General features: G+C 48.4%; 163 protein-coding genes, 5 tRNA genes and 1 riboswitch (1 of these 169 cut by a window edge). Of the genes, 23 read left to right on the forward strand and 145 right to left on the reverse strand.

Going from position 1 to position 223,341, the window contains the following annotated elements:
- From AB4Z29_RS13590 to AB4Z29_RS13650, 13 genes are all read right to left on the reverse strand, one after another.
- Positions 1-2,326 carry the 5' portion of an InlB B-repeat-containing protein gene (locus AB4Z29_RS13590; RefSeq protein ID WP_441943587.1) on the reverse strand. The gene continues 2,336 nt to the left of window position 1, outside the view, so the window shows 2,326 of its 4,662 coding nt (coding positions 1-2,326); the start codon lies at positions 2,324-2,326; its stop codon lies off the left edge, out of view.
- A 369-nt stretch (positions 2,327-2,695) separates the two neighbouring features.
- Positions 2,696-3,499: a histidinol-phosphatase HisJ family protein gene (locus AB4Z29_RS13595; RefSeq protein WP_441943588.1), complete on the reverse strand. Its 804-nt coding sequence runs from the start codon at positions 3,497-3,499 to the stop codon at positions 2,696-2,698.
- Positions 3,500-3,517: 18 nt separating this feature from the next.
- On the reverse strand, positions 3,518-4,633 hold the full coding sequence (locus tag AB4Z29_RS13600; protein WP_441943589.1) for an ABC transporter ATP-binding protein: 1,116 nt from the start codon (positions 4,631-4,633) through the stop codon (positions 3,518-3,520).
- Positions 4,630-5,460, reverse strand: a complete 831-nt coding sequence (locus tag AB4Z29_RS13605) for a carbohydrate ABC transporter permease (protein ID WP_441943590.1) — start codon at positions 5,458-5,460, stop codon at positions 4,630-4,632. The genes AB4Z29_RS13600 and AB4Z29_RS13605 overlap by 4 nt, the downstream gene beginning before the upstream one ends.
- Positions 5,461-5,469: 9 nt before the next feature.
- On the reverse strand, positions 5,470-6,408 hold the full coding sequence (locus AB4Z29_RS13610; RefSeq protein WP_441943591.1) for a carbohydrate ABC transporter permease: 939 nt from the start codon (positions 6,406-6,408) through the stop codon (positions 5,470-5,472).
- Between the two features lie 81 nt (positions 6,409-6,489).
- A complete protein-coding gene (locus tag AB4Z29_RS13615) occupies positions 6,490-7,869 on the reverse strand; it encodes an ABC transporter substrate-binding protein (protein ID WP_441943592.1) in 1,380 nt (459 codons plus the stop codon).
- A 148-nt stretch (positions 7,870-8,017) separates the two neighbouring features.
- Complete coding sequence (locus tag AB4Z29_RS13620; RefSeq protein WP_441943593.1) at positions 8,018-9,376, reverse strand: aspartate aminotransferase family protein; 1,359 nt, start codon at positions 9,374-9,376, stop codon at positions 8,018-8,020.
- Positions 9,357-10,178: a phosphonoacetaldehyde hydrolase gene (gene phnX / locus AB4Z29_RS13625; protein ID WP_441943594.1), complete on the reverse strand. Its 822-nt coding sequence runs from the start codon at positions 10,176-10,178 to the stop codon at positions 9,357-9,359. Before phnX ends, AB4Z29_RS13620 begins: the two co-directional genes overlap by 20 nt.
- The gene (phnW, locus tag AB4Z29_RS13630; protein ID WP_441943595.1) at positions 10,168-11,277 is read right to left on the reverse strand and encodes a 2-aminoethylphosphonate--pyruvate transaminase; all 1,110 of its coding nucleotides are present in this window, start codon (positions 11,275-11,277) and stop codon (positions 10,168-10,170) included. The genes phnX and phnW overlap by 11 nt, the downstream gene beginning before the upstream one ends.
- Positions 11,274-12,248 (reverse strand): CehA/McbA family metallohydrolase, encoded by a 975-nt coding sequence (locus tag AB4Z29_RS13635; protein ID WP_441943596.1) that lies wholly within the window; start codon positions 12,246-12,248, stop codon positions 11,274-11,276. Before AB4Z29_RS13635 ends, phnW begins: the two co-directional genes overlap by 4 nt.
- On the reverse strand, positions 12,248-13,228 hold the full coding sequence (locus tag AB4Z29_RS13640; protein WP_441943597.1) for a CehA/McbA family metallohydrolase: 981 nt from the start codon (positions 13,226-13,228) through the stop codon (positions 12,248-12,250). The genes AB4Z29_RS13635 and AB4Z29_RS13640 overlap by 1 nt, the downstream gene beginning before the upstream one ends.
- A 375-nt stretch (positions 13,229-13,603) precedes the next feature.
- The gene (locus AB4Z29_RS13645) at positions 13,604-14,389 is read right to left on the reverse strand and encodes a DeoR/GlpR family DNA-binding transcription regulator (RefSeq protein WP_441943598.1); all 786 of its coding nucleotides are present in this window, start codon (positions 14,387-14,389) and stop codon (positions 13,604-13,606) included.
- 48 nt (positions 14,390-14,437) lie between these two features.
- Positions 14,438-15,823 (reverse strand): MATE family efflux transporter, encoded by a 1,386-nt coding sequence (locus tag AB4Z29_RS13650; protein WP_441943599.1) that lies wholly within the window; start codon positions 15,821-15,823, stop codon positions 14,438-14,440.
- 290 nt (positions 15,824-16,113) lie between these two features.
- Here AB4Z29_RS13650 and AB4Z29_RS13655 point away from each other — a divergent pair, with 290 nt between their 5' ends.
- The gene (locus tag AB4Z29_RS13655) at positions 16,114-16,308 is read left to right on the forward strand and encodes a hypothetical protein (protein ID WP_441943600.1); all 195 of its coding nucleotides are present in this window, start codon (positions 16,114-16,116) and stop codon (positions 16,306-16,308) included.
- Positions 16,309-16,330: 22 nt separating this feature from the next.
- Here AB4Z29_RS13655 and dgoD read toward each other — a convergent pair whose 3' ends face one another.
- Together dgoD and AB4Z29_RS13665 are read right to left on the reverse strand one after the other, a co-directional pair.
- Entirely contained in the window at positions 16,331-17,482 is a 1,152-nt protein-coding gene (gene dgoD, locus AB4Z29_RS13660) for a galactonate dehydratase (protein WP_441943601.1), read from the reverse strand.
- The gene (locus AB4Z29_RS13665) at positions 17,463-18,140 is read right to left on the reverse strand and encodes a bifunctional 4-hydroxy-2-oxoglutarate aldolase/2-dehydro-3-deoxy-phosphogluconate aldolase (protein ID WP_441943602.1); all 678 of its coding nucleotides are present in this window, start codon (positions 18,138-18,140) and stop codon (positions 17,463-17,465) included. The genes dgoD and AB4Z29_RS13665 overlap by 20 nt, the downstream gene beginning before the upstream one ends.
- A gap of 277 nt (positions 18,141-18,417) precedes the next feature.
- Here AB4Z29_RS13665 and AB4Z29_RS13670 point away from each other — a divergent pair, with 277 nt between their 5' ends.
- On the forward strand, positions 18,418-19,089 hold the full coding sequence (locus tag AB4Z29_RS13670; protein WP_441943603.1) for a FadR/GntR family transcriptional regulator: 672 nt from the start codon (positions 18,418-18,420) through the stop codon (positions 19,087-19,089).
- Positions 19,090-19,317: 228 nt separating this feature from the next.
- Positions 19,318-20,295, forward strand: coding sequence for a tRNA dihydrouridine synthase (locus AB4Z29_RS13675; RefSeq protein ID WP_441943604.1), 978 nt, complete (start codon positions 19,318-19,320; stop codon positions 20,293-20,295).
- A 295-nt stretch (positions 20,296-20,590) separates the two neighbouring features.
- Here AB4Z29_RS13675 and AB4Z29_RS13680 read toward each other — a convergent pair whose 3' ends face one another.
- The 20 genes from AB4Z29_RS13680 to isdE form a co-directional block, all read right to left on the reverse strand.
- Positions 20,591-22,786, reverse strand: a complete 2,196-nt coding sequence (locus AB4Z29_RS13680) for a hypothetical protein (protein WP_441943605.1) — start codon at positions 22,784-22,786, stop codon at positions 20,591-20,593.
- Between the two features lie 14 nt (positions 22,787-22,800).
- A complete protein-coding gene (locus AB4Z29_RS13685) occupies positions 22,801-26,229 on the reverse strand; it encodes a carbohydrate-binding protein (RefSeq protein ID WP_441943606.1) in 3,429 nt (1,142 codons plus the stop codon).
- Between the two features lie 119 nt (positions 26,230-26,348).
- Positions 26,349-28,322, reverse strand: a complete 1,974-nt coding sequence (locus AB4Z29_RS13690; protein ID WP_441943607.1) for a hypothetical protein — start codon at positions 28,320-28,322, stop codon at positions 26,349-26,351.
- A 202-nt stretch (positions 28,323-28,524) separates the two neighbouring features.
- Complete coding sequence (locus AB4Z29_RS13695) at positions 28,525-29,427, reverse strand: carbohydrate ABC transporter permease (protein ID WP_441943608.1); 903 nt, start codon at positions 29,425-29,427, stop codon at positions 28,525-28,527.
- Positions 29,428-29,440: 13 nt separating this feature from the next.
- Positions 29,441-30,409: an ABC transporter permease gene (locus AB4Z29_RS13700; protein WP_441943609.1), complete on the reverse strand. Its 969-nt coding sequence runs from the start codon at positions 30,407-30,409 to the stop codon at positions 29,441-29,443.
- 191 nt (positions 30,410-30,600) lie between these two features.
- Entirely contained in the window at positions 30,601-32,325 is a 1,725-nt protein-coding gene (locus tag AB4Z29_RS13705) for a sensor histidine kinase (protein ID WP_441943610.1), read from the reverse strand.
- Between the two features lie 38 nt (positions 32,326-32,363).
- A complete protein-coding gene (locus tag AB4Z29_RS13710; protein ID WP_441943611.1) occupies positions 32,364-34,067 on the reverse strand; it encodes a response regulator in 1,704 nt (567 codons plus the stop codon).
- 334 nt (positions 34,068-34,401) lie between these two features.
- Positions 34,402-39,597 (reverse strand): S-layer homology domain-containing protein, encoded by a 5,196-nt coding sequence (locus AB4Z29_RS13715; RefSeq protein WP_441943612.1) that lies wholly within the window; start codon positions 39,595-39,597, stop codon positions 34,402-34,404.
- A gap of 424 nt (positions 39,598-40,021) precedes the next feature.
- Positions 40,022-41,620 carry an S-layer homology domain-containing protein gene (locus AB4Z29_RS13720; RefSeq protein ID WP_441943613.1) on the reverse strand — a complete coding sequence of 533 codons (1,599 nt, stop codon included), beginning with the start codon at positions 41,618-41,620 and terminating at the stop codon, positions 40,022-40,024.
- Positions 41,617-47,307, reverse strand: coding sequence for a dockerin type I domain-containing protein (locus AB4Z29_RS13725; protein ID WP_441943614.1), 5,691 nt, complete (start codon positions 47,305-47,307; stop codon positions 41,617-41,619). The genes AB4Z29_RS13720 and AB4Z29_RS13725 overlap by 4 nt, the downstream gene beginning before the upstream one ends.
- A gap of 3 nt (positions 47,308-47,310) precedes the next feature.
- Positions 47,311-54,129, reverse strand: a complete 6,819-nt coding sequence (locus tag AB4Z29_RS13730; protein ID WP_441943615.1) for a hypothetical protein — start codon at positions 54,127-54,129, stop codon at positions 47,311-47,313.
- Positions 54,130-54,732: 603 nt separating this feature from the next.
- Positions 54,733-55,473: a clostripain-related cysteine peptidase gene (locus AB4Z29_RS13735; protein ID WP_441943616.1), complete on the reverse strand. Its 741-nt coding sequence runs from the start codon at positions 55,471-55,473 to the stop codon at positions 54,733-54,735.
- Entirely contained in the window at positions 55,434-56,372 is a 939-nt protein-coding gene (locus AB4Z29_RS13740) for an S-layer homology domain-containing protein (RefSeq protein ID WP_441943617.1), read from the reverse strand. The genes AB4Z29_RS13735 and AB4Z29_RS13740 overlap by 40 nt, the downstream gene beginning before the upstream one ends.
- Before the next feature lie 539 nt (positions 56,373-56,911).
- Positions 56,912-57,655 (reverse strand): response regulator transcription factor, encoded by a 744-nt coding sequence (locus AB4Z29_RS13745; RefSeq protein ID WP_441943618.1) that lies wholly within the window; start codon positions 57,653-57,655, stop codon positions 56,912-56,914.
- Between the two features lie 404 nt (positions 57,656-58,059).
- Positions 58,060-59,694 (reverse strand): chaperonin GroEL, encoded by a 1,635-nt coding sequence (gene groL / locus AB4Z29_RS13750; RefSeq protein ID WP_139992719.1) that lies wholly within the window; start codon positions 59,692-59,694, stop codon positions 58,060-58,062.
- Positions 59,695-59,770: 76 nt separating this feature from the next.
- Entirely contained in the window at positions 59,771-60,052 is a 282-nt protein-coding gene (gene groES / locus AB4Z29_RS13755) for a co-chaperone GroES (RefSeq protein ID WP_054026679.1), read from the reverse strand.
- 239 nt (positions 60,053-60,291) lie between these two features.
- On the reverse strand, positions 60,292-61,356 hold the full coding sequence (gene isdC / locus AB4Z29_RS13760) for a heme uptake protein IsdC (RefSeq protein ID WP_441943619.1): 1,065 nt from the start codon (positions 61,354-61,356) through the stop codon (positions 60,292-60,294).
- A gap of 50 nt (positions 61,357-61,406) precedes the next feature.
- Positions 61,407-62,177, reverse strand: coding sequence for an ABC transporter ATP-binding protein (locus AB4Z29_RS13765; protein ID WP_441943620.1), 771 nt, complete (start codon positions 62,175-62,177; stop codon positions 61,407-61,409).
- Complete coding sequence (locus AB4Z29_RS13770) at positions 62,167-63,150, reverse strand: FecCD family ABC transporter permease (protein ID WP_441943621.1); 984 nt, start codon at positions 63,148-63,150, stop codon at positions 62,167-62,169. Before AB4Z29_RS13770 ends, AB4Z29_RS13765 begins: the two co-directional genes overlap by 11 nt.
- A gap of 58 nt (positions 63,151-63,208) precedes the next feature.
- On the reverse strand, positions 63,209-64,114 hold the full coding sequence (gene isdE / locus AB4Z29_RS13775; protein ID WP_441943736.1) for a heme ABC transporter substrate-binding protein IsdE: 906 nt from the start codon (positions 64,112-64,114) through the stop codon (positions 63,209-63,211).
- A 676-nt stretch (positions 64,115-64,790) separates the two neighbouring features.
- Here isdE and AB4Z29_RS13780 point away from each other — a divergent pair.
- From AB4Z29_RS13780 to isdG, 3 genes are read left to right on the forward strand one after another with little or no spacing between them, the layout of a single operon-like run.
- On the forward strand, positions 64,791-65,741 hold the full coding sequence (locus AB4Z29_RS13780) for an ABC transporter substrate-binding protein (RefSeq protein WP_441943622.1): 951 nt from the start codon (positions 64,791-64,793) through the stop codon (positions 65,739-65,741).
- Positions 65,742-65,751: 10 nt separating this feature from the next.
- Positions 65,752-66,750 carry a FecCD family ABC transporter permease gene (locus AB4Z29_RS13785; protein WP_441943623.1) on the forward strand — a complete coding sequence of 333 codons (999 nt, stop codon included), beginning with the start codon at positions 65,752-65,754 and terminating at the stop codon, positions 66,748-66,750.
- Positions 66,747-67,892 carry a heme oxygenase gene (gene isdG / locus AB4Z29_RS13790; RefSeq protein WP_441943624.1) on the forward strand — a complete coding sequence of 382 codons (1,146 nt, stop codon included), beginning with the start codon at positions 66,747-66,749 and terminating at the stop codon, positions 67,890-67,892. The genes AB4Z29_RS13785 and isdG overlap by 4 nt, the downstream gene beginning before the upstream one ends.
- 261 nt (positions 67,893-68,153) lie before the next feature.
- On the opposite strand, the gene AB4Z29_RS13795 is transcribed toward isdG, so the two are convergent.
- The 11 genes from AB4Z29_RS13795 to AB4Z29_RS13845 all read right to left on the reverse strand — a co-directional run bounded on the left by AB4Z29_RS13795 (position 68,154) and on the right by AB4Z29_RS13845 (position 78,650).
- Positions 68,154-69,377 carry a DUF2264 domain-containing protein gene (locus tag AB4Z29_RS13795; RefSeq protein ID WP_441943625.1) on the reverse strand — a complete coding sequence of 408 codons (1,224 nt, stop codon included), beginning with the start codon at positions 69,375-69,377 and terminating at the stop codon, positions 68,154-68,156.
- A gap of 8 nt (positions 69,378-69,385) precedes the next feature.
- Positions 69,386-70,516, reverse strand: coding sequence for a glycoside hydrolase family 88 protein (locus AB4Z29_RS13800; RefSeq protein WP_441943626.1), 1,131 nt, complete (start codon positions 70,514-70,516; stop codon positions 69,386-69,388).
- A gap of 32 nt (positions 70,517-70,548) precedes the next feature.
- Positions 70,549-72,375: a hypothetical protein gene (locus AB4Z29_RS13805; RefSeq protein WP_441943627.1), complete on the reverse strand. Its 1,827-nt coding sequence runs from the start codon at positions 72,373-72,375 to the stop codon at positions 70,549-70,551.
- 352 nt (positions 72,376-72,727) lie between these two features.
- Entirely contained in the window at positions 72,728-73,318 is a 591-nt protein-coding gene (locus AB4Z29_RS13810) for a TetR/AcrR family transcriptional regulator (RefSeq protein ID WP_441943628.1), read from the reverse strand.
- Between the two features lie 74 nt (positions 73,319-73,392).
- Positions 73,393-74,556 carry a YhgE/Pip domain-containing protein gene (locus tag AB4Z29_RS13815; RefSeq protein ID WP_441943629.1) on the reverse strand — a complete coding sequence of 388 codons (1,164 nt, stop codon included), beginning with the start codon at positions 74,554-74,556 and terminating at the stop codon, positions 73,393-73,395.
- Positions 74,557-74,728: 172 nt separating this feature from the next.
- A complete protein-coding gene (gene tatC / locus AB4Z29_RS13820) occupies positions 74,729-75,481 on the reverse strand; it encodes a twin-arginine translocase subunit TatC (protein WP_441943737.1) in 753 nt (250 codons plus the stop codon).
- 131 nt (positions 75,482-75,612) lie between these two features.
- Positions 75,613-75,846: a twin-arginine translocase TatA/TatE family subunit gene (gene tatA / locus AB4Z29_RS13825; RefSeq protein WP_183562381.1), complete on the reverse strand. Its 234-nt coding sequence runs from the start codon at positions 75,844-75,846 to the stop codon at positions 75,613-75,615.
- 52 nt (positions 75,847-75,898) lie between these two features.
- Positions 75,899-76,966, reverse strand: coding sequence for a molybdopterin-binding protein (locus tag AB4Z29_RS13830; RefSeq protein ID WP_441943630.1), 1,068 nt, complete (start codon positions 76,964-76,966; stop codon positions 75,899-75,901).
- The gene (locus tag AB4Z29_RS13835) at positions 76,963-77,457 is read right to left on the reverse strand and encodes a MogA/MoaB family molybdenum cofactor biosynthesis protein (protein ID WP_441943631.1); all 495 of its coding nucleotides are present in this window, start codon (positions 77,455-77,457) and stop codon (positions 76,963-76,965) included. The genes AB4Z29_RS13830 and AB4Z29_RS13835 overlap by 4 nt, the downstream gene beginning before the upstream one ends.
- A gap of 35 nt (positions 77,458-77,492) precedes the next feature.
- Complete coding sequence (gene moaC / locus AB4Z29_RS13840; protein ID WP_183562375.1) at positions 77,493-77,963, reverse strand: cyclic pyranopterin monophosphate synthase MoaC; 471 nt, start codon at positions 77,961-77,963, stop codon at positions 77,493-77,495.
- Positions 77,964-78,044: 81 nt separating this feature from the next.
- Positions 78,045-78,650: a 5-formyltetrahydrofolate cyclo-ligase gene (locus tag AB4Z29_RS13845; protein WP_441943632.1), complete on the reverse strand. Its 606-nt coding sequence runs from the start codon at positions 78,648-78,650 to the stop codon at positions 78,045-78,047.
- Positions 78,651-78,802: 152 nt separating this feature from the next.
- Here AB4Z29_RS13845 and AB4Z29_RS13850 point away from each other — a divergent pair, with 152 nt between their 5' ends.
- Positions 78,803-80,737 carry an ABC-F family ATP-binding cassette domain-containing protein gene (locus AB4Z29_RS13850; protein ID WP_441943633.1) on the forward strand — a complete coding sequence of 645 codons (1,935 nt, stop codon included), beginning with the start codon at positions 78,803-78,805 and terminating at the stop codon, positions 80,735-80,737.
- Positions 80,738-81,603: 866 nt separating this feature from the next.
- On the opposite strand, the gene AB4Z29_RS13855 is transcribed toward AB4Z29_RS13850, so the two are convergent.
- From AB4Z29_RS13855 to yyaC, 21 genes are all read right to left on the reverse strand, one after another.
- Positions 81,604-82,254 (reverse strand): response regulator transcription factor, encoded by a 651-nt coding sequence (locus AB4Z29_RS13855; protein WP_183562367.1) that lies wholly within the window; start codon positions 82,252-82,254, stop codon positions 81,604-81,606.
- Entirely contained in the window at positions 82,232-84,628 is a 2,397-nt protein-coding gene (locus tag AB4Z29_RS13860) for an ATP-binding protein (RefSeq protein WP_441943634.1), read from the reverse strand. The genes AB4Z29_RS13855 and AB4Z29_RS13860 overlap by 23 nt, the downstream gene beginning before the upstream one ends.
- A gap of 33 nt (positions 84,629-84,661) precedes the next feature.
- Entirely contained in the window at positions 84,662-84,832 is a 171-nt protein-coding gene (comX, locus tag AB4Z29_RS13865) for a competence pheromone ComX (RefSeq protein ID WP_441943635.1), read from the reverse strand.
- A gap of 128 nt (positions 84,833-84,960) precedes the next feature.
- On the reverse strand, positions 84,961-85,890 hold the full coding sequence (locus tag AB4Z29_RS13870) for a polyprenyl synthetase family protein (RefSeq protein WP_441943636.1): 930 nt from the start codon (positions 85,888-85,890) through the stop codon (positions 84,961-84,963).
- 48 nt (positions 85,891-85,938) lie between these two features.
- Complete coding sequence (locus tag AB4Z29_RS13875) at positions 85,939-86,166, reverse strand: hypothetical protein (protein WP_441943637.1); 228 nt, start codon at positions 86,164-86,166, stop codon at positions 85,939-85,941.
- A 67-nt stretch (positions 86,167-86,233) separates the two neighbouring features.
- Entirely contained in the window at positions 86,234-86,977 is a 744-nt protein-coding gene (locus tag AB4Z29_RS13880) for an ABC transporter ATP-binding protein (protein ID WP_183562357.1), read from the reverse strand.
- A 528-nt stretch (positions 86,978-87,505) separates the two neighbouring features.
- The gene (locus AB4Z29_RS13885) at positions 87,506-88,318 is read right to left on the reverse strand and encodes a class I SAM-dependent methyltransferase (protein WP_441943638.1); all 813 of its coding nucleotides are present in this window, start codon (positions 88,316-88,318) and stop codon (positions 87,506-87,508) included.
- 47 nt (positions 88,319-88,365) lie between these two features.
- Positions 88,366-89,931, reverse strand: coding sequence for a 2-isopropylmalate synthase (locus AB4Z29_RS13890; RefSeq protein WP_441943639.1), 1,566 nt, complete (start codon positions 89,929-89,931; stop codon positions 88,366-88,368).
- Positions 89,932-90,968: 1,037 nt separating this feature from the next.
- The gene (gene tsaD / locus AB4Z29_RS13895) at positions 90,969-92,036 is read right to left on the reverse strand and encodes a tRNA (adenosine(37)-N6)-threonylcarbamoyltransferase complex transferase subunit TsaD (RefSeq protein ID WP_441943640.1); all 1,068 of its coding nucleotides are present in this window, start codon (positions 92,034-92,036) and stop codon (positions 90,969-90,971) included.
- Complete coding sequence (gene rimI, locus AB4Z29_RS13900) at positions 92,033-92,521, reverse strand: ribosomal protein S18-alanine N-acetyltransferase (protein WP_441943641.1); 489 nt, start codon at positions 92,519-92,521, stop codon at positions 92,033-92,035. The genes tsaD and rimI overlap by 4 nt, the downstream gene beginning before the upstream one ends.
- Complete coding sequence (tsaB, locus tag AB4Z29_RS13905; protein ID WP_441943642.1) at positions 92,518-93,333, reverse strand: tRNA (adenosine(37)-N6)-threonylcarbamoyltransferase complex dimerization subunit type 1 TsaB; 816 nt, start codon at positions 93,331-93,333, stop codon at positions 92,518-92,520. Before tsaB ends, rimI begins: the two co-directional genes overlap by 4 nt.
- On the reverse strand, positions 93,330-93,788 hold the full coding sequence (gene tsaE, locus AB4Z29_RS13910) for a tRNA (adenosine(37)-N6)-threonylcarbamoyltransferase complex ATPase subunit type 1 TsaE (RefSeq protein ID WP_441943738.1): 459 nt from the start codon (positions 93,786-93,788) through the stop codon (positions 93,330-93,332). The genes tsaB and tsaE overlap by 4 nt, the downstream gene beginning before the upstream one ends.
- A gap of 51 nt (positions 93,789-93,839) precedes the next feature.
- Positions 93,840-94,934 (reverse strand): thiamine-phosphate kinase, encoded by a 1,095-nt coding sequence (gene thiL / locus AB4Z29_RS13915; RefSeq protein WP_441943643.1) that lies wholly within the window; start codon positions 94,932-94,934, stop codon positions 93,840-93,842.
- Between the two features lie 79 nt (positions 94,935-95,013).
- Entirely contained in the window at positions 95,014-95,883 is an 870-nt protein-coding gene (locus AB4Z29_RS13920; RefSeq protein ID WP_183562342.1) for a YitT family protein, read from the reverse strand.
- 151 nt (positions 95,884-96,034) lie between these two features.
- Complete coding sequence (locus AB4Z29_RS13925) at positions 96,035-96,388, reverse strand: hypothetical protein (RefSeq protein WP_441943644.1); 354 nt, start codon at positions 96,386-96,388, stop codon at positions 96,035-96,037.
- 101 nt (positions 96,389-96,489) lie between these two features.
- Positions 96,490-97,572, reverse strand: coding sequence for an HD-GYP domain-containing protein (locus AB4Z29_RS13930; protein WP_441943645.1), 1,083 nt, complete (start codon positions 97,570-97,572; stop codon positions 96,490-96,492).
- Positions 97,573-97,695: 123 nt separating this feature from the next.
- Positions 97,696-99,381, reverse strand: a complete 1,686-nt coding sequence (locus AB4Z29_RS13935) for a diguanylate cyclase (protein ID WP_441943646.1) — start codon at positions 99,379-99,381, stop codon at positions 97,696-97,698.
- Positions 99,382-99,494: 113 nt separating this feature from the next.
- On the reverse strand, positions 99,495-100,682 hold the full coding sequence (locus AB4Z29_RS13940; protein WP_441943647.1) for a class I SAM-dependent methyltransferase: 1,188 nt from the start codon (positions 100,680-100,682) through the stop codon (positions 99,495-99,497).
- Positions 100,683-100,739: 57 nt separating this feature from the next.
- The gene (locus tag AB4Z29_RS13945; RefSeq protein WP_441943648.1) at positions 100,740-101,393 is read right to left on the reverse strand and encodes a DUF6483 family protein; all 654 of its coding nucleotides are present in this window, start codon (positions 101,391-101,393) and stop codon (positions 100,740-100,742) included.
- Between the two features lie 23 nt (positions 101,394-101,416).
- Complete coding sequence (locus tag AB4Z29_RS13950) at positions 101,417-102,277, reverse strand: alpha/beta fold hydrolase (protein ID WP_441943649.1); 861 nt, start codon at positions 102,275-102,277, stop codon at positions 101,417-101,419.
- Between the two features lie 15 nt (positions 102,278-102,292).
- Positions 102,293-102,874 (reverse strand): spore protease YyaC, encoded by a 582-nt coding sequence (yyaC, locus tag AB4Z29_RS13955; protein WP_441943650.1) that lies wholly within the window; start codon positions 102,872-102,874, stop codon positions 102,293-102,295.
- Positions 102,875-103,024: 150 nt separating this feature from the next.
- On the opposite strand from yyaC, the gene AB4Z29_RS13960 reads away from it, so the two are divergent.
- A complete protein-coding gene (locus tag AB4Z29_RS13960; RefSeq protein ID WP_183562328.1) occupies positions 103,025-103,252 on the forward strand; it encodes a DUF1128 domain-containing protein in 228 nt (75 codons plus the stop codon).
- Positions 103,253-103,361: 109 nt separating this feature from the next.
- Here AB4Z29_RS13960 and AB4Z29_RS13965 read toward each other — a convergent pair whose 3' ends face one another.
- The 4 genes from AB4Z29_RS13965 to AB4Z29_RS13980 form a co-directional block, all read right to left on the reverse strand.
- Positions 103,362-103,814: a hypothetical protein gene (locus AB4Z29_RS13965; protein WP_441943651.1), complete on the reverse strand. Its 453-nt coding sequence runs from the start codon at positions 103,812-103,814 to the stop codon at positions 103,362-103,364.
- Between the two features lie 212 nt (positions 103,815-104,026).
- Positions 104,027-105,616, reverse strand: a complete 1,590-nt coding sequence (locus AB4Z29_RS13970; protein ID WP_441943652.1) for a UDP-glucose--hexose-1-phosphate uridylyltransferase — start codon at positions 105,614-105,616, stop codon at positions 104,027-104,029.
- Between the two features lie 32 nt (positions 105,617-105,648).
- Positions 105,649-106,638 (reverse strand): UDP-glucose 4-epimerase GalE, encoded by a 990-nt coding sequence (gene galE, locus AB4Z29_RS13975; protein WP_183562322.1) that lies wholly within the window; start codon positions 106,636-106,638, stop codon positions 105,649-105,651.
- 39 nt (positions 106,639-106,677) lie between these two features.
- Complete coding sequence (locus AB4Z29_RS13980; protein ID WP_441943653.1) at positions 106,678-107,850, reverse strand: galactokinase; 1,173 nt, start codon at positions 107,848-107,850, stop codon at positions 106,678-106,680.
- A 203-nt stretch (positions 107,851-108,053) separates the two neighbouring features.
- On the opposite strand from AB4Z29_RS13980, the gene AB4Z29_RS13985 reads away from it, so the two are divergent.
- Positions 108,054-108,923, forward strand: coding sequence for an AraC family transcriptional regulator (locus tag AB4Z29_RS13985; RefSeq protein WP_441943654.1), 870 nt, complete (start codon positions 108,054-108,056; stop codon positions 108,921-108,923).
- 90 nt (positions 108,924-109,013) lie between these two features.
- Complete coding sequence (locus AB4Z29_RS13990) at positions 109,014-110,243, forward strand: NAD(P)/FAD-dependent oxidoreductase (protein WP_441943655.1); 1,230 nt, start codon at positions 109,014-109,016, stop codon at positions 110,241-110,243.
- A gap of 96 nt (positions 110,244-110,339) precedes the next feature.
- Here the strand turns inward: AB4Z29_RS13990 and AB4Z29_RS13995 are convergent, their stop codons facing one another.
- Entirely contained in the window at positions 110,340-110,894 is a 555-nt protein-coding gene (locus tag AB4Z29_RS13995; RefSeq protein WP_441943656.1) for a hypothetical protein, read from the reverse strand.
- Between the two features lie 220 nt (positions 110,895-111,114).
- Here AB4Z29_RS13995 and AB4Z29_RS14000 point away from each other — a divergent pair, with 220 nt between their 5' ends.
- Complete coding sequence (locus tag AB4Z29_RS14000) at positions 111,115-112,287, forward strand: magnesium transporter CorA family protein (protein ID WP_441943657.1); 1,173 nt, start codon at positions 111,115-111,117, stop codon at positions 112,285-112,287.
- Positions 112,288-112,396: 109 nt separating this feature from the next.
- Here the strand turns inward: AB4Z29_RS14000 and AB4Z29_RS14005 are convergent, their stop codons facing one another.
- Positions 112,397-113,365 carry a Gfo/Idh/MocA family protein gene (locus tag AB4Z29_RS14005; protein ID WP_441943658.1) on the reverse strand — a complete coding sequence of 323 codons (969 nt, stop codon included), beginning with the start codon at positions 113,363-113,365 and terminating at the stop codon, positions 112,397-112,399.
- 151 nt (positions 113,366-113,516) lie between these two features.
- On the opposite strand from AB4Z29_RS14005, the gene AB4Z29_RS14010 reads away from it, so the two are divergent.
- Positions 113,517-114,332, forward strand: coding sequence for a lipase family protein (locus tag AB4Z29_RS14010; protein ID WP_441943659.1), 816 nt, complete (start codon positions 113,517-113,519; stop codon positions 114,330-114,332).
- 127 nt (positions 114,333-114,459) lie between these two features.
- Here the strand turns inward: AB4Z29_RS14010 and trhA are convergent, their stop codons facing one another.
- From trhA to AB4Z29_RS14060, 10 genes are all read right to left on the reverse strand, one after another.
- Positions 114,460-115,110 carry a PAQR family membrane homeostasis protein TrhA gene (gene trhA, locus AB4Z29_RS14015; protein WP_441943660.1) on the reverse strand — a complete coding sequence of 217 codons (651 nt, stop codon included), beginning with the start codon at positions 115,108-115,110 and terminating at the stop codon, positions 114,460-114,462.
- A gap of 79 nt (positions 115,111-115,189) precedes the next feature.
- Positions 115,190-115,885, reverse strand: coding sequence for a lipase family protein (locus AB4Z29_RS14020; protein WP_441943661.1), 696 nt, complete (start codon positions 115,883-115,885; stop codon positions 115,190-115,192).
- A gap of 299 nt (positions 115,886-116,184) precedes the next feature.
- Positions 116,185-116,388 (reverse strand): hypothetical protein, encoded by a 204-nt coding sequence (locus AB4Z29_RS14025; protein ID WP_441943662.1) that lies wholly within the window; start codon positions 116,386-116,388, stop codon positions 116,185-116,187.
- A 32-nt stretch (positions 116,389-116,420) separates the two neighbouring features.
- Positions 116,421-117,338 (reverse strand): TRM11 family SAM-dependent methyltransferase, encoded by a 918-nt coding sequence (locus AB4Z29_RS14030; RefSeq protein WP_441943663.1) that lies wholly within the window; start codon positions 117,336-117,338, stop codon positions 116,421-116,423.
- A gap of 24 nt (positions 117,339-117,362) precedes the next feature.
- Positions 117,363-117,692, reverse strand: a complete 330-nt coding sequence (locus AB4Z29_RS14035; RefSeq protein ID WP_441943664.1) for a LapA family protein — start codon at positions 117,690-117,692, stop codon at positions 117,363-117,365.
- A 168-nt stretch (positions 117,693-117,860) separates the two neighbouring features.
- Positions 117,861-119,669 carry an FTR1 family iron permease gene (locus AB4Z29_RS14040; protein WP_441943665.1) on the reverse strand — a complete coding sequence of 603 codons (1,809 nt, stop codon included), beginning with the start codon at positions 119,667-119,669 and terminating at the stop codon, positions 117,861-117,863.
- Positions 119,670-119,736: 67 nt separating this feature from the next.
- Entirely contained in the window at positions 119,737-121,044 is a 1,308-nt protein-coding gene (efeB, locus tag AB4Z29_RS14045) for an iron uptake transporter deferrochelatase/peroxidase subunit (protein ID WP_441943666.1), read from the reverse strand.
- A 4-nt stretch (positions 121,045-121,048) separates the two neighbouring features.
- Positions 121,049-121,912, reverse strand: a complete 864-nt coding sequence (efeO, locus tag AB4Z29_RS14050) for an iron uptake system protein EfeO (protein WP_441943667.1) — start codon at positions 121,910-121,912, stop codon at positions 121,049-121,051.
- 175 nt (positions 121,913-122,087) lie between these two features.
- On the reverse strand, positions 122,088-123,170 hold the full coding sequence (locus tag AB4Z29_RS14055) for a Gfo/Idh/MocA family protein (RefSeq protein ID WP_441943668.1): 1,083 nt from the start codon (positions 123,168-123,170) through the stop codon (positions 122,088-122,090).
- An 80-nt stretch (positions 123,171-123,250) separates the two neighbouring features.
- Positions 123,251-123,820, reverse strand: coding sequence for a hypothetical protein (locus AB4Z29_RS14060; protein WP_441943669.1), 570 nt, complete (start codon positions 123,818-123,820; stop codon positions 123,251-123,253).
- A 375-nt stretch (positions 123,821-124,195) separates the two neighbouring features.
- On the opposite strand from AB4Z29_RS14060, the gene AB4Z29_RS14065 reads away from it, so the two are divergent.
- Positions 124,196-125,134, forward strand: coding sequence for a hypothetical protein (locus tag AB4Z29_RS14065; RefSeq protein ID WP_441943670.1), 939 nt, complete (start codon positions 124,196-124,198; stop codon positions 125,132-125,134).
- A gap of 112 nt (positions 125,135-125,246) precedes the next feature.
- On the forward strand, positions 125,247-125,489 hold the full coding sequence (locus tag AB4Z29_RS14070) for an NHLP leader peptide family RiPP precursor (protein ID WP_441943671.1): 243 nt from the start codon (positions 125,247-125,249) through the stop codon (positions 125,487-125,489).
- Between the two features lie 46 nt (positions 125,490-125,535).
- On the opposite strand, the gene AB4Z29_RS14075 is transcribed toward AB4Z29_RS14070, so the two are convergent.
- Positions 125,536-127,440: an ATP-binding protein gene (locus AB4Z29_RS14075; protein WP_441943672.1), complete on the reverse strand. Its 1,905-nt coding sequence runs from the start codon at positions 127,438-127,440 to the stop codon at positions 125,536-125,538.
- A gap of 329 nt (positions 127,441-127,769) precedes the next feature.
- On the opposite strand from AB4Z29_RS14075, the gene AB4Z29_RS14080 reads away from it, so the two are divergent.
- Positions 127,770-128,021, forward strand: a complete 252-nt coding sequence (locus AB4Z29_RS14080) for an NHLP leader peptide family RiPP precursor (protein WP_441943673.1) — start codon at positions 127,770-127,772, stop codon at positions 128,019-128,021.
- Positions 128,022-128,060: 39 nt separating this feature from the next.
- On the opposite strand, the gene AB4Z29_RS14085 is transcribed toward AB4Z29_RS14080, so the two are convergent.
- The 7 genes from AB4Z29_RS14085 to AB4Z29_RS14115 form a co-directional block, all read right to left on the reverse strand.
- A complete protein-coding gene (locus AB4Z29_RS14085; RefSeq protein WP_441943674.1) occupies positions 128,061-129,968 on the reverse strand; it encodes an ATP-binding protein in 1,908 nt (635 codons plus the stop codon).
- Between the two features lie 171 nt (positions 129,969-130,139).
- Complete coding sequence (locus tag AB4Z29_RS14090; RefSeq protein WP_441943675.1) at positions 130,140-130,886, reverse strand: hypothetical protein; 747 nt, start codon at positions 130,884-130,886, stop codon at positions 130,140-130,142.
- The gene (locus tag AB4Z29_RS14095; RefSeq protein ID WP_441943676.1) at positions 130,855-131,766 is read right to left on the reverse strand and encodes an ATP-binding cassette domain-containing protein; all 912 of its coding nucleotides are present in this window, start codon (positions 131,764-131,766) and stop codon (positions 130,855-130,857) included. The genes AB4Z29_RS14090 and AB4Z29_RS14095 overlap by 32 nt, the downstream gene beginning before the upstream one ends.
- The gene (locus tag AB4Z29_RS14100; protein ID WP_441943677.1) at positions 131,763-132,128 is read right to left on the reverse strand and encodes a GntR family transcriptional regulator; all 366 of its coding nucleotides are present in this window, start codon (positions 132,126-132,128) and stop codon (positions 131,763-131,765) included. The genes AB4Z29_RS14095 and AB4Z29_RS14100 overlap by 4 nt, the downstream gene beginning before the upstream one ends.
- 202 nt (positions 132,129-132,330) lie before the next feature.
- Entirely contained in the window at positions 132,331-133,128 is a 798-nt protein-coding gene (locus AB4Z29_RS14105; RefSeq protein ID WP_441943678.1) for an alpha/beta hydrolase, read from the reverse strand.
- A 13-nt stretch (positions 133,129-133,141) separates the two neighbouring features.
- On the reverse strand, positions 133,142-134,053 hold the full coding sequence (locus AB4Z29_RS14110; protein ID WP_441943679.1) for a Gfo/Idh/MocA family protein: 912 nt from the start codon (positions 134,051-134,053) through the stop codon (positions 133,142-133,144).
- A gap of 171 nt (positions 134,054-134,224) precedes the next feature.
- A complete protein-coding gene (locus tag AB4Z29_RS14115) occupies positions 134,225-137,740 on the reverse strand; it encodes an S-layer homology domain-containing protein (RefSeq protein ID WP_441943680.1) in 3,516 nt (1,171 codons plus the stop codon).
- 162 nt (positions 137,741-137,902) lie between these two features.
- Here AB4Z29_RS14115 and AB4Z29_RS14120 point away from each other — a divergent pair, with 162 nt between their 5' ends.
- The 3 genes from AB4Z29_RS14120 to AB4Z29_RS14130 all read left to right on the forward strand — a co-directional run bounded on the left by AB4Z29_RS14120 (position 137,903) and on the right by AB4Z29_RS14130 (position 142,448).
- On the forward strand, positions 137,903-140,494 hold the full coding sequence (locus AB4Z29_RS14120; RefSeq protein ID WP_441943681.1) for a LuxR C-terminal-related transcriptional regulator: 2,592 nt from the start codon (positions 137,903-137,905) through the stop codon (positions 140,492-140,494).
- A gap of 82 nt (positions 140,495-140,576) precedes the next feature.
- On the forward strand, positions 140,577-141,542 hold the full coding sequence (locus AB4Z29_RS14125) for an ATP-binding protein (protein ID WP_441943682.1): 966 nt from the start codon (positions 140,577-140,579) through the stop codon (positions 141,540-141,542).
- A gap of 27 nt (positions 141,543-141,569) precedes the next feature.
- Positions 141,570-142,448 (forward strand): tetratricopeptide repeat protein, encoded by an 879-nt coding sequence (locus AB4Z29_RS14130; RefSeq protein ID WP_441943683.1) that lies wholly within the window; start codon positions 141,570-141,572, stop codon positions 142,446-142,448.
- Positions 142,449-142,674: 226 nt separating this feature from the next.
- Here AB4Z29_RS14130 and AB4Z29_RS14135 read toward each other — a convergent pair whose 3' ends face one another.
- The 29 genes from AB4Z29_RS14135 to AB4Z29_RS14275 form a co-directional block, all read right to left on the reverse strand.
- Positions 142,675-145,818 carry an alpha-mannosidase gene (locus AB4Z29_RS14135; RefSeq protein ID WP_441943684.1) on the reverse strand — a complete coding sequence of 1,048 codons (3,144 nt, stop codon included), beginning with the start codon at positions 145,816-145,818 and terminating at the stop codon, positions 142,675-142,677.
- Positions 145,811-148,123 (reverse strand): glycoside hydrolase family 3 N-terminal domain-containing protein, encoded by a 2,313-nt coding sequence (locus AB4Z29_RS14140; protein WP_441943685.1) that lies wholly within the window; start codon positions 148,121-148,123, stop codon positions 145,811-145,813. The genes AB4Z29_RS14135 and AB4Z29_RS14140 overlap by 8 nt, the downstream gene beginning before the upstream one ends.
- A gap of 83 nt (positions 148,124-148,206) precedes the next feature.
- Positions 148,207-149,859 carry an ABC transporter substrate-binding protein gene (locus AB4Z29_RS14145; RefSeq protein ID WP_441943686.1) on the reverse strand — a complete coding sequence of 551 codons (1,653 nt, stop codon included), beginning with the start codon at positions 149,857-149,859 and terminating at the stop codon, positions 148,207-148,209.
- A 109-nt stretch (positions 149,860-149,968) separates the two neighbouring features.
- Entirely contained in the window at positions 149,969-150,874 is a 906-nt protein-coding gene (locus AB4Z29_RS14150) for a carbohydrate ABC transporter permease (RefSeq protein WP_441943687.1), read from the reverse strand.
- Positions 150,875-150,880: 6 nt separating this feature from the next.
- On the reverse strand, positions 150,881-151,849 hold the full coding sequence (locus AB4Z29_RS14155) for an ABC transporter permease (protein WP_441943688.1): 969 nt from the start codon (positions 151,847-151,849) through the stop codon (positions 150,881-150,883).
- A 306-nt stretch (positions 151,850-152,155) separates the two neighbouring features.
- Positions 152,156-154,369, reverse strand: coding sequence for a helix-turn-helix domain-containing protein (locus tag AB4Z29_RS14160; RefSeq protein ID WP_441943739.1), 2,214 nt, complete (start codon positions 154,367-154,369; stop codon positions 152,156-152,158).
- Positions 154,370-154,526: 157 nt separating this feature from the next.
- Positions 154,527-155,951: an alpha-L-fucosidase gene (locus tag AB4Z29_RS14165; RefSeq protein WP_441943689.1), complete on the reverse strand. Its 1,425-nt coding sequence runs from the start codon at positions 155,949-155,951 to the stop codon at positions 154,527-154,529.
- A gap of 370 nt (positions 155,952-156,321) precedes the next feature.
- Positions 156,322-157,575: an alpha-L-fucosidase gene (locus tag AB4Z29_RS14170; RefSeq protein ID WP_441943690.1), complete on the reverse strand. Its 1,254-nt coding sequence runs from the start codon at positions 157,573-157,575 to the stop codon at positions 156,322-156,324.
- Positions 157,576-157,605: 30 nt separating this feature from the next.
- Positions 157,606-157,776 carry a hypothetical protein gene (locus tag AB4Z29_RS14175; RefSeq protein WP_441943691.1) on the reverse strand — a complete coding sequence of 57 codons (171 nt, stop codon included), beginning with the start codon at positions 157,774-157,776 and terminating at the stop codon, positions 157,606-157,608.
- Between the two features lie 104 nt (positions 157,777-157,880).
- The gene (locus AB4Z29_RS14180) at positions 157,881-158,906 is read right to left on the reverse strand and encodes an S-layer homology domain-containing protein (RefSeq protein ID WP_441943692.1); all 1,026 of its coding nucleotides are present in this window, start codon (positions 158,904-158,906) and stop codon (positions 157,881-157,883) included.
- Between the two features lie 244 nt (positions 158,907-159,150).
- Entirely contained in the window at positions 159,151-160,593 is a 1,443-nt protein-coding gene (locus AB4Z29_RS14185) for a nicotinate phosphoribosyltransferase (RefSeq protein ID WP_441943693.1), read from the reverse strand.
- 243 nt (positions 160,594-160,836) lie between these two features.
- The gene (locus AB4Z29_RS14190) at positions 160,837-161,436 is read right to left on the reverse strand and encodes a response regulator (RefSeq protein WP_441943694.1); all 600 of its coding nucleotides are present in this window, start codon (positions 161,434-161,436) and stop codon (positions 160,837-160,839) included.
- A 28-nt stretch (positions 161,437-161,464) separates the two neighbouring features.
- Positions 161,465-162,583: a sensor histidine kinase gene (locus tag AB4Z29_RS14195; RefSeq protein ID WP_441943695.1), complete on the reverse strand. Its 1,119-nt coding sequence runs from the start codon at positions 162,581-162,583 to the stop codon at positions 161,465-161,467.
- Between the two features lie 161 nt (positions 162,584-162,744).
- Positions 162,745-163,800: a fatty acid desaturase gene (locus AB4Z29_RS14200; protein ID WP_441943696.1), complete on the reverse strand. Its 1,056-nt coding sequence runs from the start codon at positions 163,798-163,800 to the stop codon at positions 162,745-162,747.
- Positions 163,801-164,045: 245 nt separating this feature from the next.
- Positions 164,046-164,897, reverse strand: coding sequence for a pilus assembly protein TadG-related protein (locus AB4Z29_RS14205; RefSeq protein ID WP_441943697.1), 852 nt, complete (start codon positions 164,895-164,897; stop codon positions 164,046-164,048).
- Entirely contained in the window at positions 164,861-165,658 is a 798-nt protein-coding gene (locus tag AB4Z29_RS14210) for an S-layer homology domain-containing protein (protein WP_441943698.1), read from the reverse strand. The genes AB4Z29_RS14205 and AB4Z29_RS14210 overlap by 37 nt, the downstream gene beginning before the upstream one ends.
- Before the next feature lie 31 nt (positions 165,659-165,689).
- On the reverse strand, positions 165,690-165,983 hold the full coding sequence (locus AB4Z29_RS14215) for a hypothetical protein (RefSeq protein ID WP_441943699.1): 294 nt from the start codon (positions 165,981-165,983) through the stop codon (positions 165,690-165,692).
- Between the two features lie 5 nt (positions 165,984-165,988).
- Positions 165,989-167,749, reverse strand: a complete 1,761-nt coding sequence (locus AB4Z29_RS14220) for a hypothetical protein (RefSeq protein WP_441943700.1) — start codon at positions 167,747-167,749, stop codon at positions 165,989-165,991.
- 17 nt (positions 167,750-167,766) lie between these two features.
- On the reverse strand, positions 167,767-168,261 hold the full coding sequence (locus AB4Z29_RS14225) for a TadE/TadG family type IV pilus assembly protein (protein WP_441943701.1): 495 nt from the start codon (positions 168,259-168,261) through the stop codon (positions 167,767-167,769).
- Positions 168,194-168,415, reverse strand: coding sequence for a Flp family type IVb pilin (locus tag AB4Z29_RS14230; protein ID WP_441943702.1), 222 nt, complete (start codon positions 168,413-168,415; stop codon positions 168,194-168,196). The genes AB4Z29_RS14225 and AB4Z29_RS14230 overlap by 68 nt, the downstream gene beginning before the upstream one ends.
- 22 nt (positions 168,416-168,437) lie before the next feature.
- Positions 168,438-169,370, reverse strand: a complete 933-nt coding sequence (locus tag AB4Z29_RS14235; RefSeq protein WP_441943703.1) for a type II secretion system F family protein — start codon at positions 169,368-169,370, stop codon at positions 168,438-168,440.
- A gap of 4 nt (positions 169,371-169,374) precedes the next feature.
- On the reverse strand, positions 169,375-170,316 hold the full coding sequence (locus AB4Z29_RS14240; protein ID WP_441943704.1) for a type II secretion system F family protein: 942 nt from the start codon (positions 170,314-170,316) through the stop codon (positions 169,375-169,377).
- Positions 170,309-171,652: a CpaF family protein gene (locus tag AB4Z29_RS14245; protein ID WP_441943705.1), complete on the reverse strand. Its 1,344-nt coding sequence runs from the start codon at positions 171,650-171,652 to the stop codon at positions 170,309-170,311. The genes AB4Z29_RS14240 and AB4Z29_RS14245 overlap by 8 nt, the downstream gene beginning before the upstream one ends.
- Positions 171,618-172,829 carry an AAA family ATPase gene (locus AB4Z29_RS14250; RefSeq protein WP_441943706.1) on the reverse strand — a complete coding sequence of 404 codons (1,212 nt, stop codon included), beginning with the start codon at positions 172,827-172,829 and terminating at the stop codon, positions 171,618-171,620. The genes AB4Z29_RS14245 and AB4Z29_RS14250 overlap by 35 nt, the downstream gene beginning before the upstream one ends.
- A 4-nt stretch (positions 172,830-172,833) precedes the next feature.
- Complete coding sequence (locus tag AB4Z29_RS14255; RefSeq protein ID WP_441943707.1) at positions 172,834-173,613, reverse strand: SAF domain-containing protein; 780 nt, start codon at positions 173,611-173,613, stop codon at positions 172,834-172,836.
- A 92-nt stretch (positions 173,614-173,705) separates the two neighbouring features.
- Positions 173,706-174,149, reverse strand: coding sequence for a prepilin peptidase (locus tag AB4Z29_RS14260; RefSeq protein ID WP_441943708.1), 444 nt, complete (start codon positions 174,147-174,149; stop codon positions 173,706-173,708).
- Positions 174,150-174,656: 507 nt separating this feature from the next.
- The gene (locus AB4Z29_RS14265) at positions 174,657-175,886 is read right to left on the reverse strand and encodes an aminopeptidase (RefSeq protein WP_441943709.1); all 1,230 of its coding nucleotides are present in this window, start codon (positions 175,884-175,886) and stop codon (positions 174,657-174,659) included.
- Between the two features lie 254 nt (positions 175,887-176,140).
- Complete coding sequence (locus AB4Z29_RS14270; protein WP_441943710.1) at positions 176,141-182,827, reverse strand: S-layer homology domain-containing protein; 6,687 nt, start codon at positions 182,825-182,827, stop codon at positions 176,141-176,143.
- Positions 182,828-182,862: 35 nt separating this feature from the next.
- Complete coding sequence (locus AB4Z29_RS14275) at positions 182,863-184,467, reverse strand: extracellular solute-binding protein (RefSeq protein WP_441943711.1); 1,605 nt, start codon at positions 184,465-184,467, stop codon at positions 182,863-182,865.
- 300 nt (positions 184,468-184,767) lie between these two features.
- On the opposite strand from AB4Z29_RS14275, the gene AB4Z29_RS14280 reads away from it, so the two are divergent.
- A complete protein-coding gene (locus AB4Z29_RS14280) occupies positions 184,768-187,029 on the forward strand; it encodes a helix-turn-helix domain-containing protein (protein WP_441943712.1) in 2,262 nt (753 codons plus the stop codon).
- Here the strand turns inward: AB4Z29_RS14280 and AB4Z29_RS14285 are convergent.
- Positions 187,026-188,009, reverse strand: coding sequence for a helix-turn-helix transcriptional regulator (locus AB4Z29_RS14285; protein ID WP_441943713.1), 984 nt, complete (start codon positions 188,007-188,009; stop codon positions 187,026-187,028). The genes AB4Z29_RS14280 and AB4Z29_RS14285 overlap by 4 nt on opposite strands.
- 145 nt (positions 188,010-188,154) lie before the next feature.
- Between AB4Z29_RS14285 and AB4Z29_RS14290 the strand changes: the two genes are divergently transcribed.
- Positions 188,155-189,039 (forward strand): SDR family oxidoreductase, encoded by an 885-nt coding sequence (locus tag AB4Z29_RS14290; RefSeq protein WP_441943714.1) that lies wholly within the window; start codon positions 188,155-188,157, stop codon positions 189,037-189,039.
- Positions 189,040-189,045: 6 nt separating this feature from the next.
- Here the strand turns inward: AB4Z29_RS14290 and AB4Z29_RS14295 are convergent, their stop codons facing one another.
- From AB4Z29_RS14295 to AB4Z29_RS14325, 7 genes are all read right to left on the reverse strand, one after another.
- Positions 189,046-189,915 carry an SDR family oxidoreductase gene (locus AB4Z29_RS14295; protein WP_441943715.1) on the reverse strand — a complete coding sequence of 290 codons (870 nt, stop codon included), beginning with the start codon at positions 189,913-189,915 and terminating at the stop codon, positions 189,046-189,048.
- Between the two features lie 6 nt (positions 189,916-189,921).
- Positions 189,922-190,731, reverse strand: a complete 810-nt coding sequence (speD, locus tag AB4Z29_RS14300) for an adenosylmethionine decarboxylase (RefSeq protein ID WP_441943716.1) — start codon at positions 190,729-190,731, stop codon at positions 189,922-189,924.
- Positions 190,732-190,864: 133 nt separating this feature from the next.
- Positions 190,865-193,768 (reverse strand): EAL domain-containing protein, encoded by a 2,904-nt coding sequence (locus AB4Z29_RS14305; RefSeq protein ID WP_441943717.1) that lies wholly within the window; start codon positions 193,766-193,768, stop codon positions 190,865-190,867.
- An 82-nt stretch (positions 193,769-193,850) separates the two neighbouring features.
- Positions 193,851-193,936: riboswitch (cyclic di-GMP riboswitch) on the reverse strand.
- Positions 193,937-194,143: 207 nt separating this feature from the next.
- Entirely contained in the window at positions 194,144-196,729 is a 2,586-nt protein-coding gene (locus tag AB4Z29_RS14310; protein WP_441943718.1) for a metallophosphoesterase, read from the reverse strand.
- Between the two features lie 5 nt (positions 196,730-196,734).
- Positions 196,735-198,000, reverse strand: coding sequence for a class I SAM-dependent methyltransferase (locus AB4Z29_RS14315; RefSeq protein ID WP_441943719.1), 1,266 nt, complete (start codon positions 197,998-198,000; stop codon positions 196,735-196,737).
- 40 nt (positions 198,001-198,040) lie between these two features.
- A complete protein-coding gene (locus AB4Z29_RS14320; protein ID WP_441943720.1) occupies positions 198,041-198,823 on the reverse strand; it encodes a nucleotidyltransferase domain-containing protein in 783 nt (260 codons plus the stop codon).
- Between the two features lie 436 nt (positions 198,824-199,259).
- A complete protein-coding gene (locus tag AB4Z29_RS14325; protein WP_441943721.1) occupies positions 199,260-200,678 on the reverse strand; it encodes an RtcB family protein in 1,419 nt (472 codons plus the stop codon).
- Between the two features lie 414 nt (positions 200,679-201,092).
- Between AB4Z29_RS14325 and AB4Z29_RS14330 the strand changes: the two genes are divergently transcribed.
- Positions 201,093-201,449: a VOC family protein gene (locus tag AB4Z29_RS14330; protein WP_441943740.1), complete on the forward strand. Its 357-nt coding sequence runs from the start codon at positions 201,093-201,095 to the stop codon at positions 201,447-201,449.
- Between the two features lie 129 nt (positions 201,450-201,578).
- On the opposite strand, the gene AB4Z29_RS14335 is transcribed toward AB4Z29_RS14330, so the two are convergent.
- From AB4Z29_RS14335 to AB4Z29_RS14350, 4 genes are all read right to left on the reverse strand, one after another.
- Entirely contained in the window at positions 201,579-203,063 is a 1,485-nt protein-coding gene (locus AB4Z29_RS14335; protein ID WP_441943722.1) for a nicotinate phosphoribosyltransferase, read from the reverse strand.
- A 1-nt stretch (position 203,064) separates the two neighbouring features.
- Positions 203,065-203,874, reverse strand: a complete 810-nt coding sequence (locus tag AB4Z29_RS14340; RefSeq protein ID WP_441943723.1) for a ribose-phosphate pyrophosphokinase — start codon at positions 203,872-203,874, stop codon at positions 203,065-203,067.
- Between the two features lie 23 nt (positions 203,875-203,897).
- The gene (locus AB4Z29_RS14345; protein ID WP_441943724.1) at positions 203,898-204,662 is read right to left on the reverse strand and encodes an NUDIX domain-containing protein; all 765 of its coding nucleotides are present in this window, start codon (positions 204,660-204,662) and stop codon (positions 203,898-203,900) included.
- A 102-nt stretch (positions 204,663-204,764) separates the two neighbouring features.
- On the reverse strand, positions 204,765-205,760 hold the full coding sequence (locus AB4Z29_RS14350) for a Gfo/Idh/MocA family protein (protein WP_441943725.1): 996 nt from the start codon (positions 205,758-205,760) through the stop codon (positions 204,765-204,767).
- A 190-nt stretch (positions 205,761-205,950) separates the two neighbouring features.
- Between AB4Z29_RS14350 and AB4Z29_RS14355 the strand changes: the two genes are divergently transcribed.
- Positions 205,951-206,346, forward strand: a complete 396-nt coding sequence (locus AB4Z29_RS14355; protein ID WP_441943726.1) for a GntR family transcriptional regulator — start codon at positions 205,951-205,953, stop codon at positions 206,344-206,346.
- 10 nt (positions 206,347-206,356) lie between these two features.
- Positions 206,357-207,742 carry a DUF5808 domain-containing protein gene (locus tag AB4Z29_RS14360; protein WP_441943727.1) on the forward strand — a complete coding sequence of 462 codons (1,386 nt, stop codon included), beginning with the start codon at positions 206,357-206,359 and terminating at the stop codon, positions 207,740-207,742.
- A 1-nt stretch (position 207,743) separates the two neighbouring features.
- On the opposite strand, the gene AB4Z29_RS14365 is transcribed toward AB4Z29_RS14360, so the two are convergent.
- The 13 genes from AB4Z29_RS14365 to AB4Z29_RS14425 all read right to left on the reverse strand — a co-directional run bounded on the left by AB4Z29_RS14365 (position 207,744) and on the right by AB4Z29_RS14425 (position 223,107).
- Complete coding sequence (locus AB4Z29_RS14365; RefSeq protein WP_441943741.1) at positions 207,744-208,346, reverse strand: AAA family ATPase; 603 nt, start codon at positions 208,344-208,346, stop codon at positions 207,744-207,746.
- 74 nt (positions 208,347-208,420) lie between these two features.
- Positions 208,421-208,495, reverse strand: a tRNA-Gly gene (locus AB4Z29_RS14370).
- Between the two features lie 147 nt (positions 208,496-208,642).
- Positions 208,643-210,244, reverse strand: coding sequence for a response regulator (locus AB4Z29_RS14375; protein WP_441943728.1), 1,602 nt, complete (start codon positions 210,242-210,244; stop codon positions 208,643-208,645).
- Complete coding sequence (locus AB4Z29_RS14380) at positions 210,237-212,021, reverse strand: sensor histidine kinase (RefSeq protein ID WP_441943729.1); 1,785 nt, start codon at positions 212,019-212,021, stop codon at positions 210,237-210,239. The genes AB4Z29_RS14375 and AB4Z29_RS14380 overlap by 8 nt, the downstream gene beginning before the upstream one ends.
- Positions 212,022-212,133: 112 nt before the next feature.
- Positions 212,134-213,867 carry an extracellular solute-binding protein gene (locus AB4Z29_RS14385; RefSeq protein ID WP_441943730.1) on the reverse strand — a complete coding sequence of 578 codons (1,734 nt, stop codon included), beginning with the start codon at positions 213,865-213,867 and terminating at the stop codon, positions 212,134-212,136.
- Positions 213,868-213,936: 69 nt separating this feature from the next.
- Entirely contained in the window at positions 213,937-214,821 is an 885-nt protein-coding gene (locus AB4Z29_RS14390) for a carbohydrate ABC transporter permease (RefSeq protein WP_441943731.1), read from the reverse strand.
- A gap of 39 nt (positions 214,822-214,860) precedes the next feature.
- On the reverse strand, positions 214,861-215,826 hold the full coding sequence (locus AB4Z29_RS14395; RefSeq protein ID WP_183562181.1) for an ABC transporter permease: 966 nt from the start codon (positions 215,824-215,826) through the stop codon (positions 214,861-214,863).
- 158 nt (positions 215,827-215,984) lie between these two features.
- Positions 215,985-218,021 carry a beta-galactosidase gene (locus tag AB4Z29_RS14400; protein ID WP_441943732.1) on the reverse strand — a complete coding sequence of 679 codons (2,037 nt, stop codon included), beginning with the start codon at positions 218,019-218,021 and terminating at the stop codon, positions 215,985-215,987.
- A gap of 178 nt (positions 218,022-218,199) precedes the next feature.
- A complete protein-coding gene (locus AB4Z29_RS14405) occupies positions 218,200-222,342 on the reverse strand; it encodes a fibronectin type III domain-containing protein (RefSeq protein ID WP_441943733.1) in 4,143 nt (1,380 codons plus the stop codon).
- Between the two features lie 353 nt (positions 222,343-222,695).
- Positions 222,696-222,775: transfer RNA gene (locus AB4Z29_RS14410), tRNA-Leu, on the reverse strand.
- Between the two features lie 32 nt (positions 222,776-222,807).
- A tRNA-Gln gene (locus AB4Z29_RS14415) sits at positions 222,808-222,882 on the reverse strand.
- Positions 222,883-222,912: 30 nt separating this feature from the next.
- A tRNA-Asp gene (locus tag AB4Z29_RS14420) sits at positions 222,913-222,989 on the reverse strand.
- A 41-nt stretch (positions 222,990-223,030) separates the two neighbouring features.
- Positions 223,031-223,107 (reverse strand) — tRNA-Met (locus AB4Z29_RS14425).
- Positions 223,108-223,341: the final 234 nt, after the last annotated feature.

The raw sequence follows: 223,341 nt of genomic DNA on the forward strand, positions 1-223,341 counted from the left end.
TGATCGCAAAGCTTGCGACAACGCTGACGCTCCCCGTAACAACGCTGTCTGTACGCGTAGCTGATAATTCACCGTCACTCCAGCTTACAAAGTGGTAACCCGCATCTGGCGTGGCCGTTACCGCCGTACCGTTTAAACCATGGTTTACCGATTGCGAAGCTGTTCCGGTTAACGTACCGCCATCGCCAGCCGTATAGTTCAGCGTATATGCATTGATAGCGAAGCTTGCTGTCGCAGCAATATTTCCTGTTACATTGACGTCCGTGCGAGCCGCATCCATGATAGCGTCGCTCCAGCCGATAAAGTGATAGCCTGTGTTCGGTACCGCTGTTACCGTTGTTGCATCCGAGCCATGATTCACCGTCTGTCCGGTCGTCCCTGTTAAGCTTCCTCCAGCTCCTGCCGTATACGTCAATGAATAGGCATTTATTGCAAAATTCGCCGTAACGTTTTTGCTGCCCGTTACTTGGAGATCTGTCCGGCTTGCAGCCGTTTCCCCGTCGCTCCAGTTGACAAAATGGTAGCCTGCAGCTGGTTTCGCCGTTACTTCCGTCCCGTTCGAGCCGTGATTCACGGTTTGGGAAGCCGTGCCTTCAAGGCTGCCATTGGCACCCGCGGAGTAGGTCAACAAATATTCGTTTATGGCAAAATTCGCTGTTAAGCTTTTGGCCTCTATAACATTCGTTTCCGTGCGTGCTTCCGCCTCGACACCGTCACTCCAGTTCACAAAATGATAGCCTGTATTCGGTGTTGCCGTAACTAATGCTCCATCTTCACCATAGTCCACATTCTGAGAGGCTAAGCCTGTTATCGTCCCGCCTGCACTCGCCGAATAGGACAAGGCAAACGTATCGATCGCGAAGCCCGCGCTTACTGCTTTATTGTCTGTTACGTTCGAATCTGTACGATTCGCGGTTGCATAACCGTCACTCCAGCCAGTAAAGTGATAATGAGCATCGGGTACAGCCGTAATTTCTGTTCCGTCCGAGCCATGAATCACACTCTGATTGTCGATACCGCTCAAGCTTCCTCCGGCATCCGCTGTATAGGTTAAGCTGTATACCTTAATTTCAAAATTCGCCGTTACGCTTTTATCGGCAAATATGTTATTATCCGTACGGGTTGCTGCTGTTTCGCCGTCACTCCAGCTTACGAATTGGTATCCAACATCCGGTACTGCCGTAACTGCCGAACCGCTCGCACCAGGCGTTACCCCTTGCGCTGCAGCACCTGTCAGGCTCCCGCCTGCCCCAGCCGAGTACTCTAATTGATATTGCCCGATTAAAACCGTCCCATATTCCCCAACGGCCATGAAAGTCTCACCATCATAAACAGCGGCATATAACGGATTTGTCGTTCCTGACTCACGAGCTGTCCATGTCTGTGCATCCGTCGAGCTTAGAATCGTTCCGTTGTTTCCTACGATTAAATAGGTGCCTTTTCCGTAGGTCGCGCCCCAGAATGCGGTAGTCGTATGCGTTGCCGGCGGATTGCCCAGCGTCCATGCTGCTCCGTCAGATGAAGTCAAAATTTTGCCGCCGCTTCCTACTGCGAGAAAAACGCCGTTCCCATATGTAACATTCCGAATGTTTGAAGTAACCGTAGAATTGCTTGCCGTCCATGTCACAGCATCCGGCGAGGTCAAGATCGTGCCAAGGCTTCCGACAGCGACATAGAGTCCATTGCCGTATGCAATCGCATTCAATGTGCCGCTTCCTTGAGAATGCCGAGATGTCCACGTCACGCCATTTGTTGAAGATAGAATAAGCGGCGTTGCATTAAAATCGATATCGTAAGTGGCTCCAACTGCCACATAGCCGTTGCCTCCATAGGTTACGCCGAAGAATGCGTTCCCTGTGCCATTGTTTTGACGATTCCAGTTCAATCCATCTGCGGAGGTGGATATTTGACCGTAATCTTTTTGTTGCCCATAATAGTAATCTCTATAATAACCTACACCTACGAAGCCATTGCTGCCGTAAGTTACGCTTCTCAGCTCATGTGAAGTCCCTGTCGTTCTGGTGCTCCAAGCTTCACCGTCAGTTGAAGTACGATAGAGATCTCCATTCTGCATGGGACCGTTATTTCCCGTAAAGGGCATAGGAGGTGTTCCCACTGCCACAAATGTCCCATTGCCATGCGTTACTCCTCGCAATGCTGTAGCTGCTCCAGATGATTTCGATGTCCATGTCAAGCCCTCAACCGCATCCTGCGCGGCAATGGCATGAACTTTTTCGCTTCCAAACTGCGAAAAAGGCAGCATGCCAAATAGGATGACTAATGTCATCATCGCGGCCAATCTTTTATTCCATTTTTCTCTTTTCATTTCCTGATCTCCCTAACTCATAGTTTGTTTCTGCAAGATGCCTGTTATCAAGAAATTAACATGCTATCAACGTTTTGCCTTTCTCCTTCCCGAACATGTTTCAAGCTGCTAGTTACCGTACATCGTCCGACAATAGCATCTCTCAATCATCCCATTCTACCAAATATGTCGACAATTATCGCTATTTTTCGACATAGAAAAGAAATAATGTTTTATGCGAGTTATGGAAATGGTTAGACAGAATAATAGATAAATAAAAACGGCTGTATCCATTCAAAAATGCCTATCATGGTTGTCTGTATTAATCAAAAAACAAGGCATACCCTGAGTTCAGTTCAAGAACTCAGAATATGCCTCGTATTTATATAACTATAAAGACACCAAATAAGGTACTCTTCCCTTAAATTGTACAACCTCTCGAATGCCTTTGCTGTGCAGCAGCTCAATCGCTTCTTCAAACCCTTGCTCGATATGCCCGACCTGATGTGCATCTGAACCGATCGATACGGCTCTGCCGCCTAAATCCACATACATGTCGAGTATATACGAATGCGGATGAATCCAGCCTTGTCGATACAGTCCGGTTGTATTCAGCTCCAGCACCTTTTGCTTCTCTATGATTAGCTTTAATATATCGTACAAAATAGGCTTGCATGCCGCGATATCTTCTTCGTGCACCGGAAATGTCGTATATCTCACCACATAATCCAAATGGGCAACGATATCGTAATTTCCCATCTGGTCGACAGCCTCTCTTACATGTGTAAAATAATGCCTAAGCCTTTGCTGGATCGGCAAATCATGAAACGCCTTTTCTGAAAAATCCAGCCTCCCGTCATTATGCGCTGACAACAAAATGACGTCAAATACGCGCTGAGCCAAGTAATCGTTGATGACATCCTTATAATCGCTTCGAAAGCCGACCTCAATGCCTTTTCGAATCTCCACAGCATAGCGCCTTGATAGCTCTTCCACTTCTTTATTGTAGCTCTCCCAGTCAATATCCACGTCCTGCTTGAAATATTTGCAATCAAACTCCAAATGGTCTGTCGTCACGATAGCAGGCTTCCCCCGTGCAATTGCATATTGCACAATCTCTGCAAGCGTTGAGCTCGAGTCGGGCGAATAGGATGAATGTACATGCTGATCAATCAAAATTGTAGGTATTGTCATTCTATACTCCTTCTCATTCTATTGAAATTGCAACAGATTACGCCCTTCGTCCGTCATATCGAACAGGTGAAACTTATGCGGCCTGATGCCGACCGAGAGCGTCTCGCGCTCCTTCAGCTGCTTCTCATTATCCGTCAGAAGACGAATCATCATGTCGGATTGCCCAGCGGGATCCGTCAGCTTAATTAATTGCCCATTGCCTAGATGCTCGATAAGATCGATTTGCAGCTTAATCGCAGCTTCAGTTGGCTGCTCCGCAATGAACAAATCATGCGGACGTACGCCAAGCTTAACCTCTTTCCCCATATGCTGCTCCTCCAGCCTGCGCGACTGAGGTATTTCCAGCTCGAATAGCTTCGTCTTTACCCATTGTTGTTCGCCTCTCATTTCAACCACTCCGTCAATCAGGTTCATAGGCGGATTGCCTAGAAAGCTGCCGACAAACAAATTGGAGGGATGATTGAACAGCTCACTTGGAGGCGCATATTGCTGAATTTTCCCGCCGTTCAGAATCGCTACGCGATCAGAGATCGCTAGCGCCTCCTCCTGGTCATGCGTAACAATAATCGTCGTGACTCCTAATTTACGTTGGATTTTGCGGATTTCATCCCTTACATCGAGCTTTAATCGTGAGTCCAGATTGGACATCGGCTCATCCAGCAGCAGAATTTCCGGGTCCTTGGACAACGCGCGCGCCATAGCGACACGCTGCTGCTGACCGCCTGACAGCTGTGATGGCTTGCGATCAAGCAGATGATCGATTTGCAATATTTTACTCGTGTGCAAAGCGCGCTCGTATGCGTCCTTTTTTGCCATTTTTCTCTCGCGAAGCGGGAAAGCAATGTTGTCTCGAACCGTCAAATGGGGATAAAGTGCATAGGATTGGAACACCATCCCGATATTGCGGTCCTTTGGCTCCACATGATTCACAAGCTTATCTTTAAAGTAAATTTCACCAGAAGTTGGCTTCAGCAGCCCCGCCAGCATCATTAGCGTTGTCGTTTTTCCGCAGCCAGAAGGGCCAAGCAGCGCAACAAATTCACCCTTGGCAATTTCGAGATTCAAACCATCAACCGCCCGGCTCCCCATTTGCTTCCCATCATAGTCTTTTACGATATTCACAAGAGAAATCATACCTGCTTTGCCCCTCCCATATTGATCTTCAGAAATATTTTTTGGGTAAAAATATAGAAAACGACTAGCGGAATCGTATAAAACAAACCAATCGCCGTTAGCAATCCGTAGTTCAAAATGACATTTTCCTTCGTCACTAGACGAGACAGATAACCCGCCAGCGTCAGCATATTGTCATCGAATATAAACAGCTTGAACAGAAACCATTCACCGTAGGCGCCTAAGAAGGAGAATACGGAGATAGCGCCAATGCCGGGCAATACATACGGAACGAGGACTTTCATGAGCGCACGAAATCTCGAGCAGCCGTCTACCATAGCCGCCCATTCCAAATCCCACGGCACCTCATCGAAGAAGCCTTTCATAATGTACACTCGGCCCGGCAAGGAACCTGTTATGGCAACGAGAATAACGCCTAGATACGTATTCACAAGGTTCATTTGCACGAGGATAAAAAACGTAGCGATAATGAGCGTAATGCCTGGGAATGAGCGCATAAGGAACAAGAACTTCATGGATGCCAGCTTACCTTTGAAATCAAGCCTCGAGAATGCATATGCAGCTGGTACGGCTATGCCTATTTCAATGAACACAATAAGAACCGAATAGACTAATGTATTTAGAACTATGGGCCAAATCGCAGGCAGAACAATACCCGCATACTCGATCGGCTCTTTAACAAAATTGAAGTTCTCGAGCGTAAATTGCCCGGTCGTGCCATTGAATGTCGCTGCGATAACATACCATATAATCATGCCAATGATAGGCATCGTAAAGAGCAGCATATACGTGTGCACGAGCAGTCTTTTTGCGATACTTGTCGACATAGTTTCCTCCTAATCCTCGATCCGCGATGGCTTTATCATTTCGTTGAAATCAAACAGCCTCAGCAGCCATAATGTCAAAATAAGCGAGATCAGCACAACCAATAGAGACAGAGCAGCGCCGTATCCATAATATTTCAAATTAAAGGCTTGCTGGTACGCATATAGAGATAACGTTGTCGTATCCCGCATTGGCCCGCCATTGGTCAGAAGCAAGATGAAGAAATAGGAAGACACAAAGCCGATCAGATCCGACACCGTAATATACATTAACGGCCACTTTAATGAAGGAAGAATGATCTTGGTGATGACCGACTTCTCGCTTGCTCCATCTACTTTGGCAGCCTTATACAGATCCTCGGGTATGGAGCTGATGGCGGCCGATAAAAGAATCATTCCTCCTGAAGTGGTAGATACTATCGTTGCAATGATCACGATTGCCATCGCGATTTTCGTAAACCATGAAACGGGATCAGCTTCTGGCTGGAATAGGTGCAGAACCTTATTGATTAGCCCATCGCCCGTCGGATCGAACAAATACTTCCAGAACGTCACATATACAACAGCAGGTATAATGCTTGGAATTAACCATAGGACACGATAAATGACTGCCGTCAATTTTCCCTTTAAGAAATACTGGGTCGCGATCGATATAAATAGTCCAAAAAACAGAGAGAACACAAGCGTAACAACGGCAAACAGGACCGTGTTCCATAAAATTTGAGGCATGCTGTAATCAGAAAATATTCGCTTGAAATTATCGAAGCCGACAAAATTAATTTTCATCGACGCATTCAAATCCGTGAAGGACATGATGATGGTCGCAATCGCTGGCAGAATAAAAAAGACAAGCACGAGCAGCGCAAAGGGCATAATGAAAAAATAGGGATACATTTTTTTGGCTAAAGGCTTCTTATAAGCCTTTTTGGCTAAAGTCACTGGGATCTCCATAATGAGATCTGCACCTGCTTCCTTTAAACAAAATATACGGAAAGGTGCTCTTGCAAGCAGAGCACCTTTTCTGTATCATCGTTATTCTACAATGAGACTGTCCGCTGGTACGTTTTGTTTTACATCCTTTTCGAATAACGCAAAGGCTTCTGCCGCCGTTTGGCCTTTGGTCAGAATGGCATCAATGCCAAGCGTGAACGATTTCATGTAGACCGCATAATCCATTTGGGCTGGACGGGTTTTCGTGAAATCGATTAAATAAGCATGATCTTTGTAGAAGCTCATTTCTTGGAAGCGCGGGTCTTCCTGTGCCGCCGCCGTTACAGGAAGCTTGCCGCTTTTAAGCGTATGATTAATCTGCAGGTCAGGATCCAGCACATGCTCAATTAATTTCTGAACATATGGCATCTTCTCATTATCGACCTTAGCTCCTACGTAAACCAACGCAGGGTTGCTGTAGGATACAGGCTTGCCTCCCTGCTCAACCGACGGAACCGGAATCCAAATCGCATTTTCCTTAAACCATGCTTCATAGCCAGCCAAGTCCTCATCCATGCCAAGCTGCGTACGCATCACTTGATAGAATTCCGTACGGGCAAATTCAGCGAACAATTCGCCTTTAATGAACAGCTCGGCAGCCTTGTCCGTATCAATCTCGGCAATGCCCTCCGTAACGACGCCGCGCTGCTTCGCATCCTGCCAAAATTCATAAACCTTCTGCGTGTTTTTCGACAGCACCATCTTGTTCTCTTCCGCACTGTAATTGAAGTTGTCGAATGTATAATTCCAGCCTTCAAACCTCGTATCCTCAACGCCAAAGCCTACCTTAACTAGCTTTTTCTTTACCGACTCATCAGCCAGATCCACAAGCTCGCCGAAGGTAAAGCTGCCAGCATCCACGCGAGCCTTCAGCTCATTGATTTGTGCAGCTGTCCAGCCGAGACCTTCCAGCGCCTTGCGGCTAATAAATACGGGAGAAGCATCCATATCCTGAATAACGCCGTAGTAGTGGTCTTCGTACTTCATCATGTTGTTGTAGGATTCCGGCATGTTTTTGAACACATCTGATGTTCCAACCCAGTCCACGTCGCGGATTAACCCTGCATTCAGCTGCCACCCGATATCCACACTGGAGTTAATGAATACATCTGCTACTTTATTCGCTTGCGCCTGCAGGATCAGCTCATCATCGCCAACGCCAGGCCACCAGTCTATTTTTATCTGTACATTCTCCGACTTTAGCTCTTCGTTCGCGCGTTTTTCAGCTTCGATGAAATTTTCCTTCCGCGCTCCCCATGTGTTCTCGCGAACGGAGATCACGACCTCTTTCATTTTCTCGCCATTACCGGAAGACTCTGCGCCGCTATTTGCAGCAGCTCCAGTATTTGAGCCTGTACTGCAACCTGCTAATAATGTCATACTTGTCATTACACAAACTAATCCAAGTGCAAGCTTCTTCATTCTTGTAAACCCTCCTCGTTTTCCAGTTCTCACTGGCTTAACTAAACTATAAAGGAGAATTGTAAAAACTGTGTCAATTACACATTAATAAATTGTTTTATTATTTTTTTAATTGCAATGTTGTTGTTTTTGAATTAGCAGTTCTGTATTATTTCGTGAATACTAGTTCAAGCGCTTGATCTAAAATCGTGATGGCTTCTTCCATTTGCTGAACAGTTGTTATTAAAGGCGGAACGAGCGTAATGACATTGCCGCTTGATACCTTGAAGCTTAGTCCGCGTGACAAGCATTCATAGAGAACCTTTTCTGCGCCTGCTGCTTCCTTCTCCTTCGTCTCCCGATCCGATACGAGTTCGATTGCTGCCAGCATGCCTTTGACCCGAACATCGCCTATTACGGCATACTTACGCTGAAGCTCCCCAAGATGCTCCAGCAGCCAACTCTCCATGCTTTTCGCATGCTCAAGCAGGTTTTCCTGTTCGATGTATGCAATGGTAGCCAGCGCAGCCGCGCAGCCTACCGCGCTTTTCTCATGCGTATAATGCCCGAGGGAAATATCGCCTGCGATATCCAAATGCTCTCTGGCGATTATCCCTGCCATTGGAAAAATCCCGCCGCCAAAACCTTTGCCAATGACCACAATATCCGGCACGATTCCATAATGCTCGTGAACGAACATGGTCCCCGTACGGCCGAGCGCCGTCGGTATTTCGTCCAGGATGAGCAGCACGCCATATTCATCGCAGATTTGACGAAGCCGCTGCATATATGCAACGCTCGGAATCTGTACGTCCGTGCTCCGAATCGGTTCGAGAATGACCGCGCACACGTCCTCTTCCCTCTCCAGCATATAGGATAAGTAGTCCAGATTTTTGGCGTTGGCAGCTTCTCCTTCTCCAAAGATGGAACGATAGCTGTTATATGGCATCATATGCTCCGTCCCTGACATCAACGGCCCTATCCCGCTTCTGAATACGGACTCGCCGCCAACCGATATCGCATCCAAGCTTGCGCCATGGAAGGAATCCCAAGTCGAAATCATTTTGTGCTTGCCGGTTGCCCTGCGCGCTAGCTTCAGCGCTATTCCGATCGCACTGGTGCCGCCTGGCGCAAAGAGTACCTTGTTCAAATCTCCCGGCGCCAGATCGATTAGCTTCTGCGCCAGCTGAATCGCAACCCGGCTCGTATAGCGCCGCGGCAGAAACGGCAGCTGTTGCATCTGTTCAATGATTGCCTTCATCACATACTCATTTTTGTAGCCAACCTGATGCACGCTGTTTCCATGGAAATCGATCACTTTGCGCCCATCCTGATCCTCCAGGTAGATGCCCTCAGCATTGACGATCGCATTCAAGCATGGGGTAGACATCGACTGATGAAGAAAAAGCTTGCTGTCCTGTTCCAGTACAGCAAGCGTCTCTTCACTCAGATGCTCGTCCTGCCAAGCCTGACGAGCATCCGTTCCATTGATATCTCCTTCTATGCGGCTATTGATGCGAATTTCCATAAGGCAGCTCCTTATTCAGCAATCGTTGATTCATCTGCTCGATCATTGCAGGCAGCTGAGACAGGTCTTCAATCACGGCATGAGCTCCTGCTTCCATATACTGTTTGCTTACAGCAGCGATCATTTGACGTTCTTCCTCAGCCGAAAGCTGCTGCACCTCAGCCTCCGTAAGCCCAAGCATGGAGCTTCCTTTCACGATGCCAATCGCCCATACGCCAGCGCTATTCGCCTCTTCCATGTCTGAGGTCGTGTCTCCGACCTTAATTACTTGTGCGTGATGGCGCATGCCCAGCTGCTTCATATTCTCATAAATCATGTACGGATAAGGCCTGCCTTTGTCCATGACCTGATCGGGCGTTACCCAATGATCAGGCTCATAGCCGTATTCCTTAGCCGCGTTCGCCACGATCGAAAGCATGGTGGAGGTGTAGCCTGTAGTCGCTCCGATTTTCAACCCTTGCTGTCTCAACTGCTCCACCGTTTCTATAACATGTGGATTTGGCTTCCCGAACTGCGAGAGAATTGCGAGTAGCCTAGGCTCAAATCGGTCATGCAGCTCGTCAATGTCGGCCTCCGTATAGCTGCGTCCGAATTTCGCTTGAAAAGCAGCATCTACTCTTGGCATTTGCAGCAGCGATTGAATATGATCCCGCTTCAGCTGTCCCATAGGAGCGCGAACCTCTTCCATGCTTAATGGAATGCCTATTTCCTCAAAAATATGGATAAACACCTGTACCGGCGCAAAGCAGCCATAATCAACCGTAGTACCTGCCCAATCAAATATAATGCCTTCAATCTTCATGTTGGCTCTCTCCTACATAACGTAATATGTGCTCATTCAACCGTTCTATATCCTTGGGATACACATCACCCATATTCCCTATGCGAAATACTTCTATATCCGTTAATTTACCAGGATAAATGACGATGCCCGCCGACTTCAAAAAGGTATAAAAATGTTCAAATGTGAATGAAATGTGCGTGGGATACGAAAAGGTTGTAATCAAGGGGGACTGCAGCTCTCTCGGCAAGTAAGCCTTAAAGCCAGCTTGCGTCATCCCTTCCACGACGATTTGCTGGTTCGTGCGATATCGTTCATGACGAGCTTCTACCCCGCCCTCTTCCGCTAGTTCCTTGAGTGCTTGTTTAAAAGCATGGACAACATGGGTTGGCGAGGTGAACCGCCATTTGCCAGAATCCTGCTCCATCGTCTCCCACTGGTCGTACAAATCGAGCGATAATGAGCGCGCCACCCCTTTGCATTTCATAAGCTCATCCCTTTTGCATAGAATAAAGCTGAAGCCCGGAACGCCTTGGATGCATTTATTCGCGCTGCTGATAATAAAGTCGATCTGCAGCTCTTCTACTGCGATCGGAATTCCGCCAAAGCTGCTCATCGCATCGATGATGGCTACGCGGTGATTTCGCTTAATGACCTCCATGACAGCCTCAAGCGGATTCAGAATGCCGGTTGTCGTCTCGCAATGAACCATTGCCACATGTGTAATCGACGTATCATCAATCAGCATCTTTTCAACGGCATATGGATCAATCCGCACATTCGCTTCAAACGCCATAGATAGATATGGAATACGGAGCACCTTTGCGATTTCCTCCATACGCTTCCCGTAGGCGCCATTTATCAAAATAAGCAGCTTGCCGTCACTCGGAATGACAGATCCAAGCGTCGCTTCCACACCGAAGGTACCGCTGCCTTGCATAAATACAGTCGTATAGCGCTCCTTAGATGCGCAGCCCACCTCTAACAGCTGCTGACGAATCTGCTCGACAATGGCTTTATATTCATGATCCCACGTGCACCAATCCTTTTGCATCGCCTCTTTAACCGTTGCGGTTGTCGATAAGGGACCCGGCGTTAGCAACAAATAAGGGTTGCTCATTTTTCCTCCTTCAGCTGCAGCTCGTATTTGGGATAGATCGGATTGCTCCACGCTGCTTTGCCGGATGCGTCTACGCATTCCACCCGTACATACTGCTCATTATTTTGAATGAAATATTCCGCTTCAGTGATGAGCTCGCCGGTTGGGTCCATTTCAGCCAAGCCATTATCCGGAAACGTAATAAACCGAATGCTTCGCACAGGAGAGCACACGACCTTCAGCCTATCGTTCGCAATGCGAAGATCATACATTTTCGGACCATTGGAGCTATAATATTGGCCTGCTTTTATCGCATCAATAATCGCTTGCTGCTCTAATCGCTCGCTCTCTACGGCAATCCAGCCGCCATAAAATTCCGAAACCGCCATATCCGTTGGACCGCCATGGGCATCGTCCGCCGCGATAGCGTTAATTTGTTTGCCTCGCTTCAGCACATAATCCCAATAAGATACGCCGTAGCCTACCGCCTCTTGAATCTCGGATTGATGATTATAAATTTCAATCGCCGCATAGCCCTCAAGCTTCAACAAATCCTCTTCTCGATTTTTGGACCATTCCGGATGATTCATGATGACGAGATTTCCTTTGCTTCTCATCTCATCAATTAATTGCTGAATCGTATCCAGGCTCTCATAATCCGGCTTCGCGTGCTCCTCATCGTGCTGAAAAGGGTTGTCAGCCTGCAGTGAACGATCCAAAAGGCCATGCATATGATATTGTTGGCCCGTCGTTTCACGTTCCATCTCGCAAGCCATTTCATAGCCGTCCAGCATAATGAACGTTTCCGTGTCATATGCATCGCTATGGAAATAGATTTCATGGTCGCTTAAACACATAAAATCATAGTCCTTTGAGCGATAAGCTTCTATCATTTGCTCTACCGTATATTCGCCATCGCTGCGCACGGAGTGCGAATGGATATTGCCTTTATACTTTTGACGGCCAGCATCTAAAATAATGGCATCTCTCATTATTGCTCCTCCTCCTCTGCCAAATCAGCTACAAAGATCGGATTAGACCACGCTACTCTGCCTTTCTCATCCACGCACTCCACCCGAATATAGCTCATGCCCTTCTGGATCACCATGCTTCCCGAGGTCATTAATTCCCCCTTTTCCCGTTCTACGTGGAACGGCCCACGCAGCGGAAAGGCTTTAAACATGATGTATTGGCAAGGCGAGCACTCCACATGGACGAAGCCATTCTCTACGCGGAAATCAGTAATTTCGGGTCCGGAGCTGGAATAAAACTGACCTTTTTTTAGAGCCGCGATAATGCCTGCCTGCGTAAGCTCCTCTGCCTCGACAGAAACCCAGCCGCCTCCATATTCAGGAATCTTGCAGTTTGGATCATGGTCGTGCGAGTCATCGGCAGCGATACCGAACACGCGCTTGCCATTCTGAAGCGCATGATCCCAGTAAGCCGCCCCATAGGAAGAGCTCGCCGTCCATTCCGTTGCGTGATTATAAATTTCAATCGCAAAAAATCCGTCGTACTGAACCATATCCTCAAAGCGTGTCAAATGCCATTCGGGATGATTGAACACAACGAGATTGCCATGGGCCCTCATATTGTCTATCAGCTTCTGCGGAGATTGTTGCCCCTCCCAAGGAATCGGGACCTCGAACGATTGCAAATGCTGGAATCTTTCCTTCATAGGTTCGATCGTTGGATCGTCCAGCACCCCAAAGTGGTAGCCTGGATCTTCGTCCGGCACAAGATTCAAGCCGCCTCTCTCCATGCCCGGCAGTACAATGAATGATTCCGTATCAAATGCAGCGGTACGAGCGAATACATCATGATCCGTAATGCTGATGAAGTCGTAGCCCTTAGCCTTGAAAGCAGACACAGCATCCGCTGCCTCCTGTGTTCCGTCTGACCATGTCGTATGCATATGGAGGTTCCCTTTGTATTTCCGTTTGCTTTTATCCAAATATACGGCGTCCTTCATCGTCACCACTCCTATGTTTAGTCCTCTGTTCCAATCGGAATTCACTGCTGGAAAATGTATCAACTACTGCAAACAACATATTGCTTTTAATTGCTTTTACTTTTATTTATGTTGTTTTTTATATTCTACTGCGAAAAAATGACCAATACAATGCGATTCGAAAGATTTAACATAGCGATTACAATCTTTACACAACAACAAACAACATCAAGCGCAAACGGCTGCCGCCGTCCTCTTTGGCAAAAGCATTCGTTTCGCCGAGATAGATAAGCATATTTATATGTGAAAACATATAAATGCTTATAAATAAAAAAGCCAGCAGAGAAGACTCGCTTCTCTACTGGCTTTTCTGTTTGAGTTAAACATCGGCATTGACTATTCAGATGGCATCATCCATCTCGTATTCGCCTCTTCCAGCTGCGCTTTCCATGCTGCAGGAGGCTCTAATTCCGAAATCACGATATCCACGTTTTGGAAATCGCAGATTTTGACCATTGACCGCTTGTTCCATTTCGATGAATCCGCCAAAATAATGGACGTTTCCGATTGCTGGATCCACTTTCGAGTCAACGATGCCTTTTCGTAGTCATAGCTCGTGAATCCATGCTCAATGGATAGAGCATCTACGGTTACGAATGCTTTGTTCACAAATATATCCGACATATTCGCTTCCGCAATCGCTCCCGTTACGCGAAGATGCTTCACATTCACTTCCCCGCCAAGCATAATCATTCGGCCATCGAATTGCTCTCGTTTCTTAAGCTCAATCAAGGACATCATGGCGGATATCGAGCTCGTTAATACGGTAACCTGCTGCTTCTGAGATAGAAAGGGGATAATCTGCAGCGGTGTCGTGCCTTCATCGATAAAGATAACGTCATAATCCTCAATGAGCGTAAATGCAAGATAGCCAATTTTCTCCTTCGCCTCTTGATTGATGCAGGCTCTCTCAAACAAGGTAGGCTCGACCTCAACCTTTAGCTTAATTGCGCCGCCGTACACCTTCTTAAGCTTGTTTTCCTTCTCCAGATCATCCAGATCTCTACGAATCGTTTCGGTTGTAACCTCGAACATACGCGCTAGGTCGCTTGCAATGACCTTCCCATGCTCGTTCAGCAAGTTCATAATACTCAGCTTTCTTTCTTCGCCCGCGAGAGACATCGCAAACCCTCCTATTCTTCTACCCTACTATTCTCACGCACCCCTATCTTATAAAGATGCAGCGGGTGATGGAGAGTCAGGAACATTTCCAACCAAATTCCGCATCCATTTCTGAGAGCGATAACGTCTATATCCGATCAAACCCTTGCTTATTTCTTCACATAAAAATAGGCCGTACACCCATTCCAGCGGCAGATGGAGCACATATGCGCCAACGAATACCGCCGGCAATGCAATCGCCCATGTCGTAATTAAAATCATGTTCATCGTAAACAAATTATCTCCGCCTGCTCTAAACATACCGACAATCCACACGTTATTCAAGAAAAAAGCGGTCATCGCCAAAGCCTGCAGCAGCAGCACATGGCTTAAAGAAGCGTGAACCTCATTACTTAGATGGGGAAACATATAAGACACAAACGGTGAAAAGATAATTATGACAACACTTATGATTATACCAGCAATCACAGAAATGCGAGTAAATCTCCGAGCATAATCCAGCGCCTGCTCATGCTTGTCCTGTCCCAGCTTTTGACCGATCATGACCTTTGCAGCATAAGCAAATCCGTGGATTCCCATCATAAAATAGCCCTGAAGCGTATTCGCGAGCTGGAACGTAGTCAATGCCGCAATGCCTAGCGATCCGAAAGCTACGGCATACAGCATGTTGCCGATCGACCACATGCCTTCGTGGAACACGAGCGGCGTTATCGTTTTCACCACCTGCTTGCGCAGTTTCCGAGGGAAACTGAAAAGCTCTCGAATTCCAATATTTAAATAATACGATTTACTATAGATGAAAACAAACAAAAACAACAAGCTTATGCTTGAAGCGACTAACGTTCCCCATGCGGCTCCTGCAACGCCAAGCTTTGGCAAACCCAGCTTTCCATAAATCAGCCCATAGTCCAATACAATATTGACCGCCATCGCACATAAGCCGACATATAGCGTCATTTTAACCTTTCCTATAGATCCAAGCGCCTGAGCGTACGCATCCCTAATCGCACTAATGAGAAAAACAAAGGCCATAATCGAAACGTATTGCATACCGAGCGGCAGTAATTCATTGTCCTTAATAAATAGATATAGAATCGGCTCCTTCCAAGACCACACAGCAACAAAAGCTAGAACACTTGTACCGATTCCCGCCAGCAGCATAAAGCCGAAGGTTGCCCGCATAAGCGAATACTGCTGTTTGCCATAGTACTGGGTCATATAGGTCGTCATCCCATAGATTGCGGTAAGAATCATCGATAGAATGAAGCTTATTCTGCCCGCTGCAGCTGTTACAGCGACTGCCCCGTCCCCCAAGCTCGTCACCATTAGCATGTTTACTAATGAAAATGAGTTGCCAACAAGCATTTGCAGCACAGATGGAATGACTAATCCTTTCATCTCGCGATTAAACTCTGACTTTCTGATCGTACTCATCCCTAAGCCTATCCCTCATTCTTCTTCAAATTATACGATAAATCGCATGTTTTTCACATTGTTTCAACCACATACATAGTTGTTTTTATGTGGTTTATATTGCTTTCCTGTTGCCTAATCTATCATACAAATTGTTTTCCTATTAATCAATGCAAGATAGGGTGAGATGCGGGGGTTTACAAATACTTTAAGATTCAATGCTGATAATAACCGTAGTTAATGTAGAAAATGAAAAGACTTCTGTATAGCTCCCTACCTCTCATAGCGAGTTGGAGGAGTTAGCTACATCATTGAATGGACTAACATATAAAAAAGGCATGATCGCCTCACAAAGTGAGGGACATGCCTTTTACTTGCTTGCTTTTACTTGCTTGCTTTTACTTGCTTGCTTTTACTTGCTTGCTCTTGCTATGCTGCTTCTTCCGCTTGAAGAACGTTTCGATGGTGCTGTCATGCGCCAAAGAGAGCTTCCAAAAATGCAATGAACTTATCGAAGCCTCTTCTCTTCTACCATTCGGCCACCGAACCATCCTTGTGTCTCCATATCGGATTTCTCCATCGATGCGGGGATTCCGACGCCATTTTACGGACGTATTCCTCATTAACTGTGATGCCAAGTCCTGGGCCCTGCGGAATCTTCACATGCCCATCTTCGTAAGCGAATACGCTAGGGTCCGTTACATAATCCAAAAGATCATTTCCTTGATTATAATGAATCCCGAGGCTTTGCTCCTGAATGACTGCATTGTGAGCCGTTGCGTCAACTTGCAGACAAGCAGCAAGCGCAATAGGTCCTAAAGGACAATGAGGAGCTACTGCTACATCGTAAGCCTCCGCCATCGCGAAGATTTTCTTGCACTCTGTAATGCCGCCTGCATGCGATAAATCTGGTTGAATAATATCCACGTAACCATCTTCCAATAATGATTTGAAATCCCAGCGCGAGAACATTCTCTCACCAGTCGCAATCGGTGTGCTAGTATGATTGGCAATATCTCGGAGGGCCTCATTATTTTCTGGAAGCACAGGTTCTTCTATAAACATCAGCCTGAACGGCTCTAATGCTTTTGCAAGCACCTTCGCCATTGGTTTATGTATACGACCGTGAAAATCTACACCAATGCCAAAGTTTGGGCCGGTCGCTGTACGAATCGCTGCTATCCGTTCCACGACTTGGTCCACCTTATGATAACTATCAATATATTGCATCTCTTCCGTAGCGTTCATCTTAACCGCTGTGAAGCCTTGCTGCTGCTTCTCCAATGCTGCTAATCCAACTTCACTAGGTCGATCCCCACCGATCCAGGAATAGACACGCATCGAATCACGACATGCCCCGCCAAGGAGTTGGTAGATTGGGGCATTGAAATATTTTCCTTTAATATCCCACAATGCCTGATCAATTCCGGCGATTGCACTCATCAGTATCGATCCCCCGCGGTAGAACCCGCCACGATACATGACTTGCCAATGATCTTCGATGCGAAGCGGATCTTTCCCAATTAACAAATCCATCAGCTCATCTACAGCCGCTTGTACCGTATGAGCCTTGCCTTCGATTACAGGTTCGCCCCATCCAACGATTCCTTCATCCGTTTCAATTTTCAGGAACAACCACCGGGGTGGTACGATAAAAGTTTCAAACTTTGTAATTTTCAAATTTACCCGCTCCCTGTTCTCTAGCTTTCTTGATTTCCAGTCTGAATTTTCGAGCTAATCCTGTCAGTTCGTCATACCGATCTTCCGCAATCGCCTTCCTATCCGTTAAAGAGCTTCCTATGCCTACTGCCACAGCACCTGCACGGATAAATGAGCCTACATTGTCCAACGTAATCCCACCCGTCGGCATCATCGGAATATGTCCGAGTGGAGCCGATAATTCTTTTATGTAGGTAGCGCCAAGCGATGAGCCCGGAAAAATTTTTAGTATGTCTGCCCCATATTGATATCCTTTCACAATTTCTGTCGGCGTCATGACCCCTGGAATCGAGATCCGCCCATAACGATTGGTTAGACGGATCGTCGCTTCATCCAGAGTCGGAGAGAATATGAAATCTGCTCCGGCTTCAATCGCATCCTTCGCTGTTTTTTCATCTAATACTGTGCCTGCGCCAACTAAGGCTCTGCCTTCGTATCTCTCTTTTAATTGAGCAATCATTTCATATGCCCTATCTGTATCGACCGTAATCTCCAGCGCTCCAACGCCACCTAAAACCAGTGCATCCGTAATCTGAATGACCTTTCTATAGGCTGGCTTTCGAATGACTGCAACGATGCCGGAATCCTTTAACCCTTTTAGCTGCTCTTCTTTAGTCATGATTCTCCCACTATCCTCCTCCCCTGTCATAACGACAGACATTTCTTTAATCGATCCTATCTATACCATATATATCCAATTTAATTGCATATAGATCCTATCTAAAGGTAAACATTCACCTCTTTCGTTTGAATAAATGGTGTATTTTCATTAAAGATCTGATCTTTATGAAGGTATCATAGTATCTTTATTTCTGGGTGTCAATACGTATTTACGATTAGGAGGAGCTTGTACGATTATGTTAATATAGACCTAATATGAAGATACAGTGGGGATTATGATGATAAAAAAAACGACCTTTTCAATAACAATAGATATCCTCAGACAGAAAATTATTAGCAGGGAATGGCCTCCTGGGTCGCGTATTCCGACACTGCAAGAAATTTCTAAGGAGCTGGCTGTAAGTGTATCTACGGTTAGAGAAGCGCTGCGGACACTGGAAAGCCAAGGAAATGTCAGCATTGAGCATGGACGGGGAATGTATGTACGTAACGATCCATTATTGTTGGAAGACCCTACTGCAGACCTCAAGGAACTTGGGGATATTTCGCTCATCAAGTTACTGGAAGCAAGACTGCTCATTGAGCCTAAACTTGCTGCCTTAAGCGCAGAACATGCTACGCGCACGCAGGTCAAGCAGCTTCGAGCGCTGGCTGACTCTATGGTTAACCAGATGAAAGAAGGGGGACCATTTCTAGATACCGACCTTTCCTTCCATCATCTCATTGCGGAATCGGCACAGCATCCTGTCTTATTACGCATGCTGGAGTCTATATACCCCCTTCTCTCCGAAGGCCGCAAACAGACAAACACCTTGCCTCATATGCGTACGAAAGCATCAAATTATCATATTTTAATTGCGATCGCCATTGAGGAACGTCATAGTGAGCAGGCAAAGCAGCTCATGCATAGTCATATTTCCGACATGATTGAAGCATTAAAGAAGTAAGTGATCTCAGCCTTACAAAGTAACTCACGTAATCCATTCGGGGAATCGGAAAATGTAAAAGAGATACTGGAGCTTCGTATTTGGCTTTTTTTCTACGTTCTAATGGCGAAGCACGCTCACGCAATTGATTCTGTGCATCAAACGAAAAAAAATGCTATTATGTATGATGGGTAAAGGACTTTGCTATAGCTTATATCGTTTTTATATGTTGCAACAAGAGGAGATAATATGAGTAACGAACAAAATTTTTGGCTTGATTTGCCAAAGCCATTTTTTATATTAGCACCAATGGAAGATGTCACAGATGTTGTATTCCGTCACGTCGTTAGCACAGCTGCAAAACCTGACGTATTTTTCACAGAGTTCACAAGTACAGATAGTTATTGCAACCCAGCAGGAAGAGCTAGTACTCGTGGTCGGTTAACGTTCACAGAAGATGAACAGCCGATTGTCGCTCATATTTGGGGCAATAAACCTGCTTTTTTTGAACAGATGAGTATCGATATGAAAAAACTTGGTTTTCGTGGTATCGATTTAAATATGGGATGCCCCGTCCAAAACGTCGCATCCAATGGAAAGGGTTCCGGATTAATCCAACATCCTGTAGTTGCAGCCGAAATTATCCAAGCGGCAAAAGCAGGTGGGTTGCCGGTTAGCGTTAAAACAAGATTGGGTTACCATGAGGTTGACGAGTGGCGCGATTGGTTAGGACATATATTGAAACAGGATATTGCCAATCTTTCTATTCACCTTCGTACAAAAAAAGAGATGAGTAAAGTAGAGGCGCACTGGGAGCTCATTCCTGAAATAAAAAAATTGCGAGATGAAATTGCACCACATACGTTGTTAACCATTAATGGAGATATTCCGGACCGCGCAACAGGATTAAAATTAGTGGAACAATACGGCGTTGATGGCGTTATGATTGGCCGCGGCATTTTCACCAATCCATTTGCTTTTGAAAAAGAACCTAAAGAACATAGCGCGAAGGATTTTCTCCATTTACTTCTTTTGCAGTTGGATCTTCACGATCAATATTCAAAAGAAAACGAGCCACGTCCATTTAAGCCGCTTCTTCGCTTTTTCAAAATCTATGTACGTGGATTTAGAGGCGCAAGCGAACTAAGAACCCAATTAATGGATACCACATCAACAGATGAAGTACGTCGTTTAGTAAATCCTTATTTAGATCAAGAATTAGATTGAAGACTACCCGCGAGTGCGTGAAGCCTGGGACTGCATGACGAATCCAAAGCCTTTATCGCCGAAACGATGAAGGCGCCGGATAAAATGCGCAGCTTCTTCCCCATATGCGAACCTCATTTTCCGTGTTAAATATCTATTAGACCAAAAAATGGGCAGCTCACGATAAGAGGAGTCTGGTGATTCCAGCTCGTACAAAACGTCACCGCTTCGATCGAGCCAGCAATAAGAAGCCGGCTATCCATCCGCATGCGGATGGATAGCCGGCTTTTCGTTTTTGATATTACTGGTCTAGCCGCTAGCTACTAAACTTCGGCACCAGCCTATCAATCCTCTCTATCAACGATTCGTCTACCCGCTCTCCATTCGCGTACAGCTCCGCTCCTTCCTCACTGATCGCCGCCGACAAACGCCCACTCAGGATTCGGAGGCCAATCAGACCGCCGCCGCGAATTTCAAACTCGATGCCTGCGTAGCGAAACGATACATTTAACTCTCCGCCCAACTGCGGCATCATTGTCAGTATGGTTCCGTCATCGTCATAAAAGGTTTTGGTGAGCATGTTAGGAGGCAATTGCAGTTCCTTGTATCCTTCCAGCTCATGCAGCAGAGATTCGTAATAAGGCGTGAGCGGCAGCTCGAATGCATAATAGTCGACATTGCCTTTTCGCGCCGCGATGGACAGATCATCATGCCTGATCGTTACCTTGGCATCGCCAGCGCCGTCTGCAATGGATAGCGGGAAACATTTCATCGAAATTCGTTCATTCGTGAACCATAGATCCCAAGCCACGTATTCGTATTCGCCCGGATAATCGGTCTCAAGAGGCGTTTGCGCGATACGCCCATCACCGCTAACGCACCCGTGGACCGCCGTTCCAGTTAGCTCCGCAAACTCGGCGGAAATATCCCTGCCCTCCGTCGTGCAAGCCGCAGGTGGGCCGATAAAGATTAGACGCTTCCCAGACATTTCGCCATAGCGCCTAATTCTCTCCCATGTTGCCTCTGGCAGCATGGCCGGCCAAAGCACGATCAACGCGTCGTAACGCGAGAGATCTTCTTCGAAGGTAGGCACAACATCAATCTCCACGTGTCGCAGCATCAGCTTATGCAGAAGCGCCTTCATGCTCAGACGATGGTAGTGCATAAACGGATCGTTACGATGGGCGACCGATTCCCATGCATACATCATGGCGACTCTTGGACGGCTGACTGCTTTGCCTACAAATCGCTGCATCGCCCTTTGCATGGCGACGCAGCGCCCCGTCATCTCCCAAGTGGGGTGATGCGGATAGCCGGGGCCGAATGGACCAGAATGCCCGTAAGCATGGGCGACCCATCGAACGTTGCGGGCAGCAAGCAAGCGATGATAATAGTTCATCTTTCCGATGGTCGGTTCGCGATCCCAGCACATGTTGTACGCCAGGCCGCTGTCCGAATATTTCGCTAGCGACTCCGCGAGCATCGTCATGGAGAGCATCGTACGCTCCGCGTCGTATTGCGCATCGACGAACCCTCCGCTCAGATTATCCGTTAGCCTAAAGTAGTCGATATTGCCCGCCCACAAATCGCCAGAGTTTCCTTCGCCCCACCACGTGCTGTGGAATCCCATAAAGGATGCTTGGCCATGCTGCTCTTCGTATCGCTCCTTCACCTGCTTTTGGATCCGGTACGTCAACTCCACCGTCATGTTGTAATAATCGTAACGAGTCTTGCCCGAGCGCTCATCCGCCGCCTCGTGCCTCATCAGATAGATTCGATCGAGAAGGTCATAGCCGCAGCTCTGGCGAAAAGCTTCCAAAAAAGCGGCTCCGCCCAGATAGACGTCCTCTTTCTTGCTGCCAGCCCCGAATTCGTCCATGGCGAAGCCGTCAAGCTTCATTCCCCGATAACAAGCAAGGGTTTCGTCAATGGACTCGATCATGTTAGGACTCGCAAAATCGGGGTAATCGGTGGAGTAGGACGCATACAGCAACACTTCGCCGTCCACGCCGTACGCTCCGCTCAGTTCGGAGCGGCTCGTTATGACGAGGGAGATATCCCGCAATTCCTCGGTAATATCTTTTGCCTCCCGAATGATTCCCCTTTCCCGCTTGATGAGAAATGCTTTGGCGATGCCTTCGTATACCGGCCGCATATCAATATGCCCGGCAGACTCGAGATCATTCACCCTGATCTCGAGCTTGCCGTTTCTAATGTAGCCCGCGTGCTCGCTTATCCACTTCTGTCTGGCTTCGGGATAACGCTTCAGGAGCCGCAAGCCCGGCCAGGGTATAATCTGGACAAAGGCGAGCCCGTGCTTTCGGGCCTCCTCCTCCGCCGTGCGCATGGCCCTTTGGCCGATCTCGTCGAATTCGCTATAGCTGCAATTCCGAAATTCGAGCGCGATTGCGTCGAAGCCCTTTCCCGCGATGTCCGCAACGGCAAGCCGTATGCTGTCAGGTTGAGCCGCCATCGTAGTGTCGATCAGCAGCATAATAGGTGCCATTGTCATCGTTTTTTTCTCCTTTACTCGAACCGAAACCAATCAAAGTCGGTCGCGCCCGAGAACAAAATATAAATATCGTGGGTACCGCTCGCTCCCGTAAGTGAAGCCGTTCCTTCCGTCCAATTGCTCCAACCGCCTGTAGCAGGCGTCGTGATGGTCCCGATCTGCGTGCCGGTCAAGCTGTCCAAGCGCACGGTAGCCGTCTTGGTCGTAGTTTCGCCGTTCGTGAATCTGAATTTCATCTGCGAGAAGCCGCTCCCCAGATTGACGCCGCTATACTTCACCCACGAACCCGGATTCAGTCCGCCGATCGTCGACACGTAGTTGGAGACGCTATTGCTGCTGCTATAGCTCTCCGCTTGGATCGTAACCGGCATGGGAGCGCTGACGCTGTCCTCGAATCGGAACCAGTCGAAGTCGGTCATGCCGGAAAACTTAATGTAAATATCATGCGTGCCACTAGCTCCGGTGAGCGAGCTCACCGTTTCAGTCCAATTGCTCCAGCCTCCCGTCGGCGGCGTCGAGATCGTGCCGATCAGCGTCCCCGTCAGACTGTCCAGCCGTATCTCGGCCGTCTTGGCCGACACGTCCCCGTTCGTGAACCGTGTCCGCAGCGTCGCAAACCCGCTTCCCAGGTTCACGTTGCTAAACTTGATCCAATCCCCGTTATGAAGATCGCCGATTGTAGAGCCGAAATTGACGATGCCGTTCATGTCGTCATAGCTCTCCGCTTGCAGCGTCACCGTTCCGCCGCCGCCCGAAGCCGTGTAAGCTGCCGTCGATACCGCCGACTGCAGCATGCCCGCTTTGCTCGCGATCGCTTTGATGGTCTGCGGCGGCGTTACAGTCAACGGCGCTCGGTAGATTGGAGAGTTCGCATTCGGCGTGCTGTCGTCCGTCGTGTAACGGATCGTCGCTCCGATTGTCGACGAAGCAATCGTCACAGTTTGCGGCGCACTGTACGCACCAGCTGCCGGCGTGAAAGTAGGAGCTGCAATGGTCAATTGAGAAGCCGCGGATCCAGCATTGTTGGCATTGTACGTATTGTGCGCACCGGTATTGTTAATGAAGGCGCTGGTTACGTTTGCGGTCTTGTTGCCCGCCAGAACCGTTCCGTAGCTGCTATGAGTCAACGTGACCGCGTATTGTTTGTTGCGGACCGTGTTATCCTCAACGATCGTGTTTGTCGTATCTCCCGATACCGTCACGTCGTTGTTGCCGTCGTAATATCCAATATCCGCCGTGGAGATGTAAATGCCGGTATTGTAAGCCGGCGCTTCGGTAATGCTGTTGCCGACAGGCGTTTCGTTCGTACCTGTCAGGTCGTTGCCCCTGAATTCGTTGCCGAATGCTTGCACGGCGAGATAATGGCCGCCGCCGTTGTCGAACCGCTCCGACGCGACTCCCACGCCCGAGTTTTTGCTAAGCGGGGAAACGCCCGTCAGGACGTTGCCGGTCACCCTGTTGAAGTAATTGGGCGACAAGGTGGATTCGTTCGCGTTTTTAACATTCACGCTCCAAATAAAGACGCCTTCCGAATCCAGAAACGTATTGTTGGCCACTACGCTGTCGTATGCATTGCCGAACAGCCAGATGCCTTTGTCGTTATCGGTAATCGTATTATTGTAGGCGGTTGTATGTTCGTTAGGCGTAATGAGTGTCCATTTGCTCGTGCTGTCCGGCATTTTGTCCCAAGCCCTGTCGACCGTAATCGTGTTGCCTGAGATGCCCGTAACTCTGCGCAATTGTCCGAGTCCAGTCCCGTCGATGATCTGGATGGCGGGATAACTGTACATGACGGTCGGAGCGATCAACGCACGATCCGCGCTGACCGTGACGTTAAGTCCGCTTGCAGAGCTGACCGTGCCGTAGTTGAAATATCCGCCCGGCGCTTCCGACATGATCGCTTCCCCATCGTTATCGTGTCCGTCGACAAGCCCGCTCGCCACTGAGCGCATGCCGATAATTGTATTGTCCGCCACGTAGTTGTTGGCGCGCACCGACAACCCGTGTTTTTCAGCATTGACGGCGGTATGTCCGATGAGGGTGTTACCCGTCGCGATGTAATATTCCGCCGTATTGACATAGACGCCGAAGCTGAATTCCATATAGGAGTTCGTAAACGAAGAATACTGGTTGACATAGTTATGAGCGTAACCTGCGAAACCACGGAAATCACTGTCCGCAACTAGAAAACGTTCCTTGCCAAGCGTCATCATTGGGAAACCGCGCTGCCCGGGCGTGCCGTTCGTGCCAAGATCGTAGTCGATCTTCACGCCTTTTAGGAACATTTGCTCGGCCGTGCGCTGCAATACATTTCCCGCCGGATAGGTCGGATTGCCGCTTCCGTCCAATACCTCCCACGGAGAACCGAGAATCAGGAAAATGTCCGGCCGGCTCGTATGGCCTGGTGCGATCGTCACTGTCAGATTGGCAATGCCGACCTGTCCGAAATTCGTTTTGCTATCGATAGCCGAGACACCGCCCGTCCCGATATACTGCAGAATCGTGCCTGCGCGGCTTTGGCCTCGCAGCACCACTTTACGCGAGAGATGCAAGGATGTGATTCTGTACGTACCGTCGGTCAGATAGACGACGCCCCCGTTCGGATCCGCGCCCGCAGCGTCGATGGCAGCCTGGATGTCGGCGGTTTCGTCGACGCCGCTGTTCGGGGTCGCGCCGTGCGAGCTCGCGTTCACCTGGTTCGTCCAGTTGAAGTTGCCCGCCCAAGCGACGCCAAGCCCTAACGGGTCGCTTCCGACGGAGACGACTTGCAGCTGCTGTCCGCTGCTCGGCTTGCTCCAGTGAACGCCGCTGTCGTTCGAAATTTCAACGTCGTAAGTGCCTAGCGGCGTGCCGGACGAGACAGAGAACTCAGCCATGTACGCATTGCTGGCTGTGATGGTCTGATTCACCGTGTTCGAGCTGTTCTTTAAACGTACGACCGTTCCGTTGCCCGCTCCGAACTCGGACCCCACGAAGTTACGTCCGACGATCGTTATTTTTTGACCGGACCAAGCTTGCTTCTCGGAGATCCAGATCGCGCGAGCCGTATTGATCTTGGCCGGAGCGCTCCATCCCGTTGCGTTTTTGACCCATACATTATAGACGCCGGCGGTTGCGCCGTCAGGCATCGTTACCGTGACGTAATTTCCTTTGCGGTCGCTCTGGATAATGGCCGGGTGCAAGGCATCGCCGGGCGGCGTAGCCGGAGACGTGTTCGTCGAATCCAGCTTGATCGCTACGTCCTGCGAGGCTGCCGTCATGTCCCATCCGGTGATTGTAAATGTCTTGCCTGACTGCACGGCGTCCGACATCCGGTGAATCTCAGGCGCGTCCGCGGCATGGGCCGTTTGGACGTCGAACACGGCTACCAGTGTCAATAACATAGCCACAACCAACAATCGGGACAAGCCGTTTCGTAGGGAACTTCCAATCAAAGCGTACATAATTAGCCTCCTGACAAAATGGTTTCATTAATAATGTAAGCGTTTACCAGTACGTCATATAGAATCCCCCGGCTATCTATCAAGCCGCTTTGGCCGATCGATAAACCAGGGGTAGTTCCCTATTTCAGCGAATCAARCTGATCTTTGTTTGCCTCTTTGAAATAGTCGTCAATCTTTTTCCTAAGGTCCTCGTTGCCGCCGTTCTTCTCCGCGATTTCACTGAACTGCTTCCACAGCTCTTCGAAATGCGCATCGTCGCGTGCTGCAAGCGTCTTGGTCAAGGCTTTCTCGAAGGCGTCGCGGCCTTTCCAGAATTGGTCGGATTCCGGTACTACTCCGGAGTAATTCCAGATCTGCATGTCGTTATTGATCGGTATGCCAAGATCCGAATACGAATTATTAGGCAAATTGCCCGGATCGAAGAAGTTTCTTGCCTCGGAAGGCGATAAGACGCGATCGTAGCTGTAGAACGGCGATACGCCCGAGCCGCCCCACATGTAGGTCGGATAATAAGGCCAGCCGCTGCCGTAAACGTTCGTCGATGCCAATCTCGTGTTCGCCAGGTTGTAATGGAGCGATTTGCCGTTGTCCTTATTGTAAACCATGGCATCCTCGAGCTCCTTGTCCTTGAACACGCGTTTGCCATCTACTTCGTCGAACAGTCCGGCGCTCTTTGGTCCCCAAGTGTACATTTTTTCGCCGATCTCGGATACCATGTAATCCAGGAAACGGACAACCTGCGGCAGATCCTCTTCCTTCACGCTGTCCTTGAAGATCACAATGCCGATATTGTTTTTGACGCCGCCCATCGGAGAAATAAATTTTGCCGTGTTGACGGGAGAATCCAGGAATACTTTGCGGTAGCGATAGGTTTTGCCAGCGGCTTTCATCACGTTCTCGTCCGGCTGGTCGTACAGATAGGCAACCGCGTATTGACCGTTGTTGATTTTCTCCAAATGCATCGCGTTGTTTTCCACCAGCGAGTTCGGATCCATCACCTTGTCGCGTACTAGCTTGTTGAAGTCATGGACGATATTTTTGAAGAAAGGCTGCTGGAACATAAATTCGATCTGCTGCGTCTCTTTGTCGAAGTACGTAAAGTAGTTGCTACCTTTCGGAATACGGCCGTACAGGTTGGCCAGAACAGCCAGCGTCCCCCAGTTGTCTTGACCTCCGAATGCGTAGCTTACCTCGACCGGCTTGCCGTTCTCCGTAATGTTCTCGGTCTTGATTAAATTCTGCATTTCGTACAGCAGCTTCGTGAAGTCTTCCGTCGTCTTAACCGGAACGTCGTAGATATCTTCTCTGCTGAACTTGCCGCCTTTCTCGACAAACAGCGCATCAATCTCGTCCTGCGTCTTGGCCTCCGGATACAGCTTCTTCAAAAGATCATCGCGCACCCAGATGAATTGGTCCGTGCCTTCGAGCGCGTTCGGGGTAACGAACGATGGGTCCATGATTTTGAGCGAACGGTCAGGATCCCCCATCTGAGTCGGGAACGAATAGATGCTTCCGTCTTGGTCGTTGTTGGTCGAGAAACGTTTGACGTAAGGGAACGTCTCGAAGCTCAGGCGCTTCTGCAGGTTCGGGGCATACTTCTCGATCGCCTCCGTCAAATCATAGGCTTTGCCTGCTGCGAACATGTCCTTAAGGCTCCCCATGCCGGAGTCGGTGACGAACGCAAGCTCGGGCCAATCGCTCGCCGCGTTAATCATACCGAGCTTCACGTCGATCGCTTGCCCGCCGTTGTCGAACGAGCCGTCCTTGTCGATCTCGATGCCTGTTACCCGCTTAATCTCCGGACTGACGATATCCTCCGTTGGCACCGGACGTTTGGCGTCTCCCGTACCGTGGGCGTACCAGATCTTCAGTTTGAGCTGTTTGCCCGTCCAGTCCGGCAGTTCGGAGCTGTCGGTCACCGCATCGTACATGTCGTAATAAGCTTTTTCCTCGGAAACGTTTTCATTTGTCGCGTTGGTCGGAGCCGTCGTTCCTTCTCCGCCGTTGCCTCCGTTCGTACAGCCCGCCGCAAGCGACATCAGCAGGGCTGCGGCCGCAGTCAACGTAACCGTATTCCGCATCCGTAATTTCATGCTTACTCCCCCTAAAATGAATTTGCATCTATATCATGCCGGATCCGTGCATGCGGTTTATATTTCATCATACCAAATCCGGCATCATACCGTGGTTGATCTTGAATGACATGAACGTATAATTTCTCCATACTGGGTCTATAACTCTAGGAATGAACCGTGCTGCGCCGCCAAGGATGACGACAGTCGTTTCACCTTGCTCCTATTCCTTAACGGCACCGAGTGTGATGCCTTTGACGAAGTGTTTCTGAAGAAAGGGATACACGATTACGATTGGGATCGTCGTCAATATGATATTCGCGGCACGAATCGCCTGCGGCGTCACCTGAGTCTGCGTATTCATACCGGTCGCGATGCCTGCACGGATCGCCTCCTGGAACATGCTCGCCATCCGCTCGCCTTCCTTCAGAATTTGCATCAGAATATACTGCAGCGTGTTCAACTTCTGATCCGTGACGAAATAAAGCGTCGTCGTCCAGTCGTTCCAGTGATAAACAGCTGTCCATAAAGCCATAACCGCAAGAATCGGCATCGATAACGGCACGAAGATGCGCAGCATGATGACAAACTCGTTCGCTCCGTCGATCCTGGCTGATTCGGCCAGACTGTCAGGGATGGTATACAAGAACGAACGGATAATGACCATGTTGTACAAGCTGAACGAAACCGGGAGAATATAGACCAGGAAATTATTGAGCAGATGCATCTTGGAATACAGTAGGTAAACGGGAATGAGTCCGCCGCCGAAATACATCGGGATCATCAGGAAAATCAATATGGCTCCTTTGCCCTGCAGTCCCTTCAACGTGAATGCGTAGGCGCTCGTATATTGAATGAGCAGGGCGAAGGTAGTGCCTATTACGACCCGTAGCACGGATATGAACGTCGACTGGATGATGGCGGAGTTCGATAGCAGCATCTCGAAGTTGGCGAACGACAGCTCTCTCGGATAAAAGGTTAGGCCGCCGAACTGCGAATTCACAGGATCATTGAGTGCGTAAGCGAGAACGTTAAGATACGGGAACACCATGGCGACTACGATCAGGGTAAGCAACGCGGCATTGCCGACTTTGAAGATGCGATACGTCAGCGATTCATGATTCAATGGAGCATCCTCCTTACCAGATCGAAATTCCGGTTGTTTTTTTGGCGATCGTGTTGGCTCCGACAGTTAAGAGAAGCGCCACAATTCCTTGCAGGAAACCTACCGCTGCCGCCATTGAATAATTGCCCTGCTGAATACCGGACGAATAAACGATCGTCGAGATGACGTCATAGCTGATAAAGGCGTTCTGCATGCCGTATACAAGCTCGAAGTTGCTCGTGAACAACGTGCCGAGAGTGAAGATCAGAAGCAGAATGGTCGTCATCTTTAGTCCAGGCAACGTAATGTAGAGATGCTGCTTCCATCGGTTGGCCCCGTCGATCTTTGCCGCTTCGTACAAGCTGGGATCGATGGAGGTTATGGCTGCCAAGTAGACGACCGTCCCCCAGCCAATTTCCTTCCAGACGCTTAGCAGAAGCAGAAACGGCAGGAACAGCTCCTGTTTGGAGAGGAACATGACTCTCTCCTCTCCACCGCCCGAAAGCTTGAGCAGCAGATCGTTAAGCGGACCGTAGAGATCGAAGAACGAATAAGCAAGTCCTACTACGGCGATCCAGGACAGGAAGTGGGGCAAATAGCTGAGCGTCTGCACGGATCGTTTGAATAAGCCGTCCTTGACCTCGTTGATCATCAAAGCGAGAATGATCGGTGCTGGGAAGCCTACTAGAATCGTCAGCACACTAAGCTCCAGCGTATTGATAATCGCCTGCCTCAGCATCGGCGTCTCGAAGATCTCCCGGACGTGCTCCATCCCGACCCATGGGCTATTCCATAATCCCAAGAAGATATTGTAGTCTTTGAAAGCCGCGATAATGCCCGGCATTGGCACGTAAGCGAAGATGAACGTTAACACGATCGACGGCAGCATGAGCATATAGCCGAACGAGTTTTTGCGCAGCGCCCGCATGAATCTGCTTCCGGCCGGCTTGGCGGTATGGCTGATAGCAATTTCTTCGTACAAGGTTCCAACTCCTTTCATCATAGGTGTTGCTCTTATTCTATTGCATTGCAGGTAACGGTTATAGTAAATAAACGGAGCTCGTATAGCTGAATTCGGACATTATGGTCACCCGTAAGAAACCTGGAAGCTGCTGCATAAAAAGAAGAGCCTGCCGCTACCGCGATAGACTCCTCTTATCCATGTCGACATTCTGTTCGTCTCTAGCAAATAGGCTACGCCGCTGCCGGTATGCGCAGCGTTACCGTCGTCCCTTTGCTCGGCTTGCTGTCGATCTCAATGCCGTACGGCTTGCCATAGTAGACCTCGATTCGTTTCCGCGTGTTGAGCATGCCATAGCCTCCGTACATGCTGTCTGCGTCGGTCTCGCCTCTCATGATCGTACTTAGCTTCTCCGGCTGAATCCCTTCGCCATTGTCGGTGATATGGATCCAGACCTGGTCCGAAGCCGTCTCTCCTGGCATCCCCCGTTCGACCCGAATGGAGATGCTGCCCCCGGTCTCGCGCCCGTTAATGCCATGCAGCACGGCATTCTCCACGACGGGCTGCAGCAAATGCTTCAGCATGGGCGTATCGCCGAGCCCTTTCTCGATATGGATATGGAACGCAAAATCATTGCCGTAGGCGAATTTCTGCAGCTCCAAATATTCGTGCATCATCTCCAGCTCTTGATCAATTGTAATGATGCTGCTGCCCTTGTTAAGCGCAATCCGGTAATAACGGACCATGGAGTCGATGACGCCGCGTATGCGCTCGTCGCCGCTGAGCCACTTCATCGTCGATAGTGTATTGTATAGAAAATGCGGATTGACGCGCTCTTGCAGGAGCTGGGTCTCGAGCACGGTGCGTTCCGTCTCGTAATCATTAATGCGCTTATAATAATCCCTTACGCGAACGATCAGCTCGTGGAGGACGTTGCCCATGCGGCTAAACTCGTCGTCGGTCGTGGAAAATTGCAAATGATCGTTTTGGAGCAAATTTTCGACGGTCGTATTCATGCGGCGAAACAGCACCTCTAGCTTGCGAGTCAGGTAAAACGACACAACCTCCACCATTAGGAACAGAATGATCATGACCCCTAGCAGCATGGCGATCGCTCCGATCCAATAGGAATCCAATTCCCTTATGACAAGAGACTTCGGGATGTACATCGCGACCGACCCGATCCCCGACTTTAAGTCGAGCCGGATGCCGTACTGATCTTCCGAATGGTCGGCGGCCGCCTCTCCTTGACCCGGTCCCGATATCGGAAAACGTCCTCCGCCTATGTTGGATTCGAATACAATCGACGTGTTCAGCGGCAGCTCGACGTCGAAGTGCCTTCGAATGGTAGGGAAGGGAACCCGGATTTCTGTCACGGCGAGCGGCCCTCGGAAGGAAGCAAGCGTTTTGTAGAGGTAAATGTAAGTTCGATCCTCCGGAGCGCCTAGCCCGTCTAAAGCAGACAATCTCCAGAAGACGTTGCCCGGATCGGAAGCCAGAATATCCTGGCGGAGCTGTGAACCTCCATCCGGCTCGTAGCTCCCCAAAGAATCAAATCTGCGCAAATAATCACCGTTTAGCGTGTGCTCGTTTATCGAATAGATAATGACGCTGTCGTTTTTCATATCCGCCTTGACGGCCCCAACCACGCTTTGCAAATAATCGTTAAACGACATAATTCCGACCAGATTCTGATCGGTCTTCGTTTCGAGATAATTATTAATATAGAAGTTGCTGTTAATGAACAGCAGCATATCGACGTTCGAAGTAAGTAAATTGTCGACTCCTGTAACGCTACCTGCGAGCAGGGCCTCATTTTTCTCCAGAATGTCGTCCACTTTCTCATTCCAGACGTTAATGAACAACACCGAGCCGAGTACGAGCATCGGAATTAACGAGAAGATAAAAATAATGGACGCGATTTTGTGTCGATACTTGAGCTTGCCGAATAGAAACATGGTGCAAGACCCCTCCCGGGAGGCATGCCCCGCGCAAGTTAGCGCAGCATGGATTTATTTTTGTATTCCGCCGGAGTCATGCCGACGTTTTTCTTAAAGGCCAGGCAGAAATAGGAGGTGTTGACGTACCCTACCGCTTCCGCGACGACGGCCACTTTGCTGTCTCGCTCCTTCAAGAGCCCCTTGGCTATGCCGATCCGGTAGTCGATCAAATAATCGAAGATCGTCTGGCCCGTCTCCTTCTTGAAAATATGATTGGCATGACGTCCGCTCAGGTAAACGGATTTGGAAATATCCTCGATCGTAAGCGCCTCTCCGTATCGCTGCCCGATAATGTCCCGAATTTGATCGATCACTTTTTGATTTTTGGTCGGATTGCGTTCAGCGAGCGACTCGCGAAGAGTCACGAAGATTCGCCGCAGCCAAACCCGCGCTTCTCTGGCGGGAGCGGGAGCGGGAACGTTAAAGTTGCTCCAATCCGCCGATTCCTCGCCTAGCAGCTCCTTCAGCGATTTGTTAGCCTCCTCCAGCAGCACGTTCACTAGATTGAGCGTCAAATATGAGAATACCTTGATGTAGCTTTCGTGCGGGAAGCCTCCTCCGGGCAAAGACATGTATTTGTCCAAAAACTCGTCGATGACCTCTTCCCCGCCGTAAGACAGCAACACCTTGACGTCTCCATACAACGATTCCAGTCCCGGCATCGCGTCGAACGGACTGCGTTCCGCCCGGTCCTCGATCTCCGAATAGACGATAATCGGGCTGCTTCCTTCGTAGAAGGTCGTCAGCGCCGCCTGCCGAGCCTGCCGATATAGCTCCGCCATGGCGGAGAGCGAAGACGATGCTTCACTGATGCCAATCGTTACGGAACGGTCCAGCCGCTCCGTAATGATCAGGTGCAGATCGACCGCCGTCTGCAGAAATTGCTCCGACTCGCCGAACAACAGAACGGCAAAGGAGTCTCCCGCCATCTGAACCGGATAAGCGGACACGAGACCCGGACGTTCCGAATTAGAATCGGGACGCGGCGATTCATCCGATTCTCCTGATACCGCGTCAAAGGCGGCTCCCCGCTCCAGCGCGTTAACCGCCTTCTTGATCGTATACGATTGGTAGTAAGTATCCACGACGCTGCGGGAGGACTCCCCGCCCGTCGACTCCACTTTCTCCCTGACGTCCAGGGCAAGCACCGCAAAGCTCGAATTATCCGGCACGGACACTTGGAGAAAGCCGATTCGCTCGCGAATGTCTCTTTCGTCGCGGAAGTTGCCGAGCAGCATCTCCTTGAAGAACTGCTCCTGCACGAGCGGCAGCATTCCCTCGAGTTGACGCAGCATGCCGGCCCTCTCTCTCTCCCTCCGCTCCCGTTCGGTCATCTCGCCTAGCACGCTCCGCACCGCGGACTCCAGCTCGCCGGAGATGATCGGCTTGAGCACGTACCCGTAAACCCCTAGGTTTACCGCTGATTTCGCAAATTCGAAGTCGCTGTGGCAGCTCGTAAATATGATTTTTATATCGGGATATTGATCCCTAACGCGCTCCGCGAGCGCGATTCCATTCATCATCGGCATAGCGATATCGGTGACGATCAGATCGGGATGAAGCTCTCCAACGCCCGCAAGCGCTTCCGCTCCGTTAGCGAACGTGCCGACTACCTCGATGTCCAGCGCCCCCCAGTCTACCGCTTGCTTTATGCCCATACGTTCGTATTTGTTGTCATCCACAATGATCAGCTTAAACATAAGCGCCCCCCTTTGTCTTTTCAGTTAAGCGTTTTCAATTCTAATGGTAGGATGACGGTCCCGCCAAATCCAGTCCATATCAGGAGAACAGATACCGGAATTCGGAGCTCTATTATTTTCCTATTATAGCTTGTTTCTTGTCGCTGCATGAGAAATACTCCTATCGTAGTATTTCGAGGATGTGAGACCGCGTTTAAGCGGGAGATTTTATCTCTAATTAGAAAGAATTCCTTTTCGTTTTATCGTTTTAAAGTGCGTTAACTTTCTGATGAGGTAAATAAAAACCTCCTCATTGTGGCCAATGAGGAGGTTTTGGATTGGTTTGACGGCTGATTTATTCTTGTTGGCCGCTCGCCGCGTTCATTAACGAAGCGTAGGCCCAGTGACTCTCTGGAAGATCCGGGAATGTCTGATCTCCCGTCCATTCCGAGGAGCGCTGCAGAATTCGGGCTATAATGGTTGCAGCCTCGGCTTTGGATAGGGTTTGGTTCGGCTTGAAGCTGCCGTCCGGGTAACCAGATATCAGGCCGTTGCCATAAGCCAGCTCCAGCGCCGACTGTGCCCAGTGTCCCTCGATGTCGGTGAATGGCGCTTCGCCTGTGGCAACCGGAAGACTCCGCAGCTTGAGCGCCATCGAGATAAATTCCGCCCGCGTGATCAATCGTTCGGGCTTCCAACTGTTGTCCGGATAACCGTGTACGTATTCAAGCTGCATACAGAAAGCGATCGCTTCCGCATGCTTGTGCAGGGAGCTTACATCCCGGAATTGGCTCAGCACGCCCGTGTCCAGCTTTGATTGCGGCTTCTCGTACAACCTGTAGATCATGTCGGCCACGTCGCCTCTCGTGAGTTTGCGGTCAGGCTCGAGAAGACCTTTGTTATTCGGCGACAGATAAGATCCGGTATAAGATACGTCTTCCCCTTTTTCCGGCCAACGCTCTTCCGGTTGGACAGGCTGCTGCGGCTGATTCGGTTGTGGCGCCTCTCCGCCGTTGCCCGGCTGGCCGGGTTCGCCGGGAGAGGTCGGAATGATCTCCAAGGCTCCCGCGGCAGAACGTAGCGCATATAGGTAGTTTCGGATGTCGATGTTGCGCGGCGTCGATAAGGCTAATATCTCCTCTGCAGCCGCGAGACTATAGGAATATGTCTCCCATGTCCAGCTTGTATAGCTCGAAGCGCTTCTGCCCCGCGCAATCTCCGCATTGTACAACCGTCTCAGATCGCCGGCATCCACCGAAGCTTCGCCTTCCATCTGGACCAGATTTTCAACTTCTCCGGCAACCCGATCTTTGCCCGCATGATACAATTCGGTCGCGACATTATAGAACGAATTTCCTGCGGTAATGACACCGTAATCTCCAAGAGTTAAGCTGATGCCCTTGTTAAAGTCGGTCAGAATATTATTCTGCACGAGCAGATTGGTCGCATCACCGCTATAACCGTCCGTAATCAAGTCCGAGCTTTTGAGTCCCGACCAGAATACGATTCCGGATTCTTGCGGCGCCTCTGACAAATTGTTAGGTACGGCGCTTGGCACGCCGGTAAGGGCATTGTTGCGGATTTCGATATTGTTCGCGCCTACCGAATAATACCGGCCCTCGGATCCGTAGCGCTGCGTATTAAGCAGAATGCCGCCTGTGCGTGTTTTCGGCGAAACGCCATCGAACTCGTTGTCGCGAATCGCGACATGCATGGCGGTGACTAGAGCCGCCGATTGTTTGATCAACGCGGTCCAGACAAACGCGCCTTCCGTATCGACCGCGTCGTTGCCTGCTACCACCGTGTCAACCGCATTGCCGAAAATATAGATGCCCTTGCTCGTATTTTCCGCAAAGTTGTTGTAGATGGTTACATTGTCGTTGGGTGAAATAAGCGTAAACACGCTATTGCCGTCCGGAACGACATCCCAGCTGCCCTTGATTGTAATGACATTGCCGTTGATGCTTTCCACTTCCCGCCACTGCCCCATGCCCCGGCCGTCCGTAATTTGAACGCCCAGCGTATTGTACATAATGGAGTAGTCCCGATGAGGCACAAGTGGAGCAGTCGTCAACGTGTTCTCTGTCGCGTTGATGACATAACCGGTATTGAAGTTGCCTCCAGGGCTGTCTACCGCATAACTCTCGCCGTCGTTATAGTCACTTCCAACGTCGTACACCTGATTGCCTTCCATATGCACGTTGGCGCGAGCGAACAGACCGTGCGAATCCTTGAGCAATCCCGCTTCCCAGCCGCGTCCGTGCACGATGTTGCCGTTCATGAACGAGTAGTTGGCAACGGTCTGCAAGTAACCTTCGTGCGCGTAGTCCAACTTGTTATTGTAATACGTCGTGTATTCGCTCAGATAAGCATGTGTAATGCCGGCGGACCAGCCGCTCAGCTCGGAGTCACGGACGATAAACCGTTCTTTGCCGATAATGACGACGGCAAGTCCCCGCATGCCCGCGTAAGGATCCGGATTCGCCTGTCCGTATCCGGTATCCAGCGTGTAATCCAATTTGATGTTGTCGATAAACATCTCGCTGGCCGTGCGCAAGGCCATATTGCCGGCCGCTTCGCTCCATGGCTGCCCGAAAGCGAAAAACATATCCGGACGCTTGGCGTTATCGGAGAGTCCGACCGTAAATCCGGACACGCCGTACCGGCCTTCCACGGCGCCGTCGCCTTCAGATTCGAACATATTAACGCCCGCTCCCGTATAGACGAGATGCGTCGAATCCCTGTCTTCTCCCTGTAGAACAATGTCCGCGTACATAGGAACCCGGCTCAGCTCGTACGTGCCCGACGGGAAATAGACGACCCCGCCGCCGGATGCCTTCGCTGCCTCGATCGTGCCCGTCACGGCGGCGGTATCGTCCTCGCCGTCTCCAGGGGTGGCTCCGAAGTCAGTTACGTCATAACGATTGTCCCAATCGAACAGGTTAGCCCAAGCGACGCCTAATCCAAGCGGATCAAGACCTGCCTCTACCACGTCCAACGTTTGTCCGCTGGCCAGCGGCGCCCAGCTTAAGCCGTCGTTGTTGCTCACCTCTACGGTGTATCTGCCGATCGGCGCCTTGACTTTAAAGCGTAAAGAATATGGTGAGTACTGTTCGATCTTCTGCTCGACCGAATGGGAGGTGTTAACAAGTCGCAGACGCGTCGCAGAATCCATTCCGAACTGCTCTGCCATCAGGTTGCGTCCGGATAAATCTATCGTCTGCCCTTCCCATGCTTCGTATTCGGAGATGAACAACGGACGCGCGGCATTGAGCAGCATAGGCGCGCTCCATCCGTTTCCGTTGTTAATCCAGACGGTGTATATGCCTGTGGTCAGTTGCTCTGGGAACTCGGCTACGAGGAAGTATCCGTCCCGCCCATCGTATTGCTTGATTGCCGTAGGCGTTCCGTCTGCCGGCGGCGTTGCCGGCAAAGAGACGTTGCCGTTGTAAGCCTTCATCACGACCTGTATGTCGTCCGAATCGACGGCTTTCAAACCGTAGCCGCTAATGGAGATTAGCTCGCCGGGCTTCACCGCATCCGATAGCTTGTAGACGACCGGCGGAAACGCCCAAGCCTCGCCGCCAATTGTCAACGCAACCTCTTGAGTCGATTCCGCCAGCTGATCCTCATCGTCCGCAGCAAACGAAGCTTTGACGGTAAAGCTTCCCATATAATCAGGCGTGAGGCTTAGCGTCGCCACTCCGTCGTCATCGGTTACGACCGAGCCTAACGAGGCGGGAATATAATCACCGACCGTTCTGCCGGACAAGTTGAACTCGACCGTTTTGCCGCTCACGGGGAGGTTCTCGGATGTTAACGTCACGTTGAACTCAACAGGAGAGCCTGATCCTGATACCTCATAAGACGCGGCGTCAAATTGCAAGGTCGTGGCTTGGTATGCCGGCATATCGACGGACACGACGCTATCGCCGGGCAACGAATAACGCCCGCCCTCTTTTACGCGCAATCTGTAGAAGTATGTGCTGCTGGATCCCAGATCGGAATCGACATAGGCGCCGTCCGCGGCGTCCGTCGCACCTACCTGAACGAAAGGACCCTCTTCCTGCGCGGATCGTTCGATGACCGCGACCGAACCCGTGTCCCCGCCGCTCCAGCTCAGCTTAGCGGAACGAGGCGATTGGTACTCGACGGTAAGGCCTTCGAGGTCGTAAATTGCCGGTTCGTCGAAGAAAAAGGCCTGCGGACCGAAAGTCATGTCGCTGTCTGTCTTGGTTACCTTCAGTGTGAAGCTGCCTTTGACAAAATAGGTTAAATAAACGCCGCCGTTAAACATATCCGGCTTAATCGAATGGTCAGGAAGCATGGCCTTGCCGTTGTTATCCAGGAAGGAGAATTCCACCTCATTTTGCGGAACGGCATTGCTGTATACTGTGAATTGATGCCAAGCCTGATCGTTCAGCACGAAGCTGAATTGTCCCGGAGAACCTCCGGCTCCGTAGGTATCATGTTTGGCAAGCGACCCGGCGCCAGCCGGAACGCTTAAGCTGGCTTCGTCGCTCGTCGAGCTTCTGGCCCATAAGCTTCCGTTGACATTGTACGTGAATTGATCCAGATAATCCGCCTTCGACACGTAATCATGGATCGTCGGATCCATGAACAGCCATGTATCCCAAACCGGACTATCGCCCGGAACCGCATCTGGATAGTTGTACCCCAGCAGAATGTGTCCGTCTTGACCGTAATTGCCAATCCAATCTCCCTTGGTCGATTTGTCGACGCTGACCTGCGACGCCTCGGCCCCTGAGACGGGATCGACGGGATCGACGGGATCGAAAAACATCCCGGACGGCCCTTCGCTCCACGAGCCCATCACCTCGAAAACGAAGCTCCCTTTTACTTTGAACGTGATGTATGCGCCTTGATCTCCTAGACCATTTGCCCCATCAGGTAAACCCGGCGCATCGGCCAACGAAGGAGTAAGCGTTTTCATTCCGCGGAATGTATTCACGAGAATATTGCCTTCCAGATCCTTTATCGTGTAATACTTATAATTCATGTCCCCAGCAAAATAAACCGAAAACAAATGCTCCTCATTATCCTCGAGCATGAACGTGAACTGCCGGATGTCCCCGTCGCTTCCCGGCGTCCCTCTTGAAATAAAGGCATTCGTCTTGGCAAGCGCGCTGCCGGACGGCGGATTCAGCACTGCACCGTTGCCGCTGACGTCATCCGATTTGACCCATGCGCGTGCTCCTGCGGTAACGGAATAGATGTTGCCGTCTTGTTCCTGCACGTAAGCCGGCTTGATGGTCACATCGCTGTCGTACAATGCGATTTCCTTGCTCGTCCCCCCTTGATTCTCCATCGGATCGGCATCTCTGCCGTCATAACCGAACAACACGTACCCGTCGCGACCGTATACACCGTTCCAGGCGCCGCGGGTCGCAAGATCATAAGCATTGACGACGGCGTTTGAGCTCGCTGCGGCCTCGGCCGTCTTCGTGGCGGGGAATGGCGCGCAGGTCATTAAAAAGGTCATCGCCGCGATCAAGCCAACGGTCCATCGTTTAAGCCTTGTCTGTTTCATTTTTTTCCTCCTCATTTCATTCATGGATAGATTGATTTACGCCTAAAGTATAGCCCTCTCCAGATTACGGATATAGTGAATATTCGGAGGAGCTATGGAGATATCCGGCTAATCTATAGTTATCAAACGGCATAATAAGCCAAAAAGACTGCCTACCCAACATTTGGGAAGCAGTCTTTTTGTTAATGAACGCTATCCATCCACCGTTCTCGAAAACACATCGAACAAATAACCGGCCCGGTTGCCCCAGCTCCAACTTCACCAGTTCGGCAAGATTCCAATCTTCAATTGGGGCAGCGCCAAGTTATTTGTTAAAAAATAGGCCTCTCACAATACTTTTGTGCGATACGCCAAAAGTGCACAAAAAGAAACCAAACGGACAAAGAAAAGCCCTCTGTCAGTTTGGTTTCTTTTAATTTTAAAATTATTCCAAATCTTTGAACCTTTGAATCATGGTGGCAACTTCTGCTCTGGTTGCAAGACCAGAAGGATTTAGAGTCAAATCAGAGTTGCCATTCATAATGCCCTTTGACACAGCCCAATGAATGGACTCTTTGGCAAAGGCTGAAATTTTATTTGCATCTTTGAAGCTAAGGCTTGAAATTTCGGTATGGAGGTCAAGCCCTTTACCCTTTGCGTATCGATAGAGCATAACAGCAATTTGCTCACGAGTGATTGATTTATTGGGTGCAAATATACCCTTACCATATCCGTTAACAATTTTGCTTTGGTTTGCCCAAATAATAGGATCTGAATACCAACGACCGCTTTGAACGTCAGAGAACACCTCTGCAAATTCAACATTTGGTTGATTTTCCATACGATATAATGCAGTAGCAAGCATGGCACGACTCATTTTCCCTGAGGGTGAAAATTTAGTTTCAGAAGTTCCTGTGAATAGCCCCGCATTATAAGCATACCTTACAGAAAAATAGAACCAATCGTCATGTGCTATATCTGTAAAAGGAGTCTTTCTCACAAATGTAACAACTACAGTTGTGTCACTACTAATCTCTGGAATGGTATAAATGTCACGACCTATAAATTTTTCGCCGTTGATAAAGATATATTCTGTTTCAAACCCTTCGTCAGGAATCATTCTGATCGTTGCAGAGGTTGTTGCACGAATCGTTTGATTTTCAAAGCCTTCGGCAATTTTACCATTTCCACCTTTCACAGAAACTTTAACCGTATAGTTAAGCTTATTTTTAGAATCCTCGTCCGTGACAACCCAACGTTTCGGACCTACAATTTTCGAATTCTCAAAATTAGAAAATGCGATGCTAAGCTTCTCTATTGCTTCTGAAATTTCCGAATCCAGAGCGTGTTCTTTCTCAAAAACAGCCTCAGACTTAGAGATAACACTTCTTAGATTTTGCGCGGATGTTGTTGAATACCAAAAGTCTGGATAATAGATTGCTTTGGGATTATCCGCAATCGTAACGGAAGCAAGATAAGCTTTTGCAGCCTTAATATCTTCAAATAGGGAAGACTTAGAAGCTTCCTTTATTCCAGACCCAACAACAATCTGTACATCTTCAAACGGTTCAATATTCCTCAGAGTCGCATCTTTATTCGTTATAAGAAAGTTACTCAATGAAAAATCCAAAGTTCCGTTATTTCTAGCTTGGAAGACAGCAGTTCCAATATTTTTCAGCATTGTATCATCTTTGCCGTTGGCGGACATATCGAGAAATACATAGTTGATGACACCATCGGCATATTTCATTGAAATATCTTTTTCCATAGTAACACTAGTGTTTTTCAGAACATAAGAATCAAACTGCAGCTTTCCTTGAAAACCATATACCGGTGCTTTACCAGCACCCGTATAGGCAAGACTTAGCTTCACAAATATTTCCTCTCCAACGTCAAATGAAGATTTTGGAGAACCAGAGCGGTCAGTTACTGTGATATCCACACGATAACTAAGGTCAGCAGCATCGTTTGCCCCGTAGACATATGATGGTAAAGCAGCTACTAGAAGCAGCATGCACAATATCATTTTCAATGGTTTCATCATCTTCTCAGTGCCTCCATTAGTATGAGTTGTGCGTCTACAATGTCAACAATACCATCACCGTTTTTATCAGATCTTATCCAGTTTTCCGAAGAGCTAAAGCCATTGTAGACATTATTTAATATAGCTTCTATCGTTTCTAGAACGTCTGCTCGATCTACAGCCCCACTGCCATTGGTATCTCCACGAAGAAGATTAGGAGATTTCACTGTTGGTTCAAAGACAAGATTGGCTGTTAATTGTTCACCAGTGACTAGTTCTCTTGAAGAGCCAATATATGCTTTTTTAAGATTGTCATACAAGAGAGTTTGTTTGTTGCCTCCTATCACAACCGTTGCTTTACCCATATTGATCTCCGTATATATGGTGAACAACGAGAATCCTTGTGATTGCCGAACTTCATAACGATATCCAAGATCTTTCACACTAATGTTGATAACATCTGACAGTTCTTTATAGGCGATTTCCCCATTCTTATCTTCAAAAGCAGAAAGTCTATAGCCGACTTTGATTGTCGTTTCACCTGGAGCCAAAGCTTCAATCGTACCATCCTGTGAAAGCTTGATAATGTTCTGATTATATAGAACATCCCATACGACATCTTCTTCATTTAAGTCAGTTTCGCCTGCTTTACGAAGAGCCTTAACAGAAAGCACTGTTTTCCCGCCAATCCCCAGCTCGATAGCATCAGGCTGATTGTCAGAGTTTTCAAGGTCAGATATGAGTTTAATGCTCTCAAACTCTGACAATTCCCGATTCACAAGATAAATGGGAACAACCGTTTCGTTTCCAGCTTCATCAACTGCTTTAAGCAGTAAGGTTTGGCTTGGCTCTTGGCTTGAGGTCTTACGATTAACATGGAATGTTCCGTCTGGATTTATCACAACACCTTCTGAACTACCATCTAAAGTTAATGATGCAGATACCTCTGTTAGACCGTGGAAGCTATAGCTTGAGTTCGCACTAACAAAAACAACTTGATTGCTGACTGTATTTTCAACGCTATCCTTATCAAGGCTTGGCTCTACTTCTTCACTTATAAGTAGTGTGGGGGCACTTGTATCAACAGTAACACCTATTGCCCCTGATGATCTGCTGCCTTGAATGGTGTCACGATTTGCGCCAACTGCAGTAAAGTCAATCAAATTCGCGCCGTCTTCAAGTGTTTCTTCAAATGACCAGACCGTCTTAAATTCCTCAGGCGTGTTCTTATTCTCCCTGTTAAGCGTTAATGTCATTTTAACCGGCTTATCGAAAGTGTAAGTTGCCTCTAATTTATTAGTCCTTAAATAATAAAGTTCTTTTGATTTGTCGATATTTGTTTCAACACTTACAAGCTTAGGTTTATCCACTGCAGGCATAACAAAGCTTTGCGATGATGCAACCTCGGTAGAGCTGTAATATTCCGTATGATTAAGTGGAGACTCGACAATTCTAACGGCTTTAGCTTTAATAAAATAAGTACTGCCTTCCTTTAATAAAGGGAGATTTGTTTTGTCTTCTAATGGTTTTAACATGATCTCACTGCCTACAGGAAACTGACCAAAGGAATTCTCAATCTCAACCCCGTTCTTATCTTCGATTGCCACAAAATAATGGGTTGCAGATTTGTCACTTCCAGTTATGTCAACTTTCACATAGCCATCACCGCTGTAGTTCGCAGACACTGACTCAGGTCTTTGTGGAAGCAATGGATTTGTAAAAGTGAATGGAGATGAAGTGATTTGCTTACTCATTCCACCTATATGGTTAACAAGCATGACAACAACATGATATTTCCCTTCAGGGAAAGACTCAGGAAGTGTAAAGACATGAGAACCTGATTTAATTTTATCTAGCTCAAGATTACCAATACTAATTAATGATGATGTATCTTTCATGTTATCTGATTCCATGGTTTTCATAATGGATGGGTCTTTTGTGACATAGACATTAACTGCTCCTGAATATGCACTTTGCCCGTCAGTTGTCCAAGAAACGTTAAGCTCACGGCTCGTATTTGTACTATGAGCAGCACTCATACCTGTAAGTTCCGGAATACTTTCAACACTGTTTACTTCAAAATTGTCGATATAAACATCTGGTGTTGTCACTGAAATGGACCAGTTACCAGCAACAATAAGAGCTGGATCCGTGATTGTAATATACAAATAATTTTTACCGTCCATAGATTGAACAAGATAGTTTCCATTTCCCTTATTATCATCTTCAACCATTGTCAATTTTTTCCCATCTGGATTAGTAATTATGATTTCAGATGCAGCAGGTTTGACATGGCCACGAAGCGGGATTTCAAAGAGAAGTGAATCTTTTGATGCTGGACTAACTTCTTTTGTAATTCCATTTCCGGCTCTAGTGTTAGCTATTGCCTTTGTAGTGAGCCTTCTCATATTCGTTCCATATAACGAAGTGGTTGGCACAAGATTTCCGTTTGCGTCTAGCTCTTCCGATTGAACATAGTGTACAGCTTTTCCTCTAGAAGAGAGATCGATGGAACCACCGATGTTAAAATCACCATCCCAATAATAGATAAAGCCAAACTTAACTCCGATGACTTTAATGTTTGCACCAAGAAAGTCAGATGAAACAGCTGCCTCAATTCCTCCAATTTCCTTTCCCCCTATTATTGGGACCGAAGTTGGAATAAAGAATCCTGCGTATACATAACCATAGAAATAATCTTCTGTAATTTTAATCGTTATACCGCCACGAACGATCCCTGCGTGAATGCTAATATTACCATAGGCATTTAGCTGAAATGGCGATATCCACTGAACGTTCATTCCCGCTTCAAGATTAAGCAATCTTCCTTCATCGTCTTTTGCCAGCCGACCAGTACCTTCAAGACTAAGACCCGATAGTTTTGCTTCTAGCTTGAAGTCACCTACAATAACTAGGTTAATTAATAACCTTGTTTGAAGATGAAGGGTAATGGGTGGAAGTTTACCATCTGATGTTCCAGAAATGGTCTCTGCAAGGCCTCCGAAACCTCCACCAATCCCTGTCATAAATACATAAGGTGCAACGATAGGAACTTTCGTAGTATTGCTTGCCAAAAAGAATGTAAGCTCGTCAAGCATGATAGCTGGAATACTATTAATAGGAACCTCTTTAAATGCCAGCGAGCCTTCTACTTCTAACATTGTGAGAGCAATCCCGTAATCTAATTTATAAATGCCATCAATCGTGTCTATGGTTATTTCTGCCATAGCACCAACTTTATTTCCTACTAATGGACCAAGTATATCTTCTGGCAGGGCTACAGCTAGTGTAGTATTGACGCCAATAAAACCAATTTTCTCATCTTTACTACCATAGAGGATATCACTAATTTCTGCAGTTAGTGAGCCCTTATAGTCATAATGCTGTTCATTTTTTTTCTCATCTGCTGCTTTTAAAGGCATTGAGATCTTCCCGCCAAAGCTAATTCCGAAGTCACCCTCATCTTGAGACATGACACCGTACTTTATATTGATTAAAAATCCTGCAATATTTTGCAGCATAGAACCAGCATCTCCAAATTGCAATTCTAATGCTTTAGCCTCATTCTCGGAAACAGCCTCACGATCCAAGCTGTATTTCACTCCATTTTGGGCTTCAAAAAACCATTTATTATGCCAGATATTAATAGAGTTTATTACTTTTATTGTGCCATCGCCTTCTAATTTTGCACCAATATCATTAACTGTCATCTTAAGCGGAGTGCTGCTGTCATACGTCAAGATGTTGTTAACCGTAATATCGCCATCCGCTTTACTAGCAGAGTAATATCTATTTTGGCCAATACCCATTAACCTAACTTTCCCGCGAACTGTCAATAGAATTTCTGTTTCTTCTTCTTTATATTTTATGCCATTCTGAATAATACCATTTCTAGTGACGTCGCCAGAGATGAAATTTTTCATTACATCTTCGTTTTCAAAACTAACATAATCATATAACTGTTTATGATTAGAAGAGTTTGTCATTCGAACTAGCGAAACAATACCGTAGCTTGCACTTTTATCCTGCGGATTATTTGTCACGTCTAGTTCCGTTGTTGAAATAATCTTTTCTTTGAACGCATTGATTAACTGTTGATTCGTAAATCTAAATTCAATGTTATATTTTCCAACAGTCAAATTTTCATTAGTCGAAAACGAAAGCGCTTGGCCATCTTCAACAAAACTTATTTTTCTTTTGTCGATTAACGTAGTTTCACCGCTTGCTTTAGAGACAAGATAAAGATCCCATCCATCAATTCCTGTAATCGCTTGTTTCAATACGTTCATATCTCCAGAAATGGTAATATTTTTGTCTCCTTCATAATAAACTGCGGAAGGGAAAATATGTTTCATTGAGACATCAGGAAGTTCCTCTGCAATTGCTGGAATTAATATGTTTGTATTCGCACTATATTCAACCAGCTTATGTGTGCTTGAATCAATAATTGCTGTTGCGTTTAACGAAACGATCAATCGCTTTGCAGTAATCATGGATTGTTTCTTTGCGATTATTTCTAAACTTGGAATGTCAAATACAGTACCAACGTTTAATCCGCCAGAAATTTTCATCGTATATTCTCTTGTATTCGTTGCGGCAAAAGTAAGTCCCTCATCAAGAGTAAGGGTTACAACTGGTTCTATAAGTTCTTTAGCTCCCGTAACACTATTGTCAAGGGTTACGGTTGCTTTAAACATGCCATCGTTTAGATATCCATTTTTGTCTTTATTCAATTGAACTTTATCTGTCTGAATACCGATTGCTAAATCTTTTTGTTGTGTTTGATCAGAAAAGTTACCAATGCCATATAACAATTCTGAAATTCTCACTTTCCCCGGCTCAATTGGTTTTTCGTTCCAATAATAGGCTGTTGCCGTATCAGGTACTAAATATTTGTTTGAATAGTTAGTAAAGTCAACGTTAGGGTTCGGTGTATAATCGTATCTTGTATTTGCAAGATTAACCCAGTGCCCAACAATAACTTTATCAACATTTACATCATCGTTCCCACTCCAGCCAGACAAAAGGGCATAGCCCATTTTGTCTGAAGCTGAAAGAGAATCCACATATCTAATTTGTTGCGGCAGATTTTCACCACTATATTCTGTTTCCACAATTGTCGGTTGTGTTCGGTTAACGAGGACATGAGGTGCATCAATTTCTGAACCAAGCGCGTTATCTAGAAGGAGACGAATACCTACAGTCCCCGCTTTGGTATTATTATTTACCACGTCATATGAAATACCAACGTTTCCAACCAGCGAGTTGCTAGGGTCAGTAGAAATGGATACCTTTTGTGTTATGGTATAACCCTTGATGTCCCATGCAATCGTCAAAAGTCTATTATGCTCAGAAATAACTGGTTCATGAAGCTTAGTATCTATTCCAAACCATCCATATTCCTGACCGAAAATATAATCTTTTCCGTCAATACGAACGGTAGTAAATGATGTTCCATTGCTTCTTGCCGCATCTTCCCTATAGAGAAGCGGCATATTGTTGTCGAAAGCTTTTTGTGGATGACCATCAACGGTTTCGATAGAAAATCCACCGGTTTTTGAATTGATAGAATATTTCATAAAGTCGTTTGCAATTGAATAATTCGCACTGTTAGCTTCTGCACGCACTGGGAAACTTGCAAAAGTAAATAGCATCGCTATAAAAAGGGTTAAAGCTATGCCGCGTTTTAATCTACTATCGATAACCATTGCCTATTTCCCTCCTTTGTTTGAAACATATACAGAAATGTTGAAATAGTCACGCTTATCCGTTTGAATATATACGGTATACCAACCATTTGAGACATTATCAATTGTATACACTCCGTTTTTCTCCCGCAGCACAGTTCCTTTTGTTTTCATTTGGCCTTGTGTTAAAATGCCTTTTTCATAACGTGCATACGAAATTCCAGCAAAGTTTTTCAGTGAAATTTCAACTTTGTTTCCAATCACCGTTGCAACATTCGAACTGTCAGGCATTACTCCGTTAACAAGCGCTATTGTGTCATAAAGACCTACAAGACGTACTGTTCGACGAATTGTAGTTTGATTTCCTGCATCATCTCTTACTGTATAGTCTATATAGTAAGGGTTAGAGCGATTAAATTCATTCGCCGAGATGTTGTCCGGATTAAATACTCGCCCGCCAACACCATAGCTGATGCTGACTCGGTTAGTTAAATCGACCTTTTTATTTGCAACCATATCCCATGCTTCAAAGTCGAGAAGCTTTGATTTATCATAGGCAATTGAAGCATCTTTTTGAGGTGTCATTCCTTCGATGAAGATTAGCTCTTCACCATTTTTAAGCTTGAGCTCAGGAGGTGTTTTGTCGATGAGACCAATGTTAACACCATACGAAGTATGCTCCCCTGTTCTTCCTTGAAGATTAAAGACATAAAGTCCATTGTTGCTATAGTTCAATGACTTATCTAGTTCCCAAACGTCGTTTCCTCCAACGAACTTCGTATCTTTATCAGTGATTACAGTGACATTGACATCTTGGTTTGTTATTGGATTTTTATCCGTTCCGACAACATAACCTTCTTCTTTTCCGGATGTGTCAACTCCAACCTTAATCTGGCTTTGATAATCTTGTTCTACCCACTCACCAGCTCCGTTTTTCACAAGATATTTATAAGACCAACGAATTTCTTTAATCTTTGGCGCTCCTACTTCAATTCCTTCAATCGTTAGCAGAATTTTTTGTGTTAATCCTGTTTTGTCTCTAACTTGAAAGACGTGCTCCCCATTGGTTTTAACGTTGATGACTGTATCTTTATAAGACACCACATCACCAGCTTCATTTTTAACCTCTGTTGAAAGTGCATATTCATATCCACGATAAGAAACGGCAAGGTCTTTCATATTTCTAAGAATGTCGAGCGGAACGCCATCACTGTCCCGAATTTGGTCAAATGACACATCCACACTGAGCTTATCTTTTGCTAATGTTGCAGCTGCGCTAACTTGCGGTGGTGTAGATACAATATTTGAAATTGTAATAATTTCATGACCTTCGTTACCATAGTCATCAACAAAGAACATTGTAACTGTACCATTTTTTCTAAGGCGAACAGCTTTGGTACCAGGGATATGAACGATATCGTTATAGGTTAAGCTTCCAATCGGCTCAACACCTGTGACCTTAATTGTTTTGATATCTTTGCTAAACTGCGTCAACTCAACATTTACGCTTTGTGTAGTAATTTCAGTTGGTAGTGTGCTGTACGTCCTTGCAGTTGCAATGGGCACTACTTTGTTAATATTTGAAACTGTTATTGGAGTAGTCCACTTGTTTCCTGCATAGTCATACGCTGTCACATAATAAATGCCTGAGCTATCAAGTTCAACGACATATTCATTCTCAAGTGGCTCACCTTTGAATGGATACACGACATCGCCCTTCTTAACCTCTGCAAATGATATTTCACCTGAATCGTCTGTTAATGTGATCGTTGCATGTATATTTTGATTCGTCTTTGAAGTGTTCGATAACACATAAGAGGTTTGACCAATCGCGTTATCAAATTGCTTATAGCTAACCGTACGAGAATTTGTGTTTCCTGATCGATCTCTAAACTCAAAGGTGAATGAATGAATATCTTCAGTTAGCGTTCTTGAAAAGGAAGCGTTGTTGTTAGTCATCGATAGCGTTTTCCCACCACCGATAGGCTTAACGGTTGCCATTACTCTTCTATAAGCCTTTCCTTCTTGAATGGGAACCCAATTTCCTAGATAGTTCTCGTAGGTGTATTCTATCCTGTAGTGTACATCTTCTGTAATTGGTGTTTTATCCATATTCGAAACTGTAATTGGTACGGTTGTTTCCATACCCGCTTGGTTCGTTACTTTGAAATATACCGTTGCATTCTGTTCAAATCTTTCGGTATGAGAGGCAATGGAGTCAATTTGGTTAAAGTTTATTCCGTCATATGAACGTTCAAGCTTTAAAATTCCGCTTTCCGGGTCAGATATCGAAAGCACTGCATTCACCGTTTGGTTTGTTGGCTCAGTATTCGAATACTCCACATTAGCAACAGGTGTAGTTTCGTCAACTACTGAGATTGCAACATACGCATCTTCCATCCGATCCTCTTGAACGCCTTCTGTTGTATAGACCTCGAAGTAAGCTGATTTTGTTGTCTTCCCATCTCTTAGCGCTTCAAATACAAGCTTGGAATAAGCCGTTCTTCCTTCTTCCTCTGTAAATGAAGGATCAAGTACACTTAGCTCCGTATTTAGTTCCAAGCCAGACAATCTGGCGTTTTCGACAAAGAAAAATTGTCCAGAATATTTAGGATTAGGAACAATAACATAGTAAAGCTTATCGCTTTCCTTATAGGATATAAATCCTCCATTTTGGATAGCAGTTCCATTTTTCTCCACATTCCCTGTAATCTCAAATCCTTCAATGAATGCAACATCAGGTGTGAACTTTAGAACACTATCCCTTCCAGCCTCATCCTGAATATATAGACTAATTTCGTTATTGTTTTGTATAACAAGATCATAGTCCATCACATAGYCAACAGATGTTGTTAACAGCCCGGTATAAAGATGGTTCGACCTTGCCATTTCATTCACCTTATCACCCTCAATTGGTGCATTAGGCATGAGCGTTACTGGAACATTAAATGAAACAGTAACCGTTGAGGTCGTTTTTGTTATGGCAGGGTTTGCGCTAACACTTACAATTGATGCTTCCGCGTCCACCAAATTTAGCTTTGAGTCAACGAATACTTTTTCAGTAATATTGCCTGAATTGTCGACGGCTTTCATTCCAATTGCATAGTTTCCACTTAGCCCTTTCAAATCAATGGTATACGTTTTCTGTTTGTTTCCTTCACCATTAACAATTGGCTGACTACTTTGCAACGTTACTGATTTACTCGAATTAAACAGCGCATAGTCTTCTTCTATAAGAATATGATTTGCTGTTGGATCCTTAATAAGTGCTAATGAAACGGTTGTGTCACTCTTATCTGAAACATTGACTGTGATAAGACCATCCTGTCTTGCTCCATTTGTTACGATTTCACTTGATGCAATTGCAGTCGGAGCTGCCTTATCAATATTCGAAACTGAAATTGGAACATAAACACTATTGCCAAGCTCGTCAGATAGTACTAGGTTTGTTGTAACGTTTTCGCTCACAGTTACTGTGAATGCACCGTTTATATAAGAAGAAATTGTGATTTTGTCCGCATATTCTGGTGCAACTGTCAGCTTTGAAATTCCTGTGCCAACATCATTTGCTACTATTCTTGCAGTTACGGATGAGTTTGTTGGCTGAATGGTGCTGTAGTCTGGTAATTCAAAAGTTGGTGCTTGGCTATCATATAAGATTTTGATAGGTCTTGTTTCTGTTAAAAACTCTGGTCTTTCGTCAGCAGGATGATTTAAAAGTCCAAATTGAAGATAAATGGTATTGACACCTTCTTTAAGCGGCACAGGTGTATTTAGTGTAAATACATACTTACCACCTGCATTATTGCTCGCTGTAAAGGTTGGAACTAAAACACCATTATCTGTTGGCATTCCATCAATTGTTGCATAATATACCGGCTTTTGATATTTTGTTGTGCTTTCAGAAGTCCAAGCTGCATGGGGTTCATTCAATTCAGCATAGACATTGTATGTTCCGTCATTTGTTGCACCTATTCCGTTTATAGTCTTTGGTTGGGAATGTGTTAACGTCTCAATTGTCGCAGGTCCTGACCTCATTCCAAAGTAAGGGGAAATCTTTTTACTTTCTCCACCATGAAGATCCGTTGCAACAACAACAATGCTATAAGCACCTGAAGGAAGTCCTGTCATTGTCAAGGTTTGATCAACTTCAAATACACCTTCACTATTTGGTGTCAGTGTTAGCGGATAACTTTGCGTATTTTCAATCTTTGTTTCCGTTCCTGGATTAGCTAAATAGTAATTTGCACTTGCAATACCACTTGTATCTGTCACTTTAACTTTAAACTGATGTGTTGACTTGAAATGATCATGCTGATTTCCAACTATATAACTAATTTCCGGAGATTTGTTGTCATAAGTGAACTCTCGAGAAAAGTCTGATGTATTGCCAGAGCGTTTATCTGTAACTCGATATTCAAGTATATATTTTCCGTCCATCGAAACTAGAGTTCCGTTACTATTAGTTTTATCAGCTGCACCAACATCGTGGCTTGCATCATAGACAGTAAAGTTTTGTGTGAAGCTTATTCCATTACTAGGATGAGAGACCCATCTATACTTCGTTTCGATATTTGGATTACTTACATCGAATTCGATATCAAAACGTGGACTTGGAGAACCCGTATCCTTTGTAATAAGGGTATCCGTTACAGAGCCATTAAATATCTGCACTGTTTTTGTATAATATTTTGACACTTGCTCGTTTCTTGAATCGTTACCTATTGAGTCCATTGTGAAATAATATAGAGTCCCGTCAAAACTATCACCTTTTGGAATAGATAATAAAGCAGTTGTACTTTCACCTTTTGAATCTACAAATGCCCATGTGCCTTGAATGGAAGAAATTTCTTGTGATGCAAGTTTTATTTCATCAATTGGCGTATTAGGCGGCACAGCAGTACCGTTCATAAACGTATAATACGTTCTAGACCAACCGCCATTGCTTTGTTGATAATCATTCATTTCAAATCTATAGTCATTTCTTTTACGAGACTGCGCATCTTGCGGCTGTACAGTTTCGTGAATCGTTACACGCGGAGCCTGGTTATCTAATTTAATATTTTCAATTTCTGAATATCCCGCATCTCCGCCTAGTGAATTGTCAGCTTTATCCCATCCATACAATCGAAGCTTGAATTCGCCCTCTGTAAGATCAATTGGACGTAAGTTTACACTCACTCCTTTTAATACCTGCGTACTAATAGGTGCTGTAACTTTAGCTGCGCTACCTGTACCGTCAAAGTTTGTTATTCTGGTCGTTGTCGGTTCATAGACATTCCCGTTTTTCTTGTACAGCTCGTATTTAAAATAGTTTTGATTATCGATGGTGTGGGCTGCATTTCCCTCTGGGTAGAGTGTTTCGCTAGCCACCATATAAAATTGATGCATCTTTTTAACATTATTTTGAATGGCATTTTGCCCTGTTAGATCAAGTCCATCTTCATCGGCAACTCTTATCGTTGGTGTTCTTGTGTCAACTTTATGAGTAGAAAAATAAAAACTTTGTGCCGAATTTGATTCTGGTGTTGGCCGTTCCAAATAATAGGGCTGATTTCGACCATTTTTCATTAAAAAGGTAGACACATCATTAAGCTGTAGCCTTATTCCCTCACTCTCAACCTCGTTAACATCCATTGGTACTTGCCCCGTAAACTGAAGCGTACCATTTGGTTTACCATCCTCTCCTAATCGTTTTGTCATGGTAAGATTAGCAAGTGGTGTTGCAGTGCTATTTCCAAGATATAACACTGGTGTTGCTTGGAAATTAGTTATAAGCTCTTCTTTCATTTCTTTTGTCATATTTTTTTTATGTATGGAAAGGGCATCAACGGTAATATTAACATCTGTTAATTTTCGATTTAGATATCGATGATCCGTTGCATGCGAGAAAGTAGCTGTTTCCGAAATATTTTCGTTGCCCAAGTCAAATATGCTGCGATAGAAAGTATACGTAACATCTTTATAATAGTAATCCGCTTGACCTATTTTTGTTGTTAAATAGGTTTTAACTTCGGGATTTCCTGAAGTTGTATGGGCAAAAGTCCCTCCAAGGCTTTCAGCGTTGGTAGACTGGGCAAGGAGCGCCACCCTATAGGTTAGTGAGATCTCAGCTTTCTCCTTTGCAACCATTGCATCGTGAAGCTTTTTACGGTCAATATCTAACTTGAAATTTTTTGTTTTTGTTGGCTCTTCGAATGTTAACCAATCTCTACCTACAGCATCGTCCGAAACGGTATAGTTGAGTACTGGAGTATCTTCATATTGCATAATGTCGTATTCACCATATTGATCTCTAACTTTTTTGTCCCACTCTACAAGTTCAGAGCCTGACGAATTAGCATCAAGGTAGAACTCTCCACCACCAATATCAACATTACCCATAGCGGCGAATTTCCTTTTTGTAACATCTGAAATATCACGATAAAGTCTGCCCTGATCTTTTGTCCATGAGTTTATTGTAATGGTCTTCGCCTGTGTTGGATTTATTTTCCCATCAATATAAGGTAGCCACAGAACCACAGACGCACCGTACCAGTCATCACTGCCCACCAGCCAAAAAACCAATTCATTCATTCTCCACGGTGGAATATTTTGCAATTTAAATGGATGTTGCACATCAGACCAAGCCGCAGCGCCGCCAAGCTTTGCTACTTGATCAGAGCTTACTCCAGTTTCATAGGTACTTACGCCCATGTAAATATCATCACCTGTTCCTCCGTCTTCGTTTCCTCCTGTTTTCACACCGAACACATAATTGTACTCTGTTGCTACATTCGCATATACAGGTGCTACTGATGTTAGAAGCGAAAGTACTAGTATCAAACTTAAAATCTTCTTCATAAAATCCCTCCTCGTATAATCGTAATTGTAAGATCTTTTCGTTCTTTTCCATCGCATCCACTTTTGAACGCATAGTGACCTAACACCTTATAATCCGTTTGTTAAATTTGCATTTTCACACTCGCTAATTAGCCAGCTTCCACCCGCTACATCAGCAGTAAATTCATCGGCAGTTATGAACCGTGACAACCAAATTTCGACAATATTTTCATTCCATAATACCATCGTTGATAGAAACACTGCTGCTTTATAAAGAAAACTTTAACTTTCGTAGGTAGACTAGACTACGAAGCCAGCAACCGTTGTTCCACCGGGTCGTCGAAGAAAGAAGCGGAGAAGGAGGACGACACGACGAAACGGTTTTACCTTCCTATGACCCAGACACGCAAAAAAGAGACTTGCAAGAGTTTGGTGAACTCATGCAAAGCCTCTAAGCAGAAACCATCAAGGGCATTGCTGACTACTTCGTGGTTGACATTCTAAGTGTGGCTGGAATTCTGAAGCCCGGTGAAGCGCAACAATGATAAGACCACATTCAGGATATTTATTCGATTCAACATCGTCATGGCCATTCTGGACAACGATCAGCCTTAACAACTAATTTCAGTTAAAAATAGTTTTTATATACTTTGAACTAAGACCGATGGCTTTTAGTTCTTCTTTCATTTCAATTGCATGTTCAATTTTCTTGTTAGGAACGTACAAAGCCACGCCGTTGCGATTTTTATAGCCTGCTGAATTTCTCACTTCGAAGGCAAGTGCTTGAGCTGCAGCAGTAATTTTTGATGATTTGCCCATTATATCTATTAGATCATATTGATCAAATACCCCTTCGTTTTTGCCTAATAGCTCTGAGTTGTTTGCAAGGTCTGTTAGTGAGAAATCAAATTGTGCATTTTCTATTGCATTAACCAATGATTCAGCCTGAGAAAGCTTCATCATTGACATTGTTGTTTGCATATTAGCTTCAATTCCCGAATGAAGGGTAAAGGAATCTAAAATTAAACGCCCTACTCTTTCAGTGCTAATTTGTGGGTTTCGCTCCATCGCACCTATCCATGTGGTATAAAACAATCCTGCTGCGGGGGTTGAATCTTCAGAAGCTATGAGATATTTGCCATGGTTTCTAAGGGCATAGGCCGTTTCAAGTGTGCCCATAAGACATGCATCAAAGACGATTAAGTCGAAATACATATCTGATGCATCGATTGCCTTCGAAAGCTCCGAAACCTTCATCGTTTTTCGTTCGTTTAGCTCGTCTGCACCAAACCCACCCATTGTACCATACCCATGGTCCCATAAAATCAGTATATAACGCTCACTTGGTGCAACGGTTTTACCCAAACAAGAAAATCCCTTAGTGTTTTAGGGTCTGATGCGGCGGTTTGGATGCGGCTTTCGTGCTTTTTAAGTTGTCCATTGTCAACTTCAAAGCGTTCTGATGCTCCATTAGTCATATATTTGTTGTGATATTTGAGCGTTCCACCTGTTTGAATCAGGATTTTCGTATTTTGGGTTGGCTGACCACGAAAAATTTCCTCCAAGTCATCTGTTAGCCTACCTTGCTGTGATTCAAGGTCAGAACCAACTGCATATATTAAAATCGTCGATGAATCAAATTTTTTATCCTGCTCCCAAAGTGACCTTGCCTCGTTTAAACCTTGCGTTGTGAAAACATCTTTTTCGCGAAGAGTTTCACCTCGTGTTGCAATTTGGTTTTTGGGTCTTGTGTTTAAAACATAGCTGCTTATTTTTGCAAGAGTTCCTCGATTGAATTCGACTTCTTTTGTAAGGTCTATTCCTAATACCATTGAAGCGAAAGAAACCGCGGTTTCATAGGTAAAGTCGCCCTTAGTTTCTGAATATCCCAAAACCCTTAAAACCATTGAACAATATTGGTTTAGAGAAGTGGGTCGGTTGCCTCCAAAACTATATTCATTAATTCCGTTAACTACACCTTTTGTATATGCATATGACACGTAGGGACTTTCCCAACCCGTATCATTAAATGGATTTTTGTAGGTATTTTTCTTAATCTCTTCTTCCTTCCCCCACAGACGAAGCATCATCACAAGGGCTTCTGCTCTGGTAGGCACCCTCAAAAGTTCATATCCATTCCCCGTTCCACTGAACAGTCCCAAGCGGTTAAGCCCTTCTGCATAGCTTGAGCTTTGTGCCGCTGCTGTTGGAGTTGTTGCAAGAAGCAAGATTAGAAAAATGATTAAACTTCGGATATTTTTCATCAAATTCCGACCTTTCCATTTGAAAATTCCCTTCTTATATGTAAAAAATAAAAAGGGATATCGATAATATTCTAGCCGATTCCCAAGCGATTGACCTTATAACTTTGAACTCCCTCAAGTGGTTCCCATTCTAAAGTAGCTGTAGTACCCGGTACATAATTCTCATATTTGCTCCTACATTAGCTGCTTTATCCTATCATGGCGGATTAGCCCCTATGTGAAAGTTAAAGAAATCTTTAAGTTCGCACTTGCAACTCACTTCTGGCAACCGCGAAAAGAGCCTGATCTCCAGAAGATCAGACTCTTACAAGCTTGACTGACTGCAATACTTTCGGCGATCTGACTTGGAATACGGATGCCTAATCTATTTCCCCGCTTTTAAAAACATTTGTCCCCCCATCAGGCGGTGTAAGAAAAAAATCTCAGTCTACTTTCTTTACAGAGGTCCAAAATTCGCATCATTGGGATTGTTTCTTTTGATACCAGACGAATTACCTCCGAAGATAAGTTGTAACTCTACGATTCACGTTTTTGGTTTTCTAAGTCAAACCACGATCAACCAGCATATAGCCAGTCCCTCGGGCTGTAATAATTCTCTCAGGATTAACGGGATCTGCCTCGATTTTTTTACGTAAATTACTGATATGTACCGCCACTGTTCTCGTATCCTCTAAACTCTCTATTCCCCAGATGAGCTGGAATAACGCATCAACAGTGACGGCACGATTGACGTTTTGTGCCATGTAGGATAGCAGGCTGAACTCTTTCTTCGATAAGTAGACGGATTTACTCCCCATGCTGATGGTCTGCGCATAGTAATCCAGCGTCAAACTCGGCAACTCTAGCAGTTTTTCCCTTCTGCCCGTCGATACTCGGCGAAGATGAGCCTTTATCTTGGCCATGAGTACTCCCGGACTGAACGGCTTGGTTACATAATCGTCGCCGCCATAGGTTAATGCGCTGATTTTGATCCCGTTCTCCTCATGGCTGCTTAGAAATACGATCGGCGCATTTGTATAGCTGCGCGCGTCCTTGTACCAATCTATGCCGTTATCATTAGCCAGCATCACATCCAGTACAATCAAATCCGGCTCGAACGATGCAAGCAGCTTCATAGCAGCTTCCACGTTATGACTGCATGCGGTTATGAAGCCCTCCCGCTCACAATACACCTGAACAATCTCGCATATATGGGGATCATCATCGACAATCATAATTTTTTGTGTGTCAATCCTAATGTCACCTTCCTTCTTCTCAATCGACAGGATGTTGGCATTTAACACCTATCTTAGCATGGAAGATCGGACTAGTTATGAAATGTAAAGGAATCTTTAAGATTTTGCTTTATGCACATCATTACATTTCGTTTTGGAATACTTTCCAGTGTCAGGGGGACTTATATGAAAAGACGTATGTTAAGTTTGTTACTAGCGTTGCTGATCAGCCTGCTCTCCCTGCTATCTTGCAGCTTTAGCGGATTCTAACTATTCATTTACACGCCTACAGAAACATGACCGTGCACGACAAAAGTATGGTCGGGCGCTAAAGGTCTATAGTGAAATCACAAAAAAAATTATTCAAATTTAACCAAATACTTGATGAACTACACATCGCTTAATAAAAAAGACTACTCACAAAGTTCAAATTGAACTCGTGAGTAGCCTATTTTTTAATCATGTGATCAAAATTACATCATGCCGCCCATACCGCCCATGCCGCCCATATCTGGCATGCCGCCGCCAGCACCCTTAGGCTCTGGTTTGTCAGCAACAACCGCTTCAGTTGTCAGGAACATAGCTGCAACGGAAGCTGCGTTTTGAAGCGCGGAACGTGTTACTTTAGCAGGGTCAACGATACCAGCTTCGAACATGTTTACCCATGTGCCGGTAGCTGCGTTGTAGCCTACGCCGATTTTTTCGTTTTTCAGACGCTCAACGATAACGGAGCCTTCTTGGCCTGCGTTAGCTGCGATTGTGCGAAGCGGCTCTTCAAGTGAACGAAGAACGATGTTTACGCCTGTTTGCTCGTCGCCTTCTGCTTTAACAGCAGCAACAGCATTGTATACGTTAATGAGGGCAGTACCGCCGCCCGATACGATACCTTCTTCAACCGCTGCACGAGTGGAGTTAAGGGCATCTTCGATGCGGAGCTTGCGCTCTTTCAATTCTGTCTCTGTAGCTGCGCCAACTTTGATTACTGCAACGCCGCCAGACAATTTTGCAAGACGCTCTTGAAGCTTCTCACGGTCAAAGTCGGAAGTTGTTTCTTCCAGTTGAGCGCGGATTTGGTTCACGCGAGCAACGATGTCAGCGGAGTTGCCGCTGCCGTCAACGATGATTGTTGTTTCTTTTGTGATACGGATTTGACGAGCGGAACCTAGGGATTCCACGCCAGTTGATTTCAGCTCAAGGCCTAGCTCTTCCGTAATCACTTGACCGCCTGTAAGAGCAGCGATATCTTGAAGCATTGCTTTGCGACGGTCGCCGAAGCCTGGAGCTTTAACAGCCACGCAAGTGAATGTTCCACGAAGTTTGTTCACGACTAGAGTCGCTTGCGCTTCGCCTTCTACGTCTTCAGCAATAATTAGCAATTGCTTGCCGGATTGAACGACTTTCTCAAGAACCGGAAGGATCTCTTGAATGCTCGTAATCTTTTTGTCAGTGATAAGGATGTATGGGTTGTCAAGGATGGCTTCCATTTTGTCCGTGTCAGTAATCATGTATGGTGATACATAACCACGGTCGAATTGCATACCTTCTACAACTTCAAGCTCTGTAACGAAGCCTTTCGACTCTTCTACAGTGATAACGCCGTCGTTGCCGACTTTTTCCATAGCTTCTGCAATCAATTGGCCCACTTCATCATCAGCAGATGAGATCGATGCCACTTGTGCGATCGATTGTTTGCCTTCGATTGGTTTGGAGATCGCTTTAAGCTCTTCAACAGCAGCTTTAACGGCTTTCTCGATACCTTTGCGGATAACCATTGGGTTAGCGCCTGCAGTAACGTTTTTCAAGCCTTCGCGAATCATCGCTTGAGCAAGAACAGTAGCGGTAGTTGTACCGTCACCAGCAACGTCGTTTGTTTTTGTTGCTACTTCTTTAACAAGCTGAGCGCCCATGTTTTCAAAAGCGTCCTCAAGCTCGATTTCTTTCGCAATGGATACACCATCGTTCGTGATAAGCGGGCTTCCGAATTTTTTCTCAAGTACAACGTTACGGCCTTTTGGACCTAGTGTAACTTTAACCGCATTTGCAAGAGCGTCAACTCCGCGCAGCATTGCGCGACGAGCGTCTTCGCTAAATTTAATTTCCTTAGCCATGAACAGAAACCTCCCAAAATAGTTTAAGTAAGATGCTTTTACGTGTCTTGCCTTCTATGTGACCCTTGTCGGGCTGCTATTCAAAAATCGCGTGAATTTCGCTTTCTTTCATAATCAAATACTCTTTGCCTTCGTATTTGATTTCAGTGCCTGCATATTTGGAGAAAAGAACGCGGTCGCCTTCTTTCACTTCCAAAGCAATACGAACGCCATCTTTTAGCGTACCGCTGCCTACTGCGATAACTTTGCCTTCTTGTGGCTTTTCTTTCGCCGAATCCGGCAATACGATACCGCTAGCGGTTGTTTCTTCCTTCGCGATTGCTTCGATCAATACGCGTTCACCCAAAGGTCTGATCATTGAAAATAGCCTCCTTCAAAATTTGTCGCTGCTTTTATTCTCGTTAGCACTCGAAACCTTCAAGTGCTAACAACTATTTTTATCATACTCATTTTCGTTCCCAATTTCAAGTGCTTGGTCTTAATTTTCCGTTTATTTACACTGAAGCTTAAGAAGTCTCTTCCAATCGATCCCGTATTACCGTTTTCAGCATAAAGAGGATGCCGACTAGCAGCACCCTCTTCCTTCGTCCAAACGATTTATTTCTTCAATCTACGATTGCGAATGAGAATAAGCGTTACCCCTGCCAAAATAATCACAACGGAAATGACCGATGAAGTGATCCAGCCTTTTGAGCTGGATTTGCCAGACTCGGTTTCTCCCGCTACTTCTGCACTAGCCAGTTGTGTGTCCCCCTCAACGGATGCGGTTTCCACTTTCGCACCCCCAGTATCCTCCGAAGCAAGCTCGCCTTCCGCTACAGGAGCTTCAGACACCTCTACAGCTTCCGCAGCTAGCTCGGTAGATTCTGGCGAAGGCTCTGGAGACGCAGCTGCGGTTGTGGTTGCAGTTGCAATAGCAACTGCAGCTGCCGGCTCTTCAGATGCAATAACAGCAACCGGCTCCTCTGTGCCGTTGCCCGCCGCCGCAGTTGGCGAAGCACTATCCTTTGCCGGTTGTTCCGCAGCGGCTGCAGTCGCTGCGGGCTCAGTTGTCGCCGGCTTTGGTGTCGGTGTTGCCGTTGCTTTGGGCACCGTAGTCGCCGGCTTTGGTGTCGGCGCTGCCGTTGTTTTGAGCACCGTGGTCGCCTTTGGCGCATCGGTCGGCTTTTTAGTAGCTGCAGGCGTCTCATCCTTAACGACCGCTGGCTTGCTAATCAGCTTCATGCTGCCCGCATCGAAATCGAAGCGAATCGTGTAATCATGGTCATAATCGATATCCGGCACCGTAACGTGAATTTTGGATAGCATAGTCGCAGAGAGATCTTCTACGCTGAACTGCGTCAGCCGCGTATCATCTGCTTTGTTGCTGCTAATCATCTTGGCCTCGGAATATCCACCGCTGCTGTTAGGTGTTTTGAATTCCGTGACCCATTTGCTGTGGTTGATTTGAATCTGAATCGTCAGCTTTCCTTTATCGACAATTACCTTGGCAGGTTTCTCCCAATAGTCATTGGCCATCGAAGCCGATTCATCCTCCGCTTTCTTAATGACATAATCGATGCTGTATGTACCGTCTGCATATTCTGCTGCACTTACGGCAGGTATCGCGAACAATACGACAAAACAAACACAAAAACTGATTAATAATGACAATTTACGCATATTTATTCCGCCTTTCTTCTATAATAAGCATCAAAATGTGCTCATTATGATTAAATGCTCACCGGTATCATATACAGCCCTGTAAGCTTATCCTGTTTCAGTATCACATCAACGCCATACGTGGCTTTCACGATCTCCTCGGTAATCACGCTCTCCGGCGTACCCTCTTTGACGATTTCACCGGCCTTCATCACAATAATCGTATCGCTGTATCGAATAGCTTGGTTGATATCATGCAGCACCATGACGATGGTCAGTCCGTAGGTTTCGTTAAGCGTTCGAACGAGCTGGAGAATCTCGATCTGATAATAAATATCCAAAAAAGTGGTTGGCTCATCCAAAAACAATATTTCTGTTTTTTGCGCTAATGCCATAGCAATCCATACGCGCTGCCGCTCTCCGCCTGACAACTGGTCCAGCTTCAGAGAACGTTTATCCTGCAGATTGGTACAAGCCAGCGCCCATTCCACTGCCTTCTCGTCCTCTTCCTCCGTCTGCCCGAATAAGCTGCGATGCGGAAGTCTGCCAAAGCTCGTCAGCTTCTCAACGGTCAAATCAGAAGGAGCCTCGTTCTGCTGATGGACAACTGCCAGCCGCTTTGCCAAATCCTTCGGTTTCGTTAAGCTGAGCGCTTTGCCATCCAGTACAATCTCGCCTGCTTGCGGCTTATAGTTTTGAGACATCACGCCAAGCAGCGTAGACTTTCCACAACCGTTGGGACCGATAATGGTCGTCACCTTGCCCGGTGCGATATTGCTGCTAATCCGTTTCAATTGGTCGGTTTTCTTATCATAGGAAAACGTAATTTCTTTAATTTCCATGGACGCGATCACTCTTTCTAAGCATGAATATAAGGAATGGACCGCCGATCACCGTCATAATAATCGAAGCCGGAATTTCCGTGGGAGCTAGCAGCGTCCGTCCTAATGTATCAGCCGTCAATATGAGCAGCGCTCCTCCGAGTGCCGAAAACGGAATAAGCACCTTATGGTCGGAGCCTACCAATAGGCGAGCGATATGCGGTACAAGCAGGCCGACGAATGCAATCAACCCGCCTACCGCCGTTGCAACGGAAGCCAGCAGCACAGCGACAACGGATATAAGCAGCCGCGCTCTTGTAACGCGCAGGCCTAGATTTTTAGCCGTCTTATCCTGCAGACTCAGCATGTTGCACCATGAGCTCAGCAGCAGGGAAAGCAGTAACCCGACTATTCCGTATATCGCGATGATGTTTACATCCTGCCACGTCTTCATCGTAAAAATAGACGAGATTGCTTGGTTGACGCTAGTTACCGCATAGCTCCCTCTGTAGTTAAACGATTGGCCAAGCCCGGTGAACGTCGCATTGATAGCAATTCCGACTAAAATCAGTCTTAACGGGCTTAGCCCTGATTTCCAAGAGAGCGCATAAACCAGGTAACAAGCAAACGCTCCCCCGATAAAAGAAAACAACGGCATCCAAAAAAACAATCCCGGAAAAATCGTTACAATCAGCAGCGAAACCAGACCCGCTCCTGAGGAAATGCCGATGACGCCTGCATCCGCCAGCGGGTTACGCATAACGGCCTGCAGCAGCACGCCTGAAACAGCGAGCGCCGCTCCCGTCAACATGGAAACGATAATGCGCGGGAATCTCAAATCTTTGATAACCTCAACCTGCTCATTCGTGCCCGATAGCAGTCCTTGGAACAGCTCCAAAGCGCCTACCTTGATGCTTCCTGTCATTGCCGAAATAATGACTGCCGTTGCAAGCAGCACGGCAATGATGATAAAGCTTGCGATTTTCCTAATCATAGCCAACTTCCTTCATCTCTTGATCCTCGCAGTCGCGGAATAGCTGCCTCGCTGCCGCTTAGGGATACAGCATTTCCATCAAGGCATCAATGGCATCAACTGCGAACAGGTTGCCTGTCGTTCCGAACAAAGCCTCTTCCAAGTCATAGACACGGTCGTTCTGGACGGCTTTGAAATGCTTCCAAATATCGTTTTTTTGGAACTCCTTGTCGAACATCTTCACCACTTCTTCCGGCATACCGTGCGCTGCCCGCAAAATAACGTCCGGATTCGATTGATGCAAGTATTCGGTATTGGAAGCCAAATATTCGACATCCTCGCCTTGTGCGATATTGACTCCGCCTGCGAGGCGAACAAGATCGCCGATATATGATTTCTCGGTTGCAACAAGATAACTTCCAGGAACGCCTAGCAGAATAAGAACGCTCGGCTTCTCCTTATTGGCGGTCGCATCTTGAATCTCCGCCACTTTCTCGTCAAACTTAGTTACAATGGCTTTCGCCTGCTCTTGTTTGCCGTAGGTATCGCCTAGCTCGGTCAACGCTTTATTCATGCTCTCCACGCTAGTCAAGTTCAAGAAACTTGCTTCTATGCCGGCAGCTTCGAAGACGGGTTTGAGGTCATACTCCAGCGTAGTCACCGATAATACCTCCGTAGGCTTTAATGACTTGACTAGCTCCATATCCGGACTCATCGGATTTCCCACACGCGTTACGTCATCGTATCGGGCAGGCAGCACCTTTGCGCTGGTAGGCACTCCTATGAGATCTACCTCGAGCGCATCCAGCATTTGAGTTATCGCAACTGTCGTAGAGATGACGCGCTGCTCTGGTTTAGCAGCAGCCGACGGCTCAGCTGCCTTTGCATTCATCTCATTTTCGGTAGCTGCACTGCCAACATTCGAACAGCCAGCAGCTACGATCACAATGAATAATAGCAGCATTCTGCTCCATGCTTTGTCGATCAAGTTGAAGCGCTCCTCTCTCTTTCTCTCATGAATAGCATGACGAGGACACCGGCTCTCCGGCATCCTCGTCGTTGTTCTGTGTTGAACGTTTTTCGTATGGTTATTTGTCCGCTAGGAGCTTCATCACAAGAGTTAGCGCCTCCGCATGGGTTGCATTCTCTGCTGGATCGCACTTATTGCCGGCTTGGCCTTGGATAAATCCATGCTCGACGACTTCTCCAACTAATACTTCTATGTGTGTTTGGAATAGATATCCGATAGCTCAAAGTTAATGATTATCATTCTCATTATACAAGTAAAAAAAATAACCTGTCTGTTAAAACTTCCTCGACGATTTGTATGTACTAGCCCAGCCCGGCTTACCGCCTAGTCCATGAAGTACATATAAAAAGCCCCCTCCACCACTTCTCTATATTTTCTTATAAACCCGCACCTCTTCCAAAAATATTCAACACTGTAAACTCGTAATAGATAATACGTTAAGATTTCAGTACTCGTCAACCGTTATTAAATTTTCGAATAGTGCGCCATACCAAGCTTTAATTATGCTATTCTGTATGGAAATTATAAACAAATTCTGCGGCGAAAACATATTGACAGCGATAGCAACTTTCACTATTGTATAAGTGATATTGATAATCACTATCATTTATTCCCCAGCTTGGAGGTTCACATGAAGAAAGGTTTGCTTATTTGCTGTGCTGCTTTTGTATTGTCACTAACTGCCTGCAGCGCTCGGGCTGGAGGCTCCGACCAGACTGCTAACCAGCAGCAATCGCTCATTCAAATTAAGGATTTTGCTAATCGCAACATCGCTTTTGATGAGGTCCCTCAGCATATCGTAGCGCTGAGCAACGGTGAAACCGACATTATTTATGCGCTTGGCGGAACCCTCGTCGGAAGGCCTACCTCTACGACTCCCCTTGCTGCGAAAGAAGCAGAGGACGTAGAGCAGATCGGATCCGCACATGAGGTTGATCTAGAGAAAATTACGCTTCTCCGCGCAGACGTCGTACTTGGCAACAATCCGATGAATACGAAAGATGTTCCGATTCTAGAAGGCGTTGGCTCCAAAGTTATTTTGACCAGTGCGAATTCGATTGACGAGATCAAGAAACAAATTGAGCTTTTTGGTCAGCTTCTCCAAAAGGAGCAGCGAGCAAATGAGCTTATTAAGCAAATAGACGAGAAGATCAAGCAGTACGAAGCCAGCTCATATACTCCGAAGCCGCGTGCACTGCTCGTTTATGGAGCTCCAGGTACGTTCATGGCTGCTTTGCCCAATTCATTAAGCGGCAATATATTGGAGCTCGCTGGAGGAACGAATATTGCTTCGGACTATCCAGGCTTACAAAGCTATCCGCAGTATGCGCAGCTCAATTCAGAGAGAATCGTCGAAGCGAACCCTCAGCTTATTCTCATCATGACCCACGGAGACCCCGAAGAGGTGAAGAAAAGCTTCCTGAAGGAAATGCAGACCAATCCTGCATGGAGCAGCCTAGAGGCCGTCAAGCAAAATAAAGTAGAGGTGCTGCCCTCCGATCTGTTCGGCTCAAACCCTGGCACAAGAGTCATGGAGTCGCTCGAGCTATTGCATGGGAAACTAGAGGCACTGCAGCAATGAGAGGATCAAGATGAGTAGACAAATCCGCGCAAGAAGAAGAACAATTGCCTTAATTACAGCCCCTATCCTACTGCTGTTAAGCGTATTTTACGGCTTATCCTTCGGTTCCGTGTCGATTTCACTCAGAGAAATCTGGATAATCTTCACGACTGATTCGCAATCCGCCTATGACACCATCATTATGAACCTGCGGCTCCCCCGCGTGCTTGTCGGCCTGCTCACAGGCGCTTGCCTTGCCGCAGCCGGCGCCATACTGCAAGGAGTTATGCGCAATCCGCTTGCCGACCCCGGCATTATCGGAGTTTCGGCGGGAGGCGGCCTAGCTGCCGTCATCACGATGGTTTTACTGCCTCAGCTGAGCTATTTGCTGCCAGCGGCTGCTTTTATCGGTGCTTTTGCCACGTCCATCGTCATCTACTTTATTTCTTGGGATAAAGGCACCTCCCCCGTCAAAATCGTGCTGGCAGGCGTTGCCGTCAACGCGCTGCTCGGGGCGGTCATGAACGGCATTATGGTCGTCTACAGCGACCGGATTCAAGCGGTTCTGCCTTGGCTGTCCGGGGGCTTGAACGGTCGAAGCTGGCATCATCTTTCCTTTATGGCGCCATATGCGCTGATTGGTCTCGGATTAACCATTGTTGCCATTAAGCCCGCTAACCTGCTGCTGCTAGGAGATGATTCTGCTAAGCTGCTCGGCCAGAAAGTAGAGCTGCAGCGGTTGCTGTTAATTCTCCTCTCCTCTCTGCTTGCAGGCGCCGCAGTCAGCGCAGCAGGCTTAATCGGCTTCGTTGGGCTAGTCGTCCCTCATGCCGTCAGGCTTATCATTGGCGAGGACTACCGCTTCCTGCTCCCCGTTTCCATCCTTGGAGGAGCAGCGCTGGTCGTATTTGCCGATACGATAGCCCGAACCTGGTTTGATCCGATCGAGCTTCCCGTTGGCATTTTGCTTGCCTGTGTCGGCGCACCGTTCTTTCTATATTTATTAAGGAAAAGGAGTAATTGGAGATGACAAACGCCCCTTCAGCGATTGATTTGGAGAAAATAGAGCATGAAATGGGAATGTTTCAGCTCTTCGATGTGACTGCCTCCGTTCCCGAAGGTAAAATGACAGCGATAATCGGGCCTAATGGCTCCGGCAAATCGACTCTTCTAAAAATCGTCGCCAAGCTGCTGAAAGCGGACAAAGGAGACGTCAGCGTACAAGGAAAAGCAGCTGGCATCTATTCCAGAGCAGACTACGCTAGAACCATTTCGATGCTTCCCCAAGCGAAAGAAATGCTGCCGGAGCTTACCGTTCGCGAGCTTATCGCATACGGCAGATCGCCTCATAAAGGCATGTTCAAGCAGAGACTGACCGATGAGGATAACCAAATCATTGATTGGGCGATGAAAACGATGAGCATACGGCGGCATGATGACCGAATGTTCCACACGTTGTCGGGAGGCGAGCAGCAAAAAGCACGGATTGCAATGGCGCTTGCCCAGAAAACCAGCATCATTTTACTCGATGAGCCTACGACCTTCCTCGATATTTCACATCAGCTCGAAGTGATGGGCATGCTGCGAAAAATCAATCAAGAGCAGGGTATCACGATTGTCATGGTTCTTCATGACTTGCAGCAAGCAGCAGCCTTTTGCGATCACCTTATCGCCATGAAGGACGGAGAAATTATTTCAACCGGCAAACCGCAGGAGGTCATTACATCCCGCTTTTTGAGGCAAGTGTACGAAATCGAAGCAAAAGTAAGCTTTGAGCACAATTATCCAATCATTATACCGATACCTAAAAATTACGAGGAGGATGCAACAATGATTATTGTAACGAACATTTCGCAGATTACGAAAGGAAACGGTGACAAGCTGATCGAGCGGTTTGACCGGATTGGCAAGGTAGAGGGCATGGAGGGCTTCCTAGGTCTTGAAGTTCTGCTCACGCAGAACACGAAGGAATATGATGAGGTATCGGTTGTTACCCGTTGGAACTCCAAGGATGATTTCCAGGCTTGGACGAAAAGCGAGGCATTCCGTGAGTCGCATACGCATCGCAAGACGCCTGACTATATTATTTCCAATAAAATCACTTTCCAAGAGGTGAAGGTCAAGCGCAATCCGCTGCCCCCTGTTCAACAGGAGTTAGCCAAGGAAGCATAGATACAGCTGAAGCAGCATCTTTCATTTCTAAAGAACTATCTCTACATTTATTTTAGGGAATTGCGGTTCCCGCTTTTTACGCAATATTGAGCTAAAAAGAACCTTCAGCTCCACTTCTAGTGAACGGTGACCCACAAGAGGCCGCTTTTTTCAAAGTGTCCTTCTTGCGGGTCACAGCTCAGAGTGGTTGTCGAAGGTTTTTTAGCATTTAATAGGATTAGCCGACTCGGGCTTCTCCTTTTCAGATAGCCACTTTATGCGTTATTTCAATGCCGTGTCGATTGGAAACGCTAGTCCAGACCATGCCTTCTTCGAGGTCCATGCCTCCTCTGCTCCGCTCCAGAACACATGCTCCGGCGGCAAACCCAAAGGGAGAAATACCTCTGCGCACAAATAAAGGCTGCCTGTCGAGATATAACGCTCGCCGATGTCCCGTTGATGACCGCAGAAGCCGATCGTCAGCCAGCCGTCCGACGTGAAATTACCCGGCATCTCGAGCGTGCGCTTGATGGCTGCCGACAAGGCGCTTCTCACCTGCGCTGCGCTGACGCTCTTCGGCAAATCTTCAAGCAGCGCGCTTTGGGCTAAGCTTTGAAATGCTCCGAAGCGGTAAGCCAGCGATCGCCCAATCGGCGGATACGCGCCATCAGGCCCGATCAGCCGCTCCAGCACCTCCGCATATCGCCGCGCTCTGTCAGCCACTGCCTTACGCATCGCTCCCCATTCCTCATGCTGCCCGCCTGCTGCTGCAAGCACGTCGAGCAGCATGGGCTGAATGACGAAGCTATTGTAGTAATCCCAATGAAAATCAGGTCCATCGCCGTATGCGCCGTCACCCAAGTACCACTGTTCATGCTGCTTCAGCGCATAATCGATCCGCATCGGGTCCCAGTCGGCCTCGCCCAGCTTGAGCAGGGCTGCCTCGGTCGTTGCCGCAAAGAGCAGCCAGTTTGAGAAAACCGGCTTTCTTGTTCGCGTTTGCTTAAGCGCAGCTGCGAGATTCTCCTTTACCCGAGGCTCCAGCTTTTCCCCCAGCTCTATTGGCGCGCGCAGAACGGCTTGTGCCAGAAAGGCTGCATCGACGATAGGCTGGTAGCCTTCGCTGAAATTCATATAATCCGGTGACGCCTGATCGGTAGCTGCATCGATTGCTTCGCGCGCAAGCGCGGCATACTGTATGCGTGCCTCATCTTCTGCTCCGAGAAGCTTGCCGTTCTCCAGCCATGGAGCCATTCCGGACAGCAGCCTGCCAAGCGCCTCCAAATGCGTATATTTGGCGCGGTCCGCCTTAAGCTCAGCTGCAGCCAGCGTCCGTTCCGCTTCTGTCTCCCCTGAGACGTCCGCGAATTCGATCGGCATCTTCTCTTTTAAACGACGCTCCGCCAGCGCCTCCAGAACCGGATTGCTTATGAGAAGCATCTGCTCCAGCCAATACTGTCGGTCAGAAAGATTACTGTAAACAGGCAAGTCTTTATCCATTTTCATGATGCCTCCTACCAGAATGTTACCGAGTTTCCTCGTAGTCTCGCTAATCCTTCAACAAAGAAATAATCGCCGTAAATAAGCGGTACATCAATATTTCTCCGCTCAGGATAATGGCTCGTTCCATGCAGAATCAAGCCCTCTTCCGCTTCATTGTCCCATGCCCCGTAATTCTCGTACAGAGACCGCAGAATGCGCTCCCCCGCAGCCTGATAAAGCCCAGCCTCTTCGCTCGGCACCGCCCGCGCGATTTCGAGCAGACCGCAAGCCGCGCACGCGCCAGCCGAACTATCCCGGTAACGCTCGACTCCCGTTGGCAATCGGAAATCCCAGTACGGGATAGAATCCTCCGGCAAATTGGCAAGGAAGAAATGCGCAACCCGCTTCGCGGCCTCCAGATACTTGAGCTCGCCGGTGTAGCGGTAGCTTAATGCCATTCCGTAGATCGCCCAAGCTGCACCGCGCGACCAAGCCGAATTCGGAGCAAACCCTTGCCCGCCGTTCACACTCTCGAACTCACCCGTCAGCGGATGGAAGACGACGATATGATTGACGGAGCCATCCGTACGAATGAAATGCTCGAGTACCGTATCCGCATGCTCCATCGCCAAATGCTTGAATCGCGGATCGTTCGTCGTCTCGCTCGCGAAGTAAAGCAGCGGCAAATTCATCATGCAATCGATAATAGCCCAGCCCTCGTTGCGATCCCCTTCGCCCCATGGGTTCCATGCGCGAATATAATTTCCTTTTACGTTAAAACGGCCGCTAAGCACGCTCGCCGCAAGCAGCGCGCGCTTGCGGGACTGCTCGTCGCCCAGCAGCTTATAGCGCGCAACGCTCGTAAGCGACCACATAAAGCCGATATCATGATCGAGCTTGTCGAAACCAAAGAGCACATCATCAAGCTGCTGCTCGCAAGCCTCTGCTATCTCTTTATAGCGCTCATCATTCGATTCCGAGTCACGGTACAACAGCCATAGCAGACCTGGCCAAAATCCGGCTGTCCACCAGTGCGGAGCCTCAAGCACGTAAGTCCCCTCAATACTCGCGTGGGGGAACCTTGCCCCAATTCGCGTACTTGTTCTCGCAACTTTTTCATGCACCTTTCCCCATGCTTCCGTAGTCCAACTGCTCGTTTCCATCTTTGTTCGCGCTCCTCGCCTCTTATCGTTTGTTATGAGTCAAATTGAAAAGTAAAAGCAGCAATAAAGGGAACCTCAGATGTAGCAGATGCTTCAAAATCAATCGTATACCAATACCGCTCGCTGCCATAATGGTCGATGTCGCTTCTGGCCGTAACGAGTGGGCTCCAAAGCTGATGATCATAAATTATACGGAGCCGGCGAATTCCGTTTAATAATAGCTCGCCAGCCTTCGTTAGCTCTGGAGCAAGGTACGAAATAAAACGTTCTGTTATTGGGAAGTTGTGAAGGGCTTTGTCTCCCTCTCCTGATAAGAATGAAAACCGATCAATAAGCGACAAACAAGGCAGCTCTTCTTTTTGCCAATGGAAACGACGCCCTAAACGCTCCAGCTGCGATAATCCATATGCTCCGCTAATCTCAAGCTCTAATAGGTCCTCTCTCACTGCTGAATCCGCTTCCACAACCTTAGCTCGAAATGGCTGGCCAGCCTGCTGATGCGAGCCGTTGACAATCGGAACCGAATGTCCTTGAGAGCCATTGCACCATATGTCATAACGCCCCTTGCCGAAATAGTCTGCCGTATACTTGCCGCTGCCCAAATCCGCCAAATAAGCTTGTCCGTCCGCATGAAGGAGAAAATGGCCCACGTCATTATGGTTATGCGGCTCCGCATTATGACCGCCCTTAGCCGCGAAGCTGTAGCTCCCTCCATTCGTGCTTACATGCCTGGACAATAACCACGCCACATCGGGTAAATAATACGATTCGGATTGCCAAAGCGTCTTATTGCCATTGGAGACGAGCCACTCTTCCTTCGCCCATATCAGGTTTCGGATAGCAGGTGCCCAGCGGCCGCAGTGATCGGATGAATAGGTTGCCCGCAAGCTCGCATCCGGCACAATAACCTCATGATACTCCTTGTGCAAGCAGCAGCTAAGTCCCAAAAATATACCGCTTTCATTAGGAGCATCAGAAAAATTGACGACTGCATTGCCGCTTGTGAAGCTTTTCTGCTGGAAAAGCGCAATCTCCTTGACCTTTCTTGAGTCAAACAAATCTATTCGGTGATCGGTCGCCTCTTTAAGCAGCTGGGCAAAATAAACAAAGTAACCAAACCCGTATTGCCAATAGGAATAGCCTTCCGCGCAAGCGCCGTCCTCGCCGAAGCCGTCCAAATAATAGTCAAGCGAACGAAGCACCCGCTCCAGCAGCTCAGACAGCCTGCTCATATCGTTCATGAGATGGAGCGCAGCTGCCCCGATTGAGCCTGCGCAAACCGCGGACCAATTGTGTTCAGCCGTCTCCCACCCATATGGGCCTTGCTCCAAAAATGGACGGAATATACGGTTCTCAATCTCCGCCTCTATCCGTTCGCGCAGCAAACGCGGCAACCGTTCGCCAAGCAGAAGCAGCACCTCGCTTAAGGCAAACCCCGTTTCCGCCGCAAACAGATCAATATCCGGCTGCTCCGCCCGTTCATTGAAATGTGCAGGAAGGCACCACGTAAATTCGTTGCAAATGGACCAAATCGTGTCCAGCGCCGCAGTCTCGTACTTTTTACTGTTTGGTTCTTGCAGCGCCATGATGACGAAAGCATTCAATCTTTTCCGTCTTTCGAAATATACCTTCTCATAGGCTAAGCGTTCTCCCGTATCTCGGAAAATACGGAATAGAGCGAACGTCAACTCAGGATCCGGCGCCAGCAAGCGATTGTCGGCATCCGCCCGAATCTCTTCAACCAGCCTTTCTTGAGCTGCAGCTTCCCATGGCCAATTTGAATCATTCTCCCCTAGCAGCAGGGCAATTCCCCTCTTCCTGCCTTGCTCCAGCGTCTTGGCAATTTGTTCGCGTTTCATCCGTCCGTCTTCACTCCTGACTATTTACCATAAGTGCTGACAACTCTATTCTTTGTTCCGATTAACCGGCTGCTCCCTTTAAATCCGCTATTCCTGACACTCGTTTTCGCGGGGAGTACTGCTCGCAAACCCGGATTCTGCTCTTTTTATGTACCTCATTAATTTTAACCCTTCCATGCGCGACATGCCAATATCAGCAAATAAAAATTTCGGCATAACCCATTTAAACGTTTACTGCAAATGACCCTTATCCGTTATCACCTCGCAGAAGTTTCTTTTCTTTTGATTTTTTGGGTATAACGCAAAAACACCGCACCGCGATTGCTCGCAGTACGGTATTCGTTGGGCTCTTCTATTCTTCTTTATAATGGATGCCGCCGAAAATAAATGCCGTCAAATCTTCAATAACTTCAGCCATAGGCGGATTTTTTTCCTCTACGAGAAAAGTCCAATATTCCGTATGGCGATGAAAGAGAAGCGTACCGACAATGGACAGCAAAGTCGTATCCAAGGAGCGGAATTGGAACAACTTCTGCTCCTCGCCTTCCTTGAGCCATTGACGGAGCAGCATCCACATCGGCATGACATGTTTGCGGATTTTTTGAATGCGATCCGTATTCATTATGATTTCCTGTTGAATAATATTGATAAGCTGGCGATCGCTATAGCGAAATTTAGTTACCTCGGCGATAAGAAGCTTTATCCCTTCAACGGGGCTTAAAGCAGGATCGATCCCCGCTATATCTTCATTTGGGAAAAAATACTCGAATAAAGCGCCAAACATATTTTCTTTCCCGCCGAAATGATACGAGACAAGCGCGACGTTAGCACCCGCCTCTTCGCATATTTGCCGAACGGTCGTTTTTTCGAAGCCTTGCTCAGCAAACAGCTTTTTGGATGCTAACAAAATTCTGATCTTAATATCCGCGTCTCCAGTAGTCATAACGGTCCTCCATAGAAACAATATCTTTTATTGTGTACGATTTGCTGACGTTCTGCAACAATGAACTCTGATGATTATTTGTGACTGGCGATTGCTGCCTTAGGCTGATGCTGGAGAACAGCTTTTCGCTTGACGGCGACAGCAAGCGTACTGATTGCAATGGCTGCAGCTGCAACCATGCTTAGCGCAAGGGCATCCCCCGTAGCCGCAGGTCCTCCGAACAAAATGTTCATGGTTCCTTCTACTGCATACGTGGCCGGCAGAATGTCGCCTAGCTTGATGTAAAAGTCCGATAACAATTCACGCGGAACGATTGCTCCCGAAGTAACGAGCTGCGCCGACAATAAGATGATATTGAAGAGCATACCGCTTAAGCCAAACAAGTAAATAAACATTTGTGAAACGAATATAAAGGTTAGTACAAACAGCAGCTGGAACATCCAAATGTGCAGGAAGCCTTGGTCCATTTGGGCACCGAATGCTGCGAGCAACGAAGAGCCTACGAGTGAGATAATAACGGCTGCGGCAACATTTATGATGCTTCTCGCAGCATAACGGTTCCACTTGCTTACGCTTCCCCCTAATGCCATTGCAGACTGCTCGAAATTCATGCCCATAATCATCGCTCCGACATAAGAAGCGAGCACCAGCATCATCGGAACCATCTGGTTGTTCATGCCTTTAATAACGTTCGTTGATTGAATATCCGACGTTACACGCTCTGACAGCCCTTGAGCCGCTGCGCCTGCCTGTTCAGCAGGAAGCTGCATGTTTCCTAGCACCGTCTGAATGCCGCCGGCTATCGCCTGCTTATTGACTTCCGTTGTAATTTGCGCTGCTGCGCCGCTCATAATGCTTTTGATAAGAGCCGGGTTAGACTCATTGATGATGTATTGAATCGAAGCCGTACCATCTGCCGCGGTTGCTTTCTGAGAGAAATCCGCTGGGATCCATACGACCATTTGAAGCTCACGCTCATCGAGCATTTGCTTTGCTTCATCTATGCTCGCAATTTCATTCATATTGAAGGGTAATCGTTGTACAAGGCTGCTTGCCACTTGCGTACCCATTTGTTGATCTTCGTTCACGACCGCAATATGAAGCTGGTCAATACGATCCGTAACCCCATTATAGCCTGTCATCCAAATGACAGAAAAAATAACCTGAAACATAATCGCTGTAATCATACCCACCCATGTGGTTGGGCGCTTCATAAAAGCCTGCAACGCGTTTTTCATACTGATTCACTCCTGTTTTCTCTATTTAAACAAACGTTTCAAACAATTGTTTTAAACAACTGTTTAAATCATAATGGCTATCCAAGTTTTTGTCAATAAAAAAGAAGAAGAGGAAATTCCTCTTCTTCTTCTCTTCTTCTTCTCTTCTTCTTCTCACTCTGTCTTCTCCCGCTTACGCATTATTCAACGATTCGCCGTACTCCGCTTCCCACTTCGCGTCTCTAGCCAATTGCTTTTTGTGTACCGTACCTGATAAAAACACGCTGACTTCATACAAAATGATTAACGGAATCGCGACTAAAATATCCGATATGAAATCCGGCGGAGTAATCATGACACCAATTAACACCATTATGAAATAGGCGAGCCGTCTCATCTTGCGAAGCCGCTTTGGATTTACCAACCGAATAGCGGTTAAAAACATAATGACGAGCGGTAGCTCGAATAAAAGAGATATCGGAATAAGCAAATTAAACATGAACGTGAAATATTGCGCGATGCCGTAGGTTTCTTCCAGATTGAGATGCTGCGAGACCGTCCTCGTGAAATTAAAGGCGAGTGGAAACACGACATAATAGGAAAAAGCCAATCCGATGAGAAACATCACCAGTGCGAAGGGAACATATTTCAGCGTAGATCGCTGCTCATGCTTGCGCAGAGCTGGCTTTACGAATGCCCAGAGCTGAAAGGCAATCATAGGCAGCGCAATAATCAGCGCAATGACGAAAGCGAACTTCATATACATGCCGATCCCGTCCCACAGCGAAAACGTATGTAGAGATATCGTATTGGCCGGCTTCTGGCTCATAAGGAAGTTGTAGGCTGGCTGTGCGAGAATGAGCCCGACAACCAAACCAATCGTTAGGATGATAAGGACATAAACGATGCGTTTGCGGAGCTCCCCAAGATGCTCGAGCAGCGGCATCAGCCCCTCCTCTCGAATGAGCGCTTTACGAGAAGCAGGCTCCGATTTGTTTTTTTCTTCCGACCCCACCTTGCATTTCCCTCCTTTGCCTAGCTTTGACCGCCTTTTATTCAATAAAAAAGCGGGCCCGATTAATCCGGCAGCCGCTTATTGTCTTTCTCACTATTGTCCGAGCGACTCACTTCGACACGGCTCGATTCTTTGTCCTTGCGGTCATCGTCATCCATCATTTCTCTTGCACCGGATTTGAATTCGCGCAGCGTACGTCCGAATGCGCGTCCAAGCTCAGGCAGCTTGTTCGGTCCAAACAGAAGCAAAGCAACCAGCACAAGCAGTATAATTCCCGTAGCACCTATTCCTGACATCATATTAACCTCCTTGAAGCTTTACGAATGAAGCATGCTTCGTAAGCCTAATCTAACAATTGTTCAAACCGCCGTAACCCATACTCACTATATCTTCTCGTACAATAACATCGCCTGCAAGAATGCGCGGCAGGAGCACGTCAAAGGACGTATATGGATCATGCATCACACAGCCTGGCAATCCCAATATCGGTACGCTGTTTATGTATCCCATAAGCAGCATGGAGCCTGGAAGCATTGGCGTTCCATAGCTTACGATATGTGCGCCTGCGGCTTTAATCGCGCCAGGCGTTCGATCATCGGGATCGACCGACATTCCGCCCGTCACTAGTATCATATCATACCCTTGCTCGAGCAAATAGTGTATTTCCTTGACAATTGTTTGTCGATCATCGGGAGAAAACCGTTGCTCCGCTACCTCTGATCCCAGCTCTTCAAGCTTGTTTTTGACCGCTGGCCCGAACTTATCGGTAATTCTGCCATTAAATACTTCCCCGCCGGTTGTCAGCAAACCGACTCGGAACTTCCGGAAGGGACGTACCTGAAGCGGGGCCGCTCCGCCATTTGCTTGACGGTATTCAGCAGCAAGCCTCTCCACGGTCTCGACTTTCGTTTTGGGCACAACAAGAGGTATAGCCCTAGTAGCAGCAAGCGGCTTACCGGGCTTGACTACGGTTTTGGATTTGATCGTAGCTAGCGCAATTTCACCTAAATCATTGATTTGGTCAACAAGCTCCTTATCAATCTCAGCTAGCCCCAACAGCTCTGATTTGATGCTTACTTTGCCCTCGTGAGGCTCAGACAATAATAGATGGTCTCCGTACAATGCCTTTGCCATTCTTATAGCGGCGTCATCCTCATGCAGGTCGTCTGCCCCAAGCTCCATAATGTAGATATGCTCTTTCCCGATATCGAGCAGCTTGGGTATATCCGCTTCGGTCACGATATGGCCTCTATTGAACAAACGTCCTTTGAATTCGCCAGGAATAATTCGCGTCAAATCATGAGCCAAGCGCAAGCCGATTGCATCATAAACCGACACCTCTTTTAGAATAGTCGATCCATGCTGCTCGATCTCGATCTCTGCCTTCACATCTGCCTTCACATTTTCTCGGCTCATACGCTATGCTCTCCTATTTGACCCGATAAAATATGGAGTGCATGCGGCAATTGATCCATTATTGCCATTAAGCTCTCGTGTACACCTTTTGGACTTCCTGGCAAGTTAATGATAAGCGAGCTGCCTCTGATTCCGCATACGCCACGGGAGAGCATCGCCCTTCTCGTTTTCTGAAGAGCCCCCATCCTCATCGCCTCGGCTAGTCCAGGAACAGCACGATCGATCACCTTTAGCGTTGCTTCCGGCGTTACGTCACGCATGGCAAGACCTGTCCCGCCTGTCGTCAATACAAGATCCGCATGGAAATATTCCGTCATTTCAATTATGGCAGCCATAATCTCATCCTGCTCATCCGGAACGATCCGATAGTCGATAATTTCCCCGCCCAGCTCCTCCTCGACTAACTCGCGGATAACCTGTGCACTCGTATCCTCGCGTTCCCCCCGTGAGCCCTTATCGCTTGCCGTTAATATTGCTACTTTCCACCGCATTTACATTCCTCCCATTCCTTATTTGCTCATGGGCTTTACGAGATTTGATAATCGCCGCTTTTTCCGCCTGTTTTTGAAACAAGCTGAGTGGGACCAATTACCATATCCTTTTGGAGCGCCTTACACATGTCGTATACGGTCAACGCTGCGGCTGAGACGGCTGTCAGAGCTTCCATTTCAACGCCTGTTTTTCCGGTCGTCTTCACTGTACCTTCTATATAAAGCTCATCCGTTCCATTATCGCTGAATACCACATTGATGCCTGTGAGCGGAAGAGGATGACACATAGGAATCCAATCGGATGTTTTTTTTGCCGCCATGATCGCAGCTACCTGCGCAACCGCCAGTACATCGCCTTTTCCGATTTTGCCAGCCTTGATTTGCGCTAACGTTTCCGGATTCATCGTTACCTTCGTTTGAGCAACTGCCGTACGTGAAGTAACTTCCTTCTCCGTGATGTCTACCATCCGTGCGCGACCCTGCTCGTTAAAATGCGTCAGACCCACTTTTATTGCTCCTTCTAGCGTCAACGAAAGATATGCTTCCTATGAGCAATTGCCTTCGATATCGTCGCTTACTTTATTTAATTAAAGCATATAAACGCTGTTCTCCGTTATAATGCCATTCATTCTCAAATCATGTGGTTCGAGCGGCACTTCGTCTGTTAGCTGCTCCTCAAAGGCCATGCCGAGCCAAAGCGTTTCTTCATGTTCCTGCTTGTCGCTTCGGATGGCTTCAGCGAATCGATCGTAATAGCCTCCGCCATACCCAAGCCGGCCTCCGTTCCTGTCGAACGCTAAGCCAGGCACAAATACAATGGCCGGCATCGCATCTTGAACCTTTGCTGCTTTAAGAGGGTCAGGCTCCATAATCCCGTATGCCCCAGCCTTCAGTTCATCTCTGCCGCGCAATTCATACAAGGTCATCGAACGATCCGAAGCTTCACATTTGGGTACGATAACAGTTCGTCCCGTTCGCCAGCCCCATTCCATCAATGCAGAAAGATCAAGCTCGCTTCGAAAAGCAACATAAATCATAAACGCAGCAGCACCCCTGCTTTCAACCAGCTCCTGCGCTTTCGCACAAGCAGCCTTCGACCATAGGTTCCTTTGCTCCGAGGTTATGCTGTTTCGTTTAAACGTCATTTGATTCCGCATATAAGCCTTATTTCCCGGCAAATTTGTTTCGCTCAAAACACTCACCTATTCTAGTTCCCAGCTTTTTCTTTCATTAAAGTTAGTTTACCACTGTTATGCAACTTTCGCCAATGCCAGAGCTCGTTTATGGTACACTATGGAGTAGTAAAAGCATTCGTTCTTTACAATTTTTTGTTGGAGGTTTCAAAATGCTGCTGCAGGTTTCTAATATCACAAAAAGCTACGGCGTGAATGTCGTATTATCCAATATTTCAATGCAGGTGCAAGAGCGGGAACGCATTGGACTCGTAGGCGTCAATGGCGCTGGAAAATCAACTTTGCTAAAGATCATCGCCGGTGAAATGTCTGCTGATTCAGGAGCTGTTCACAAAGCAAAAGAAACCAAAATCGGTTATCTGGCCCAAAACAGCGGCTTGCAATCCAATCGTACCATTGAAGCAGAGATGCGGGCCGTATTTTCCCATTTGCTTGAAGCTGAGCAGGAGCTGCGCGAGCTTGAAATCAAAATAGCAGATCCTGCGCTTCATGAGGATGAGAAGCGATATGCAAGCACGCTTGACCGATATGCCAAACGCTCGGATGAGTTCCGAGAACAAGGCGGCTTCGAAATCAATACGCGTATAAACAGCGTCCTGCACGGAATGGGGTTCGGAACCTTTCCGGCAGATACGCTCATTTCGACGCTTAGCGGCGGGCAAAAGACAAGGCTTGCCCTTGCGCGAATTTTGCTGCAAGCACCGGATTTGCTCATGCTAGACGAGCCTACCAACTATCTCGACATTGAGACATTAACCTGGCTAGAGTCTTATTTGCGCGGTTATTCGGGCGCTATTCTTGTCGTTTCCCATGACCGTTATTTTCTTGATGCGCTCGCCCAAACGATTATTGAAATCGAGCGTCATATTTCGAAGCGCTATACGGGTAATTATAGTCGGTATATGGAGCTTAAGGCTGCCGAGTATGAGATCAACATGCGGCAATTCGAGAAGCAGCAGGATGAAATCTCCCGCATGGAGCAATTCGTCCAGCGCAACATCGTTCGAGCTTCGACAACAAAGCGCGCGCAGAGCAGACGCAAAGCACTCGACAAAATGGATCGTTTGGACAAACCACAGGGCGATTTGAAGAAAGCGCATTTCATGTTCGAGATTGAGCGGCCTACTGGGAAAGACGTACTCGGGGTAAACGATGTTTCCGTAACTTTCCCCGAGAAAGAAACGCCGATATTTCGAAATGTGTCCTTCCAGCTTACCAGAGGTGAAACGGTTGCCCTAATAGGCCCTAACGGTATCGGGAAATCGACGCTGCTCAAGGTCATTGTCGGACAAAATGCGCCAACAACAGGCACCATCAAGTTCGGCACGCATGTCAAGGTTGGCTATTATGACCAAGAACAGACGAGACTGAATGGGCGAAACACCGTTCTGGAAGAGGTTTGGGGCGAGTATTCCCATATGGAAGAAGCTCGTATTCGCACGGTGCTCGGCAACTTTCTGTTTAGTGGCGAAGATGTCCTGAAACGCATCTCTTCCCTCAGCGGCGGAGAAAAAGCGCGTGTTTCCTTGGCGAAGCTCATGCTGGCTCAAGCAAATCTGTTAATTCTCGATGAACCAACGAACCATTTGGATCTTTTCAGCAAAGAGGTGCTTGAAGCTGCTTTGCTGGATTATGAAGGTACGCTGCTGTTCATATCGCATGACCGCTACTTTCTTAACAAAATGGCAGAACGCATTGTCGAACTTAAACCGTCAGGAACCGATCATTTCCTAGGAAATTATGACGAAATGATAGAGAAAAAAATTGAAATCGAGGAAGCTCGCCTTGAAGCTTTGTCAAAACAGGCTGCGAGCTCGAAATCTGCCACCGTATCCGACAATGTCCCAGCAAACTCGTACGAAGCTGACAAACAAGCAAAACGGGAAGAAAGGGCAAAGCAGCGCAAGCTTGAGCAATTAGAGCAAGATATCGCTGCCTTAGAGCAGCAAATTACTGAATTGGAAGAGCAGCTCGCCGATCCTTCCATTTTTAATGATTATGTACGTATACAAGAGATCCAAGCCGTTATCGAAGCTCGAAAATCCTCATTAGCTTCTGCATACGAGAATTGGGAACAGTATATGTAATCACCATTCATATGCTAGGAAGGACGGTCAAACCTTGGCAATCGTATCCTGGCATTTGATGCTCTCGGAATATTCTGCGGAATATCTGCCGTTTTAATGTCCAAGCTAATGTCCAAGCTTTGTGGCTCCGACGATCTCATCCCATTGAATATGAACGAATGGATCGATAGCTTAGCTGCTGCACTCGATCATATTCACACTACCCATGTGAGCGGTTTTCCTTGGAGCTATTTCACTTACAATGATATTTGCACCTTATTGGCTCCACCTTGGTCCATAACTGCATATGATTGGAAGCACACATTGATATTGTGAAAGGACCCACGACCAGAATCACCGCTCTGCTTCTTTCACAGGAATTATCATTCTATCCAAGGAATTATCATCCTACTATCGTTTTATGGTGTCAGATCAGAAGGTATGCGGCGTTGTCGATTGGGTCGATACTTGTCTTGACGCTGTTGGAATGGATGTTGGCCCTTACAGGTTGGATTTAGCACCGCTTTTGGGCCTACCGATTGGCGATCATTTTTTTGGAAGCCTATATGATACATGCAGGAGCTTCCTTAAAATATGAGCTATCCTTACTGGGATTGCCTATTCTTAATCGATATCCTCTTCGGACCTTCGTTGGTTTATCCGGTATGACCGGCTTTCGGCGACTCAGGTCTTTCTAACGATTTGATTGCATATCGTTTTGATCATTACATGCGTAGCTTATTCAAAAAATTCACAGCGTTAATGAATGATTTAGCCAAAAGAAAGAACTCCAACATGAAAACGGCGAATTAGGTACATACCACTAATCCGCCGTTTATTATTAACCGTTTTAATACTTAGCTTGCTAAAACGTCAGCGTCTCCAAGCTAATACTGTTCCAAGCTAATAAGTCCTAACCGCTGTGCTTCCTTAATCGCCTCGGAACGCGAGCGTACATTAAGCTTGTCAAAAATACGCGACAGCTGATATTCTACATTCCGCTGGCTTACATGAAGCATGGCAGCAAGCTCCTTGTTGCTTATTCCCGTAGCTACCTCATGCAGAATCGTTTGTTCCTTCTCATTGATCGATACATCCTCTATCGTTACTTCCGTGCGTCCAATCGTTACTTCATGCCGCCTAAGCTGCTTAAGCAAGGAAATAGGAATTACCGTATCTCCTCTCATGACGCAGCGAATGGCATTATGCAGCTGCTCCCTTGAGACAGTTTTCGATATAAACCCAGAGACGCCTGATTCAATAAGCAAATTAAAATGCGAACCGATCTCATAGCCGGAATAAATAATGACCTTTCGTTCGGGGTCCTGCTGAATCAGTCTTTTGGTCAATTCTAATCCGCTAATCCCTGGCATATTTAAATCGCATAAGATGAGATCGAAATGCTCATTCTGTACACTTTCGAGCGCTTCGATTGCAGACAGCACTACTGCTACCGACATCTCGCAATCCTGCTCGATCATATTTTTGGTTCCTTCACCAACGGAAGGATGATCATCAACTAATAAGATACGAATCACGCGATATACCCCTCTCCGACCTACCGGTTGTCATGATCTCTGGCAACAAAATAACAACCTCCAGGCCGTTACCGCTTTGTGAATAAAAGGTAATGTCTCCTTCAAGCCCCGTTACACGCTCTTTGATGCCGGATAAGCCCATATGCTCAAAAGAAACGATCATTTGGTTGACATCCATGCCGATACCATCGTCCTGATAACGGAAATATATGGTCCCTTGCCGCAGCTCCAGCTCAAGAATGACCAGCTTCGCTTGGGAATGCTTGTCCGCATTGCGCAGCAGCTCTTGGACAATACGATAAATCGCCGTAATCTGTTCTTCGTTAAGCGGTCGGTTAAACGGCTTTGCGCGGAAGTCGACAGCGAAGTTAACCCGCATTTGCGTATGCTCAATAATCGATTCAACCGCCTCTACTACCCCCATTTCCTTCAAAAGAGGAGGACGAAGCTCGTTGCACGTCTCACGAATTTGATGTATGACATCCAGTAATCCTTCTTTAATATCCTCTAGCTCCCTGCCAAGACTGTCGGAAATCGGATAGTCCATCATGATTGCTTCAAGCTTCCGATACCATAATAGCTGATCCTGCAGCGCGGAATCATGCAAATCCGCAGCAAGCTTCCTTCTCTCATTCTCAGACAAGCAGAACAGCAGCCGCAGCACCCAAGGCGACGTGGAATGCTCTTTACGAACCTCGGACTCTAAATCCTCAATTAATCCTTCTATTAGATATAAGTTTTCAAATACGATGCTGGCATAGTTCGACATCGTCTTCAGCCAACGAAGCTCATCGGAATTGAAACGAGTATGGTTTGTTTTTAGCCCTATCCATAGAATATGGTATCTGGATCGTTGTCTTCCAATGACAAGACCTAGCCCATATGGCAATTCAATCAGCTCTCCGACCTGCAGTGAATTTACGGTACCAAGTAAAAATTCAGCAGTAATGAGTTCCTCTGGATGCTCCCCCATCGGATACACCGTGTTCTCGGACTGCTCAACGAGCAAAAAAGTAATTCGTTTGACAGGCAAAAGCTCAGATATTTCTTGTTTCAGTACAGCTTCCAGATCGCCCTGCTTCATGACTCTAGCTATTTTACGGGAAAACCTGTCCAAGCTATCCTGATAGCTGTACATCGCCTTAAAAAGCTTAGGTCGAAAGCGCTGATCAATTTGCTCCTTAACATATAAAAACAACGTCATTCCGATGTAAATGACAAAAAACACGCCAAACCATGCGGACCAAGACGGATTGTTCTCTCCTAGTATGACAAACGCCACTAGTGCGGCCACGATAATAGATGGAAACAAGGCGAGCGCCGTATAATATTTAAACCTAGTAAGTATAAAATCAATATCAAACAGTTGATTGGAAGTTGATAAATAGAAATAAACGATTGGTAGGACAAACAGGAAAAGCGCCGTAAATGCTGCTGGCAGTACCTGCTCCCTGCCAATAATCTGAGGCAATAAATTCAATAACGCAAACGGAGTAAACGCTACTAGATGAGAGATTAAAGTAATCGTAAATAAAGAGTGAAGCTTTGTGCGCCGATGCTGAATAAATTTGCGGATTAGAACGTAGACGCATACGAAATTACCTAATAGCACGGAACTGCTATAGGCCATTTGAATATATGTATAGATTTTAATGGAAGATAAGTCCGTCCATATGTACACCAAGCTTGCCAGTCCTACTAGTCCCACTACTGCAAACAATACGGTCAATAACCGCTTACTGATTAAACGCGCATCAAAACGGATTAAGTAAATATTCATAAAGCTCATGAATAGCAGCGGAATATTCGGCAACACCAAATAGATCACGGTGATGCCAATCGGATCACTCCGGTTCGACGCAGCTGAGCTGTAATAGCATAATCCGATGGATATAAAAAATAAAATGAGCATAATGGCAGCTTTGTCATTACGGCGTTTGGCGTAAAGAAAACCGGAAAAAGCACAGAAAATAACGAGGGATATACCAGGAATATACAATTGTATTAATAGTTCCCACAACGAATGATCACCTGTCCAACCTTTCTGGAAAGTGATCTCCTGTTTTTCATTATTTTTATGTAGAACGACTACGTTATCCGCGTACTCTATTAAATTGTATTTCTTCACATTCTCGTAATCGCTTACCGGCAAACCATTTACTTGTAATATCTGGTCTCCTACACGTATTCCTTTAACTTCTGCTTGTCCAGCAGGCTCCATCGACTTTACAAAATATCGATTGCTGGCGTCTTCCGTCAAAACAGCGCCGATGGATGGGATCCTCACGATCACCGAAGTAAGATACAACAGTGTAGATAGGAATAATACAAGGAAGAGGATTGCCATAATGCGGTTTAGAATCGTAGGTCTCATGCAGTCCTCTTCCCTTCAACCAATCTCAAGCTTCTAGTTCCACAAGAATGCGTAGCCGCTGTTTTTTTCGTTTTTGTTCTTTAATTCGCCAAGGAGTGCCTTCTGTTCCGCCGCAGAAACACCTGCTAATTGCATTTGCCCACCCATAGTCATAGACATTTTTCCAGTGCTGCTTACCAACTGACGAATCGTTTCTTTTAACATTTTAACTCCTCCGCTTCTCTTCTATTATTTGAACAACCATTTTACTATTCTACTATAACAGGAAAAGAATCGACAGAAAACGCAAAAGTGATTCGTATTTACCGAAGTCACTTTTGCGTGGTGTAAATTTATGCAATTTCTTCGTTAATCATGTGCATAAATGTTGATTTCCATGGGCTTATTGCCTGAAAAGTATCGACTAACTCCTCAAAACGATTATAGTGCATACGGCTCATGACGGAGCCATACAGCAGAGTTCCCGTCCTTTCGCAGGCTTCAACAAAAAGCTCACGCTTCAATGCCACATCCTCGGTTGATAAAAGCCCCTCAAAATAGTCCCTTATCCACTGATCCTCTGCCGCTTCCCCTTCTACTAAATATAACGTAAGCAGGGTACGTTTCCGCTGTAAAAAGTCGCTTTTATCATCCCAGCGTAGCAAATCCCGAAGATCATTTTGCATTTGGGCAGCTAGTCCTATCTCAAGCGCATATTCAGCAACAACCGGATTCCAATCCTGACCTGCAAGCAGTACGCCAGCCATGCAAGCAAACTGAAGCAGTGCGCCCGATTTCAGCTTAACGACTTCTAAATAGGCCTGTTCGTCAATCATTTCATTCATTATATCTAGCATCTGGCCATTGGCCGATTGAAGCAATTGCCCATTCATCATATCCATGAGGGCAGCTTGTGTATGTACGTCCGTAGCGCTCTCTAGCATGACTTGCTGAGACAACGTTAGCAGCGCAGTCGCAACATGCAGCGCTATAGGTAGCGGGTCTTGCATCCAAGGCTTATGCGGCGCGTCCTGATCCTGTAAGTCATCCAGCATGTCCGATGCCAGTATAAAGAGCTCTACCGCTGCAGCCGCCATATAAGGATCCTCGCCCTTACCATCAAACATGCGAAAATGAAGCACGGTCAGTCTTCCGAACCGCAGCGTCTCCTCCAGCTTATCTTTCATATAATGCTCCGCGTAACGAGCAAGCGGCCCAGACGTGAAATACCGCTGGACCTGCTTGCGCATCCTCTCAGCGATAAGTGAATTACAATCTTCCACAAGAGATCCTCCGCCATTTCAAGATACTGCTATTATACTATGTTTTCTCTATGAGAACATACGCTGAAATGTCGTTACGAATCGTCCTAGCCAATTCAAAGTATTTATGCCGTAACAGTCGTGGGTGCGTTTGCGCTTTTTGGCTGGTTGTTCTTCTTTCTTCTGACTCTCCCCCTCATTCATTTGACTCATTAAGCTTGCGATCATCTCCATTCTTTTCTGAATTAGCTCTCTGCGCTCGACTGACGGACTTTCGATGCGATCGCGATGATCCATTGACTGAAAAGCCCTCCTTGATGTATGTCCCTGCAATTTAATACATCTATCGAATCTCTTATTTACCTTATACGCTGACACTCCCATTCATTTCAACTGCGTGATGCATGTATACGGCCTCCATTGTCAAACCGCCTCTAGGCAGCTGGGCAATAAGCGTTGACGGATTGTCGCAAGTAATGAATTCACCTTTGCGCATGACACATACTCGGTTGCAGTTGCGCTGCATGTCTTCCATATCATGCGAAGCAACGATAATGGTTTTCCCTTGCTGCCTAAGAAGCTGAAGCAATGCCCAATAGTCCCTTTTTGCCTGGGGATCTAGTCCCGTTGTCGGTTCATCCAAAAATATGATTTTGGGATCGTTTACGAGCGCGATTGCAAGTGCCGTCCGCTGTCTCCAGCCGCCCGATAAACGCTTTACTAATTTATCCGAGTAAGGACTAAGGCCAAATTGCTCAATAATAAGATCTAAATTATTTTTCCGTTTATAGAAGCCCTGGAACATCTCCATCGCTTCGCGAACATTCATTTTATCGACCAAAGATGTGCTTTGCAGATGGATGCCGATATCTTCCTTCAACCGTTCCGCTTCAAGCACCACATCATGGCCATATATGCGAATACTGCCCTGATCCGGCATACGAATACCCATTAGCATTTCTAACAGAGTCGTTTTCCCGGCACCATGCGTACCAATAATACCAAATAGTTCTCCTTCATTCACTCTAAAGGATACGGAGTCTACCGCCTTATTCGCACCATAATACTTGCTGACCGAGCTTACCTGAATGATCGTTTCCTTATCCATTCTTTGGTTAACCTCCATTCACACTTAAACATTAATAGAGTCGCTTTAAGGTGAGATTTATGTTTTTGGTATGCGTCATAGTTTTACGATAACGCATGCTGCTATTTTTTTCACCGAAAACTTGTCTAGTAATTTCCGCAATATTTTTGCGTGACCGCAACGCAAGCGCAAAACAAAAAGGGCCTATTTCTACGATTCCGCAGTTTAATAGGCCCTTCAACGTTATCCACAGAGATATCAACAATTCTGTATAAATTGTTAGTTAATTCAGTCAGTAGTGCCACGGTATTATAGTAGTATTTCTGCGGATTTCGTCGATTCATAGGTATATTTTCTTATGTCTTATGGAATTATCCACTTTATACACATTATCCACAGCTTGCGCCCTTGAATTTTATCCCCTATTCGTTCACAGTGTTAACCTTTCGTAAATCCAGTGTTTTCGCCTATTGGAGCGTTTTATACACAATTCAGAGGGGTCATGTGGATAACTTTGTGCACAACACTAATTTTGGAAAATATAATGCTTTATTTTCTTCTGCCGATATAGAGCAAATGCGATGATGACCCTAGTAGATGCTCATCAGCCGCATAGTCGAATAGCAGCTGCAAAAAAGCTCGATATTCATGCTCGCCTGCCGTTTCCCAATAACGCAGTTGCTCTCTCGTCAAAGCGCCTGCTGCGCTCGATGAACCGATAAGCTTAATGGACTCGAATCCATTCGCTTCCATTAACGGCTTTATTTCGTTAATAGTGAAAGCATAAGCGCCTGTGAATCGTCCCTCGTCTGAATGATTAAACACGCCTGTATCCATATAGCTACGGATATCATCCATATTGTCAGTCGGCTTCCAGTGTTCGGGATAAGCTAATGCGTTTTGCAAATGCCTCAGCCTCGTCATAAAAGAAACAAAAACATAACCGCCATTTTGTGTCACCCTATACAGCTCACTGACGGCTTTTTCCCGGTCCGTCCTTTCCTGCAAATGATAAAGCGGGCCCATCATGAGTGATGCTGTGAATGCCTCGTCGCCAAATAAGCTAAGGTTTTTAGCATCGGCCACATGAAAACCATTGAAGCGGTTCTCCAGCATGAGCTCCTTTGCCTTGTCACAAGCGAATTTTACCAATCTTGGCGTCAAATCGGTTATGGTAACGCTTCTGCCGCTTCTCGCAAGCTCCATTGCGTATTTCCCGGGGCCGGCGCCATTATCTAGAATATGCCCTTCAGCTGGCAGCAGACTGCTAATAAAATGCCAATTGACTATAAACTCAAGGGGCGCTCGATCGAGACGCCCCCATTCATCGAATTGGTTGTAGTACTGAAGGATGTGGTTCATTACATTCACCCCCATCACTTTACCATTTGGCTCATCTAAGCTTGGAATTAATTAACCACTAGATTCGCTGCTGGTCGTACAACTCTGCTGCCCGTTGTCATCACTGCTTGATTACAAGCGGCCACATACGCCTGTGCGGCAGCAAGTACAATGTCGTTATGGATCGAGGTTCCGCGGAACCTCTGCTGCTCATGCACGATGCTGACGACAGCTTCCCCATGCGCATCCTCTCCGGTCGATAGGGAGTGCAGCTCCAGATCCTTGAACTCTGCGGCTACGGGGATTGCCTGCTGAATCGCATGGATGACCGCCTCGATTGGGCCTGCTCCCATAGCGATGTAGGAATGCTCTTCTCCATGCTCATTCTCACGGATCGTTACTGTTGCTGTACGGGAGCGCTGCGTACCCGCATGTACATGCAGATCAACGAGCACGTATGGATCTGGCTGTGTTTGTGTCAGCTCTCCTGCTATGCGGATAAGCTCATCATCCGTAACGATTTTTTGCGCATCAGCTTTCACCTTGAACTTGTCATACACATCCTGCAGCTGCACATCTGTCATATCGATGCCGAATTCCGATAGACGATGCTTAATCGCATGACGGCCCGAATGCTTGCCTAGAATAATCATGTTGCGTGGAATTCCCATCGCCTCAGGGTCCATGATTTCATACGTATTGCGGTTCTTCAGCAAACCGTCCTGATGGATGCCTGACTCATGCTGGAACGCATTGCGCCCGACAATCGGCTTGTTGAATGCGATTGGAAAGTTCATGGCTCTGCTGACCATTCGTGAAGTTTCAAATATCTCTCCGATTTGAATATTCGTTTGGGCCTGTATCGCATCCTTGCGCGTTTCAATCGCCATCACGAGCTCCTCAAGCGAGCAATTGCCTGCCCGTTCACCGACACCGTTCACCGTCACCTCAATTTGCGTAGCCCCGCCATGGATAGCCGCGATGCTGTTGGCTACTGCAAGACCCAGATCATTATGGCAATGTGCGCTGTATCGTACCGTTTCGCCGCCTCTTGCTTGACTGCGTACCGCGCGGAACAGCTCGCTCATTTCCTCAGGCATCGCATAACCAAGCGTATCGGGTAGATTGATAATCGTTGCGCCTTCGGCAATGACCGCCTCTACAAGTTGGATAACGAAATCTCTTCCCGAACGCGTGGAGTCCATGGCAGAGAACTCGATTTCATCGACAAATTGTTTGCCGTAAGCGACCATATCACGAGCAATCTTGATGACCTCGTCACGCGATTTGCGCAGCTGATGGTTCAGATGGATGTCGGATGAAGAGATAAAGAGGTGAAGCCGTCTGCGTGCCGCATCCTGCGTCGCTTGGACAGCAGCATCGATATCCCCCTTCACCGCTCTTGCGAATCCAGCAATCTCAACATGCTGCAGCTCCCGCGAAATTTGCTGGACAGCAGCGAACTCGCCAGGACTCGAAACAGGAAATCCCGGCTCAATCACATCAATGCCTAATTTGCCAAGCTGACGCGCAATAATAATTTTGCGTTCTGGATCAAGCGAAGCTCCAGGGGATTGTTCGCCATCGCGTAGTGTCGTATCAAAGATTTGAATTTTTTTCATCTCGTTTGTCATTGTTATTTCCTCCTAAGGATGAATTGGCAGAACCATTTCCAGGTACACAAGCGTAAACGGCTGTCGCCATCCTATGTGGCAAAAGCAGTCGTTTCGCGGAGATATATAAGCACTTTTATATGTGAAAACATATAAACTCTTATATATAAAAAAGGCTCGTCGTCTCCTTGTAAGAGACGACGAGCCTGTGCTGCCGTGGTACCACTCTAATTGGCAAGATCGATCTGCACTGCTCAGCGAAGCTTCCTTGTACAAGGAAGCTGCTTGGCTTTTATGCAGGGATTCATGCCCGCTTAAATGCCCGATGACGGCGGCTAGCCGTAACGGTGTAGGGATCTGCCTCATAAGCAGTCTTTCCACCGTTCCGCTCCCAGGCGAGATTCAAACCTCAGCTTCGACTGCGTCGCACCACCCCGCAGCTCTCTGTTCGAATTCAGCTCTCACAATTAGCTTGAGATTGCCGAGCTCTGTTTTGCCAGCTTTATGTTCTACTGCTCCTGTTCATTGCGTTTCCACACTATGTTAGTTACAACTCATTCGATTAATGGTTAGCTGCTTCACATCATAGACAACAAGAAAAGCCTGTCGTCTCTTGAATCAAGAGACGACAGGCTATAAAAGACCCGCGCGGTACCACCCTTGTTGACTCCCATACGCTCGCAAACGAGCAGGGACGCCCAACTTAAGCATATGGCCAACTCCGGATGTTGACTCACATGCACCCTATGACGGCGGTTAACCGTAACAATGTACCTGCATGGCAATCGGCATTTCCTAAACGGCCGCCATCGTTTCCACTGTTCCGCTCCCAGGTGAGCTTCAAGCATCCTTCGACTGCGTTGCACCATCCCGCAGCTCTCTGTACCGCAGCGAATCATGAATGAAGCCATTCAAGCCGCGCTGCCGTTATTCCCGGACAAGCTTTACTGTTCCTGTTCTTTGCGTTTATAGCGTATGAGATTATGTTGTGAAGTATTGTTGCTTATTATATGCGCATAGAAATAGTCTGTCAATTCCGTTTTCAAATCTTTTTTTATTCAGCCTTTGTCCACAGACCAGCTCTCGAGCGAAAAGCCTGGATCACCTTTCATATCAAGATCCGTGAATTGCGACCGTTTCAGCTTAAGATACGCTGCGGCGCCGATCATTGCAGCATTATCGGTGCACAAAACATGCGAAGGAACAAGAAGCGGTATTTTTTCGGCATCGCATTTCGCTGCCAAAGCCTTGCGAAGCCCCCGGTTAGCCGCAACGCCTCCGCAGAGCAGCAGCTGCTTCGCGCCGTAATGGCGGACAGCACGCAGCGCTTTAGTGACAAGCACCTCGGTTACCGACTCCTGAAACCCCCGTGCCAGTGCAGCTTCATCAAGCACCAAACCCTTCATTCTGTGCTGGTTTATAACGGCCAGCACAGCCGACTTCAAACCGCTGAAGCTGAAGTCATAGCTGTCCGCCTCCAGCCATGCTCGAGGCAAAACAATCGTATTCTCCGCTTCGATAGCAAGCTTGTCGATATGCGGTCCTCCTGGATAGGGCAAACGAAGCGCGCGCGCTACTTTGTCATAGGCTTCGCCGACAGCATCGTCCCGAGTACGTCCCACGACTTGGAATTCGCCTTCTTTCTCCATCAGGACAAGCTCCGTATGTCCTCCTGAAACGACAAGCGCCATGCAGGGATACACGATGTCATGCTCAAGCTCGTTCGCATAAATATGACCCGCAATGTGATGCGTGCCGATAAGCGGAATATCGAGCGCCATCGATAGGCTCTTGGCCGCAACAATACCGACTAGCAAAGCACCCACAAGACCGGGACCTTGCGTCACTGCGATAGCCGACATGTCTCTAAGCGTAAGACCTGATTCCTTAACCGCCTGCTCGATAATAAGCGTGATGGACTCTACATGCTTGCGTGAAGCAATCTCGGGAACAACTCCCCCGTAACGCTCGTGGATTTCAATCTGACTGGACACCACATTGGACAAAATATGCTTTCCGCCGCGGATGACCGCTGCCGACGTCTCATCGCAGCTAGTCTCGATTGCTAGAATAATATCGTTCATTGGCTGAATGCCGTCTGCTCTGTTCAACTGACTCACAATCATTGCTCCCCTGCTTTCAACCGCTCTTGGTCGAGCTCCGCCCACATAATTAGCGCATCCTCGTTGTTGTCTGAATAATAGCGCGGACGAATGCCAGCCGGCTCAAACCCGTATTTTCGGTAAAGCTGCTGTGCGATTTCGTTGGATGGGCGGACCTCCAGCGTCATTTTGGCCGCACCGAAAAACACCGCCGTCCGCTGCAGCTCAGAAAGGAGGCAGCTACCGAGACCTTGCCCGCGAAAATCCGATCTAACTGCGATATTCGTAACATGTGCTTCATCCATAATAATCCACATGCCGCCGTAGCCTATAATTTGCTCCTCGTATTCCATAATCATATAACGGGCAAATAAGTTGTTCATTAGCTCATTTGTAAACGCCTCTGCCGTCCATGGGCTCGTAAAGGCTTCGTGCTCAATATCGACGATTGCGGGAATATCCGCCATAGTCATCGTACGATAAATGAGCTCGTTCACATCGACTGTCATTGCTTTGTCCCACCCTCCTGCTTCGCTTTCCAGACGACTTCTGCCTCTGTAAGCTGGGTATAGTTAGGAATAAAGGTGTGCGGATCCTCCGTCAAGCCGGCTTCCAGCTTCATGTGCCCTAACTTAGCAACCCATTGCCCCTCTTGGATGAAAGGCTGCAGCTTGACTGCCACGCCTGCCGCTTCGCCAATCTGCTGCAAACGCGCAGCCTCCTGTTCATGAAGGGACAGGTCGCCGATTAAAGCGATACTCCGAACCGAATCCTTCTGCTCCAGCAATAACTGTTCAAGCTTATCCACTAAATCCTTCATAAGCCTAACACCGTCTTCGAGCCAGCGGCTCCACTGCGATTGTCCATCCATCGAAAATCCGGATGAGTAGACTTGCCCCCGGCGCGCGTCCATAATCGGAATAACCCAATGCTCTTCCTCTGCATTCACAGGAATCTCTGATCGGGGTTCCAAATTTTGATGCCATGCGCCAAAAGCCAGCGCCTCCAGGCTGGATACGCCGACTAAAGGCTTGTTCCAAACCCAAGCAAGCGTCTTCGCTACCGAGACTGCGATTCGCATTCCCGTGTAGGAGCCTGGCCCATTTCCAACCGCTATCGCTTCAATATCTGCTTCGTTAATATCGCATTCACGCAGCATTTCCTTTATATGCGTAACAACATGCACCGAATGGTTGCGTTCGGCTAACGTCTGTATTTCTGCAAGTACCTCTTCGCCCTTCACGACAGCTGCTGCCATAGAAGCCGTTGACGTATCCAAAGCCAATATTATTCCCTTATGGCGCATCTGTTCTGTTGTCATCTGCCTGCTCCCATCTCATTTATGGCACGGCACCAGCTCGCATACCCTTCACCAATTCCAGTTACCTGTATGCGGCGAGCCTCATCGCCAAGGTGCTCGATATAGAGCTCCAGCCGCTCGGCTGGAAGCAGCTCTTTAATCAAGCTAGCCCATTCCACGATCGTAACCCCATCGCCAAAAAAATAGTCATCCAGTCCAAGCTCATCCGCTTCATCCTGTGAAAGCCTATATACATCCATATGATAAAAGGGAAGACATTCCCCTTCGTATTCCTTAATGATGGTAAAGGTCGGACTATTCACGATGCCCTTTACACCGATGGCTTTCGCAAACGCTTGCGAAAACCGCGTTTTACCAGCGCCTAAATCCCCGTCTAAAGCGAGGATCACACCTGGCTTTACCCAAGCTGCCAGCAGCTCGGCTAAAGCAATCGTATCCTGCTCCGTATGTGCCATCCATATGGCCTGACTGATCTGCTGCTCCAAGTTTCATTCACCCGTTCATAACTAGAAATGATTGTAACCGCGTTTCTTAAGCTCTATTCTTCTGCACGAATGAGTTGATGGCCCGCGCTTATCCCCATGCGACGGCTTACCGCTTGCCAGCACAACGCCAGGCTCACCTTCTTCGGTTTCCCCGATAATAAAAAAGGGAAGACCCTCCTCATGAAAGGCTGCTCGCATATTGTCCGCATCCTGACTATCCATCGTACCAAGAAGCACGTAATCCTCGCCGCCATAAAGCATCCATTCAAGCGGATCGATGCCGACTCTAGCCGCATAAGCTGCCAGGCTGCCGCTTCTCGGAAGCAGCGCTTCGTTCAGAACGAGGCGAAGCTTGGACGCCTCTGCGATTTCCCAAGCTTCGCTTGCAAGACCATCGCTGACATCGTTAAGCGACCGGCAGCTACCACGCTCTTGCAGCAGCCTCCCAGCACGCACCGAGGGGTTAGGCCGTTGATGGGCAAGCACCAACAGCTCTTCCCCTGTCTCGCTGAATTCGGCTGGGGACAGTCTCTCACCCGCTCGCTGTTCCCCCTCCTGCGCCAGCAGCGCATGCAGCCCCGCCGCCGACTTCCCGACAGCGCCGGTCACAAACACCGCATCGCCCGGCTGCGCGCCCGAGCGAAGCAGCTCACGCCCCGCCTCCACGGTTCCCGTCACCGTAACGGCGACAACCAACTGCCCCGGCGACGACGTCGTATCGCCGCCTACGATCGCAACCCCGTAGCGCTCGGCGCACTCGTACAGCCCATCGTACAGCTTTCGCATCCGCTCAGGCGTATACGCGGGCGGTACGCTGACCGAGACGAGCGCATGCAAAGGCACGCCTCCCATCGCGGCAATATCGCTGATGTTCGCTGCAAGCGCCTTGTAGCCGACATCCGCGTCCCGCATCGTCGACTGCTTAAAGTGGACGGTCTCCACCATCGTGTCGACCGCCAGCAGCAGCCGCTTCGGCGAGGCTACGCCATCCTCCGCCAACGCTGCATCGACGACGGCGGTATCGTCGCCGATGCCCGTCACAACGCCGCGCCGCCGCTGCCAGTCTTGCCCTTGCCTCTCGGTTGTCCAATGACGTATACTCGCAAACTCATCCACAGCGCCGCACTCCTTCATTCCAATACAATAGGCAGAAGCTGCCTGCTTCATCATCTGCGTGCATCGGCTACTATCATCATTAGTGAATATCGCGTTTCTTAAACCGTCCGCCCTTCACATCGTGAATATTGCCGACGGCGAGAAACGCCACAGGATCAAGCTCATGCACAATGGATTTCATCTTCGCTTCCTCCAGCCGCGTAATCACGCAGAAGATTACGCGTTTGCTGCCGCCGGTAAAGCCGCCCTCCCCATGCAAATAAGTTACGCCGCGTCCAAGCCGGCTCATAATCGCCGCTCCGATTTCCTTTGCTTCCTCGCTGATGATCCATACTGCCTTGGATTCATCAAAGCCTTCGATCGTCACATCAATCAGTCTAAACGCAATATAATACGCGATGAGCGAATACATTGCCCGATCCCATCCGAATACGAAGCCTGCGCTGCCCAGAATAAATAAATTGAAAAACATAACAGTCTCGCCAACCGAGAACGGCAAACGTTTGTTAAACAGAATCGCTACGATCTCAGTCCCGTCAAGCGAGCCTCCGAATCGAATAACCATGCCGACTCCGATGCCTAATATGACGCCGCCAAATATAGCTGCTAAAAACGGTTCTACCGTCAGCGGCGGTACCGGATGAAGCAGAAACGTCCCTAGCGACATGACCGATACGCCGTACAATGTCGAAAGCGCGAAGGTTTTGCCGATTTGCTTATAGCCCAGAAACAAAAAAGGCAGATTCAATAAGAATAGAAAAAGTCCGAGCGGAAGCGATGACAAATGGGACGCCATTATCGATATCCCAACGATACCCCCGTCAATAATATGATTAGGCACTAGAAAAATCTCCAGCCCAACCGATACCAGTGCTGCGCCTAGCGTAATAAACAACACCCTTTTAAACAGTTCGAGCTTCGAAAGCCTATGGTGCTGTAATGAACCCATAAGTGAACTCACATCCCCTGCTAGCTCTTTTTCTCATTATTTTACCTTAAACGCTATCAGATATAAAGCAACTCTACTATTATTGCAAAAAGAAACCTCCCAGCTCGGCAGTTAGTGGCTGCCGGGATGGAAGGCTTCTCTCTCATGTTTCTTAGCCGATAACCGAGAACGCCTCAACGCCCGCAGGTATCGATTTCGTCCGATAAACTCTACCGAAGCTGTCATAAACCTGAATGGTATAATTAACAGTTGTCAATGTCGAAACGGCGCTAAAAAACACGACTCCGAACCGATCGAAAAAGGCCGTCTGAACGAGCGTATTGCCTCTAAATAACGCTGCATTGAAGCCGGTTGTATTAAAGGGAACGCCGCGGTTGTCTACCCATAGCACCGTCAAACGGTTAAAGGTCGGACCGCTTTGCTGGCTGCCCGGCGACGGTTTTTTGAGTAAAACCTTATTGACGTTTTTCGGATTGAACAAGGGGGGTCTTGCACGATTTGCCATACTATCACTCCTTCCCGCATTTATATTAAACTATGCGAGATTGGAAGCTTTGGTATGGTCTTCCCCCTATGTCCTATGCCTAAATCGATAGCTTCATAAACTTATAGTTCCTTGACGATTGTGATATGGAGCTCGTCCTTCAGCTCCAGCTCATAGGGCGAAACCGGCATCGTTCCGTTCGCCTCCATGATGATGCGTACGCGAGGACGGTGAACCGCCAGCTCATTGTTTTCCGTTACGACGCCGACCTGCCCCGTACTTAGCAGCAGCGAGGTCGCAACCGGATAAATCGATATATGCCTGCAGAACAGCTTAATTAGGTCCAAATCAAAAAATGTGCCTCCTGCAGCAAACAAAAACTCGATTGCTTCGCTCGCCGTGTACCTCTTTCGATAGGGCCGAGGCGAGGTTAAGGCGTCAAACGTATCCGCCAAGCCCACGATTTGGCCGAAAATGTGTATATCGTTTTCCTTTAATCCTCTCGGATAACCCGAGCCGTTGTAGCGTTCATGATGCTGAAGCGCGCAATGGGCGGAGACGATCGATATATCATGATACTTCCGCAGAATATCGAAGCCGTCCTTCGCATGCGCCTCCACAACCTTATGTTCTTCCACGGTGAACGCTCTCGTTTGATTCAGCAGCTTGGCCGGGACTTTTGTCATGCCGATATCAAACAAAAGAGCGCCGATCCCAAGCTCTTCAAGCTGATTGCGATTAAATCCCTTCGCTATGCCCATAATGCCCGCGAGCACCGCTACATTAAAGGAATGCTGAAACAAATAACCGTCCATTGCATGGATGCTTGATAAATTCACGAGCATATTAGGCCTTGTTGCCAGGTCCTGCATAATTTGCCCGAATACCGCCCGAAAATTCCGCCCCATATCAGGCGCAATGGTTCTTCCCTTCGATACGGTCTGGTCTTTGAAGGAGTTCATCGTCTTATAAATGGTATCGACTGCCTGCTTCCGCGTTTCTTCGCGGATCGCATCCTCGGGGATAATATCCGCTGTCATTCCATCCTCTATGAACAGAAAGTCAATGCCTAAGTTACGCAATCGATCAATATAACGATCGTTCAGCTCCACCCCTTCTCCCAGAAGAACGTTTCCGTTTTCCTGAAATATGGGCTTTGCCACCTTGTCTCCCGGCTTGACCATTCCAATTTGCACTTTTCTCATTAGATTAGTTCCCGCCTTCGATAGTTTAGCGCTTGTAACCGGATAGCATCTATTTTAGCAGAACTATCTTCGACTGACTATGCCGATCCCATTGAAAAAAGCCTGAACAAATTGTTCAGGCCACTAGGCTAATTTCCGTTTCACGATTCGATTGCGTCCGTTATATTTCGCTTCATATAAGGCTGCATCGGCCTGGGCCAACAGCTCCCGCAGGAAAGCTTTCGGATCGGCTAGGTCAGCCGGCTCGAAATGCTCGATCGAAATGACGCCCATGCTAATCGTAACCGATACCGGCGGCTCGCCGATTCCCGTGCTGATTTTGTTCTGCTCGACGGATTCCATAAGCAGCTCGGCAATGATATCTGCCTGCTCCCGATTCGTATGCGGCAAATAAACGGTAAACTCCTCGCCGCCGTAGCGAGCGAGGATATCCGTGAACCGAAGCGACCCGCGAACAGCATCGACAGTACCGCAAAGCACTTCATCCCCTACCAAATGCCCGTACTTGTCGTTGATTGATTTGAAATGGTCCAGATCAAATAGGAAGATAGAAAAAGGGATGCCGTAGCGGATGTTCGCTACGACCTCTTGCTCCAGCTGATGGAGCAGATAACGACGGTTGAAGCAGCCCGTCAAGCCGTCGGTTATCGCCATTTGCTCCAGCTTCTTATTCGCTTGGAACAGCTCGTCCTGCATAATAAGCAAATCCCGGTTGCGATCATGAAGCTGTTCGTTCTGGCTGTTCGTTTCCTCTACCAGCATGCGAAGCTCAGTCACGTCCTGAAAGGTCAGCACCCTTCCGACCGGCGTTTTTTTGTGATTGAGAATCGGTGCAGACTGAACGATAACATGGCGATACTTATCATAGGTTATGGCAATTTCAATTTCCAGTCTATCCAAAGGACGTTTCCGCTGCTCTTCGAAAAATGCCATGAATTCCCGGGTAACTTCTCCCTTGAATTGCGGCCCTAGAATAGCGGGGTTGAATTTGTCGCCGATTCTCAGCCGGAAGATCGGCTTAATGACCTTGTTCAACTCAATAATGATATCGTATTCATCCAATACGATAATGCCCATCGACATCGTGTTCATGACATCTCTTTGGACCGTTTGGATGATATCAAGCACCTTATGTCTCCGAATGGCATGTACCAAATAAATGGCTGCAAACGCCATTCCTACCGAAATGAGTGGTATATACCGATTAATTTCTTCAATTAGGATGATATTCACGATTAAATCCGCAAAGGCGAAAGCAACCAATACAATCATACCGATTAAGGCTGTCTTGATTACCGTGCGCTGCCGATCGGAGTTTTCTCCGCGAAGCTTGTAGAACATCACGATAAACGAGACCGATACGTAAAGAATGAGCTGCACGATCATAATCCAATATAACGGACCATGCTGAAGCTGCTTGAGCGGACTAAGCTTTTCGTTAATGCTCAGAAACATGCCGTTTGGGTTTGCGACAACCGCGGCCACCGATATAAGTGCAGGAACCGCCAAAACGAACAACCGGCTCTTTCGTATCACATACGATTGGCCGGTGAGAAAGAGAATAAAGGCAAACCATCCGAGCCCAAGCAGAGAGAGCCCTATGTAAGAAGCGGAGAGGTAAAATAGCTTGAAGCTGGCTGAATTGACCGTTTGCGCAGCAAATTGCGAGAAGGTCCAGCTCATAAAGACGACGTGCAGAAAAAGGTATATGCGATGCAGTACCGTGACGGTGCTTGTGGCAAACACGTAGAAAAACAAGCCGAGCAGCACTAGAAACATACTAAAGTCTAGCCAGATCATCCATTCCATTACGGTTCACCCATTCATTAGATAGCCATCTTCTTCCATTGTATCAAATGTTAATTCCATCGACAATTGCTTAATATCAAAAATCTCAATGTTTAACGATCGATTTTCATGCCTTATTCAGATCTAGACTCAGGCCAACGCCCTTCAAGCATATGCTCTAAGGAAGGAGAAATGCTCAGAAATTGGCGGAATTGCTTATATTGCTCCCATTTCTTCAACGAAGGCTTCTGCTCCTCGGATCTCACTGCCCGAATAAGCAGGTTTTTGGGCGTATGCTCCGGGTCTACAAACTCCAGCATTTGAACCTTATACCCAAGTACCTCCAGCAGGGTTCCGCGGGCAGCGTCGGTAGCAAGCGCCGAGAAGCGCTCCTTCAGCAGTCCTTGAGAAAGCAGCGGTGCAAGAACGTCATTGCTTACCTGCTTAAACAGCTCGTGCTGGCAGCATGGAACCGACATAATAACGGAAGCTCCCCAATTGACCGCCTTCGCCAGCGCCGCATCTGTCGCCGTATCACAGGCATGCAGCGTAACCACCATATCCGCTTCGTGGAGCTCCTCATAATCAGCGATATCGCCGACTAGAAATTTCAGCTTGTCATAGCCCAGCTTCTCCGAAAGCTCGGAGCAGAATGCGATAACATCCGCCTTCAGATCAAGACCGATAATGCGAATATTGCGCTGCTGTTCGATGGCAAGCAGATGATAAAGCGCAAACGTCAAATACGATTTCCCACAGCCAAAGTCGACAATCGTCAGCTCTTTGTCCTTCGGCAAATATGCAAGCACATCCGTTACCATTTCAAGAAAGCGATTAATTTGTTTATATTTATCCTGCTTCTTGGCGTGGACCAGGCCTTCCGGCGTCATGATGCCGAGCTCAACAAGAAACGGAGCCGCCTTGCCCTCGGCAAGCACGCGCTGCTTCTGCCTGTTATGCTGCTGTACGCTTTTTTGAGCATCTCCGGTCGGAGGCCTCTTCAGAATCGCAGCTTTGCCTTTTTTGTTAAAGAGCAGCTGAACATCCGCGTCAGATGTTTTGATAAGGGCTTGCCTGTAGTGATCCTGCAGTAAAGCGATCATTCGCTCGCCTGCCTCGGGCGCTGCAATATTATCATGCGTCACTTTATTGGCGAAATGGTATTCGAATTGGTAGAACAGACCATTCTTCATCTCGATAGGACGAATAATTGTTTTTGGCGCTGCGGTACCATCCTTGCGTTTTGGCTGGCTTAGCGATGCTTGCAGCAGCGCCTTGCCGCCGATCCAGCCAGCGATGTCTTGCTGCCATTGTTCTGTCATGATGCTGTCTCACTCCTAGCCCTTAATATAGCTAAACGCCGCTTCGCGCTTAGCCGGTTATACGTCATGATGTCCCGATAATGATTCAAGCCCTAGCATTATTTCCTCCCGCGGCAGCCCGCCTGCCTCAAGCGCACTGTCAGTATGCAGGAGCATTCGCCGATAAATGGCCTCTGCCTCCGCCAGCCCCAGCGCGTTATCCTCAAGCAGCTCATGCATGAGGTTCTCAGCAGAGTCGAATCGGCCTTCCTCCACATTCCACTCCAATAGCAGCCGTTTGGACTTTATGGGCAGCTCATAAGGAAGGAGCTTGTCCTGCAGCTCCTTGATCATCTCGCGAGGCTCGGCAAACGTTGGCTCTGCGCCGGCAAGCGCTAATCTCACAAAGAGGTGAAGGGATTTCAAATAAGCCAAGAAACTCTCGTCCTCGCGTCCCAGCTCCGCATTGACCTCTGCTTCCTGTTTCATTAACAAGGCGATCGCTTGCAGGTGGTCCGTTTCCAATAGCCCGTTCGTTGTCATCATTTTCATTAAATCCTCGTCAGACAAGGATCGAATCAGCTTGCTGCTTAGTCGGAACTTTTTGTCGAGCAGCTCATCGATGAAGAGCAGCGCATCCTCATGCTTGCGCTCGCGCCTAAGATTTAATATTTGGCCAACCGCTTCGGTCATTTGTTCTATCATTCGCATGAAATAGTCGCGTTGAAACATCTGGTTCCCCCTCGCCTTGCCTGCTACTGCTTGGCGCTCACGAAGCTGCGGATCGCCGCAATCAATGCCTTAGGCTGCTCGACCATTCCCATATGGCCGGCACTGTCAAGCTGTACCTTTGTAGTTTGGGCGTTAGCTGCCGCAAACGCGCTCTCTAGCGGAATCACTTTGTCATTTGCGCCAGCTACGAGCAGCACAGGCAGCTCCGACTGCTCTATGACATGCTTGCGGTCTTCCCTGGCCTTCATCCCTTTAGCTGTCGCCACTGAGCCTCGCAGAGATGTGCCATATCCGATTTCTTTGCCGCGCTCAACCTCGCCTTGCAGCGCTTCTAGATTAGCAGGAGCAAAAAGCTTAGGAATTAAGCCATCAATGAAAGCAGGCACGCCGTGCTGCTCCAATGCCGCAACGGCTTTATCCCGGTTATCCTTCGCTGCCTCGCCATCTGGCAGCGCTGTCGAATGTATAAGTCCAAAAGCAGACAGCTTCTTGCTGTATTTCTCGGCGAATGCCAAGGTGATATAGCCGCCCAAAGAGTGGCCTAGCAGTACCGCGTTATGGACGTTTAGCTTGATGAGCAGCTCCGCAACATCGTCCGCATATTTCTCCATCGTATAGACTTCTTCATCAGGCGCTGAGCTTCTGCCATGGCCGCGAGCGTCCGGTGCAAGGATACGTACCGTTTGCTCCAGCTCCTCTACGATTTGCTCCCAATAGGCGGAGCTGCCGCAATAGCCGTGCAGCAATACAACAACCTCTGTAATATCGTCGGCTGCACCTCCGTCATGAGGATGCGAATCATAATATGCAAGCTCTAAGCCGTTATTAAGCAATACCTTGCGCTGTGCGATTGAATCTACTTTCAAAGCATCTTCTTTACCCATATTTCTCAAACTCCTTTATACAAGCGGGATTTTCCATTCATTGTCATGCGCCTTGCCTTGTTCCTTTTCCGTACTCCATGCTGCCTCAATTGCGTCTACCGCATCGCGTGCCATGCGCATGACTTGGTAAAGGGATGTCGTCTGAAGCATCCAATAGGCTTTAGGCCCGTTCGCGTTAACGACGCCAGCGATACTGAACTGGCCTATCGGTGGCAGCCTGCGGCCGATTGCTTTGCCTGGCTGAAGCGGGCCTTCCGCTACTAAAAAGCGGCCAATAGAGGCTGGCTTGCCCAAACAGGCATCGATTGCGATTACCGTCGCTTCCTTTGGAACGGCTTGCACTGCCTGCTCTACAGCATGTGCATCGCATGGCTGTTGCAAGGTTCCAATCACCTGCTTCCAGCCGCGCTCCCTGAGCATGCTTCCGATGAGCGGCCCCAAGGAATCGCCGGATGACCGGTCACTGCCGATACATACGAATACGATGCTGTCGCGATCTCTGTGCCTTGCTGCAATGGATGCAAGAAAGGGTTCTATTTCGAACTTCGTTAGCTGTTCCGTGGCCGTGCACCTGCCCTGTGATCGTATACTTTTCATTTCTGTCTAATTGTATCCAATTTTAAGATCCTGTTCAATTTGTGGTCATTGCCGATTGAAACATGATACAATTGCAGCATTGCAAATACGTACGAGAAAACCATATCCTTCGAGACCTTTTCGGCTCGAATACCAATCGGGAGGCACTCCATGACTAATTTAGACCAGCAAACCCAAGAAAACGTCGAGTTTATGATCGATGTCATCAAAACGAAGCTCAAAATGGCTTCCGCTGCCGCTATGCAAGCTTCCAACTTTGACCTCGGCAAATATGAAGATATAAGAGACCTATATGAGGTAGTCGCTTCCAAGGAAAAGTTCAGCATAAGTGAAGTTGAAGCCTTGGTATCCGAGCTTGGCAAGCTCCGCATTCAATAAGAACATTTTAAAACAATATATTCCAGTATCAGACATTTATTTTCATATTGCGACAAAAGAAGAACCGAGCCTGGCAACTGCGCCTAGCTCGGTTCTTTTCGGCAATCAACTAATTCTGTTCTTCCTCTTCCGCTTCTACGCCTACGATCGAAAGCTTTATAGAAACGTCTTTATGCTCGCCTTTAAGGAAATGGGCAATCCGCTCCAGCTTATCCGCAAGCTCCGGACCGCTCAAGGTCATATTCAAATGATAGTCAAAGCTGTCTGCAGGCAGTTTGCGCTCTGACAGTGCATTAGAACCGCCCCACCCACGATCACCGCCAGCGTTCGCACGTGCAATCAGCTGCTCCTGAACAGGGTAAAACTTATCTGATTTATTCACAACTCTTTCATAGATACGCAGCTTCTTCAACAGCATGTAATATTGCGCAGAGTGCTTGAAATTCCAAGCCTCGCGGATATCCTTAAGCGTATAATCCATCTTCCAGCGTTTAAGCTTCTCTACTTGCTCGTCAGTGCTCAGCTGCAAAAAGTCGTCCAGCGGCAGCATTTTTTCGGACATCTTGACCCCTCCGATAAATAGTTTATAGAGTTATAAAAATAATAATTCATATTGCTTTGTTTATCATATAAAAAATACCATAAATTTTGTCACTTTACAAATTAATATAATTTCACATTTCATAAATATAAATCTTGTTTATAAAATGCAGTTAAAAAAGAAAACCTCCATACCCACGCTTAGCAAGCTGTAGGTATGGAGGTTTAGCTGTCTTAAGCTTTCTGAAGCCCAATCGACGTTAAAAATCGCTCAAATGCCGCTGTGCCGGCTTGTGTTCGTTTATATACGCCAGCATCCTTCAGCACATCAAGGAATTTGGCGCCCGTCTCGGATTCGACGATAGCTTTGGCTTGATCAGCCGAGTTTGCCGTGCCGAATCGCTCGATAAGCGATAGCAGCCAGCCCGCGTGGTGATGAAGCGGATGCTCCGCTGTCTGAAGAGCTATAGGATCAGCAGAGGAAGCTTCTGTCAGATAAGCCGCGATTTGTCCCAGCTCATCCTTCAAACGTCCAGGCAGCACCGCAAGCCCCATAACCTCGATTAATCCGATATTCTCTTTCTTAATATGGTGCAGATGCTTGTGCGGATGGAAGATACCATCCGGATGCTCCTCGCTTGTGCGATTGTTGCGAAGCACCAGATCGATCTCGTATTCTCCATTGTCCCTTAAACGGGCAATCGGCGTGATCGTGTTGTGAGGCGTTCGCTTACCGCCCTCTTCTTCCGTGAATGCCAGCACGTCAGCCGATTCGTCGCTGTATGCACGCCATTCATCGAGCATCCGACAGGCCGCGCTATGCACGTCTGCTTTGGAGGAGCCGTTAATACGTACGACAGACATCGGCCAGTTCACGATGCCAAAGCGCACGCCAGGCAGCTTCGGATCAACGAACAGGGTGTCCGTAGAAGCAGCCTCCATCGGGAACACATGCCTTCCACCTTGGAAGTGATCATGGCTGAGTATGGACCCGCCAACGATTGGCAAATCAGCGTTGGAGCCTATGAAGTAATGCGGGAACAGCTCAACGAAATCCAGCAGCCGCGCAAAGGACGAATGGGAAATAACCATCGGCTCATGCACGCCTTTGAATATGATGCTGTGCTCATTGTAATATACGTATGGAGAATATTGGAAATACCACTGTTCATTCTGAAGTGTCAGCGGCAATACGCGTAGATTTTGGCGAGCAGGATGATCCGGCCTTCCTGCATAGCCGACATTCTCGATACAGAGCAGACACTTCGGATATTTCGCTTGCGGCATCGTTTTGAGCAGCGCAATTTCCTTCGGGTCTTTCTCCGGCTTCGATAGATTAATCGTAATCTCAAGCTTGCCGAACTCCGTGTCATGCAGCCAGTAAAGGTTTTTGCGGATGCGGTCCATTCGAATATAGTTGGAGTCGATGCTGAGGTTGTAGAACGCATCCGTAGCAGCCTTCAGCCCCTCCTCCTTCGCCGTGCGCTGGAACGAAACGTTCGCTTCGGATGGACGCGGCAACAGCATGCCCATGATGCGTGCATCGAGAAGATCACGATAAGTCGCCGTGTTATCTGGAATCAATCCAATTGCAAAGCCATAATCGAGCAGCGGCTCAAGAAGCGGAACCGCGCTGTCCAATTGCTCAGCGATAACTTCTCCTTCGAATGCTTCAGTGAAGCCGAACAAATCGAGCAGTTGATTTCTTGCCGCATGCGCGTCCAATTGGTCCACAAGCAGCTTGCGCTGTTCTGCAAATTGCAGCAATCTTTCTATTAGAACCAGCACTTCTTGTGCGGATTGCGCTTGTTGTTGTTTTGACACTTGTTGTTGCCCCTTTCCGTTATGCCCGTTTCCTACTTGTCGCCATAGCCGTTTGGATTCGCTTCATGCCAGCTCCAAGCGCTCTTAATGATATCCTCCAGCTTGTCGCGTTTCGGATTCCAGCCGAGCTCTTTGCGTGCACGGTCTGACGAAGCAACGAGCGTCGCAGGGTCTCCTGCACGGCGAGCTTCGAATACCGCAGGAATTTCTTTCCCAGTAACGGCACGCGCAATCTCAATCACTTGCTTAACGGAGAAGCCCGTTCCATTGCCAAGGTTATAGACCGCGCTGTCGGCACCGCCGCGCAGGCGGTCTACGGCAAGCACATGCGCATCCGCAAGGTCGCTTACATGAATGTAATCGCGGATGCACGTGCCGTCCGCTGTCTCATAATCCTCTCCGAATACGGAGATGTGCGGACGCTGACCTAGCGCTGCTTGAAGAACGATTGGAATCAAGTGCGTCTCCGGGCTGTGATCCTCCCCGATTTTCCCGCTTTCATGCGCTCCAGCCGCATTGAAATAACGAAGCGACACGAATTTGATGTTATGAGCCACGTCGAACCATTTCATCATTTTTTCCATAGCCAGCTTCGTTTCGCCATAAGCATTGGTCGGTAACGTACGATCATACTCGTCGATCGGCACGTTCTCCGGCTCGCCGTAGGTCGCTGCCGTTGACGAGAAAACGATTTTGCGAACATTGTATTCATTCATTTTCTCCAATAAGCATAGCGTACCGAATACGTTGTTGTGATAATATTTGCCCGGATCCTTCATGCTTTCGCCTACGAGTGAATTCGCAGCGAAGTGAATAACCGCATCGATTTCATTTTCTTGGAATACCGTGTCCATGAATGCCGCATCGCGAAGGTCGCCCTCATAGAGCTTGCCTCCAAGCAATGCTTTGCGATGTCCCTGCTGCATATTATCGACGATTACAATTTCTTCTCCGCGCTCCTGAAGAGCTGCTACCGCATGCGAGCCAATATAGCCCGCTCCGCCAGTTACTAAAACGGCCATGATTCATTTCCCCTCTCAATTCGTTTGTACCTGTATCTTTTAGACGAGACGTTCTACGCCATTGCCGATTGTGCATACATAGAAATCAGCCGTTAAGCCCGTCGCTTCGTTGTATTTACGGCCCACTTCTTCTTGGAACGCATCAATGCTGTCTTCATGCACAAGGGAAACCGTACAGCCACCGAAGCCTGCGCCCGTCATACGGGAACCTAGAACGCCCGGCACCTGGCGCGCTGCCGCAACCATCGCGTCAAGCTCGTCGCCTGTTACTTCATAAAGGTCGCGCAACGAGTCATGCGAGCCATTCATCAGCTTGCCGAACTCTGCAAGATTATTGGCTTTGAGCGCTTTGATCGATTGAAGGACGCGGTCGATTTCTTCTACAACGTGCTGAGCGCGTTTTTGAACCGTTGCATCCTTGATCAAATGTTTGGCGGAATTGAATTGCTCCAGGCTCAATTGGCCAAGCAGTGTAATATCTGGGAATGCTGCTTGCAAATCAACAACCGCTTGCTCGCACTGAGCACGTCGCTCGTTATAGGCCGAGTCAACAAGACCGCGGCGCTTGTTCGTGTTTCCGATTACGAGCTTGTAGTTTCCAGAATCGAAAGGAATCAGGTCATATTCAAGCGTGTCGCACATCAATAGGATCGCGTGATCCTTCTTTCCGTTTGCCACGGCGAACTGGTCCATAATGCCGCATTGCACGCCATTGAACTCGTTCTCCGATTTTTGGGAGAGCAGCGCGATTTTCACCTTATCGGTCTCAAGGCCTTCGAGCGTTTGCAGCGCGAATGCCGTAACGACTTCGATGGAAGCAGACGAGGATAGTCCTGCGCCGTTTGGAATCTCGCCATGATAGAGCAGGTCATAGCCGCTGCTGAATTGCACGCCTGTTTGTTGAAGCTCATAGACGATGCCCTTCGGATAGTTCATCCAGTCATCCGCTTCGTCATACACGATGGAATCGATCGAAAAACTCTTGGACGATGGGAAGTTGGTTGTCGCTAGGCCAAGCTGGTTGTCTGCGCGCTTGCGGACAAGCAGCGTCGTTCCGAAGGTCAGAGCCGCCGGAAATACATAACCGCCGTTATAATCGGTATGCTCGCCAATTAGATTTACACGGCCCGGAGCATGGAACACGGCGATGTCGCCCGCTTCTCCGCCGTATTGCTGTATGAATTGCTGTGTTAGCGCGTCAATGTTTGCCATTTGCTATCACGTTCCTTTTTATCAATGTAGTGTGTGTTGATTGCAACTTCAGTATAAGGTAATGAGGGATAAAACGAAATGGCGCCAAATGCTTTTTATATGGATTTATGTGACTTCTCATGCCTTAACCAGACATGCTATGATAGTGTAAAACCTACATTCGTTCACATTCCTATTTCATTATAAAGCAGGTGTAAAGTAAAATGCATCAGGATATGTATACGGTTGCCTCCAACCCGGTTATCGCCCTCAGCGACGCCTTGCCGCTTAATGTGCTCTTCGCCGGCGAAAGCCAGACAAAGCCACTCCACCGGCTTGGACCGAAAGTTTACGACTTCTATTTGATGCATACCGTTCTAGAAGGGAAGGGTCATTTCATATGCGACGGCATCAAGCATGAGCTGCATGCGAGCCATACCTTTCTGATTGAACCGGAGCAACTGATCAGCTACGAGTCCGACAGCGAATATCCGTGGCGGTATCGCTGGGTCGCTTTTAAAGGTACGCAAGCATCCGACCTAGTTGCCGCTGCTGGCTTCGCGGAAGGACGCCAGGTTGTATTCACGCCTGACAAGCGCCGGACGGGAGCGCTGTTTCGCCAAATCTTTGAAACGTTCCGGCGAGGCGGTGCCGCAGCGGACATGAAGGCTGCTGGCTACCTGCAGCTGCTGATGGCCGAGTACAAGGTAATGCTGCATGCTTCAAGCGGCGACTCACTGAACAGCGGACAGGCAGAGGGAGATCGTTTGCTGCAGCAGGTTGTCCATTATTTATCGACCCAGTACGCGCATCCAGTCTCCATTGCCCAAATGGCCGAGTCACTTGGGTATAATAGAGCTTACCTGTCTCGTCTATTCAAGCAACGGACCGGGCAATCGCCTGTCTCCTTCTTGCTTAAGCTACGCATCGACAAAGCCAGGCATATGCTTCGCGAGCGGCCCGAGCTGACCATTGAACAAATCTCAGCTTCGGTAGGTTTGCAGGATGCGCTTTATTTCTCCAAGCAATTCCGCCGGCTTTACGGACAATCCCCTACAGCCTATCGCAATGCCATGAAGAGCTTATCCGATTAAATGTATCGATTTCCGGCATGCTCTAGTATGGTCTTCCGCCCGCTTCATATTCGTCAATTCGGGTAATACTACCTTAAGGAGTGATGAACCATGAAGGAACTACATACCGGGAAACTATATTGGCCGGTTACATTAAACGATGCGTTGGAATATGAGCCGCTGCAAACAAACAAGAAAACGCAGGTCGCGATCATAGGCGGCGGCATGTCTGGAACGATTTGCGGAGCCGAATTCGTGAAGAACGGACTAAGCACGGTTATGCTTGAGCGCGGCCAGGTTGCAGGCGGAAGCACTTCCGCCAATACCGGCTTGCTTCAGTTCTGCAATGACATCATGCTCACCGATTTGATCGACCAAATCGGTGAGCATGATGCGCAGCTCTTCTATAGAGCATGCAAGGATGCCGTGGATTCGCTTGAAGAAGCAGCGAGAAGCCTCCCGGCTGACGTAGGCTTTATCAGGAGAAGCAGCCTCTATTATGCTTCAACAGAGCAAGACTTACCCAAGCTAAAGAAAGAATTCGAGGCATTAAGCGCTTGCGGCTTGGATGTTGAGTTCTGGACGCCTGAGCAAATCGAGGCTCATTTCCCCTTCCGCAAATCGGGGGCAATCGTGGCTCATGGCGATGCGGAGGTCAATCCATTTCAATTCGTTAACGCAGTTGCAGACGCTGCGGCCCGCGCCGGTCTCGAGATTCACGAGAATACCGACGTAGTCGCACATGAGACCCTCCCGAATGGGCTTCACCTGCTAAGAACAGCGAATGGCTGTGAGATAGAGGCTGAGCATGTCGTCTACGCGGTTGGATATGAGCCTGAAGAGCTGCGCGGCAAACTGATTAAAGCCGAGCTGAATCGCTCATTCGTGATCGTTACCGGTGTCCAGCACGATCTCCAAAGCTGGCATGAGCGATATCTAGTGTGGGAAACCGCACGTCCCTACTTATACATGCGTACAACCATAGATGGGCGAGTCGTCGTTGGCGGATTGGATGAAGAGATCGAGCAGCCGCTACATAGCGATAAAGAGAGAATGAAACGGAGCCATAAGCTGCTTGAAAAGATGCAGGCTCTTTTTCCTCAACTGCAGGCGCCGATCGAATTTGAGTGGAATGGCACTTTTGGTGATTCACGTGACAGCTTGCCTTTTATCGGAGCCGATCCCTCATGGAGCAACGTGTATTACTGCCTTGGCTATGGCGGCAACGGCACCGTATACAGTATGATTGCAGCCAATTTGCTCTGCTGCTTGATTCGCGGCGAGGAACACCCTTTAGCCGAAATCATCAAGCTGGATCGTCAATCGTTAACAAAGGTATAGCGAGCTTCATAAGTCCAATAGAAGAAGCCTCATCTATACGCAAGCATTCTCTTGCGTAATAAATGAGACTTCTTTTTCATTCCTTCTCTTCTATTCTTATGCTCCTGCAACAATCAATGAAGCGCTGCATGTCCGAAAAACAGCTTCCGCCGCGCCTAGCCGCGATAAATCCGGCCCGCCATCCTTATCGAGCATCGATTTAGTCTCATCGGTTTCAACCATAACGATGACCGATCCGCTTTGGAGCGCTTGGTTGCATATTTCCGCTTCTTCATCATCAAGACCGAGCGCATGGAGCGCGCTAATATGCTCGTCTGCTCCGAGCAGCAAGGCTGCGGCAAAAGCATTGCCCCCTACCGTATAAGGAGCTGTGCCGTAACCTGTCATTCCAAGTACCGCATTCGTTCCATTACCCGCGTAGCCGGTTGCGGCAGCCATTCCAAATTTGCTGTTGCCCTCATGCTCGGAAACGTCTTCAAGCTCTCGAAGCTCGTCAACATGGACGTCGCTTTCAGCTTCAATGCGCCTTGAATGCTCGGAATCCTTAGCAAGCACCTTTAGCTCCCCTTTCGTAAAACCCGCTTGCTCCAGCTGACTGATCGCAGTAATGGCTTGTTGTTCCGTAGCAAATACGCCGATTTTTCTTGCCATCGATTATCCCTCCTGATTACAGACCAAAATAAAAGTACACTTTATAGATCAAGCTAACGTTGGTATGCCCTGTTTTTGCGGAATAAGTCGTATTGTGTAGAATGATGGCACAGAAACATAAAGGATCGCTCGAATCCAATGATCAGGTTGTGCATCCATGCAGTTCGCGGTATGATAAAGCAATAGATATTGGAAAATCGGACAAGCAGGAGGCAAAGCGATGATCCATCGGATGCTTCGCTATCCCGCAGGATGGGAATGGCATGTACTGCAGCAAGCAAGGCAGCAACCCGTCAGGGATGAGCCCTTGCCCAGCAGAAAAAATGCACATAAATTAGCAGCCTCTTCGCGAGAAGAGCAAAGAGCCGTTAAAGCCTTTACGAAGCAAGAGCAAGACGCGGCAGAGCAGCACATCGATGAATTAAAGATGCAATTTCCAGAATCCGCCGCTTGGATTGATGAGTGCGCGGGCAGGCGAACAAATAATATATCCGTTGGGGAAACTTCACGCTCAGGCAAGCTGCTTTATGGCACCCTTATGTTTCAAGTAACGGACGACCAAGCAGACGTGCAGCCCTTCCACTTCTGGCTTACCGATAAGAAGCTGCTTACGATGCATGAGGACATGCGCTTGCCGCTAAGACTGCAAGCCGTTCAACATGCTCCGAAGCTTGAGAGCTGCACGACCGCTCCCGAGGCGATGTTCATTATGCTCAGCATTATACTGGACACGTTCCATGCCGGCTTGGATGGATTCGAGAAACGGCTTGGCGAGCTGGAGACCACGATGCGCCAAGAGAATCGGACTGGTCTCATCGATGTCATCTTTGAGCGGCGTTATGATCTGCTGCATTGGAGCCATCTATTCATTCCGGTACGCGAAGTGCATAGCGCAGCAAAGGAAGCGTTCATGGACGACCTGACTGAATCGGACAGCTTCCAAAGAATTACGCATAAGCTAGAGAGGATTGATGCGCTGCTCAAGCACTATGCGCTGGAAATCGATACATTGATTTCCATGGACGATGCGATCTCTAACTTTCGGGGCAACGACATTATGAAGACATTGACGATCTTTACGGTATTGTTTCTGCCTGCTACCATTATAGGGGGCATATGGGGCGTCAACTTCGAGAATCTCCCTTTCAAGGAATACAAATGGAGCTTCACGGCAATGATTGTGGCTATTCTCATCATTACGTCGTGCATGTACGTTTGGCTGTGGAAGAAAGGCTGGACTGGCGATCTGCTTAATGGACGGTCACCGAAGGAGATTGTAGCTGCCGAGGACGCTCCGATTCAAGTGAAACGCTCTGACCGCAGAAGAGCTAGCCGCGTGAAAGCTTCAGCTTCTTCTGCCATCAAGGAGAAAAGTCGAACACATCGGAAATAAAGCTGATCAATCGCAGCCATTGTAGGGTCGACCGTACTTAGCAAACACTACATAAAAAACCGTCCAGTCAAGGCATACCCTTGATGGACGGTTTTTTGAATGTTAAAGCTTATACTTTCACTGGAAGTCCCGTGCGCGCAGAATCGTTAGCTGCAATCGTTACACGGTGCGTCAGCATCGCATCTGCATAAGTGGAGCGAATGCGTGAAGGATCTCCCGTCTTGACTGCGTGCAGGAATGCATCGTTCTCCAGCTCATACGGATTCTGACGATTCGCATATTCTGTTTTGCGGCCTGCTTCGGTATCGATCAACCCGTTATGTCCTAGCTCCAGAACACCTTTATTCGTATAGATATGCAAGCCCGAACGGTCTCCCGCCGGAATCGCACATGTATTGCTAATGGTGGCAACAGCGCCTCCCGCCAGCTTTAAGGTGACGGTGCCCACATCTGGAACGGATACGCCCTCCTCGACGGTGTTCATATAGCGTTCGCCGTAAGCAGCATAAACCTCGCTTACTTCACCTACCGTATAACGGAGCAGATCGACGATATGAGTGGTTTGCTCGACGAATTGCCCGCCAGAGCCCTCCAATTTACGCCACCAGCTTACCCCTGGCATGGAACCCATCCAATAGCCGAGTGCCATTAGAGTCGTACGCTCGCGAAGCAGCTCTTTGGCACGATCTGTCCCTTCCATATAACGGAAATGGTAACCGGCAGAGGTAATGAGTTTCTTTTCCTCAATACCCTTAAGTATTTCAGATGGCAGCTCATCGTCTACACCGAGCGGTTTCTCGACGAGAAACGGGATGCCGCGCTCTATGAGCGCTTTCTCAATCTCGCCATGTGCGAATGGGGGCACGCATATATACACCGCATCAAACTTACGGTCGTCCAACATGTGATGAATGGATGAATAGCCTTTGGACCCATCGAAGCGCATGGCAGCCTCGTCGGCTTTCTGCTGGCTTGTTGCAACAAAACCTGTCACTTTAACGCCGTCTAGCTTGGCCAGCTTCTCTGCATGCATCATGCCGAACCACCCTGTGCCTACTATACCTATTTGAAGTGTCATCTATGAATCCCCTTTCAGAATCGGCTTGCTTCCATGATTATACTTGGAAATGCTCCGGAAAGTCTATGTTTTCCGCTGGTACCCATCTGCCCGCAGCTTCATACAATACAACATCGGAATGGACGTAAGGCGTATGAGCGGAGGGATGGATATGGGAGCAAACTCAAGAACTGTTCAGGCTCCACAGGAGCTCGATCTCAGAACGGCATTGTTTCTAGCTGCCGTTTGCGGTCAAACCTACATGCAGTACAGTAATAATGGCGGCCTGTTTCTTGTACCAAGAGGCTACAGCTTGGTCGGTGAATTCACGGCAAAAGCGTATGATAGCAGCGAAGAACGGTTCGGATTCGTTCTAACCTCCGAGATTGCCTCCGTTCTCGCATTTCGCGGCAGCGGTTCCGCCGTAGATTGGGTATCAGATTTCATCGCTCAACAAACCTCCTATCGGCCGGTAAAAAACAACGGTCTTACGCATAAGGGATTTACAGACATCTATATGTCTGCCCGTGCCCGCATTCTCGATTTATTAAAGCAGCTTCCCACGGATAAGCCGTTGTTCATCACGGGCCATAGCTTAGGCGGGGCGCTCGCAACGCTTGCAGCCATGGACATAGCGAGTAATTCCGCGTTTGCAGCGCCGATCATCTATACGTTTGGCGCGCCGCGGGTCGGAGATCCTAAATTCGCAAGCAGCTATAACGCCGCAATTGCGACCCATTGGCGATTTCAGAACGAATTCGACATCGTCCCCCATCTGCCTACACTCGTATACCAATCACCCAAAACCAAACAAACCTATTATTATATGCATGTAAAAGGAGAAGTTAAACGCTCGTTCCGCATGGGCTCCGTCGCTGGGAACCATATACTTTCGAGCTATTTCTCCGACCTTGTAAATGAGGATCCTGCCTTTGCCGTATCTATTTGCTCCGACCCTCCCGGCTGGTGCCCCGACATTCAGCTCTAGCTTCCAATGTTTGTCCGCAAAAAAATAGTGAAGCAAATTTCAGGCTCCATGAAACCATGTTTATGGTTTATGGAGAGTGAGAGTTGTTTCACTAGAGCTGTTTCAGAGCTGTTTCAGAGCTCTTTCCCTACAGACGAACCGGAAGCACATATAGCAGAATCGCAAAGAAATGAACGATCGACCCTCCAAGCACGAACAGATGCCATACCGCGTGATGGTAAGGAAACCCTCGCCACACATAAAACACGGTACCGAATGTGTATAGCAAGCCTCCGGTAATGAGCAGCTGCAACCCTCCAGGAGCTAAGTGCTCGCTCAAAGGCTTCCATGCGAAGACGATGATCCATCCCATTGCAATGTAGATGAGCGTGGAAGTAAATAAAAATTTAGAGGCAAAAAACGCCTTGAAGACCACGCCTATGAGAGCGGCTCCCCAGACAATGCCAAATAGAATCCAGCCAAGCTTGCCTTGTACGATATGGAACAAAATCGGTGTGTAGGTGCCTGCAATAAAGACGTAGATGAACGAGTGATCAAGCGACTCAAATATGCGCTTGGCCTTTCCTTCTGGAAAGCTGTGTACGAGCGTTGAAGCCGCGTAAAGCAGCAGCATAGCCGTTCCGTATATCGTAAAGCTGACCACATGCAGGGCCGTTCCTTCTGAAGCAGCAAAAACGATTAGCAGCACCAGAGCAGCAACGCTTAGCGCTGCGCCAATGCCGTGCGTAACGGCATTCGCAACTTCTTCCTTTTTGGAATACGTATGTGTATTCGCCATGTGATACCCACCTCCTAAGTCGCACAAGCCTGCGATAAAGCCCTTCTCTCGCCAGCCTGCCTCTACTCAGTGTAAAGAATCACACCCACCCTTTCAACCAGCCTCGCACGCGGTCAACCGTTTTATCGAGATTGCAGACTGCCTCTTGGTCTGCATAATCTTCCGTGTGACGGAAATAATCAGCATGTCCCCCTACCATCGGGATGCCTTCGACATAGCCAGGCGCATACTTCATGCGATTCCATCTCGGCATCGTATAACGATCCCGGCTCCAGCCGCCCCATGTCCCAATTCGGCTAATCGGATCATTAAGCTTGCCTAGACGGTCAATAGAATGGAAATAGCTTACATGGCTCTGCAGCTTGGGATCGATCGGCGTTCTTGGCGAGCCGACCTGTACGATGCGGAAGTCCTCGACTTTCTCCTGCTCATGAAGCATCTTTGCTGCCTGATAGGCTGCTGCTCCACCACCGCTGTGGCCAATCAGCAGCATGCGCTCTCCGCTAAAGGTTTCTTTAATCTTTGCAAGTGCATGCTGGCCCCCAATCCTGCCCGCGGTTATTCGATTGGAGAGGTCGCTTCTCACCTCAAGCACCTGCCTGACTAAGTTCCGGCTTGCATCGCCGTAAGGGAAAATAACATGAATGGCAGGCTCGATGCCATCGGACTGAAACAGCTTTTCAAGCTTTATTTTACATTCGGTAAATATGCTATTGGATGTTGCGACACCGGCTAGCAAATAAATATTCATGCGAGATGGTTTGGTCGCCGTCATAACGAATCCCTCCAAAATCATGTGCGTATATTCATTATGTGGGATAGCAGCAAATATCATTCTTCAATCTATTTGTTATTTCCTTGAAATTCAGTTTTCCACTCAATGCTGTTACGGTCAGCGGATGCGTTCAGATACCAATATTGCGATTGATGTTTCGCTTCTGCTCCCGTCCATCATTTTACGTTGTACGACAGGAATAGGTGCCGAGAAGACGTAGGCATAAAGAAAAACGCCTAGCTGTTTCCAGCTGGCGCTCCTCCTTAGCTATTGGTGCGTTAAGCTTGCCTTGTCGGCTGTTATACGCCCATTTTCTTACGCTGATTGTTTACTTTCTTCGTGTTCTGGCTCTTCAGTGCCTGCGTCCCAGTAGAAAGATGCGTTTGGCCAGGGGCTCCGCCAGCTTTCAATTGCTTCTTCTGAGCAAGCAGCTGTTTCGCTTTCTCCGCTTGAGTCAGCTTCTTCGGCTGCTCTGCGGATTCGTTTTGTTCGATTGTAGACATAGGTTCACCTCGCTTCATGCGCTACGTATTTCTTATTCTACTACACTTATATATCTGGTAAAAGAGGCTTTGCTCAGGGTTGTATGATTTGTTATGCGCAAGCCCGCCAAACCCAGCTGCCGCTCGATCGGTTCCGTCGTTACGATGACCGCGCGTTTAGCCCATCCTTTTATGCTCCCCAACATAGCCAACTGCTCATTCTCCGGCAGCACCGAGCATAAATTGTAAGGCATATCAATAATTGCCGCATCGTACATCCCTTCGAGAAGCCGCATATCGCCAAGCTTTACGAGATCAGGATAGCCAAAATGGGCTAGGTTGACCCTCGCTCCCTTCACAGCCAGCGGATTGAGATCGAGACCCACGATCGCGATCCCCATTGATAATGCTTCAATAAGGACTGTCCCCATGCCGCAGCAAGGATCAATAAGGCGAAGCTGTTCTGGAGATGCACCTGCGGCAATATTGACAATCGCACGCGCAGCTCTTGTCGGTAGCGCAGTGGAATAGTTTTGCGGCTTGTTTTGATGCTTCAGCCATACCGCGCTGCTTTCCTCCAGCAAACCGAAATACCAGCTGCCATGCAGCTTTGTAAGTCCAAATAACCGCTCAGGCTTTCGCATTTCCACTTTGCCTCGGATAACCGCGCCTGCAGCCCGCTCCAGCTGCCTCTGCTCCTCGTAGGAGACTGCCTCGTCACCTTGCGTATAGAGAACCTTGAATGTCAGACCGCCTAACTCAACGAGCGATAGCTGCGCAAGCAGCTGATCCAGACTGTCTGCTTGCTTCAAAACTTCGATTCGACGCTTCATGAAAGGGCTGCGGTCAACGGCGATATTTCGCTTGCTAAGCCATGCGCCTCCAGCGACTGGCTCTCCGAACAGCAGCTGGAGCTCAAGCGCACACAAGTCCGCCTCATCCTCATGACATGCGTACGTATAAATAAACATAGATGCCCCCGCTATCACAATAAGTTAATCGCGCTGCGGCACGAACGCCGTTTCCTCTTGCTCGCCGCGCGTCGCCTTTCCGGCCGCTCCCGGGAGGCTGCCGTCGTGAGACAGCTCAGCCAGCTGCTTCTCCAACGTTTTTATTGTGCGCTGAAGCCGGATTTGCCGTATCATGCCAAGAAGACCTACCGTAAGACCGCCGAGCAGCGTCGATGCCAAGATCACAAGAATAAGCGGAAGCGTCGTTTTCGTAAATAGGAAATTCACCTGCACCGAATCGACGTTTATCACCGCAAAAATCGCGATTAGAAGCGCAAATACGAGCGCGGATATAAGAATGCTTTGTCCCTTCACTCCGATACCTCCCTTTTCCAGAAATCATACCATAAACCCCATCGATTCGCCTATTGTCAAGCCATGCTCGGACATGCCGCCGCTTCCTTATTACTTAACCGTATTTAGGGAAGTATGAAGCAAATAATAAGGCTTGTGTCTCCTGACAGCCCCTTGTGATCTGCAAATTCACTTGCGCACGCTTGCCTTTGATGCGTCTTGGCGAAGCTGTGTCACACCAACCTTAATCACAATAAACAAAAGGACCGCAAGCTGCGGGAGCGTTGTCTCCCAGGTTGGGTAAACGCCAATCGCGCCAATAGTCGGTAGGCTTGAAGCCGTATGCGTCGGCACCCAGCCCGAAACCTGCAAGGAATGGATGCTCTCTCCAAGAAAACGAACGACCAAGTAATAGATAAGTGCTGATGCCACTAAGAAAAAAGGGCGTACCGGAAGCTTCGCACTGAATCTAATGATGGCATAGCCTAATGCCAGCAGCAGTACGAATGTTGCACCGAAGCCGAGCGCGAGCTGAGATGGCGCAATCGATGGTGCCATTCCGACATAAAAAATCGTTGTTTCAGCACCCTCGCGGAAAATAGCTAGCCCGGAAACGGCAAACAAGGACCACAGGCTGCCGCGAGCCAATGCCCGGTTCATTTGCTTATCAATGTATTGGTTCCAGTTGTGGATGTTGGACTTATTGTGCAGCCAATTGCCCACTGTAATCATAAGCGCCACGGATAATAAACCGGCAATGCCTTCTATCGATTCGCGCGCGCTCCCCGCTGCTACCTGTGCAATCGCATACGTTAATATGACAGCCATGATGCCGCTGAGCAACAGCCCCACCCATACGCCTGACCAGACCCATTTTCGCTTGTCCTCATTACCCGTACGCTGCAAGAAAGCAAGCAAAGCTGCGAGTACCAATATCGCTTCAAGCCCTTCGCGGAGCAATATCATTCCAGCATCCCAAGCCGTATAGCGTGTTTCCTGCATCATTGGCTCCAGCTCGGTCAACATTTCTGAAATGACCGATTCTGCTTTATCCGCAGCAGGAGGATTCGATGCCAAATATCCGCCTGCCTCAGCCATCTGCATTTCAATGCGGCTGTACACCGCAGCAGAACGGAGCTGGACATCGCCTTCAATTGCCGGCCAAGAGGCAATGAATGCATCCATTTGACCTGCTGCTTCGGGAAAATGGCCGAGCTGAATGTCGTTTAACGCTTGTGCAAGCATGTCAACGGCATCTGCGACAGTCAAGCCCGCATCCTCTGTGGCGGGCGCAACATTACCAGCTTCATAATCATTAATGAGCTGAATGAGTGCAGCTCCCTCGGTCTGCGCTTGCTCCGTACGGGGCGGATTAGCCTGAATGGCGATGCGCAGCATGCTCATCCTTGTCTCCAAGCCCCCGTATACGACAAGATTATCCGCCCTTACGGCCGGCTCGATCTTAGGCCACCCTGCATTGATTTGTTTGTAAGCGACATTCGCCTGTTCCCATTCCCCTGCTTCAACATGCGCAAGCAGCTCTCCAATTAACGGAAGCATACTTGCTGCAGCAGCTTTTCCGTCAAGCTGCGGAACCTGCTCTTGTACGCTTTTCACATAGTTGTTCAATGCCTTTGCTAGCGTAGAAAGCGACTGCTTGCCTTTACCTTCATCCGCCTTGCTGCCCGCTGCCAGCAGCGCTTTCACCGCACCTGCAAACGCCGAGTCCACAGCGGCCGACTCCTTGGTGGATGCTGGATTCAGCTGCTTCCACTTTGCTGCAGCAGTGTCTACATGGACGCTCGCTTCCTTCCACTTGCCTTGCCCGGCTTCAACCAAAGCGCTGCCCACGAGCGGCAGCAGCTGATTCAGCTCAGCCGTCTGCGCATCTTCTGCATGAACTGGAATATCTCCTGCCACTAATAGGACGAATAGAAAAACAACGGAAACGAAACGTTTTAGATGACGTTTCATTCCGCTGCTAGGTYGTGCGAACATTCTCGTCCGCTCCTTTCATTCCGAAGAGCTTCTATCGTTTCATTGCGAGCTCTCGCATCTAAAATATCTAAAATAACGTTTCACCAATATAGCCGCCTTCGCTGACCCCGGGGAAGCAAGCAAATACGGCACTTCCCGTATGCACGATGTACTCGTTCAACAGGTCGCTCTGACCAAGCTTTTGCTGCATCGGGATAAACTGCTTCCGAGAATCGCGGTTATAGCAAATAAACAGCAAGCCAGCATCGAGTTGACCCGTTTTGTTGTCCATGCCGCTGGAATACGAATAGGAGCGGCGCAGGATTTTCACCGAGCCATCGCCGTGTGCGAGACGTACATGAGCGTTCATGGGAATGACAGGCTTGCCCTTCTCATCCTTTTGGTCCAGATCGAGCTTATCTCTCTCATGAACAGCGCCGAGCGGTGCGCCGCTAGCGCGATGCCTTCCAAAGGTAGCCTCCTGATCGCCAAGCGTCGAGCGGTCCCAGACCTCTACCCGCATCCGAATCCGCCTAACAGCCATATAGCTGCCCCCGTCCATCCAATGCATGCCATCAGAGGTTGAAGCCCATACAACCTTGTTCATCTCCGCTTCGTCCGTTACATCAGGGTTACCCGTTCCGTCACGGAACCCCATTAAATTCCGTGGCGTCGCTCCCGACGGATCGGAGCTGCTCGTGCGCTGAAAGCCCTCCTGCGTCCAGCGCAGCACAGCTTTCCCGCGCGCAATTCGAGCCAAATTACGCAGCGCATGAAAGGCAATCTGCATGTCGTTCGCATTCACTTGAACGCCAATGTCGCCGCCGGACCATTCCTCGCGCAGCTCATCCCCTCCGAACGCAGGCAAGTCAATGAGCGGTGCAGGCCGTTTCCCACCTAAGCCGTATCTCCCATCGAAAAAGGATGGGCCTACGCCAAAGGTAATCGTCGTACGCGAAGGGGATAATCCCTCCGCTTCCCCCGTATCCGATGGCGGCAAGTTTAAGTTATCGTTCGTATCGCCCAGCAGCTCCCCCCTTGCCATCGCCGCAGCCGCATTGGTCCAATCCTGGAACAGCTTGCGCACGTCGCTTAGCGCAGCTGCTGTTAAATCAAACGCTGCAAAGATGATAAAGTCCTGTGCCGGCGTCGTAATTCCGGCTTGATGCTTGCCATAGAAGCTAACGATGTCAGCTGATTTGTCTTCGGGAACCTGCGACGCCGGCTTCGCCGCACTGCGCATCTGTCCCGAGAATAAACTTCCCACTCCCGTTGCTCCCAGCAGCAAGCCGGCCCCGCCAACGCCAGCCAGCCGCAGTAAATCCCGGCGGCTGATTTTTTTATCTGTCGGTTTGCTCTCCGTTTCACCTTTATTTGGCTCTGTAGGTCTGTCCATGCGGTTATGCCTCCAATATGGTCCCCATTTGCGATAGCGGCTCTGCGAGCGCGTCAATGAGCTGGCTCAGCTTTTTCGTATCCTCTTCTTTCAATTCCAAATAGGATACATAGCCGTCTCCTGATTTGTATCCAGCAAGCGCCTGCTCCAGATCAGCAAAGCCTTTGCCAATCTGTTCGTCTAGAGCTGCATCCTTTTTATTCAATTCACCCTTAACAAGCTGATAGATTTTGTCTGCGCCTTCCACATTCGCAGCGAAATCATACAAATCCGTATGCGAGTAACGCTCTTCCTCACCCGTCACTTTAGAGGAGGATACTTCATTCAGCAGTTCTACCGCACCCGTTACGAGCAAGCTAGGTTCCACCTCGACGGTTTCCATCAAAGCGCGAAGCAGCTTGACATCCTCTAGCAGGCGATCGGCATATTCCTCCATGCCCTCTGTCGAGTTTTTCTCCCACAATCCTTGCTCAATCCGGTGGAAACCACGCCAATCTTTATCCTCAACGTCATTTTCCCGCGCATCGATATTGGGATCTAGATCACCAATCGCTTCCGCTATCGGCTCAATTCGCTCGAAATACATACGTGTAGGAGCATAAAGCTGCTTAGCCGTTTCCACGTCGCCGTCTTTCACAGCCGTCACAAATTTCTCTGTTTCTATTATAAAAGTGTCTGCCTGCTCAATCGTAAATTGCCGGTAGCTCTCAAGTATCGGCGCCCATGCGTCGTCCGCTGCAGCCGTTTCATTCGCCGCATTCGTCGAGGCGCTCTCATTAGCCGGTTTATCATTCTCCACAGCATTTGAGCCGCAGCCCGTAAATACGATTGTACACGCCACTAAAAAAGACATGACTTTAAACTTCATTATGATTGCTCCCCTACTCCATTAGATTCGATCTGTTTTATTCTAAAATGAAGTATATTCGCAAGTGATAATCATTGTCAATTAAATGTTTTAGTACTAAATAAAGCGGCCTCTCCCTTGATCTTGCTTGAGAGAGCCGCTCACGGCTAATTTATATTTTCTTCTTTTACCATTTCTATTCAGAGATCCATTCCATTACAGTGGAATGAATCGTTTTACCTGTCAGGATAGCCTGGTCCATCAGAAGCGCAAGATAGTGATCCTGAGAAGCCTCTGCCAAGCTATAGAATGACGGGCCATTCCATGCAGCGTAATCGCCCATTCGGAGCAAACAGGTCGCTATCGCAATTTCATCATCACTAAGTCTTGCGGGAGCGGCCGGATTGCGATACAGCCACTCCCCTTCTGCCATTACACCGCGATGGTAATAGCCCTCCAAGTTGCCATGGTGCCCCGTATCCACGCGGTGAAGCTCCGTATATATAGGTGTAGCAAAATCATGCAAATAACTAATTTCGTTGTCAACAAGCTCCCCTTTACTGCCTCTTACCAGCATTCGGCTTCGGCGAACCCATGAGAAATATTGATCGCCTGTGAAATCATAAACGGCAAGCTTATTGCCAAAGCGGAAGGTTGCGATTCTTTGGATGGACGGAGCCATCTGCTCCTCCAGCGGATCGCCTTGACGGCTTGGCCCTTTCATCAGCATCGATTCGAAATCCTGCCCGCTAATCTCTGCAGGTTCGAAGCCAATGCCCAGAAGCTGCCTAATCAAGCTGATTCCATGATAATCATGGGCAGCCGATACTTGTACCTGCGACACCTCGCCAAGCTTCCCAGAATGAGCAAGCTTGATCCGTGCTGCGTGCATAGGCTGAAACAAATACTGCTCCGCCACTTGGATTCTCGCACCCTTCGGCAGAGACTCGCATAATGCTTGGAGACTTGCAATATCAGCCGCTGGAGGCGTCTCAGCTAAGACGGGTATCCCTCTCTCCGCTAGTTCATGCATGATCTCTGGCGCAACAAGCCGAGGTACAGAAACAACCACAAAGCTGAATTGGCCAGACTCCTCCATCAATTGCCGAAGCGTGCGGACCGTCCGTATGCCCCATTTCGCCTCCAGCTCCAATCCTTTTTGTTCATCTCTTACCATGATGGCATGGATATGGAAACGGTCAGGCATCGCTTTGGCGATCCGAATATAAAATTCCGCGCGCCAGCCGCCGCCTACAATTCCGAAACTGATTATCGACATTTTTTCGTTCAACCTCCGTGTTTGAAAGTCATTCGCTTAGGGTATAAAAAGAAAAAAGACCTCTTCATGAGAGATCTTCTTTATGCCGTTCTAAAGGTGCCCGTTGCTTTAATTTCCTCTGCGACGCCCGTATAGGCATGCAGCTTGCCATGATAGACTAATTCTAGCAATGTTGTATTCTCCAGATCGGCTGGAGTAACGAACAAAGACGGCTTATTGACTAAACTCACTCCGCTCTCCTCAAAGACAGAAGCAACGAACTGTGAGCAAAAATAAGCATAATCCCGTTTCATCTCAATGTTGAGCATAATGCCCAGCATGCCAAGCAGGTTGTACTTGTATTGATCGCGATTCTTTTCCATATACTGAATTTGATTTCTTATGTTTATATAGGCACAATGACTAATCGTGCATCTGTATAGTGCGCAGGTCGAATGCTCAAAAAATACGCCACGTACGTCCTCTTTCACGAATCCGGCAAAAAACGGATTACTTGGGTTTTTTCTCCCAAAGCTGTAGACCTCATTCAAATCGCTGTCAAAAGCAATCGACGCATGGTTCAGCATATTCTTTGTATACCATCTAATTGTCTTCGAAAATAATGTCCCCGTGTTCGTTAAGAGCACATAGATTTCCTTTTCTCTATTCATGCCGTACTACCTCCACATTAAAGAACTTTCATCTAGGTATTAACTTTAATGCAGGAGAACTAAATTCTAAACCTGCTCAGGTAATAGGCCTATCCCCGACCTTAGTCCAGTTCTGTAAGCATAGTGTGACAGAAGATCGTCTACCAAACTCTCCTACTTGCATAGCCTTACTCCATATTACTGGATTTTCTCCTTTTACTCAATAAGAAAGTCGCCCTTTTCTCCCTCATGCTTAAAAAAATGTTAACATTTGCATATATGAGAGATGATATAGTAAAAAAAGATTTGCACCCTGCTTAAACTATTTATATGCGCTTGATCATTTTTTAGTATAGTCGTTTTTAGTTTCATTCAATGATAGCGGAGGGTTTATCTATGGAATGGTTTAACCGTTATAAAGAACAATTGGGACAAGTTTACTCGCAGGCCGAGCAAACCATCTCGAAATTCCCCGAACCTTTGCGGACATTAGGGCTTACATTTGCAGACAAGCACAACCCCGTTAAGGAACACAGCGGGAAGGACTATATTTGCAGCCTTCTACCTTATTGGATTAAGGAGCCAAGCGGCATCAGCGAATTGGAGTGCGGGCGGCTTGCTTTAGCTAATGTATATGGAATGCTTTATTTTTTTATTCAAGATGACGTGATGGACAGCCAGCCTTCTTCCGGCTGGAAAGGCCAGCTTGCCCTTGGCAACCTTCTATTACATGAAATGCTTAATGTCTTACGCGGGCTTTACCCATCAGACTCTCCGTTCTGGGAATATTATAACCGTTATGTTGCCGCTTGGGCTGAGAGCGTAACAAACGAAGACAGCGAGGATTACTTTGTGAGCGATCCTATCCGCACCGCAGGCAAAGCCGGTCCCGTCAAAATCGCAAGTACAGGCGCACTCCTCTTGGCAGGCCGTACGGAGCAGATCGAGAAGCTTGAGCATGCCATCGAAATCGTGCTGATGACGCTTCAGATGGCCGATGACTACGCCGATTGGAAAGAAGATCTAGCAGAAGGCAGCTACAACGGTCTGCTCGCGATGATTGCAGCCGGCAGAAGCCCAGATGAATCGCCTTTAACCGAAAAGGATGCTGAGAATGCGATTTACATTCGGGGATGCATGCAGCAATACGTGCAGTTTGCCACCGACAATCATAAGAAGCTGCATGAATTGGATGCAGGTGCGAGTGAACTAGTAGACTTTCATTCGTATGTATTGGATCATTTGAACCACATTCGTGATACGTTAGAATCAAACAAAAATGCCCTTCTCAAAGGCGGACTCAATTACTTTGTAACTAACTCTACTCTTTTATAGGTTCTATAGTTTCTATTATTTGTCGAATATTTGAAAATTTATATAGAATTTGTCGAAAGGACATGATAGACTGGGTATGGTAAACTTATACATATTCGGAAGGGTGATTATTGTGTCAACAAGACAAGATCTTCAAGAACAAATCATTAATAAAGCTTGGGAAGACGCCGAATTCAAAAAACAGCTTATTGCCAATCCGAAAGCAGCAGTCAAAGAAGCATTTGGCGTAGATCTTCCGGACACAATCGAAGTTGAAGTTGTAGAAGAATCCGCTAATAAATTTTATTTGGTACTTCCGGAAAGCCCTGCAGCGGTTAAGGCAAACGAAAATGTAGAAGTACCTATGTGGCTATAATTTAAAATGCAATAGTAGCGTGTATCCCTATTTTCATACATACACGCTATTTATTAATTCCTAATGGTAATGATATCGTAACCGTAGTGCCAACCCCCTTCGTACTTTTAAAAATAATTTTCCCTTGCATAGCTTCTATTATCCGAAAAGTAACCATTAATCCCAATCCAGTACCTTTAGACTTTTTCGAATAGTATGGCTCGCCCAATTTTTTTAAATCCTCTTCACTTATCCCTTCCCCATTATCTTTAATACTGATAAACACTTGATTAGAATCCTCACTCTGATAAGCTTTAATTTCAATTCTTCCTTCTGAACCAAACGATTCTATACTATTTTTTATGATATTTATTAACGCTTGTTTTAATTTTGATGTATTTCCACGAACTAATAAGCCAGAATCTGCTTTGACATCAATAATTCCCCCTTGCATTGTAGCTAATGGAATAAGGATTCCTTCAATTTGGTGTAATTCTTCTCTTATATCTAATAACGTATTGTTCTCTAGCTGCGGTTTAGCAAAAGTTAAAAAATCCGTAATGATTTCTGAAGCACGATCGAGTTCATCAATTGCGAGTACCATATAACTCTTATCTTTGTCATTCTTTGATTTTGCACCCAACAATTGAAGAAACCCTCTAGTTACCTGTAATGGATTTCGTACTTCATGGGCTACAGACGCTGCAAGTTGGCTAATAATCTCCATTTTTTCAGAGCGTTGCAATTCATTATTAAAGACCTCAAGCTGCTTAGAGTATCTTAGAACCTGTTCATAATTTTGAGAAAAACGTCTTGCCAGAATAACTACCAACGAAGTAATAAAAGCCAAAACTCCTAATTTCCAATAAAACATCAAATGGAGTTTCCCACTCGAAAAATACCATAAGATTTCGCCTGATCCTATTGCAGCAAAAAGAATCAAACCGGCAGACATGATGATAGCATCCTTATTCCCTTTTCTACTAAAAATAATGAGCGAACCAACAAATAATAAATTACCGAAAACTATTGATATCGCGAAGAAAACGGCAGAAGCGTAAGCGTACCAACCATATACCATATCCCATTTAAAGCTTACGAGTAGCCAAATAATACTTATCAATGAAACAACTAGTTGGAAATTTCTAAAATGCTTTATTAAACCGTATGGACCACGACCAAATATTTTTTCAATATAAAAGAAAAGTGATGGAATTAATAAGGTAGAAAAAATATCAAACAAGTAATAGCTTATATAGCCATACTCACTGAAACTATTATGAATAAAGGGCGAATATGTAAGAATCATTATTCCAGTTGAGAAGATGACTAATCCTAATGATCTTAAGCCTTTTATAAAATCTTTATTAAGAAAGAACATAATCGCGACCATGGCTATAGATATAATTATGAGTGATGCTCCTAAAATAACATCAGCCAAATCTAAAATCATATGTTTTTTAGCAATAGATCGATATTCTCCTATCGTTACTACGTCTTGTAGACCTATTCGATCTGTAAATGTGCTGATTTTCATAACAACAAAGGTATTGGATGATTTCTTACTCAATGGCAATAAGATCTGGTACTTATCATATGCATAATCTCTGTTGCTCTCAAACACCTTTTCATTACTTATAAAAATTTCTATATTTTGCGCATATATTTTATTTATAGATAATGCAGGAACTGTCCAAGCTAATTCTGGTAGCTTAAACTTAATCCAGGCTGTATGGATTTCTTTGGGAACTTTTGGATATTGATCGCCATAATTAATTTCGACCCAGTCTGAATCTTTACTTGTTAACACATTATCAACCGAAAGCTGACTATCTTCCTCCCACATCATTTCCCATTTCGTAATAGAAACCGCTGGCTTATCAGATAAAGCATAAGAGGTAGTCACCAAAAATGGCGATATAAAAAACAATAAAAGCATAGCTACAAAAATGTATTTGTTGAACCCCTTCATCGGACACCTCTATACAAATAATATAAGCATTCTACCTTACTATATTTCGACAATCTTCGATTTATTACCTTCCACCTTTTCCTTTTTTACCAAAAATAATAATTTGAAACAATTTTACCCTATACAACTATTACCGCCTAATTCTAGTATACGATAGCTTATTTAAATTAACAGTATGCAAATAAGGACTTTTAGACCACTTTTCATATTTTAACATTATTTTAAAGGTTCTATAGTATCTATTATATGTCGAAAATACGATTTTCATATAGATTGTGTCGAAATTTCCTGATAGAATTAGGAAGGAAGACTTATACATATTTGAGAGGATGATCAATGTGGCCGCAGAGCAAACGTTGCAGGAACAAATTATTCAAAAAGCATGGGAAGATGCTGAATTTAAGAAACAATTACTTGCAGACCCTAAAGCAGCGGTGAAAAAAGCTTTCGGCATTGACATACCAGATTCCATCGAGGTAGAAGTAGTAGAAGAAACAACTAATAAATATTATTTCGTGCTTCCACAAAACCCTTCAGACATAAGCAACGACGGCGATTCCGATGGAGCCGCTTGGCAATAGACAGAGAAATAGCGCTTGACTGCTCTTGAGCAATCAGCGCTATTTTTTTACCATTGGGAACTGAATAGTAGCTTCCGTTCCTACCCCTTTTTCACTTGTAAAGAAAATGCTTCCCTTCATGACCTCGATAATTCGAAAGGTTACCATTAAGCCTAAGCCTGTTCCTTTTGTTTTTTTGGAATAGTATGGCTCTCCCAGCTTCTTCAGTTCAAGCTCGTTCATACCTTCCCCGTTGTCTTTAATGCAAATGACTACATGAAGATCGTCTTTTGAATAAGCTTGTATGACGATTGTTCCGCCCTTGTTAAGCGCTTCTATACTATTTTTAATAATGTTAATAAGAGCTTGCTTGAGCTTTGACGAATTGCCATATACGTATAAATTTGAAGCCGATTCAACCTGGATGATGCTGCCTTGCATATTAGCCAGAGGAACGAGTATCGCTTCGATTTTCAATATTTCTTCTGCTACGTTCAGAGTAGTCATCTGGTCCAGCTCCGGCTTGGCAAACATCAGAAAGTCCGTAATAATTTCCGATGCCCGGTCCAGCTCCTCGATTGCAAGCACCATGAAGCCTTTCTCTTTCTCATTCCGTGGGCTTTCACCCAGCACCTGTAGAAACCCTCTCGTAACTTGCAAAGGATTGCGCACCTCATGGGCTACGGAAGCAGCTAGCTGACTAATAATTTCCATTTTCTCCGAGCGTTGAAGCTCATTGTTGAACACCTCTAGCTGCCGAGAGTATTTCAATACCTGATCATAGCTTTCTATAATTCTTCTAGCCAATATAAATAAGAGCGAGACAAGGAAGGTCATGATGCCCCATTTCCAAAAAAACATATCGTAGTTCATTTCGCTTATGAAATACCAGATGACTTCCATCACGCCAATTGCTGCAAATATGCCAAAGCCCGTAGCCATAATGATCGCATTTTTATTCTTCTGCAAACAAAAACGGATGAGTAAAATAAATAGCAGACCATTTCCTATAATTATCGTTCCACCGAAGGTAATAATGGTAGCTGATGTATACGCGCTGCCAATTTCGCTAGAAGAAAAGGAAAGGAACAACCAAATAATAGTAATGATAGAAACGATAACTTGCAGCTTTCTGAACCTTGTAATGATCTTCCATGGCCCTTTTCCGAAAATCCTCTCAAAGAAGAAAAACAAAGACGGCATCAATAAATTAGAACCGATGTCAAACAGATAATACATCACTCTTCCATTATGACTGTACATCGTGTGCAAGTATGGGGATAGTGATAGAATCATTAAGCTTATGGAGAGAATGAAAAAGCTAAGCGAAACTAAACCTGCGAGGTAGGTTCTGTTCAGAAATATAAAACAAAGCAGCAGTGCCAAGGAGACAAACAGTAAAATGGATCCAAGAATGACTTCATAGACTTCCTTCTTCAAGAAATCCTTGTTGAGCGCTTGTCCCTCTCCAACCTCCGGCTGTGCCTTGAATCCAAGCCAATCCGAATCTGTTTGTACAAATAGATAGACGAACTGACCTGATTCCGATTCGCTTAGCGACAATAAGATTTCATTTTTGTTAAAGGGATAATTCCGGCTTGATTCATAAACCACCTTTTGATCCATAAAGATCTTAACGTCCTTGGCCGTAAGCTTCGTTATTAACACAGCCGGTCTGCTCAAATCGTACTCTGGAAGCTTGAATCTGAGCCAAGCAGCACGAATATGGGCAGGCTTATCCGGCAATGCGTCATCGAATGTAAACGATTGCCACTCTCCCGCCGCAAAGACGCCGTTCACTTCTTCAATGGCAGGCACGGAATCCTCATCCCACATCAATTCCCATTGGGGTATGCTATTGCTATTCAATTTTGTATCGGCTTGAACCTTAGAGGTCGCCACCGAAAAGAAAGAAAAGGTGACCACCGCTATAATCAGGAGTGCAATCCATCTATGTAATGCCTTCATTCCGCACCTCAACCATTAATCATACTATATGCTATAATTCGACAATCTTCGATAAAACTCCTACTTCCATTTTACCGCTTATACAAATAAATAGTAAGCAATTTTAACCCATTTACGAAAAAAAAAGCCCCCCGATCACTAAGATCAAGGAAGGCATCCATATCCATTTGATTAAACCATTCGTTTCTTGATTGCCACGCGTCGAAGCAGCAAATAATTGAGTCCGACAATACACGCCATCACGATTACCGCGAGCACGAAAACTACTGCGATTGGGTTGCGCTCAACCTCAAAAACGGTCTGCATGAGCCTTCCCATCCAATCGGATGAGAGGACCAGCTCCATTGCCATTGCGGGCAATAGGGCAGCGATGGAGATAATCACGCCAAGCTGCCACCGGAAACGAGCAAAACCTGAGCCGATGATCCAGCCGCTTCCGAAATAAGCAAAGAACAAAAAGAAATATTCAAAGAAGATACCTGCTAGTTGATCGGAGGAAGAGAATATATGAGGATTTTTAAGCGCTAGCGTCCAGTTGTTCTGCTCATAAATCATTTGCTCTATCGGATACCCTGCTGTCATTATTAACGCATATATCGCCGACATCAGCGTTACCAGAAAACTACCGCCGATTATAAAATGCTTTCTCGTAACACCGTTGGAAACGAAACTGGCTAACGATAATGGCGTCAATAAAATGCCAATAACCATAAGAAAGATTTTAGGCGAGTTGGATGCGCCTTCCCATACGCTTTGCGTATCAAACCCTTCACTGTTAAACATATTGGTATTCAAGAACACAGCAATGCCTAGAAATATAGCAATGAAAACAATCCAATACACGATGAACGTCCAACGATACGTGTACAGCAGCTCGCTGGCTACATTATGGGCGGGATGCTTTCTCTTTCTGCTCATTGCTTATCCCCTCCTTCTTGGTCAGATGTACGAATAAATCCTGAAGCGAGACTGGACCCAGCTCAAGATCTGAGGCAAGAGCATGTTTGCGATGCTCCTCCGTTAGCTCTCCGAACACCGTCACCGACTTCGTTCTGCCCAGCATCTGCTGCCCTAATATGGTCAGCCCCTCAGTCATTTGGTCCACCGCTTGTTCAGAGCCGGTAATCGAAGCTCCGCGTGATTTGAGCACATCCGTCTCCTCATGCATAATAAGACGGCCTTGATCCAAGATAAGCACCTCCTCGAACAAAGAACCAACCTCCTCGATCAAATGGGTGGATATGATAAACGTGCGAGGCGTTTCCATGTAATCCTTCAGAAGCTCATCGTAAAACGCATAGCGCGACGGCGCATCCATACCGAGATAAGCTTCATCGAATATCGTCACCGGAGCACGGCTAGCAAGGCCAATGGTAACGCCAAGCGCAGATTTCATGCCTCGCGAGAGCGCTGAAACCAGTTTTTTTAACGGCAGCTCGTATAATGCTATTAAATGCGCTGCGTATTCGCTGTCCCAATTCGGCCAGCAGCTTGCGGATAACCTCAGAACGTCAGATACGGAGGAGCTTTCTGAGATAGAGCCGCTTTCCTGAATGAAGCAAACCTGTTCCATTATTTTGGCATTCTCGAAAGGCGCTTCTCCGCCAATGTTCACTTGGCCATTTGTTTGCTCGCGATATGAAGCGAGAATAGAAAGCAAGCTCGTTTTACCGGAGCCGTTCCGTCCGAGCAAGCCGTAAATTTTACCGCCTGCAAGAGAGAAAGTCACATTCTTAATTGCCGTGAACGAACCGTATTTCAATTGCAGATCATTTACCTCAATGCCAAGCGTCATCATTCATCGCTTCCTTTCGCCTGTTCGATTCGTCCTATAATCTCGGAGATCGGTACGCCAATGGTTTCTGCTTCCGCCAGCATGCGATCTACAACCTCTTCGAAAAAACGCTCTCTCCGCTGCCTAAGCAGCGACTGCCTCGCTTCACCGCTAACAAACATGCCAATCCCCCTCTTCTTGTACAAAATGCCTTCCTCCATCAATAAATGAAAGCCCTTCGCTGCCGTGGCCGGATTAATCCGGTAAAATGCCGCATATTGATTCGTAGACATAACCTGCTCATCCTCTTGCAATATGCCGCTTACGATATCGTCTTTGATTTTGTCCGCAATTTGCTGGTATATGGGACTACGATCATCAAACAAGTGATCACCTCTTTGCCTCTGTGGTTCATTACTTATGTAACTAACCATATAACATAATTTATTCCATGTCAACACTTAGTAATGAAAGCTCGTCCAGCACGCTTGAGCAAGTGCACAGCAAAAAGCTGCCTTCAGGAGGCTATTACCTCCCGAAAGCAGCTTTTTTTTATCTATTATTGGCTGAAACCTGCCGTTGACCCGTTTAAGATTCGCCGGCTTGCATCCCTTTCATCCAACCGAGCAGCTCGCTGCTGACGGCCTCCAGCTGCTGCTCCGGTTTAATTCCAGCCGGCTTATCCCCTTTTTGGGAGCCATATGAACCGAATTGACCGTGATTGCCGCCTTCAACCGTAACGTACTGCGTCTGGCTCGGCATATATTGTTTTCCTTTGCCCCAAGCTTCCCAGTTCAGAACCCCATCATTTGATGCGGTTATTTGAAGGATAGGGAACTTGGCATCCGCTAGGCTTCCTTTCTGATCCGCATACGCAGCAAGATAAAACACGCCATCTATCTGGTCCGTATGCCCCGCGGCATATCGTGATGCAAACACGCCTCCAAGCGAATGCCCGCCGATGACATAGCTCTCGTCCGGATGCTCGGCAATGAAGCTATCTGCTTTGTTCGTACCCGTAAATGCTAAATGAAGGGGCATGATTGCGATATATACACGGTGACCGGCTTCTGCCAGTTTGCGAGCAAGCGGTGCATAGCCCTTGGGATCAACCAAACCTCCCGGATACAAAATAACATTTGGCTGGACGACCGCTTTATCACCCGCTTTCGGTTGGAAACGATAGCCGGCTTGTCCGATGCTGACCTCGACTTGCTCATCGCTTTTCATCGCAGCCTTCGCCGCGTCGGATGGCGTATAGAGCATCATTTGGTAAACGACCGCAAGCAGTAATAACAGCACCAAGACGATAGCTCCTGCCCATATCAGTCTTTTCCGCTTCCGCCACTGTTTAGGCTCTTGCAGCGCCTGTGATTGTTGACTCATACCTGCACTCCCTTTATTCCAGCATGCTCATGAGCAGCTGTTGTGATTTCAAAGCTTCCTCGGCGTCCACTGTCGGTACTTGATCGTAGAGAAGACAGTCCATGAAATGCCGAACAGCGTCCTCGAAACCGCGCTGGCTCAGAATCGTCTGCCAAGATGGAGGGAGGGTCTTCTCGATCCTCTCCGCACGTTCCACTTCAAGCACATTCATATTTTGAACACGGATGATCTCACCGGCTTGAACGATCTCAAGCTGCTCAAGCCCCGTGCCTGCATGCCGATGCATCGCGGTGGATACCGTAAAGCCTTCATACGTGTCAAAATGATGCTGTGTGTGGAGAAGCTGATTCTGCTCATTCGTTCTCACCGTGCCCGTTGCCGATGTTAATGAGCCCTTCGCAAGCCATCTTGCGGTATCTACGACATGAAGATAATCATCGAGCATCGTGAAGGCTGCATCCTGCGGACCAATCGCGCCCGAACGGTGCTTCTCGATTCGGACCCACGCCGTATCGCTCATCTTTTGTTTCGCTTGTACGTACAGCGGCGCAAACCTGCGATTAAAGCCAATCATCAGCTTTCGTCCAAGCTTAGTGCTTAATTCGGCTAGCTGCTCCGCCTGCTCCAATGTCGCAGCGAGCGGTTTGTCTACGTATACGTCTTTCCCCATCGCAAGCAGCGTTGACACGACATCATAGTGCGAGTCTGTCGAGCTATGTACAAATACGGCATCGCAGCACCCAGCAAGCTCGGATAAACTGTCAAATGACCCGATTCGGTATGCTGAGCAAATAAGCGAACGCTTCTCTTTATTAGGAGAATAGGCACCCACAAAGCTCCAATTCTCCGCTCTTGTTAAAATAGGCAGATAAACCTTCTGTGCTATGCCTCCCAGCCCAACCATACCGATACGCGGCTTGCTCATCTGCTAACGCCTCCTGTTTTGTCTAGCCTTTATCATACGCTAGAACACCTGTCTCTAGCAAAGCAAGCCTGCTAGCCTTGCTTTCTACGCAGATTGCAAAGCTATTAATATTATAAAAAAGGGTATTTCTCCATCAGGCGAAAAGCCTGCTAAGAAATACCCTTTTTGACTCTATTCTTTGCTTATTAAGCCCAGCCCTTGCATCATGTTGTAAATAAGTACAGCCCCCTGTGCACGATTTGCTTCAGCAGCCGGGCTTATTCTTCCCTCGCCCGTACCTTGCATCCATTTATGCTTGACGGCATAAGCTGCCGCTTGTCGTGCCCAAGGTGCAATTTCTCCTTCATCACTGAATCCTTCCAACCATTTATCTGCTTCCTCAGCAGGCAATGCTTCCACATGTCCGGTATACTTAAGCGCATTGAAAAGGATCGTCACCATCTCCTGACGGTTTATTACGCCGGAAGGTCTGAAGGAACCATCCTCATAACCATTAACCAGTCCCAAGCGATACCCCGTCATGACAGCATCGGCATACCATTGTCCTTCCTTTACATCTATAAATGCAGCTGCTTGTACAGGAGCAAGCTTTACGCCTACCGCCCGCAAAACCATCGTGATATACTGCGCGCGAGTCACCTCGCCAAACGGCAGAAAGCTCTTGTCATTCATTCCTTGCACTATAAATTTGTTGCTTAACGCTTGGATGGCTATAACTGCATAAGCTGCATCCCGTCCATCCTTGAAGCTGGTGACATGCCGCCATACCGTGTAATTGCCGCCATTCTTCAGCTTAAGCTCCGCTTTTCCTTCACCATAGCTTGCCGGGACGCCATACACGCTTCCGCTCTTGCCGCCCATTAACGAAACAGCAGCCAAATCCTGCTCGGCATTACCCGCACGCAGCTCAACGATGAGCTTAGCGTAGCCAGCTTGATATTCGAGCGGTCTGACAGTACCGTCCGCGCTCAGTGCTTCCAGCTTCAAGCCGAGCAGCGGGGAACCCACCGATTCTGCGCTATTCAACTGCATTACACGCTCAGTTTCCTTCGTTTCCGTGCTTGCACCGTTAAACGCAAGTAACGTAATCTGAATCGAATCGGTCAAAGGGTCCACTTGCTTTGCTAACTCTAGAAGCGGAAGCTTCAATGTGCCAAAAGAGGTTCTCAGCTCTAGTTCAGCCTCCGGGTTTTGCTTTGACAGCTGTGTGATTGCAGCTGGAAGCTTCAGATTCACCTGCTCTACGGAGCCCGGCAATATGCCAATAGTAACCGATGCCGGCAGCGGCTTTAACGCGAGGAGCGCATCCACGCCGCTGCTGTTAATTATAATGTCTGCGACTCCAGCAGCTGTTTGTTGAGCAGCTGCGTTATGCAGGATGGCTTGCCCAGCGTGTCCGCCTATCGTTTGGTCCAGCAGCCCGCTTTCAGGTTTCGGCGAGACGCCTCCCGTACCACCAGTGCCTCCAGTGCCTCCAGTGCCTCCATCTCCACCAGTACCGCCATCGCCTCCGGTACCTCCATCTCCACCATCTCCGCCAGTACCGCCATCGCCTCCGGTACCTCCATCTCCACCATCTCCGCCAGTACCGCCATCGCCTCCACCTTCTGCGCGTAACACAGAAAGCTCATAGCTCCGTACTTGGCCGTCCTTCGCAGTAACCTTGATTTCAATGGCTTCCGTCTCTCCTGCTGTAAGTGCAATGGCTGCCGAGTCCGCTCCGCTTTCCACAAGCTCGCCGTTTACTTCGATGCGAGCCCCCGCCTGCCTTGCAGATGGCGTGACTGAAATACTCGAGACTTTACTTTCGACATTAGCCGTGTAGGTACTCCGGCTGCCTTCGAATGCTTCGTTTAACGTCCCCGCAGACAATGCTATTCCCGCTAATTGATTTTGCAGAAACTCAAATTTTTGAAGCCGGTTGTTATTGCCCTCGGTTGTCAGAACATTACCGAGCTGATCCACAGCGATGCCTCGCAATCCATCGAACGCCCCGTCTTGATCGCCCGTTTCTCCCCAGCTCTCCAGAAGCTCGCCGTTTGGAGCATATTTCCGGATGCGATTATTCACGCTATCGGCAAGATACACATTGCCCATTACGTCAAGCGCAATATCCGAAAGGTATCCAAAATCGTCTTCGCCTAATTCGGCCCACTCGGCTTCTAAAGGCTCACCCGCACGAGTAAACGTCTGTACATGGAAGGAGTCCGTCACGTATACAATGTCTCTTTCACTATCCACTGCAATACTTTGCGGCCTAAAATAAAAGGAGCCACCGCTGTAATCCGGTTCACCGGCAAAGCTGGCTACGTTCTCTCCAGCTGAATTAAATACTTCAATGGTATGACCGCTTGTATTCGCGACATAAACGTTGCCTTCGCGATCGATAGCCAAATCGCGCGGATCGCCAAGCTGATTGCTGACGACAGCAATCGATTCGTCCGCTGGATCATACTTAATCAGATTGCTATTGCTTGACATATAAATCTGTCCCGCTGCATTAACCGCCAATCCGAAAGGAGAGAAATCGGACTCGCCGCCTTTTTCCTGCACATATGCCAGCTCATTATTAAACTGCTGCACCCGATTATTTCCTTGATCCGCTACAAATACGTTGCCATCCGCGTCAACTGCGATATCTTCGGGGATAAAGAATTGTCCCGCCTCACCGCCCAGGCTTCCCCATGTATCCAAATGCCCAAGAGAAGCATCAAACTTCTGAACACGATAATTATATTTATCCGCAACATATACACTTCCATCATTTGCAACGGATATCGCTTCCGGCGAATCGAACTGCCCATTGCGTCTTCCTTCCTCCCCAACCACAACAGCCTGCCACTCCGAGTTGAAGCGCACAAACTGGTTATTGCTTCGATCTGTCACATAGAGATTGCCTTCACCGTCTGGCTCGATGTCACCGATCTCGTCAATGACTACCGTGTCGAACGACGCCTGCTCTCCATCACCATCTCCATCCCATTGATCCAACAGCAAGCCCTCGCCGCTTAGCTTTAGAATGCGGTTGCTGTCCTCTGCAACGTAAAGCTGCCCCGATGCATCAACGGAGATGCTTGAGAGGCGGTTGAAGTTAATGCTTCCTTCCTCTGCTGTCTCATAGGCCGTCCAGCTCTCGAAATCAGACTCCCCTTCCTCAAGCAGCCATATTTGATTCAAGCTCTCATCCGCTGCATAGACTCTCCCTGTCGCCTCATCGACGGCAATTGAAGCAATGTAGCCGAATTGTTCTGCTCCGTTCCACTCCTCAACGATCGTAAAATCGTAGTCTGCGCCCACTTCCAGCTTAAATATCGCAGTGCCGTCTGTCACATAAACAAAACCTGCTTCAGATACAATCAATTTACGAGGGTTAAAATCAGCTCCGTCAATGCTTCCGAGCTCGCCGAGCTTCTCTCCCTCCGCATTAAATATGCCGATTTCCTGCTTATTCCACTCCATTACGAACACGTTTCCACTGCGATCCACAGCAACATCCGTCACTATGCGAAAATAATGGGCGTTCTCCGGCGCCATCCGCTCGAAGCTGTAGCTTCCGGTCATCCCTTCCGCCGCTGCAATGCCTTGTCCCATTCCTGCCCAGCCGTATGAGAACAAAGATGCCGCTAACGCCAGCTTTGCTACTCGGCTCCTGCCTACTAATTGAAACAATTGTCCCACTTCCCTCATCGTAATGTTTCTCCTGTTTTTGAGTGCTTTATCGCTTTTATTGATACTAGCAACTAATAAACGGCAAAACGATTAACGAAAGTTAACTTTTGCTCGATTTTGTCGGAAAAGGTAGCCTATAATAGAATGATAGACTATTTTGTCATCACTAGCGGAGGCTTTATGAACCCATCACTTAATCACGTATTTTTACAAACCAAGACCGTGCTTCCGGTTATGCGTTCAAACCTCGTTGTCCGAAGCCGACTAACAGATCGGCTGAACGACGCCTCGCAGCGCAGATTAACAAGTATTTGTGCTCCTGCGGGCTTCGGTAAGACAACGCTTCTAAGCCAGTGGCTTCATGATGCTAGCCTTCATGCAAGCTGGCTTTCTTTGGATGCACGCGATAACGATATGATTCGTTTCTGGCGTTATGCCGTGCAGGCTGTCGCTTCCATGCCATCCACACATCCCATGGAACATTTTGCAAGGCTGCTGCCGCTGCTTTCCTCTGCTTCCATAGATACTTTCCTGGACGCCTTTATTAATGAGCTGCATAGGCATGATCAACCGATTGTTCTCATTTGGGATGACTACCAATATATACAGCAGCAGGACATTCATAGCAGCACCGCATATTTCATCGACCATCTGCCTCGGAATGCCCATTTGGTCATTGCTTCGCGTTCAGAGCTGCCGTTCTCCCTTGTCAAATGGACGGCCAAATCCGAGCATCTCGGCCTTGATATTGCCCAGCTCCAATTCACGCGGAATGAAACGGAAGCGTATTACAAGGACACCACGCCGCTCCCCTTAACAACCATACAGCTGAATGGCATATTTGAGAGAACCGAGGGCTGGGTTGCTGCCCTGCAGCTCATTTCCATATCGCTTCAAACGGAGACCGACTACGATCGCCTCATCGATAGCTTTACCGGCGGTCACCGTGCTGTCGCTGACTTTATGTTTCAAGAGGTATTGACCGGGCTGCCCGAGGACATGTCTCGGTTTCTGCTTCAGACCGCTATGCTGGGGCGCATGGATGCTGAGCTGTGCAGCTTCATCACCAAGCATCCCGATTCCCGCTGCATGCTAGAACAGTTGAAGGCGCGGAGCCTATTTCTCATTTCCCTCGATGAGCACAACGAATGGTTTCGATATCATCATTTGTTCGCCGAGTTTTTGCAGAATCGATTAAAGCAGCTTCACCCTGACCTATGGATGGCTTATAACCGTGCCGCAAGCATCAGCTTGGCCGAGCGCGGATTTATCGTTGAAGCGCTCGACCACGCCATTGCCGCGCATGACTCGGCGCTGACCGAAGAGCTGCTCGAGAAGCATGCGCCAGCACTGCTAATGCAAGGTGAATTCTCCAGCCTGCTGCGCTGGCTGGACTTCTTTCCTCAGACGGCAGCCGGAAGGGCGCAGGAAACCTCGCTTCTTCACGCCTTCGTGCTCGTCGTTAACGGCCAGCCCGACCGCGCAGAGGAGATGCTTGCGCATATTGAGCGGCAGCCCGAAGCCGCAAACGATCAGCAAATGCAAAGCGGTTTATTGTTCGTAAAGTCGAATCTGCTGTTCTCAAGCGGCAGATTCGAGCAATGGCTTGCTTTTGCCAGCAAAGGCTTAGATGACATGCTTCCGCATAGCTCGATTTATTATAATTTCAATTACAATCTTACGGAGCCGCTCGTTCGGCGCACCTCCTTCGGCATGAACGGCACGTTGACCGCGGACACCGAGCAGATTGCGAGACTCTTTACCAGCACGCTCAAAGCGCATAACTGGAACGAATCGCTAATCAACCTATATGTGATACAGTCTCTATGCGAAGGCTATTACGAGTGGAACCGCCTGAAGGAGGCTGAAGCCCTATTAGGCGTCATTGACCGCGCAGCGCGCTCGAGCAAGACGTTCGGGCTTTTTGTGCCTAACCGAATTACTCAATCTATGGCTTACATGGCGCAAGGGCTTTCCTATTTGGCCCATGATACGATCGATGAAGCGATGCAGTTCGCTTTGCTCGAGCAGGCAAGCCTTCACTGGAAGCAAGCTCTAATCGCATGTAAAATTCGCCTGCATCTATTTGACGGCAGCATCCCCCTTGCCAAGAAGGAGCTTCCGAAGCTGCAAATCTCCATAAAAGAGAAGCCGGTCTTCAATCGCTATTTTGAATATGTGACGCTTGCAAGACTTTTGGGAGCGCAGCGGAAAGAAACCGAAGCGCTTCGGATTGTATCCTACCTAAAGCCTCAAGCCATGAGAGAAGGCCATTTGGTGAGCACCGTTGAACTGACTATTCTTGAAGCCTGCTTGCTGGATCAGCTAGGCCGAAGCAAAAACGCGCTCGGCGCTTTGCACGAAGCACTTGCGCTGACTGAGCCTTTTGGCTATTTGCGGAGCTATACGGACGAAGGCGAGCGTATGCGGACATTGCTCCAAAGGTATATGAATCATCGCGGGCATTCGCCGGAAGCAATCTCTTCTGGCTCTGTATCAGAGGAATACGTACAAAGGCTGTTGCAAGCCTTCCCTGCGAGAGGAGCCAAGGCTCCTGCCGATTCAAGGCTGGAAGAGCTTAGCCGCAGCGAGCTTCAGCTCCTTCAGCTCATCCGTCAAGGCGCTTCGAACAAAACGATTGCCCAAACCCTCATGCTGTCCGAGGGTACCGTCAAAGTCTATCTCTCTCGTATTTATGTCAAGCTAGGCGTTTCCTCGCGTACGCAGGCTTTGCTTGCCGCGGAAGAACTGCAGCTGCTGAAAGAAGAATAACATTCGGCTAACATAAAATACCCAATCTTTGCCGGAAATTTGGTACATTAATAACAAATTTGTTTGTATAAGGATGATGACCATGTCCGATGATAACGGCCGCGACGATCTTGCCGATCGCCGCCGCAACAAGCTGAAGGTGCTTCGTTTCGATAACAACGGCAAGGATTTAGTAGAATCCGAGAAGCCGGAAGAAAATTTCTCCGATGTCGGCGGGCTTGAAGACGTTAAAAAGAAAATCCGCATGAACTTCATATTGCCGCTAAAGCAGCCCGAGCTCTTCGCCGCTTACGGCAAGGAGGCTGGCGGCAGCCTCCTGCTCTACGGGCCTCCCGGCTGCGGTAAAACCTTTCTTGCGCGCGCGGTTGCCGGCGAGATTGATGCCAATTTCATGCATATCGAGCTGCAAGCCATTCTTGGCATGTATGTTGGGCAAAGCGAGAACAACCTGCACGACATATTCGAGAAGGCACGCGAGAACAAGCCCTGCGTTATTTTCATCGATGAATTGGACGCCATGGGCGGCAGCCGGAACCAGATGCGCCAGCATCATGACCGCATTCTTGTGAACCAGCTTCTGATGGAGCTCGATGGGCTGCGTACCTTCAATGATCAGGTATTTGTAATCGGTGCTACCAATACGCCATGGTACCTCGATTCCGCACTGCGCAGACCCGGCCGATTTAACCATATGATCTTTGTACCGCCGCCAGAGGAAGCCGAGCGGGCAGCTATTCTGCAGCTAAAGCTAGCAGGAAAACCGATGTCCTCGCTGGATTTGAGCAGAATCTCCAAAGAAACCAAGCATTTCTCGGGAGCGGATTTGGAGCAAATCGTAAAGGATGCCGTTGAATGCGCACTGGAGCGTACACTCGAAACGGGAGAGATTCAGCCTATCGTACAGGATGATTTGAAGAAAGCGTCCAAGCAGCGGAAAGCGACCACGCTGGATTGGTTCGCGACAGCCAAAAATTACGCCACCTTCAGCGATGTTAATCAAGACTACCAGATTGTTTTGGATTACATGAAACAGAGCGGATTGAAATAATGACGATAGAGCGAGGACATGACTGGGATGGATAAATGGGACGAAGAGCTTCAGAATACGCGTTATCAGGAAATCGAACAGCTAATCGCATGGAAAAAGCTTGAGGAAGCGCGGAAGCTAGCCGTCTCCCTTATACAGGATACGCCGGATGATCCGAACGCTATCGCGCTGCTCGCTCATATTTGTCTGCTTCAGGACCAATATGATCAGGCTCTCCATTGGGCAGGCCAATCGCTTCGGCATGATCCGGAGAATACGTTAGCCTGGTTCGTACGAAGCAACACCTATTACACCATGGAGCATTGGAAATATGCCATGGAGGCGATCATCGAAGGTCAGCGCATTGATCCCTACGAGCCCCATTATTTTTTCCTGCGCGCCAATATATGCAATAAGACGAGCAAATTCGAAGAAGCGAGAGACCTCTTGCTGAAGGCGCTTGAAATATCTCCCGAGAATGCTTTGTATCTCGCTAATTTAAGCTATAATGAAGCGCTCCTTCGCAACTTCTCCGAGTCCAGGCTGCTTGCCAGCAAGGCGCTGCGCCTTGAAGTCGAATCCGATCTGGTTTATCTCTATCTCGCGTGGTCCGCAGAGAGACGGAACGATTATGATGACTACCTGAACATGCTGAAGAATGCCATACGGCTGGACCCCGATGATCAGCAAATTCGCAAAGAATACATGGAGGGGCTTCAGAAGACATACAAGCTTTACCGTGTTCTCCTGTATCCTAGCACGCTAGCGAAACGGATGAAGCCTTGGCAGGTGCTGGTCATATGGATTGGGCTTTGGATTATTTTCAGGCCGCTGGTCATTGTCTTTATTGTACTCTACTATGCTACCTATTGGATTACTCGCTTAATGGTACATGTTAAGCTGTTCGGCTGGAGCTTTCGAAGATGACAAGCTTCCAAACCGCTGCAACCTAATACATGCCAAAAAAAACATCGCTCATGCCTCGAACAATCGTTTGAAGCGGAGCGATGTTTCTTCGTTTCATCATATATAAGATGAACGAAACATGAGTATGCTATTAGCGCTGCGTGACCAAAGTCAATCTTCCGATCGCCGTTGCAGCCAAGTGCTTTTGATTCGTTCAACTTATATAGCTCCTTACAAAGCAGCCTAATTATTGTACGCGAATGCTTACAATTTCAAAAGGCTTGAAGCTCAGCTGCACGACACCATCCAGAATGTCCAGCTGATAGAGCTTCTCTTCCAATAAATTGACGACAGCCGCCTCTCTTGCGGCCAGCGGCAGCCGCAGCGCAATCTGCTCGCGTGCGCCGGTTGATTCATATAATCGAAAGATTGTTCCTTCACCCTGCTCGGCAGCCTTGATCGTATCCAGAATGACATGTTTGCTCTCAAACCGCACCAGTTGTTGCCTCGAAGGCAGCACGCTTGCTTGGCTTTGCCCGTTTGTTTCGGCTGCGGTTGCGGCGTCGGCACGGCCTTCCATTACCCGCACCGGATGATTAAGCTCCATCGCGTTTCGCAGGACATGGGCGCTGCGCCAATCCTGCTCATGCGGATATAGCGAATAGGTAAACGCATGTTCTCCTTGGTCAGCAGTCAGATCAGGCCATCTTGGAGCCCGCAATAAAGAGAGTCTCATCGTGCTTTCCTTGATGTCATAGCCGTATTTGCAATCATTCAGCAAGCTTACTCCGTAATTGCCCTCGGATAAATCAGCAAAGCGATGACCGCAAACCTCATATTGCGCCTGCTCCCAGCTCGTATTCGTATGCGTCGGCCTCTCCAAAGCGCCGAACGGAATTTCATAAGTAGCCTTGCTGGCAACTACGTCGACTGGAAAGGCAACCTTCAGAAGCTTATGCTCTTCCTTCCAATCCACAGTGGTTTTAAAATCGACACGTTTCTTATCATGGTAAAAAATAATTTGCTGCTCGATGAAGGATCGGCCAAGCTGCCACTTAAAACGAAGCACGTCCTGCGCTTTCCCTTGGACGACAACCTCCTTGCTGAGCAGCTGTACGGCGTCCGCGCGCTGTGCCTCGAATCTAGGGTCGATATCCCATGCATCCCAAATTAAAGGCTTATCGAAAAATAGCTGAAATTCATTCGCTTTCTCACCGGTCAAAATCAATTCGCGACCCGCAGACTTATCAAACCAGCGTATGATTTCGCCTTGGGCATTAAATCCGATCGCATAATGCGATGTTTCCCATGAATCGCCCAGCTCCATCGGATCCGTTACGATATCCGTCCCTGCTAACGGTGTCGACCTAAGCCAAACCGTCGTATAACCAAAGGCAGGAATGCTTTTCACGCTAATATCCAGCGTCGCTTTACCATAATGGTGCACAAGATTGCTGTCCAGCAGATTTCCATCCTCATCGAATGCTGCGAGCTGCTGAGGTTCGCCATTCAGCTCGATTGATACAACAGCATTCCTATCCCAACCCAAGCTATTGAATACGAAGTATGGCTTGCCTTCACCTTGCGCAAGAATGCGCCCTGTGAGCGCCGTCAGCGATTGCTCCAGGCATGCCTCACCAAGCTTGAACACCCGCTCGTACTCTTCAGCTGACGTCACATACGTTTCCGGAATAGCCGTACCTGGAATAATATCATGGAATTGGTTCAGCAATATAAGCTTCCATCCCTCATGCAGCATCGCCTGTGCCGACTCTGCTTGGCCTGGCTCGAAGACGTCCCGAGCCAAGCTGCACCAAATTTCCGCCTCCCGGTACAGCACCTCCGCTTTTCGGTTGCTCCGCTTATTGCGTGCATGCGTCGTATAGGTGCCCCGGTGCAGCTCCAAATATAAATCCCCATGCCACTTCGGCAAGTCATCCCGCTTCTCCCAGGCGCGTTCGAAAAACTCGGCTGCCGTGCTGAAATGGCTGCTTGGCAGATCAACCATCATCTCGGAGCGCTGGGTAAACTCTACCATTTCCCTCGTCACGCCGCCCCCGCCGTCTCCATGGCCGTAAAGCAGCATCAGCTCATCCAGCTTGTCTTTGTGCCGATAGGCTTCCCAATGCTCATGAATGTCCTTCGGCCTTGTATGCTCGTTCAAGCCATGATTCAAATACGATAGGACAGAAGTGCCGTCGATGCCGACCCAGTGGAATAAATCATAAGGGAACCGATTGGTGTCATTCCAATTTAGTTTGGTTGTCATAAAGTAATCGACGCCTGCCAGCTTCAACAGCTGCGGAAGTGACGCGCAATAACCAAACGTATCGGGCAGCCATTCGATACTGGACGTTTTGCCGAATTCCTCTTTATAAAAGAGCTGCCCGTATAGCATTTGACGCACGAGCGACTCGCCGCTAGGAATGTTCAAATCCGGCTCGACCCACATGCCGCCCACTAGCTCCCAGCGGCCTTCGGCTACTCGTAGCTTAATTTGCTCGTAGAGCTCAGGATAATGCTCCTTTGCGAAAGCGTACAGCAGCGGCTGACTCTGCGAATATACGAAATCCGGATATTCCTGCATGAGCGTGTTCATCGTAGAGAAGGTTCGGCTTACCTTACGAACAGTCTCCCTTACCGGCCATAACCATGCGATATCGATATGCGACTGGCCGACCATATGCATCGTGCCATTAAAGCCCGGCGCAGGCGCGAGCGCTTGGACCTGCTTGGCAAGCCTTTCCTCCAAGCCATGCAGCCTATCTCCGTCTAGGCTCCCATTATCCAGCTGACGCTCCGTCTCATCCATCGTTTCATACAAAGCATCCTTGAGCTTCAATCTTTTCAGATCCTGCTCCGGCAGCAGCCATACCGATTCATAGACTGCTTTCATGCCATACATCAGGCTTTGCAGCGGTTTATTCACGCGGACAAGCTGGATACGGATATAGGATATAGGCGGAGCAATCGTCGCCTGCGCGTTCAAAGGATCGACTGGCTCCGGTATCGGGTCATACAGCTCGATTTCGATCAAGGGATTCAAACCGACTCCCTCCAAGTGCAGCGGAACAAAGGGATGATTGTTGTCTAGGCCATGATACGGAACGCCGTTTACCTTCAGCATCCCTTCGCCCCCGCCTTCTACGATCAGTCCAATGGGATCTCCCAGCCAAGCAGAAGGAATTTCAAGCTGCCTCCGCAAAAAATAAGTTACGCCCTGCGTGCTGTTCAAAGGGTCCATCGTCTGGACGAAGAAATCATCTGAATCGTATTCATAAACGCCGGGCACGATATAACGCGCTTTCCTCATTTCCCAATCGGGAAGCGGGATTGCCTCCTTCCACTGCATGCCTGCCAGCTTTTTCAAAAAGCGGTTTATTCTATGCATGTTTTCCCTCATCCTTTACCATTAAGCTTCCGCTAACGAAATCCTCGGCATTTTTTCCGACCATTACGATAAACTCACCGTCTTCTACTACAGGCTCAAAGCTTTGATTGATAAGCTGCAGATGCTCGCGCGAAATCGTGAATGCCACCGTCTTCGTCTCGCCAGCCTCCATATGCACCTTGCGAAAGCCCTTCAGCTCTTTAATCGGTCTCGTAACCGAGCTCACCTTGTCCGTTACATACAGCTGTACGACTTCCGAGCCTGCTGTCTGACCTACATTCGTCACCTCGATTTGGACGATTGCTTCTTCATCAGGACCGATTTGCTGCGGAGAAATGTGCAAGCTGCCATACTGGAATTCCGTATAGCTAAGCCCATAGCCAAACGGATACTGCGGCTTGTTGTCCATTTCCAAGTACCGCTTGCCTCTGCTTCTCTTACCGTTGTAATAAACGGGAAGCTGGCCTACATGCTTAGGCACGGAAACCGTCAGGCGTCCCGAAGGATTCACATCCCCGAACAAAATATCGGCTATCGCGTTCCCGCCCTCCTGCCCCGGATACCAGGCTTCGACAATGGCGTGAGCATGCTCGTCAATCCATGGCTCCACGATCGGACGGCCATTGATATAAACGATGATGACCGGTTTTCCTAATTTATAAATTTCTTGAACGAGCTCCAGCTGAACGCCTAACAGCCCCAGACCAGCACGGTCGATCCCTTCACCGCATTCCATATCGCTCCAAGCATGCTCGGTGACTATCGATGCGCCAGTACGCAAATCAATCGTTCCTTCGCCGAAATCCCGGGCGCTGGAGCCGCCGATTGCCATAATGACAACGTCCGCTTGCTCCGCGCAGGAAATCGCATGCTCGAAGCCTTCCCTGGCATCGCCTCTTATCCGGCAGCCGAGCGCATGCAGCACCTGGTCGTTGCCACTGCTGCCCAGCTTATTGCGTATGCCGTCCAGCAGCGTAACAATCTGGCTGCGCTTCTGAGGCGAGGTATAATCGCCTAATTGATTGTACATCTGGTAGGCATTGGGTCCAATGACGGCAATCCTGCGCGTATCCTTTTTTATCGGAAGCGTCTGGTCTGCATTTTTTAATAATACTATGCTCTCCTGCGCGATTTGCCTGGCAAGCCGGACATGCTCGGAGCAGCCAATTACCTCCGCCGCCCTAGCAGGATTAACGTACGGATTCTCGAATAGCCCAAGCTTGAACTTTATGTTTAAAACGCGTCTAACCGCATCATCCAGCACGCTTTCATCCAGCAAACTCTTCTGCAGCGCCGACTCCAAATGCTTGCCGAACATTTCGCCCGACATTTCCATATCAACGCCGGCTTTCAGAGCGAGCGCGGCAGCATGCTCGCCGTCCTCGGCTACGTCATGTCCCCATGCCAGCATATTGACGGCGCCGCAGTCCGTTATGACAAAGCCGTCAAAGCCCCACTGCTCACGGAGCAGCTCCTTTAATAAATAAGCATTGGAGGTGCAGGGAATGCCGTCGATTTCGTTATAGGCGGTCATCACGGAGAGAGCGCCTGCCTCCACGCCCTTGCGGAACGGAAGCAAATCCGATTCATGCAGCTCGCGCATGCCCATATGGACCGGTCCCGCATTGCGTCCACCCTCCGAACTGCCATACGCCACAAAGTGCTTAAGCGTCGCAATGACGCTTCCCTCCGCATCCAGCCTTTCACCTTGCAGCCCTTCCACTGCCGCTGCTGCCAGCTCGCCGATCAAATAAGGATCTTCGGCGAAACATTCCTCCGTCCGACCCCACCGTGGATCGCGCACGACGTCAAGCACCGGCGAGTACGTTGCTGCGCCGCCTTGGCTTCTCGTTTCCAGCGCAATAGCTCTGCACATCTCGCGGTACAAATCGACATTCCAAGTGCTTCCTACGGATAGAGGCACAGGAAAGACAGTCGCGCCAATTGCCATATGACCATGCGAGCACTCCTCACCGAACAAAATCGGAATGCCAAGCCGTGAGTTTTCGATGGCAAAGCGCTGGATATCATTAATCGCCCTTGCCCCTTCTTCAGGCGAGAGGCCGTTCTCAAGCGTAACCTCCGTCCATGGATCGGCACGCAGAACGCCATATAACGATCCGATCCCGCCGTCCTTTACCTGCTTTTGGAAATCGTCCGACAGGACAACCTTTCCATTTTCCTTCGCATATGTTTTCCAGCCAAACGGTTGCAGCAGCTGGCCCATTTTCTCATTTCGCGTCATTTCCTTTAGCAAATGCTCTACTCGTTCCGGGATTGAGAACGACGAATCCTTATAGCTCATAGCCTGCTCTCCTTATCATGCTCCGAATATAGCAGCAGGAAGTAAACCCTAAGGTTATACTCCCTGTCAGCCATTCTTTTTTCTTACTCTGCTTTTTTGATCGCGTTGCCGTAGATCTCAATATATTTAGCAAGATTCAGTCCGTCAAAGCCTTTCACGTAAGCATCCCAATCCTTCTGGATGTCTTTGCTGCCTATAATGAATTGAGCCATATTGGTAGTTACATAATCTTGAATCGATGTCGTCAATTGCGATGCGGCATCCGTGTCCTCCGGACGAATAAAGACGCCGGATGGGTAAATCTCTTTTGGCGAATAAGGGGCAAATGCATTTGTCGCTTGCGCAAGACGCGTTTCGTAGCCGTCAGGAGCGAGCGGATCCTGCCCTACGGCAAACAGATCACGGAATTCCTTCGTCAAATCCTTCGGACCCATCAAAGACCAGCTGTCATTGCGAATCGCGTCCGGATCAGCTACCGGAATCCCTTTAAAGCTGTATTTGGCTGCTTGGCCGTCGATATTCTTCTCGTCAGCTTCTGCTGTTTTCCAGCCTATTCCTTCTTCCGAGCCATATTCGCTCTTAATCGCGCCTTCCTCGCTGAAGGCATAATCCATTATTTTGATCGCAGTGATTTGCTGTGCCTCGGAAGCCTTATTCGTTAGAGCGAATTGGAATTCGCTAATGCCCTGCGAAGCCCCTGCCAGCTGCACGCCGTCTGGTCCTTTGAGCGGCGGTACGATTACCCAGTGCTTATGTCTGGTAAGCTTCTCATCATATGGATTAACGAGGTAACTAACGAGCGCAGTCGAAATCGAGCCTACGATCTCGTCACCCTCGCGATTGCCAAGCTGACCGATCGCTTGATCGTTTTGAGTAAATGCCGCCGGATCGATTAGACCATCCTTATACAGCTTATTCATATAAATTAAGCCTTGCTTCCAGCCTTCCTTGTTAGCTGCAAAGTCAACCTTGCCATCGTTCAAGGTCAAATATTTGCCATTATCGTTATAGATGAAGGCATTCATTAAGTAAGCGTCGATATTGCCGTTCCATACGTTTTTGTTGGGTGCGCCTGTGAGCGGAATTTCATCGGCTTTGCCGTTCCCGTTCGGATCCTTTTCTTTGAAAGCTTTCAATACCGTATAAAGCTCGTCTGTCGTAGTCGGAACAGCCAAACCTACCTTATCGAGCCACTCTTGATTGATCCAAAACTTTTGCGAGAAGGTACAATGGTAGCATTCATTGAGACGCGGCAGAGCGTAGATATTGCCGTCCGTAGCCGTAATGGCGTCTTTAAAATACGGTTTCTTCTCCATCATCGCTTTAATGTTCGGCGCGTATTGATCAATCAAATCGTTTAAAGGAAGGAAAACGCCTTGCTTGCCGTAGGTGAGCAAATCCGTATGCGAGAATTTCCCCTCCAGGAAAACCTCCGGATAATCTCCGCTGGCAAGCAGCAATTGACGGCGGTCCGTCAGCGCGTCCGCAGGAGCGAGATCCCATTTTATTTTGACATTGAATTTTTCCTCAACGTGCTTCGTATAGCTGTTTTCTTCTAAGGGTGCTTTCCCTTGAGGAGCAAAAAATGTCATCGAAACCGGCCCTGCTTCTTCGGTTGTATTTTTGTCACCGGTGTTCGTAGTCGCATTATTGCCCTCATTGCTATTTCCACAAGCTGACAATACCAATGTAACACTTAATACGAGTGCAAGCATGCCGAAAAATGTTTTTTTCAAATGGACCCCTCCTAAAATGGTAGTGATAACCTTATCGCTTCTTGCTTACAATTCCACCCGCGCATCAAGAGCTCGCCGCATCACCTCCCTAGTATAAATGAAAACCCGCTCAACCTTTCAATGAACCGATCATGACGCCTTTCACGAAATGCTTTTGCACGAAAGGATACATAATGAGCACCGGGACCGAAGCTACGACGATCAACGCGTATTTCAGCACCTGCTCGAAGCCTTGCACCCGCGCCTGCTGGGCGGTATTGGCCAGCATTTCCGGATCTGACGCATTCAGAATAAGCAGGTTTCGCAGCACGTATTGCAGCGGGAACAGCTTCTCCGATCTTAAATAAATGAGTGCGTCAAAGTACGCATTCCAGTGGCCAACCGCATACATGAGGGTCATTACCGCGATAATCGGCTTTGACAGCGGCAGCACGATGCTGACTAGGTACCTCAAATCTCTGCAACCGTCAATTTGCGCCGCTTCGGACATTTCGTGCGGAATGGAAGATTGAAAAAACGTTCGCGCCACGATGACCTGGAATACCGAGAAAGCCCCCGGCAGCCACATCGCCCAGCGTGTGTCCAGCATGTCCAAATCTTTGACTAGGAGATAGGTAGGAATGAGTCCTCCGCTGAAAAACATCGTAATCATCATGAGGATCATGACTAGGTTTCGACCGTAAAAGCTTTTGACCGACAACGGATAAGCTAGCAGTATCGTGAATAATAAATTGATTAGCGTACCGAATACCGTGTAGATGATCGTATTGTAATACCCATACATCAATTGGGAGCTGTTGAGGATCGATTTGTACGCCTTTAAGCTGAACTCCACGGGCAGCAGCCATACTTGCCCTGATACGACAGCTCTCGGCGAGCTGAAGGATGAGCTGATAATATAAAGGAGCGGATACATGACAGCTAACATAAGCAGTGCCAAAAAGATGTAAATGGCTAACAAAAACATGCGATCTCCAAAGGATTCCTTTATTTTTTTGGATTCAATCACGTTCATCCCTCCCTACCATAAGCTGGTTTCCGATATTTTCTTTGCAAAGGAATTGACGAGCAGCAGCAAAATCAAATTGATGACGGAATTGAACAAGCCGACCGCCGATGAGAAGCTGAAATTCGCCCCGACGAGCCCCACTTTATACACGTAAGTGGATATCACCTCAGAGGAGCTTAGGTTGAGCGGGTTTTGCATCAAATATATTTTCTCAAAGCCGACGCCCATCACGTTTCCGAGGCTAAGGATAAGCATGATAACCGTAATCGGGATCAGCGATGGAAGATCAATATGAATGATTTTTTTCCATCTGGAGGCGCCGTCTACTCTTGCAGCCTCATACAGGGAAGGATCGACGCTGGCAAGCGCCGCAATATATATAATCGAGGCATAGCCCATTTCCTGCCAAACCCCCGACCATACATATATCGATTTGAAAAATTCCGGTACGCCCATGAAGTTGGTCATTTCCCAGCCCAAGAAGGAAAACAATCTGTCTATGACGCCGACATGCGGGGTAAGCATGAGCATGATGATCGAAACCATGACGACGGTAGAAATAAAATGCGGCGCGTAAGTCACCATTTGCACCGATTTCTTGAATTTCCCCGTACGCACTTCATTCAAAGCAAGAGCTAGCATAATCGGAATCGGGAAGCCGGCAAGCAGCGAGTAGAAGCTGACGCCTAACGTGTTTTTTATGATCAGCCAAAAGTTCGGAGAATTGAAAAACGTTTCAAAATGCTTCAGCCCTACCCATTGACTCCCCCAAATGCCCTGTATGACGTTAAAATCTTTAAATGCGATCTGCACGCCGAACATCGGCACATATTTAAAAATAATTAAATAGAGGACTGGCAAAAGAACCAAAAAGTATAATTCCCAATGCTTCTTTATTTTTTTCCATGCCGACGGCTTTCTTTTGAAGCGTAGATTGTGGATTTTCGTTTTCTCTAACGCGTTCACCTGTACATGATTCATTCGCAGCTCTCCTTTGCAGCAATTTAACGAAGCCATTATTGCCGTTGTCGATGGTGTCCTACCCACAAATCGATTCTATCCCGTTTACGAAATCTTCATCAATTCGTAAGATTCCTGCACCTCACCTTTTTCTAAATGAGCGTTATCTGCTGCTAGTTAAGCGGTTTCACACATTTTTCACATACCATTCATAATTCACCAAGCTAGAGAGCCCAAGCATTCCGCGCTTTTCGTCGCAATCAAAAAAGAGCCTCGAGTATGCGGAACACCGCACTCAAGACTCTTACCTTCATAACTCTCCGCTGCTTAACTGTCTTCCCCAAGCTGCTTTCGAAAGTCGCGCGGCGATAAACCAACGACATTTTTGAACGCGCGATTGAAGGAATTGTAATTATAATAACCAACCTCGCTGCTAATTTCCTGCATCGGCTTTTGTGTTTGCAAGAGCAACTGCTTCGCGTTGGCGATGCGAAGGCCAATGAGGAAATCGACGAAATTCTCCCCGAACTCCTCCTTAAACATTTTGCTCAAATATTTGGAGTTGAACTGGAATCTGTTGCTCAGAAAATCAAGGGAAAGCTCGGAGTTCGCATAGTTTTCTTCAATATAAGTCCTTATCTCAATAAAAAGTGTCTTGTTGCTATGCGATTCCCGCAGCATCTGCATCTTCTCGTTCATAATGGCGAAAATGCTGCTGCAGCCCTGCTGCAAATCATCGAGGTTATCCCAGCGCATCGCCAGTTCACGCAAATCGGTATGAACGGCCCGCCAAATATTGCGATATTCCTTCGATAATTCAAGAACCTCGCCCTCCAAATGATGGACGAAAAATTGCAGCAGGCTCTCGATTTCTTTGCGTGGGAGCAGCGAATCCCTGATCTGATCGAAAAATAAGTTTAAATATTTCAGCCACTCGTTTTCGGCAAGGCGCAGTGACTGTGATAGCAAATAGATGGTTTTGAAATACTCTTGAATTTCGGTCTGCGGTCTTATGGTGTCCACCAAAGCTATGATCCGGTTGCCTCCGAGAACCGCTTTGTATTGCAAGCAATAATTCGCCTTCTCGTAGGAGCCGCGCAGCTCTTCCAGCGTATTCGCCGGCTCTCCGCGCCCAATCGTAATATTGAAGCTGACATTTTGCTCAATCCAGGTCCGGCACTCCTGTATGATATAGTCGTTTTTCTCCATCGCGTCTGCTTCTGACGGCAGCCAAAGGATGAAGGATACCCGGCGGTCGGTCGTCCATTCGGCCCATACCGTCACACCTAGATTTTTAGCCGTCTCATGAATAACGCTGTATAGCGTAAATTTCAACAGCGATTGGTCCCGTTCATTGTAAACCGCCTGAAAAGCGAAATAATCATCGATCTCAATGACGTGAACCGTCGATATTTTCCCCTTTACGTCCAAATCATAGCTGCGCAGCTCGGAGATCCACGCTTCATCGGTCAATTGAACGGCGCCTTCAAGCACCTGATGAAAATGATATTTTTTTTGCAGAATAAGCTTTTCCCGGTACTGCTGCTGGAACTGCTTCGTTTCGCTCATCAGGTTTTCAAGCGTGTTTTGGATAAATATAAATTCACTCTCGGACGCCGCTCCCGCTCCTTCGCTCTTGGACGAATACGTCTGAATAAGCGATACGAGCTGCTGAATCGGTTTATAGTTCCGTTTGGTCACGTAAATAACCCAGATAATACCGAACACCACGACGGCAATCGCCAATACGACCCATACATTATAGAAGGTAAGCACGAACTTCAGGCCATTTTTATCTAAAATGCCGCTGTTAATCTCCCACCCTGTGTAAGGAGACGTATAATTGGCTAAGACCGGACCCGTAGCCGATGGATCAACCTCATCCCCAAGCAGATTACGGCCTTCATCGTCTATCATGCTGACAAAGCTTATATCGGAGTTATACATCCGGCTGACCGTTTCCTGCAGCTTGGTTAAGCTGACGTTTACGACAAAATAGCCCTGTTTCACGCCCATATTGAATGGTGCCGTTCGTACTAAAGAGATGACGTTCTCGGCATCGATGTCGGAATCGGAAAATGCTTTATACGTTCGCTCTCCCGACCACTTTGCCCCGCCTTCTTGGTCTTCATATTTCTCGATAAACGATTTATCTTGAAAATCCTCGTATGTTCTTGGAACATCGCCAAAAATAAACTCATCCTTGAATCGCATGAAATAAATGGAATCAATAATCGGATAATTGAATTTCAATTCATCCATCACTTTGAGCGCTTTAATATTAGCAGCCACATCCATGCTGTCTCTGCTAAAAAAATGGCTGATATCGGTATTCGTCAATATTTCGCGTACGACCTGATAATCGATTGCCTTTAATGAATTATCCGTAAAAAGAATGACCTGCTGCGCCAAAAAATCATTGGCCTTTATCGCTTCTCTTCGATTTTGTTCATTTAAGGTTTGGAAAAAAACGACGAATAAAATCATCGTCACGATAAAAAAGATCGGTAGATACGATAACAACAAACGGCGAAACCACATTTTGTTCAACCCTTGTATCACCTTCCTCTTGTTTACCTATAAGCGTACCTTATCTAAAAGGGCAGGACAAGATACATCATTTCCTATTTTGGATATCCAAAAAACTGACGCCTGCAGGAGGACGTCAGTCTCAGTCGAATGGTCGGTAACCGATTAATTAGGTAAGCATACGGAACATATGTGCAACAGGCGCCTTGCCAGCGTACTCGCTTGGCGGCAGCTTAACGATTAGGCCAGCCTCCAATTGTTCAAACGGCAGGCTTTCATCGGTACCGATCAGCTCGACACTTTTCACGGGCTCGGTATACGGAATCACGACATGCTCTACAACAGCCGCATCCTCAGAAGGGTACAAATAAGCGGCGAAGACGCTGTTCTCCTTGCGGGTGAAAGCAAAGCCGCCGGTAAAATAGGGAGCGCATATTCTCGTGCCGTACACAGCGTCACCATAGGTTTTCATCCATCCGCCCAATTCCTTGATCGTTGCAATCGCTCCTTCCGGAAGCCTTCCGTCCGGCTGCGGACCGACATTGAGCGCAAGATTCCCGCCTTTGGCAACGACCTCCATCAGAATATGGACCACCTTGCGCAAGGATTTGTACTTGTCCTCATAGCGGAACGAGAAAGAGGTGCCGAGCGTAATGCAGCTCTCCCAAGGCACGTTCATCGGTCCGTCCGGAATCGTCTGCTCCGGTGTTACGATATTCTCGTAGGGGCCGCCGACCGTTCGGTCTGCAGACAGCAGCCACGGCTGCGTTTCGCGCGCGCGATCGACCAATTCCCCCAAGCGGATATCCTGCGGCACTCTGCCGCCATCCCTTACCCAGCCGGCATCGAGCCACAGCACGTCAATGCGTCCATACTTGGTCAGCAGCTCCATCATTTGCTCATGCGTGAATTGCACGAACTTCTCCCATAGCCAAGGATATTGCTTCGGATCATACGAGGGACCGCGCCAAGTATGCGTCCCCCGCTCCATGCCCGGCGCCCAATAATAAGGCGTGTGCCAATCGGCCTTGGAGAAGTAAGCCGAGATGGCTAGTCCCTTATTCCGGAAGGCATCGAATACATGCTTGCAAATATCAGCGTACTTATGCGTATGGAAAGGCGTCTCAAGGCCGGTACTCCGGTAATCCGTCGTATGGGTGTTCCACATGCAGAAGCCGTCATGATGCTTTGTCGTAAACGTCAAATATTTGAAGCCGCCCTCTGCGGCTAGCTCTGCCCATGCCTCCGGCTGCAGCCGGACGGGATTAAACGTTTTGTTTAGTCCAAAATATTGCCTTTTCAGCTCCTCGCTGTCCACGCCCCAGTCGATGCCGTCTCGGGACCAATCTCCGTCCTCGTCGCTAAGCGCCCAAGATTCCACGAGGCCCAGCTGCGAATAAGGCCCCCAATGCATCATAATGCCCAGCTTCTGATCCTTGAACCATTCCAGCCGCTCCAGAATAAGCGGATTATCCGGCTTGACCCACTCTTCCTCCGCGCTGAAGTTATGTACGCCATTCTCCACCTCTACCGCTTCCACTGTCGCCTCGTTTATAAGGCTGTCCTCGTGCTGCTGTATTTGCCCATTGCTCATTTTGTCTGCTCCTCCTCTAAGTGCGCGTATATTTATTTGCCGAGTTAATGATTGCTGCTGATTTTCTTCATGTATCATACATAAGATTTCCTTCATGTATAATACAAAAGCCGCAGCATCCGCAATTGCCAACTTTCCGACAAAATCACTTTTTTCGTTAAGCCTTTGTAAAGATGCCTGCTGTAAAGTACGCCATTTTCGAAAAGATTGCATTTTTCTAAAAAGCGCAGTAGAACAGCGATTTTCCACAAAAAAAAGCTGCACTTTGCGTAACAAAGTGCAACCTTTTCTCCGTTTCGATCCTATTACCGGGGAATGAATACCGCTTTATTCTCACCATTCATACGTCCACTGTCATGGCGAAGCCGCCTTAGCTTTTCGTATTATAAATGGAAAACGAACGAATATGAGGCGTCCCCACACTCTCCAATATCGTTAAGCGGATATGCGAGGTGCGAGCAGGTTGAAGAAGTCGATCGATCTTCTTATGGCCGATCGCACTGCCTCTCGCGATTACCGTCCACTCGCCGCCGCTTTCCGCTTCCACCATATAACTGCGAACCCGTTCCCCCCGCTCGATTTGCTCCATCAGAACGATGCGATGGATATCTGCCTCTTGTTCCAAGCGAATCGAAACCGAATTGCTGCCGCTGCTCTCCGCCAGGGGTGTTCCATATCTTCGTTTGATTTCGTCGCCCAGCTCCAACAACCGCTTGACCTCCGCATCCGGAATCAAGCCCCTGCTGTCAGGCGCTGCGTTTAACAGCAGCATCGCGCCATGGCCGACTGATCTTTCGTATATATCGATGAGCTCCTCCAGCGAACGGAGCGGCGTCTCGTCATTCGGATGCCAAAACCAATGATTGCCTCGGATCGGAACCGGACATTCAGCCGGTACCCAATCCGGCGTTTCCGGCAGCCATGCTGTCATATCATTTGTGAACATGCTGACTCGCGCCTCATCCGCCGTATTCCAGCAAGGATAAGGAGCGACTCCATCCTCGTTGCCTACCCAGCGTGCGGTCGGCGCTCCCATATTAAACACGATGGCATTAGGCTGGTATTTCCTCACGAGGTCCATAATACGCGGCCAGTCGTATTGCCTGCCTTCAGAGCCCGCGCCATCGAACCACACTTCAACGAGCGGGCCGTAACCTGTGAGCAGCTCCGTTAGCTGCTCGCAGTAAATCTCATCATAGGCTGCTTCATCCGGATAGCGAGGATCATGCCGATCCCACGGCGACAGGTAAATGCCGAAGCCCAGTCCTTCTTCCAGACAAGCCTCCGAGCATTCACGAACGACATCCCCTTCTCCGTTCCGCCATGGACTGGATTGGACAGAATATGCGGTCGTATTCGTCGGCCATAAGCAGAAGCCGTCATGATGCTTCGCAGTAAGCATCACATAACGAAATCCGGCTTGCTTAGCCGTCTTTGCCCATTGCCTGGCATCCAATTCAGTCGGATTAAACGCCTCAGGGCTATCCTTGCCTTCTCCCCATTCGTGATTGCAAAACGTGTTCAATCCAAAATGACAAAACATGCCCAGCTCATAGTCCTGCCATGCCAGCTGCTGCTGCGTTGGCTTCGCTAAATACGGTTCAGTCAAATTTGTCCCCTCCATTTATCCGATATCGTCGGCATATCCACGCATTCAATCGCCGCTTCTTTCGTCCTCTGCAGCTGCCTCGGTTTCTTTGACCATAATCCGTTTTTGAATCTCATTCAATGGGAAATATTCAACCTCTCCCCCTTTTTCAGCTGTTGCTCCCAATAACAGAGCGATAATAGCGATATATACGGCTTCACTAATTTCTGTTTCCATAACCGCAGGGAGAAAAAAGAAAACTTTCGCCTGTATGTTGGCAAAAAAAGAGATGCTGTTCGGTCATGTAGACCGTTCAACATCTCCTCAACAGCATGCAATGGTTATTCAGCCATCAGATTGCTCAATCGCAAAATGGTCGTATAAGCCTGCTGGCGTGTGTACGTGCCTTTTGGACTGAAATTGTTGCTGCCCGTACCGTTCATAACGCCAAAAGTGAATACAAAATCAACGCTAGGCTTTGCCCAGCTGGCGATTTGCTTATTGTCCGCAAAAGCCGAAGCATCGCCCGTGATGTCAAAGCCGAACACATCTACCGTATTCGTGAGCATAACAGCCGCTTCTTGCCTAGTGATACTGCCGTAAGGATCAAACTTTCCGTTTCCTTTACCGTTAACGATACCCATAAGATTAGCAGCGATGACTTGTTTGATCGTCGTATCCGTGAAAGGGTTATCGTTCAAGCTCACTTCGTTCTCTTCCAGAATGGCATCGATCGTTTTGCCTGTCGTAACCTCTAGCAAATTAACAATGAGCTTCGCGAAGTCCGCGCGCGAAATTTGCTGTTTATAATAGCTTTGCAGTCCTTCTGGAACGAGGCCTCCCGCAATAGCTGCATCCACCTCTGTTTTGGCCCATGCATCAGGCTGGTCGCCTGCAACATTACCTTTGTCGATTTTGAAAAAATAACTCGTTTGGTCACCAGTCGCCTCATCAAATAGGAACAATTCATAATACGGCAAGCCGTATTCAAAGGCTACCGTTCCCGTTGTATTGGCAGCAAGGCTGTTCACAAGCTCTTTCTTGCCTTTTATCGTCCATGGAAGAGATTCGGAAACGAGAATTCCCTTCTCTAGGCTGTAGCCTAATACGACTGCACTAGTCGTTGCTTTCGCCGTAAACGTAAGCACTGCTTTATCCGGCACGATCGTCGATGTTACTTCCAGATCCTCGTAAAGCTCGCCTAGATCCTCAATCGTGATGACCTCATCCACTTCGCCTAAGCTTTTGGATACCGAATAGGTGTACTTGTCCTTTGAAACTTCTGCTGCTGCAGCCGGCATAATGAATGACAGCGACATCAAACAAACGGTCATCATTATAAATAAAGCCTTCTTCGTTCTTTTCATTTGCTTACCTCCGAGAATATGGTATCAATACTCGTATACCATTCTACAGCCCTTCTGGAAATACCTTCATTTTCGACAAATTTCAGTGCTTCTTCGCATTTGCAAGGCTGCGCTCTTTTTCATAATGGTCCTGCTTTGACTTTTAGTCGCTCTCGATCAAAAGGGGCAGCCGACCATCATCCAAGATGAAGTCGGCTGCCCCTCTATTTGCTTATTGATAGCATGCTGCCTGAGCGTGCATCGCCTACAGCTGATGCTGCTGTATAAGATCACGCTTCAGCTCCCACAATGCTTCGCTCAAATTAACCCGGTAGGCCTCCGCATTCAGCTTGCGCAAATATTGCGGCCAAAACCAATCGAACTGTCTGAGATGGTAATCTCTAATTTGCTCCAAGCCCGGCAGCTCGTATGCAAGCTCTCCGTCAATAAAGATCGGTTTTAATAGCGGCAGCGCCTCATAACGCTCAATATATTTATGAATGTAGGGATGAATCGGATCAAAGAGCTTTATTCGCTCACCCTTTGCGATATGCTGTTCAGCCTTCAGCGCGATATAATCCGCCTCCGCTTTGCCTGTCTCCTTGTTAATGATCCGGTAAAGCGATTTGAAGCCCGGCGTTGACACCTTCTCCGGGTTCGCTGATATTTTGATTACCGGCTCATAGCCGCCGTTTTTCTCGCGCGCGACAAGCTTGTATACGCCACCGAGCGATGGCTGGTCAGCTGCAGTAATGAGCTTGGTACCCACACCCCAGACATCGATCTTGGCTCCTTGCGACTTCAAATTCGAGATAATGCCCTCATCAAGATCATTGGAAGCCACGATTTGCACATATGGAAAACCGGCCTCATCCAGCATCTTCCGAGCCATCTGCGATAAATACGCAAGATCCCCGCTATCTAGTCGGATCGCATTCATTCGCTTTCCTTGCTTCTCCAGCTCCCTTGCGATTTGGATCGCGCTAGGAACACCGCTTTTGAGCGTATTATAGGTGTCTACCAGCAAGGTTACATGGTCAGGCAGCGACTCCGCATACGCACGGAACGCCTCTTCCTCCGAGTCATGGCCCTGCACCCAGGAATGGGCATGGGTTCCTTTGGCCGGTATCCCAAACAACATCCCCGCACGCATATTCGAGGTGGCATGGAAGCCCGCTATATAGGAGGCTCTTGCTCCCCAAATGGCAGCATCCGCCTCCTGCGCGCGTCTTGTGCCAAACTCAAGTAAAATATCATTCGCTGCAACCTGTTTGATCCGTGCGGCCTTTGTTGCGATTAATGTCTGGTAATTCATCATATTCAAGATTGCCGTCTCTACCAGCTGCGCTTCGAATACCCGTGCCTCCACGCAAAGCAGCGGCTCGTTCGCGAATACAAGCGTCCCTTCTTCAACGGCATAAAGATTGCCGGTGAAGCGGAAATTTTTTAGCTCTTGAAGAAACTCCTCTTTATAGCATTCCTCTTGCGCACGCAAATATGTAATTTCTTCTTCTCCGAACGACAGCGCCCGGATATAAGATACGATTCTCTCCAGCCCGGCAAAAACAGCGAAGCCATTGCCGAAAGGGAGCTTGCGGAAATAGGCTTCAAATACCGCTTTCTCGTTCAAGCTTCCCTGCAGCCAGTGTGCATACATCATGTTAATTTGATATTTATCGGTATGAAGTGTTAAATTCGTATCGCTCATCCCCATCTCTCCCTTCCCTATTACTCTTTCCAATACCCATTCCTTTCACTCTTATACCTGTATATAAGAAGAAATGCCTGACGGCGTCTTTTTTATAGACGCCATCGTTACGGCGAAACGTATAGAGAAAGGATGAGCTCACGCATATCCTTTCCTAGATTGTAAACAAAAATAGCGCTGCTGAGATCGGATGGCTCCTCTCAATAGCGCGGAATGGTTTGCCTGCACGTGCAATTAGGCATGTTATTTGAACCAGCCCTTCTCCTTGAAGCGGGTAATCGCCTCGATACGGTTACTGACGTCGAGCTTGTCTAGAATAACGGAGATATAGTTGCGCACCGTTCCCGTCGTGATAAACAGCTCACTCGCTATTTCTTTCGTATTCTTGCCATCGGCTACAAGAACGAGCACTTCCTTCTCACGTTCCGTTAACGGGTTTTCTTGGCCGTAGGCTTCGTCAACCAGCTCAGATGCAAAGATGCGCCGGCCAGCCATGACGCTGCGAATCGAGTCAGCCAATTCTTCGCTCGGGCTGTCCTTTAGCAAGTACCCGCTCACGCCCGCTTTAAGTGCACGTTCAAAATAACCGGATCTTGCAAAGGTGGTCAGGATGATCACCTTACAGTCTTCCCCCTTCAGCTCCTCCGCGGCATCAAGCCCCGTTTTGGCAGGCATCTCGATATCCATAATGCAAATATCCGGTTTATGCTGATGGACAAGGCTGACAGCATCCTCTCCGTTACTCGCTCTTCCGACGACCTTCATGTCATCTTCCAAATCAAGCAAGGAAGCGAGAGCGCCAAGCAGCATGCGTTGATCCTCAGCTATGACAATTCTAATCATACCCTCCATCCCCTCTCTCGCAATTGCATTAGATTTGTTTAATCACATTAGGTATTTTAATGACTAGCGTTGCACCGTCTTTGTTAACGATATCCAAGCTGCCGTTCACGAATTCCAAACGCTCCTTCATGCCTTGAAGACCATGCCCTCCGTAGTTGCGGGCCGACTCGGGAATACCTACCCCGTTGTCCTTCACCATGAGAAGCAGTTCTGCGCGTGAGGACTGAATCGTAACGGTGCAGGCAGAGGCTTCGCTATGCTTGACTACATTCGTAACAGCTTCCTTCAAGCACATGCTAAGCACATTTTCGGTCAATAAATCCGTCGTACCCAGCTTTATATTCCCTTCGAATTCGAATTCAATTTCGGCTGCCTTCAGAATCTGCTTGATCCGAAACATCTCGTCTTCGATACGCGTGCCTCGCATTTGGGTAACCATTTCCCTAACTTCCTTAAGCGCGGTTCTAGCCGTCTGGCGAACGTCGTTAATTTCCTCCTGCGCTTGAGCGGGGTTTTTGAGCATCAGCTTTCCAGCCAAATCACTTTTCAAGCCGATCAAGGAAAGCTTCTGTCCGAGCGTATCATGCAGATCGCGCGCGATCCGTTGTCTCTCTTCCATCTTGACGAGCTCCGATATCCGTTTGTTCGCATCCTCAAGCTGTCCTTCCAGCTGGCCTTGCTTGTTTTTGTTGTACGTATTGAAAGGCAGCAGAATGACTACAATCAAGCTGATGAGAATAAACGGAAACTGCGTGAAAAACAAAGAGTTTTGTGTAGCAAAGCCATAATTGACCGTAATGAACGTGCTGACGATATGGATCGCATACAAGGTAAAGAATCCAGCCCTATTCTGTATATTCCCGATAAAAAAGGCTAAGAAAATCGAAAAATAGACGTAGCTGAACAACAAAGTCATCGCAATCGATATGACAATCTGCACACTCGTCCAGAAATATACGAGCCAGCCTTTGGATACAAAGGAGAGCCGGTAGCATATAAAAAACAAAATAATCATAATGATGCCCGATACAGCCTGATAAGGAGTGGATGAGCGGAATATAAAATAGAAAGGCAAAATACAGAATACGACCCACACATATGGGCTCAAGCCTGTATTTTTATGAAAGATCTGATACCATTTGTTCATCGTCGTTCATCCTTTGTGTTAAAGCCGAATCGAGCTGCAAGGAGCGAGCATAGTACCATTTTATCATATACATCTCAAGACGTATTTATTTTACTTATCGTTATACATACGAGAAGCCAGCCTGTGAGGGCGTGGCTTCATGGTTGTCTATTTGGCAGACCTTATTTGAATTTCAAGCTAGGCTGAGTGGCTTTAAGCTTATCGGAATTCGACTGCACCTTCCGAAGGCGATGCTTAATCCCTTTGAAGCTGACGAATTTCTTGTCCGTTTCGTCCCACAAGCGGAATTGCAGCGATTCCAAGCTTTCGCTTATCGTAATTGTCGTTGCTTTATGAAGCGGAGGCGTCGCATTATGCGCTTTCTCCAGATTATAGTTGGGAACCTTAGGGCTTAAATGATGAACATGGTGAAAGCCAATGTTGCCTGTAATCCATTGCAGTACCTTCGGCAGCTTGTAGTATGAGCTTCCGTCAACAGCCGCGTTCACGTAACTCCATTCATCTTCATGCTCAAAGTAGGAATCTTCGAATTGATGCTGTACATAGAACAGCCAAATGCCCAGCAAGCCAGATACAAAGAACACCGGTCCTTGCACGAGAAGGAAGGACTGCCAGCCAATTGCCCAAATCAGAAGCGCATATAAGCCTACGATAGATGCATTCGTCAAATACGTATTCAAGCGTTCCTTGCGTCTTGCACCTTTAACGTTGAAACGGTATTGGATAAGGAAAACGCCAATTGGACCAAGTCCGAACATAACAAGCGGATGTCTGTACATGCGATAAGCAAAGCGGCGCATAAACGAAGAAGCCGCGTATTCCTCTACTGTCAGAATCCATAGATCACCGGTACCTCGTTTGTCGAGGTTGCTGCTTGTTGCGTGATGGATGGAATGCGAGTTTTTCCATTGTCTATAAGGAACGAGCGTGATGACACCTGTGATTGTCCCAAAAATGTCATTCGCTTTTTTACTTTTAAAGAAAGAGCCGTGACAGCAGTCATGGAAGATGATGAAGGTACGGATGACAAAACCTGATGTAAGCAGCACAAGCGGTGCCGTAAGCCAATACGAAATCGAGAGACTATAGTAAGCAGCATACCAGAGCAGAACAAGAGGCACTAACGTGTTGATTAACTGTCTGATGCTGGACTTCAAATCCGTTTTTTCAAATGGGGCAACTTCTTTCTTCAGGTGAGCGTGCTTCAGCTCTGTCATCGCATTCTTCCTCCTCAATATGACGCTTAGGAGTGTCCGTGGCGTCTATCGCAGTATTCTAACTTTATTGTAAAGAAAAGCGTCATGCGCTCATAGTCATAAGTGTCATCCGTTCATATGACAAATGTCATATATAACGTAAGTCTGCCACCTTTCTCTGCTAATATTAACAATTAAAGGGGAATTTCATTCATAATAAAAGCTGCATTCGGAAAAGTCATAGACTTTCCAAATGCAGCTTTTCGTTACCAATATATCGTAAAAGGCGGCTTTCCGCTAACGTCGATCGGGACCTCTTTAGAAGAAATTCCTGCGGCGGCTCCCGTAATGATGTCCTTTTCGAAACCGACGCTGTCAAGCTTCATTGTACGGGTAGCTTTGAGAAGAAATTTAGGCTCGCCTTCCACGGGAAAGGTTAGGCTTCCGCCAGCCTTGCCCTTATTTGCCGTAACTGCTTCTCTCGCAACCGATTCAACTTTGCCCGACTCCCGCCTAATGACGTCGTATAAGAGATCGCCATTTTTCCGAGCTGTGAATTGATCCGAGAAATAGCTCTCCTTGGCGACAAGCGGCCAATGCTCCTCTTTATCAAAGCCACCATCCTTAATCAAACGGCGCAGCTCCAGGCTATCTATCAGATCTTCAAGCTTAATCGTTGGCAGTGTAGGGATATCAGAGCCAGCTTCACCGTCTCCCGGTTCGCTTCCATTCTCAGGCGTTGACGCTTCTTCCTCTGTATCAGGCACTGACGCTGGAGGATTGAGCAGCTCGTCATATTCGAGAAGAAATTGTTGCAACTCTCTCTCAGCCTTGTCCTGCATTGCCTCCTCGTATTCTTCCCTGATAGTCTGAACAGCAGTCAGCGATGCTGCATCGGCAATGTTTTGCGCTTGCCGCTTTTCAATGAAAACCGTAAAAAAGTAAAACAAGTAGACACTTACGATGATTACAAGCGCTAAGGTGCCTATCGCAAGCAGCGACATGCTTCCGCGCTCATTCTTCACGGCTGCTACTATACCGCACCGACAGGAATCCCCTTTCACCTTGCCCATCACCTTTGTTACCCTTCCTTCTTCTCGCTGTACGATACGATCCATTGTGCCGCTTCCGCCCTTGAAACCGAGCCTTGCGGATTCAGCTTCGGCGTTTTCCCGAACACGGCTGTGTACGAGCTGTCTTCGTTAGTCAGATACTTATCGACAGCCCGGATGAATATTTGGCCAACCTTATCTCCGTCTCCATAAGGCTTCAAGCTAAGCTCCGCGGAAGCAAGCGGTATAATCGGATCGATTACGCTGTCCGCACTTTGATACCAACCCCAAAGCAGGCATAGCTCCTCTCGCGAAAGCTCCTTATCCAGCTTCATGGTTTGATCTGGGAATCCGGTGATGACCCCAGCTTGATAAAGCCCTTCTATTAGTTCAAAGTCTGCATGCTGAGCGGGCACATCAACGAAGCTCGGAGCGGAAGGCTTGAAAGGCTTAATGCCTTTGTTGTCATATCCGTACATCCAATGAATAAATTCCGATCTTGTAATAGCCTCATTGGGCCGGAAATTCCCCTCAGCGTCCAGTTCAATGTTTCCGCCCTGCAGCAGCTTTGCAATGAACGTCTCAGAAACATGACCTGCTGCATCAACAGCCTGTACAGTCTCCGGCTGCGTTGATGCCGCTGGAGTCTCGGTACTTTGCTCCTCTTGATTGGATGGCGTATTTACCGCCGTAGGCGATGGTACTTCAGTGACAGCTTCATTCGAAGTTACCACATCTTCCTCAGGCCCAGCTCCGCCGAAACAGCCTGCAAGTATAATAGAAGCAAGGCACGCGGATAGAACTAAAAAAGCCATTCGTTTAAGCAACGCTGATACACATCCTTTTCTACGGCACTCGCTAATTCATGTATCTCCACGCCATTAATATTACGCCGGCGGCTGCAACTAATCCGATTCGYATGTTATAAGCTCTGCGCGTTTCAGCATCTGCTTTGACATACATAGCTAGCAATAGCAGCAAACCCGGAATGTAAACAACAATTAATATAATGACTGCTGTCTGAAAACTGACATAATTGTGATCACCGGCCAAGTAACACATAATGAGAAAAACAACAGCAAAAATACCGGTATTCCACCATACGCCGCGTAGCAGCTGCTTATCATCCATTGCACGGACCCGCTTGAGCATTCTACTCACTTCCCTAGTCCAAATTTATCCTTGACCGGCTCCTCGATCACTTTCTCTGTCAGCTTCTCAACGACTTCCTGCTTATTCTCCATCTGCGTCAGCTTATCTTGGTTTTCCAGCAGCCTGTCATACTGATTCTGGGTAACTTGATGCCCGTCCTGACCCCAATGGCGTACCGAGTTGGGATTTGCTCCGTCTCTCCAAAGCTGATCAAGCTGCACGTTCGTCATTTTTTTATTACCGATATTTGAGGAATCTACTGTAATGCCTCTAGCCTCCAGATCAGACAGCGCCGTGCCTACCTGCTCATTCGTACGCCAGCGGTTCAAGCGCAGTCCAAGCAGCGGCTGCAGGATAAACGCTTTAAAAAAACCAACCTGCGACGCGCTAGCCGCGTCCGCGTTTTCCCGTTTAAGCAGCACATTAATCGTCATTGACTCAAAAGCGCTTGCAACAAAGGAGGACATCCGTTTACCAAGTGTGCTCAAAGCCTGCTTGCCGATCAAGTCTCCGATTTTATCGAAAATAAGAGCTCCGGCAACACTTTCTGCGAGCATTAAAGCACCCTCCTGAAGAGTCGGCATCGTTCCTTCAAAAGCAAGCTTGCCGAATACATTCATTCCCATATTAAGCGAAACCGTAAAGCCAAACGTTTTGGATAGGATCGTCGATTTGAGTGTGGCAATCGGTGAGCGCACTAATGCCGTTATACCGCCTCTAAGCGCACTAAATGCACCTTGAGCAAAGGTTGCAATTCGCGAGCCTGCAGCTCTGATTGCTCCCCGCACGCCGAGGTTCGTAACGAGCTGCCAACCGCCGCGGAAAGCTGCGGCAATTCCAGCTTGGCCGATGGAAATGACAGATATGGCTGCCAATCCGCCTATCCCGATCCCTTTGAGGAAATTAAAGGAATCACCTGCATACAGCGCATATACCGCTCCCGCGATTATACCCGCGGCTGCTGCAACGATCAACAGAGGTACCCCAATGGTTACGCCAAGCAAAGCAGCTACTGCTACAACTACCACAATGACGATTACAGCGCCAATGGCGCCAGCCAATGCTCCCGTCGCCGCTTGCTTAACCTGATTAAAGAAGCCTTCATACCATGGCTTGTTTTCCGGATCCTTTGTGCTCTGCTCGCCAGTGTCTGATGATTCGGTATCTGATGTTTCGGTATCGGACGTTTCTGAATTCTCTGTACCAGTTTCATCCGTACCTCCAGCCTCTCCAGTCTGCGAATCTGATCCTGACGGCGAGCTATTCCCGCCATTTGTTCCAGGTAGCTGCGGATCTTGAGTATCTGCCGGGCCGTCTGACGTCCCGTCCTTGCCCTGCTGACCATCGACAGCTGTTTCTCCGCCCGGCTGATTGGCAGATGGTGGATTCACATCATCTGCCCCACCCTCACCCGGTGTCCCGACGCCTTCTCCGCCTATCGAACCGTCTGGCCGGCTGCTTCCGGAATCGTAGCCTGGCATTTCGCCGTTCCCCCCCGGAGAATCGGGCAATCCCCCTTGGCCTGAGTCCGGCTCGGAATCGCCTACTTCATATGAGGGGGGCTGAACAGTGGAGCCGTCCGGCACAGCTGTATCCACAATTATAGGAGCTTTCGGAACACTTTTATCCGGTATCGTGTAGGAATCAAGCTGTGTATCGATATCAGCCTTTTCTGCAAAAGCAGAAGGTACTGATGTACATATCCATATTATGATTGTCAGCGCAAGAAAGAAGCGCCGCTTCGAGCTCTTTCGAATCGTAATCACAACCTCTCAGCCAGCGGCTATTCCATGTCTTCCTTACGCACCGTTACCTCTGAGGAAACCGGAAGCGTTATGCCGGACGATCGGAACAACCCTCCTGTCACGATAGGAGATTCCAACGTTACCTTCACAGTGACATAGGTATCCGATCCAGAAACATACTCATGCTTAGATAGGCTGTTCACCTTATATTTACCGGCAGCATTGCGAACTGCTGTCTCGTAATTGGCACCAGACGTAAGTTCGACCATCGCAGCACGCGCGCCCTCCATCGCAACCTGCTTCGCCACGACAACGGTCACGCCCGCATAGACGAACTGTGTAACAATTAAGATCATTAACAGGAACAAAGGCAGCACCCCAACAAACTCAATCGCTTGGGAGCCCCTCTCATTCCCTACTAGCCGCCTCAAGGGGCCGATAGGATTAACTCGGCCCCTTCTACGATTAAAGACTAATTTTATCGATAAAATCTTTAAGCTTGTCCACCAATTTTTTCGCAATTCCATCACCATCGCTTCCAAACAGCTTAATCATCGCGAGAATGAGTACGACAGCAAGGGCAGCAACCCCAATGTATTCAATGGCCTGCGCACCCCGTTGGTTTTTTGTATGATTCCAAATTTGAACTGATTTGCCATATAATTTGATTCCAAATTTCGTTAGCATGATCCGTTCACCTCCTCTCTTATTACATGTTGAATGCATCCCAAGAAATGCCTAGACCTTCCGGGTTGTACATAAAGTTAAGAACGAGCAATCCTATTACGCAAAGGATGACGGCGGGCAGAATAACAAAGGTCGTAATAAGCGTTACCTTCGGTCCAGCCTTCGCAGCCCGCTCCTTTATTCGGCCGATACGCGACTCTCGCATGTCCTCCGCAAGCAGCTTGAACGTATTCGCTATCGGTACACCTAGTTTGCTGCCTTGAATTAAGGACAGAATGAGTGTTTCTAGATCTTTGCATTGATTGCGGTGCATTAAACGAAGATATGCCTGTTCTCTCGGTACGCCAATATCCAGCTCTTGCTGAAATCGGCTTAACTCCTCCTGCAAAGGCCCTTCCATCGTCTTCACGATTTGCTTCATCGCAGGATCCAGCGGCACACCAGCTTGCAGCGTCACACTCATTGCATCCATGAAATCAGGAAGCTCAATCGCTATTTGCTCCTGCCTCCGAGCTGCAGCTGCCCGGATCCACATTGAAGGGAACACAAGGCCGGCCGCGAACAGAGCAAGAATCGTACCTCCCCCGCCTATGCCAAGCCAGGATAAGATCGTCCCCCCCAGCAAGCCAGAGAATAGACACAGAAAGCGAAAGCCATAGAAGGAATCTAGCTGCAAACCTCCCGGATACCCAGCCAATGCGATCTTACGCTCCAGCTCCTCTTCATTCGAGAACATACGAAATCGGCGTCCGATCGGCGCGAGCTGCTTCGACCACGCGAACACGCGCACGGAGAAGCGATTCGTCCACTTTTCCTTCTTTTTCTTCTCCAGCTTGATCAAGCCCAGCCGTTTAAGCAATGCTATTCGATGAAGTCGGTATCGCCAGAACAACAGCATGGACAAGCTCCACACTGCAAAGCCTGTATACAACAATAGTTCAGTCCACTCATTCATATTGTCACGCCTTTATATTGGATACTTTGCGAATCATCAGGAAGCCTGCCGTCATCAGAATCAGCACCACTGCCACAAGGATCATGCCGGGCAGCGTGAATATGGGCATAATAAAACCTTTAAATACCATATTAAACACGACGATGAGGAAAACCGGCATCAATGCAAGCGTAAGCGCTATGTAACGTGATTCTGCAGTCTGATTGCTAATCTCTTTATTCATGCGCTCGCGCTCCTCCAGCGTTTTGGCCAAATGGTCAAGCGCCTGTCCAAGATTGCCTCCCGCTTGACGCTGTACGATAACCGTTTGCGTCAGCAAGCGAATATCCTTGCTGGTGAAGCGTTCATGTACCCGTTCTAACACGAGGTGAAGCGTCGTTCCCATCTTAAGCTCCCTGGACATCGTTTGGAACAATAGCCCCGCAGGCGGCTTCAGCTCTTTCGCTACGACATCAATCCCTTGTTGCACGCTCATACCGGCGCGAATACAGCTTGAGAGCATCCGGCAAACCTCGGGCAGCTGTCGATTAATGAGCTGGCTGAACTTGCTACTTCTGGACTTAAGCCATTGCTTAGAGCCCCAGTTGATTACAAAGTAAGCAGCAAGCAGATTGTAAGGCACACCCAGGCCCATCATTCGTTCTACGAGAATGGAAAACACGACCCAGATCACAGTCAATATGAGCAGCCAGTCGAGCGGGCTCCGCTTCAAGTTGGAGGCCTCCAATCGGTCTTCCAGGCTCCGGCCATACTCTGTTTGCTTGAAACGGAGCGAGAGCCGATGATAGAATCCTCTCGACGCTTTGGCCTCCTCGGTATGCAGCTCATCCAGCTTGCGGTGAAGACCGTTCATCCGTTTGCGGACGCCACCAAGCTCATAGATGCCCAGCGACCCTAGTGCAACGGCAAGAAATATTACGATACTTAACCATAGCTCGTTAGACATAAGTCACTTCCTCCAGACCTTCGGCAAAAAAATCTATGCCAAGGTCATAGCCGTAAGCCTTCAACTTCTCATAACAATTCGGAACATATCCCGTTGTTTCATACCGTCCTATACTTTTTCCGTTTGCGCTTGTGCCTGTTCTGCGATAGCGGAAAATGTCCACGAGCTTCAGCTCCCCCGACTCGTCAACCGCCTCGGCAATGGACACAACCTTCCGCGAGCCGTCAGACAAACGCAGCGTCTGAACGACAATCTGAATCGCGGCAGATATAAACGGCCTCACGACTTCAGCAGTCATTGAGGTATTGCTCATCAGAATCATCGCCTCAAGCCGCGACATCGCATCGCGCGGGGTATTGGCATGAATCGTCGTTAACGAGCCTTCATGGCCGGTATTCATCGCCTGCAGCATATCCATTGCTTCTCCGCCGCGCACCTCACCAACGATAATGCGGTCTGGTCTCATCCGAAGCGCATTGCGTACGAGATGGCGAATCGTAATCTCACCGGTTCCCTCCATATTGGCTGGCCTTGCCTCCAAGGAAACACAGTTTTTGCGCCCCAGTCTAAGCTCTGCCATATCCTCGATCGTTATCACGCGTTCTCCAACGGGAATCGCTGCAGAGACGACGTTCAAGAGCGTTGTTTTGCCGCTGCCTGTACCGCCAGAAATGAGAATATTCATCTTTCCAGCCGCCGCTGCTTCAAGAAACTCCGACATTTTCTTTGACAGCGATTGAAATTCCAGTAGGTTATGCATCGCATACGGATCCTTCTTGAATTTTCGAATGGTCAGCACCGGTCCGTACAAAGCAATTGGGGGAATCGCTGCATTTATCCGGCTGCCATCCTCGAGCCTTCCGTCTACAAGCGGTGAGCTCTCGTCGATTCGTCTGCCGATCGGCGCTACGATCCGGTCAATGATATGGCGAATATGCTCTTGATTCTTAAACGATATATGCGAGAGCGTGATCGTTCCTTTTTTCTCTATGTACACTTCATTCGGACCGTTTACCATGATTTCGGTAATGTCCTCATCCTGCAGCAGCGGCTCAAGCGGCCCATAGCCCACGGAGTCGTTAAGGATCATATCCAGCAGCTTCGTCTTGTCCAGCTGTGTAATGATGACTTTTTCCTGCTCCAGCATGTCGGTGATTAGCTTCTCAATCGTCCGTCTCTTTTGAAAGTTGGGAAGCTTGATTAATTGGTCCAAGTTGGTTTCTTTTAGAAGCCTTTCCTTGTAATGATTGAAGAGAAAATCAATATAATCCTGAGCGCTCTTTTCGACCTTCGGCGAATCCTCAAGACGACTGCTTAACTGATGGAAGATGGACACGATTCACGCCCCCTTCTTGCTTAAGCAATTCTGCAGCCAAAGTCATGTAATCCTTCGCAGGACCTTTAAGTCCCTTCACCTTCTTCTCGGTCAGAAGCGGTTTTCCAAGGTTCATAGACGTCTGGACATTGCGCTTCACGTCCTCTGACAAGACGCCGATAACCGGAATCAGCGTCATCTTCCCAAGATGCTCTAGCGTGACATCATTTTTCTTGCTGTGCCTGTTCACCACAATGGACAGCTTCTCTTCGTGGGTCAAGTGATAGCGCTCCAGAATATCAAATACGCCTTTCATTCTCACAATCGAAGGACGATCCAAATGAAGCAAATAAAGCACCCGGTCCGCCTGGCCTAAAGCACAGATTGATATTTCATTCAGCTCCTTCGGCAAATCCAGCACGATATAATCAAAGTGCGCGCGGCAAGCGGCGAATAAGAGCTCGATATCCTCGCCTTTAAAGTTTTCTGCCTCCTGCGGATGAGCCGGCGACAGCAGCAGATGAACATCAGAGGGAGCCAGCTTGTATAGGACATTATCTAATTGGCTGTATGTCAATTCCTTTAGCACAGACTTTAGATCACCTAAATTCCGCTCAGACTGGATATCCAAATACTGCTGCAGACCGCCGAATTGCATGTTTAGGTCGATGAGCAGAACGCGGGCACCGGACTGAATAGCAAGTCCTTGCGCCAAATTAATGCCTGCCGTAGTTGTACCCGAGCCGCCTTTGGCGCTGTAAAGAGCAATGACCTGGCCGCCTTCTGACCCGGTTGAGCCGAGTGCTCTGCTCCGTTCCCGGTTATCTGAGGTTTGTCGCACGGTTTTATCGAGCAGCGTTTCGAGCTGGCCAAGCTCATCCGGTACACGTAGAATGTCGGATACACCGCTTCGATAAAGCTCTCGCAGCTGCTCAAATCGGCCATCACGCGACATAAAAATAATAGGCGCACTGCTGTTTACTTTTTTTAATTGTTGCACGATTTGCGGAATGTTCATCTCCTCAAGCGGCTCAGCAAGAAGCACGACCCGCGGCTCCAGCGGATGCAGATGCATATAGGCCTCTCTTGGCTTATCAATGGTTTCTCCAATGCTTAGATTCAGAAAGTTAACATGCTGAACAAGCTGCTGCATCAGGCGGCTGTCATCTGAAATGATCGATATTTTTGCAGAATTCACAGGCTTATTGCCCTCCTTTCGGCGGCGCAACGGCAGTTGGCGCCGGTTTCGCAGTCGGCTTGGTGCTTACAGATGACACAGGTTTAGCTGTCGGATTCGGATTAGCTGGCGTGTTCACAGCAGCAGCACCCTCAAGCTTTGGAGCCTCCTGCGAGGCCTTCGCATTGCCCGTTTTGAGCAAACGAACCTCTTTCCCGTAATTAAGCGCCCAAATTAAGCTTTTCGTGTCAGCAAGCTTCAAGAGCACGCCTACAGCTATCGTTTCGTCACCGCTCTTATGAACGCTGCTTACGGTTACCCCTTTTAGAAGCACCTTCGTCGTTCTACGATCCGTCGCAGCTTCCTTGGCGCCGCCTTCCTGCTCGTAAGATACGAGAATATCAACCGCATCATAAGCATCAATCTGGTCATCGAATACAGACATCGGTGCGCGAAGCATAACCTGACGGTACTCGCCTGACACGAGACTGTTGTCTCTAAGCATGACAGAAGTTATAACCGCTCCTTTGGCAATCGGAACCATGGAAACCTTCCCAACAAGTTCTGCAGGCGATTGGATTAGAGATTCCAGCATATACTTACGTGGAATTTGCTCCTCCGTCAGCAAGTCCTCCGTAATGAGCTGTCCGGCAGGAATGTTATTTCCCGCAACCTGGACCATAACCAGCTCCCCCATACTTTCTTTTGTTTCCTGCATGTACGTTGAGAATAAAACAACAGCAATCAATCCTAGCGCAATGGATACGAACAATAATAGAAATGCGCGCCTTTTCGACTCAAACATAGCTTTCTAACACCCCTGGTCTCTAGTAATAAACATATGCTCTAATCTCCGTTCATCCTTATGTAAAAAGCATGGTTTTGAACGGTATCGCTTCAATAGGCCAAATACATGGCAAGCGCCGTTCCTATAGCAATGAAGGGTGCCATTGGCAGCTCCTTCACTTTCTTTTGCTGCGGACGCAGCTTCTGCAGCAGAAGCAGCGGCAAAGCGATAAAAGCCGCAGCCAAAAAAGTAAACATAAAAGCCCAGATTCCAATCGACCAGCCCAAACATGCGCCGATCATCATGAAAAGCTTGATATCACCGCCGCCGAACTGCCCTTTGCTGACCACCGCGACAAGCAATGCGAGCCCTCCAAGACCGCCAGCTCCCGCGATTAGCTCAAGCATAGAAATATCCTTTGCTGCGAGATGGAGAACCAAGAACATGAATGTGCCGGGAAGAGTCACCCCATCATAGATCATTCGGCTTCTCACATCCGTAACGACACAGCACACTAATAGACAGACAAGCAGTACGGTGATAACCAATTGCATGTAAAAGCATCATCCTAACTAGAAGCGCAGGTACTGGATATCCTAGTCGTAAATACGATATCCCTCTACTTACATTTATTGGATTTTTGTTTGTGAACGGATTATTATCTTTGTTTAAATAAACAGATTTAAGCCTTTTAAAACAACATTCTCGAAATATCTCAAAAAATAACAAAAAAAAGAGACGTAGATTGATCATATCGCTCTTTTTAAATAATCGTAGGTTCTAGTGTAGCAGTGACACAGTCGGCTAGAAATAGTCTGGTTGAATCATCCTATACGTGCGGAAAATAGGTCTATTTCCCGGCGCCATTTTACATATAAGTGAGGTCGGTATTACTTTTTTGGTACTCGTTTACTAATTTCAAATCCCACCTATTTACTTTTCGCCCGATCACCATGACGCCATATAAAACACAAATGACCCACAAGAAGGCCACTTTTTTTCAAAGTGGCCTTCTTATGGGTCATAGGTTCAAAGCTCCTTAAGGAGCCTGCTCAATAGGATTAAATAGCCCAATTTCCTTTGCGGAAAATCGGAACGACCGTTCCGTCGCTCTTAATGCCGTCGATATCCATGTCCGCGGAACCAATCATGAAATCGTTATGCGTGATGCTTGAATTGACGCCGCTAGCTTCAAGCTCTTCAGGAGACATCGTTTTGCCGCCTTCAATATTAAACGCATAACCGCTTCCGATTGCAAGATGATTCGATGCGTTCTCGTCAAACAACGTATTGTAGAATAGAATGTTGGACTTCGAAATCGGCGACTCATGCGGCACTAGCGCCACTTCGCCTAGATAGTGCGAGCCCTCGTCGATATCGACCAGCTTCTGCAAAATCTCTTGGCCTTCCTCGGCTTCTGCCTTTACGATGCGACCTTCCTCGAACGTCAGCTTGAAACGATCGATGATGTTGCCGCCGTAGCTAAGAGGCTTGGTGCTGGATACATATCCGTTCGCGCCGGTTTTGAGCGGCACCGTGAATACTTCCTCGGTCGGCATATTCGCCATGAACGGGATGTTGTTCACGTTCGTGCTGCCAGCTGCGACCCAGATATGCTTCTCAGGCAATTCGATTGTCAGATCAGTACCGGGAGCCGTGTAATGCAATTTTTGAAAATGGTTCTGGTTGAGCGTCTCGCCTTTGCTATGTAGGTTAGCATTGTGCTCTTCCCATGCTTTTACCGGATCGTCTGCATGAAGCCTCACGGATTCAAAGATCGCTGTCCACAGCTTCTCGACCGCTTCTTCACCTGCCTCCGGGAATACCTTTGCCGCCCACTCCTTGCCGGCAGCCGCTACAACTGTCCAGCTTACTTTGTCCGACTGGATCGCTCTGCGGAATTCCTTCAACCCTTGGCCGGATGCCTTCTGGAAGCTTGAAATTCGGCTCGAATCGATTCCCTTCAGCAGATCGGGGCTTGAAGAAACGATTGAAATAAAGGCTGCTCCGCGTTCCACGAAGGCATTGCGCTTGCCGGTTTCCCACTCGGGAAATCTGGAGAAAACGTCCTCGGCTGCCTTCTCGTACTTTAACCGTGATAAGGAATCATCCGTCCAATCGACATGTACGTTGCCCGCTCCGGCCTCATAGGCTTTGGCAGCCACTAGTCTGACCAAAACAGCCTGATCGACAGCTCCCGTTACGAATACCTCTTGGCCTGGCTGTACGTTAACGCCTATTTTTACGATTAATTGCGCGTAAGTATCTAAATGCTGTTCATAACCGCTCATAAATTCGCATTCTCCCTTCAATCCTGCCTCTAGGCTCTTCTTGTTGTCCCTTAAATTGTATCGAAAATACAAGCCTACAGTCAAATAAGGGATTCCAAGAAGAAACGCCTGACGGCGTCCTTTCAATAGACGCCATCGTTTCGTCGAAACGTATAGAGAAAGGATGAGCAAACCTATATCCTTTCCTATATGTCGAGTAAAACAAAGACCGCTCCCCTTAATCGGAGAGCGATCTTCGTTAGGCGTGCAGGCAGCTATTGAATAGCCGTCCAAATCAGCTTCGCAATCTCAGCGCGCGTTACCGTTTCTTTTGGTGCGAAAAGGTTGCCGCCTTTACCCTCCAGAAGCCCGAGTGACTGCGCATCTTCAATCGACGCTCGTGCCCATGGCGACGCTTTGGCGATATCGGCAAAAGCTTGTCCATTTGACGTAGGGGTTTGTGCGCCATTCAAGCGTTCATACAACCGCACGATGATTGCTGCCGCTTCCTCGCGCGAAATCGTAGCCTGCGGTCGGAATGCGCCGTCATAGCCTGTCACTAGGCCAAGCTCTGCAGCCTTTGCCACGTAACCGGCATAATAGCTGTCGGAGGAAATATCCGAGAACGGACCGGATACTGCCTTGACGTCAAGGTAACCTAATGCTTTCACTGCAATGACAGCAAAGTCTGCGCGAGTAATGGCTTTCCCTGGCGCAAAATGCTCCGCGTCAATGCCGGTTATGGCATGCCTTGCCGCCAGTTTGGAAACAAAGGCCTCTGACCAATGCCCAGCCGTGTCCGCAAATGATTTCTTGTATTCAAAAATCGAATACATAGAGAAATGATCGGTTTCGAACGTTACCTTATTTCCATTGAACGAGCCTGGGACATAGGATGCTTGTCCGTTGTTCAAATAATACACACCGGCATAATCGAGATCGAGAGCTGCAAGCTCTTCCGCCGAAAGTATTCTCGTTATTTTAATCGGCTTATTAAAGCTATGGATCATCGTCGGGCTTCCTGAGCCATTGCTTGTTTTCAGCTCTAGCGTATACACAAGCCCCGTTGCTTTAAAGCTCTTTTCTTGACTTGCTGCGCCGGAAACCGCTGTTGTTGTCGCGTCCGTCTGCCTTACATTCACGAACCATTCTACGGAATCAGCTGCTGTCGCCGCTTCCGGCAGCGCATCTGCCGGTACATCCAGCGTGACCGCGTGCGCAGCGATGCGAAGCGGGTGATTGCTTTGCTGCAACGCGCGGATGCCTTCTCCGCTCATCACAAGCCCGTTCCCTCCGGCTTCGTTCGCGCCAACTAGTCTCACTTCAATGTATGCTCCTGTTGCTGCGCCTTCAATCGCCTTTTTGATCACGTTAGCATCGAGCTTATACTCGCCGGATTTGCTGGCAGTAAGCTCAATCACCCCTTTGACCGGCGGTATTGGTGACGTCGTTGCTGTCGGCGTCGGTGACGCCGTTGCTGTCGGTGTCGGTGACGTCGTTGCTGTCGGCGTCGGTGACGTCGTTGGCGTCGGTGTTGGTGACGTCGTTGGCGTCGGCGTCGGTGACGTCGTTGCTGTCGGTGTCGGTGACGTCGTTGGCGTCGGCGTCGGTGACGTCGTTGGCGTCGGTGTCACCACAGCTTCTCCCGTACGGAATCGCCAAATATCCGAGCGTCCCAATCCTCCATGCTCATCCTCTGCTATTGCGTACCACTCGTATTCGCTGTTCTCGTTCAGCCCGTTCCATATGCCCGAAGCCTCTTGGCCGCTTTCAGCCTGAACCGTGTCCCCAATTTGATTGGCTGTATAAACCCTCACCCCGAAATAATCGGTCGCGACACGTTTATTGGAAGCTCCCAAATCCAAGTCCACTGAAAACTCATCCTTCCCAGGGAACTCCTTCGGATCGTAGTAATTGTAATCGTCAAGCGTAGGCGAATAGGTTTTCATGTGCATCTTATTGTTTTTCATATCGAATTGCATCAGCCTAATGTAGCCCAAGCCGCCGTCTTCCGCGCCTTGGTAATCGGCAAGCATCTGATAAACGTTACGGTCCGTTTTGCCATCCCCATCATCGTCAATCGCATCGAGCTTCAGCTCTGCGTCATGGTAATGACCCGATAAGGTAGCAAATACGTTCTTGTTAGGCAGAACGACGCGCTCATACACCTTGTCCGCAATCGGAGCCCGGTTGCCGGATACGAGCAAATACTCGTGGAATGCCAGAATCGCTTTCCGGTTCGGATATTGCTTCACGATCTTGTCCATCCAATCGATCTCGGTATCGCCAAGACCCCAGCCCATATAGACGATGATGAAATCGTTGCCCCCAGCGGATACGAGATCATAATGTCCCATATTGTTCTGGTAAGAGCCGCCAAAGGTAGGCTGATCCTTGAAGCGATCCTCCCCGAACCATTTCCAGTAGTCCACATAAGAGCCCTTCTGATGGTCAACGTCATGATTGCCTGCTAATACGCCGTATGGAATCTTGGCATCATCAAGCACCTTCATGTTTTTGTCCGCTTCCTCCCACTGGTACACCTTATCCGATTCATCTACGATATCCCCGGTATGAATCACATATTTAATTTTGTTTTCATCCATGTGATCCCGAATCCAAGCAACATTATCGCGATAATATTGGAAATACGTTTCAGAGTAATACTGTGTATCGGACATCCATACGAAAGAGAAGTCGTAAGGATCATCCGATTCCGGAACCTGATCCTGCACCATCACCTGAATGCTGTTCCCGTCCCGGTACTGGCCGGCTGCCACATCAGCGCGAAGCTCAAAATCCGCATTCCCCGCCACAGTCGTGTCGAGCATTTCCCATTTCTTCGCGTCTGGATGCCATGCATATAGGCTGACCAAACGGCCTTCCAGCGATTTCCCTGTCCAATTGATTGCGACGAGATCCGTATCCTTCACCGACGGATCGAGCGTAATCGCGAAGCGCTGGTATGGGAATTGCTCCGTTGAATCGTCTATCTTATATTGACCGTCAATCTGACCAATAGCCTCGTAATCCTCGACCGTAAACGCCTTTTCGCCCGCGGGCGCCAATTCCTTCGGAGGCTCTACATCCGCTGCGTTGCTGTAGGCGTTGAAACCCGCTTTGGCATTCGCATCATATTTAAAGCCTTGGAAGAACGTAACCTTCATGCTGTCACCTAGCGGATCCGCTACTTTGACCGATAACCGAACAGAATCGCCAAGGTTGGCAGCGTCCTGAGCAGGCGCTACCAGCTCTGGACTAAGCGGGTTCTCATCCGGTACAGTGAAATGAATCTCTGACACTGCTTGATTGCCTGCCATATCCGCAGCTTCAACCTTGAAGCTGTGCGAGCCCGGCTTAAGCTTCGCCGACGAGGCCGCATACGGCAATGTAATCGACGCACCATCAAGCAGCGCATGGGATGACTTCACACCGGCAATCGGATCGTTGATGGCTGCATCGATAACGAAGCTGCCTCTGTAATCCTTTCCTTCTTCTAGGGAAGGCTTAATGATCGGTGCGGTATTATCAACCTTTATGTTGCGGGTAATCTCCCCTAGAACGCCATGAGTTAATGTAATCGTGTGCTCGCCATCAGCCATTTCCTTCGTATTCCATACATAAGCCTTGGAGCTTAACTTCTCGCTTGGAATCGCCAATTTGAAATCAATGAATTCATGTTTGCCCGCACTATCGCCCATCTTGAGCGCAGTTGCTTTATTCGCAAACGCTGGGTCATAAATTTCCGTACCGTCGGCAAGCACCAGCCGTACGTTGCGCACCTCGAAATCGTCCTTATTCTCCTCTGGACGATTGTCGAACGGTCCGGATTTGGAGCCTGCATAAATAGATAGGATATTCTCGCCCTGCTTCAGCCGATCGGCCGAAATCGGAACCGTGAGCGTTGACCAAGTCGGAATCGGATCAAGGAAGGTATTCAATATCTCCGTTCCTTGTACAACGGCATTTTTGAAATAGTAGTTGACGCCTTGAACCTCGAAGGCAAAATAAGCATCACGTTCAACCGCATTATATGTGCCCTCTGTCAAAGGCTTCCCGTCTATCGATAGCGTAAGCTCATCAGCTGCAGCTGTTTCACTCGTTCCGCGCAGGATTTTGGTGCCTGCCAAAACCTCATCGTCCGCTGCATTAAGACGAAGCTCCGAGCGGTCAGCGCCGCCAAGAATGGCAACCTGCTTCGGCTGCGTCGTTACCGTATTAGTACCGTCGGATACCTCGTAATAATACGTGATCTGCTTCCGGCCAATCAGCTCCGGCGAGAACAGCGTGTGATGATATAGGCCGTCATCGTAGCTTTTCGTCAAATAGACAGATGTATATACGCTCTGAATATCCGTTTGGTAATGAAGGATCACCGTTTTAACCAACTGATTATCCTTCGCGTCAACCGCTATTGCCAGACTTTTGGATTGATCAATTTCCGATTTCCCCGTCAAGTCCGCAATGGTTGGCGGCGTGCTGTCTGCTGTTATATGCACCGGCACCGCTGGCGCTTGTCCCTCCGTAAGGCTGCCCGGTGTAGCAGCGCCCCTGCCAGGGCTGTACTTAATCATCGTAGTTGTACCGTCCGCTGGATACTTATAGAAAATACCTTTGTCCGGCTTCGTCTCTTCGTCATTATCGTAATAGGCAGCAGTAATCTCGATGCCGCTGTTCGTTGATATGACCATCGCGCGTTTGCCGGCGTTAGCCATGCCGTCACTGTAAAACTTGAACAGATTCACGCCATCCACAAGCTGCGTTCCGCCATAGTTCAAATTGAAATTAGCTGCGGTTGCCGCCGTATTGCCGCTGTTAATAACCCAAAATACGACCGTTCCGCCCGCTGGAATAACCGCATCCTCTTTGGAGGAGGGCCAGATCACATCTGCCGAAGGACCCGAATCGGTGTAACGATACCGAATTTTATAGTCCTTCAGCTGGATAGGCTGATCGGTATTGTTGTACACCTCGGCGAATTCGTAGCCGTCACCGCCATTCATATTCGTCGAATCCGGCACAAGCTCGGTTAACAGAAGGACCGGCGCTTTCTGCGGATCGAATTTCTCGAGGTGAACCGTTACCGGATATTCTCCCGAACGAATCGAATGGGAGCCGTCGCTCGCCTCGATATAATAAACCATTGTTGCGTCCGTGATCGCTGCATCCGGAATGAGCGCCTTGAAGCTGCCGCTTGAATAAACGAGCGGTGCAGCCGTGAAGGCAAGCTGAGGCGCCGTCTTGTAATAGATCGTCGCTTGAACCGCTGACGGCTTCTCATCCGTAATAGCTGCCGTTACCTCGATGCCGCCGCTAGCCTTGGCATAGCTTGTCCCCGTTACCGATGGGGCGGCATTCGGCATTTCCGGCAAGGTCACCGTTTGGGCAGGCACCTGCGAAGACTCAGTAATTCCAGGTGTAGCAGCCATTGTTCCAGGCAGTTCCAGCATGCGCATGTTCTTGCCGCCATCAATCGGATACGCATAGAAAATACCTTTGTCCGGCACGGTTTGCGCATCGTTCTGATAGGATGCAATTGAGAGATCAAGACCATTGCTGTCCTTGATGACCAAATCCCTGGCCGAACCATTAGCCATGCCGTCATAGGCTCTTGTGCGGAACAGGTTATCATTCAGCACGAGCGAGGTTCCGAACAGCGTGTTGAAATCGTTCGCCGTATAGCTGCCGTTCAAGCTTGTCTGAATCCACAGCACGATCGATTCGCGCGAAGGAATGTTTACCTCGTCAGCCGTTTCAAGCGCCCAAGCGACATCGCTGCCTGGCCCTTTGTCCGGATAGCGGTAAGCCAAGCTGTAATCGTTGAAATTCACCGTTTTGTCCGTATTGTTATACACCTCGATAAATTCAAAGGCATCGCTGCTTTGGCCCTGCACGTTCGTGCTGTCAGGCAGCAGCTCCGTAATGAAGAGAGGTGGCACCTTGCTGAAATCAAAGCTGTCCGTACGCACGACAACCTCGTACAAGAGCGTCTTTGCCGTTTCAAGGCCGTCTGACGCTTCGATGTAATAACTTAAAGGAGAAACGGTTAGCTGTTCTTTTGGGATCACCGCTTGAAAGCTGCCGTTTGACTCCGTCATCGGCAGTACCGTGAAGGCTGCATCTACCCCCTTCTTGTAATATACGCTTGCCGTGACTGTTTTCCCTGAATTCTGGGAGATGCCGGCAGCAACCGTCAAATCCTCTTCGAATGAGGCGTTCGTCAGCGGAGTGTGCGTAATAACGGGAGGCAAGCTTGGCTCACCCGGTACTTGAGCCGGATCGATAACGCCAGGCGTTGCCGCCTTGGTGCCCGCTCCCGGCATCATTACCATATTCGGCGTTCCATCTACAGGATATGAATAATGAATGCCCATATTTTCTTTCGTCTGATCGTCATTCTGGTAGGAAGCGATTGAAATGACGTTATTACTCTTATCCTTGATGATCAAGTCTCTCGGCGCGCTGTTGCTCATGCCGCCTTCCGTTTTGATCTCGAATAAATGAACGCCGTCCTCCAAGGCGGAGCCGTAATTAGCGTTGAACTGGCTGACCGTAAGGGCCGGATTCAGCTCATAGATTGGTTTCCCCTTCACCCACATCACGATTGGCTTATGGGCAGGAATGATAACTTCTTGATCCGTTGACAGCGTCCACGGTATATTTTGCTCAACATTAGAGGCGTTGTAATAGTGGTACACCAGATTGTATTGATTGAAATCAATCGGTTCATCCGTATTATTGTATACCTCGATGAACTCATACGCATCGTTGCTGACCGCATTTTTGGAGTCGGGCACGAGCTCTGTGATCATTAATGCCGGCAGAGCAGCAGCCGCTGCTGCGTTTGGTGTATCTATGGTACCTTCATCCGCGAAGCCCTGTTGGGCTACGGCGCCGAATAACATGGTCATTAAGGTTACGGTGGAAACCCACTTGCGCAACGGTCTGAATTTGACTTTCACTTGACTAACACACTCCCCTATTTCGTTTACTTTTTTTAATCATGGACGTATCTCTCGTACGCCTGCTCATACATTTGCATATACTCACGGACGCCCATCGTATCCAAGGTGGATAAATAGCTGTCCCATTCCGCGAACGTTACGCTGCCATTAATAAATTTCAGCTCCATATCGCTAATATAGGCCTCCAAATCGGCGCCGACTGTTAACATGAACAGCTCCTCATCCTTAGTGAAGCTGAATTTGCCCCATACTTCCTTGACCGCATCCGGCCTTGCCTTCTCCGCTGCCATTAGCGAACCCTTCATCGATTCCGATCCTTTGAAATAAGACTGGCGCACAAAGCCGGGATAGCTGCCTCCAAGCCAAGTCACATAGGGCATCAACGCTTGATCCATCGTTAATCCGTCTGGATTGTCCGTAATAAAGGGCAAAAATTGGGGCTGTCCTTTTTCGTCCTTGGCATAGGTTACTCCCTCCTCTCCCATAAAGAAGAGGGAAGCTCCCTCCTCGCCAAAGAAATAATCCATCCAGCGCACAGTAGCTTCGGGATATCGATTCGCGCTCGTCACGGCAAATGCGCCTTGATGAACGAGAGGTACCTTCATTTGCGTATACAGGTGATCCCCGTATGGACCCTGAAGCGCGCCGAGACCGATATATTCGTCCCTTCTCATAACAGCTGCCGGGTTAGGTACGATCATTGCACCTAATAGACCTTCATTTCCTTTAGCGTTCAGCGCGTTCTCTTTAATCGAGAATATTTCCTTGTCCAGCAACCCGTCTTTTTTTATGCCATGGATATATTGCAGCATTTCTTTGTATCCGGGCAAAGCTTTCGTAAACCGCAGCTGCTGCGTAAGGGGATCTACGTCAACGAACTTATGTCCTAAGCCGCGATTTCCCAGTCCCCAAGCTCCCTTTAGCTGATTGATCAGCGTACCGATTCCAACTCCGCTATAAGGAATTTCATCCTGCTTGCCATTGCCGTTCAAGTCAGCCCCTTTAACCGCCAGCAAATAAGATCGGAATTGCGCCGTCGTTCGGGGCTCCGCCATGCCGAGCTCGTCCAGCCATTGCTTGTTCACCCAAAGCGGCGTACCGATCTGCATGGATAAAAAGTCCGGATCGTAAAAGGACGGAAACGAATAGATATGCCCATCCGGCATGACAAGACCTTTGCGCAGCATCGGATACTTTTCCAGCAGCGCTTTAAAATTTGGCGCATAGGCATCGATCAGATCATCGAGCGGGATGAGTACGCCTCGCTTTCCGTATGCGGCAAGCTCCTCAGGCGTTAGCCGCGCGGAGTAGAAGCCATCTGGAAGATTGTCACCTTCAAGCGACAGCGCCCGTTTCTCCGTCAACACATCAAAGGGGACAAGCTCAAACTGAATATTCATATTCGTAAGCTTGGCGTATTTCTTCCACACGAGAATATCCTCAAACGGATCTCCGTTACTCGGCGACTTGCCCGTAAAAAACGTAAGCGCAATCGGTTCGCTCACAATCGGCATGCCCTGCTGCATCACAGCATGCTCCGTATCATCTGTCGCAAGGTCAGCCTGGGCATTGCAGCTAATCAGCAGCACGGTCATTAGAATCCATGCGGCCGCTGCATATTTATAAGTTATGTTCATCTGATGTTATCCTCTTCTCATCTCACCCCGTTACTTCGGTTCATGTTGCAGCCCGATCTTATAACGGCGCGTATTTTTTGTGAATCATCGATTTTTACGAATGTTTCCCCTTCTTATGAAATCGCCTTAACATGGGGAAATCGGGCAAGTACAGCCCTTTTTCTTCCCGTACTGCAAGCTATATTTACAAAAAAACAACATGCCGAGCATACCGCTACTCCGCTTGCTTGAAGTAACATAAAGAGTGAACCTTGTCCTGACATCATCGATCCGACCTCATGCCGAAAGGAGCTGAAAGCTATGGCCTTCAGACGTTTGTTTCCGTCTCGTTCTCTCTTTGTTACCAGCCTGCTGTTCTTTATATGTATCATTGTTTTGTTTTCACTGTTTAATGGCGTTAGCTTTATTTTTTTCAAATCGAAGCTGGAGGAAGAAATTATCGCATCGAATCGCATGCTGCTGCAGCATTCGGCAGAGCGTTACGCCAATCATTTCTCCAGGCTGCAAACCTTGCTTTACAGCAAGTATAAAGAGATAGACGTTCAAAGCTTCAACCGTCAAATTCGTTTGTTCGGAGAAATGGGAACCGATTATTTGGCCGCCAAAAAAATCTCATCGCAGCTTCGTACCGAAGCGAATGATCCGCTTTTTTATTTGGAGAGTCTAATCCTCCACTTTGGAGGCAACGCCTTCGCGATTGATCAGGAAGGCAGCAGCAGCGCGGAGGATATGTTGGGCAGAGCCTATCAAAGCCCGATTTATACATATACATACTGGAAAAATCAGCTTCTCACGGACAACACGCTCACCCTCTTGCCCGCAGTGCGCTATAACCGCTCTGTCGAGCTGCCGCACGGCAGCACGTTGATGCCGTTTGTCTATAAGACGCCCGGCAGCCAATATCAAATCATCGCCATGCTGGATATGGAGAAAACGCAGCAGGCTTTGTTTGGCGATGCACACAGCAGAGCTTTTGCTATAACAAGCAAGGACGGGCTGCTGCTCTATAGCTCGGATACAGAACTAGATGCAGGCTCGATTCCTACATTCGGCGAGGGAGAAAGCCATTTGCTGATAAACGGCCAATATTGGTTTCGGACAAGCGATTCCAGCGGGCTGCACTATTTCACGCGCGTTCCTTCCCAAGCGATTGCCTCGCAGCTCAGTGAGTGGAATTTCACTGCCGCAGTCGTTCTTGCCCTAACGTTGATCGTCGGGGTCGCTGCCTCCATTCTGTTCAGCAAGCGGCTGGTGATGCCCGTCAAGCAGCTGGTTGATGCTTTTTCTAACAGGCGTCCGGATAAGCAGCCTAGCCCTATCGAGGAATATGCTTTTATAGATCGGAATATTAAAGAGCTATTGAAGGAACGCGAGGACATTCAAGCCAAAATGGCTAAGCAGCGCACGCTGTTAACCAACTTCGGTTATATGAGCCAATTGAAAAACATCAATGAGGATATCGTGGAGCTGGAGCAGCTGCTGTCGATGAATGAATCCTATACGGTTGTGCTTTACGAGCTGCGTTTCCGCGGCTCTATGCTCAGCGTGCTCAATTTAAGGCCCGAGACTGCAACACTAGCCATCCGTGAACACATTCGGCATATCGCGCAGGAGCATTGCCCATCCTCCCACACGTTTCAAATGGAGAAAAATTATATATTAACGGTAATTAAAAATAGCAGAGGCGTGGAAATCGAGGGCATGCTGGAGAAGATGAAGGGGATGCTGGATCAATGCAAGCATTATTGCCTGGCAACGATTGCAGTCAGTGCGAGATTCGAGCATCCCTCCCAGCTCGGTTATGCTTATGAGCAGGTCCAAATGCTGTCGAGACAAGCCAAATTGCTCGATGAGACGCAGCTTATTCAGGAAGCGAGAGAACTGCCCGATCCACCTCGGTTATCGCTGTTGCAGGAGCAAGAGCTCATGACAGCGATACAAGGCGGTCAAGGGGATGCTGCGTTCATGCTGATCGACAGCATATTGGATGATATGTACGCAGCCGGAGCTGCTGCCCTGAAATATGAGGCTTTTTCTTCACTCGTCTTCGAGAAGGTAGCTGACTCACTAGGAGCCATGCAATTGGACGCGAGCCAGTCATGGGCCATCAAGCCGCTGCATTACAAGCTTGCCGCATGCTGCACGCTATCCGATTATAAGGAAGTGCTCAGCCGCCTTGTTGAAGCAGCTGCTGTGTTAATGATTGAGAATAGAGCCGACACCTTCGATCCCATCGCGGCCAGAGTGATGGAAATTATAGAGAAGCAATTCGCGGAGGAGCTTTCTCTTGATTATTTGGCCCATACACTGAACATGTCGAGCGCGTATTTATCCGCTTATATTAAAGAGAAGACGGGTACCAACTTCAGCGAGCATCTCAACAGCTTGAGAGTATCCAAAGCGAAGGAGCTGCTCTCGGGCACGACCTTAAATATTAATGATATTAGCCGCCAAGTCGGCTATCACAACGTTACGTCGTTTAATCGCATGTTCAAGAAGGGAACAGGACTTGCTCCTAGCGAATACCGCAAGCAATCCGTACTGGATCGGAAAACCGGCTAATCCTGGACCAGATTGTTTCCTTGTACGGTATAGGAATCAAGCGCGGCACTCAGCTCCTTGGTCACCCGCTCGCGCAGCTCATCAGGCCATATCACCTTCAGGCGCGAGCCGTAGCTGAGGATGATTTCCTCAGCAGATTGTTCCGCTTGGAACTCAACATGCGCGGATAGCCAGCCCGCAGGACCATCTGCAGGGCTTGTTTCCGTTACGGTGACATACCGTTCCTTGGCAAGCCGCGCAAGTATGGAGATGTCACTTAACGCAATAACGGCGGGGTACTTAGGCAAGCTTTGCTTGAACTCGCCGATCGATTGCTCCCAATAACCAGCGAGATCAAAGCCCTCCGGGCGCTCGAAGCGCTCCTCGAGCATTTCGGCGCCGAGCAGCTTAGAGATGCGGTACGTTTTTCTCTCACCAGCTGCCTCACCGACGACATACCAAATATTCCGCTTGGCAACCAGCCCAAGCGGGCGGATCGTACGATCCGTGACTCCCTCTCCACGCTGATAACGAATATGCAGCAGCCGCTCTTCCCAAACCGCTTCCTGGACAAGCGGCAGGAACGGCTGTGATTCCTCAAGCTGATGCCAGCCCGCTCCATCGATATGGATTTTCTGTCTAACTAATGCCGCTCCTCTGCTCACGGCATCGGGAGCAGCGGCCAGCAGCTTCTGAACCGCCGCTTCATACTGCTGTGATATGCCGAGATCGCCTAGCAGCGACGTTGAACTGGCTACAAGCACGGAGATGAGCTCATCCGGATGCATCCCGGTCAACTGGGTTCGGTAGCCTCCATCCAGCACCCAACCGCCATGCAAGCCCCGCTCCGCATAGACCGGTACGCCCGCTTCGCATAATGATTCCATATCGCGGATAATCGTCCGCTCGGACACCTCCAGCTTCTCGGCCAGCGCCTTCGAGGTCATCTTGCCGTTATTTTGCATGAGCAGCACAATCGCTATCAGCCTTCCCGCTCGCATAGTGAATCCCCCTTTCACGCCGGCCAGTGCGGCATGACTCATTCTATTATTTTTATTGTAGCATGAATATATGACAGTAGCTGTCGTATATCATTTGCTAAACTAGCGAAGAGTAAACAAATGAAAAGAGACAGGAGCGAGTAACATGAAACCATTACAAGGGAAAGTAGCGATTGTTGCCGGTGCGACGCGCGGAGCAGGCCGCGGCATTGCAGCTGGTCTCGGCGAAGCGGGAGCAACCGTGTATTGCACAGGCAGAAGCATTCGAGGACAGGCATCGGACTTGAACCGGGCAGAGACGATCGAGGAAACCGCCGAGCTTGTAACGGCAAAGGGCGGGATTGGCATTCACGTTCAAGTCGACCATTCTGTCGAAGCGGAGGTAAAGGCTCTATTCGAGCGGATCGATCAAGAGCAGAATGGACAGCTCGACATTCTAATCAACAATATTTGGGGGGGCGAGAAATTAACGGAATGGAATACGCCGTTCTGGGAGCATTCGCTGAGTAAAGGTTTGCTCATGCAAGATCGTGCAGTGAAGACACATCTCATTACGAGCCATTACGGGGCACCTCTGCTGGTGAAAAGAAAGAGCGGCTTAATAATAGAAGTAACAGACGGCATTGACTACCGTTACCGCGGAAGCTTGTTCTACAGCTTGGCCAAAATTTCGCCTATCCATTTGGCGACAGCAATGGCCGCCGACCTGAAGCCTCACGGGGTCGCTGCTGTAGCCGTAACGCCAGGTTTCCTCCGCTCCGAAGAGATGCTGGAGCACTTTGAGGTTGAAGAAGCCAATTGGATGGATGCTGTGACCGGCGGCAAGCCAGACGCCGAGCACTTCAGCCAATCCGAAACGCCTTTTTTCGTTGGACGAGGCATAGCCGCGCTTGCAGCGCAAAAAGACCTCATGGAGAGGTCTGGTCAAGTATTCCCAAGCTGGCAGCTGTCCGACGAATTCGGCATCATTGATGTCGACGGCAGACAGCCGCACTGGGGAAATTATGCGAAGCTGCATGGCTTCTTATAATTCGTTCTATCCGTTAACCACTTCTCCGCCATTAATATGCAGGAATTGTCCGGTCATATAGCTTGAATCATCGCAAGCCAAGTAGACATAGGCGGCCGCCAGCTCATGCGGCTGTCCAGGCCTTTTCATCGGCGTATCGGAGCCGAATTCCGCTACGGCCTGATCATCGAACGTCGCGGGAATAAGCGGCGTCCAGATCGGGCCGGGAGCGACTCCATTAACCCGGATGCCTTGCCCCGCTACGTTGACGGACAGCGCACGCGTAAAGGAAACGATGGCTCCCTTTGTTGCTGAATAATCGATCAGCGTCGGATTGCCGCGATACGCGGTAATCGAGGCCGTGTTGATGATTGAGCTTGAAGCCTTCAGATGCGGAAGCGCCACGATGGTTAAATAGAACATGCTGAATACATTCGTACGGAAGGTGGCCACCAGCTGCTCGGAGGTAATATCCTCAAGCTTCTGCTGCACATGCTGCTCCGCTGCATTGTTGACGAGAATATCCAGCTTCCCGAACTCCTTGATGGTCTGCTCAATTACGCTTTTGCAGAATGCCTCATCGCCAACATCGCCGGCTATCAGCAGACATTTCACGCCTGCCTTCTCAACGACTTCCTTCGTTTTCTCGGCATCCCCATGCTCATTCAAATACACGATGGCAACGTCAGCTCCCTCCTTCGCGTACGCAACCGCTACAGCACGGCCGATTCCACTATCTCCTCCTGTTACGATTGCTGTTTTCCCTTTGAGCTTGCCTGCCGCTTTATAGGAATCTGATTCATACACGGGAAGCGGATTCATTTCGGATTCGATACCTGGTTGGCGATTTTGGTGCTGGGGAGGATTCACTTGGTTCTTCGATGCAGGATTAGGCATAACTGATCAGCTCCTTATATTTTTTCCGTAAAAGATTTCGTCCATTTCGGTTTTCAGTCTGTGCGTAATTTCCTCTTGCTCCTTCTTGGTCAAGGCGTCCTTCGTATAACCGAACAAATAATTGTTCAGATCGAACTGCTTCAGCTTGCATTTCGTATGAAAAACATTTTCTTGATAAATATTAACGTCAATCATGTCATACAAAAGGCATTCTTCCTTCGGTATGTAGTTCTGAATCGAATTGATATCATGGTCTATAAACAGCTTATGCCCGTTAATGTCGCGCGTGAAGCCGCGCACCCGGTAGTCAAGCGTCATAATGTCCGTGTCGAAGGAATGGATCAAATAGTTCAGCGCTTTAAGCGGTGAAATCTCTCCGCAGGTCGACACATCAATATCAGCCCGGAAGGTGCTTATACCTTCGTTGGGATGATACTCCGGGTACGTATGAACCGTTATATGGCTTTTATCCAAATGCATGACTACTGAATCAGGCAGCGGCCCAGGTGATTCCTCGAACGACTCATTCGGCCCGCCGATGACAGGCCCCTCGGAGACAAGCAAGGTCACGCTCGCTCCCTGCGGCTCATAGTCCTGCTTGGCAATGTTAAGGACATGCGCTCCGATAATATCGGACACCGTATTCAATATTTTGGTCAGGCGATCCGAGTTGTATTGTTCGTCAATATAGGCGATATAAGCCTTGCGTTCTTCCTTTGTTCTCGTATAACAGACATCATACATATTAAAGCTGAGTGACTTCGTTAAGTTATTGAAGCCATGCAGTTGTATTCGCTGCTCCGGCGTTAGTTTCAAGCGAACATTCCCCCCTTATCAATAACTACTATTTCCTTTTACCCAAAGACCAATGCGGCCAAACGGTTTTTAGCAATAAAAAAAGCATTTCACAGCCGGCTAATGCCAGGTGCGAAATGCTTTTCTCCCATTCTTACTGCAGCTTCTTTAATTCCTTGATTCGCGCAATCGGATCGCCCACATAGATTTGTGTCTGTGGCATGATGCCGTCACGCTGCTTAATAGCCAAATGATGAAGAGCTTGAACGAGCTCGCTCGATTCCTTCTCATTCATTTGAAACCGTACGCCATATTCATAAATATCGTTCTCCGGCTCGTTGTACCACACAATGTAACCGTACAATACGTAATCCTGATTGCCGATCTGAGTCTTGAACATTAAGAGAATGTCGCTATTGACGGGAAGCTTGACCCCTACCATAAACTTGAGGCCGCCCGGTCCGATATTCCTGACCAGCACCTCCGTGCTTCCAAGTCTCACGTTTCTTCCCTTGAACATCGTAATCGTCATTTCTGCCAATAGGCAGTGGTTTAGCTCGATCCGAAAATATTTCCTGCGATTAACCGCCGGCTGTTTTTTTTCCTGTACTGCGGCTGGCCGCAGCAGCGTCTTGCTTTTTAACAGCTGCACGATGCTATCCGGCTCTACGGGACGGCTAAAATAAAAGCCTTGAATCTCATCGCAGCGCATCTGCTGCAAGCACTCGAACTGCGCTTTGTTTTCTACGCCTTCCGCTACCACCTGCATGTTCAGCTCTCCTGCGAGCCGAATGATGCATTCGATAATGCTTTTGTTATGTGTTCCGGTCAGCATTTCTTCAACGAAAGACCTGTCGATTTTGATCGTATGGAGCGCCAAACGCTTCAACAAATAAAGAGATGAATAGCCTGTTCCGAAATCGTCTAGCGACACCTTTATGTTTCTTTTTCTCAGCTCCAGCAGAAGATCCGTCACGACCTTCTCGTTGCTTATAAATGAGCTCTCCGTAATTTCAATCTCCAGCCTATCCGGCGACAGGCCGGATTCTTCTACAATCTGGTCGATTGTTTGCAATATATTATGCCTCAGCAGCTGCTGTACGGAAAAATTAACAGACACCGTTATCGGCGGAAGGCCCATGCGCTGCCAGCGTTTATTCTGCATGCACGCCTCGCGCAGCACCCACTCCCCGATCGGTACGATTAGCCCTGTCTCCTCGGCAATGGGAATAAACTCAGCCGGCGATACTAAGCCCCAATCCGGGTGGTTCCATCGCAGTAACGCCTCAACCCCGACGATCTGCATCGTTTGCGCATGAACGCGGGGCATATAATCCAGAAACAGCTCCCCCTTATCCAGCGCTTTGCGCAAATCATTGCTTAGCGAGAATAGCTTGAAGGATTGGACATTCAAAGAGGAGGAGTAAAACTGCGACTGATCCCTCCCCCTTGATTTGGCAAAATAAAGCGCAGCGTCCGCGTTTTTCATTAAATCTTCCACGGAGGAACCGTCAAATGGCGACTGGCTGATGCCAATGCTAGCGGTAACGTTAAGCTCATAGTTCTCAACGAAAAAAGGCTCCTTGATGAGTTGAATAATTTGGTCAGCCCTATTCGATAAATCAACCTGCTGCTGCACATTTGAAATAATTAACGCGAACTCATCGCCGCCGAGCCGGAATGCTTCTTGCTCGCATCCGCTTATTCGGCTCAGCCTCTTTGCGATTTGCTTAAGCAATGAATCGCCAATCGAATGCCCCAGCGTATCGTTCACATATTTAAAGCGATCCAGATCGATGAGCATGATGGCCAGCTTTTGCTTGAAATATTCGCTTACCCGGAGCTGCTTGTCCAGCTTCTCTTCGAATTTCCGGCGATTCGGCAGCTCTGTCAAATAGTCATGATAAGCTAAAAATTGGTTCAGCTCTTCCGCCTTGTTCCGATCCGTGACGTCCAGGACGATGCCGACGACCGCTTTTTCCTCCGAATGGGACACACGGTTATAATGCACCTCGCAGTCTATAACGGTTCCGTCCTTCTTTAGCGCCCGGTGCCGAAAGTTTGCAATGGATTGTCCTTCAGCAAGCTGCATGACTCTGCTGATCACAGATTCACGCTCATCCGGATGAATCACCTTTTCCACCTCAAGGCCGACTAAAGTGTCATATCCCAGCATCTGGTTCAGCTGTTCGTTCGCATACGCAAAGCTAACCTCATGCGCAACAAAGATGCCTACAATGGACTGCTCCAGTATACTCTGATACTTAAGCTCTGCGTCAGACAACGATCTTTCAATTACTTTTTTTTGCGTTATATCCTTAGCTATGCCATAAATGCCGATCAGCTCTCCGTCGACGATTATCGGAATATTCGTCACATTTACTTCGATTAATTCACCCTTTTCGGTTATGCCGGTTGTATCGTAGTTTTGGGGAGTAAGCGTTCTCATCGTTTCCTCGAAATGCCAAATCGTCTTCTCCAGACTGCTCGCTTCCACGAAACGGTGGAACCCCCCCTGTAGAACCTCAGCTCTCGAACAATTGAACATGAGCTCAAGAGCGCCGTTGCAGGACAGGAACTGTCCCTTTAAATCAAATGAAAATATCGCATCCGGATTGTTATCGAATATAGACTTATAATACTGCTTCTCCACGTTCAGCTCATGCTGCAGCTTCATATTATCTGTTACATCCTGAATGGTTCCTACTGTTAATTTAAGGTCCTGGGCTTCATCCCCTATGAATGTAAGCGTCTCAATAATATGCCGTACCTCGCCGCTAGGTCGAATGATGCGGTACTCTTGAACGCTCTCTGTCTTTGTATCAAACGCTTCATAGAGGGTTCGTTCCACGCGCTCCCGATCCTCCGGATACACCCGCTTAAAAAAATCTTCCTGCGTCATTGAAAATTCGCTATCCAACCCGAATATGTCAAACATAAAGCTCGACCATGATGCCTGTTTGCTGGCATGGTCGTACTCCCAGTATCCTAGATTCGCTGCTTTTTGAACGGCATCAAAGCTGCTGCTGCTATTAAATCGTATGATAGTGAATGCCATAGCTAAATATCCCTTCCTATGTATAACGTTTGCGGTAACCTGATGTGCAGGAAGAGGATTTATTCATATAATCGCTATTCCCTTTGGCAACCCAGCCACCTTTGGACATTTCCTTTAGGTCTGTTGGCTTTGCGTCATTGCCTTTCAGCAACTTTGCTATTATCTAGGACTTTCTACTTATATGATTATTTCATACAAATCCGATATATGCCATATCAATTAGGCATAAATATTTATGATTCCATAAGGTGAAACGACTATCGCCGTCTATTCGCGGCGCGGCGCGTTTCATTGCGAGAAATATAGAGTAGGCAGCCTAAGGATATCCTTTCCTATATTTTAAAAAAACCTCCCTTGATTGGGAGGCTCATCACGTTATAGACGCGGATCGATTTCCTTTTCTTTCGCTACCTCGAACAAGAGATTGGCGACTGCAGCCCGGTACGGCTCATGGTCTGGCGCGATGTCTGAGAAGGGAACAGCCAGCATGCGCTGTCCAAGCCGGTACTCATTCAAAGAAGTGCGAAGCTTCATCGCAATGCTCTTCTGTTTAATCAGCTTGCTGTATTTATGAGGGAAGCGATAATCATAGCCGTAGATGATCGACATATAGTCTTTATTGCGTACCTTCATATAAGGGACCGTATAAGGGATCGGAAGCTCCGGCTTAATGACGACGCCCTCCATATGACTCTCAACCGTCAACGTGCGGAAATATTGGTCAGCCTGCTCGTAGCAGTCCGGATCGGCCAGCGTAATCGAAATGTATGGATCGTCCGAGAGGAACCGGTACATCTCTGAGATAGGCCAGTCCGGAAGCGTCTCGCTGCCGTCTGCATGGATGAATTTGAGCACGGCAAACGGTTTGTATTCAAGCTCGCCACTCTCCGCATACAGCTCCAGCTGTTTCTTGTAAGTTTCGTGGGCGCTCAGATGCTCGTCCAGCGGAACATACTTCTCCAACATCTCATGAACGTGCTTGTAGTTCTGATAGACGTGCAGCCCGTACTTCTCATTTAGCGCCGCTTTGGCGAGATGGTGCTGATCCTTCTCGAAGCCGCTTTCTTTGTAGTCGGAAGCCAGCTTTGTGAATGCTTCCTCGAAGCCATTCGCCTTTAAGAAGGAGAGCTCGGTCTCAAGCGCTTTCTCAATCGGTTTGAATTGCTTCTCGATGAGCCCTTCGCCGAGCGCTTGCCAAGGCAGCAGCTCACCATCCAGCAGCAGCAGCGTGATCTCGTTCTCCATCATATAGCTTCCGAATCGCTCAAGCAGCTTGCCATATACCGCCGCCAAGTCCAGCTTGCTTATTTTGTAGCCATTTCGGCTCACTGCATAGCAATGCTCGGTATCCGCATGCAGATAGATATTGCAGCGTGATCCCATATACTTCGGCTGCAGAACAACTTCTTGGGCACCCCGCTCCTTGAAATAATCCAAGCCCTTGCGCAGCGACTCGAGCTCCTGAGCGGCTTCATCCTTGTCGGCTGGCGCCATAGTTCCGGATATAAAGTTGATTTTGTTGCCGGAGCAATAGGTCAGCCTGCGAACCTCCTCCTCGCCGAGCTCGTGCAGAGAAACTTTGCGGTCCTCCTTAAAGAGCGTCGGCAGCTCATCCATCATACTGGAATGGGCAGATTTCTGTGATTTGAAATAAGGCTTCCCAGAAAACGTAACCGATGTAAGCTGGTTCCCGTGTACCGCTCCGGAATCGAGGTGGATTTTGTTTTTTAGCCGGAACGTATTTTTGGCTGCGATATGTCCAAAAACATGATAAGGCTGGTTAGCCGCCGCGTCGCGCTTCAGGAAATGAAGCTGCTCCTCAAGCGGCGCAGAACGGTCGATCCGAAAGTTCCGCTGATGCCTGACGGAGTTCGCATCCAGCTTCCCAATGTATTTGTTCTCGCATGGCGCATGCGTTACATAGTAGGAAGGGCCGTTTATGCCTATCATTCGATAAAAGGGCTGCGACAGCGCTGTAAGCTCATTAAATCGCGCGAGCAGCTGTTCATCAGCCTTCAGCACCTCGGTAGAGTCGAAGTACGCGTGCAGCAGCTCCTCCTCGACTCCCTTTATTTCGCCACGCAAATACTTGTATACAAAATTCTCGTGGTTGCCCATTACGAACAGAAACCGTTCTTTGTTCACATATAGGAAATCGATGATTGCTCTCGTTTGGTTCCCTTTGTCAATCCAGTCGCCGACCAGCAGTATTTTCGTTCCGCCTGCTCTTCCCGTTTCAATTAAACGGTCCCCGTCATATTGAAAGCCGTAGCTTATAAGCAGCGCTTTCAGCTCATCCACGCATTCGTGGACATCGCCTACGATAATCATTTTTTGATCAAGAGGGAGAATCGTGGACAAATAGTCATTCGTGTCCTCGATTACAACCTTATAATCCGCATTCGCAGTGCCTTCGCCTGGAAGAAAGAAGTCCTTGGCGCGAACCTTATGAATTCGGGCGTACTTCTCCCGTGACAGCGAACCGAGCACCTCCTTGCGCAGACGGTTGATATGGCTCGTTATCAGCTTCTTCGAGCGATCCGAGGCATAATAATCATCCCGTTTCCGGTAGTCGAATAGAATAACCTCCAGATTGTAGTTGTTTTCCTTCGCAACTTCCCTTACTCTGGCACGGAAATCCTCTGCCAATCCCGTCGTATCGACCACAACAAATTCCGCGTTGATCGGAAAGCTCGTCACGAGGCGCAGCTTCTCGAACAGCAGCCTAAAGGCTTGGTCGCTCGCCTCAAGCATCACTTGATCGTATTTATCGTAATCCGCGCCCAGCAGCTCCTGACGCAAGCTGTCCGAGGAAATATATTGCACATTGGCGTTTACGCCTTTATGCTCATCGCGGAACCGCAATTGCGGCATCAATACTTCTTTCGCAAACGTCGTTTTACCGCATTCCGTTGAGCCAATCATCATAAAAATCGTATGGATTTTCGTTTTAATTTCCATCTCTGCTACTCCCTCCTTCTTTCCAGAATTGCACCCTGCGTCGTTTGCACGCCGTTCACGCCATCCCCGATTGCGATAAAATGGCAATCCACATTCTGTTCTTTAACCGCATCGAGCAGCCACGCTTGGAACGCTGGACGGCCAAGCTCCCATTTATGATCATCATGCCGGAAATCGCTTAGCTCGTAATAAGCGTTGAATTCCGCATTGGGAGTCGTCAGTACGAAACGGTCAAAGTCGACGCTCTCGCAAATTTGCCGAATAAGCGCTCCGGCTTCATCCAAGCTCATATGCTCAATGACCTCGGTTAGAACCACATCCAGCTGCTCGCCGTTATAAGCATCAAGAAAGCGGTGAATAGACGGGAACGTGACAATGTTGTCCAGCTCCTTTGCCTTCGCTTTGCGCTGGACGATCTCGAGCAGCGGCTCTTCAATGTCGATGGCGTAATAGCTGGCCTCCGTCTTCGCCGCAAACGGAATGGCATAGAAGCCTTCGCCGCAGCCGACGTCGAGAATCGACTTGTCGAACGGAAGCACGCTTCCGATATAGCTTCTCCGCTGCTGTGCTGTCCCGCCGAAAGCCAGCTGTATCGCATAGCGGTCCGTTTTCTCCAGCTCCGCTTTGTATTTCTTGAACCGATCCCGCGATGCCAAGAAATGACGGGCAAACAAGCTGCGAATGTAAAAAGGCGCATCGATAATTTGAATGCTTTTCACATATTTGACGAGAATATCATCGGAAATATCGATGTACTCCTCGCTGAACATCGATAGAAACAAGCAAAGGACGCTGACGACATGCATCAGTTCGTAGAGCGATCTGCTCGTCTTAATGGTTAGCGAGTAGCTTTTGCTTGCCAGGTGCTCCACTTCAAACGAATAGTCCGGCAAATGCCGCTCAAAAAAATCAATATAGCGAAGCAGCTGGATATGAATCATATTGATATGGAACGTATGCTCATACTGCTCTGTATCGTTCGTATGCTGTGCCTTGAGCGGCGACGCAAAAAACTCATTGATTGCTCCAAGTACGAATAGCGGCGTATTATACCTGGACACATTGAGGTATTCGAATTGATCCTCTCTATGCTGCTTGTAAGAAACCTCATTGTCAGCGTCCTTGAAATACACGTTAAACGTTGCTTCATCCGTATACCAGCCGTATGCCATTCCTTTGCGAACGGCGCGAAGCAGCATGCCGGAATGCGGATTCTTTCGAATGACGAACGAAAAGTTCGGATTCGTTGATTTCAATTGCACGATTGCCATTGTGACCTTCCTCTTGCCTATAAAATAACTGCCTTAATCATTAACGCCATACCTCGTCCAATGCGCTGCGGAACAAATCATCCAGCCGTTCATCTCGCGCACCTTCGCCTTGCTTTAGCTGCGGGGCGAATCGCTCGTAATAGGCGATGCGTTCTTCCAAATATGCATTGATTGGATGCAGGCGCGGCTCATAATCCAGCTCCTCGCCAGCCTTTTTGCGACGCAACAGCTGCTCGACCGTGAACCACAGCTCGCTTCCTCTCGGAATAAGCGCCTGGGCCAATTCGTCGAACGCGATCGGCGGCATCGATTGATACGTTTCGATCCAGCCGCAGGCTAAAATGGGCCGAAGCACATAAAAATATTTCTTGATCTTAACTTGCTCCCCCTGTAGATAATCCCTATAGTTGCCCTTCGCCATATTAAGGTAATGATATAAACATGACTTTGGCGAGAAGGTCAACGGCGAGATGCCCCGCAGCTGCTCAGCAACCGTATATTTCGTGTAATAAGGAATCGGTGACTGCAGCCATTCCATGAGCGGCGGGTTCGATTTGCGGAACAAGTTCAGCGCCTTTCTGAGGTCCCAACCGTTGATATCCAGCATGTCGCTGATTGGCCGCTCAATGACGTCTCTTTTATCAAAAATCGATAAATACCATTCGACCGGTCTTACATAAATAAACCGGACATCATAATCGCTGTCCTTGGATGGAAAGCCCCATGCTCTGCTGCCAGATTCGCAGGCATATAAGATTCGTACCTGCTCCTTCTGCTCAATGCTGCCCAGCTCCAGCAAGATCTCGCTATGTATGCTCGTCATAAGTATGGCTCCTTTCATTATGCTAAGATGATGAAGCGCCTGACGGCGTCCTTTCAATAGACGCCATTGTTTCGGCGAAACGTATAGAGAAAGAAGGAGCAAACTCATATCCTTTCCTATACGTTAAGGCGACCTACTATCGCCGTCCTTTGGCGGCGCGGCGCGTTTAATTCTGAGAAGTATAGAGAATGTATGGCCCAAGGATTATTTTTCTGGATTTCAAAAAAAGACCATGGACGCATTCGTCCATGGTCTTAGGGCAAGGATAGGCAGCGCTGCATGCGCATGCCCTCCCATCATTTAAGATCGCGGGTTCGGCGGGTAGGGCTATGTTCTTGCGGTGCAGTGTTATCGCTTAATTCCTGACTCTCGTTGAATAACCGCTCACTTAGATGTTGATTTAGCATTCTCCCCGCACCCCCTATTTTCCTTTATTTTACGTTCCTTTAACGGCAGCGAGCGGCTTGCACTTCGCAACGACCTGCGCAAGTCCTGCGCCTACCACGCTCTCGATGATTTGATCAACATCCTTATACGCCTGCGGCGATTCATCCACAAGCGACTCCATCGAGCGCTGATTCACCACGATTTCATCGTCCGTCCCTACCCGCATTGCAGCTGCTACCTCTTCTACCGATACTAGCTGTTTCGTGGCGTTCCGGGAACGAATGCGTCCCGCTCCGTGGCAAATCGAGTAATGATTCGCTTTCCCCTCCGGGCTGCCGACCATAATGTAGGAGGACGTTCCCATCGAGCCTGGTATAAGCGCGGGATGCCCCGTTGCACGGTATGTCTCCGGATTATCCGGATGGCCGGCGGGCAGCGCTCTGGTCGCCCCTTTGCGATGTACGAAATACGATTGCTCATCCATCTGCTCTTCCCAAGCATAATTATGCATAAGATCATACAGCGTGCGCAGCTCGAACTTCGGTCCGAATATATCCTTGCCTGCTTCGCGAACCGCATAAGCAATCAAGTGACGGTTCACAACCGCATAATTCAATGCGGAGTACATGAGATTCACGTACGTTTGCCCGAGCGGATGGGAGAGCGGCGCATAGAGCAGCTTGGGATCAGCGGTGCCGATCCCCTCTTGCCGCATCATTTTGGCAATATCGGTACCGCAGTATTGGCTGACCGCGCCTCCCCAGGCGCGGGAGCCGGAATGGATCATAATAACGACTTGACCGTCGTACAATCCCCAAGCCTCGGCGATTTCCCGATTCTCCTCCGCGATTTCGATTGCTTGGATTTCGACGAAATGATTGCCGCCGCCGAGCGTACCCAGCTGTCGATGCGCGCGATGCCAGACCATCTCCGGGAATATATCCAGCACATCCTCGTCGAAATCGAATCTGCTGCTCTCCACATGGGTCAGCGAGGTCGCTTTGCGCGGCGTGTACGCATCCGGGATATATTTCTTCGGCAAGCCGTGCAGCCCCTTTTTGACGACATGCTCCAGCCTTATATCCGAGAAATGTCCTCTGGCATGCTCCTCGGCAGGCAAATACTTCTCGATCGCCCGAACCAGCTTCCGACGCAGCTTAACCTCCTTCAGATCATCCTTGTGCAGGCTCGTGAGCTGCACCCGCATCCCGCACCCAATATCGCTACCGACGATGGAAGGGGATACGAAGCCGTCGCTCACATTCCATATCGCTGTCGTGCCAATGCAGGTTCCAATGCCGACATGAACGTCCGGCGTGTAGCTCATGTACACCTGATTCGGAATTTGCAAATTGTTGTTCGCCATTTCAAATACTTTATAGTCTAAGGACGCGAATAGCTCGGGTCCTGCATATACGTGTACCTGCCCCGATGGCAGCTGTACGTTTTGGTAATAGGTTTCTTTCATAAACGTTTAATCTCCTCAATAATCAAATGAACACAAAAAAGCCATGGACCTGTAATGTCCATGGCTTTACTTGCGCCTTCGCTTCCTAAATGCCGCAGCATGCAGCAGATTAGAAAACAGGCATAGGCCCCGCAGAGGCCGACGCAATGGACTTGCGATATGAAGCTGTGTTTTGTTCAGAAATGCTTTGTTCTAGACTGCTTAATCCTAAATTGTATGGTTCTAGTTGGAATGGGAACATTGTCATCGGCCTCCTTTCATTTGATTTACATCATAATATTCCCAATACCCGGCATATGTCAATCCTTTTGTGAAAATAGGATTGGTTTCCCGATCGAGACTACATATTCTCCTTCACCGAGGGAACCCAATTTATGGTAAAATATACCCAAATGATAAAGGAGCGTGAATCCTATTAACCCAATTCTAAACAAGGTGGGTGCTATCTTTGTTGTAGTCAGCGATATTCAAAAGGCGAGAGAATGGTATTGCGGCATACTCGGGCTTGAGCCTGTATTCGAGATTATTGCAGGGCATTTATGCTGCATACCACTGAATAACGATGGGCAAAACCTCGTATTGGACAGTAAAATCTATACGGACGACACCTTTGCAAGAACGCCGATATTCCATTTCAATACCGAGGATATTCAAGCATCATTTCAATTCATGAAGGACAAAGGGGTTGAACTGGCATCCGACATTGAGCATGGCCACTTTTTTAATTTTAAAGACCCTGACGGAAACATGCTCATGGTCTGCAAATGTTAATTTCGCACCTTTGAGCTTTCTGCAATTGAGCTTTCTGCAATAAGCAAACAGCGACAGCCTCCGGCTTCTTTCATGCCCTTGGCTGTCGCTGTTTTCATTGCCCTTTTCTTTCAATTGCCTAACTCTATTTTATAAATGAGCCAATAAGTTCGCGCGTACCTCGGCCAGCGTCAAATCCTGAATGAGCTTCCCGTCCTCGAATACAACCTCGAGCTGATCCTCGGCTTTGCGTGCTTCATACTCCGCTACACTTAAGTTATCAGTGAACGCAAGCTTTCCGTCCTGCTCGGTGACGAGCACAAGTCCCGTTTGCGATTTCTTCACGCCGTTATCGGTTTTAGGGTCTTTATAGATTTTGCGTTCTTCGCCTTCAACGATCGTGAACGTCGATTTCAAAGCAAAACCAAAGGTGTCGCGGGTGTTGTATTGGTACGTGAACGATCCGATGCCGAATACCATATTCGTCGAAGCGAAGCCTTTGGCAGCCAGCCTCTCGCAGATCTCGCTGCAGCGCGAGATCGTAATCGCATCGCCATAAATAGCTCCAATGTGGCTGTCGAGCTGCTTGTAGCCTTTCTCCGTAACGGTTCCGCCAAAGATATCCCATAAAATCTCGATGACGCCTTTGCGTTCGAACTCGCTTTCCCCGTTCGGATCGCCGCAAATAATGTTAACCGGGTCCCCGCTGTCCGGACGGATGACTACCTTGCCGTCCCTGCTCATAATATCTTCCTTCAGACCGCGAATAACGACATCCAGCACCGTCCATAGGTCCCAAGTATCCGATACGATCGAGACAAAGCCGTTCGGATACACCTCTTTGATCAAATAGCGGTACGATGCCATCTCGTCACGTCCATGCGCGCACATGACGCTGTGCTCCGTCGCCGGAATCGAGGTGCCTACCAATTCGTTCTCAATGTTCGCATTATAATAGTTTTCCAAATAGATAATAGCCGGAATCGTATCGGTGCCCGTAAACGATAAGAGATGCCCTGCGCTGCTGCCAAGCGCCGATTCGAGCGCCCCCATGCCCCGCATCGAGAAATCATGTCCTTGGAACGGTACGCCGGTACTGTCCCCGTTTGTCTGAAGCGCATAAGCTTCCAATATTTTGCGGTATTCGAAAGCAAGCGTCGCGCTGGTTGCCGGCATCCACAATTGGCACGACATCAGCGTTTCCAGATAGTTCGTCAGCCAGAAGAACGCAGGTTTTGTGTTCTCGATCGTCAGCATCGGCACTCTTACGGGCACTAATTTGCCTTCTTTGATCGCTTTGATTCGGATTGGCAAATAACCGAGATCATGCAGCTCCTCGATATGCGAGGCATCCGGGTTTTCTTCGCCAAGCGCGTATTGAATCAGCCGTTTGTATTCCGCGGCAACGTCATCTTTGGCCCGGGCAAAAAAATTCTCATTGAAGTAGGCAATCAAATATTGCTTAATGAACGATTGGAAGCCGAAAGCGACGACCTCGTTGATACCTTCCAGCCGGCTCGTGCGCGCGGTCCAGGTCGAATAGACAAGCTCCGTTCCCTTTGGATACTGGTTTATGTGGCTAACCTTGTAGAAATCACATAGCAGCGTTGCTGGATAAACGAAAGTTTTAGTCATCTTATAGGCCTCCCATTTCGTATAGGCGAATTTTTTCATGCCCGGCTTGACTGAGTATTGTATCGGTCGTGAATACTTTATCAATAAGATCCGATTCTAGTATTTTCCCTTTGAAAATCGAATTCTCGCAGTGTGCGACTAGCAAGTAGATATGCGATGCTCCAATCTCTTTCAGCTTCTCTGCGCTAAGCATGAAAGTGCCGCCATACGAGCAAAGGTCATCGACAATAATGGCTGTGAAGCCCTTGCGCTCCACATTGCCTACAACCTCTAGGCTTTTGATCTGCCCCGTCTGGAAATCTCTCGCCTTGAAGCCTACCAGCTGCTTATACCCCTCTACCTTGCTGTACCTCTTCTGAGCCCCGGCATCCGGAAAGAACAGATAGTCCTGCCCGGCATCAAAGCCTACCTCTGCCGCCACTTGCTCCAGCAGCTGAATCGTCGGATATTTGCCGATGCTGCGGTCGATAAGCGCTAATGTCACATCCGAATGCGGCTCAATTACCGTAACCGACTCGAAGTTCAATTGGTTGATGAAGGCAGCCGTATATTTGAGCGTAAAGGCCGAAGTCCCCTCTATGCGATCCATTCGGCTGTAAGGCATATAGTAGATCGTAAGCGTACATCTGACTCTTCGGTCATCGAGGTAGCTTTTGACAAACATCAGCTTAATGAGATCGCCGTCGTCCTCGTACTTCCACACGATTGTATTGAAATCCGCCATACGCATTAAAATTTCATCGCCATTAATCAATGTCTCCCCGTTCGGGAATTGCTTTAGACCTAGCTCCACTCCATTAAACTTCAGCATGCCTTCACTCTCCTCGTTAGCGTTCAGCTATAGATAGACAACTGGGGCTCTTCCTTCGTGAACCGGTACAACTGCGCAGCACGCTGCGAATACTGCTTCGATTGCTTCGGCAGTCCGTTCTCGTCCGCCGCTTCCTCGATAATCGCGCTGCGGCTTTTGGTCGAGGTCAGCTTGCGAATGAAGTTCGGTTCCTCGAAATCTTGAACCACCGTCTGTATAACCTGATACAGCTCGCTCAGCGTAAACTCCTCAGGCAGGAACTCCCTTGCGATCGTCGTCGTCAGCATTTTCTTCCGTATGCCCTCCAGGGCGTCGGATAGAATCTGTTTATGGTCAAACGCAAGATCCATGCGCAGCGCTTCCTCTACGGTAAACAGCCGTACATCCGAAGCGTCAACAGCCGCCGCCCTGTGCGCCAGCAGCTTTTCATTGACCAGCGCAAGGAATGCATGCGAGATAATCCAGCCCCGTGGATCGCGGCCAGGCGTGCTGTACACGTTGAAATATTCGATGTGCACGTCTTCGATCGATGTCTCTTCCTGAAGCTCGCGCTTCGCGCATTCGTAGACCGTCTCATTCTCCTGCGTGAATCCGCCTGGCAGCGCCCATTGTCCTTTGAAGGGCCAGATGTTCCGTTGGATCAGCATGACATGCAGCTCGCGGGTTGGCAGTGCTTTCTTAGCCGACTGCTTCTCGGTGGAGACGATCGTAAAGATGACGATATCAGCCGGAGCGCCATCCGGCGTTCTGTAATTAGCGGCTGAATAATTGGATTCATTCTCGACCATGGTTGTCGCTCTCCTGATCAGAAGTATTATTTCGATTTGATATTATCATAATGACATTATTAAAAACCAATGTCAATCCTTTTGACGAAAATAGGCCATTTGTCATAGGGAAACCGCTTGATCCGCTGGATAAACAAGACCGATTTGCTTACGTGCCTCATCCATGATTTCCAGCGTAATCAACGAATTCTCAAACGTATTCACGTCAGATTCCGTGCGTCCGGATTGGATCAGCCCGATAAAAGCTTTCGCCTCATAATACATGGATTTGCTGCTTGTTTCACGCGAGACGTCCTCGCTCGTTCCGTCCCGGTACTCGATTTGAACCTTGCCCGGCTCGCTGATCTTGTCAATTACGATGCTTCCGCTCTCGCCTTGAATCTCGGACGGCAAGGATGAATGCGTAATCTTCGAATACATAATGACCGCATCCATGCTTCCGTATTGCAGCACGATGCTGCCCTCCCCGTCTACGCCGGATTCGAGCATGACCCCAGTCGCTTTGACGACATCGGGTTTCCCGAATAGCGCAACAAGCGGATACAAGCAATAAATTCCCAGGTCCATGAGTGCCCCGTTGGAGAAAACGGGATTAAACGCATTAAGCACCGTTCCCGATTTGTACGCATCATATCTGGATGAATATTGGCAATAGCTGGCGAAGTAGCGGCGAATCTCACCCAGCTTGCCCACATTTTCTTGAATCGCTTGAAAGCCGGGAAGGAAAGTGGACTTAAGCGCCTCCATCAGCAGTACCCCGTTTTCTTTCGCTGCAGCCACCATTCGGCGCAGCTCGTGTGCGTTCGAAGCGATCGGCTTCTCGCAGAGCACATGAATACCGTGCTCCATGCAAGTAATGGCGTGAGCCGCATGGAACGAGTTAGGGCTTGCTATGTATACGGCATCAATTAGTCCGCTGGTTGCCATTTCAACGATATCCGTGAATTCGGCTGCAATCTGATGCTTCTGCGCGAATGCAGCCGCTGTTTCTGCCGAGCGCGAAAAAACGGCTGTAAGCGCGAAATCCTCTACCTCGCGTGCCGCATCAATAAATGTCTCCGTAATCCAGTTCGTGCCGATTATGCCGAATCTAATCATTCTGTTCTCTCCTTGACGGTTTTATTGGTTATTTCTTTTTTTGTATAAGTTTCGGATCTGCATCCGCTTCTGCCTATTATAGCGATTCGAAGCACCGCCTGTCCAAAACCAGCCAATCATTTTTGACTAATGGCTTTAATTGTATTAACATGCATAATACAAATAATACTTTGTACACAGGGGTGATCCGATGATACTGAAGCTCGACTATAACAGCGAAATACCGATTTACGTACAGCTCCGCAACCAAATCATCATCGGAATTGGCGTAGGCGGACTTGCATACGGAGAACGCTTGCCATCTGTCAGGCAGCTTGCCGATGATTTGGGGGTCAACGCCATGACGGTGAACAAAGCATACGCCATCCTAAAAAACGAAGGCTACATATCGATTGACCGCCGCCATGGCGCCAAGGTAAGCACCCTCTGGACCAAACAACAGGATTTCAACCGGAAGCTTGAGCGTGAATTGCAGCTCGTCATCTCGGAGGCAAGCTTAAAGGGAGTCGGGCAAGAGGAATTTATTCAGATTTGCTCGACCATTTTCACGGCAGCAGCCAGCAAACATCATCCCCTGCTAGAATAGGAGACCAACTATGAGCAATCTTTTTCTCATTATCCCAGTCGTAATCATTTATATCAGCATCGTTGTTTTGTATCTGAAGCAAGCCGTGCCTAGCAATCAGCTCCTGTTCGGTGTCACGCTTCCCAAGCAGGGGCTTAAGGACACCAGTATCAAGCAGCTTCAAGCGGAGTACAAAAGAAACTATACACTTTACGCCGTTATTGCACTCTTAACGTTAGCGCCATTTTTTGTGCTTGGCAGCTATTTCTCGTTGTCGCTTATCTATCTGTTTGTCTGGATCGCGGCTTTTTTGTATACTTCAAAGCTGCCCTTCAACAGCATTCACCGTAAAGCTAGCCGGATCAAGCGCGAGAATGATTGGTTTGTCGGCGAGAAGCGAACGGTCCGTATCGATGCCACAATTACGCAGCTCAAGAAATCGAAGCTCGTCTCTCCTTATTGGTTCATCATTCCTGCCCTTCTTTCCGTCGCGCCCATTCTCATTTCCTTGTCTAACCACGACCGTCTCCTCAGAATGACCGGGATTGCCTCGCTCGCTATGAGTGTCGTTCTGTATGTCATTTTTACAGCCTTTGGCCATATGAAAACGAAGGTTTACAGCGAAAACCACGATATTAATGCTGCTATCAACCGTGCGGCGCGGCGCTACTGGTCCATGCTTTGGCCCCTGCTGGCTATTTTTGAGAGCATTAATGCCTATGTCGCTTATCTGATACTCTCTAATGGAAGCTCCCTTACCTTCACCCAGTGGATGATCGGCATCGTCATGGTTTCCTTCATTCCGCTTGGCAGCATCTTTTTTGTGCACAACAAAGTGCGCACATTGGAGGATAACCTAGCGGATACAGACGGTAAAGCGATTCTGACCGATGACGACGGCTACTGGATTAACGGCTCGACTTACTATAATCCGGAAGACCAATCCGTGATGGTTCCAAAACGCATGGGCATAGGCTCGACAGTCAATATGGCTACGCGGGGCGGCAAATGGATCCAATACGGCAGCATCGTATTCGCACTGGCAATTATCATTCCGCTCGCCGCATTTGCCGTACAATCTGATCAGACCTCCCCTGCCATTACGGTATCCGATAGCGGGGTCGTAGACATTGACTACCCGCTGTACGATTACAGCTTTAGCCTAAGCGATGTAAAGGGCATAACGCTTGAGCAGGAGCTTCCGAGTGGCTTCCGAACGAACGGCACCGCGACAGCAGAATATGCCCGCGGAAATTTCTCCTTGGAGAAGCTTGGCGCAGCGAAGCTTTATGTATTCAAAAATACGCCGCCTTACATTCACATCGAGCTCGATGGCCTTGTCGTCATATTCAATGACAAAGAAGCCGCCAAGACAGAAGCCTTATTTAACGAGCTGAAGGCAAGATTACCGCAGTAGCTCACGGTTGACGAGAGGCTTCGCCGAATACAAACTGCTCCAGCAGCGTTAGCTTCTCCGCAGTCAGAGGCTCGGAATTGTCGAAATACAGCACGGACGACGACGCGAGCGGCCATTTCAGCTCCCGCTTAATTAGTGCGCGGCTGAATGCCGTCCAGTTGTCCAGCTTGTATTGATCCAGCTCCAAGCCTCTTTGCTTAATTCGTTCATGGTGAAGCCGATCATCGCGGAGCTGGACGAACACGACCCGTACATCCACATCCGACACGGAGGCCCCAATTGCCGAGAGCTCTTGCTCGATCCAATTCGGTGCCTCCGTTTCTTTCGTGAACGGACCGACGACGAACATATCTACTTCATTCGCGATGTTCTCCAGCGCCGCATCCATCGTAAGCCGATACCCGAGATCGCGGCATAACGCTTTGTAGCTGTCGGAATCCCGGTCGCTCGGATCAAGCCCGGCTTGGGTCATAAGGGCAACCGCAGCAGGGCGCAGCACCGTATCCATGTCAATCACGGCAACTTCTCGCTTCCTTGCCAATGCTTTCGCCAAAGTCGTCTTGCCCGCACCTGCTCCACCAACAAAAAATACAAGTTTACGCATCATCCTGCCTCCTGTCTCATTAATACATAACAAAAAAACACCTCGCAGCGCAAGGTGTTTCGGTTGATTTCGTATGGAGCGGAAGACGGGAATCGAACCCGCGACCCTCGCCTTGGCAAGGCGATGCTCTACCGCTGAGCCACTTCCGCATGTTATTTTAAGTGCCTTATTCCACATTTAGCGTTTCGGCGACAAGAAATAAAATAACATTTCGGAGAATAAAAAGCAAGCTTTTTTCAAAAAAAAAGAATATTCTCAATAGCATGCCACCGCTCGAACCTATGCGCATTCCGCTCCTAACGTCCGCTCTTCCCCCGGTACTCGCCCGCACTAATGCCCACATAGGCTTTGAATCGCTTATAAAACCAATCCAGCTCGCCATAGCCGACCTCTTGCGCAATCTCATACACTTTTTTGTTCGAGCCGAGCAGCAGCTGCTTCGCCTTCTCCATGCGTACATGAAGCAAATAATCATTGAAAGACTGATCCGTACCCGCTTTGAACACCTTCCCAAGGTAATTGGGATTCAAATATACCTTCTGCGCAACGGAGCGCAGGCTAATATTCGTGTGGTACTCCTGCTGCACGATTTTCTTAACCTCTGTCACGACATGGTGGGGCTGAAGCTCCTTCATCTGGCGGAGCAGCTCCAGTACGCCCATGCATTTGCTTGCCGTGATCACATATAGCTCGTCAATCGTTTTGGCTCTCATTACCCGTTCATAATCACCGAGCTCGTAATTAAAGAGCGTATCCGAGCTTGCCCCCGACGTCTTCACTACCTGAAGCAGCTGAACGAGCAGCTCCAGCACCGTCATGCGCGCATGGTCGCCTGCGCCAGCCGAAGTGCCGCCACCCGCGTTGCCACCGCCGGCTCGGAAGCTATCCCACAACAGCCCAAGCGCCTCCATCAAGGCCTCCTCCCGGTTGCTTCTCACGGCTTCAAGCAAATCCTCCCGCAGCTTGCTGGTATCCTGCTGCTTCATGTCATCCTTGTCAGCCCTGCGGCCTGTCAGGATCGTGTCTCCGCCTATGAGAAACTTTCCGTCCAGCGCGGCTTCAGCGCCCGAATAGGAATCCGCCAGCCTGTCCGCAGCTTGCACCCATTCGCCAATTCCAATCGTAACGGTCTCCTTGGCATATTGCTTAGCTGCCGCCCCGAGAGCCTCCGCAAGCTGACGAGCCTTGCCGCTCTCCACCGTGCTGCTGTCACTCCTCATGAAAATACCGAAGCGCTCCTCTGACTCCTCGAAGAGATAACCGCTTCCCAGACACAGCTCCTCTGCGATATTCCGGATCGCGTAACGCTTCAGCTCCATATCTTGCTCAGAAATCGCTTTTCCTTCCCCCGACAGAAAGTCGAGCTCCAGCAGCAAGCAGCAGCATGAGCCCTCCAGCTCCAAGCCCAGCAGCTCCGTCTGCTCGCCAAGCTCTTGTCCGCCTACTTGCCCATGCGCCAGCTTGCGCAGGAATTGATCCCTAAGCACGGTAAGTCCGAGCTGCTCGCGCCGCCTCGTGCGCTCGCGCTCCTTAATGACGGCGACAACCCTCTGCAGCACGTGAATGAGCTCCACCTCATCCACCGGCTTCAGCAAATAATCGGTCACGCCGAGCTTCAGTCCCTGCCTTACGAAATCAAAGTCCTCGTAGCCGCTAAGAATAATGACTTCCGCTTCGGAGCACTGCTGCAGCTGCTCGATGAATTGCAGCCCGCTCATTCGCGGCATTCGAATATCCGTAAGCACCAGTGAGAAGTGCCGCTCCTGAATGAACTCGAGTGCGCGCACACCGTCCTCCGCTTCTGCTGTAATCGCAAACCCATGCTCCTCCCAATCGATTAAATACTTCAAAGATTCTCGTGCAAGCGGCTCATCATCCACAATCAATACCTCAAGCATGCCTCTCGCCTCCGTTGTCTTGGCCTAGTGGAATAAGAATAGTTACCGTTGTACCTGCGCCCGCCTGGCTGGTTATCTTCAAGCCATACTCGTCGCCGTACAAGTATTTCAGCCGAGCATGCACATTTCGAATGCCGATGTTTCGATCCGTTGCCAATGAATCCTCACCCAGCCAATTCATAATTTCGGCAAGCCGTTCCTCGGATATGCCCAGTCCGTCGTCGCCGATCGTAAGCTGCAAGCTCTCGCCTACCTTCTCGCCTGTAATCCAAATGCGCGATTGCTCCGGATTCAACTCAACGCCATGCGAAATCGCATTCTCCACCAGCGGCTGAATAATGAGCTTCGGTATAAGGAGTGCATGATACTCGGACGGAATATCGATCGTGTACGTAAACTTATGACCGAACCGGTATTGCTGTATTTGCAAGTAGTTATCGACGAATTCCGTTTCATCCGCAAGCTTAATCATCTGACCGCCGTTTTTAAGCATCATGCGGAACGATTTCGCTAGAAGCCCGACGACCTTGGCGGTGTCACGCTCGCCGATAATCAACAATTTCCCCCGTATCATGTTCAGCACGTTAAACAAGAAATGAGGGTTAATTTGTGTTTGCAGCGCGTACAGCTCTACTTCCTTCGTCCGATAAGCCTGCTCCTTCCGGTCGATCTCCGATTGATAAACCTCGCTGATCAGCTGGCCGAGCCTGCGCACCATCATATTGAACATTTCGCCAAGCTGAGCGACCTCATCCTTTCCTTTCACGACGACGAAGGACTCGAAGTTATCCTTATGGACCCGCTTCATCTTCATCGACAGCTCCGATAAGCGCCTAGTCATACCGACTGATATCGCCGATATTAACAATGCCGTTAAACCAAAGGCAATCAAATAAAGCGCGACTGCCATCGATCTGAGCTGCTCAACTTTAGGCATTACATCATTAATGGGAATATAGGAAATAACTTTCATACCGCGGACCGAATTATGCGAATCCAGCGTTTTGAACAAAATCTGGTACGTGTTTCCTGTGGCCTTTTCTTTATAGATAAAGCTCCCGCTCTCGCTCGCCTGAATACGGTCTGCATAGGCAAGCGATTGAATACGGCTGAGCGTTCCGTCTCTCACCGTATCCATTAACACGCTGCCGTCAGCCAGCGCGAATATATAGCGTTTGGTCTTGCTTTCCTCACTCACCAAATCGTAGAGCACCTTCAGCTTGATTTCGATCGAAACTACCTTGGGCGAGTCCGCGACGAAGTTGTTCAAGCGCTTCTTGTAACTGAATAAGCGAATATTATCATAGGAGGACAAATACGCACCGGTCCAATAACCACCGATTTGGCTGTTCAGCGCTTCCTTATACCAGCCTTTGTCTTTGATCGTTTCATCAATTAGAAATACGTTCGAGAATAGAAACGTAGGATTGTCCGAATACAGATAAAAATGATGAATGTCCTTCGTCGTCTGGACTGCTGATACGAAGGGCTGGTAGTAATCGAAATATTGCTGGTACGCGGTTATATTGTCCTCAAATCTGGTTTCCGTTATTTCATCGAGTGCACGGTTTAGAAATAGCGTATTCGTAATTTCTTCATAAGAGGTCAGCTTATTGTCAAGGTTGGAGCTGACTTGTGATAAAGAAAGCAGGTTGTTTTCTGTTATCGTCTCGAAGACCAGATCGGTGCTGCGCTTGACAAGCACATAGCCCAGCGATCCGAGCAGAAAAAGCACCACCAACAAATGGGATAAGATTAGCTTCGTTCGGATCTTCATCTCTGTATCGACCCCGCATCTGCATAATGGCAACACTCGTACCTGAAAAATTCGCCGGAGACGCCAATACTCCTTGTCGACGTGGATCGACAAGGAGTACGGCTTCGCGCCGTTAGCCAGCTATATTTTGATTATACTTTTCGATAAATTCCTTCCAAAGCTTCGTATACGCCTCATTTACCTTTTTGACCCCGGCCTTGTCGATCTCGGTTACCATCTGGCCCCATGACTTTTCAAATGCATCCGCATCCTTGGATAAAATGATTTTGGGGATGTTTTTCCGCCAAGTGTCGTCCATCTTCTGTTCTTCTACTTTCGTAGCCTCTGGAGGAGTTAGCTGCCACAAGAAGCCCGGCACATACTCAACAGGTGCCAAAAAGTCAGCCCATACCTGCTTGCCGTATTTCGCAAGCACTTCCTTCGTCATGTCATCGTAGCCAAGCTCCACGACATCCTTCGTAAGCGGAGTCGAATAGTCGCCATCAGCCAGCTTAGCGCCATGACCGACGCCGAACCAGAAGGTGGTGCCCGTACCTACGCTTTTGAACCCTCTGTCGTAGTCGATGTTGGCATCCGTTTGGCGCTTTGTTACAAGCTCAGGATTAACTGTTCTTTTGCCGTCAACAACCGAATAGTCTTCACCCTCGATTCCCCATTGCGTCAGAACCTGGGCTTCGTCGGAGAACAAGTAGTCGATCATTTGAATGATGCGCTCTGGATTTTTTGTCTTGCTGGAGATCGTCCACTGATAGTTGCCCGCGCTCGTTGGCGTGCTGGAATTCGAGTGGTCAACAACGTTTTCGTTGAAATAGATCGGAATATGCGCATAGGCTTTCTCTGGTTGCCCTGCAGCGCGCAGCGACTTCTCTGCATCGCCAAGCAGCCAGTTTGGCGAGTAAGCTGCAAGGATTCTGCCTTGTGCAGCCTTCGCCTGGAACGCTTTTTCATCCATCGAGAACGATTCTTTATCCAGCAGTCCCTCATTGTTAAGCTTATTAAGGAACTGATAATACGTCTTCGTTGCATCGGAGACTGGGTTGTAATTGACTTCGCCGCTGTCTGAGATCGTGTAGTTCCCGTGATCGGCAAGACCGCTGCCCCAGATGATGGGGTTATTGAATGCATGCTTCATAACCCAGCCGTTCATGTAAGCGCCAAAGCCGATTGTATCTTTGCCGTCCACCTGCGGATGCTTCGCTTTGTAGGCCTTGATCACCTCATAGAGCTGGTCGAAGGTTTTGATCTCCGGATAACCGGCTTCCTTCAGCACATCGTATTGCACGATGAAGTTCCCCGTTGCGTCCGCTGGCGCTTCCTTGGCAAGAAGTACGGAATATAGGGAATAAATGTCGCCATTCTCGTCCTTCAGCAAATTGAATTTATCGCCAAACTTCTCTTTAATGTTCGGGCCGTATTTTTCAATTAAGTCATTTAGAGGAATAATGGCGCCTGCTTCCTTATACCGAAGCGTGTATTTTGGATCAAGCACGATAATGTCCGGGTAATCCTTGCTTGCAAGCCATAGATCCCAGCGCTGGAATTGATCGCCTACCGTTAGGTCGTACTTGAAGGTTACCCCTGTCTTATCCGTAATTATTTTGTTGATTGGCGTATCCCATTTCAATTGGTCATCCGATGTGTTAATCGTGAATTCTACCGGCGTCAAATCCGGAGCAGCCGGTGTTTCTTCCTCCGCTGCTTCACTGTTCGATGCAGCCGGTGAAGCAACAGAATTGGTTGGAGCGTTGTTATTGCCGTTGTTGCCGCTGCAGCCTGCAAAAATGACAGCGATTAGAATCATGACCATGCTTACGGTAAGCGTTTTCTTTGTCCCGCGTTTTGTCATTGTAGACTCCCTCTCATTCTAATGATTGTAATTATATCATCGAAGCTTTCGCTCCGTTAGATATCCTGGCTACTCTTTCATCGAAGCTACCATAATCCCTTTTACGAAATAACGCTGCAGGAACGGATAGACGAATAAAATCGGCATCGTTACAATAATCGTCATGGCCGCCCGGATTGCATCCGGATTGGTTTTGAGCGCATCGCTGTTCGTCGGATTAGAGGAGTTGGCAACCTCGTTAACCGAGGTCAGCAATATTTTCATCAGCTCCAGCTGAAGCAAATTGAGCTCTTTATTACCGCTCGTATATAAGTAGTTGTCGAACCATGAGTTCCAATGCATGACGGCGATGAAGAGCGTAATCGTCGCAATGACCGGCATGCTGACCGGGATAATGACCCGAAATAAGATTTGATAATCACTGGCTCCGTCTATTTTGGCCGATTCGACCATGCCGTCCGGTATTTGCTCGAAATAGCTTCGCACGATCATAATGTTGTAAGCACTAATCAGCATGGGCAAAATATAAACCGCAAAATTGTTCATCAGATTCAAATTGACAATGAGCATATAGCTTGGCAGCAGGCCTGCGTTGATAAACAGGGTGAACACCAAAATCAGGTTGAGCGGCTTGCGCAGAACGAATTCCTTGCGGCTAAGCGTGTAGGATACCATTACGGTGGCAAGCACCCCGCAAACCGTACCAACGACGGTCCTGGTAACCGACATGATCGTCGCCCTCAGCAAATCCCCCTGCTCAAAAATAATCTGGTAGTTCAGCAGCGAAAACTTGCGGGGCAGGAAATAGATGCCTCCCCTTAATGAATCAAGCGCATCATTGAGCGAGATCGCGAATAGGTTGATGAACGGGTAAATCGTTATAAAGCCGAGTATGGCAAGCAGCGTGTAGTTAAAGCCGTCAAACAGACGGTCACCCCATGTTGTTCCTTTCATCCTTCTCCGTCCTTTCCCTTCTGCCGTCCATGCTTCCGATTAGAACAATCGGCTCTGCTGCGTCTTCTTCGCCAGATAGGTAACCGACAGAACCATCAGGACGCTAATGACGGACTTAAACATATTAATGGCCATGCCGTACGAATAGTCGCTTAGCTGGGTGGAATACCGCAGCGCGTAAAGATCGATGACATCCGAATATTCTATGACTGCCGGATTGCCAAGCACGAATTGGGATTCAAACCCGCTGTTAATCGCCCAGCCTATGGACATCGTCAGCAGCAGGATCGCCGTGGGCATCAGCCCTGGAATCGAGATATGCCACATTTTGCGGAACCTGCTTGCGCCATCCATCTCGGCTGCCTCGTAATGCTCTGGATTAAGTCCCATTAGCACCGCCAGGTAGATAATAGTGCTCCAACCCAGCTCCTTCCACAAACTCGCCAGCGTATGGATGATCCAGAACCACTCCCCCTTGATCATGAAGTAGATCGGTTCGTTAATCAGCTTAAGCTTCATCATGATCACGTTAAGCAAACCGCCATCCGGCGATAGAAAAAACGTAACGACGTTTGCGATTACGACCCAGGATACGAAATGAGGAATATACGTAATCGTTTGGATCGCTCTTTTGAAAAATGTTTTCCTTACCTCATTCAAGAGCAGCGCAAGCACAATGGATCCGACAAAGCTTGCGATCAATCCCATAAAGCTCATCGCCAGCGTATTTCGCATCACAAAATAAAATTGCTCATCCTGAAAGATTTTGACGAAATTGTCGAAGCCTACGAAAGAACTGCCTAACACGCCTTTGCCAATCTTGTAATCCTGGAATGCCATAATCCATCCCCACAGCGGACCGTAGGAAAATACGAGCGCAATCAGCACAAAGGGCACTGACATGATGAGCAGCTGCTGTTGTTTGATTAGCTTCCCGAAGAAGCCGCGCCGCTTTGCTTGAGGTAAATAAGAGGCGAGCTTGATCTGCTCGGTTGCTTTGGACATCTTTTTTGCACCTTCCTTGTAACCGTTTTCGAAGTGAATCTATCTTTATTATGCAAGCAGAGCCCCCACCCAACAACCTTAGAAACACCATCTCCTCACCCTACAAAAAAGAGCAGCCGCACGGTTAATCAACCAAGCGGCTGCCCTTTTCAAGCCCGTTAACCGGTAGAACCCAGCACGAGTACACCATTTGGAGCCATTACTACCTCGCCTGAGAGCTCCGTGCCCGTCATTGCATCTGCATAGATACGGTCAAGCGTAAAAGCAGCGTCAACGCGGCTATGGTTGATCACGAAAATGACTTCCGAGCTCCGCTCGCCCTCTTCCCGCATACGACAAATGGCTTCTACGCCGCTCGGCAATCCAGGCAGCACTGGTTCGAGGTTAAGGTCTTTGCATATCGAATGAAATAAGCGGTGCAGGGAAGCTGAATCAAGCTCCGTTCCTAGATAATATGCCGTCCCTAGTCCATAACGGTTGCGCGTTACCGCGGGCTGACCGGCAAAATAATCATTAGCGAACAGCAGCAGCGGCTCTGCGCCTTCTAGCTCGATAACGTCGTACCAAGTCGCTGCTTCGCCCGGGTAGGTTGCCGAATCGCTTGCTGCAGCCGCTTCCGCTTCCGGCTCAAGCAGGCCAATGGAAATGTCCTCTTCGATAATGCCATAATCGTCAATGGAAATGCCTAACAAATCAGCATATAAGCCCGGCAGCCTTTGAGGCAGCATCCGGTTGTTCCATTCCTTTGCTCCTGCCCGAAAGTCCATGACAATCGTCCCGCCGCGCTCGGCGAACGCATGGATCCGCTTCGTTGCCTCCTCCCGTGCCATCATGAAATTCGGAATAATGAGCAGCTCATACCCGTCAAAGCTTGCGTCTGGCGAAATAATATCCACCAGTATGTTCCGTTCATGAAAATAACGGTAATATTGTGCCTGATGCTCCTTGTATTCATAGCCGCTTCCATGAGGCTGCAGCTCGAATGCCCATTCATTGTGGAAGCATTTGAGCATGGCAACCTTCGCTTTCACGGTGGTTCCGGCTAGCAGCGGTGAGATAGCAGCAAGCTCCCGCCCAACCTGCTTGACCTCCTCGAACCGTCTGCCGGGCTGTCCGTGATGCTGCAGAATGCCGTGCCAGAACTCCTCCAAGGCATACGTCAGCGTGCGCCAGCGGAAATAAACGATGGCATCCGCACCGCGGGCAATGGACTGGTAGGTCCATCTTCTAAGCTCGCCCGGCCTTGGCGTAGAGGACATCGCATAGGTGCAGGGTGCACCGCTCTGATGCTCAAGCACCCAAAAGTTTTGACCTTTCAGCCCGCGCATCGTGTCATGATTAAGCCCCGTCCGGAAAGCTCTTTCTTCTGGCACTCGCTTCATAATCGGATAAATATCCAGCGATACGATATCCAGCGGAGCTGCGAGATCATAATAATCCAGATCGTTGAAGCTACCCATCATATTCGTCGTAATCGGCTGCGTGGAAGGGCACAGGCTGCGCAAAATATCCAGCTGCAGCTGCTGATACTTCACGACGGAATCGGAGCTGAATCTCCTGAAATCAAGCGCCAAGCCGGGGTTATGCCCTTGATGCACGGAATAAGTAGGCAGATGCAGCTGCTCCCAGCCCGTATAGGATTGACTGGAGAAGATCGTTCCCCATTCTTCATTTAACTGCTCTAATGACCCATACCTTTGCTGCAGCCATGTGATGAACGCCTCTCTGCAATTTCCGCAGTAACAGCGAGCCGTATCAATCGCTCCCAGCTCGTTGTCGATTTGCCAGCCAATCACGTTTGGATGCTCCCGGTATTGCTCTGCCATTCGCGTTACGATCTTGCTCGTATATCCATGGTAATTCGGACTATTGGCGCAGTAATGACGTCTTGTTCCGAACCCGCGGACATGGCCTTGGTAGTCCTGCTGATACATATCAGGATGCTTATCCATCAGCCATTTGGGAGGGCCTGCCGTCGGCGTTCCGAGAATGACCTGAATATCATAATCACCGAATAACGCGATTGCCTGGTCCAGCCATCCGAATTCATACCTGCCCTCTTCGGGCTCCATGCGAATCCAGGCAAACTCCGCCAATCGGACAACGTTAAAGCCTGCCTCCTTCATAAGCCTGGCGTCGGTCTCCCAACGCTCCTGCTCCCAATGCTCGGGGTAATAACATGCGCCGAATAACATGCCTGCATCCTCCTTATAGTCCTTGCTCTTATCGCTCGCACCGACCAGTATATCGGATGAACATTGCCGTTGTAAGCGTCGAAAACGCTAATATGACCCGTCAAACTAGACATCCTTTTGTACCAAGCATGCATGCTAAAAAGCGCCCAGCGAGACCTGCTCGCCGGGCGCTTCTTTCCTATGAGCTCGTTAAGGAATAGTTATCGAAATAGAACGTTCCTCTCATATCCGTGAAGTACGTATATACTCTAACCTTTGCCGTATTGGCTGGAGCTGTTGCCGTACCGCTCACATTCTCGAAACCGCTGGTTGTCGTACCCGAGTATGTCGCTAACGTGCTCTCGGTAATGACTGAGCCAGCCGAATTCAGGAATTGCAGCTTGAAATAAAGCGACGATCCGTTATTAGCCGTAATATTGACCGATCCGCTAAAAGCATACGTGCTGCCCGCGGAAGCATTTACATCCTGGTACCAAGCATGCCATGGACCTGTTGATCCGTCTAAGCGCAATGATGCCGTTCCTGATTGTTTAACGCTCGTGTCACGGGACACATAATAAGGCTGCTCATAAACCCATGTCGCAGGTTTCCCTGAGCCATCATCTGTCTCGAAGCCTGGATTCACGAGCAGATTGCCCGCCGCCACGGCATTCGTCGTTACGCTCAGCGCACTGCTTGCCGCAGAAAGATTGCCTGCCGCATCTTTCGCTTTCACCGTAAAGCTATAAGCGGTATTCGCCGTTAGGCCGGTTACTTGCAGCGTCGTCGCACCTGTTGTCGTACCGGCGAGCGTCGCTCCGCGATAGACTTCGTAGCCCGTTACGGCTATGTTGTCCGTTGATGCCGTCCAGCTTAGATTTACGGTTGTGTCTGTCTTCGAAGGCGCCGTCACTCCAGTTGGCGCACTTGGCGCTTGCGTATCCGCAGCCGCATTCGTAGTGACGCTAAGCGTATTGCTTGCCGCAGACAGGTTGCCTGCCGCATCTTTTGCTTTCACCGTGAAGCTATAAGCGGTATTGGCCGTTAGGCCCGTCACTTGCAACGTCGTGGCGCCCGTTGTCGTACCGGCAAGCGTTGAACCGCGATACACCTCGTAGCCCGTTACGCCTATATTGTCTGTTGAAGCCGTCCAGCTCAAATTGACGATCGTTGCTGTCTTCGAGGGCGAGGTTAAGCCTGTTGGTGCGGTTGGTGCCTGCGTATCCGCAGCCGCATTCGTTGTCACGCTAAGCGTATTGCTTGCCGCGGACAGGTTGCCTGCCGCGTCCTTTGCTTTCACCGTGAAGCTATAAGCGGTATTCGCCGTCAAGCCCGTCACCTGCAGTGTCGTGGCGCCCGTTGTCGTACCGGCGAGCGTCGCTCCGCGATAGACTTCATAACCCGTTACGCCTACATTGTCCGTCGAAGCCGTCCAGCTTAAATTGACGCTCGTTGATGTCTTCGATGGCGAGGTTAAGCCTGCTGGTGCGGCAGGCGCAACCGTGTCACCACCGCCGGAGCCTCCATCTGCGCTGCTCGACAAATAAAAATCATCCAGATAAACCGTTCCGTTTAAGTCGCGTAAATACACGTATACTCTTGCGGAGGCCGTATTCGCCGGTGCCGTGAATGCACCGCTCATCGGCACGAATCCTGCAGTCGTAGCTGTCCCGTTATAATTGGCAACGGAGTGGCTGGACAATTCCGATCCAGCGCTGTTCAAGAAGCGGATGGTTGCTTCTGCTTTTGTTGCGCTTGCGATATTCAAATAACCTTCAAAGGTATAGGTATTGCCTGCGCTCGCAGCAACATCCTGATAGACCCCGAACCATGCGCCTGAATTACCGCTTAGCTTGAAGGAGCCTGAACCGTTACGTTTAACGGAGGTATCCCTTGTGCAATAAAAGGTTTGCTCGCAAGTCCATTGATTCGGCCGTCCCCATCCGTCGTCTTGATCAAATCCTGGGTTCTGAAGTAGATTTGGTGCGATAAGCGGAAGCGTCGTAATAGTGATCGTGCTGCTCGCCGCTGAGCTGTTCCCTGCCGCATCCCTTGCTTTAATCGTATATGCATAGGAAGTTAACGGCGTTAGTCCTGTATCCGTGAAGGCTAGAACCCCTGCGCTTGAGGAGCCTGCAAGTACTCCCCCTCGGAAAACGTCATAAGCGGTAACGCCCACATTATCGCTTGAAGCACTCCATGTTAAGCTGACGGTCTTATCCGTCTTAGCCGGTGAAGCTAAGCTGCCTGGAACAGTAGGTGCTTGCGTGTCCGGCGGAGGCGGTGCGTTTGTCGTCACGCTGATCGCGCTGCTCGCCCCTGATTGATTGCCAGCGAAGTCCTTCGCTTTCACCGTGAAGCTATAGGTCGTACTTGCTGCCAAGCCCGTTACGACGAAGCTCGTTGCTCCCGAAGTAGAGCCTGTCAGTACACCGCCTTTATAAATATCATAGCCGGTCACGGCCACGTTATCCGTCGATCCCGTCCAAGACAAGCTGACGGTCGTGTCTGTTTTCGCCTGTACAGCAAGAGCTGACGGAGCGGTTGGAGCCTGCGTATCCGGCACCTCGCTGCCTTGACGGACTGCCTTAACCGCAATGTCGCGGTTAAAGGAAGGAATCGCGCTTAAGGCAAGATTGCCTACTCCGCTGACCACGGTTGCCGTCGTCGTCGAGATCGCAGCACCCGTTACCGTGTTATAGTACAAAATATCATAGGTGCCCGGATTCATACCCGGTACATTGAATGACATACCGCTTACCGTTCGCGGACTGCTCACCGTATGGTTAGCCGTCGAGTCATTAATCCAAAGCAGCGCTCGATCACCATTCTTATAACCGCCTACCTTTGTGGAGTTTGACTGTGCGCCGTAATCCACATGCGGCATATTGATCAAATGCTGCTCCTCAGGCTGAATGAAGTTTGCCAAAGCCGTATAGATCGCTTTGTAGCTTGCCGGAATATCGAACCCGTTCTCAAAAATCCACCAAAGGTTGCCCCCTGCGGCTCCGGCTCTGAAGATCGGGCCCCATAAGCCGTCATGCATAAAGCGAGGCAAATTCGGATCCGTGGATTGATCAGAATGCGTACTGCCGTATTCGCCGACAAAGGCTGGCCTGCCGTCAAAATCCTCGATGAAATGCTTCAGCTCCGCCTCCCATTTGTTCAGTGCCGATGAGGAGCCATCATACATATGAAAGTTTGTCGTATCCAGCGTATTCAAGGTTTCCCAGGTTGGTTGGTTGAACTCCTCATGATCCTTCCAAGCAAAGCTTGTTGTTGTCGGACGATTGTAGAAATCGAGACTCTTCCAATATGTGTCGACGGAACTATGCCAGCTGCTGCGGTTCGCAGCGCTCGTATCCACGCGATTGTCCGACTCATTCCAATACTCCATCATGCCGAGGCTTCTGCTGTAGCCCCATCTTGCAAACACGTAGCGAAGCAGCTTCTTCTGGTAACTGATTGCCGTAGCGTTCGTCCAGAAGTCCGTATTGTTCTCCGTCCAATACGATGGACCGCCATTAGCTGTGCTGTAAGCATTCATCGGCCAATCATAGTAGAAATCGCCGAAGCTGTTCAGCGTCAGCATGATGTATACATCATTGTCTGCGGCTTCCTCAATCAATTCGTCCATGCGGGCCTGATTCTCAAGCTGATATTTTCCAATCCCATCATAGGACATCGTAATCCCATTTTGTGTTGTTGTGATCGGTCCCCATTCCGGCGCATAGTTGTTCCACCAGCAGGTATACCATACACGCATAATGTTCATTTTCGCATCCTTATACCTAGGAAGCTCATCCAGGATCGTATTCGCGTTCCAAGCATAGTTGCTGCCTAGCAGCGTCAACTGCTTGCCATAGCTGTCAACGAAGCGGCTTCCGCTCGTACCCATGAAGCCGCGATTCGTGCCAGGGCTGCCCGCAGTGAACGTAAGAACGCTCGATTGTCCCGTTCCGCTCCCGTCAGTCACTTGAATGACGACGCTGTGCGAGCCCATCTGCCTCGGCGAGTAACGAACCGCCCATTTCGGTGAGGACGCTTTGTTATAAAAGCCTGGCATAACCTCCGTCTGACCGGTAGGTGTCGTAAAATAAGCTTTGACATCCACCTCATCCGGATTAAAAGGATTGGAATACGTGCTGCTCAAATCAAACTGGATTTCGTACTTTCCATATACAGCAGGCGTAGTCGTATTGACTGAAACATTCGAAAAGGCCGTTGCAGCGGCAACGGTCGTCGCATTCAAGCCTAATCCAGCCGGCAAAATGGTTACGAATAGCATTAATGACATCAAACATAAGAGCAAATACCGTTTGCTTGTAAATTTCGTTTTCATGAGTACCTCCCAGAGCTATATTGGTTGTGAACAATTGCTGTAATGTATGCGCTGTCATTTCGAGTCTGCCGAATAGCCGTTTAGGTTCCCGTCATTAATTCACCTCAATTCTTTTCCGTATAAGTAGAGCATGCCTTGCCAAAATTCCATCTGTAAGTCTAAGCTGATGCTTTCATAATCACGTAAATGAGAGGGCAAAACAACCTGACTAACCTCATTTTTCAGCCCTACTAATCGAAGATTGCTCCGTATAACGCAAAAAAACGCTAGAGAACCATCCCGAGCGGTTTCAATGTGTATGGTAAGAACACAAAAAAAAGCCCTTGCTCAGCAAGGACTTTTCCATCGTATGATGCGCGTAGAGGGACTTGAACCCCCACGGTCGCCCGCTAGATCCTAAGTCTAGTGCGTCTGCCAATTCCGCCATACGCGCGCAATTACAAATACCAGCCGCTTTAAAGAAAGTGGCTGGGGATTCAGGGATCGAACCTGAGAATGACGGAGTCAAAGTCCGTTGCCTTACCGCTTGGCTAATCCCCAACATCTATTTTTCGTTCACTTTTGTTAAAATGGCGGAGCTGACGGGATTCGAACCCGCGGTCTCCTGCGTGACAGGCAGGCATGTTGGGCCACTACACCACAGCTCCATATGTAAGCTCGGATAAAATCCGAAAGTGAAACCAAGGATTGGTTGCGGGGGCAGGATTTGAACCTGCGGCCTTCGGGTTATGAGCCCGACGAGCTACCGGGCTGCTCCACCCCGCGTCAATTGTTGCATATTATTGAATCTTTAGCTGAACCGCTTTCTGAACGAATTCAGAATAGATCCAACAAAAGTAGTTCAAGGTGTTTACGCCCTGAAAACTGGATACGAAAGATAAGGTTTGCTGAACCTTCTTGCTGCTGTCTACCGGATGTATGGGTCACGGCAAACGTGTTTAGGATAAGCCCTCGACCGATTAGTATTCGTCAGCTGCACACATTGCTGTGCTTCCACCC

Origin of the sequence: Paenibacillus sp. 2TAB23, from assembly GCF_052115165.1 — a bacterium.
Classification (GTDB): domain Bacteria; phylum Bacillota; class Bacilli; order Paenibacillales; family Paenibacillaceae; genus Pristimantibacillus.

Coding starts and splice junctions, on each gene's coding strand:
- AB4Z29_RS13595 (WP_441943588.1), bottom strand. CDS start 3,499: ATGACAATACCTACAATTTTGATTGATCAGCATGTACATTCATCCTAT.
- AB4Z29_RS13600 (WP_441943589.1), bottom strand. CDS start 4,633: ATGATTTCTCTTGTGAATATCGTAAAAGACTATGATGGGAAGCAAATG.
- AB4Z29_RS13605 (WP_441943590.1), bottom strand. CDS start 5,460: ATGTCGACAAGTATCGCAAAAAGACTGCTCGTGCACACGTATATGCTG.
- AB4Z29_RS13610 (WP_441943591.1), bottom strand. CDS start 6,408: ATGGAGATCCCAGTGACTTTAGCCAAAAAGGCTTATAAGAAGCCTTTA.
- AB4Z29_RS13615 (WP_441943592.1), bottom strand. CDS start 7,869: ATGAAGAAGCTTGCACTTGGATTAGTTTGTGTAATGACAAGTATGACA.
- AB4Z29_RS13620 (WP_441943593.1), bottom strand. CDS start 9,376: ATGGAAATTCGCATCAATAGCCGCATAGAAGGAGATATCAATGGAACG.
- phnX (WP_441943594.1), bottom strand. CDS start 10,178: ATGAAGATTGAAGGCATTATATTTGATTGGGCAGGTACTACGGTTGAT.
- phnW (WP_441943595.1), bottom strand. CDS start 11,277: ATGAGCAACCCTTATTTGTTGCTAACGCCGGGTCCCTTATCGACAACC.
- AB4Z29_RS13635 (WP_441943596.1), bottom strand. CDS start 12,248: ATGAGAGATGCCATTATTTTAGATGCTGGCCGTCAAAAGTATAAAGGC.
- AB4Z29_RS13640 (WP_441943597.1), bottom strand. CDS start 13,228: ATGAAGGACGCCGTATATTTGGATAAAAGCAAACGGAAATACAAAGGG.
- AB4Z29_RS13645 (WP_441943598.1), bottom strand. CDS start 14,389: ATGTCTCTCGCGGGCGAAGAAAGAAAGCTGAGTATTATGAACTTGCTG.
- AB4Z29_RS13650 (WP_441943599.1), bottom strand. CDS start 15,823: ATGAGTACGATCAGAAAGTCAGAGTTTAATCGCGAGATGAAAGGATTA.
- AB4Z29_RS13665 (WP_441943602.1), bottom strand. CDS start 18,140: ATGACTAAAGAAGAGCAGCTAAAAGGGTTAAAGGATTCCGGCATCGTT.
- AB4Z29_RS13670 (WP_441943603.1), top strand. CDS start 18,418: ATGATGATAAAAAAAACGACCTTTTCAATAACAATAGATATCCTCAGA.
- AB4Z29_RS13675 (WP_441943604.1), top strand. CDS start 19,318: ATGAGTAACGAACAAAATTTTTGGCTTGATTTGCCAAAGCCATTTTTT.
- AB4Z29_RS13680 (WP_441943605.1), bottom strand. CDS start 22,786: ATGACAATGGCACCTATTATGCTGCTGATCGACACTACGATGGCGGCT.
- AB4Z29_RS13685 (WP_441943606.1), bottom strand. CDS start 26,229: ATGTACGCTTTGATTGGAAGTTCCCTACGAAACGGCTTGTCCCGATTG.
- AB4Z29_RS13700 (WP_441943609.1), bottom strand. CDS start 30,409: ATGATGAAAGGAGTTGGAACCTTGTACGAAGAAATTGCTATCAGCCAT.
- AB4Z29_RS13705 (WP_441943610.1), bottom strand. CDS start 32,325: ATGTTTCTATTCGGCAAGCTCAAGTATCGACACAAAATCGCGTCCATT.
- AB4Z29_RS13710 (WP_441943611.1), bottom strand. CDS start 34,067: ATGTTTAAGCTGATCATTGTGGATGACAACAAATACGAACGTATGGGC.
- AB4Z29_RS13715 (WP_441943612.1), bottom strand. CDS start 39,597: ATGAAACAGACAAGGCTTAAACGATGGACCGTTGGCTTGATCGCGGCG.
- AB4Z29_RS13720 (WP_441943613.1), bottom strand. CDS start 41,620: ATGATGAAACCATTGAAAATGATATTGTGCATGCTGCTTCTAGTAGCT.
- AB4Z29_RS13725 (WP_441943614.1), bottom strand. CDS start 47,307: ATGGTTATCGATAGTAGATTAAAACGCGGCATAGCTTTAACCCTTTTT.
- AB4Z29_RS13740 (WP_441943617.1), bottom strand. CDS start 56,372: ATGAAAAATATCCGAAGTTTAATCATTTTTCTAATCTTGCTTCTTGCA.
- groL (WP_139992719.1), bottom strand. CDS start 59,694: ATGGCTAAGGAAATTAAATTTAGCGAAGACGCTCGTCGCGCAATGCTG.
- groES (WP_054026679.1), bottom strand. CDS start 60,052: ATGATCAGACCTTTGGGTGAACGCGTATTGATCGAAGCAATCGCGAAG.
- isdC (WP_441943619.1), bottom strand. CDS start 61,356: ATGCGTAAATTGTCATTATTAATCAGTTTTTGTGTTTGTTTTGTCGTA.
- AB4Z29_RS13765 (WP_441943620.1), bottom strand. CDS start 62,177: ATGGAAATTAAAGAAATTACGTTTTCCTATGATAAGAAAACCGACCAA.
- AB4Z29_RS13770 (WP_441943621.1), bottom strand. CDS start 63,150: ATGATTAGGAAAATCGCAAGCTTTATCATCATTGCCGTGCTGCTTGCA.
- AB4Z29_RS13780 (WP_441943622.1), top strand. CDS start 64,791: ATGAAGAAAGGTTTGCTTATTTGCTGTGCTGCTTTTGTATTGTCACTA.
- AB4Z29_RS13785 (WP_441943623.1), top strand. CDS start 65,752: ATGAGTAGACAAATCCGCGCAAGAAGAAGAACAATTGCCTTAATTACA.
- isdG (WP_441943624.1), top strand. CDS start 66,747: ATGACAAACGCCCCTTCAGCGATTGATTTGGAGAAAATAGAGCATGAA.
- AB4Z29_RS13795 (WP_441943625.1), bottom strand. CDS start 69,377: ATGAAAATGGATAAAGACTTGCCTGTTTACAGTAATCTTTCTGACCGA.
- AB4Z29_RS13800 (WP_441943626.1), bottom strand. CDS start 70,516: ATGGAAACGAGCAGTTGGACTACGGAAGCATGGGGAAAGGTGCATGAA.
- AB4Z29_RS13805 (WP_441943627.1), bottom strand. CDS start 72,375: ATGAAACGCGAACAAATTGCCAAGACGCTGGAGCAAGGCAGGAAGAGG.
- AB4Z29_RS13810 (WP_441943628.1), bottom strand. CDS start 73,318: ATGACTACTGGAGACGCGGATATTAAGATCAGAATTTTGTTAGCATCC.
- AB4Z29_RS13815 (WP_441943629.1), bottom strand. CDS start 74,556: ATGAAAAACGCGTTGCAGGCTTTTATGAAGCGCCCAACCACATGGGTG.
- tatC (WP_441943737.1), bottom strand. CDS start 75,481: ATGCCGCTGCTCGAGCATCTTGGGGAGCTCCGCAAACGCATCGTTTAT.
- tatA (WP_183562381.1), bottom strand. CDS start 75,846: ATGTCAGGAATAGGTGCTACGGGAATTATACTGCTTGTGCTGGTTGCT.
- AB4Z29_RS13830 (WP_441943630.1), bottom strand. CDS start 76,966: ATGAGCCGAGAAAATGTGAAGGCAGATGTGAAGGCAGAGATCGAGATC.
- AB4Z29_RS13835 (WP_441943631.1), bottom strand. CDS start 77,457: ATGCGGTGGAAAGTAGCAATATTAACGGCAAGCGATAAGGGCTCACGG.
- AB4Z29_RS13850 (WP_441943633.1), top strand. CDS start 78,803: ATGCTGCTGCAGGTTTCTAATATCACAAAAAGCTACGGCGTGAATGTC.
- AB4Z29_RS13860 (WP_441943634.1), bottom strand. CDS start 84,628: ATGAGACCTACGATTCTAAACCGCATTATGGCAATCCTCTTCCTTGTA.
- comX (WP_441943635.1), bottom strand. CDS start 84,832: ATGTTAAAAGAAACGATTCGTCAGTTGGTAAGCAGCACTGGAAAAATG.
- AB4Z29_RS13875 (WP_441943637.1), bottom strand. CDS start 86,166: ATGGATCATCGCGATCGCATCGAAAGTCCGTCAGTCGAGCGCAGAGAG.
- AB4Z29_RS13880 (WP_183562357.1), bottom strand. CDS start 86,977: ATGGATAAGGAAACGATCATTCAGGTAAGCTCGGTCAGCAAGTATTAT.
- AB4Z29_RS13885 (WP_441943638.1), bottom strand. CDS start 88,318: ATGAACCACATCCTTCAGTACTACAACCAATTCGATGAATGGGGGCGT.
- AB4Z29_RS13890 (WP_441943639.1), bottom strand. CDS start 89,931: ATGACAAACGAGATGAAAAAAATTCAAATCTTTGATACGACACTACGC.
- tsaD (WP_441943640.1), bottom strand. CDS start 92,036: ATGATTGTGAGTCAGTTGAACAGAGCAGACGGCATTCAGCCAATGAAC.
- rimI (WP_441943641.1), bottom strand. CDS start 92,521: ATGACAGTCGATGTGAACGAGCTCATTTATCGTACGATGACTATGGCG.
- tsaB (WP_441943642.1), bottom strand. CDS start 93,333: ATGACAACAGAACAGATGCGCCATAAGGGAATAATATTGGCTTTGGAT.
- tsaE (WP_441943738.1), bottom strand. CDS start 93,788: ATGGCACATACGGAGCAGGATACGATTGCTTTAGCCGAGCTGCTGGCA.
- AB4Z29_RS13920 (WP_183562342.1), bottom strand. CDS start 95,883: ATGGGTTCATTACAGCACCATAGGCTTTCGAAGCTCGAACTGTTTAAA.
- AB4Z29_RS13925 (WP_441943644.1), bottom strand. CDS start 96,388: ATGGCAAATCGTGCAAGACCCCCCTTGTTCAATCCGAAAAACGTCAAT.
- AB4Z29_RS13930 (WP_441943645.1), bottom strand. CDS start 97,572: ATGAGAAAAGTGCAAATTGGAATGGTCAAGCCGGGAGACAAGGTGGCA.
- AB4Z29_RS13935 (WP_441943646.1), bottom strand. CDS start 99,381: ATGGAATGGATGATCTGGCTAGACTTTAGTATGTTTCTAGTGCTGCTC.
- AB4Z29_RS13940 (WP_441943647.1), bottom strand. CDS start 100,682: ATGACAGAACAATGGCAGCAAGACATCGCTGGCTGGATCGGCGGCAAG.
- AB4Z29_RS13945 (WP_441943648.1), bottom strand. CDS start 101,393: ATGTTTCAACGCGACTATTTCATGCGAATGATAGAACAAATGACCGAA.
- AB4Z29_RS13950 (WP_441943649.1), bottom strand. CDS start 102,277: ATGGGTAAAGAAGATGCTTTGAAAGTAGATTCAATCGCACAGCGCAAG.
- yyaC (WP_441943650.1), bottom strand. CDS start 102,874: ATGAAAAGTATACGATCACAGGGCAGGTGCACGGCCACGGAACAGCTA.
- AB4Z29_RS13960 (WP_183562328.1), top strand. CDS start 103,025: ATGACTAATTTAGACCAGCAAACCCAAGAAAACGTCGAGTTTATGATC.
- AB4Z29_RS13965 (WP_441943651.1), bottom strand. CDS start 103,814: ATGTCCGAAAAAATGCTGCCGCTGGACGACTTTTTGCAGCTGAGCACT.
- galE (WP_183562322.1), bottom strand. CDS start 106,638: ATGGCCGTTTTAGTAACTGGCGGAGCGGGCTATATTGGCTCGCATGCG.
- AB4Z29_RS13980 (WP_441943653.1), bottom strand. CDS start 107,850: ATGGCAAACATTGACGCGCTAACACAGCAATTCATACAGCAATACGGC.
- AB4Z29_RS13985 (WP_441943654.1), top strand. CDS start 108,054: ATGCATCAGGATATGTATACGGTTGCCTCCAACCCGGTTATCGCCCTC.
- AB4Z29_RS13990 (WP_441943655.1), top strand. CDS start 109,014: ATGAAGGAACTACATACCGGGAAACTATATTGGCCGGTTACATTAAAC.
- AB4Z29_RS13995 (WP_441943656.1), bottom strand. CDS start 110,894: ATGGCAAGAAAAATCGGCGTATTTGCTACGGAACAACAAGCCATTACT.
- AB4Z29_RS14000 (WP_441943657.1), top strand. CDS start 111,115: ATGATCCATCGGATGCTTCGCTATCCCGCAGGATGGGAATGGCATGTA.
- AB4Z29_RS14005 (WP_441943658.1), bottom strand. CDS start 113,365: ATGACACTTCAAATAGGTATAGTAGGCACAGGGTGGTTCGGCATGATG.
- AB4Z29_RS14010 (WP_441943659.1), top strand. CDS start 113,517: ATGGGAGCAAACTCAAGAACTGTTCAGGCTCCACAGGAGCTCGATCTC.
- trhA (WP_441943660.1), bottom strand. CDS start 115,110: ATGGCGAATACACATACGTATTCCAAAAAGGAAGAAGTTGCGAATGCC.
- AB4Z29_RS14020 (WP_441943661.1), bottom strand. CDS start 115,885: ATGACGGCGACCAAACCATCTCGCATGAATATTTATTTGCTAGCCGGT.
- AB4Z29_RS14025 (WP_441943662.1), bottom strand. CDS start 116,388: ATGTCTACAATCGAACAAAACGAATCCGCAGAGCAGCCGAAGAAGCTG.
- AB4Z29_RS14030 (WP_441943663.1), bottom strand. CDS start 117,338: ATGTTTATTTATACGTACGCATGTCATGAGGATGAGGCGGACTTGTGT.
- efeB (WP_441943666.1), bottom strand. CDS start 121,044: ATGGACAGACCTACAGAGCCAAATAAAGGTGAAACGGAGAGCAAACCG.
- efeO (WP_441943667.1), bottom strand. CDS start 121,912: ATGAAGTTTAAAGTCATGTCTTTTTTAGTGGCGTGTACAATCGTATTT.
- AB4Z29_RS14055 (WP_441943668.1), bottom strand. CDS start 123,170: ATGTCGATAATCAGTTTCGGAATTGTAGGCGGCGGCTGGCGCGCGGAA.
- AB4Z29_RS14060 (WP_441943669.1), bottom strand. CDS start 123,820: ATGAATAGAGAAAAGGAAATCTATGTGCTCTTAACGAACACGGGGACA.
- AB4Z29_RS14065 (WP_441943670.1), top strand. CDS start 124,196: ATGGAATGGTTTAACCGTTATAAAGAACAATTGGGACAAGTTTACTCG.
- AB4Z29_RS14075 (WP_441943672.1), bottom strand. CDS start 127,440: ATGAAGGGGTTCAACAAATACATTTTTGTAGCTATGCTTTTATTGTTT.
- AB4Z29_RS14080 (WP_441943673.1), top strand. CDS start 127,770: ATGATCAATGTGGCCGCAGAGCAAACGTTGCAGGAACAAATTATTCAA.
- AB4Z29_RS14085 (WP_441943674.1), bottom strand. CDS start 129,968: ATGAAGGCATTACATAGATGGATTGCACTCCTGATTATAGCGGTGGTC.
- AB4Z29_RS14090 (WP_441943675.1), bottom strand. CDS start 130,886: ATGAGCAGAAAGAGAAAGCATCCCGCCCATAATGTAGCCAGCGAGCTG.
- AB4Z29_RS14095 (WP_441943676.1), bottom strand. CDS start 131,766: ATGATGACGCTTGGCATTGAGGTAAATGATCTGCAATTGAAATACGGT.
- AB4Z29_RS14105 (WP_441943678.1), bottom strand. CDS start 133,128: ATGAGTCAACAATCACAGGCGCTGCAAGAGCCTAAACAGTGGCGGAAG.
- AB4Z29_RS14110 (WP_441943679.1), bottom strand. CDS start 134,053: ATGAGCAAGCCGCGTATCGGTATGGTTGGGCTGGGAGGCATAGCACAG.
- AB4Z29_RS14115 (WP_441943680.1), bottom strand. CDS start 137,740: ATGAGGGAAGTGGGACAATTGTTTCAATTAGTAGGCAGGAGCCGAGTA.
- AB4Z29_RS14120 (WP_441943681.1), top strand. CDS start 137,903: ATGAACCCATCACTTAATCACGTATTTTTACAAACCAAGACCGTGCTT.
- AB4Z29_RS14125 (WP_441943682.1), top strand. CDS start 140,577: ATGTCCGATGATAACGGCCGCGACGATCTTGCCGATCGCCGCCGCAAC.
- AB4Z29_RS14130 (WP_441943683.1), top strand. CDS start 141,570: ATGGATAAATGGGACGAAGAGCTTCAGAATACGCGTTATCAGGAAATC.
- AB4Z29_RS14135 (WP_441943684.1), bottom strand. CDS start 145,818: ATGCATAGAATAAACCGCTTTTTGAAAAAGCTGGCAGGCATGCAGTGG.
- AB4Z29_RS14140 (WP_441943685.1), bottom strand. CDS start 148,123: ATGAGCTATAAGGATTCGTCGTTCTCAATCCCGGAACGAGTAGAGCAT.
- AB4Z29_RS14150 (WP_441943687.1), bottom strand. CDS start 150,874: ATGAACGTGATTGAATCCAAAAAAATAAAGGAATCCTTTGGAGATCGC.
- AB4Z29_RS14155 (WP_441943688.1), bottom strand. CDS start 151,849: ATGAATCATGTACAGGTGAACGCGTTAGAGAAAACGAAAATCCACAAT.
- AB4Z29_RS14160 (WP_441943739.1), bottom strand. CDS start 154,369: ATGTGGTTTCGCCGTTTGTTGTTATCGTATCTACCGATCTTTTTTATC.
- AB4Z29_RS14165 (WP_441943689.1), bottom strand. CDS start 155,951: ATGAGCAATGGGCAAATACAGCAGCACGAGGACAGCCTTATAAACGAG.
- AB4Z29_RS14170 (WP_441943690.1), bottom strand. CDS start 157,575: ATGGAGGGGACAAATTTGACTGAACCGTATTTAGCGAAGCCAACGCAG.
- AB4Z29_RS14175 (WP_441943691.1), bottom strand. CDS start 157,776: ATGGAAACAGAAATTAGTGAAGCCGTATATATCGCTATTATCGCTCTG.
- AB4Z29_RS14180 (WP_441943692.1), bottom strand. CDS start 158,906: ATGAAAAGAACGAAGAAGGCTTTATTTATAATGATGACCGTTTGTTTG.
- AB4Z29_RS14185 (WP_441943693.1), bottom strand. CDS start 160,593: ATGAGCGATACGAATTTAACACTTCATACCGATAAATATCAAATTAAC.
- AB4Z29_RS14190 (WP_441943694.1), bottom strand. CDS start 161,436: ATGATTAGAATTGTCATAGCTGAGGATCAACGCATGCTGCTTGGCGCT.
- AB4Z29_RS14195 (WP_441943695.1), bottom strand. CDS start 162,583: ATGAACAAATGGTATCAGATCTTTCATAAAAATACAGGCTTGAGCCCA.
- AB4Z29_RS14200 (WP_441943696.1), bottom strand. CDS start 163,800: ATGACAGAGCTGAAGCACGCTCACCTGAAGAAAGAAGTTGCCCCATTT.
- AB4Z29_RS14205 (WP_441943697.1), bottom strand. CDS start 164,897: ATGGATCGTATCGTACAGCGAGAAGAAGGAAGGGTAACAAAGGTGATG.
- AB4Z29_RS14225 (WP_441943701.1), bottom strand. CDS start 168,261: ATGGTGATGGAATTGCGAAAAAATTGGTGGACAAGCTTAAAGATTTTA.
- AB4Z29_RS14230 (WP_441943702.1), bottom strand. CDS start 168,415: ATGCTAACGAAATTTGGAATCAAATTATATGGCAAATCAGTTCAAATT.
- AB4Z29_RS14235 (WP_441943703.1), bottom strand. CDS start 169,370: ATGAATGAGTGGACTGAACTATTGTTGTATACAGGCTTTGCAGTGTGG.
- AB4Z29_RS14240 (WP_441943704.1), bottom strand. CDS start 170,316: ATGTCTAACGAGCTATGGTTAAGTATCGTAATATTTCTTGCCGTTGCA.
- AB4Z29_RS14255 (WP_441943707.1), bottom strand. CDS start 173,613: ATGTTTGAGTCGAAAAGGCGCGCATTTCTATTATTGTTCGTATCCATT.
- AB4Z29_RS14260 (WP_441943708.1), bottom strand. CDS start 174,149: ATGCAATTGGTTATCACCGTACTGCTTGTCTGTCTATTAGTGTGCTGT.
- AB4Z29_RS14265 (WP_441943709.1), bottom strand. CDS start 175,886: ATGAGCGGTTATGAACAGCATTTAGATACTTACGCGCAATTAATCGTA.
- AB4Z29_RS14275 (WP_441943711.1), bottom strand. CDS start 184,467: ATGAACATAACTTATAAATATGCAGCGGCCGCATGGATTCTAATGACC.
- AB4Z29_RS14280 (WP_441943712.1), top strand. CDS start 184,768: ATGGCCTTCAGACGTTTGTTTCCGTCTCGTTCTCTCTTTGTTACCAGC.
- AB4Z29_RS14285 (WP_441943713.1), bottom strand. CDS start 188,009: ATGCGAGCGGGAAGGCTGATAGCGATTGTGCTGCTCATGCAAAATAAC.
- AB4Z29_RS14290 (WP_441943714.1), top strand. CDS start 188,155: ATGAAACCATTACAAGGGAAAGTAGCGATTGTTGCCGGTGCGACGCGC.
- AB4Z29_RS14295 (WP_441943715.1), bottom strand. CDS start 189,915: ATGCCTAATCCTGCATCGAAGAACCAAGTGAATCCTCCCCAGCACCAA.
- AB4Z29_RS14305 (WP_441943717.1), bottom strand. CDS start 193,768: ATGGCATTCACTATCATACGATTTAATAGCAGCAGCAGCTTTGATGCC.
- AB4Z29_RS14310 (WP_441943718.1), bottom strand. CDS start 196,729: ATGGAAATTAAAACGAAAATCCATACGATTTTTATGATGATTGGCTCA.
- AB4Z29_RS14315 (WP_441943719.1), bottom strand. CDS start 198,000: ATGGCAATCGTGCAATTGAAATCAACGAATCCGAACTTTTCGTTCGTC.
- AB4Z29_RS14320 (WP_441943720.1), bottom strand. CDS start 198,823: ATGACGAGCATACATAGCGAGATCTTGCTGGAGCTGGGCAGCATTGAG.
- AB4Z29_RS14325 (WP_441943721.1), bottom strand. CDS start 200,678: ATGAAAGAAACCTATTACCAAAACGTACAGCTGCCATCGGGGCAGGTA.
- AB4Z29_RS14335 (WP_441943722.1), bottom strand. CDS start 203,063: ATGACTAAAACTTTCGTTTATCCAGCAACGCTGCTATGTGATTTCTAC.
- AB4Z29_RS14340 (WP_441943723.1), bottom strand. CDS start 203,874: ATGCTGAAGTTTAATGGAGTGGAGCTAGGTCTAAAGCAATTCCCGAAC.
- AB4Z29_RS14345 (WP_441943724.1), bottom strand. CDS start 204,662: ATGGTCGAGAATGAATCCAATTATTCAGCCGCTAATTACAGAACGCCG.
- AB4Z29_RS14350 (WP_441943725.1), bottom strand. CDS start 205,760: ATGATTAGATTCGGCATAATCGGCACGAACTGGATTACGGAGACATTT.
- AB4Z29_RS14355 (WP_441943726.1), top strand. CDS start 205,951: ATGATACTGAAGCTCGACTATAACAGCGAAATACCGATTTACGTACAG.
- AB4Z29_RS14360 (WP_441943727.1), top strand. CDS start 206,357: ATGAGCAATCTTTTTCTCATTATCCCAGTCGTAATCATTTATATCAGC.
- AB4Z29_RS14365 (WP_441943741.1), bottom strand. CDS start 208,346: ATGCGTAAACTTGTATTTTTTGTTGGTGGAGCAGGTGCGGGCAAGACG.
- AB4Z29_RS14375 (WP_441943728.1), bottom strand. CDS start 210,244: ATGCTTGAGGTATTGATTGTGGATGATGAGCCGCTTGCACGAGAATCT.
- AB4Z29_RS14380 (WP_441943729.1), bottom strand. CDS start 212,021: ATGAAGATCCGAACGAAGCTAATCTTATCCCATTTGTTGGTGGTGCTT.
- AB4Z29_RS14385 (WP_441943730.1), bottom strand. CDS start 213,867: ATGACAAAACGCGGGACAAAGAAAACGCTTACCGTAAGCATGGTCATG.
- AB4Z29_RS14390 (WP_441943731.1), bottom strand. CDS start 214,821: ATGAAAGGAACAACATGGGGTGACCGTCTGTTTGACGGCTTTAACTAC.
- AB4Z29_RS14395 (WP_183562181.1), bottom strand. CDS start 215,826: ATGTCCAAAGCAACCGAGCAGATCAAGCTCGCCTCTTATTTACCTCAA.
- AB4Z29_RS14400 (WP_441943732.1), bottom strand. CDS start 218,021: ATGTTATTCGGCGCATGTTATTACCCCGAGCATTGGGAGCAGGAGCGT.
- AB4Z29_RS14405 (WP_441943733.1), bottom strand. CDS start 222,342: ATGAAAACGAAATTTACAAGCAAACGGTATTTGCTCTTATGTTTGATG.